Here is a 228,085-nt window from a genome sequence, read left to right on the forward strand (position 1 = left end):
GGAGCAGCAGCGTCGCGAGGATGTCGACCTTGACGATGCTCGCCGTGTCGAAGGCGGCGCTGCCGTACGTGGCGCTCTCGCCGGAGGTCAGGTCGAGCACCGCGACCGACACTTTCTGGTCGCCGGCCGGGGTCACCGACTTCATCGCCTTGGCCAGCAGCGCGTCGTAGTCCACCGTCGGCTGCGTCACAGGTTCCACCGTCGCCTCCCGGCTGCCCGACGCCGACGCGGAGGCCGACGGCGCCGCCGCCGACGATACGACGCCGGAGTGCGCGTGTGCCTTCACATAGACGGTTCCCCCCGCCGTAGCGCCCACGACGGCCACGGCGGCGAGGGCGATGTAGGGGAGCGGGCGGCGTCGGGAGGAACGCGCGCGGTGGTTTCGGCGGGCGGCTCTGGAAGACTCCATGCACGCGATGCTGGTGGCGGCGACTGTGCGACACGTGAGACGAAAGTTAGATGTCTGTCAACGGTGTCTGAGAAACGTGTGAAAGCTGTGTCCCCCGCGTTTCAGGACCCGCACAAGCCCTGCAGCATCCCCCCGATAGGGTCGGTCACCGTGGCGAACAAGAACATTCCCGACTCCGGCTACTCCGACGACGACGGCACGGCAGACCCCGCACTGGGCGCGGCGCTCGCTGCCTGGGCCGAGGACCGCACCGCCGTGGGGCCCGTCCTGGAGGCCCTCACGGGCGCCCGGCTGCTCGTGCCCGTGGTGGCCGTGCTCGGCGAAGTCGAGGAGGACGAGAACGGGCTGCGCCGCGAGAAGACCAGCGACATGGCTGTGCCCACGCTGAAGGCCGGTGGCCGGACCGCGCTGCCCGCCTTCACGTCCACCGACTCGCTGGCCCGCTGGGACCCGGCGGCCCGGCCCGTGGCCGTACCGCTGCACCAGGCGTTGCAGGCCGCCGCGCACGAGAAGGCGGACACGGTGGTGCTGGACCTGGCGGGGCCGGTGCCCTTCGAACTGTCGGGGCCCGCGCTGCTGGCGCTCGCCGAGGGGCGTACCAGCGTGGACCCGCTCACCGATCCGGCGGTCGCGGAGGCGGTCCGCGCCGCGCTCACCCACGTGCGCGGGGTGCTGCGCGCCTACCTCGGCCCCGGCCGGGGTGACGGCACCCTCGCCCTGGTCTTCGAGCCCGCCGTACCGCACGCCGCCGGCATCCACGCGGTCGCGCGCCGGCTCGCGGCCGAGGACACGCTGAGGGCCCGCCTGGTGCACGGCCTCGACCTGGCCGTTCTGCCGGCCGGGACGACGCCTCCGGGCGAGCCCTTGTACGTACGTATGGGATGAGCCGCTAGCCGTAGACGGGGCCCGTGTACTTCTCGCCCGGGCCCTGGCCCGGCTCGTCGCGGACGAGGGACGCCTCGCGGAAGGCGAGCTGGAGGGACTTCAGGCCGTCGCGCAGCGGGGCCGCGTGGAACGAGCTGATCTCGGTCGCGCTCGCGTCCAGGAGGCCGGCCAGGGCGGTGACCAGCTTGCGGGCCTCGTCCAGGTCCTTGTACTTGTCGCCCTCGTCGGTCAGGCCCAGCTTCACGGCGGCGGCGCTCATCAGATTCACGGCGACCGTCACGATCACCTCGACCGCAGGGACCTCCGCGATGTCGCGGGCCATGGCGTCGAAGTCGGGGGCGTCGGCATCGGGGGACTCGAAGGGCGTGTCACTCATGCCCCACACGATAGGGCCCGGTGTACGGCGGTTCGCACCACCCCCGGGGAGCTGCTAACCTTGTGTGATGACCGGCCAGGCACTGCTGTGCCCGGCCAACAAGTGGAGGCTCCGATCTCCCACCTGACTGTCCTCACGGACGGCGGGTCACCCCGGTCAGGCGGTCACCATCGTTCCGTACGGACGATGGAGTCGCCCGATATTGCGCCCCGCGATCATCGCGGCGGTGCTCCGGCAGTGTTTTGGAGCCCCGTCTTGTGATCGTCCGGGGCATTTTTTGTGTTCCGGCGCGGTTAGGTCTGTCTACCAAAGACAAACGCGGCCGTCCGCCAGATGGCCGTGTGGTGCTAACCGAGGAGGATCCATCAGCACCGAGCCCCGTATCAACGACCGGATTCGCGTTCCCGAAGTGCGACTTGTCGGTCCGAGCGGCGAGCAGGTCGGAATTGTTCCGCTTGCCAAGGCCCTTGAGCTTGCGCAGGAGTACGACCTGGACCTGGTCGAGGTTGCGGCGAGTGCACGTCCGCCGGTCTGCAAGCTCATGGACTACGGGAAGTTCAAGTACGAGTCGGCCATGAAGGCCCGTGAGGCGCGCAAGAACCAGGCGCACACGGTCATCAAGGAAATGAAGCTCCGGCCGAAGATCGACCCGCACGACTATGACACCAAGAAGGGTCACGTCGTCCGGTTCCTGAAGCAGGGCGACAAGGTCAAGATCACGATCATGTTCCGTGGTCGCGAGCAGTCCCGGCCGGAACTCGGCTACCGACTGCTGCAGCGTCTCGCCACGGACGTCGAGGACCTCGGGTTCGTCGAGTCGAACCCGAAGCAGGACGGCCGAAACATGATCATGGTTCTCGGCCCGCACAAGAAGAAGACCGAGGCGATGGCCGAGGCCCGTGAGGCCCAGGCGGTCCGCAAGGCGGAAGCGAAGGCCAACCCGGGCAAGTCGCAGAACGCCGCGGAGTCCGAGTTCGACGACGAGGGCAGCGTCAACGAGGAGATCGTTGACGAGGGCGACGTCACCGAGGTCGAGACCGTCGAGGCCCCGGCCGAGGCTCGCGCCGACGCCTGATCCCAGGACGCCAGTCCGGGGATGTAACCGAAACAAGAGCGACGCTCCACCCGTGCCCGGTTTCACGACCGGGCACCGGAGCGCCACCGACGAGGAGATACGGCGCTATGCCGAAGAACAAGTCGCACAGCGGTGCCAGCAAGCGCTTCAAGATCACCGGCTCCGGCAAGGTGCTCCGCGAGCGTGCCGGCAAGCGCCACCTGCTCGAGCACAAGTCGTCCCGTGTGACGCGTCGCCTCACCGGCAACGCCGAGATGGCCCCGGGCGACGCCAAGAAGATCAAGAAGCTTCTCGGCAAGTGACGTACGCGGCGCTCCGATTGAGCGCCGTACGTCTGGACCGGGACCCCATCGATTCCGGGCCGTGTGAGTCCAACCACGGCCCCGCTGCAAGGAGTTAAACAAGTGGCACGCGTCAAGCGGGCAGTCAACGCCCACAAGAAGCGCCGGGCGATCCTCGAGGCCGCCAAGGGCTACCGCGGTCAGCGTTCGCGCCTGTACCGCAAGGCCAAGGAGCAGGTCACCCACTCGCTGGTCTACAACTACAACGACCGCAAGAAGCGCAAGGGCGACTTCCGTCGGCTGTGGATCCAGCGCATCAACGCCGCGGCTCGCGCCAACGGCATCACGTACAACCGCTTCATCCAGGGTCTGAACGCGGCGAACATCGAGGTCGACCGCAAGATCCTCGCGGAGCTGGCCGTGAACGACGCCAGTGCGTTCGCTGCGCTGGTCGAAGTTGCGCAGAAGGCTCTGCCGAGCGACGTCAACGCGCCCAAGGCTGCGTGACGCTGCGCCGGCTTGAGCGGTGACTTGAAGGACCCGCAGGTTTTTGCCTGCGGGTCCTTTGTTGCTGGCCGGGCCCGGTTCGTTGTCGGGTGCGGGTTCGCTGTGGCTGGTCGCGCAGTTCCCCGCGCCCCTAAAAACGCGCAGTTCCCCGCGCTCCTGAAGAACGCGCAGTTTCCCGCGCCCCTGAAGGACACGGTCGGCCTGAGATTGAAGGTGAAGCGGAGTATGTCCCCGAACGGTCCCGAGCTCATCTCTCCCCGTTCCTCTCGTGTCGTCGCCGCTCGGCGGCTTGAGCGGCGGAATTTTCGGAGTAAGGAGCGGCTGTTTCTGGCCGAGGGGCCGCAGGCTGTACGGGAGGCAGCCGGGTACAAGGACACGCTCGTCGAGTTGTTCGCGACCGTTGAAGCCGCGGAGCGGTACGCCGACATCGTCAGCGAAGCCCGTGACGCCGGCGCCCGCGTGCACCTCGCGGACGAGCAGGTCATCGCCGATATCTCCACGACCGTCACGCCGCAGGGGCTGGTCGGGGTGTGCCGTTTCCTCGACACTCCGTTCGAGGAGATCCTCAAGGGCCGGCCCAAGCTCGTCGCCGTGCTTGCCAACGTGCGGGATCCCGGGAACGCCGGCACCGTCCTGCGGTGCGCCGATGCCGCCGGGGCCGAGGCCGTCGTACTGACCGATGCTTCTGTGGATCTGTACAACCCCAAGGCCGTACGGGCCTCCGTGGGGTCTCTGTTCCATCTGCCCGTCGCTGTCGGGGTGCCCGTCGAGCAGGCCGTGGCCGGGCTCAAGGGGATCGGGGTGCGGATTCTCGCCGCCGACGGGGCCGGGACCGACGACCTCGACGACGAGCTGGATCAGGGGACCATGGGCGGGCCCACCGCCTGGGTGTTCGGGAACGAGGCGTGGGGGCTTCCGGAGGAGACCCGGGCGCTCGCGGACGCCGTCGTGCGGGTTCCGATCCACGGGAAGGCCGAAAGCCTGAACCTCGCCACCGCCGCCGCCGTATGTCTGTATGCGTCGGCGCGTGCACAGCGTGCCTCCGGAGGGTGCCGCTCTGTCACCGGCAGCTAGTAGGGTGACCAGCTCGGGGGCCACCTGCGCCGTATGAGAAGAGGTGGGGTACGGGGATGACTGTCGGCACGAGCAGCGCGCCGGGAGCACGGGGTGTGCCCCGGCCGTCCGGGGCCCGGCACGACGACCTCGGCATCGACCCCGACGAACTGGCCGACGGCCTGGTCATCGCCGACGAGCACGGGCATGTGGTCTGCTTCAACGCCGCCGCCGAGCGGATCACCTCCGTCGCCGCCTCCGACGCCCTCGGGCAGCGGCTGGAGAAGGCCCTTCCGTTAGAGGACCTGGAGGGGCGCCGCTGGTGGCAACTGACCGATCCCTACGGCGGGTTGGCCATCCGGGTGCGGCAGCCGGAGCGGAATCTGCTGCTGCCGGGCGGGCATGAGGTTCTTGTCACCGCACGCTATGTCCGTACGGAACCCCTCGGTCCGGTCCGCCGGGTCGTCGTCTCGCTCCGGGACACCGAGGCGCGCCGCCGCACCGAGCGCAGCCACGCCGAGCTGATCGCCACCGTCGCCCACGAACTGCGTTCGCCGCTCACCTCCGTGAAGGGCTTCACCGCGACCCTGCTCGCGAAGTGGGAACGCTTCACCGACGACCAGAAGCGGCTGATGCTGGAGACCGTCGACGCCGACGCCAACCGCGTCACCCGGCTCATCGCCGAGCTGCTCGACATCTCCCGCATCGACTCGGGGCGGCTCGAACTGCGCCGCCAGCCCGTCGACATCGGCGCGGCCGTCGGCCGCCACATCCAGGCGTACGTCGCCGCCGGGCAGACCGCCGACCGGTTCCTGCTCCGCGTCGAGCAGCCGCTGCCCGACCTGTGGGCCGACCCCGACAAGGTCGACCAGGTGCTGAGCAACCTGCTGGAAAATGCGGTGCGCCACGGCGAGGGAACCGTCACCATCGACGTCACGGCCTCGGCCTCCCCGCGAGAAGGGGAGGAGACCGGCACCTCGGTGACGGTGAGCGACGAGGGCCCAGGCATCCCGGAGGAGTCCATGAACCGCGTCTTCACCCGCTTCTGGCGGGGCAGCAAGCGCGGTGGCACGGGTCTCGGGCTGTACATCGTCAAGGGCATCGTCGAAGCCCACGGCGGCACCATCACGGTCGGCCGCGCCCCCGACGGCGGCGCCGAGTTCCGATTTATGTTGCCCGTGGGCACCCCGGCGTATCTGCAGTAGCCCTGCCGCAGCCGTCGACGAGGCCCCACGGGCGATGTCACCTGCCTCACCCCCGTTAGACTCGGCCTTTGGCACCTTTGCGTCCCCGTTTCAGGGACGACGACGCGTCCCCCGAGTCGAGTCGGGACGGGGACCATCCGCCAGCCAACCGGAAGCACGGGAAGAGATGTCGGCACCGAATAAGTCGTACGACCCTGTAGAGGTCGAGGCCTTGAAACCGGAAGAGATCGAGCGCATGCGGGACGAGGCGCTCGCCGCCTTCGCCGCCGCCGGTGACCTCGACGCGCTCCAGGAGGCCAAGGTCGCCCACACCGGCGGCACCTCCCCCCTCGCCCTCGCCAACCGCGAGATCGGCGCGCTGCCCCCGCAGGCCAAGGCCGCGGCCGGCAAGCTCGTCGGCCAGGCCCGGGGTGCGGTGAACAAGGCCCTCGCCACCCGCCAGACCGAGCTGGAGGCCGACCGCGACGCCCGCGTCCTGGTCGAGGAGGCGGTGGACGTCACACTGCCGTACGACCGCGTCCCGGCCGGCGCCCGGCACCCGCTCACCACGTTCATGGAGCGCGTCGCCGACGTCTTCGTGTCCATGGGGTACGAGATCGCGGAGGGGCCCGAGGTCGAGGCGGAGTGGTTCAACTTCGACGCCCTGAACTTCACCCCGGACCACCCGGCCCGGCAGATGCAGGACACCTTCTTCGTCCAGGGCCCCAAGGGCACCGAGGGCGACGAGTCCGGTGTCGTGCTGCGCACGCACACGTCCCCCGTGCAGGCCCGCGCCATGCTGGACCGCGAGCCGCCCGTCTACATCGTGTGCCCCGGCCGCGTGTACCGCACGGACGAGCTGGACGCCACGCACACCCCGGTCTTCCACCAGATCGAGCTCCTCGCCATCGACGAGGGCCTGACCATGGCCGACCTCAAGGGCACGCTCGACCACATGGTCCAGTCGCTCTTCGGCGAGGAGATGAAGACCCGGCTGCGGCCGAACTACTTCCCCTTCACCGAGCCGTCCGCCGAGATGGACATGCTCTGCTACGTCTGCAAGGGCGAGTCCGTCGGCAACCCCGACCGCCCCTGCCGTACCTGCTCCTCCGAGGGCTGGATCGAGCTGGGCGGCTGCGGCATGGTCAACCCGCGCGTGCTCGTCGCCTGTGGTGTGGACCCGGAGAAGTACAGCGGTTTCGCCTTCGGGTTCGGCATCGAGCGGATGCTGATGTTCCGCCACAGCGTCGAAGACATGCGAGACATCGTCGAGGGCGACGTCCGGTTCACCCGGCCGTTCGGGATGGAGATCTGATGCGCGTCCCGCTTTCTTGGCTGCGGGAGTACGTCGACCTGTCGGCGACGGAGACCGGCCGCGACGTCCAGGCCAAGCTCATTTCCGTCGGCCTTGAGGTAGAGACCGTCGAGCAGCTCGGCGACGGCCTCAAGGGCCCGCTCGTCGTCGGCAAGGTCCTCACCATCGAGGAGCTGGAGGGCTTCAAGAAGCCCATCCGCTTCTGCACGGTCGACGTCGGCCAGGCCAACGGCACCGGTGAGCCCCAGGAGATCGTCTGCGGCGCCCGCAACTTCGCCGTCGGCGACAAGGTCGTCGTGGTCCTCCCCGGCGCGGTCCTGCCGGGCGACTTCGCGATCGCCGCGCGCAAGACGTACGGCAAGACCTCGCACGGCATGATCTGCTCCGGAGACGAGCTGGGCATGGGCGACGACGGCTCGCACGGCATCATCGTGCTGCCGCCCGAGCACGAGGTCGGCACCGACGCGATCGAGCTGCTCCAGCTCGTCGACGAGGTCCTCGACATCGCCGTCACCCCCGACCGCGGCTACGCCCTGTCGATCCGCGGTGTCGCCCGCGAGACCGCCACCGCCTACGGCCTCCCGCTGCGCGACCCGGCGCTCCTGGACGTCCCGCAGCCGAACGCTTTCGGCTACCCGGTCCAGGTCTCCGACCCGATGGGCTGCGACCGCTTCACCGCCCGCACGGTGACCGGCCTCGACCCCGAGGCCCGCTCCCCGCTCTGGCTGACCCGCCGCCTCCAGAAGGCGGGCATGCGCCCGATCTCGCTAGCCGTCGACATCACGAACTACGTGATGCTGGAGCTGGGCCAGCCCCTGCACGCCTACGACCGCTCCCGCGTCCAGGGTCCGATCGGCGTGCGCCGGGCCGAGCAGGGCGAGAAGCTCACCACCCTCGACGGTGCCAAGCGCACGCTGGACGCCGAGGACCTGGTGATCACCGACGACCGCGGCCCCATCGGCCTCGCGGGTGTCATGGGCGGCGCCAACACCGAGATCGACGACACCGAGGGCACCACCACCGAGGTCGTCGTCGAGGCCGCGCACTTCGACGCGCTCTCCATCTCGCGTACGGCCCGTCGCCACAAGCTGGCCTCCGAGGCGTCCAAGCGCTTCGAGCGCGGAGTGGACCCGCAGGCCGCCTCCGCCGCCGCGCAGCGCACGGTCGACCTCCTGGTCCTCCTCGCCGGCGGCACGGCGGACGCGGGTGTCACCGAGGTCATCGCCCCGTCGGCCCCGCACACCATCACCATCCCGGCGGACCACCCGGACAGGGTCGCGGGTGTCGCCTACGGCCGCGAGACCGTCGTACGGCGTCTCCAGGAGGTCGGCTGCGACGTGTACGGGCAGGACGAGCTGATCGTCACCGTCCCGTCCTGGCGCCCCGACCTCACGGACCCGAACGACCTGGCCGAAGAGGTCATCCGCCTGGAGGGCTACGAGAACCTGCCCTCCACGCTCCCCAAGCCCCCCGCGGGCCGGGGCCTCACCGACCGTCAGCGTCTCCACCGCCGCGTCGGCCGCGCGCTGGCCGGCGCCGGTTACGTCGAGGCGCCGAACTACCCCTTCGTCGGCGAGCACGTCTTCGACCAGTTCGGCCTGACCGCCGACGACCCGAACCGCAAGGTCGTCAAGCTGGTCAACCCGCTCTCCGACGAGGAGCCCGCGCTTCGTACGACGCTGCTGCCGGGCCTGCTCGGTGCGCTGCGCCGGAACGACGGTCGTGGCTCGCACGATCTCGCGCTGTTCGAGACCGGGTTGGTCTTCCACCCGCGTGAAGAGCTGAAGATCGCGGTACGGCTGCCTGTCGACCGGCGTCCTACCGACGAGGAGATCGCCTCCCTCACCGAGGCGCTGCCCGTCCAGCCCCGGCATGCCGCGGTCGTGCTCGCGGGCGCGCGTGAGCAGGCCGGTTGGTGGGGCAAGGGGCGTCCGTCCGACTGGGCCGACGCGGTCGAGGCGGCGCGGGTGCTTGCGCGTGAGGCCGGGACCGAACTCGTCGTGCGGGGTGGGCAGTACGGGCCCTGGCACCCGGGGCGTTGCGCGGAACTCGCCGTCGTCGTCGAGGGTGTTGAGCAAGTCATCGGGTACGCCGGGGAGTTGCATCCTCGTGTGCTGAAGACGCTGGGGCTGCCCGCGCGTACCAGTGCGATGGAACTCGACCTGGATGTCCTTGAGTTGGCGTCTTCCGGGGTCCCCAAGGGGCCGAAGATCTCCACGTTCCCTGTCGCTACGCAGGATGTCGCGCTCGTCGTTGATGTGGCTGTGCCGCATGCGGGTGTCGAGGCGGCGTTGCGGGAGGGGGCGGGTGAACTGCTGGAGTCGATCCGGTTGTTCGACGTCTATGAGAACGCGGCGCAGTTGGGTGACGGGAAGAAGTCGCTTGCCTATGCGTTGCGGTTCCGGGCGGCTGATCGGACCTTGACCGTCGATGAGGCGTCTGCGGCTCGGGATGCGGCGGTTTCGCTTGCCGCTGAGCTGACCGGGGCTGTGCTGCGGGGTTAGTTCACCGTCGGGGTGGGGACTGCGCGTTGTTTGGCGGCTGCGGGTTCGTCGTGGCTGGTCGCGCAGTTCCCCGCGCCCCTAAAAGGGGCGCCCCCCTGGCCTGTGTTTTCAAGGCCCCATCTGCATAAATGCGGGTGTCTCATGTCGGCTCACTCGTTCGGGTGAGAAGTCTGGGTGATGTGGCCCGATCGGGGCATGTGGTCGACAGAATCGGACCGGCCTTTCGGGGTCGGTCCGATTGCGCTGTCGGGGCCTATTTGGGGGGCCACAGGCATGATCCGCATCAAGGCTGGGGTGCCCCGCAGGACGCGCCCGAGGACGCGTGCCCGCCGTCCGTTGCGCAGGGCACTCGCCCTGGGGCTGCCCACGGTCTGGGGCGCCATAGCGATCACCTACAAACTCGCTTGCCCACTCGCCCAGGAGAACGACCTCGGCGCGCGCCGTCACCAGCGCCGTGTTCTTCGCGGTCGGCACCGGTCTCATCGTCCAGGTCCGCCGCTCGCTGCTGCGCGAACTCCGGCAGATCCGCCAGATCGCGGGCGCCGCGCAGAACGCCCTGCTGCGCCCGTTGCCGCCTCGCCTCGACGGCCTGAACATCGCCGCCGCCCAACTGTCCGCGGAGCGCGGTGCGGTGGTTGGCGGTGACCTGTACGAGGTGATCGCCACCGAGCACGGCGTACGGGTCGTGATGGGCGATGTCCGCGGCCACGGCATCTCCGCGATCGGCACGGTGGCCGCCGTCCTCGGCAGCTTCCGCGAGGCCGCCCACGACGAGCCCGACCTGGAGGGCGTCCTACGACGGTTGGAGCGCGCCCTCGCCCGCCACCTGCGCGAACGCGCCCGCGCGGAACACCCGTCGACAGGCACCCTCGACCCCGACAGCCCGGTCGCCGAGGAGTTCGTCACCGTACTGCTGCTGGAGATCGGCAGGGACGGGGAAGTGAGGGGGCTCAATTGCGGTCACCCGTGGCCGTACCTGCTGAGCGGGAAGAGTGTCGCACCACTTGCCCGGGCCGATCCCCTTCCGCCCCTCGGCCCGTTCCCGTTGCCGACCGAGCTGCCGTTCGTCTGCTGCGGCCAACTCCTCCCGGGCGAGGCGCTGTTCCTCTACACGGACGGAGCGGAGGACGCCCGTGACACGAAGGGCCGCTTCTTCCCGTTGAGGGATGTCTTGGCGGAGGTGGCGTCCCAACACCCGCTCCCCGTACCCCAGTCGGTGCTCGGCTCGGTCTTCACGGCATTACTGCGCCACGCGGGCGGCACACCCACTGATGACGTAGCGATACTCGTCGTGCGCAATGACCGCAAGGACGCGCATCCCTACTTAGGGGCGCGGGGAACTGCGCGACCAGCCACAGCGAACCCGCACCCGACGAACTACCCACAGCACAACGGCGTTTAGTCGCACCGAACTCCACCGCAAAGCCAGGCCGCCGCACTTACGAGGGGGAGCCGGCGGCCCGGCCGGCCTCTTGCGAGGCAATCCAGTCAACCGGTTCGGAACTCTCCGCAACAGCGCGCACACAGCACGGATTCGCGCACTCCGTTCACACCCGGTGTGAACCGAACCGCACTACTCTGTCCGCACCGAGTCACCGGGGGGCCATCCATGCAGCCCAACACACTCCTCGACGCGATCCTGGACGAGGCGGGAATCTCGCACGCGGGACTCGCCGCCCACGTGAACCAGGCGGGACGGGCCCGAGGGCTCGCGCTACGGTACGAACACACCGCCGTGGCAAGGTGGTTGAAGGGCCAGCGCCCACGGGGCCAGGTCCCCGACCTGATCTGCGAGGTGCTCGCGACCCGCCTGCACAGACCCGTCACCCTCGACGACATCGGCCTCGGCCTACCGGGCGAACCGTCCACCCCGCACGGCACCTCCCTCTCCGGCTTCGTCGAGCGGGCCACCGCCCTGTGGCGCTCCGACGAACAGCAGCGCCCGCACCTCCTCGGCGCCCCCGCGGTCACCGGAACGCCCGCCGTGATGCCCGTGTGGGAGTGGGAGAACCCGCCCGACGACGTGGACGTCTCGCGCGGCGGCCGGCACCGGGTGAGGATGGCCGACATCGAGATGCTGCGCGCGGCCCGCGCCCACTACGAGCAGATGTACCGCAAGGCCGGCGGCGTCGCGACCCGCACCCGCATCGTCGGCTTCCTCAACTCCGAGACCGCCCCGCTGCTGCGCGGCAGCTACACCGACGCCACCGGCCGCCAACTGCACCGGGCGACGGGCGGGTTGGTGGCGATCGCGGGCATCTGCGCCTACGACTCCGACGCGCACGGCCTCGCCCAGCGTTACTTCCACCAGGCGCTACGGCTCGCAAAGGCCAGCAACGACAGGGGACTTGGCGCGTACGTCATCGCGCTGCTCGTCAACCAGTCGCTGTTCATGCGGGAGTTCCGCCAGGCCGTCGCCTTCGCGGAGGCCGCGCTGCGTGCCGCCGGCCGGCAGATCACCCCGGCGCTCGCCTCCGACCTGTACGCGATGCAGGCGAAGGCGTACGCGCACCTCGGTGACGGCACGAGCGCCCTGTCCTGCATCCGGCGTGCCGAGCAGGCCGCCGAACGCATCCGGCGCGGATACGAACCCGACGAGACCGGCTATGTCCAGCCGGGCCTTGTCAACGTCCAGGTGGCGGAGGCGCTTCTCAGCCTCGGCGATCTGACGGCGGCGGGCGAGCACGCCACGGCGGCCGTGGACACTCCGGCGCACGACCGGGGCCGGGTGCACCGGCTGGCCATGCTCAGCCAGATCGAACTGCGCCAGGGAAACGCCGACAAAGCGGTGGCCACGGCGGTACAGATGGCCGAGCAGGCACGGGGGATGGAGTCCCAGCGGCTGCGCGACAGACTCCGCGCGGTCCGCGAGTACCTGGTGCGCAGCGACTGCGCGGGTACCACCGAGGCGGCCGAACTCATCGACGGGGCACTGCGCGTACCGCTGTAGAGAGCGCCCTGGAAAGCGCCGTAGACCACAACACAGTTCCTGCTGCGATATTGCCACTTACTCGACGGAAGGTGGCAGAACCGTGCAGTGGACGAAACAGAACGAACAAACTGTGTACTCAAACCGCTGGTTCAGCGTCAATCTCGCGGATGTCGAACTACCCGACGGCCGACACCTCGACCACTTCCTCATACGGCTGCGGCCGGTGGCCGTGGCGACGGTGGTCAACGAGGCGAACGAAGTACTCCTGCTGTGGCGGCACCGCTTCATCACCGACAGCTGGGGGTGGGAGCTCGCGGCCGGCGTCGTCGAGGACGGCGAGGACATCGCGCTCGCGGCCGCCAGGGAACTGGAGGAAGAGACCGGCTGGCGGCCGGGGCCCCTGCACCACCTGATGAGCGTGGAACCGTCCAACGGGCTCACGGACGCCCGGCACCACATCTACTGGGCCGACGAGGGCGAGTACACCGGACACCCCGTGGACGACTTCGAGTCGGACCGCCGGGAATGGGTGCCGCTCAAACTCGTACCCGACATGGTCGCCCGCGGGGAGGTCCCGGCCGCCAACATGGCGGCCGCGTTACTGCTGTTGCACCACTTGAGGAGCGCCCCGTAGGGGCGCGGGGAACGGCGCGACCAGCCACGATGAACCCGCAGCCAACCCACCGACCTCTGGGCCCTAGCGTCCCAAGGCCTGCCAGACAGTCACGACAAGTGCACCCACGGCGGTCATGGCAGCAATGGCCGGCAGCGGCCACCGCGTGTGCTCCAGTGCAACGATTCGCGCGCTCAGATCGTCCAGTTCCTTGTCCGTCTCCTCGGTGCGATGGCTGAGCAGGGCCAGCCCTCCCTCGACCCGCGCGTAGGCGACGTCGAGGCGGCGGCGTAACTCTGCGAGTTCTCCATGGACCACGGGATGCTCGGGGTCGGCGGTCACGGGTCCGCTCCTTTCCGTAGTCGGAACATCCCTTGCATGCGCATGAAGAGTCAACTCGCCTGGTGGACACCGGGGGAGAGTGTGCGAGCGGCATATGCGGGCCCGGCGCGCACACGGTGTGTGAATGGCGCGGGCCCGGCGCTCCGAAGAGTGCCGGGCCCGCAACCGCCAAAGTATTACGGTGAGTTGCCGTGAGGGAAGTGCTCAGGCGTAGGTGTAGAAGCCCGAGCCGGACTTACGGCCCAGCCGTCCCGCGTCGACCATGCGCTGGAGCAGCGGGGGAGCGGCGTACAGCGGCTCCTTGTACTCCTCGTACATCGAGAAGGCGACGGAGGCGACCGTGTCCAGACCGATCAGGTCGGCCAGCTTCAGCGGGCCCATCGGGTGGGCGCAGCCGAGTTCCATGCCGTTGTCGATGTCCTCGCGGCTGGCGATGCCCGACTCGAACATCCGGATCGCGGACAGGAGATAGGGGATCAGCAGCGCGTTGACCACGAAGCCGGAGCGGTCCTGCGCGCGGATCGCGTGCTTGCCGAGCGCCTTCTCGGCGAACAGCTGGGCGCGGCTGAGGGTGCCCTCGGAGGTGGTGAGCGCCGGGATCAGCTCGACGAGCTTCTGCACCGGGGCCGGGTTGAAGAAGTGGATGCCGATGACCTGGTCGGGGCGCGAGGTGGCGACCGCGAGCCGCACCAGCGGGATCGAGGAGGTGTTGGAGGCGAGGATCGCGTCGGGGCGGGTCACGACCTGGTCGAGCACCTGGAAGATCTCGGTCTTCACCTGCTCGTTCTCGACGACGGCCTCGATGACGAGGTCCCGGTCGGCGAACTCGCCGAGATCGGTGGTGAAGCTGAGCCGCGCCTGCGTCTCCGCCAGTTCCTCGGCGGTGATCTTGCCGCGCTCGGCGGCCTTGGTCAGCGAGCTGAACAGCCGGGTCCGGCCGATCTCCAGGGCCTCGCCGGTGGTCTCGGCGACCTTCACGTCCAGGCCGGAGCGGGCGCACACCTCGGCGATACCCGCGCCCATCTGGCCGCAGCCGACCACTCCGACGCGCTCGATGTCGGTCACATCGTCCCCTTCACTGCTCTGTCAGTGTGTCGCAGGACCCCGTTGTCCGGCGCCTGCTCCGATCGTGCACGTTACCCGCAAGTATCGATGATCGATCGCCGGGGTCGGGCATCCTGGGGCGCGGAGACGATCCGTGACGGCACGGATCCACAGCGTATGTGGGGTGTGCAGATGGGGCGATTGTCACGTCGGGCGTTCGCGATGGCCGCGCTGTCGACGCTGGCCACGACGGGCAGCGCGGCGGCGGAGCCCGGCCGCGCGTCGAGGCCGGCAGGTCGTCCGCGCGGGGTCACCGAGATGCGGGGCGTGTGGCTGGCGACTGTAGCCAACCGCGACTGGCCCTCCCGCCCGGGCCTCACCGCGGCACAGCAGCGCACCGAACTGATCGCCCACCTCGACACGGCGGTCCGTGACCGCCTCAACACGGTGATCTTCCAAGTGCGGCCCACCGCCGACGCGTTGTGGCCCTCGCCGTACGAACCCTGGTCCCAGTACCTCACCGGCACCCAGGGCAAGGCCCCGGGCTGGGACCCGCTCAAGACGGCCGTGGAGGAGGCGCATGTGCGGGGGCTGCAACTGCACGCCTGGTTCAACCCGTACCGCATCGCCAACAACACCGACCTGACGAAGCTCGTCCCCTCGCACCCCGCGCGCAAGCACCCGGACTGGGTGGTGGCGTACGGCGGGAAGCTCTACTACAACCCCGGGCTGCCCCAGGTCCGCGCCTTCGTCGAGAACGCGATCCTCGACGCGGTGAAGAAGTACCCGGTCGACGCGGTCCACTTCGACGACTACTTCTATCCGTACCCGGTGGCCGGCCAGACCTTCGACGACGACGCGGCCTACGAAAAGTACGGCGGCGGATTCGCCGACCGGGCCGCCTGGCGCCGCGACAACATCGACAAGCTGATCCGCGAGACCGCGGCCCGCATCCAACAGGTCCGCGCGGGCACGCGGTTCGGGATCAGCCCCTTCGGCGTGTGGCGCAACATCGCGACCGACTCGCGCGGCTCCGACACCCGCGCGGGGGTGCAGACGTACGACGACCTCTGCGCGGACACCCGCAAGTGGGTGCGGGAGAACTGGATCGACTACATCGTCCCGCAGCTCTACTGGAACATCGGCTTCGCCGCCGCCGACTACGCCAAGCTGCTGCCCTGGTGGGCGGAGGTCGCGCGCGGCACGAAGACACGGCTCTACGCCGGTGAGGCGCTGTACAAGGCGGGCGACCCGGCGCAGCCCGCGGCCTGGCAGGACCCGGCCGAGCTGTCCCGGCATCTCACCCTCGCCGCCAAGTACTCCCAGGTGGGCGGGCATGTCTTCTTCGCGGCCAGGGACGTGGCGGTGGACCCGGTCGGCGCGATGGCGCGGGTGGTGGCCGACCACTACCAGCAGTCGGCGAACGCGGCGCGCTGAACTGCCGTTGTGCACCTGGGTGCTTGACGTCCCGGCGCTCCTCAACTCCGGGTCCGCTGCGTGACGGCGATGCACACCAGCACCGCCGCCGCGGTCAACGGGGCGGCCAGAGGCAGGTGTTCGCCGAGCAGCAGCACCGACCAGACCAGCGTGAGCAGCGGTTGGGCCAGTTGCAGCTGGCTCGCCTTCGGGACGCCGATGGCGGCCATGCCCCGGTACCAGAGGACCAGCCCGGCGAACTGTGAACCGGCGGCGACCCACAGCACCCCGGCCACGCTGTGCGCGGTGAGGTGCGGGGTGTCGTACGACAGCGCGATCGCGGCGGCGGGCACGCTCAGTGGCAGGCACAGGACCAGCGCCCAGGCGATGACCTGCCAGCCGGGCATGACCCGGGCCAGCCGGCCGCCCTCGGTGTAGCCGGCCGCGCAGACCAGCAGCGCGGCGAGGAGGTACAGGTCGGCGGTGGTCACGGCGCCGCCGCTCTGCTGCACCGTGAAGGCGAGCACCGCCCCGGCGCCCGCGAGCGCGGCCGTCCAGAAGGTGCGCGAGGGGCGGATGCCGGTACGCAGCGCGGACAGGGCGGCGGTCGTCAGCGGCAGCAGACCGACAACCACCGCCGCGTGCGCGGTGGTTGACGTCTCCAGCGCGAGCGTGGTGAGCAGCGGGAAACCGACCACCACTCCGGCGGCCACGACGGCCAGCCCGGCCCGGTGCCGACGCTCGGGCACGGCGACGCGCAGTGCCAGCAGGCAGCTTCCCGCGATCAGCGCGGCGAGGACACACCGCACGGCCACCAGCGACCAGGGGCCGAAGCCTTCCAGCCCCCAGGCGGTGGCGGGGAAGGTGAGGGAGAAGGCGATGACGCCGAGCGCGGCGAGAACCGTACCGGTACCTCCGGAGGCCTTCGCCGCCCTGGCCGTCCCGGTGGTGGGGGAGGTGCTGACCGCTATCGGGCTCGGGGCGGTAGCGCTATCGTGTGCTCTCATGCATGAGCGTAGCAGTGTGGGTGAACTGGCGAATCGCCTGCGACGGGAACTCGACCACTACTCTCCGGGTGGAAAGCTGCCGTCGAGCCGGGCGCTCGTCGAACGGTTCCGGGTGAGCCCCGTGACCGTCTCGCGGGCCCTCGCGCAGCTGGCCGCCGAGGGGCTGGTGGTCACCCGGCCAGGGGCCGGCGCGTTCCGGGCGACGCCCCGTCCCGCGACCGCGGCCGTGGGGGACAGCTCCTGGCAGGAGGTCGCGCTGAGCACGGGTGGCGCCGCCGACCTCGTACCGCGCACGGTGGACGCGTCCGGAGTCCTGGTCTCGCTGGCCGCCCCACCGCCCGGGGTGATCGAGTTCAACGGCGGCTATCTGCACCCGTCCCTGCAACCTGAGCGCGCGCTGGCCGCCGCCCTGTCCCGGGCCGGCCGCCGCCCCGGCGCCTGGGGCAGGCCGCCGGTGGAGGGCCTGCCGGAACTGCGCGAGTGGTTCGCGCGCGGCATCGGCGGGGCGATGACGGCCGCCGACGTCCTGGTCAGCGCGGGCGGTCAGTCCGCTCTCACCACCGCACTGCGCGCCCTCGCACCCCCCGGCGCACCCGTCCTCGTCGAATCCCCCACGTATCCCGGCATGTTGGCGATCGCACGGGCCGCGGGCCTCCGCCCGGTCCCGGTGCCGGTGGACGCGGACGGCGTGAAACCGCCCCTGCTCGCCGACGCGTTCCGCGCGACCGGTGCACAGGTCTTCGTCTGCCAGCCTCTGTTCCAGAACCCGACCGGCGCCGTACTGGCGCCCGAGCGTCGCCCGGAGGTCCTGCGCATCGCCCGCGAGGCGGGCGCGTTCGTCGTCGAGGACGACTTCGTACGACGGCTGGCGCACGAGGACGCGGGCCCGCTGCCGCGCCCGCTGGCCGCCGACGACCCCGACGGAGTCGTCGTCCACGTCGGCTCGCTCACCAAGGCGGCCTCGCCCAGCTTCCGGGTCAGCGCGCTCGCCGCGCACGGCCCGGTGCTGGAACGCCTGCGCGCCATCCAGGTCGTCGACACCTTCTTCGTCCCGCGCCCGCTCCAGGAAGCGGCCCTCGAACTCGTCGGCTCCCCGGCCTGGACCCGTCATCTCCGCGCCATCTCAACCGAGTTGAAGACCCGCCGCGACACGATGACGACCGCCCTGCGCCTCGAACTCCCCGCCCTCTCCCTCCCGCACATCCCCTCCGGCGGCTACCACCTCTGGCTCCGCCTCCCCGACGGCATGGACGAGCAGTCCTTGACGGCGGCGGCCCTCCGCGCGGGCGTCTCCATCACCCCAGGCCGCCCCTACTTCAGCGCCGAACCCCCGGCCGCCCACGTCCGGTTGAGCTTCGCGGCGGTCGCGGGGACGGGGGAGATCGTGGAGGGGGTACGACGGCTCCGGGCGGCCTGTGACGAGGTGCTCTGACGCGGAGGTGCTCCAGCTGCCGTCCCAGGCATGGGCGAAAAGGGGCTCGACGCCAACGCCCGGGACGCCGGCCAAAACCGCTCGACACCTCACTCCCTGACCTGCGATTCTCCCGCCATGAACGACATCCCGAGCCTCGCCGACGGCTATGAGTTCTCCACCGACCCCGCCCGCGTCGACATCGACCGCACCTACCGCTGGCTGTCCACCGACGCCTACTGGGCGATGGACCGGCCGCGCGAGAAGCACGAGCGCGCGGTCGCGTCCTCGCTGAACTTCGGGGTGTACGACACGGCTTCGGGGGAGCAGGTGGCGTACGCGCGCGTGGTCACCGACCAGGCCACGTTCGCGTGGCTGTGCGACGTGTACGTGGACCCGTCGGCGCGGGGCAAGGGCATCGGCACGGCGTTCGTCGGCGCCGTACGGGAGGAGCTGCGGCCGTTCGGACTGCGGCGGATCCTGCTCGCCACGCACGACGCCCACGGGGTGTACGAGAGGCTCGGGTTCAAGCCACTGGAGCGGCCCGACCGGTGGATGGCCCTCATTTTCGAGTGAGTTGTCCGCCTGGTCCTGACCTCGAAGTAAGGTTTCGCCCACCCTGGGTAACTCTCATTCGGCACCCCTTGACCTGCGTACTTCGGCGGGATCACGATCGCCGCATGCAACTTCGGGTCACGTTCGTCGCCGCCGCGCGCAGCTCCCCGCTGCTCGCGGAGCGCTTCGAGGACGACCGCCCGCTGGACCAGGCGGGATGGGACGAGGTGCAGCGCGCCGCCCCGGTTCTGCTGCCGCTGGCGGCGGCGGAGCTGCGCTACTGTTCGCCGACCCCGCGCAGCCGGACCACCGGCGACGGGCTCGGTTACACCCCGCTGGTGCAACTCGCCCTGCGGGACTGCGACATGGGCCGCTGGCGCGGGCTGACCCTCGGCGAGGCGATGGCCCGCGAACCGGCCCTGGTGGACGCCTGGCTCGCCGACCCGCGCTCCACCCCGCACGGCGGCGAGTCCCTGCTGGCCTTCATCTCCCGCGTGGGCGGCTGGCTGGACACTCGCCCCATCGAGGACGGCGGCCGCATCGTCGCCGTGGCCGAACCCTCCGTGATCCGCGCCGCGTTGGTCTACGCCCTCAAGGCACCCCCGTCGACCTACTGGAACATCGACGTACGCCCACTGTCGACCACGACGGTCACGGGGCACGCGGGACGCTGGAACCTGCGGTTCGACGGGGCGGCGGTTCAGTCGAGGCGGGGGTAGCACCGCTCGAATCCGCCACCACTCAACCCACGCGCGAATACTCCGTACCGAGCACCAGATCCTTCGCGGGCCCGCCCACCCGCCACACCGTCCTCCAGTGGTCCGCGTCCAGGACCGTGAACTCGCCCCGGTACAGGTCCGCCGAGCAGGGATGGTCGGCGACATGGTGACCCGAAGTCAGATCCAGGTCGTGGAAGGGCCGCCCGTCGCCGAAGCGGACGTCGGCCACACCCGGCGCCCCGCCCGGCAGGAACCGTAGCGTCCGCTCGGCGGGGCGGGGTACGCCCTGCCAGGTGAAGGTGCCCAACTCCGTGTGCAGCAGGCCCCCTTCGGGCAGTGCGCTGAAGACGGTCGTGCCCGCGAAGTCTCCCTCGTCCCCGGCCGACAGGTCCCGCACCGACCTCCGCACCCGCCAACTCCCGGACAGATACGCCAGCGCATCCGGTACCGGCCAGAACTCGCCCACCGTCACCCCTTCCCGCGCCGCCGCCGACGCCCCCAACCGTCCGGCGAGTCCGGGGGCGCCTGTTGCCGGGCCTGGGCCAGGATCTCGTGGTCCGAGGCGTGACACGTGGTCCTGAAGGCCAGGGCCCAGGTGCCGGAACAGCGCATCCATGCCCTCGACCCTACGTCCCTCCCCACCCCGGCCCCATTGACGTGCACACGCCCCTTCCCTATCTTGCCGTTCGAAGTGCTGATCGATGTCTGATATTTCGAACGCCCTTGGGTCTGCTTCCGAGCAGCTTCAGGGCAACTTCAAGAGCCGCGGAGTATCCATGTCACGCACCAGCCGCACCCGCCTGAGACTTGCCTTAGGGGCAAGCGCTTTCCTGCTGGCGACGGCCGTCGTCCCCGCACCCGCCCACGCCGAGGACGTCACCGACTACGCGATCACCGTCGACCGGTCGGCGCAGGGCGCCACGATCGACAGGACGATGTACGGCGTCTTCTTCGAGGACATCAACCGCGCGGCCGACGGCGGCCTGTACGCCGAGCTCGTGCAGAACCGGTCCTTCGAGTACTCCACCGACGACAACAAGTCGTACACCCCGCTGAGCGGTTGGGCGGTCGCCGGTACGGCCCAGGTCGTCGACGACGCCGGCCGCCTCAACGAGACCAACCGCAACTTCCTCTCCCTGACGGCCGGTTCGTCCGTCACGAACGCCGGTTACAACACCGGCATCGCCGTCCAGGACGGCCAGAAGTACGACTTCTCGGTCTGGGCCCGTGCCGACAGCGGCACCACGCTCGGCGTCAGCCTCCAGGACGCGGGCGGCACACTGGCCGCCGCACGCCAGGTGGAGGTGAAGAAGAGCGGCTGGGCCCGGTACAGGGCCACGTTCACCGCGACCCGCACCAGCACCACCGGCCGCCTCACCGTCGCCTCGTCCGGTGCGACCGCCCTCGACATGGTGTCCCTCTTCCCTCGCGACACCTACAAACACGAGCCGAACGGCCTGCGCAAGGACCTCGCCGAGAAGATCGCCGCCCTCCATCCGGGCTTCGTGCGCTTCCCCGGCGGCTGCCTGGTCAACACCGGCTCGATGGAGGACTACAGCGCCGCCTCCGGCTACCAGCGCAAGCGCTCGTACCAGTGGAAGGACACCGTCGGCCCGGTCGAGACGCGCGCCACGAACTCCAACGTCTGGGGCTACAACCAGAGTTACGGCCTCGGCTACTACGAGTACTTCCGCCTCGCCGAGGACATCGGCGCGATGCCGCTGCCCGTCGTGCCGGCCCTGGTGACCGGCTGCGGCCAGAACAAGGCCGTGGACGACCCCGCGCTGCTCCAGCGGCACATCCAGGACACCCTGGATCTCGTCGAGTTCGCCAACGGTCCGGTGACGTCGAAGTGGGGCAGGTTGCGCGCGGAGATGGGCCACCCCAAGCCCTTCCACCTCACCCACATCGAGGTGGGCAACGAGGAGAACCTCCCCGCCGAGTTCTTCGCCCGCTTCACTCAGTTCCGTACGGCGATCGAGGCCAAGTACCCGTACATGACCGTGATCTCCAACGCGGGCCCGGACGACAGCGGTTCGATCTTCGACACGGCCTGGCAGCTCAACAAGGACGCCAAGGTCGACATGGTCGACGAGCACTACTACAACAGCCCGCAGTGGTTCCTCCAGAACAACAACCGCTACGACTCCTACGACCGCACCGGCCCGAAGGTCTTCCTCGGCGAATACGCCTCCGGCGGCAACGCGTTCAAGAACGGCCTCGCCGAGGCCGCCTACATGACCGGCCTTGAACGCAACGCGGACGTCGTCAAACTCGCCTCGTACGCACCGCTGTTCGCCAACGAGGACTACGTCCAGTGGCGCCCCGACCTGGTGTGGTTCAACAACCACGCCTCCTGGGGCTCCGCCAACTACGAGGTCCAGAAGCTCTTCATGAACAACGTCGGTACCCGTGTGGTGCCGTCGACAGCCACCGGCACACCCTCACTCGTCGCCCCGATCTCCGGCGCGGTCGGCCTCTCGACCTGGGCGACGAGCGCGGCGTACGACGATGTGAAGGTGACGGCGGCGGACGGTTCGGCGCTGCTCTCCGACGACTTCTCCGGTGACGCGTCCCGGTGGAGCCATACGGGAGGCGGGAGTTGGAGCCTCGATGACGGGCAGTACGTCCAGACCGACACGGCCGCCGAGAACACCATGGTGTCGGCCGGCGACCCGGCCTGGCACGACTACGACCTGCACGTGAAGGCCACCAAGAAGGCAGGGAAGGAAGGCTTCCTGGTCGCGTTCGGCGTCAAGGACACCGGCAACTACTACTGGTGGAACCTGGGCGGCTGGAACAACACCCAGACCGCCGTCGAACAAGCAGTGGACGGCGGCAAGTCGACACTGATCGCCAAGCCGGGGACCATCGAGACGGGCCGTGCCTACGACGTCGACATCAAGGTGAGGGGCCGTCAGGTCACCCTCTACCTCGACGGGCAGGAGTGGGGCAGCTTCGCCGACGAGAAGCCGGCCGAGCCGTTCCGTCAGGTCGTCACCAAGGACGCGAAGACCGGTGACCTGATCGTCAAGGTCGTCAACGACCAGTCCTCGGCGGCCCGTACGGCGATCGACCTGGGCGGTGCCAAGGTCGCGTCCAGGGCGAAGGTGACCACGCTCGCCGCCGCGCCCGACGCGGTGAACAGCGAGACGGCCACCGCGGTCGCGCCGGTCGTCTCCACCTTCAACGGCGTTGCCGACAAGTTCGGTTACACCTTCCCGGCGAACTCGGTCACGTTCCTGAGGATCAAGCAGAGGTAACCGGGGTCTCGTGCGTGGGCTGCTGTCCCAGCGGCAGCAGCCCACGCTCGGCGAAGACCTTCTTCGCGGCGAAGGTGGCGTTGAGCGCCTTGGGCATACCGCAGTACACCGCGGAGTGCGTCAGGGCCTCGACGATCTCCTCCGGTGTGAGGCCCACGTTCAGTGCCGCGTTCACGTGCACGTCGAGCTGGGCCTCGCAGCCGCCGAGCGCGGTGAGCATGCCCAGCGTCACCAACTGGCGGTCGCGCGGGGCGAGTCCGGGACGGTCGTAGATCTCGCCGAAGCCCCAGGCGACGACCTGGTGGCCCAGTTCGGGGTTGATGTCGGCGAGCGAGTCGATGACCCGCTGCCCGGCCTCGCCGTCGACCCGCTTCAGGACCGCCAGGCCGTGGGTGAAACGCTCTTCACGGGTGGTGCTCGCGCTCATGTCGGTTCATCCGATCCCGGCCGCTCGTGCTCGACCTCGTCGAGGAGCAGCTGTTCGTAGTGGTCGATCTTGTGGTCCAGCACTGTCGCGTTGCGGCGCAACGCCCTGATCCGGTCGGCCAGTTCGGCGCGGTGCTCACGGAGCATCGCCAGCCGGTCGGCGACCGAGACGTTCCCCGCCGCCCGCAGCGCCGCGAAGCGCTGCATGTCGGCGATCGACATGCCCGTCTCGCGCAGCCGCAGCAGAAACTCCAGCCAGGCCAAGTCCGCCGCCTGATACCGCCGTTGGTTCCCGGTGGTCCGGCCGACCCGCTCGATGAGGCCGGCCTTCTCGTAGTAGCGCAACGTGTCGTGCGAAAGACCCGTGCGCTCGGCGACCTGGGCGATGGTCAGGGTCGGTTCCCGGTCCCGGGGGAGGGGCTTCAGGGGCTGTCCGCTGCTCATGAACACAACGGTAAAACCTGGAGTGCGCTCCAGGTCAAGAAGTAATTTCCTTGCGCCGCGGCCCCGGTGCTGTCACGCTCCCCGCATGATGAATCGAAAGGCGGACCTCGAAGTCCTCCGGTGACCCCCGTGTCAGCCCTGTCCCAGGGTGCTCATCGCCTCGCACTGGCCCGTCGCCTGAGCGACGAGTGGCGAGCGCACGGTCTGGCGGCACGTCCCGCCGACCGTCCCGCGGCCGAAGCCGCCGTCGTCGCCCTGTACCGACTGATCGACGCCCCGGCCCCGGAGTTCGTCTGGGTGCCGTCGCCCACCGCGGCCCTGGCGATCGTCCACGACGACCCGGGCACCTTCCCACCCGTCCACTTCCAGGGCGCCAACCTGCCCAAGTACCCGGAGGGTTGGCCCCTGGCGGCACAACTGGCCAACCTCGTACAGGACTTGCGCCGCAACCTCGACCGGGCCGTCGGGCACGGCATGTCGAGGGGTTCGTGGTGGCGGCCCCTCGCCATCCCCGCCGAACGGGCCCTGACCACGGGAATGGCCATCCCCGCCATCATCGACATGGTCGTCGGCGACGCGCTGTACACCACCCTGCACACCTGCGTCCGCACCCTGATCCGCGCCGAGTCGATGCCCACGACCGGCGGCACGGACGGCATGACCTGGTACGGGCAGCACGACGCCCACTGGATCGGCCACTACGACGTGTACGCACGCACCGGCCTCGCCGACTACCGGCGCCCCGACGCCGAACTGCTCGCCCTGCTGGCCGAGTTGGCGCGCTCGACCGGCTGGTGGTGGCCCGGTGAGGGCCGCTGCGTGATGGCGGAACGCCCCACCGAGGTCCACACCGAACCCCTCCCCAACGCCCTCAACGGCGAAGTACGGCTGCACCGGGACGACGGCCCCGCCGTCCACTTCGCCGACGACACCCAGATCCACGCCCTGCACGGCACCCACGTCCCGACCTGGGTGATGACCGACCCGTCCGTCGAGCGCATCCACGCCGAACGCAACATCGAGGTCCGCCGCAGCGTCATCGAACGCATCGGCTGGGACACCTACATCGCACAGGCCCGGCTCCGGCACATCGCCACGGCCGGCGACCCGGGCAACCCCGGCTCCGCGCTCCATCTCTACGACGTCCCACGGGAGTTGTGGCGCCGCCCCGCCCGTCTGCTGCTCGCCGTCAACGGTTCCGCCGAGCCCGACGGCACCCACCGCCGCTACGGCCTGAGCGTGCCCGCGCACTTCGACGACCCGGTGGCGGCGGCGGGCTGGACGTACGGCCTGTCCGGCGAGCACTACGCGCGGCTCGTCCGCCGCACCTGATCCCGAACCTTCTCGACACCAGAGGTGATGCCCATGACCACAACCATGCCCGCGACCATGACTCCGACTCCGCCCACCACCCCGACCATGACCCTCGCCGACCTGACCCGGCGCTCCGGCCTCGACGTCCTCGACCACCTGGAACGCCAGGTCACCATCCCCGTCGTCGACGGCCTCCAGGCCCAGGGCGATCTGATCGTCGTCCCGTACGCGTTCGTCGCCCGCGCCGTCACCCTCACGGGCGGCAACTGGCGTGAAGTGCCCGCCGCGGGCGTCGAGTTGCTGCGCAGCGCGGCCGGCGGCAATCCGCACACCCTCGTCGCCGACCCCGGCACCTGCCGCTGGACCCGGCAGGTCCGCGACACCATGGGCCTGGCCATCGCGATGATCGAGACCTCGGCGGTCGCCTACCTCATCCACCCCGAACACGGCGGCACGGGCATCGCGCCCGGCCGTTATGTCGTACGACGGCAGCGGGAACGCGACACCGAGCGCATGGGATGGCGCGGCGACCGGATGATCGCCGACTGAGGCTGCGGACGCCTCACCAGTACGAGTCGTCGTCCCAGGCGTCGAAACCGGCGTACTCGACGGGGCCGTCCTCCTCGTCGAGTACGGCCAGCCCGGGGGTGGCCGGGGTGCCGCGCTGCCAGGCGAGGAGCGTGTCGATCAGGCCACCCTCCAGCACCGGCACCTGGTCGGTGTGGCGGGGCCACACGATCAGGGGCCAGGCGTCCGGGTCCGGGCCCCGGGTGAGCCAGCCGAGGTGGTCGTTGTCGTAGGAGTTCGCGAAGGGCAGGAAACCGCCGGGCTCCGGCCAGGATGCCAGCGGATAGTGGTGCGGGAGTCTGTCCTTGGCCATCCGATAGGCGGCGAGGACCTGCTCGACATGGGTGACGAAGCGCCGTTCGCCGGTGCGCAGCGGGGTCAGGAAGCGCAGCCACTCGCCCCAGTCACCGGCGCCGTACACCTCCATCAGCTCCACGTACTCCGTCGGCAACCGCGTCCCCAGCTCGGCGAACAGCCCCTCCCAGGTGCCGCCGCCGAGGTACGGGCGCTCAGGGGGCGGCGAGAGCAGCCGCAGGGCGTCCAGGCCGGTCCCGGTCTCCAGCGCGACGCAGCGCTCGGCCTCGGTCAGCCGGGGTGCGCTGGGCGCGGGCGGGGTCCACGGTTCGGCCGTGGGCAGGTACGCGGTGCGGGCGATGCCACCGGGCAGCGGCCCGAGCAGTGGACCGGGCGGGGACGGCTGCTCCCCGGCGTCGCGGACGGTCTGGCGCAGATAGCCGGTGAGCGTGAGGCCGTAGCGGTGGAACTGCGACAGGCCGCTGCCGGGCACCGGTTGGGAGTGCTGGACGACGACCGTCCATCGGTCGGGGTCCCCGGAGACCGACGTGTCCCAGAACAGCACGTCACCGCCCCGGCTGTGGCCCCACGCCAACAGCCCGCCGGGATCCGGGTGTACGGTCGGCCGCTCGCCCTCCGGCAGCTGCCGCGCCGCGATCCGGGCCGCGCGATGCGTCTCCCGCAGCCAGTCGCCGTAGTCGAAGCGGTCCTTCCGGACGCAGGGCACATGGATCCAGAGGTACTCACCGAAGTCCAACGGCCCATAAAGGTCCGCCAGTTGCTTGTAGTCGTCCGGGAGTCGCGACCCGAGCCAGGCCTCCACGGCCGTCCAGTCGACGGGGACGGGGAGGGGAGCGGGCGGGCGTTCGGTGGAGGGGGTGGTGAAGGACGCGATGTCGGGGTGGGCGTCGTTCCAGACCAGTGAGCGGGGGGCAGTGACAGAGACCGCGGCCACGCAGGGGCGCTCAGGGCCGCCGCGCTCGGCGTGCCGTGACAGGGCCGGTGCGCCGGTGGTCAGGGCCTCGACCGTGTCCGCGAGCATCTCGGACACCGAATTCCACAGGGGTACGCCCAACCCGGGCGTCTCGTGGTCCCAGAGGAAGACGGCGCCGAACGTGGGCAGTTCGGACCGGAGGTCGACCAACAGATGGTCGCCGCCCGCGTTTTCGGCGATCGGCAGGAGACCGGGGAGGTACTCCGCGACGGCGGCGAGTGCGGCCGGGTGCGGTGCCTCGTCCCGGGCGACCAGCACCAGGATGTCCCTGACGTCCAGCGCCTCCGCCGGCTCCAACGGGGCGAATTCCAGAGGGATCCAGGCCGTGGCGGCCACGTCGTCGAGCCGCCACCACGCGACCAGGTCCGCCGGCAGAGCCGCTCCCGGCACGCTCGCGACCACCGCATCGACGCGCGCCACGTCCACATCCGTCGCCGCCCGTACGGGCCCTGCCGGGACACGCGACCGCAGCCACTCCGCTGTACGGCCCCACAACTCCCGTACGGCCCGCTCCGTTTCGTTCATGGCGTGAAGTCTGCCGCGCGGGCGGTGTCAGGGCTGCGGCAGCCGCCGACGGTAGTGGCCGATCACATAGTGGGCGGGCACGAGTGCGATCCAGAACCACATGGCGGCTTCGGTGTTGACGTAGGCCAGGGGGATGGACAGGCCGAACACCAGGACGCTGGAGCCGAGTTGGGCGGTGAAGCGGCGGCGGGCCAGGGCGGCGGGGGACGTGGGGGAGGGGTGCACCTGGCGTTGCGTGAGGAGGAGCAGGGTCGCGTGGACCGCGTGGATCGCGGCCATGGCGCTCGCGTAGAGGGCGACGGCATCGGGCTGGGAGGCGTACTCGGCCAGGAGTCCGGTGGGGAAGGGGAGGAGGGCGACCAGGCCGAGGCCGAGCAGGATCAGGCGGGTGACCACGGTCGTCTCGACGGGCAGTGCGGTGAGGATGCGGCGGTGGTCACGCCAGAACCCGGCGATGAGGGTGAAGCTGAGCGCGAAGGCGCCGAGGCTGGGCAGCGCGTCGCTCAGGGCCTTGTGGAAGGCGGCGGCGGGCAGATCCGCGGGGACCGCGACATTGATGACGAGCAGCGTCATCGCGATGGCGAATATCCCGTCGGACAGAGCGATCAGGCGTGCCGTGCCCGGGGCGTTCTCGTGCGCGTGCGGTAGGGGCGGGTCGGTCTCTGCCACTGGCTCCGTCATGCCGACGACAGTAGGGCGTCGTGCCCCTGAACGGTGGTGTCGATCCGCTGAGTCCCCTTACGGTCGTTCTGTGTTGATCAAATGTGATGAGCCGCGGAGGCTCGGCGTTCCGGATTCCGAGGCGCGGCTGCGCTTCGAGGCGGAGCCGCGGGAGAGCGGGGGCCGTACGGGCCGGAGGCTGCTCACGGTCGACGGGGAGCCCGCCTTCGAGCTCAGTTACTGGTGTGGCACCTGCCCGTTGCTGTTCCGCCGGCTGGAGACCGCGAAGCGGACGCTGTCGTTGGAGGGCGTGCGGGAGCGGCTCACCGGGCCGCTGGCCGAGCCGGGAGACGGCGGTGTGATCGACGCCTTCGGCGCGTTGCTGCCGGAGGGCGAGTACCTTCCGGTGCTGCTGCGGGTGGAGCCCCGGCTCGTCGTCCCCGGTCAGGAGGGCGACTACTTCAGCGGCGAGCAGGTGGACACGTGGGGGCTCGACCAGTTCTGGGGCCTCCCGGAGTACCCGCACACGCCGTACTACCGGACCTTCGAGACGGTGGTCGACGCGTCCGCCCACCTCTACGAGTTCGTCGTGCCCATGGTTCCCCCGACGTGGAACACGCGGGAACGCGTCGAGGAGTACGCCGGGCTCATGGACCGGGGCGTGGTCCCGACGGCCGTGGCGGTCTCGACGCTGGACGTGTGCGAGCCCGCGGTCGGCTTCGGGGACGACCAGTCGCAGCACTGGGGGCTGACGCACTTCCTCCTCGACGGCCACCACAAACTGGAGGCCGCGGCCACCGCCGGCCGCCCGGTGCGGCTCCTCTCCCTTCTGGCCCTGGGGGAGGGCCTGGCGAGCGCTGAGGACTGTGCCCGGCTGCCCGCCCTGCGCACGCAGCCCCGCTCGGTCCGTACGACGGTTGTCTAACCCGGCACGGACCGAGAGCTGCCGACCGCGGCGCCCCGGCAGACCGCCAACGCGAGCACCAGGACCTCGACGCCCGCGGTGATGCCCGCCGCGCGGAACTTTCCGGAACCTGTCGAAGGAGTGCCCACCAGCACGGGGATCTTCCCCTGGGGGTCCACGGTGACGGTGATGGTCCGGCCGGCTTTCAGGCCGTCCCCGGAGACATCGCCCGGCAACGGCCGTCCCGACGGACCGGCCAGCCGCGCGACGTGGGACGGCGGATCGGCACCCTGGTCGACCCAGTACACGTCGGTCACCGTCGCCCGCTCCTCCCGGCCGCGGGCGTGCAGCGCCCGCTGGTCCAGGCCCGAGTAGGTCAGGTGCATCACGACCAGGGCACCGATGGGCACGATGATCATCGCCAGGACGGCCGCCCAGCCCTCGGGCTCGTCCATACCCGGCACCAGCAGCCCGAGGAGAAGGAACGCCAGGAGATAGAGCGAGGCATACGCGAGCAACGCCACCCAGACGTTGTGCGTGACGTGCACCAGGACGCCGGCGCCGACCTCAAGGCCCAGGAACACCGCCGTCACGCGCACCAGGAGCCACGCGACCAGGCCCACCAGCCTGCCCCGCCCCAGTATTCGCCCGGCCACGACACCCCCCTGCCGTCGACGGCCGCCGATCACTGGACGCCGCGATCCTGTGTGCATACCCACCCACTCGGATTGCATAAACGTGCAGCGAAACGTATAGTCATGCCGTCGAAGAGGAGGGTTCCATGGCGGTACGTGCGGCAGTGGCCGGAGCGAGTGGATACGCGGGCGGGGAACTGCTGCGTCTGCTCCTGGCACACCCCGAGGTCGAGATCGGTGCCCTGACCGGCAACTCCAACGCCGGGCAGAAACTCGGCGCGCTGCAACCGCACCTGCTGCCGCTCGCCGGCCGAGTCCTCCAGGAAACTACCCCGGAAGTCCTCGCCGGACACGACGTCGTCTTCCTCGCGCTGCCGCACGGGCAGTCCGCCGCCGTCGCCGAGCAGCTCGGCCCGGACGTCCTCGTCGTCGACATGGGCGCCGACTTCCGGCTGAAGGACGCGGCCGACTGGGAGAAGTTCTACGGCTCCGCGCACGCCGGCACCTGGCCCTACGGCCTGCCCGAACTCCCGGGCGCCCGCGCCGCGTTGGAGGGGTCCAAGCGCATCGCGGTCCCCGGCTGCTATCCGACGGCCGCCTCGCTCGCGCTCTTCCCCGCGTATGCGGCCGGGCTCGCCGAGAACGAGGCCGTGATCGTCGCCGCCTCGGGCACCTCCGGCGCCGGCAAGGCCCCCAAGGCACACCTGCTCGGCAGCGAGGTCATGGGCTCCATGTCGCCGTACGGCGTCGGCGGCGGACACCGGCACACCCCCGAGATCATCCAGAACCTGGGTGCGGCCGCCGGTGAGCCGGTCACCGTCTCCTTCACGCCCACCCTCGCGCCGATGCCCCGCGGCATCCTCGCCACGTGCAGCGCCAAGGCCAGGCCCGGTGTCACGGGCGAGTCCGTGCGCGCCGCGTACGAGAAGGCCTTCGCCGACGAACCCTTCGTGTATCTGCTGCCCGAGGGGCAGTGGCCCGCGACGGCGTCCGTCTACGGTTCCAACGCCGTTCAGGTGCAGGTCGCGTACGACGAGGCCGCGGGCCGCATCATCGCGATCAGCGCCATCGACAATCTGACCAAGGGCACCGCGGGCGGTGCCGTACAGAGCATGAACCTCGCCCTCGGGCTCGACGAGTCCACCGGGCTGACCACGATCGGAGTCGCGCCGTGAGTGTGACGGCAGCACAGGGATTCACGGCCGCGGGCATCGCCGCCGGGATCAAGGAGAACGGCAACCCGGACCTGGCCCTCGTGGTCAACACCGGGCCCCGCCTCGCCGCCGCGGGCGTCTTCACCTCCAACCGCGTCAAAGCCGCGCCGGTCCTCTGGTCCGAGCAGGTACTGAAGGGCGGCAAGGTCTCCGCCGTCGTCCTCAACTCCGGTGGCGCCAACGCCTGTACGGGCCCGAAGGGCTTCCAGGACACCCACGCCACCGCCGAGAAGGTCGCGGACACGCTCGGGCTGAACGCCGCCGAGGTCGCCGTCGCCTCCACCGGGCTCATCGGGCTGCTGCTCCCGATGGGCAAGCTGCTGCCGGGAGTCGAGGCCGCCGCCGGTCAACTCTCCGAGCACGGTGGTGAGAAGGCCGCCATCGCCATCAAGACGACCGACTCCGTGCACAAGACCGCTGTCGTGACGAAGGGCGGCAAGGACGGGAACGCCGGCTGGACCGTCGGCGGGATGGCCAAGGGTGCCGGCATGCTTGCCCCCGGCCTCGCCACCATGCTCGTCGTCCTCACCACCGACGCCGACGTCTCAAGTGACGCGCTGGACAAGGCACTTCGGGCCGCCACCCGCACCACCTTCGACCGGGTCGACTCCGACGGCTGCATGTCCACCAACGACACCGTGCTGCTGCTCGCCTCCGGCGCCTCCCAAGTCACCCCGGAGTACGCCGAGTTCGCCGAGGCCGTCCGCGCCGTCTGCGACGACCTCGGCCAGCAGTTGATCCGGGACGCCGAAGGTGCCAGCAAGGACATCAAGGTCGAGGTGATCAACGCCGCGAGCGAGGACGACGCCGTCGAGGTGGGCCGTTCCATCGCCCGCAACAACCTCCTCAAGTGCGCCATCCACGGCGAAGACCCCAACTGGGGACGGGTGTTGTCCGCGATCGGCACGACCAAGGCCGCCTTCGAGCCGGACCAGCTGAACGTCGCCATCAACGGCGTCTGGGTCTGCAAGAACGGCGGTGTCGGCGAGGACCGCGACAAGGTCGACATGCGCTACCGCGAGGTGCACATCGTCGCCGACCTGGCCGCCGGGTCCGAGACCGCGACGATCTGGACCAACGACCTCACCGCGGACTACGTCCACGAGAACAGCGCGTACTCGTCATGAGCACTACGCGCAAGCACACCGCGCTGCCCAAGGCGCAGATCCTCATCGAGGCGCTGCCCTGGCTGACCCGGCACAACGGAAAGACCGTCGTCATCAAGTTCGGCGGCAACGCCATGATCGACGAGGACCTGAAGGCCGCGTTCGCCCAGGACGTCGTGTTCCTGCACCACGCGGGCCTCAAGCCCGTCGTCGTGCACGGCGGCGGCCCGCAGATCAGCGCCGCCCTCGACCGGCACGGCATCGTCAGCGAGTTCAAGGCCGGCCTGCGCGTCACCACCGAGGACGCCATGGACGTCGTACGGATGGTGCTCGCCGGGCAGGTGCAGCGCGAGCTGGTCGGGCTGCTCAACCAACACGGGCCGCTCGCCGTCGGGTTGACCGGCGAGGACGCGCACACCATCACCGCCACCAAGCATCTGCCAGAGATCGACGGGGAGTTGGTCGACATCGGGCGGGTGGGCGAGATCACCGCGATCGACACGGGCGCGATCGAGGCACTGCTCGCGGACGGCCGTATCCCGGTCGTCTCGTCGATCGCCAGGAGCGAGGACGACGGACATGTCTACAACGTCAATGCTGATACGGCGGCTGCGGCACTCGCTGCTGCGCTGGGGGCCGAAACCCTCATGGTCCTCACGGACGTCGAGGGTCTCTACGAGGACTGGCCCCACAGCGACGAGGTGATCAGCCGCCTCACCGCCACCCAACTGGAGAAGCTGCTCCCGGAGTTGAGCTCCGGGATGGTGCCGAAGATGGAGGGCTGCCTGCACGCCGTGCGCAACGGCGTGACCACCGCCCGGGTCATCGACGGCCGGGTCCAGCACTCGATCCTGCTGGAGATCTTCACCGACGAGGGCATCGGCACGATGGTCGTGCCGGACGAGCTGCCCGACCAGAAGTCCGCCAAGAAGAAGTCCGCCAAGAAGTCCGGCAAGAAGCAGGGGGATGCCGTATGACCGCGAATGAGGAGCTGACCCAGCGGTGGCAGGGGTCGCTCATGAACAACTACGGCACCCCGAAGCTCCCCCTCGTCCGCGGCGCCGGCGCCAAACTCTGGGACGCCGACGGCAAGGAGTACACCGACTTCGTCGGCGGGATCGCGGTCAACGCCCTCGGTCACGCCCACCCGGCGATCGTCGAGGCCGTCAGCAAGCAGATCGCCGAACTCGGCCATGTCTCCAACCTGTTCATCGCCGAACCGCCCGTCACCCTCGCCGAGCGGCTGCTTGAGCGCTTCGGCCGGGACGGCAAGGTGTTCTTCTGCAACTCGGGCGCCGAGGCCAACGAAGGCGCCTTCAAGATCGGCCGGTTGACGGGCCGTCAGCACATGGTCGCCACCGAGGGCGGCTTCCACGGCCGCACGATGGGCTCCCTCGCCCTCACCGGCCAGCCCGCCAAGCAGGCACCGTTCCTGCCGCTGCCCGGCGATGTCACCCATGTGCCCTACGGCGACGCGCAGGCCCTCGCCGCCGCCGTCACCGACGACACCGCGCTCGTGATCATCGAGCCGATCCAGGGCGAGAACGGCGTGGTCGTACCGCCCGCCGGCTACCTGAAGGCGGCCCGCGCGATCACCGCCGCGCACGGCGCGCTGCTGGTCCTGGACGAGGTGCAGACCGGTGTCGGCCGTACCGGGCACTGGTTCGAGTACCAGGCCCACGAAGGCGTCCTGCCCGATGTCGTGACCCTCGCGAAGGGACTCGGCGGCGGGCTGCCGCTCGGCGCCACCGTCGCCTTCGGACGCGCGGCCGAGCTGCTCCAGCCGGGCCAGCACGGCACGACGTTCGGCGGCAACCCGGTCGCCTGCGCCGCCGGACTCGCCGTACTCGACACCATCGAGGCCGAAGGCCTGCTGGAGAACGTCAAGCGGCAGAGCGAGAAGCTGCGTGACGGGATCGAGTCGCTGGGCCACCCGCTGATCGATTATGTCCGGGGTGCGGGCCTCCTCCTGGGTATCGTGCTCACCGAGCCGCTCGCGCCCCAGGCGCAACAGGCGGCTCAGGACGCCGGTTTCCTGGTCAACGCGCCCGCACCCGATGTCGTACGGCTGATGCCACCGGTGAACCTCGGCGACGACGAGGCGGACGCGTTCCTCCGGGCGCTGCCCGGTGTCCTGGACGTGGCCAAGGGGGACGGATGATCCGGAGAATGAGTCGACGATGAGTCAGGCGCAGGAGCACGAGCACACCGCGGGGCCGGCCGTGCCGCAGACCCGCACCGCCCGCCACCGCCGGATCGTGGACATCCTCAACCGGCAACCGGTGCGTTCCCAGAGCCAGTTGGCGAAGCTGCTGTCCGACGACGGGCTGAGCGTCACCCAGGCGACGCTCTCCCGGGACCTGGACGAGCTGAACGCGGTGAAGATCCGCAACAACGACGGCGACCTCATCTACGCGGTACCGAGCGAGGGCGGTTTCCGCACCCCGCGCGTGCCGCTGGGAGAGTCGGCGAAGGAGGAGCGGATGCGGCGGCTCTCCTCCGAGCTGCTGATCTCCGCGGAGGCCTCCGCCAACCTCGTGGTCCTGCGCACCCCGCCGGGCGCCGCCCAGTTCCTCGCCTCGGCGATCGACCAGGCCGAACTCCAGGACATCCTCGGCACCATCGCCGGCGACGACACACTCCTGCTGATCAGCCGGGACCCGCTCGGCGGGCAGGCCCTCGCGGACCATCTGCTGCGGCTGGCGCAGAACGACCACTGACGTACCCGCACGGGCAACGAGTCGGGGGTGCACCGGAGTTCTCCGGTGCACCCCCGACTCGCATGGGGCCTCAGCCGAGTCTGGCCGCCAGGCCGCCGGTGCAGCGCACCTCGTCGCCCGCCGTGATGAGCAGTGCCTCCACGTCCGGCAGCGACTCCAGCCAGGCCAGACCCTCCCGCGAACCCATCGCGAACGCGGCCGTCGCCCAGCAGTCGGCCCAGGTCAGACGAGGGGCCACGACGGTGACGGCGACCAGGTCGGTCACCGCGGACTTGCCGGTGGACGGGTCCACGATGTGCGCCCCGCGCTCGGCCGTACCGGAGGTGGCGACCGCCAGTTCGTCGGTACCGGCGGCGGAGATCACCGCCGCGAGACCGCCCGGGCGGAGCGGATCGGACACGCCGACCCGCCAGGGCCGGTGCGCTCCCGGCGTACCGAACATCTGGACGTCACCGCCGCCGTTCACGCTGACCCCGCTCACCCCGGCCGCCGCCGTGATCAGCTCGGCCGCGCGCTCGGCGGCCCAGCCCTTCACGATGCCGGTCGGGTCGAGCCGTCCCTCGTACGTCGTGCTGAACCAGCCGGCGCTCACCCGCTCCGCCTCGGCCCCGAGCTCCAGCACCTCGGCGACCTCGGCGTCGCACTCGGCCACGGTCAGCTCGCCGCGGGCCAGCCGGGAGACCTGACTGTCGTCGCGGTAGGTGCTGAACACCTCGTTGACACGGTGCAGTTGGGCGATCGCCCGCTCCAGCGCGGACTGGACGGCCTCGGGCTCACCGCCGCGGATGTCGAAGGAGAACACCGTCCCCATGACCTCCTCGGCGTGCCGCAACGCGGCGGGAGCCTCCGCGGGATCGGTCACCGTGTCAGACACCGGCCTTGTCCAGCGCCGACTGAAGAGACTTCTTGTAGCCGCCGCTCGTGTACGACGCACCCGACACGGAGTCGATGTTCGCGCTCCCGGCCGCCACGGCCTCCTGGTTGAGCTTGGGGATGGACAGCGCCGTCTTCTGGTCGCTGGTCCCGCCGCTCGGGGCCTGCACGGCCTCGGCCTTGGTGATCTTGCCGCCCGCGACGGTGATCCGGACCTGGACGGGCCCGTACTCGGTCGACACGACATCACCGGTGACGGTCTTGGCCTGCGCGGCGGGCGCCGCGGCGGCCGAACTCTGCGACGGGGCGGCCGTGTTGGCACCGGCGGCCTTCATCTTGTCGATGGCCGACTGCAACGACTGCTTGTAGCCGGCGCTGGTGTAGCTGGCCCCGGACACGGACGTGATGTCCGCGCTCTGGGTGGCGACGACCTCCTGGTTGAGCTTGGGCACGGACAGCGCGGTCTTCTGGTCGCTGGTGCCGCCCTTGGGCGCCTGGACGGCCTCGGCCTTGGTGATCTTGCCGTTGGCGACCGTCAGCCGTACCTGGACGACCCCGTACTGGGTCTGGGCGACGGCGCCCGTGACCGTCGAGGTCCCGGCCGCCGCGGCACCGCCCTGGGGCGACTCCTGTGCGGCGGCGGTCTCCTGGGCCGCCGCACCCTGCGCGGACGCCGCTGGATCCGACGCCGGCTTCAGGGAGAGCAGCAGCACGATCCCGGACACGGTGGCGGCGCTCGCGAGCAGAACACGCCGGATGGGGTGACTCTTCTTCATCGCTCCTGACTCCCGTCGCTCACATCTCGAACGACTCGTGATGGATACGGCGGGCGGGAACCCCGGCGCCGCGCAGTGCTTCGTAGACCGACTGCGCGAAGCCGGGCGGCCCGCACATGAAGACGTCGTGGTTGTCGATGTCGGGCAGCTTCCGGCGCAGGGAGTCCGCCGAGATGTCGGGGCGTTCCCCGCCGGGACTGTTGACCGCGTACATCAGCCGGGCGCCGCGCTCGTCGGCGATCTTCGCCAACTCGTCCCACAGCGCCAGGTCCTGGGTGGTGTTGGCGCGGTAGAGCAGGGTGATGTCACCGGCCGCCCCGGGCAGCGTCTCGAACAGTGCCCGCATCGGCGTGATGCCGACGCCGCCCGCGACCAGCAGCACCTTGCCGCGGGTGCGCCGCTGCGAGGTCATCGCGCCGTAGGGGCCCTCGGCCCACACCTTGGTACCGGGCCGCAGCTCGCGCAGCCGGGCGCTGTGGTCGCCGATCGCCTTGACCGTGATCCGCAGCATGTTCGGGCGGGGTGCCGCCGACAGCGAGTACGGGTGCGAGCTGAACCGCATGCCCGGCGCCAGGAACCGCCAGCGGAAGAACTGCCCGGCCTCCGCGCCGATCCGGTGCAGCTTGCGCCCGCTGATGAGCACCGACACGATGCCGGGCGTCTCCTCGATGACCGCCTCGACCCGCATCCGGTGCCGCAGGTTGAGGCGGATCGGGGTGAGGATCCGGTACCAGACCACCAGCGCGGTGACCGTGCCGTACAGCCCGTACCAGACGGTCTTGGCGATCGGCGTCAGCGCGAAGTCGTTGCCGGTGGAGATCTGGTGCCAGAAGGTGAAGAACACCGCCGCGTACGTCAGCAGATGCACGTGGTACCACAGGTCGTACGGCAGCCTGCGGCGGACGGCGCCGATCGACGAGAGGCCGATCAGGAGGAACAGGCCCGTGCCGATCGCGGCCTTGCCCATGTCGGGCAGCTGGTTCACCGAGTCGATCGTCTGCTGGACGATGTCGCTCAGCGTCTTGCCCGCCTGGAGGGCGTAGCCCCACATGATGAGGAAGACGTGCGCGAAGACCAGGCAGAGCGTGTAGCGGCCGCTCATCGCGTGCCAGCGGGCGACCCGGTCGGAGCCGACCCGGCGTTCCAGGGCGGGCACCCGGGCCATCTGGAGCACGACGAGTGCCATCAGATATCCGGCCAACAGACCGGTGATACGGCCCGCGTTGAGGATCTTGCCGTTCTGGTCGGCGATGGACGGCGTGTTGTGCCACCACAGCCACAGCACCCCGACCGCGCCCGCCCAGACGGCGAGCAGCAGCAGGGTCGCTGGGGAGCGGCGCGGGCGGATGCGGCGCATCGTCTGGCGGCGGGCGGCACGTCCGCCTGCGAGCGTGGTGGTCACGGTTCCTCCGTGGACGGGGCAAGGGGGGTGGGCTGGTCCCTTGGCCCTGAAGTACGTGCCGTTGCGCCTGTGCGTTCAGAGTCCCGCCGAGTCCAGTGCGGACTGGAGTGACTGGCGGTAACCGTCACTTGTGTAGGTGGCGCCCGACACCGTGTCGATGCTCGCGCTCTGCGCGGCGAGCACCTCACGCCGCAACTCCGGCAGGGCATAGGAGTTGATCTCCTGATCGCGCGGATTGTCCGACGGCGACTGGACCGCGGTGACATCGGTGATCCTGCCGTTCTTCACGGTGATCTTCACCTGTACGGGACCCCAACGGGTCTGCGCGGTCTCGCCGGTGACGGTCTTGGTGCCGGTCGCGGTCGAACCGCTCGAACCCGTACCGGAGTCGGCGCCGGAGGAACTGGAGGCGGCCGGTGCGGGCGCCACCGCGATCGCGGGCGCCGTGTGCGGCTTCAGCGCCAGCAGCATCACCAGACCGGACGCGGTGACCGCGCTCGCCAGCACGATCCGCCGCAGCGGCCGGCTCTTCTTCAACGGATGCACGACTGCCTCACAGTTCGAACGACTCGTGGTGGATACGGCGGTCCGGCACACCGGCGGCGCGCAGTGCCCCGTACAGCTCCTGGGCGAACGCGTGCGGACCGCAGATGTACACGTCGTGCCCGGCGAGATCGGGCACGGCCTCGCGCAGGGACACGGCGGTGAGCATCGGTCGCTGCCCCTGCGGCCCGTTGAGCGCGTACAGCACCTTCGCCCCGCGCCACCGCGCGATCGCCTCCAACTCGGCGCCCAGCGCCAGGTCTTGAGCCGTACGCGCCCGGTACAGCAGCGTGACGTCACCGGGCAGCGTCTCGAACAGCGCCCGCAGCGGGGTGATGCCGACCCCTGCCGCGATCAGCAACGACCGCTGTGCGGTGCGCCGTTCGGCGGTCAGCGACCCGTACGGCCCCTCCGCCCACACCCGCGCCCCCGGCCGCAGCAACGGCACCGCCGCGCTGTGGTCGCCGAGCGCCTTGACCGTGATCCGCAGCAGGTCACCGCGGGGCGGTGCCGACAGCGAGTAGGGCGTCGACGTCCAGCCCATGCCCTCGCCGAAGAACCGCCAGCGGAAGAACTGCCCTGCCTCCGCGCCCAGTTGGTCGACCCGCCGCCCGCGCACCACGACGGAATACACACCGGGCGCCTCCCGGTGCACCGACTCGACCCGCAGCCGGTGCCGCAGGTTGAGCCGCACCGGGGCGAGGATCCGGTACCAGAGGACGAGTGCCGCGACGCCGAGGTACAGCGCGTACCAGGCGTCCGTCGCTCCCGCGTCGCCGTTGAACTCGTTGCCCAGGGACAGCTGGTGGAAGAAGGAGAGGAACACGGCGACGTACGTGAGGAGATGGACGTAGTACCAGAACTCGTAGCTCAGCCTGCGGCGCGCGGCACGGGCCGAGGTGATGCCGACCGCGAACAGGATGACCGCGCCGAAGGTGGCCTTCAGCATGTCCGGGTAGTCCAGGACGACCGTGACCGTCTCGTGCACGATCGAGGCGCGGTCCTGGGCGGCGTACCCGAGGAGGATGAACACGATGTGCGCGACCAGCAGACAGACCGTGTAGCGCCCGGCCATCGCGTGCCAGCGCGCCACCCGGTCCGAGCCGACCCGCCGCTCCAGCAGCGGCACCCGCGCCATCAGCCCCACGAGCACGGCACAGGCGTACCCGCACAGCAGCCCGGCGAGCCGCCCGGCCCCGGTCAGCCAGCCCGCCGCCCCGACCACCGAACCGGTGTGTGCCCACCAGAGGGCGACCGCGGCCGCCGCCCCGGCCCACAGCAGCCCGAGCACCGCGCCCGCCGGTGAACGCCGGGGGGTCGGCGCCACAGGCGGTGCCGCCCGCCGTTCGTACACGGTGGTCATGTGCGTGTCCTTTCACCCGTCCTGCACGCAACTGTGCGGGCCGAACCTCTGAGGGATCTCTGAGCGGACGCCTTTCTCGGCTTTCTCAGAGGAAACTCAGAGCCGCTCACCGCGGCCGAGGGCGCCACCAGGGGAGATGCTGGTAGGAGCCATGAACACGACCCGCTCCGGCCGACCGGCCCTCACCCGCCCCGACGGCACCCCCGTGCGCGTCCTCGTCGTCGACGACGACCCCGACCTCGCCGAGGTGCTGACCGGCGCCCTGCGCTACGAGGGCTGGGAGGTCCGCACGGCGGGCGACGGAGCCGCAGCGCTCGCCGGGGCGCGCGAGCTGCGGCCCGACGCCGTCGTCCTCGACGTGATGCTCCCGGACACCGACGGCTTCGCCGTGCTGCGTTCCCTGCACGAGGTGAAGCCCGACGTCTGTGTGCTCTTCCTCACCGCCCGGGACACGGTCGAGGACCGCATCGCCGGCATCACCGCGGGCGGCGACGACTACGTGACGAAACCCTTCAGCCTGGAGGAGGTCGTCGCCCGGCTGCGCGGCCTGCTGCGCCGCGCGGGCATGGCCCGTCAGCAGGAGGAGGGCCCCCGGATGACCGTCGGGGACCTGGTCATGGACGAGGAGGCCCGCGAGGTCACCCGCGCGGGCGACCTCGTCGAGCTGTCGCCGACCGAGTTCGAACTGCTCCGCTTCCTCATGCGCAACCCGCGCCGCGTCCTCAGCAAGGCCCAGATCCTCGACCGCGTCTGGTCCTACGACTTCGGCGGCCAGGCCCATGTCGTCGAGCTGTACATCTCGTACCTGCGCAAGAAGGTGGACGCGGGCCGCGCGCCCATGATCCACACCGTGCGCGGGGCCGGGTACGTGCTCAAGCCGGTGCCCTGATGCGCGGGGGACCGAGCAGGGGACTACGGGTACTACGGGGAGTACGGGGACTGCGCTGGCCGCACACCCTGCGGGCGCGGCTGACGGCAGGCCTGGTGGTGCTGCTCGCGGTCAGCTGCGCGGCCGTCGGGGTGGCCGCGGTGATCGAACTGGACGGCTTCCTCACCGGCCGCCTCGACCAGCAACTGACCGAGGTCGGGACCCAGTTCCCGGCCAGCCTGGAGCACAAGGGCCAGACGCTGACCGACCACGACGCCGACGACCGGGAACGCGGCGACACCCGACGGCAGGCACCGGGCACGTTCGGCGCCCGCCTGGTCGACGGCACCGTCACCAACGCGGCGGTCGTACCCGCCGACAAGGACGACGCGACGACCGACCTGAAGGTCGCCCTGACCGCGCGGGACCGCAGGGAACTCGCCGCGGTGCCGGTCGGCGGCAAGGCCCGCAGCATCCGCCTCTCATCCCTCGGCGGGTATCGCGTCCTCGCCTCCGCGGGCCGGGACGGCGACGTGATGATCACCGGACTCCCGCTGGAGTCGGTGGAGGCCGCCGTCCACCGCCTGGAGGCGGTCGCCGCGATCGTCTTCGGCGCCGCGCTCCTGGCCGCCGGATTCGCGGGCGCGCTCTGGGTGCGCTGGTCGCTGCGGCCGCTCAGCCGGGTCGCCGCCACGGCCACCCGGGTCAGCGAACTCCCGCTGGCCAGCGGCGAGGTGACCCTGCCGCCCCGGGCACCGGAGTCCGATCCGCGCAGCGAGGTGGGCAGGGTCGCCGGTGCCTTCAACCGCATGCTCGGCCATGTCGAGGACGCGCTCACCCACCGGCACGCCAGCGAGGAACGGCTGCGCAGCTTCGCCGCCGACGCCAGTCACGAACTGCGCACACCGGTCGCGTCGATCCGGGGCCACGCCGAACTCGCCCTGCTGCACCCGGACCCCGTCCCGCCCAAGGTGACCCGGGCGCTGGAGCGCATCGAGGCCGAGTCGGCACGCATGGGCGTCATGGTCGACGAGATGCTCCTCCTCGCCCGCCTCGACGCGGGCCGCCCCCTCGAACGCCGCCACGTCGACCTCACCCGTCTGGTCCTCGACGCCATCACCGACGCCCGGGCCGCCGGCCCCGACCACCGCTGGACCCTGGAACTCCCCGAGGAACCGGTCACGGTGACGGGCGACGCCCACCGCCTCCAACAGGTGTTGGCCAACTTGTTGGCCAACGCACGTTTGCATACGCCTGTTGGCACAAAGGTGACCGTGACGGTGAAGGTGACCGCGGAGGCGGGAACGGGCGGTGGGGCGACCTGCCTGGTGGTCCACGACGACGGCCCCGGAGTCCCGACCGAGATCCAGCCGGGAGTCTTCGAACGCTTCACCCGCGCGGACCGCAGACGGACGGAGGGCGGAGGCGGGGGAGGAGCGGGGCTGGGTCTGTCGATCGTGGCGGCGGTTACGGAGGCGCACGGGGGAAGCGTGGAACTGGAAAGCCGCCCAGGGGCGACGAGGTTCACGGTGAAACTTCCGTCAGGTGGAGCTGCCTAGGGGCGCGAGGAACTGCGCGCTCAGCCCCATCCGGCGCGCACTCGCCACTCGTCCGAAACCCCAACGGCGCTCTCGCGATTCAGTACCGAGTGATCGCCGTAATCCCACCAGCCGTCCCCACAGCAATGTGCGGCCCCCGCCCAGGATCGACCCACGCAAGAATCCTCCGCATCGCATCCCCCGGCACAGACACACAACCGGCGGTGGCCCCACGCCCGTTGACATGCAAAAAGATCCCGGCCCCGCGCCCCTTCACGGGCTTGGCGTAGTTGAACCCGACGACGAACCCGTACGCGTACTGCGTCGGATACGAGATCAACCGCTCGGACTCGGACGCCCGGCAGTCCCTCGCCAGGGGCTCGCTCCACCGGTTGTAGACCCGGGACCGAGTGTCCTCACACCACCACGAACTCCCGCTTACCCGCCGGTACTTGGCCTTGGTCCCACCCGGAGCGGCCTTGATCCCGAAGGCGAACGGCAGGTCGTACAACCCCGTGGGAGTCGTGTACGACCCCTGCTTACGCCACCCACCCTCGACGAGCCCTTTCGCCCCGAACCGAGCGGCCACCGAGCCGACCCTCACCCAGGCCCCACCCCGCCGCTCCCACCAACTCAGCGTCCCCGCCGTGGAGTTCGTACGCGGAGCCTGCGCGAGGATCAGCTGACTCCCACCCCCGGTATCCGCGAGCGACGAGGGTGACGGAGGCTCCACCGCACGCGCGGGCACCGCACCGAGCAGCAGAAGGACGGACGCGGACGCAAGGGCGAGGACACCGGGACGCATGGCTCAGACGGTAGAGCGCGGACGGGGTGACGGCAGCTCAGTTGGGCCGAACAGGGAAGACGCGGCCGGTCCAGGCGTCACCGTGGCCGCCCCGGCCGGCGTTCATCGGGGCGGCCACGGCTGCCTGTCACGTCACTTGGTGAGCGTGCAGGCGGCCAGGGAGTCGAGACCGGAGGGCTTGGTGCCCTGGCGACCGATGGAGATGGCGATCCGCTCGATCGTAGAGACGCGCTTGTCCGCCAGCGGGCCGAGGATCGCGTTCTGGACGAAGTTGGCGCCGCCCTGTCCGACGGTGTCGACGAGTCGCTTGTTGGCCTCGGTGATCTGGGTGTCGAGGAGGGTGAGGTTGCGGTCGACCTCGGCCTGTGCGGAAGCCGGAACGGCGGGGAGCTGCGACTTCACGTCGGGGCACGAGATGGTCCCGACCGCACTCGACGCGTCGCCGGTGTCTTCCGTACCCCCGGCCGCCTCCGTGGCGGCAGCCGTGGCGCTCGGAGTCGCGGTGTCGGTCGAACCGGTCTCGGTACCGGTCTCGGTCCCGCCGGCCTCGGTCCCACCGGTGTTCAGGGTGCAGGCGGCCAGCGCGTCGAGCCCGGTCGGCTTGGTGCCCTGGCGACCGATGGAGATGGCGATCCGCTCGATGGTCGAGACGCGCTTGTCCTTCAGGGGGCCGAGGATCGCGTTCTGGACGAAGTTGGCCCCGCCTTGCCCGACGGTGTCGACGAGTCGCTTGTTGGCCTCGGCGATCTGGGTGTCGAGGAGGGTGAGGTTGCGGTCGACCTCGGCCTGCGCGGAAGCCGGAACGGCCGGGAGCTGAGACTTCACGTCCGGGCAGGCGATCGTCCCGGGATCGGACAACGTCTGGGCGCTCTGCGCGGTGCTGCTCTTGTCCGGCGTCCCGGCAAGGGCGGTACCGGCGATGACGGCACCGGTGAGCGCCACGGCGGCGGCACCGCCGATGAACACGACGCGACGCTTGTTGTACTTGGGGAGAGCCCTGGACATGCGAATGCCTCACTCGGGTCAGGGGTGAACTTGGGGTGACTCGTGGGGGGAAACGCGGCGCCTGCGTTCGGCGAGAAGTACGGGTAAGCGGTTGCTGTTGTTCAAGGGTCACTAAAATTGACGAATCATGCAGTACTCTGCATAATCATGCATGCGAGACAATGCAGGGACAGCGCAGAACAACGCGACCCACCCACGGCCTTTGAGGAGCAGCGCAAGTGAGCAGCAACAGCGGTGACGTACGGCTCTGGGGCGGTCGTTTCGCCGACGGTCCCGCCGAGGCCCTGGCGAAGCTGTCCGCGTCCGTCCACTTCGACTGGCGGCTCGCGCCCTACGACATCGCCGGTTCCCGCGCCCACGCGCGTGTGCTGCACAAGGCGAACCTCCTCACGGACGACGAGCTGACCCGGATGCTCGCGGGCCTGGACCAGCTCGAAGCGGACGTCGCCGACGGCTCCTTCGTGGGCACGATCGCCGACGAGGACGTCCATACGGCCCTGGAACGCGGCCTGTTGACCATCCTCGGCCCCGACCTCGGCGGCAAGCTGCGGGCCGGCCGCTCGCGCAACGACCAGGTGGCCACCCTCTTCCGCATGTGCCTGCGCGACCACGCCCGTTCGATCGGCGGCCTGATCGCCGACCTCCAGGACGCGCTGGTCGGCCTCGCGGAGGCCCACCCGGACGTGGCGATGCCCGGCCGCACCCACCTCCAGCACGCCCAGCCGGTGCTGTTCGCCCACCACGTGCTGGCCCACGTCCAGTCGCTGTCCCGGGACGCGGAACGCCTGCGCCAGTGGGACGAGCGCACGGCCGTCTCGCCGTACGGCTCGGGCGCGCTCGCGGGTTCCTCCCTCGGCCTGGACCCGGAGTCGGTGGCGAAGGACCTCGGCTTCGAGCACGGCAGTGTCGCCAACTCCATCGACGGCACGGCCTCCCGCGACTTCGTCGCCGAGTTCGCCTTCATCACCGCGATGATCGGGGTGAACCTCTCCCGGATCGCCGAGGAGATCATCATCTGGAACACGAAGGAGTTCTCCTTCGTGACGCTGCACGACGCGTTCTCCACGGGCTCGTCGATCATGCCGCAGAAGAAGAACCCGGACATCGCGGAGCTGGCGCGCGGCAAGTCGGGCCGCCTGATCGGCAACCTGACGGGCCTGATGGCCACGCTCAAGGCCCTCCCGCTCGCCTACAACCGCGACCTCCAGGAGGACAAGGAGCCGGTCTTCGACTCCATCGACCAACTCGAGGTCCTGCTCCCGGCGTTCACCGGCATGATGGCCACCCTCACCATCCACCGCGACCGCATGGAGGAGCTCGCCCCGGCCGGCTTCTCCCTCGCCACGGACATCGCCGAGTGGCTGGTCAAGCAGGGCGTCCCCTTCCGTGTCGCCCACGAGGTCGCCGGCGAGTGCGTCAAGGTCGCCGAATCCGAGGGCATCGAACTCGACGGCCTCACCGACGAACAGTTCGCGAAGATCTCCCCCCACCTCACCCCGGAGGTGCGGTCGGTCCTGAACGTGCCGGGCGCCCTGGCATCTCGAAACGGCCGTGGGGGTACGGCCCCGAGCGCGGTGGCAATCCAACTGGCTGAGGTGAAGCGGGACTTGGCGGTTCAGCACGCCTGGGCAACGGCCAAGAAGAAGTAGGCCTGGGCATTCTGCCCCCAAGGGCCGCAGGCCCTCTGGGGGCGCGGGGAACTGCGCGACAAGCCACGATGTGCCCGCAGTCGCCAGAACACCGCAAGCCCCGAGCTCTGAAGCGCAGGTCATCGCGGGTTACGTTGGTCGAAGCCGTACCGGAGCCGACCAAGACGGAGCCCGCGATGCCCTTCGCCCGACTGGCAACAGCAACAACCCCCACCAGCCACCTCGGACTGGGCCTCGCCGCCGTGGGCCGCCCCGGCTACATCAACCTGGGCCGGGAAAAAGACCTCGGAGAGACCCGCACCGTAGAAGCCCTCCGCACCCGCACCCACGAACTCCTCGACGCCGCCTACGCACAAGGCGTCCGCTACTTCGACGCAGCCCGCTCCTACGGCCGCTCAGAGGAGTTCCTCGCGGACTGGCTGACCGCACACCCCGACCTCGACGACATCGTGGTCGGTAGCAAGTGGGGCTACACCTACACCGCGGACTGGACCACCGACGCGGAGAAGCACGAGGTCAAGGACCACGGCGTCGGTACGTACGAACGTCAGCGCGCCGAGACCGCGAGCCTCTTCGGCGACCGCCTCGACCTCTACCAGATCCACTCGGTGACCCCCGACAGCCCGGCCCTCACCGACAAGGAACTCCACGCGAGACTGGCCGAGTTGGCGGCGACAGGCGTGACCGTCGGCTTCTCGACCAGCGGCCCCGCCCAGGCAGACGCGATCCGCGCCGCGCTCACCGTGACAGTGGACGGCGAGCCCCTCTTCCGTACCGTCCAGTCGACCTACAACGCCCTGGAGACCTCGGCGGGCCCGGCCCTCACCGAGGCGCACGACGCCGGCCTCACGGTGATCGTCAAGGAGGGCATGGCCAACGGAAGGCTGGCGGAGCCGTACGCCCCGGACGCCCTGAAGGCCGTGGCCCAGGAGACATCCCTCGGCGCCGACGCGGTCGCTCTGGCGCTGATCCTGCGCCAGTCGTGGGCCGGCGTGGTCCTCTCCGGCGCGGCCACCCTGGAACAGCTCGCCTCCAACCTGCACGCGGCGGCCGTAGACCTCGACGAGGACCAACTGGCCCGCCTGGCAACGCTGGTGGAGGAACCGGGCGCGTACTGGGCGCGGCGCGGCCGGCTGCCCTGGCACTGACGGGACACCTACACGTACACCTACACCTGCTCCGGTCCGGAGTGGCGAGTCACGCATGCCCATTATGAGACGCGAGTGTCTCATGTGGGTTATGGTTGTCTCATGGCCGTCGACCGTGACCACGTACTGCGCAGCGCAGCCGCCCTGCTGACCCGGAAATCCACGTCCACCATGGACGAGGTCGCCAAGGCGGCCGGAATCAGCCGGGCCACGCTGCACCGCCTCTTCGCGGGGCGTGACGCCCTGGTCCGCGCACTGGAGGCGCTGGGCATCGCCGAATGCGAGGCGGCCCTGGACACGGCGCGCCTGGACGAAGGTCCCGCGCACGACGCCGTACGACGACTGGTGCGGGCGCTGGAACCGGCGGCCGGCCTGCTCGCGTTCCTCTACTCCGAGAACCAGCTGTTCGAGGGCGAGGAACAGAACGAGGGCTGGACCCGGATCGACGACCGGATCGCCGCGCTCTTCCGGCGCGGCCAGTCGAGCGGCGAGTTCCGCATCGACCTCACCCCGGCCTGGCTCACCGAGGCCCTGTACGGCCTGATGGCCTCCGGTGCCTGGGCCGTCCAGGAGGGCCGGGTGGCGGCCAACGACTTCACCCACATGATCGTCGAGCTGTTGCTCGGCGGCGCACTACGCAGAGACGAAACACGGAGAGAGGAATCATGACCAGCACCCTGCAGCCGGCACTCGCGTCGGAGACGGAGAAGCGCCCGGGCCGTTGGCTCGCGCTGTCCGTCCTGGTGCTCGCCGTGCTGCTGGTGGCCGTGGACGCGACGGTCCTCGGCCTGGCAACCCCTTACATCAGCGAGGACTTGAAGCCGTCCGGCACCCAGCTCCTCTGGATCGGCGACGTCTACTCCTTCGTCATCGCGGGCCTGCTCGTGTCGATGGGCAGCCTCGGCGACCGGATAGGCCGTAAGAAGATCCTGCTGATCGGAGCCACCGCCTTCGGCGCGATATCGATCCTCAACGCCTATGCCACGACACCGGAGTTGATGATCCTGGCGCGGGCGCTCCTCGGCGTCGCGGGCGCGACCCTGATGCCCGCCACCCTCGCCCTGATCCGCAACCTCTTCCACGACCCGCGCGAGCGCAGCCTCGCCGTCGGCATCTGGGGCGCAACTGCCTCCGCCGGTACGGCAGTCGGCCCTGTCGCGGGAGGCTTCCTCCTCGAACACTTCTGGTGGGGCTCGGTCTTCCTCATCAACCTGCCCGTGATGGCGGTCCTGGTCCTGGTGGGCATCAAGACACTCCCCGAGTCCAAGAACCCCAGCCCCGGTCCCTGGGACCTGATCAGCGTCACGCTGTCCCTGGTCGGCGTGATCGGCGTGGTCTACGCCGTCAAGGAAGCGGCGACCCACGGCTTCGAGTTGCCCTCGCTCGCGGTGGGCGCCCTCGGCGCGGCGGCCCTGTACTGGTTCGTACGCCGCCAACTCACGCTCCCGGCACCCCTGTTGGACATGCGCCTGTTCCGCAACCGCGGCTTCAGCGCGGCCGTCCTGGCCGACCTGCTGACCATCCTCGGCCTGTCCGGCCTGGTGTTCTTCCTCTCCCAGTACCTCCAACTGGTCCAGGGGAGGGGCCCGTTCGAGGCGGGCCTGGCCGAAATCCCCGCCGCGGTGGGCGCGGTGGCGGCAGGTCTGATCGCGGGCAGGACGGCCCGCCGTTTCTCGGTCCGTGCGGTGGTCGCCGGCGGCCTGGCGGCAGTGGGCCTGGCACTAGCCGTACTGACGACTCTCAACCAGTCGACCGGCTACCCGCTCCTGGGCGCCGCGCTCCTGGTGGTCGGCGTGGGCGCCGGCTTCTCCTTCACGGTGACAGCCGACGTCATCCTCTCCTCCGTACCGAAGGAACAAGCGGGCGCGGCATCGGCGGTTTCGGAAACGGCCTACGAGTTGGGCGCGGCCCTGGGCATCGCCGTACTCGGCTCCATCGTGACGAGCGTGTACCGGGGCTTCGCAGCTCCGGCGGGAACGCCGAGCGGCGCGCACGAGTCGTTGGGCGGCGCGGTGGAAGCGGCGGCAGGCATGCCGACCCAGGCGTCCCAGGAAATGCTGACCTCGGCGAGAGAAGCCTTCGTCAGCGGCCTCAGCGTGGCATCGGCGGTAGGCGCAACAGTCCTACTGGCAACGGCAGTTGCGGCATGGTTCATGCTGAAGAGCCAGAAACTCGAAGACGCCGGGTAAGGGAAGCGCCCCGAAAGGGGCGCGGGGAACTGCGCGACCAGCCCCCACGCACCCGCACCCAACAACGAACCCTTACGCGGCCTTGGCTTTCGTGGCGTACATATCCACGTACTCCTGCCCCGACAACCGCATGACCTCGGTCATCACAGAGTCCGTCACGGCCCGCAGCACATACCGGTCCCGGTCCATCCCCTCGTACCGAGAGAACTCCATCGCCTCACCGAACCGAACAGTGACCTTCCCCGGCCGGGGAAAACCCGCACCGCCCGGCTGCAACTTGTCCGTCCCGATCATCGCGAACGGAACAACAGGCGCCCCGGTCATCATCGTGAGCCGGGCGATCCCGGTCCGCCCCCGGTAGAGGCGGCCGTCGGGCGAGCGCGTCCCCTCGGGGTAGATCCCGAAGACCTTGCCCTCCTCCAGGATGCGCCGCCCGGTCATCAGCGCCGCGACGCCGCCGTTCGCCCCGTCCCGGTCCACCGGAATCATGCCGACGCCGGTGAAGAACCAGGCCATGAGACGGCCTTTGAAGCCCTCGCCGGTGACGTACTCGTCCTTGCCGATGAAGAGCACCTGCCGGTCGCAGACCAGCGGAAGGATCATCGAGTCGATGAACGTGAGGTGGTTGCCGGCCAGGATCACCGGACCGTCTCCCGGGATGTGCTCGATTCCCTCCACCCGGGGGCGGAACATCAGGCGCATGATCGGTCCGAGCACTGCCTTGATGAGCGCGAAGCGGGACAACGGGCCCTCCGGTGTCAAGGGGTTCGATATAAATCTGTGCAGGTGAGGACGATACTCGCGGGGCCCGGGGTATTGCACATCGGGTTCACCGAGGTCTTACGCAGTGTTGACGCACGTTTACCTGCGGTGCCGCGCCAGGACCGTCCCGTAACCGGGCCGCCATGTTGTGACGCATCTCGCGTTCCTCGGTGACAGCGCGTCAAACCTGCCAGACGGTACGACATCCAGCGTCAGCGCCGTGTTCCGGCCGAGGTCTCCCGTTCGTCATGTACGCGCACCTACGATCGGCGCGCAGCGACGGGGCGACGCCAGGAGGTTTCATGGACACGCAGGGAACGCAGGGGCCGAACGAGCGAGTGGGCGGCACCGGACGACGGGCGCTGCTCGGCGCCGCCGTGCTCGGCGCGGGAGTGGCCGCACTCGGACCGGCGGGCGCGGCGAGAGCCGCCGAGGCGACGACGGCCCGCCACGGGGGCGGCGGCCTGAAGGACCTGCCCAAGCCGACGATCGTCGGGCACCGCGGCACCAGCGGCTACCGCCCGGAGCACACCTTCGGCTCGTACAACCTGGCGCTCGACATGGGCGCCGACATCGTCGAGGCCGGTGACCTCGTCCCCACCAAGGACGGCCACCTGGTCTGTCGGCACGAACCGGAGATCGGCGGCACGACGAACGTCGCGGACCACCCCGAGTTCGCCTCCCGCAAGACCACCAAGCTGCTGGACGGCGTCTCCACGACCGGCTGGTTCACCGAGGACTTCACGCTCGCCGAGCTGAAGACCCTGCGCGCGATCGAGCGCATCCCGGTCAACCGCCCGCACAACATGCTCTACAACGGCCGCTGGGAGATCCCCACCTTCGAAGAGGTCCTCAAGTGGCAGGACGAGCAGACCCGCAAGCGCGGCAAGCAGGTCTGGATCTACCCCGAGATGAAGCACCCCACCTACTTCCGCAAGCGCGGGTTCGAGATGGAGAAGCTGCTCTCGACGATCCTGCGGCGGCACGGAAAGGACCGTAAGAACTCGCCGGTCCTAATCCAGTCCTTCGAGCCGACCAGCATCGCGAAGATCAACAAGCTCGTCGGCAACCCGCTGGTCGTGCTGCTGTCCGGCACCGGCACCCGCCCCTTCGACTTCGTCGACCTGGGCGACCCGCGCACGGTCGACGACCTGGTCACGCCGAAGGGTCTCGCCGAGATCGCGACCTACGCGGACGGCCTGGGCCCGACGCTCGACCTGATCATCACGAAGAACGCCGACGGCAGCCTGAACAAGGAGACCACCCTGGTCGCCGACGCGCACAAGGCGGGCCTGATCCTGCACCCCTACACCATGCGCAACGAGAACCCCTTCCTGCCGCTGGAGTACCGCAAGGGCAGCGCCGCGGACGCCTACGGCGACGCGTTCGGCGCCTTCAAGCGGTACTTCGCCACCGGCATCGACGGTGTCTTCACCGACAACGCCGACACCGGTCTCCTCGCCCGCGCGGACTTCGTCAACGGCTGAGCCCCGCGCCCCGTTGGAGTGACAGACGGCCGCCCCGGCAACCTCGTGCCGGGGCGGCCGCGTCGTGCCGCATATGACGCACCAACTTGTCGCCACCTTGCGCCCATTGCTCGCCGCCGAGGCCTCGGCTGAGGCATATGCCTCCGGAACCGAGCCCGGCGACCTCGAACAGGCCGTCTGGCTCCGCCTCCTGGAACGCCTCGACGCCTCCGGCCCCCCGGTCGACCCCCAGCGCTGGCTCCGCCGCGCGGTCCGCTCGGAGGCCCAGCGCACCCGCCGTACCGCCCGCCTCGAGCAGTCGTACGACGATGATCCGGTCGACGACAGCGACCGCGGCCCCGAGCAGGCCGCGCTCACGGCGGCGCGGCATCGCGCGCTCCATGACGCGGTGCGCCGGCTGCCGGGCCGTTGCCCGCGGCTGATGGAGGCGCTGCTGTCGCCCAAGGACCTCACTTATCGCGAGATCGCGGGGGAGTTGGGTATCTCACAGGGCAGTCTCGGCCCGGAACGTTCCAGATGTCTGGGATGTCTTCGGCGATTGCTGACGCCGGAGGTTGCGGCCCACGAAGCACGGGGATAGGAGTGAGGAATCAAGTGGCGATCAGGTGAGCGGGAGGCGTGCGCACATGGGCATGAGCGTGACCATCTCGGTGGCGACCGAGCAGGACTCAGAGCAGATCTTCAGGCTGCAGTACCTGTGCTTCCAGAGTGAGGCGGCGCTGTACGGCAACTACCGCATCGACCCGCTCGTCCAGAGTCTCGACTCGGTCCGGAGCGAGGTCGGCTCCGACTGCGTCTTCGTCGCCCGGCTTGGCGAGGAGGTGGTCGGATCGGTCCGCGGCACGGTGACGGAGGACGGCGCGGCGGCCATCGGCAAACTCTGCGTCCACCCGCGCCTCCAGGGCCACGGCATCGGCGCCCGCCTCCTCCGCGCGGCCGAATCGGCCCTCGCCGGTGAGCGCGGCGCCAAGAAGTTCCGCCTCCACACCGGCCACCGCAGCGAGGGCAACCTCCGCCTGTACCGCCGCGTCGGCTACGAGACCGTGGGCACCTCCCAGGGCGACGACGGCGTACCGATGATCGTCCTGGAGAAGCCGGTCGAGGCGTACGTCGCTACGGCGTGACGGTGTCGTCGGCCGTGCGGTTCTTCCGCAGCCAGTAGAGCGCGGACAGCGGCAGCAGCACGGGGATGAAGATGTAACCCGCGCCGTAGTACGACCAGACCGTCGCGTCCGGGAAGGCCGAACTGTCGATGACGGTCAGCGTTCCGACGACGAGCACACCCGCGAGTTCGGCGGCGCAGCAGACCTGTGCCGCCCTGCGCGCCGTCTCGCCGCCGCGGATCAGGGAGTACGTGATGAATCCGTACACCACGCCCGCCACGGCCGACAGGGAGTAGGCGAGCGGGGCCCGGTCGAACTCGGTGGCGATCTGGTAGACGGAGCGGGAGACCGCGCCGACGACCATCACGCCGTAGAACCAGACGAGCAGCAGGCCGGGCCCGCCGATGAGCCGCTTCGGCCGCTCTTCCGCGTTCTCTTCCGTGGCCGTCAACTCAGCCTCCCCAGATGTCGTAGAGCCGTACTTCGAGCACGGCGAGGACCACGCCGCCGGCCGCGGCCGTGATCGAACCCCAGCGGGTGCGCTCCGTCAGGGACATGAGACCCGCCGCCGGGACGGTCGCGAACGCGCCCAGCAGATACGCCACGAAGATCACGGTGCCCTGCTCCGCCTTCTCGCCGCGCGCCAACTGCACGATCCCGACCACCAGTTGGACCGTGGCCAGCAGGGTGACAACGGCCATGCCGGTGAAGTGCCAGTCCTTGGTCGGCTGATCACGGTAGGCCGCCCACCCGCACCAGGCGGCGAGCAGCAGCGCGGCGACACCGATCGCCAGCGTCAGGGCATCAAGCATGCAGTGACCCTATTACGGGCCATAAGGCCGCTGACCGTAGGGTCGAGTGCATGACGATCCACGCTCAAGCCCTCCTGTTCGACAACGACGGCACACTCGTCTCCTCCCTCGAATCCGTGCGCCGGTGCTGGACCCGGTGGGCGGCCGAGTTCGGGATCACCGCCGAGGACTTCGCTCGGGTCGAGCTGCACGGGCGGACCGCCGTGGCGATAGCCGCCGACCTGCTGCCCGCCGACGTCGTCCCGGCCGCGGTCGCGCGGATCGAGGCGCTGGAGGTGGAGGACGTGCCCAACGGGGGCGCCGTTCTCCTGCCCGGCACCCGGGACTTCCTCGACTCGCTGCCCGCCGACCGCTGGGCCGTCGTCACCTCCGCCACCCGCCGGCTCGCCGAGGCCAGGCTCGCGCACGCCGGCATCCTCCCCAAGACCCTCGTCGTCGCCGAGGACGTCACGCGCGGCAAGCCCGACCCCGAGCCCTACCTCCTCGCCGCCCGCCAACTGGGCGTCGACCCGGCCCACTGCGTCGTCTTCGAGGACGCCCCGGCGGGACTCCAGGCCGGCCGCGCGGCCGGAATGATCACCGTGGCATTGGCCACAACCCACGAGGCCCACGAGCTCGACGCCGACCTTGTTGTGAGTGACCTGTCAGCCCTGTCCGCGCTGGTCAGCGACGGGGGAGTGGAGATCTCCGAGCGCGGCTGACGGGCGTCCGCCGCTGTCCGGGATGCGGACAGCGGCCCTTTGTCAGGACCGTACGTCTGCTTTACTGATTCCATGACCACGACGAGCTACCGCACCCTTGCGACCGAGGCGACCCTGACGCCCGGTGCTCGTTGTATGTGTCGAATGTGCGCCTTCTAGAGGGCCCCCGCACCATCCCAGAGCCTCGCGCCCCGAAGCGAGCCGTCGTGGCATGTGCATGTCCATACGCCCTGTGCCGTATGTGACCGACGCCGCCCCGCGCACATTTCCCCCCTCGTACCAGGGCACACCCACGCCCGCGTACCCGACAGTCATGGAACCCCAGTGATCACCACATCGGGCCTGACCAAGGTCTACCGCTCACGCGGCCGTGAGGTCACCGCCCTCGACGGCGTCGACCTCCACGTCCGCGAAGGCGAGGTCTACGGCGTCATCGGCCAGTCCGGCGCCGGCAAGTCCTCGCTCATCCGCTGCGTCAACCTGCTGGAGAGGCCCACCGCCGGCACGGTCACCGTCGCCGGGCAGGACCTCACCGCCCTCGCCGGGCGCGGACCCCGCGCCGGACGGGAACTCCGGCAGGCGCGCAGCCGTATCGGCATGGTTTTCCAGCACTTCAACCTGCTCTCCTCGCGGACCGTCCAGGACAACATCGAGCTGCCGCTCGAGATCCTCGGCACGTCCGGGAAGGAGCGCTCGCGCAAGGCACTTGAGCTGCTCGACCTCGTCGGGCTCGCCGACAAGGCGAAGTCCTACCCGGCCCAGCTCTCCGGCGGCCAGAAGCAGCGCGTCGGCATCGCCCGCGCGCTGGCCGGCGACCCCAAGGTGCTCCTCTCCGACGAGGCCACCAGCGCCCTCGACCCGGAGACCACCCGCTCGATCCTCCAGCTGCTGCGCGACCTGAACCGGCAGCTGGGTCTGACCGTCCTGCTCATCACCCATGAGATGGACGTCGTCAAGAACGTCTGCGACTCGGCCGCCCTGATGGAGAACGGCCGCATCGTCGAGTCCGGCACGGTGAGCGAACTGCTCGCGACCCCGGGCTCCGCGCTGGCCTCCGCGCTCTTCCCGGTCAGCGGAGAGGCGCACGGCGAGGACCGCACGGTCGTCGACGTCACCTTCCACGGCGAGGCCGCCACCCAGCCGGTCATCTCCCAGCTCTCGCGCACCTACAACATCGACATCTCGATCCTCGGCGCCGCCATCGACACCGTCGGCGGACTCCAGGTCGGCCGTATGCGCATCGAACTGCCCGGTCGCTACGAGGACAACGTCGTGCCGATCGGTTTCCTGCGCGAACAGGGCCTGCAGATCGACGTGTTGGGCCAGGAGCCCGTACTGCTGAGGGAAGGTGCCAAGTGACCTGGTCCGAGATGCAGCCGCTGCTGTCCCAGGCGTGTTGGGACACGCTGTACATGGTCGGCTGGTCCACGGTCATCGCCGTCGTCGGCGGACTCCCGCTCGGCATCCTGCTCGTCCTGACCGACCGCGGCGGACTGCTCCAGAACGTCGCCGCCAACAAGGTCATCGGGCAGATCGTGAACGTCGCCCGCTCGCTGCCGTTCATCATCCTCATGGTCGCGCTGATGAACTTCACGCGGACCATCACGGGCACGACGATCGGCCGCGAGGCCGCCATCGTGCCGCTCGCGATCGGGGCGATCCCCTTCTTCGCGCGCCTCGTTGAGACGGCTGTCCGGGAAGTGGACGGCGGGCTCGTCGAGGCCGTGCAGTCCATGGGCGGCAACACCTGGACGATCGTGCGCAAGGTCCTCGTGCCGGAGTCCCTGCCCTCGCTGATCTCCAGCACCACGACCACGATCGTCGCGCTCATCGGCTACTCGGCCATGGCCGGCACGGTCGGCGCCGGCGGCCTCGGCGACATCGCCATCCGCTACGGCTACCAGCGCTTCGAGACCCAGCTGATGTGGATCACCGTGGCGATCCTCGCGGTCGTCATCTCCCTCATCCAGTTCGCCGGCGACTACGCGGCCCGCTCCATGCACCGGCGCGGCGGACAGTCCGGTCCCGGGCCCAGGCTCCGGCTGCTCAAGGCGTCCACCGCGACGAGCGAGACCGTCTGAGCCGGACCGTTCGTCGCTCCCCCCCAGAACTCCCCGCACCACCCATCGCGGGGTCGTACCACGCAACACCCTTCAGGAAAGGCACTTTTCGTGCGTAACACCGCAAAGCTCACCACTGCCGTCCTCGCCGCCGGAGCCCTCACCTTCGCGCTCTCGGCCTGCGGCTCGGACAAGGGTTCCTCCTCGGCCTCCTCCGACTACAGCGGACCGCTGGTCGTCGCCGCGAGCCCCACGCCGCACGCCGAGATCCTCGACTACGTCAAGGACCACCTGGCGAAGAAGGCCGGACTCGACCTGGAGGTCAAGGAGTTCACCGACTACGTCACGCCGAACACGGCGACCGAGGACGGCTCGGTGGGCGCCAACTACTTCCAGAACCAGCCGTACCTGGACGACTTCAACAAGAAGAACGGCACCCACATCGTGCCCGTCGTCACGGTCCACCTGGAGCCGCTCGGCCTCTACTCCCACAAGGTCAAGAGCGCCGACGCCCTCAAGAGCGGCGCGACGGTCGCCGTCCCGAACGACAGCGTGAACGAGGCCCGCGCCCTCAAGCTGCTCGCGGCGAACGGCCTGATCACCCTCAAGTCCGGTGTGGGCAACGAGGCCACCCCCGCGGACATCACCAAGAACCCGAAGAAGCTCAAGTTCAAGGAGCTGGAGGCGGCCCAGACCCCGCGCTCCCTGGACGATGTCGACGCGGCCGTCATCAACGGCAACTACGCCATCTCCTCGGGTCTGAAGCCCGCCAAGGACGCCCTGATCCTGGAGTCGGCGAAGAACAACCCGTACGGCAACTTCCTCGCGGTCGAGAAGGGCCACGAGAAGGACCCGCGCGTCAAGAAGCTCGCGAAGCTGCTCACTTCGCCCGAGGTGAAGAAGTTCATCGAGGACAAGTACGCGGGTTCCGTCATCCCGTCCTTCTGACCGTCTTTCCGAACAGAGCCGGGGGAATCACCATGCGCAAGAGCATCGCCGTCACGGCGGCGGGACTCGCCGCTGCCTTCGGCCTCACGGCCTGCGGTTCGGGCTCCGACTCCGGCAAGGGCGGCGGCAAGGACGACGGCACCCTCGTCGTCGGCGCCACCGCCATGCCGGCCGGCGAGGTCCTGACGTACATCAAGGACGATCTGGCCGCGAAGGCCGGACTCAAGCTGGAGATCAGGGAGTTCACGGACTACGTCCTGCCGAACACCGCGCTCCAGGAGGGCTCGCTGGACGCGAACCTCTACCAGAACCAGCCCTTCCTGGACGAGTTCAACAAGTCCAAGGGCACCGATCTGGTCTCGGTCGTCCAGGCCTACCTGCCACCGATGGGCGTGTACTCCAAGAAGATCAAGGACATCGCGAAGCTCGCCGACGGAGCCACCGTCGCCGTGCCGAACGAGACCACCAACGAGGGACGCGCCCTCAAACTCCTCGCCGCCAAGGGGCTGATCACGCTCAAGAAGGGCGCGGGCACGGACGCGTCCCCTGCGGACATCTCGTCTAACCCGAAGCACCTGAGGTTCAAGGAGCTGGACCCGGCCCAACTGCCGCGCTCGCTCGACGACTTGGACGTGGCCGTCATCAACAACAACTACGCCCAGGACGCGGGCCTCAGCCCCGCCAAGGACGCGATCCTCCTGGAGTCGGCGAAGGACAACCCGTACGCCAACCTCCTGGCCGTCAAACGCGGCAACGAGGACGACCCCCGGGTCGAGAAGCTCGCGAAGCTTCTCGTCTCCTCCGACGTGAAGAAGTTCATAGCGGAGAAGTACAAGGGCTCCGTCCTGCCGGTGACTTCAGGCTGACGGGGGCGTATACGGCGTATCACCACGCACGGGGTCCACTCGCTCACCGCGGGTGGACCCCGTGGTGCGGTTCACTGTTTTCATGCTGCATGCTGGGCAGTTCAGGTTGCCCTGAACATTTTCCGAAGGTTACGGAGCGGCGCATGACGAGCACCTTCCCCAACATCTCCATCAGCACGGAGCGGTTGGTGCTGCGGCCCCTCGACGAGGACGACATCCCCGCGCTGACGGAGATGATGAACGACGAACAGGTCGGGTCCTGGACCGACGTCCCCCAGCCCTACACCGAGGACCGGGCCCGCCGTTGGATCACCGAGTACGCGCCCACCGAACGCACTTCGGGTCGCGGCCTCGACCTCGCCGTCACCGAGTTCCTCACCCAACGGCTCGTCGGCATCGTCCAGTTGAGCAAGACCAACTGGCATGTCCGGTCCACCGAGCTGTCGTACATCATCGCGCCCTGGGCCCGCGGTGAGGGCTACGCCTCCGAGGCGGCGCTCGCCACCGCCCAATGGCTGTTCGGGGACCAGAAGTTGGAGCGCATCGAGCTGCGCACCGCCGCCGACAACACGGCCTCCCAGCAGGTGGCGCAGAAGATCGGCTGCATCAGCGAGGGCGTCCTGCGGGGCGCGTGCATAGCGCACGTCCACGCCGACGACGGCACCTGGTCCGACGTCCGCACCGACTTCATCGTGTGGAGCCTCCTCCCCGAGGACTTGGAGGGCACGGCCGAACAGCTCGCCGACGTCGACGGTTTCACGTCACTCGCCGACTGGAACTGAATTCGGCGGGTACGACCACGGGAGCACCGCCCAGCCGCACCAGGTACCCTCACGGTGCCCGCGTACGGGCCGCTTCCCCCGACTACCCGCGAATCACCCCTGGAGACTGACGACGATGGCCGACCGCGTCACGGTGATCGGCTGGGACGGCTCTCCGCTGACCGCCGCGGCACGCTCCGCCCTCGCCGCCGCCACCTTGGTGGCCGGCGCTCCCCACCATCTCGCGCTCCCCGAGGTACCACCGCGTGCCGAGCGCATCCGCCTCGGCAGCGTCGCCCTCGCCGCCCGCCGCATCGCCGGCCACCGCGGCACCGCGGTCGTCTTCGCCGACGGGGACCCCGGCTTCTTCGGAGTCGTACGGACCCTGCACGCACCCGAGTTCGGCCTGGAGGTCGAGGTCGTCCCCGCCGTCTCCTCCGTGGCCGCCGCCTTCGCCCGCGCCGGGATGCCCTGGGACGACGCACAGGTGGTCGTCGCACACAGGCGCACCCTGCGACGCGCGGTGAATGTGTGCCGGGCCCACACAAAAGTCGCCGTCCTCACCTCACCGGGCGCCGGCCCGGCCGAACTCGGTCTCCTCATGGAGGGCGTCCACCGCACCTTCGTCATCTGCGAGGAACTGGGCACCGAGCACGAGCAGGTCACCGTCCTCACCTCGGACAAGGCCGCCGACCGCACCTGGCGCGACCCCAACGTGGTGATCGTCATGGGCGGCCCGGTCGGCCCGGCCGTCACCGGAACCAGCGGTGAGGGCTGGATCGCCGGCCGCGACCCGGCCGCCGTCGCCCGCGGCTGGACCCTGCCCGCCGAGGCCTACGGCGGACACCTGGGCGAAGGGGAGACGGATCTGCTCCGGGCCGCCCAACTCGCCCGCCTCGGCCCGCGCGTCGGAGACCTCGTGTGGGACATCGGCTGCGGCAGCGGCGCCTTCGCCATCGAGGCCGCCCGCGCCGGGGCCGCCGTCATCGCCGTCGACCGAGACACCCAGGCCTGCACCCGCACCGACTCCGCCGCCCGCAGCTTCGGCGTGCACCTCCAGATCGTCCAGGGAGACGCCCCGCACATCCTGGAGAACCTCCCCGAACCTGACGTAGTACGCGTCGGCGGCGGGGGAGTGGCCGTCGTCTCCGCGGTCGCCGACCGGCGCCCGCAGCGCATCGTGGCGCACGCCTCCACCCGCGACGAGGCCGAACTCGTCGGCCGCGATCTGACGGAGCACGGCTACCACGTCGAGTGCGCCCTCCTGCAGTCCGTCGAACTCGACACCAGGGCTTGGACGGAGACCGAGCGGAGCGTCGCGTTCCTGCTCAGCGGCCTCCTTCCGGAGCGCGTTTCGTGACCCCTCGTACCGTCCCCGTGATCCTGTTGTCGTACTGCGCGCGGTAGGCTGGCGGACTGTTGTACCGCATCGGGTGACCCGGCACTTCGTTCATCAATGTCCGGAAAACCCGCCCGTTTTGGGGTGAGTGTGGTACGGCGGAACCGGAGGACGCGCAACGTGGCGCAGTCCACAGCGGGCCGTCGCGGGTCAACCTGTCGCGACGGCCGAACGGCCGCGACAATGCCAGTCGATGGCTTTGTCGTCTAAATGGCTTTGTCGCTTTTTGACGTCGGGTCGTTCGTGCCGCTGGACAGGCACGCTCGTTCTCCACTGCGGGGCGGTCGGTGCGCCGTTCCCGGTGAGCGGGTCGTAGAAGCACTAACCGATGGGCGAGGGGTACGCATGACCGACACCGGCCAGATCCCGGCCGAGGGGCTGCCGGAGAACGCAGGCATGGTGGAACAGCCAGGCGTTCCCGCGCACGGCGCGTACACCTACCTCTCCGAGACCACCGCCGAGGACGAAGACCTGTTGCTGCTGCCGGGCGCCCAGGGCGCTTGGGGCAACGAGGTCCCGCCCCCCGCCCCCGAGCCCGTCGTCGAGACGGTCCAGGAACCGGCTCCGCAGGAGGCCGCGCCGCTTGAGGCGGGTGTTCATGAGCCGGGCGCGCAGGAGGCTGCCGCGCACGAGGCCGCTGTGCACGAGGCTGGTCCCTACGAGGCCGCCGCGCATGAGCCGGGTCCGCACGAGACGGCCGGCCGTGACAGCGGTTCCGTCGATCTGGGAGGCGTCCGACTTCCCGCACCGCCGCCGCCCGCGCCGGTTCCGCCGCGCCGCCCGCTGCACCTCGGCCCGCCCCTCCCCGACACCTCCGCGAGCCCGGTCCGCTCCCTCGCCGACCGCGGCCCCGCGGGCGCACCGGTACGGCAGCAGGGCCCGCCGACGACCGGCCCCGAGTACTTCGACGCACCCCAACTCCGCGCCCTGCCCCCGCAGGGCGCGACTCCCTGGGGCGCCCAGGCTCCGGTGAGCGCGGGGGTACCGGCAGCGGAAACGGTTGTTCCGGTTGGCGAACCGGCTGGCCAGTCCCTCGGCGGGGGGATCGCCATGGCCTTGGACACAGGGGTTGTCGCCCCGGAGCCCGAACCGGGTCCGGTCATGACCGCGGGTGCGAGCACCGGCAAGGACGCCGACCTGGCGCAGGCTCCCGACGCCGGCGGGGCGTGGCAGGGACATGGGCAGATGTTCGCGGGGGAGCCCGCGGCCGCTTTCGCCCACGTGAGCACGGAGAGCTCCGGGAACGCCGGTGTCGGTGTCGCCGAGGTGGGGCAACTGCCGGAGAGCGCCGAGGAGTTGGCTGCCGAGCCGGCCCAGGCGCAGGCCCAGGCGCACGATCAGGTACACGACCAGGCGCAGGCCCCGGTGCAGGCGCAGGTGGATGTGCCGGGTTCTGAAGCGGGGTTCGCGCCGGTTGGTGGCGGGCTCGGTGGTGACGCGCTCGGTGGTGACGCCGGGTACGTGCCGGAGGGCGCGGGTGCCTTCGAGGCCGTGCCGGTTGCCGGGGACGCGTTCGTCGTGGATGCCGTGCAGGAGCCGGAGCAGGTCGCTGCTCCCGTGGCCGTGCCGGGTGCCGATGTCGCGCCGGAGCCTGAGGCCGTGCAGGTCTCCGAGGAGGCGTTCGCTTCCGAGGGTGAGGCCGAGGTTGATGCGTTGCCGGAGACCGTTGGCGTGGCGGAAGCCGGTCAAGGCTTCGACGCCGGTTTCGCTGCCGCGAACGAGCAAGGTGCCGAGGCCGAGGTGGTCTACGGCGCCGAGCAGGTTGCCCCCCAGCCCGTAGTCGCTCAGGGTCCCGAAGAGGTACTCGCGCAAGCTGTCGCTCCCGAGCCGGTGTTGGCTCATGACACCGCGCAGGCACCCGAGGCCGTAGCCGCTCCGGAGCCGATCCAGGCAGAGGACGTCGCGTACGCCCTCGCACCCACAACCGCATCCGCACCCGACCAGAATCTCGAAGCTCCGCACGCTCACGAGATCACCCCCGTCGACGAGACCGCGGCCATCCAGGAAGCCGAGCAAACTCCGCCGGTTTTCCCGGGAGTTGAGACACCCCTCGCTCCCGAGGCCGCACCCCTCGCCGAAGGCATCCCGGCCCCGGTCCAACTCGCCGAACCGGAGGTCGAAACCGAGGCTGAAGCGGAGGTTGAGGCAGAGGCTGAGGCCCAAGCCACACCGGCCCCCGAGCCCGTCGTAGCCGAAGTCCACGCGACGGAGACGGCGGAGCCGCTCCTCCCCGTCGGCCCGCAGACGCACCCGGTAGCCCCCGAGGCCATCCATCTCGCGCAGCAGGCCGAGGACGGGTCCCTCTCGACCGGTGTCGCGATGGAGTCGGAGCCGGAGGTGCAGCCCCGGCCCCACCCGGACGACTCCCTCGGCCGTTTCGTCCCGGTGGAAGGCTCCGTGCCCACCACCCCGCACCTCGCGCCGACCCCGCCGCACCCCCTCATCCTCCCCGCGGAGGAAGCCTTCGCCGCCGTCTCGGCCCCTCGTGAGGCGGACCCGGCCGACCCGGACCTCGAACCGGAACTCGTGCAGCACGCGGACGACCTGGACACCCGGGCCGCCGATCAGGAAGAAGAGAGCACGGCCGTAGTGGAAGCGGAAGACGTACGAGAGTCCACCGGCCCCGCGGCACCCGCCTACGACGACGCCGAGCGCGAGGCCGTGCTGAAGGTGATGCGTGAGCGCCGGGACATCCGGAACGGCTTCCGCAGCGACCCGATCCCGCACGACGTGCTGCTGCGGGTACTTGAGGCGGCGCACACCGCGCCGTCCGTCGGGCACTCCCAGCCGTGGGACTTCGTCGTCATCCGTTCCGCCGACACGCGCCGGAACATGCACGAACTGGCCCAGAGCCAGCGCGAGGCGTACGCGAAGTCGCTGCCGAAGGGCAGGGCGAAGCAGTTCAAGGAACTGAAGATCGAGGCGATCCTCGACACCCCGGTGAACATCGTCGTCACCGCCGACCCGACCCGTGGCGGCCGCCACACGCTGGGCCGCCACACGCAGCCGCAGATGGCGCCGTACTCCGCCGCGCTCGCCGTCGAGAACCTCTGGCTCGCCGCCCGCGCCGAGGGCCTCGGCGTCGGCTGGGTCAGCTTCTTCGACGAGCGCGAGATGGTCCGCGCGCTCGGCCTGCCGGAGCACCTGGAGGTCATCGCGTACCTCTGCGTCGGCTACGTCGACGAGTTCCCGGACGAGCCCGAGCTGATGCAGGCCGGCTGGTCCAAGCGCCGCCCGCTGTCGTGGGTCGTGCACGAGGAGACGTACGGCCGTCGCGCGCTGCCCGGCGAGGACCCGCACGACCTGCTCGCCGAGACCGTCGCCGGTATCCGCCCGCTGGACGCGAAGGCGCTCGGCGAGGCGTGGGAGCGGCAGAAGCGGATGACCAAGCCGCCGGGTTCGCTCGGCATGCTGGAGATCATCTCCGCGCAGCTGGCCGGTCTTTCCCGACAGTGCCCGCCGCCGATCCCGGAGCCCGCGGCCGTCGCGATCTTCGCCGGCGACCACGGGGTGCACGCGCAGGGCGTCACCCCCTGGCCGCAGGAGGTCACGGCCCAGATGGTCGCCAACTTCCTTGGCGGCGGGGCGGTTTGCAACGCCTTCGCGAGCCAGGTGGGCGCCGAGGTCTGCGTCGTCGACGTGGGCGTCGCGTCCGAACTCCCGGCCACGCCAGGCCTGTTGCCCCGCAAGATCCGCGCCGGTACGTCCGACATGACGACCGGTCCGGCGATGTCCCGCGAGGAGGCCAAGCAGGCCATCGAGGTGGGCATCGAGACCGCCCGCGACCTCGTGGCGGCCGGCAACAAGGCTTTGCTCACCGGTGAGATGGGCATCGCGAACACCACCGCGTCCGCTGCCCTGATCTCGGTCTTCACGGACACCGACCCCGCCGAGGTGACGGGCCGCGGAACCGGCATCAACGACGAGACCCTGGCCCGCAAGACGGAGGTCGTGCGCCGCGCGATCGAACTCCACCAGCCGGACCCGGCCGACCCCATCGGCGTCCTCGCCGCGGTCGGCGGCTTCGAACACGCGGCCATGGTCGGCCTGTTGCTCGGCGGCGCGTCCCTGCGTACGCCGGTGATCCTGGACGGCGTCAGCGCCGGCGCCGCCGCCCTGGTCGCCCGCGCGATCGCCCCCGAGGTCCTCGCGGCCTGCATCGCGGGCCACCGCAGCGCCGAACCCGGCCACGTGGCGGCGCTGAACAAGCTCGGCCTGCGCCCCTTGGTCGACCTCGACCTCCGCCTCGGCGAGGGCACGGGCGCGCTGCTCGCGTTGCCGCTGGTGCAGAGCACGGCGCGGGCGATGCACGAGGTGGCGACGTTCGACTCAGCCGGCGTCACCGAGAAGTAGACCCGGACCGGGGGTGGGGTGGGCACGCGCTCCGTCGCGCCCACCCCACCCCCGCCGTACGCTGAACGCACTCTAAAATCCGCACGTCAGGGCCGCTCCAGAGCCGTAGCGCCCACCGCACGCCCGTCCGAGGAGCCGCACCCTCATGGCCGAAAACCCCGCCTACCCCGTAGGCCTCCGCCTCACCGGCCGCAGGGTCGTCGTCCTCGGCGGCGGCCAGGTCGCCCAGCGCCGCCTCCCCGCGCTGATCGCGGCGGGCGCGGACATCACGCTCGTGTCCCCCCAGGCGACCCCCTCCGTGGAGGCGATGGCGGACGCGGGCGAGATCACCTGGGAGCGCCGCCCGTACGCGGACGGCGACCTGGCGAACGCCTGGTACGCCCTGATCGCCACCACGGACCCGGAAGCGAACAACCGGGCCTCCACCGAGGCGGAGGCGAACCGCGTCTGGTGCGTCCGCTCGGACGACGCGGACCAGGCCACCGCATGGACCCCGGCGACGGGCCACAGCGAGGGCGTGACGGTCGCCGTACTCACCACGAACGCGCGCGGCCGCGACCCCCGCCACACCGCCGCCATCCGCGACGCGGTCGTCGAGGGCCTGCGCGACGGCACCCTCGTCGCACCCCACCACCGCACCCGCACCGCGGGCGTCGCCCTCGTCGGCGGCGGCCCCGGCGACCCGGACCTGATCACGGTCCGCGGCCGCCGCCTCCTCGCCGAGGCCGACGTAGTCATCGCCGACCGCCTCGGCCCCCGCGACCTCCTCGCCGAACTCCCCCCGCACGTCGAGGTGATCGACGCGGCGAAGATCCCCTACGGCCGTTACATGGCCCAGGAGGCCATCAACAACGCCCTGATCGAACACGCCAAGCAGGGCAAGTCCGTGGTCCGCCTCAAGGGCGGCGACCCCTTCGTCTACGGCCGTGGCATGGAGGAGGTCCAGGCGCTCGCCGAGGCCGGCATCCCGTGCACGGTCGTGCCCGGCATCTCCAGTTCGATCTCGGTACCGGGAGCGGCCGGTATCCCGGTCACCCACAGGGGTGTCGCACACGAGTTCACGGTGGTCAGCGGTCATGTCGCCCCTGACGACGAACGCTCCCTGGTCGACTGGGCATCCCTCGCCAAGCTCACCGGCACGCTGGTTGTCCTGATGGGCGTGGACAAGATCGGGAAGATCGCCGAGACCCTGATCGCGCACGGCAAGCCGGCGGACACCCCCGTCGCCCTGATCCAGGAGGGCACGACGGCCGCCCAGCGCCGGGTGGACGCAACGCTCGCGACGGTCGGCGAGACGGCACGCGCCGAGGACGTGAAACCGCCGTCGGTGATCGTCATCGGCGAGGTCGTCACCGTAGGCCCGAAGGCCCTCACGTAACCCCGGGTAACACAACCCGTTCCCAGCCGTTGGCACCGCACCCAGGACAAGGCAGTATCACCCTGTGGCCGATCTCATCACCGTTGAGGATCCCGACGACCCGCGCCTGCGTGATTACACGGGCCTGACCGACGTAGAGCTGCGCCGCAAGCGCGAACCGGCCGAGGGCCTGTTCATCGCCGAGGGCGAGAAGGTCATCAGACGGGCCAAGGACGCGGGCTACGAGATGCGTTCGATGCTGCTGTCCGCGAAGTGGGTCGACGTCATGCGGGACGTCATCGACGAACTCCCGGCCCCCGTCTACGCGGTGAGCCCGGAGTTGGCCGAGCGCGTCACGGGCTACCACGTCCACCGAGGCGCACTCGCCTCCATGCAACGCAAACCGCTCCCCACGGCGGACGAACTCCTCCAGACCACCCGTAGGGTCGTCGTCATGGAGTCGGTCAACGACCACACCAACATCGGCGCGATCTTCCGCTCGGCGGCGGCACTGGGCATGGACGCGGTCCTGTTGTCCCCCGACTGCGCGGACCCCCTCTACCGCCGCAGCGTGAAGGTCTCGATGGGCGCGGTCTTCTCGGTCCCGTACGCCCGCCTGGACAGCTGGCCCAAGGGCCTGGAGTCGGTCCGCGAGGCAGGCTTCACGCTCCTCGCACTCACCCCGGACGAGAAGGCGAAGAGCCTGGACGAGGCGGCCCCGCACCGCATGGACCGGGTAGCCCTGATGCTGGGCGCCGAGGGCGACGGCCTGTCGACCCAGGCCCTGGTGGCCGCCGACGAATGGGTCCGCATCCCCATGGCCCACGGCGTCGACTCCCTCAACGTGGGCGCCGCGGCCGCGGTCGCCTTCTACGCGGTGGCCACCGGCCGCCCCGAACTCTAGGAGCCCGCTTGGCCCAGCGTGAGGCGATCGTCGCCGTCCTCCGTCGAGCGGACCGCGTCCTGGTCATCCGCCGCGGCCCCGACTCGGCCCGCTCCGGCTACTGGGCCCCGCTCAGCGGCAAACTGGAACCCGGGGAGACCCAGGAGGAAGCCCTGGTCAGAGAGGTCCACGAGGAGGTGGGCCTCACGGTCTCCCCCCTCTCCAAGGTCTGGCAGTCCGAGACCGACGACGGCACCTTCCGCCTCCACTGGTGGACCGCCACGGAAACAGGCAACGGCACGATCGTGCCCGACCCGGGCGAGGTCTCCGAGGTCCGCTGGGTCACCCCGGCGGAGTTCCTGACGATGACCCCACTCTTCGACGCGGACCGGGAGTTCTTCGAACAGGTGCTGCCGGGTTTGTAGGCAACACGCTTGCGCCTCCGGGGAGATGGGGGCTCACGATCCAACTCAGGCTGGCTATTTCTAGCCCGTCCGGTACCTCTCAACACGGGCTGGCACCATCCAGCCCGTCCGGGGTCCACTTTTCAGCGCCGGCCGCATTATTCAGCCTGTCCGGCGTTTGAGGACGAGGCCGTTCAGGCTGATCGGGGGGCTAGGGGGCGGAGCCCCCAGGCGGGATGGAAGGGGCGGCAGCCCCTGGGGATGGGACGGGTAGGGCCGGCGGGGGCGAAACCACTAGGCGCCGCCCACCACCCCATACCGCTGCCCGTCCGGAACCGAACCGTCCGCCCCCACAACACTCCCGTGCCCCGTACGCCCAAGCCCATGAGCCGGCCCCGAACACCCCTGAGCCACCGCGATCCCCAGCGCGACCAGCAGCGTCACCACCACGAACACGAACAACCGCTGCCGCAGCAACCGAGGATTCGCGGGCCGCCGCCCGGTCCCCGTGGTCCGCGGCCCAGGCCGCCCGGCACCACTACGAGGCGCAGGACGACTCCCACTACCGGACCGCGTGGTGTTACGCCCCGACGGAGTGGGCCGGGGAGAACCAGGCCGGGACGGCACGCCACCCCCACGCGAGGGACTACCACCACCCCGGGACGACGGCGCGGCACCACGAGGCGCCGGCGTCCCCGGAGGACTCTGCGGACGTCGCTGACTCTGGGTCCGCTGCTGCTCGGGATAGCTGTCGGTGAGCCGCCCAGTAGGCCGATCCGCCTCCGCGGCACGCGGCCCGGGCGGCCGCACATCAGCCATGCCCTGAGCCTCGCGGGCGGCGATCTCCTTGAGCCGCAAGGACAGTTGGAGCGTGCTGGGCCGCTCCTCGGGGTCCTTCGCGAGACACGCGCGGACGAGCGGCGCGAGCGCGTCCGGCACCCCGTTCAGCTGCGCCTCCTCGTGCACCACGCGGTACAGCATGACCTCGGAACTACCGTGCCCGAAGGGCGAGTCGGAGGTCGAGGCGTAAGCGAGCGTGGCCCCGAGCGAGAACACATCCGTCGCCGGGGTCACGGCCGCCCCCCGAACCTGCTCGGGCGCGAGGAACCCGGGCGAGCCAACCGCCGTACCGACATGCGTGAGCGTCGACGCACCGGTCGCCCAGGCGATACCGAAGTCGATGATCCGCGGACCCTTGGGGGAGAGGAGGATGTTCGACGGCTTGAGGTCCCGGTGGACGACCCCGGCCTCATGCACCGCGACGAGCCCCTCGGACAGGGCGGCCCCGATGGCGGCGACCTCGGCGGCACCGAGCGCCCCCTCGTCGGCGACCTTGTCGTGCAGAGACGGCCCGGGCACGTACTGAGTGGCGAACCACGGCCGGTCAGCCTCAAGATCCGCCGCGACAAGCCGGGCGGTGCACCCGCCACGAATCCGCCGCGCGGCCGAGACCTCGCGCGCGAACCGCGAACGGAACTCCTGGTCCTCCGCCAGATCCGGCCGGATGACCTTCAGCGCGACCCGCTGCCCCTTGCGGTCGGAGCCCAGATAGACGACACCCATTCCGCCCGCGCCGAGCCGTCTGTGAAGCCTGAACGAGCCGACGACGCGCGGGTCCTCGCGCCTCAGGCGCATCATCGCCATGTTCATCCCCGCTGCCCGGTCCGTGTGACGAGCGACAGCTTACGTTTCCACGGGCGCCCGCGCGCAAAGGCCGCGCCCTCTCGTACCGACGGATTGTCAGTGCCGGGTGGGAAACTTGAAGGGTGGTCAGAGGCCGTGCGAACAGCAGGACTTCGTACTGGCCACAACCCCAACCAACCATCACAGAAGGGGGATTGAGCGCGTGAAGGGTGATCGCGTCGAGATAGTGGTGGACGCCGGCGACACAACACGTACATACGAGGTAGTGGCGAGCAGGGCGGGCCGTCGGGTGGAGACGGCGGTGCGCGGAGGGGTGGTGGAAGTGAGCGAAGTCACCCGCAGCGGCTCCGTCGTCCGCACCGCCCGCTTCATGGCGACCAGGGTCCTCGCCCTGGTCGAGCAGCCGGTCCCGCGCGAGGACAGCTCAGAGAAAGCGGGGCACACCGGACTCCCCCTCCGGGAAGACCCCGAGACGTAGGACCCGGTCTCCACCCAGGGGAGTACTCCGCAGGTCATCGCTCATCCTCCGGGAGGCCCGCCAATCGGTACGAGGGCATGACGACCCGCACCCGCCGCACGCCTAGATTTGAGGTCAAGCGGCGGGTGCAGCACTCGTCCCCCGAGGTCAGACACCCGCCGCTGCCAACGACAACTGAGTTCGGTCAACGGAGCACGGTCAGGAGAGGGACCATGGCCCATACGGCACCGCGGGCATTGATCCGCGAAGAGGGACGCAAGGCCTACAACGCGGCCTTCCACACCCGCCGCACGGGCCGTCGCCACCCATTGGTGGCGACCTTGATGGCACTTCCCCTGGCGGTCCTGCTCCTGGTCGTCTTCGACGGCTGGGAGACCGTGGCCACACAGGCGTCGTCCGTGGGAGTGATGCTGGGGCGCTGAGCGGCGACCCCAGGCCCGGAAGAGCGGTCCGGGCGGGGACATCAACCCATGAAACCCCGTGGGGACGGGGGTGCGGCGGACGGCAAAAAAAGCCGGCGCAGCTGGGGAGCTGCGCCGGCTTTGCTTTGCCCTTGGGCTTTTGAGCGCAGGGGATTTCTTTGGCGCAGGCCGGCACCATCCAGCCCGTCTGGCGTTCCCTTTTCAGCGCAGGCCGGCAAATTCAGCCCGTCCGGCGTTTGAGGACGAGGCCGTTCAGGCCGAAGAGGGTCTGGGGGCGGAGCCCCCGGGCGGGGTCGAAGGGGCGGCAGCCCCTGGAGGATGGGAAGGGTAGGGGCGGCGGGGGCGAAAACCCCTCGGCCCACCACCCGCACAGGCCGCCCGAACCCGCCGTAGAACCCCCACCACCCCACCACGACGTACGCTCGCGACGAACCGAACCAACCCCCACCGCCCGCCCCCAGGAAGCGCGATGCCCCGCACCCCCTTGCTCTCCGACCTCACCGCCCGAGCCAGGACCACGGCCCACGCGCGCAGAACCCCCTGCCCCTGCGGAGCGACCACCACCCTCACCGACCGCCCGGACGGCACGGTCGTCCGCCACGAAGGCACCGTCGCGAAGGCCCACGCCCCGCACACGAACCCCACCGACCTCACCGCCCGCCTCACCACGGCCGGCCACCTCCCCGGCATCCTCCTGCCCCCGCTCGACCCAGCGCCCCTCCACCTGCACGACCGCCTGGTGACCTGCTGGCCGTACGGCACCCCCGTGGACCCGGACGACCCGGACGCGGCCCCCTGGGAGGCGGCGGCCACCCTCCTCGCTCGTCTCCACCGCACCCCCGCCCCCACCCCGCTCCCACCCATGCGAGGCCCCCTCAAGGCGGTCCGCGCGATCACCAGGCTCCGCGAGGCCGGCCCCCACCCCGCCGCCGCCCCCGTCCTGCACGCCTGGACGCTCCTCCCCGCCTGGGCCCGCGCCGAGGCCCCCCAGCCGGACACCACCACTCTCTGCCACGGCGACCTGCACCTCGGCCAACTCGTCCGCCACCCGGCCCCCGACGGCCCGTGGCTGCTGATCGACGTCGACGACCTGGGCGTAGGGGTCCCCGGGTGGGACCTGGCGCGGCCCGCCGCCTGGTATGCCTGCGGGCTGCTCCCGCCCGACGAGTGGACCCGCTTCCTGACCGCGTACCGCGCGGCGGCCGGCCCGGCTGTCCCCGAGACCGGCGACCCCTGGCCCGCCCTGGACGTCCCGGCCCGCGCCCTCACCGTGCAGACCGCGGCCCTCGCCGTCGTCAAGGCGGCCCGGGCGAACCGTCCGCTCGACGAGGTGGAGCTGGCCGTCGTGGACGCGTGTGACCGAATGGGTTCCGTCCCGCCCGAGTTGACGCCCGGATTCGCGAAGTAGGCTGCAACCGACCGGGGTCGGACGGAGTCTGTCCTGGGGAAACACGAAGAAGTACCAACGGGCGAGGAGTTGAGCCGAGCATGCAGTGTCCGAAGTGTCACGCGCAGATGCAGACGTACAACCGCAACGGTGTCCAGATCGAGCAGTGCAGCAACTGCCGCGGGATCTTTCTCGACTACGGCGAGCTCGAGGCGCTGACCCGCGTGGAGTCCCAGTGGCAGCAGCCCGCCCCGCCGCCCCCGGGCCCGCAGGCCTACCCGGCCCCGCCCGCGCCCGCCTGGGGCGCCCCGCACGGCGGCGGTCACGGCGGTGGCCACTACGGCGGTCACGGCGGCCACCACCGCCACAAGAGCTTCGGCCACATGCTGTTCTCCAGCTGACCGGTACGCACCGGCACACGAAGAAGCCCCCGGACGCGGTGAGCGCCGGGGGCTTCGGTGTGTGGACGATACTGGGATTGAACCAGTGACCTCTTCCGTGTCAGGGAAGCGCTCTCCCGCTGAGCTAATCGTCCTCGGGACCACGATCCGAAGATCATGGGCGGTGCGTGCGCGATACTGGGATTGAACCAGTGACCTCTTCCGTGTCAGGGAAGCGCTCTCCCGCTGAGCTAATCGCGCGGGGATCCTTGCGGACCAGTGGACGATACTGGGATTGAACCAGTGACCTCTTCCGTGTCAGGGAAGCGCTCTCCCGCTGAGCTAATCGTCCTTGGAGGTGGAGACGGGATTTGAACCCGTGTAGACGGCTTTGCAGGCCGTTGCCTCGCCTCTCGGCCACTCCACCAGGAGTGCGGGGGGTCGGGAAGATCCCCCACTTTCCTGCGAGCGGACGACCAGGTTCGAACTGGCGACCTCAACCTTGGCAAGGTTGCGCTCTACCAACTGAGCTACGTCCGCTTGTCGTTTCCACTCCGCTTGCGCGGCGCGGCGACGAGTTGAACTCTAGCGGATTCCGGGGCCAGCACAAAAACGCGTTTGTGCAGCGTGCTGGCCTGCGACTACGGGAACACATGGTCAGGGCACCCGCGGGGACATGGCCGGGCAACCTGTGAGACACCCGCCATAGACTCGACGGCGTGTTCCGCCTCGCCCCTCTCGCCCGTTTCGGCGGCCGTGTCGCCACCGGCCTCCTCGATGTCACCAGCGATCCCGCGGCCCTGGACTCCCACGGCTTCTGGGCGGTCGCGGCCGACTTCGAGGGCCGTCTGACCTGCGCGCGCTTCCGCGACGTACGACACGAACCGGTCCCGGCACCCGTCCCCGGCGCCTGGCACGCCCCCGCGGCCGAGGCCTGGACCACCTCCCTCGACCGCGCCGCCTACACCGCCGGCGTCCGCCGCATCAGGGAGCACATCGCGGCCGGCGAGGTCTACCAGGCCAACCTGTGCCGCGTCCTGTCCGCGCCCGTCGCCCCCGACGCGGACGTCGACGCCCTCACCGCCCTGCTCGCGCGCGGCAACCCGGCGCCGTACGCAGGAACGATCCGCTTGCCCGATCACGGCGTCGAGACAGCCACCGCCTCTCCCGAACTCTTCCTGCGCCGCACCGGCCGTGTCGTCGAGTCGGGCCCGATCAAGGGCACCGGGCGGACCGAGGCGGACCTGCTGGAGAAGGACTTCGCCGAGAACGTGATGATCGTGGACCTGGTCCGCAACGACCTCGGCCGCGTGTGCGCCACCGGGACGGTGACCGTGCCGGACCTGTGCGTCGTGGAGAAGCATCCGGGTCTGGTCCACCTCGTGTCGACGGTACGGGGTGAACTGCCCGTCGCCGCCGGCTGGCCGGAGCTGCTGGCCGCCGCCTTTCCGCCCGGGAGTGTCACCGGAGCCCCCAAGTCCAGTGCCCTGCGCATCATCGACGCCCTGGAGACCGCGCCGCGCGGCCCGTACTGCGGGGGCATCGGCTGGGTCGACGCGGACCGGGGGACCGGCGAACTGGCCGTCGGCATCCGCACGTTCTGGATCGACCGAGCCGACGGCATGCTGCGCTTCGGCACCGGCGCGGGCATCACCTGGGGCTCTGACCCCGACGGGGAGTGGCGGGAGACCGAGCTGAAGGCGTCACGGCTGCTCGCGATAGCGTCGGGCGCGTACGAGGTGAGCGGAGGGGCTCTTTCATGAAGATCTGGCTCGACGGCGGGTTGCACGACATCGAGTCCGCCCGTGTCTCCGTCTTCGACCACGGACTGACCGTGGGCGACGGCATTTTCGAGACGGTGAAGACGACGGACGGAAAGACGTTCGCGCTGACCCGCCATCTCGACCGGCTGACCCGCTCCGCGCGCGGCCTCGGGCTGCCCGACCCGGACCTGGACGAGGTCCGCCGCGGCTGCGCGGCCGTCCTCGACGCCAACCCGATGCCGCTCGGCCGGCTCCGCATCACGTACACCGGCGGCCACGGCCCGCTCGGCTCCGACCGCGGCGAGCACGGCCCGACCCTCGTGGTCGCCCTCGGCGAGGCGAACCGCCGCCCCGACTCCACGGCCGCCGTCACGGTCCCCTGGACCCGGAACGAACGCGGCGCCCTCGCCGGCCTCAAGACGACCTCCTACGCCGAGAACGTCGTCGCCCTCGCCCGCGCGCACCAACACGGCGCCTCCGAGGCCCTGTTCGCCAACACGGTCGGCCAACTCTGCGAAGGCACGGGGTCGAACGTCTTCGTCGTCCTGGACGGCGAGATCCACACCCCGCCGGTCGCCTCCGGCTGTCTCGCCGGCATCACCCGCGCGCTGACCGTCGAATGGACCGGCGCCAGGGAGACCGATCTGCCGCTGGACGTCCTGGAGCGCGCCGACGAGGTCTTCCTGACGTCGTCGCTGCGGGACGTACAGGCCGTGCACCTGGTCGACGAGCGTCAACTCCCGGGCGTGGCAGGGCCGGTGACGGCCAAGGCCATGCGTGTGTTCGACGAGCGGTCGGGCGACGACCTTGATCCATAAAAGCCTCATTTAATGGGCTGACCTGGTGCTCCGGGTCGGGTAGAACACAGTTGATGACCACGACCCTGCGGCCGACCGAGCCGCTTCAGCGCGAGGCCGACGGGACGCGTTCACGCCGCTACCAGGTGTGTGTGAACAGCCGTCCCGTCGGTGCGATACACCTCGGCACGAGTCCGCTCTTCGGCGACTCGGTGGCCCAGATCCTCGACCTTCGTATCGACGAGCAGGACGGCCGGCGCGGCCGGGGCACCGTGGCCGCGCTCGCCGCCGAGGAGGTGGCGCGCGGCTGGGGCTGCGAGCGGATCGAGGCGTCCGTTCCCGCGGAGGCGGAGGCGGCGCTCAAGATGGCGACCAACCTCGGATACGTCGTTCGCAACCGCCACATGGAGAAGCCCCTCGGCGACTCCGCGCCCGAACTGCCCGCGGGGAGCCGGGGGAGGCCCATGACGCGGGAGGAGTTCGACCCCTGGCTCGAGCTCGGCACGGAGGACTTCATCAAGGGCTGGACCGAGCGCGGTGTCCCCGAGGCCGAGGCCCGGACCAGGGCGCTGGAGGGCAACGCCGTCCTGCTGCCCGCCGGAATGGACACCGCGGGGATGCTCTTCAGCGTCCTGGAGCACGAGGGGATCGCGGTGGGCACACTCTGGGCGGGCCCGCGTGACGGCAAGGCCTTCGTCTACGACGTCGAGGCAGACGCACGCCATCGGGGCAAGGGTCACGGCCGCACCCTGATGCTCCTGGCCGAGGCGCAGGGCATCGCGGCCGGTCTGCCGACGATTCGCCTGAACGTCTTCTCGGGCAACACCCCGGCCGAGCGGCTCTACGAGTCACTCGGCTACGAGACGGTCACCTACCACCTGTACAAGAGCCTGCTCTGACGCCTGCGCCGAGGCTCACTCGCCCCCGGCGAGCAACCGGTCGGCGATCTCCTCGATGCGGGCGCGGAGCCCTTCCTGGCTCTTGCCGCCGTCGAGCAGTTCGTCGCCGATGACGTACGTCGGGGTGCCGGTCACGCCGATGGCCTTGCCCTCGGCCTGGTCGGCGTCGACGATCAGGATGTGCCGGCCGTCGATCAGGGCGGTGTCGAACTCCTCGGCGTCCAGACCGAGTTCGCCGGCCACCTCGACCAGGAAGGGTTCTCCCCTACGGTCCAGCTCCGCGACCCGGCCGAGCACGGCCTCGACGTAGTCCCAGCCCCGCCCCTGCTCCACGGCCTCCTCGGCGGCCTGCGCGGCGGCGAAGGCGTGCTTGTGCTTCTCCAGCGGGAAGTGCCGCAGCCGTACCTCCAGCCGGTCGCCGTAGCGGGCCCGCAGGGCGCGTACATCGTCCAGGGCGGTGTCGCAGTCCGGGCACTGGAGCTCGCACCAGACGTCGAGGACGGGGGTGCGCACGGAGGGGAGGTCACTCATGGGACCAGTCTCCCAGCCCCGGCCGCGCCGCCCCAACCGGGACCACGGGCCGCGTCCGTACTACGCCGACCGGCACCTGGGGAGGATGCGACCCGGAGATGTCCCTGATGTCCGACCGGGGCATGGCCTCCCGGGGACCGGACGGTGCAGGATGGAAGGGACGAAGTGCACGCCCGAGCTGAACCTGCCCGATCGAAGCCTGCCCGACCGATCTGCCTGGAGGACCGGATGATTGCCGAGACCGTCTGTTCCGCCGTCTCCGCGGCAGGCCTGGGCATCGCGGCGGTCACGGCGTACCGCAAGCGTTTTCTCTCCGCCGCCCGCATCGCCGCGTATTCGCTGGTGCCGGTCGGCCTGGTGATGACCGGGGTCGTCGGCTGGGCGGCCGACACCGCGTTCAGTCCTACGGCCTGGGCGGGTTTCGCGGTGCTGGGCGGTGCCTGGCTGCTCTTCATGGGCACCCGCGCGGTGGAGCGCCGCCGTGGCGGCACCCGAAAGGAGCGCAGGGCGGCCCGGGGCTCCTCGCAGGCCGACGCGGTGGCTCCGGCGGCCTCCGCACCCTCCCTGGGCCCGTCCACCCGTCCCGCGACCCGGCCTGCTGCCGCGCCCCGCGCGAAGAGCGGGGACGACTTCAGCGACATCGAGGCCATCCTGAAGAAGCACGGCATATGACGGCCGGACCGGACCGGGACTGAAACGACACAGAGTGAGCCAGGTCCGCCGGTAAGCGTTCAGGAGTCGTCGCGACTCGAAACAGACATCACGGAATTCGGCGAACTCCCTCTCATAACGGGCGTGTTGATCGCGCCGGGGGTCTCCGCTGCGTCATCATCGCGGCGAGATGCTGGACACGACACAGAGCGACGCCGCGCCGCCGAAGGACGAGCCGCGCGGGTGCCTTTTCGCCCTTTCCCAGCCACCGCTGATGATCTTCCTAGCGGTGATCGGGTGTCTGCTGCTCATGGCCTCGCTGCACGACCTGCTGATGCTGTGAGCCGTACTCGTGGTCCCCGACGTCACCCGCCGGGGGCCACGAACTCATCGATTCCTCCGAGCCGGGCCGGGCTGTGCTGTGCGTCAGCCCGCCGCTTCCTTGCGCCGCGCCCGGTACGCGGCCACGTGCAGCCTGTTCCCGCAGGTCCGGCTGTCGCAGTACCTGCGGGAGCGGTTCCGGGAGAGGTCGACGAAGGCGCGTCGGCAGTCGGGGGCCTCGCAGCGGCGCAGCCGCTCCTGCTCGCCGGCCACCACGAAGAACGCGAGCGCCATCCCGCAGTCGGCGGCGAGATGGTCGGCGACCGAGGCGCCCGGCGCGAAGTAGTGCACATGCCAGTCGTAGCCGTCGTGGTCCGTGAGCCGGGGTGTGGTGCCCGCCGCGGCGACCAGGTCGTTGATCAGCCCGGCGGCGGTCCGGGGATCCGGGGCCGAGAAGACCGCGGTGAACCGGCCGCGGATCTTGCGCACGGCGGAGAGGTCGAACTCCGACAGCACCCCGACATCGCTGATCTCGTGGTTTCGTACGAAATCCGCGAGCAGCGCGACATCCTGCAGTCCGTCCGGCGCCGCGGCGTCCTCCGGTGCGGTGTTCACCAGATCGACCACGGTGTCGAGGGCACACCGGGTGTCGTGGGTGATCAGCACGTTTCGCTCCCTGGCCTGGGGGTCGGGCGGGCGCCCGCCGATGCTGGCCGATGGTAGTGGCTTCCCGGAGGGCCGCCCCCTGTCTCTAGGAACGGGACGGCGCCCCGCGCGGTTCCCCGGATCACGGAGAGTCGCGCGAGCGGGCTCCACGCACACCGGCGCCGCCCCCGCGACGAATCGCGGCGACGGCGCCGGTGTGTGCCCTATTCGGTTGTCCAGGCCCGAGCCGTCTCCCCGAGTTCGGACGGCGCCGGGTGGCTTGATCGGGACCTCGCTAGCTCTCCGCCAGGATGTGCGACAGCTCCTGATCCAGGTCGAAGTGCCGGTGCTCCGTGCCAGGTGGCACGGCGGCGTCCGTCCGCTTCAGGAAGGACTCCAGGGCCCGCGCGGGAGCCTCCAGCAGGGCTTCGCCCTCGGGAGAGCTCAGTGCGATGCAGACGACGCCCTGACCGTGACTACGGGATGGCCAGACTCGGACGTCGCCGGTACCGGTGGGCCGATGGAGGCCCTCCGCGAGAAGGTCGCGGGCGAACACCCACTCGACGGTCTCCTCGGCTCCGGTGTGGAAGGTGGCGTGCACGGCGTAGGGGTCGGCCGTGTCGTACCGCAGGCCTGCGGGGACAGGCAGGGACGACTCGCTCGACACAACGAGGCGCAGGTGCAGCTCGCAGCTGACCGTGGTGTTCATAAGCGCCAGGGCCTTTCGCTCAGTGTGCGCTCGGGGATTCGCACGTCGGCGAAATCGACATGCCACCTACGGTGCCGTTGTAAACCCCTCTGAGTGTTTTGCGTGCCTTTACGTAACTCTTCCGGCCGAGAGCTCGATCGCTCCGCGGGGCCATTCCGGTGACTGGTTTCCCTCGGGTAGGGTTTGTCCGTATGAATACGGGGAGTGACGAGCCGGGTGAGGTTGTCGTGGCGCCGGACGAGGCGGCCGACGAGGCGCGAGCGGACGGGGCGCAGGGCGGGCAAGGGCTCGGTTCCAAGGCGCCGGAATTCATCAAGGCACGCCGTGCGCTGCATGTGAGCTGGCAGGTCGGCGTCTTCGTCATCGGCCTCGCGGTCGTGGCCGCCGGCATCGTCATGCTGCCGCTGCCGGGACCCGGCTGGGTCGTGATCTTCGGCGGCATGGCGATCTGGGCGACCGAGTTCGTCTGGGCCCAGCTCGTGCTCCGCTGGACGAAACGCAAGGTCACCGAGGCGGCACAGCGTGCGCTCGACCCCGAGGTGCGCCGCCGCAACATCATCCTGACCTCGGTCGGCCTGGTGATCGTCATCGCCCTTGGGGGCGTCTACGTCTGGAAGTTCGGCGTCGTGATGCCCTGGAAGATCAAGGACCAGTGACCCGCTGACAGCCTCCGGGTGCCTTTCCGCGCTGGTCGGAGGCACCCGCTGACATGGGGTAATGTTCTCCGTGCGCCCGGGCGATTAGCTCAGTGGGAGAGCGCTTCGTTCACACCGAAGAGGTCACTGGTTCGAACCCAGTATCGCCCACCCGGACCGACGGCCCGCCTGTGATCACACAGGCGGGCCGTCGTCGTTCACGCGTCGGCAGCGTGGGGCCAACTCCTCATCGCCCAGGCGTTTTTCGGCCGCTCGGCGCCCGGGTGTGGCAGGCCGCTTCCTGTTCGGCCGACCGGTCACGCGCGCCTCACCTGCGGTGTCCGTCCCGTCGCTCCGAAAACGCGCCCGGCGGCGCCGTCGTGGCGCTCAGCCGGGTCACAAGAAAATCCTGTCCGAATCATTGACGCACCCCGAGGGCCTCCGTACCTTGTGCCAGCAAGCGCTTACTTGAAACGATTCATGCAGGTGGCAACGACGCTACGGGGAGGGCCCATCATGGGAACCCGCACGAATGTTGAGAGGCGTACGGTCCTGAAGGCCGCCGGGGTCTCGGCGGCGACGCTGGGGTTGGCCGCGACGGGATGCGGCGGGAACGACGGGACGTCCGCGGACGGGACGGTGACGATCCGTTACTCGTGGTGGGGTGCCGAGGAGCGGGCGAAAAAGATCAATCAGTCGATCGCGCTCTTCGAGAAGAAGTATCCGAAGATCAAGGTGAAGACGGACTTTCAGGACTATCCCTCTTTCTGGGAGAAGTTCCAGACGCAGGCCGCGGGCGGAAATCCACCGGACGTATTCCAGAACGCTGTCGGATTTCTTCGGAAGTACGACAAGAGAGGCGTCCTGCTCGATCTCACATCACAGATCGACGCGGGGAATCTGAGCCTGGATCACTTCCGCGCGGGCGTCGTGAAGGTAGGCCAGGTCGACGGCAAGCAGCTCGGTGTTCCGGTCGGTTCGAACACCATGGCGCTGGTCATCGACAAGAAGGTCTACGCGAAGGCGGGCGTCGACCCCACGGCGGGCTGGACCTGGGACGAGTACTTCAAGGCCCTCAAGACGATCCACGACAAGACCGAAGTCCCCGGGGACACGGGCTACTTCAGCATCATGTACCTGTACGACCTCTACCTCCGGCAGAACGGCAAGGCGTTCTTCACCAAGGACGGGCTCGGTTTCCAGGAGTCGGATCTGACGGAGTGGTGGACGGACGGGTACGGCCGGGTGAAGGCCGGGATCGTCACCTCCCCGAAGGTCGTCGCCCAGGACACCCCCAAGTCCTCGCTCTCGGCCGGTCACGGCGCTTCGGAATTCACCTGGGACAACTTCACCGTCCGCTACACGGCGGAGGGCACCAGCGACTACGGCCTCGCGCCGATCCCCACCACCGACGGCAAGGACACCGGCCAGTACCTCGCGTCCCTGATGCTCAGCGGCTCCGCACGGACCAAGCACCCGAAGCAGGTCGCCCAGTTCATCAATTTCATGGTCCACGACCCCGCGGTCGGCAAGATCATGGGCTACGACCGGGGCATCCTGGCGACCACCGACCAGTACGACGCGTTCAAGCCGACCGACACGGTCCAGAAGGAGATCGCCCAGTACGAGGTGGACACCGCCAAGGCCGGTGTCCTCGGGACGATCACCCCGCACCCGTCCGGCGCCGACACCGCCGAGTCCGCCTTCCTCCGCATCGGCGGGGACATGGCGCTGGGCAAGACCAAGGTCGCCGACGCGGTGAAGCAGTTCTTCTCCGAGGCGCAGGCCGCCTTCTCCGCCTGATGGGAACCGCCGTGACGCTCGTCGACGACGCTCCGCCCGACACCCGGCAGCCCCGCTCCGCGCCCCCCGCCGCCAAGAAGCGGCGGGGGCGCCGCGAGAACCTCGCCGGCTACCTCTTCATGTCCCCGTGGATCGCCGGCTTCCTGCTGCTGACCGCCGGCCCCATGGTCGCCTCGCTCTACTTCGCGTTCACCGACTACAACCTCTTCGACAGCCCGAAGTGGATCGGCTTCGACAACTTCACCCGGATGTTCGACGACCCGCGGTGGCAGAAGTCGGTCGAGGTGACGGCGAAATACGTCGTCATCGGCACCCCGCTGAAACTGCTCCTCGCGCTCGGCGTCGCCATGCTGCTCGCGCAGAGCCGCCGGGGCCAGGCCCTGTACCGGGCCGCCTTCTACGCCCCCTCGCTCATCGGCGCGAGCGTCTCGATCGGCTTCGTCTGGCGGACGCTGTTCTCCGACGGCGCCGTGGTGGACCGTACGCAGTCCCTCTTCGGTTCCCATGTCGGCGGCTGGGTCGGCGACCCCGACTGGATCCTCTACTCCCTGGTCGCGCTCACCGTGTGGCAGTTCGGCGCGCCGATGGTCATCTTCCTCGCCGGGCTCAAGCAGGTACCGAGGGAGCTGTACGAAGCGGCCGCGATGGACGGGGCCGGGCCCTTCCGCCGGTTCTGGAACATCACGCTGCCGATGATCTCCCCGGTGCTGTTCTTCAACGTGCTCCTGGAGACCATCCACTCCTTCCAGATCTTCGGCTCCGCGTACGTCGTCTCCAACTCCCAGTGCGGACCGGCCGACGCCACGCTCGTCTACACCTGCTACCTCTACCAACAGGGCTTCAAGAACGCCCAGATGGGCTTCGCGTCGGCGATGGCCTGGATGCTGCTGCTCGCCGTGGCGCTCGTGACGGCCGTCCTCTTCTGGTCGCAGAAGAAGTGGGTGCACTACGAGGAGGACGCGCGATGAGTCACTCGATGAGGCGCCCGATGAGTGTCACCACCGCCACGAAGTCCCCGGGGCTGGGCCGCAGGCGCACCGGCTCGCTCGTCTGGCACGTCGGGGCGCTGGCCGTCCTCGCCGTCGTCCTCTACCCGGTCGTCTGGGTGATCGGCGCCTCGTTCAAGCCGAGCAAGGACGTCATCAACAGCCTGCAACTGTTCCCCGGGCACCCGATCCTCGCCAACTTCAAGGGCCTGGCCAAGGGCATCGCCGACATCTCGATCTGGACCTTCTTCCAGAACTCCCTCTTCTACGCACTCGGTTCGGTCGTCGGCATCCTCATCTCCTGCTCCCTTACGGCCTACGCCTTCGCCCGCATCCGGTTCGCCGGCCGCAACCTGCTCTTCTCCCTCATGATCGGCACGCTCCTGCTGCCTTACCACGTGCTGCTGATCCCGCAGTACGTGATGTTCCAGAAGCTCCAACTGGTCAACACCTACGTCCCGTTGCTGCTCGGCAAGTACCTGGCGACCGAGGCCTTCTTCGTCTTCCTCATGGTGCAGTTCATGCGCAACCTGCCGAAGGAACTGGACGAGGCCGCCCGGCTCGACGGCTGCGGACACCTGCGCATCTACTGGTCGATCGTGCTGCCGCTGTGCCGGCCCGCGCTCATCACCAGCGCGATCTTCACCTTCATCAACGCCTGGAACGACTTCATGGGCCCGCTGATCTACCTCAACGAGCCCGGGAAATACACGGTTTCGCTGGGCCTGATGATGTTCCGCGACTCAGACGGCGTGGCCGCGAACTACGGCGGCATGATCGCCATGTCCCTCGTCGCGCTGCTGCCGGTGCTGCTGTTCTTCCTCGCCTTCCAGCGGTACCTGATCGACGGTATGGCGACCTCCGGACTGAAGGGCTGAGACGGTGGCCGAAGCACGCGTGAAGGCACGCAGGGAGTCGGTCTTCGCCGAGCGGTTCGGCGTGTTCGCCGAATGTCTGCTCACCGGGGTGTGGATCGCCGTCGCGTCGGCGGGAATTGTCACCTATCCCGCCGCATTCGCCGCCGGAGCACGGCACTTGAGGCGCCGTACCGGTCATGTGGGCGGTGGCTGGCGGGAGTTCGTCGCGGACTTCCGGGCGGCAATGCGCGGCGGGTGGGTCGTCGGGCTCGCGGGGTGGGGTGCCGGGGCCGCCGTATGGGTGGATGTGCAGGCCGTGCGCGCCGGGCTGCCGGGAGGCCAACTCGTAGGTGCCGTCGGCGTCTTCGCGTTGCTCGGGACCGCCGTCGCCGGGATGCGTGCGGCGGCGGTGTGGGCGCCGGGGGACACCTGGCGGGCACTGCTCGCCGAGGCCGGTCGCCGTACGGTGCTCGACCCGGCCGGTTCCTTCCTGCTCGTCGGCGGGCTGGTCCTCGTCGGCTGTTCCGCCCTGCTCATCGCGCCGTTGGCGGTCCCCGTGCTGGGGGCCGTCGCCGCCGCGGCCGTCGCCGTGGAGGAGCGGTACCGGCACCGCTGACGGGCGGTGTCCTCGCACCAGGTCGGCGCGTTCCCGGCGCCGTACCTCTATCTGTCATGCCCCTGACCAGACGGACTTGAAGAAAGCTTCCCGCACGGAAAGGACAGGTCATGTCTCCCATTCCTCGCAGGTCCCTGCTCAAGGCGGCCGCCGTCGCCGGAGCCGCCGCGCAGTTCAGCTGGGCGCTGGGCGCGAAGGACGCCCAGGCCGCGCCCGGAGCCGCGGCGGCCGACGACGATCCGGTGATCCTCGACTGGCTGGAGGACGGCGGTCTGGGCGCCGCACCCGGCTCGACGGTCGGTGTGCCGTGGCCGATGGGCACCTATCAGGAGGACCAGACCTTCGGGCTGACGGACGCCGAGGGTACGGCCGTGCCCGTGCAGTCCTGGCCGATCGCCTACTGGCCCGACGGCTCCCTCAAGTGGACGGCCCACGCGGTCAGTTCGGGCTCCGGCAAGCTCACCCTCACCGCAGGGGACACGGCCGCCCCCGACAAGAAGGTCACCGTCGACAGGAGCGGCGGCACCATCGACGTCTCGACCGGGGTCATCACCGCGAAGATCGGCAAGAACGGTTCCACCCTCATCAAGTCGGTCTCGCGCGGCTCGACGGAGATCGCCAAGAACGGCCGGCTCGTCCTCATCCGCCAGCCCGAGATCGAGGACGAGGATCAGGGCGCGGTGAAGACCGAGCGCTTCGACGGCGTGATCGGCGAGGTCACCGTAGAGCAGGACGGCCCGGTCCGCGCCGTCGTGCGCATCGACGGCAAACACCGTAAGGGCGGCCGGAGTTGGCTGCCGTTCTCGATCCGCCTCTACTTCTACGCGGGCGCCGACTCCTTCCGCATGGTGCACACGATCACCTTCGACGGCACGGTGGAACCGGGCAAGGCGAGCGGCGACTTCATCCGCGGGCTCGGCGTCCGCTTCACCGTGCCGATGCGGGACGCGGCCTACGACCGCCACATCCGCATCGGTGGCGAGGGAACCGGCGTGCTGCGCGAGGCGGTTCAGGGCATCACGGGACTTCGCCGCGACCCGGGCGCGACCGTCCAGGCGGCCCAGTACGCGGGCCGGAAACTGGCCGATCCCTCCACCTGGGACCAGCGCGTCACGAGCCGCCTCCAGTACATCCCCAAGTGGGGCGACTACACCCTCTCCCAGCTCTCCGCCGACGGCTTCACGCTCCGCAAGCGCACCACGAAGGGCTACGGCTGGATCCCCGCCGGCGGTGGCGGACACGCCTCCGGATTCGGGTACGTCGGCGGGGCGAGCGGCGGATTCTCCTTCGGGCTGCGGGACTTCTGGGAGAAGTTCCCGGCACAGCTCGACATCCGCGACGCCCACACCGACGAGGCCGAGGTCACCCTCTGGCTCTGGTCGCCCGAGGCCCAGCCGATGGACCTGCGCTTCTACCACGAAGGCATGGGCCAGGACACCTACGCCAAGCAGCTCGAAGGTTTGGAGATCACCTACGAGGACTACGAACCCGAGTTCGGCACCCCGTACGGCATCGCCCGCACCTCCGAACTCCTCTTCTGGGTCAACGAGTTCACTCCGACACCCGAGACCCTCGCCCAACAGGTCGCAGCGGTACGGGTGTTGCCCCAACTGGCCGCCCCGCCCCAGCAGTTGATCAAGTCCAAGGTCTTCGGACCCGGCCTCTACTCCGAGCCCGACCGCTCCACCACCGCCAAGGCGAAGATCGAGGACCACCTCGACTTCCTCTTCACCTATTACAAGGACCAGGTGGCGCAACGCCGTTGGTACGGCTTCTGGGACTACGGCGACTTCATGCACTCCTACGACACCGTGCGCCACCAGTGGCGGTACGACATCGGCGGCTACGCCTGGGACAACTCGGAGCTGTCGCCGGACATCTGGCTCTGGTTCGCGTACATCCGCTCGGGCCGCTCGGACATCTTCCGCTTCGCCGAGGCACTCACCCGGCACACCGGCGAGGTCGACGTCTACCACCTCGGCGAGTGGGCCGGCCTGGGCACCCGGCACGGTATCCAGCACTACGCCGACAGCGCCAAGCAGCAGCGCATCGCCAACACGACCTACCGGCGCTACTACTACTTCCTCACCGCTGATGAACGCGTCGGCGACCTCATGGCCGCCAACGTCGACTCCGACGAGACGTTCCTCGTCCTCGACCCCATCCGCAAGATCCGCACAGCGCCGTACACCCCCGACCGGCACGCCCTGTCGATCGGATTCGGCACGGACTGGAGCGGGTTGGTGTCGGCGTGGCTCACCGAGTGGGAGCGCAGGGGCCCCAAGTGGGAGAAGGCCAAGGCGCGCGTCCTGTCGACCATGGAGACAATCGCCGCCCAGCCCAACGGATTTGTGCAGGGGAGCGGGCTGTACGACCTCGACACCGGCAAGTTCGCCGTCGCCTCCGCGCCGGTGGTCTCCGTCTCGCATCTCTCGGCCGTCTTCGGCCTCAACGAGCTGTGCGCGGAGCTCATCTACCTCGTCGACATTCCCAAGTTCAAGGAGGTGTACATGGATTACTGCCGCTACTTCAACGCCTCCAAGACGGAACAGGCGGCACGCTACGGCTCCAACTTCGGCACCCTGCTGCTCTTCCAGGGCCATTCACGCCTCGACGCCTACGCCGCCGTACAACTCGACGACGCGACACTCGCCAAGCGGGCGTGGACGAAGTTCTACGGTTCCGACGGCTACATGGAGTCGTCCCCGTGGAAGACCGAGCCGCTGACCGGACCGGTGACGCTGGTCCCGGGCAGCGAGGCCGCGTGGGTGTCCTCGAACGACACCGCGCTGTACGGCCTCGCCGCCATCGAGAACCTGGCACTGCTCGGCGACAAGATGCCCTAATACAGGGCTAGTTCATCCTCCCCAGCACGTCCCGCACCCGCCGGGCGTCCCGGATCCGCTGCTCGTACGTCGCGCCGAGTGCGAGCAGCAGGGCTCCGGCGAGGGCGGGCGGCGCCCAGCGCGGGAGGGCACCGACGGCCTGGGCGATGTACGGGGCGAGTTCGTGCAGCGTGTCCAGTACGAGGGTGGCGCCGCCGAGGAGGAGCGGTGCCTGGAGGCGGTGGCGTGCGCCGATCAGGGTGACCAGCAGCGCGGCCGTGCCCAGCAGGAGCGGGCGGGTCCAGTGGGCGTCGGCCCAGGCCGCGAGGAGGCTCGGGGCGAGGGTGGCGGCGAGTCCGGGGCCGTACGCCGTCCAGGACGAGGTGCTCGGCTCGCGGCGCCTGCGCAACGCGCCCACCAGCAGCGCCGGGACGGTCACCGCCAGCGTGTACGCCTCGGGGCTGCCGACGTCCCATGCGGACAGGCGTACCCAGGTGGCGAGGATGAAGAGGACGGCGGCCGCGTAGCCGACGGTCCTGCGCTCGGGCCGTAGCGCCGTGCCCGCCGCGATCACTCCGCAGAGGGACAACACCAGGGCCAGCATGGGCAGTTCGGCGCCCGCGAGGCCGATCGCCAGCACGCTCGCGACGGCGCCCGAGATCTCGACCACCAGCGTCGTCACCGGATCGGTGAGGCGCGCGGCGAGCAGCGCGGCCGTCACCGGTACGGCGAGCACCAGCAACGCGGTGTGCTGCGGCTGCCAGTCGAGGGCCGCACCGACCGCGCAGGCCAGGGCAGTCGCGTACCCCAGGGAGAAGCCCGCGGTGACCGGTGCGAGGCGCCCGCGCCAGGCCGCGCCCGCCGACAGGGCGGTCAGTGAGGCGAGTACGGCGAGCGTGGCCGGTTCGGAGGCCAGCGAGAGGGCGGCGAGGCTGAGGGAGGTGAACAGGGCGAGGGCGGTGGCGATGCGGTGCGTGAGCGAGAGCAGGGCCACCACGACGAGCCCGTCCACCAACAGGCCGACAGCGTACGGAAGTTGCAGTGCGGTCGGGATGATCATCGCTGTCGTCCACACCAGGGACAGGGCGGCGGCGCGGGCCCGGGGCCGCCACACGGTGCTGCGAACCGCGAACGCGAGTACTCCGGCGACCGCGACGAGCACCAAGGGAGCGGTGGTCTCGTGCGCGGGCCACGCGATGTCCACCGTCACCGCGGCACGCGCGTCGTCCGGCGCGCCGGACCAGACGCGGGAGAGCCACGCGGCCGGGCCGAACAGGGTGGTGACGACGGCCGGCAGGGTCAACAGCAGCGCGATCCCTTGTACGCCGACGGAGGCCAGGCCGAGACCGCGGCGCACCGGCTCGGGCAGCGAGCCCCGTACGAGCGCCAACAGGCCCATCCCACAGGCCAGATAGCCCAGAACCGCCCAGTCGTAGGGCAACGGCACCCGCAGCACGCCACCGAGCGCGGCGACCACGAGCAGGCCGCCCGTCGTGGCCGCACCCGTCCGCAGCCCCGGGCTCGGGACGAGCCACGCGGCGGCGAACACGCCCGCCGCGGCGAGGACCAGGAGAGCCGTCGCACGGGCGGTGGCGCCCGGACCGGCCGCGGACAAGGAGATCAGGCCGGCCGTCAGCACGCCCAGGCCGCCCAGACCGAACGCACCGCCCACGGCGACGAAACGAACGGCCTTCGGGGAGACCCGGAGCGCGATCATCATGTCCATCGCGGCGGTCACCAGCATCGCGGCCGTGACCGTGTGCGCGCCTCCACCGGCCGCTACCACCCAGAGGATCAAGGGGAGTTGGGCGACCACGAGCGCCGAGGGAAGAGGCAGGAGAAGGGTGCGCGCGGTGGTCGGTTCCCCGCGGGTGACGGCCGGGCTCGGGAGCGCCGCCATGCCGATGCCGTACGCCGTCCACAGCGCGGCCAGCAGGGTCGTCGCCGCTGCCGCGAACGTCGCGCCGTCCCCGTCCGGGAAGGCGACCTCGTGCAGCGCGTACGTGTCCAGCACCGTCAGGACCAGGCCGAGACCCGCGAGCGACTCGGCCGTGGAGCGCAGGCCCCGGCGCAGCAGCGCGACCGGCGCGCCGAGCGTCGCCAGGGTCACCGCGCCGAGCACGAGGGCCCGGCCCGCGATCCCCATGCTCCCCCAACTGACCAGCGTGAACGCGATCGCCGCGAGGGTGAGCAGGGCGGCGCCGAGCAGGAGCAGCACGTTCTGCACGCTCGGCGCGGTGGCCTCACGCCGGGGCGGTGCGGCGGACGGCGGTGTCACGGGCGCGGGCCAGGCCGGCTGGAGCACGGTCAGCAGCCAGGCGCGCCGGTGCAGCAACTGCGCGCGGCGGGCGTCCAGTTGGTGCAGCTCGGCGTCCAGGATCCGCAACTCGACGGCCGGAGGCGGGATGTGGGTCATGTCTCGGAGTGTGCTGCCCGTCACGCCGTACGACATGAGCGCACGTACTCAAAACGTACTCAGGTATCGGGAGACGGCCCCCTGAGCGGGCAGACTCCCGCCATGGACTGGACCCATTACCGCTTCCGCGCCCGGTGGTCCCTGCCCGCGCCGCCCGCCGTCGTGTACCCGGTCCTGGAACGGGCCGAGGATTATCCCCGCTGGTGGCCGCAGGTGCGCGAGGTCGACCGGATCGACGACACGACCGGCGTCATCCACATCCGCGCGAGCCTGCCGTACGTCCTGACCTTCACCGCGCGCGAAGTGCGGCGCGATCCGGACGCCGGGGTGCTGGAGATCGCGATGACCGGCGATCTGGTGGGCTGGGCGCGGTGGACGCTCACGGCCGACGGCTCCGGCACGCTCGCCCGCTACGACCAGGAGGTCGACCTGAACCGGCCGTCGCTCAGGCGGTTCGCCGTACCCGGGCGGCCGGTGTTCCGCCTCAACCACGCGCTGATGATGCGGGCCGGACGACGCGGGCTCCGCGCACACCTGGCGGCGGTCTGACCGAAGCGGTTTGAAGGAAACCGGCGGGGGCCTGTATTGTTCGGTGCGTTCCCGGGCGATTAGCTCAGTGGGAGAGCGCTTCGTTCACACCGAAGAGGTCACTGGTTCGAACCCAGTATCGCCCACCGGGAAAGGCCGGTCCGCAGCAGCGGACCGGCTTTTTGCTGTCCCTGTACGGCTGTTCGGCCCGTGCGGCTATGCGGCCTCCGCCGTCAGGTCCGGGCGCAGTGGCCACGACTGGTCCACCGATTCCGGGGTGCCGCTGCGGGCGAACCAGGCCTGGAGACCGCGTGCTTGGGCCGCGTGCCACGTCGACTGCAGGGTGTGCAGCTCGGCGGGGGACAGGCGTTCCAGACGGGTCGCGAAGCGGCGGCCCAGGGCGCGTACGACCTCCAGGGAGGCCAGTGCGTCCGCGCCCGCGTCGTGCGCGCCGTCCAGCGTGACGCCGTAGTGCGCGCACAGGTCGGTGAGGGTGCGGCGGCCCTTGCGGTAGCGGTCCAGGTGTTTGTCCAGGACCCGGGGATCCATGACCCGCAGCGCCGTCGACTCGAACCAGTGGTCCAGCGTGCACGCGCGGTGGCGGCGCAGCTCGCGGTCCAGCAGGGTCAGGTCGAACGGTGCGTTCATGACCACCAACGGGCGTCCCATCGCTGCCTGTTCGGCCAGCTCGTCGGCTATCTCGTGCATCACCGGCGCGGGCCAGCGGCCGTTGCGCTGAAGATGCTCGTCCGTCAGTCCATGGATCGCCGTCGCCCCGGCGGGCACCGGCACCCCCGGGTTCACCAGCCACCGGGTCACCCGGGGACGGGTACCGGGGGCGTCCTGGACGACCACGGCGGCCGACACGATCCGGTCGGTCTCCACATCCACGCCCGTGGTCTCCGTGTCGAACGCGGCCAACGGGCCCTCGTACCAGCACGTCATACGTACACAACTCCTCGTTCACCCACGGCAGCTGACGTACCGTCTTCTGCCTGTTTGGTGATACCCGGGCTGTTTGCGCCATACGCCGGAAGGAGACAACAGGAGTACGGGTCTTTGCAGTTCAGCGACCCGGCACCGGGATACACCTGAACTCGGAAGGCTGTTGGCCATGGTGATAGCGCAGCCCGAGCGGGGCGGGCTGCTGCCCGAACGGACGGCACCCCAGCGCGGATCGCTCGCCACCACCGCCTGCATGGAGACTCTGCAGGTGGGCTATCTGCACGCCGTCGCCGCCGCGGCAGGCTGCTCGCTGTCGCAACCCTTTCCGGACAACGGCATCGACTGGCACGTCAGTCACGGCTCGCCCGGGCACACGGTGGACGACGAGGTCACGATAAAAGTGCAGCTCAAGTGCACCTATCAGATCCCGCCGAATCCGCCGGGACGTTCCTTCTCCTTCACGCTCGACAACGACCATCTGCGCAAGCTCGCCCGCACACCGGTCTCGGTGCACAAGATCCTGGTCGTGATGCTCGTCCCGCGTTCCCAGGACGACTGGCTGCGCGCCAGCCACGACCGGCTCGACCTGCGGCACTGCTGCTACTGGGTCAACCTCGCCGGCCACGCGATCACCGGCAGGACCCGGACCACCGTGCGCATACCGACCTCGCGCATCTTCGACGACCGGGCGCTGTGCGAGATCATGACGCGGGTCGGGACGGGAGGCAGGCCATGAGGCACCGTTCGGTCGAGGAACACCTGCGGGCGGTACGACCGCATCCCGACGACCACGCCGACGACGCGTCCTGGGACCGCGCTCCCGAACCCGGCGAGGTCGACCCCGCCGTCCTCGGCGCCCTGCTGCGCCGGCACGGCTGGCAGCGGCGCGGCGGAGCCGCCGGACGGTACGGCCGCTGGACCCCACCCGGGCCCGGCGGCTCGGGGACCAGCCTGCTGGTCCCCGAGAGCCGGGCCTTCCCCGACAGCGACGATCTTCTCGGCGAGGCGCTCATCGCGCTCGCCCGCAGCAACACCCCCTCCGCCCGCGAGGTCCTCGTCGGCCTCGCCGTATCGAGCGACGAGATCCGCTGGTGGCGCGACATCCCGACCGGACCGGCAGGCGCCGCGCCCTGGACCGTCGAGGAACAACTCCGCGCCGCCGCCCGCCAGATGCTGCTCGCCGCCGCACTCGCCACACGCGCGCGTGCGGGCTACTACGGCGCCCGCCACCGCCGCCCGGCCGCCGCGTCCCTGGACCACGTCCTCGTCGGCTCCGCGCCCGGCGGCCGCCAGCTCACCGCGTTCGTCCCCGTCGACACCGGCCGCGCCCTCGCCGTACGCCTCCACCAGGCCCTGTACGCCACCCGCGAGGCCATCGACTACGAGCGGGCCACCGGCGGCATGGACGCCTTCGACGGGGCCGTGGAGGCGGGAGTCAGCCGGGAGTTGACCGAGGCCGTCGTCGTGCTCGTGCGTGGCACCGAGGGCGCGCGCATCGCCGTCGAGTGGGCGCCCGGCGCGGGGGTCCCCGAGGGCTGCGCCGCCCCCGCCGAGGCCGTCGAGTTCTCGCCCGGGGACCTGCCCGTGCTGCGCGCGGCCGGGGCCCGTTATCTGCGCGAGGAACCTGCCATGCCCGTGCGCATCACCGGCTCGGTGGTGCGGATGCGCAGGTCGGGGCCGCGCGGCGAGGGCACCGTACGGATGCAGGTGATCGCCGGCGCCGAGGTCGGGCACGTCCGGATGACGCTGGACGAGGAGTCGTACCGGATAGCCGGGCACGCCCATCTCGTCGGGCTGCCGGTGCGGGTGCACGGGCGGCTGGAGAGCCGGGGCGGGTTCCGTCGGCTCACCGGCGCCTCCGGGGTCGTACCCGTGCAGGTGGACGAGGCGGAGCGGGACCGGTTGATGAAGTCCCTCCAGGAGAATCTCGACTTCTTCGAGGAGGCGTGCAGCGGGGAGGAGGGCTGAGCCGGGGGAGTGGGGCGACTGTTTCGCGGTGGGCCCCTTAGGGTCGGTACGATCCCCTATTGCGCGCGCTCACGGTATGGCGCCGCATCCACCCTGTAGTCAGGAGAGACCCGTGTCAGACGTCCGTGTGATCATCCAACGCGATTCCGAGCGGGAAGAGCGCACGGTGACGACGGGCACCACGGCCGCGGAGCTCTTCGCCGGCGAGCGCTCGATCATCGCCGCGCGCGTGGCCGGGGAGCTCAAGGACCTGGCGTACGAGGTGAAGGACGGGGAGGAGGTCGAGCCCGTCGAGATCTCCTCCACCGACGGCCTGAACATCCTGCGCCACTCCACCGCGCACGTCATGGCGCAGGCCGTGCAGGAGCTGTTCCCCGAGGCCAAGCTGGGCATCGGCCCGCCGGTCAAGGACGGCTTCTACTACGACTTCGACGTCGAGCGGCCGTTCACGCCCGAGGATCTCAAGGCCATCGAGAAGAAGATGCAGGAGATCCAGAAGCGCGGGCAGAAGTTCTCCCGTCGCGTGGTCACCGACGAGGACGCCCGCGAAGAGCTGGCGAACGAGCCGTACAAGCTCGAACTGATCGGTATCAAGGGTTCCGCGTCGACCGACGACGGCGCGGACGTCGAGGTCGGCGGCGGCGAGCTGACGATCTACGACAACCTCGACGCCAAGACCGGCGACCTGTGCTGGAAGGACCTCTGCCGAGGCCCGCACCTGCCCACCACGCGCAACATCCCGGCGTTCAAGCTGATGCGCAACGCGGCCGCCTACTGGCGCGGCAGCGAGAAGAACCCCATGCTCCAGCGCATCTACGGCACCGCCTGGCCCTCCAAGGAGGAGCTGAAGGCGCACCTCGACTTCCTGGTCGAGGCCGAGAAGCGCGACCACCGCAAGCTGGGCAGCGAGCTCGACCTGTTCTCCATCCCGGAGCAGATCGGCTCCGGCCTCGCCGTCTTCCACCCCAAGGGCGGTGTCGTCCGCCGGGTCATGGAGGACTACTCGCGGCGCCGCCACGAGGAGGAGGGCTACGAGTTCGTCTACACCCCGCACGCGACGAAGGGGAAGCTCTTCGAGACGTCCGGGCACCTGGACTGGTACGCCGACGGCATGTACCCGCCCATGCAGCTCGACGAGGGCGTGGACTACTACCTCAAGCCCATGAACTGCCCGATGCACAACCTGATCTTCGACGCGCGTGGCCGCTCGTACCGTGAACTGCCGCTGCGCCTCTTCGAGTTCGGGACCGTGTACCGGTACGAGAAGTCGGGCGTCGTGCACGGTCTGACCCGCGCGCGCGGCTTCACGCAGGACGACGCGCACATCTACTGCACCCGCGAGCAGATGGCCGACGAGCTGGACAAGACGCTCACGTTCGTCCTCAACCTGCTGCGGGACTACGGCCTGACGGACTTCTACCTGGAACTGTCCACCAAGGACCCGGAGAAGTTCGTCGGCTCGGACGAGGTCTGGGAAGAGGCCACCGAGACGCTGCGCCAGGTCGCCGAGAAGCAGGGGCTGCCGCTGGTGCCCGACCCGGGTGGCGCCGCGTTCTACGGTCCGAAGATCTCCGTCCAGACGAAGGACGCGATCGGGCGGACCTGGCAGATGTCCACCGTCCAGCTGGACTTCAACCTGCCGGAGCGGTTCGACCTGGAGTACACGGGTCCCGACGGGTCCAAGCAGCGGCCGGTCATGATCCACCGTGCGCTGTTCGGTTCCATCGAGCGGTTCTTCGCGGTGCTCCTTGAGCACTACGCGGGTGCGTTCCCGGCGTGGCTGGCGCCGGTGCAGGCGGTCGGGATCCCGATCGGGGACGGGCATGTCGAGTACCTGGAGAAGTTCGCCGTAGCGGCCAAGAAGAAGGGGCTGCGCGTCGAGGTCGACTCGTCCTCGGACCGGATGCAGAAGAAGATCCGCAACGCGCAGAAGCAGAAGGTGCCGTTCATGGTCATCGTCGGCGACGAGGACATGAACGCGGGGACGGTGTCCTTCCGTTACCGCGACGGCTCGCAGGAGAACGGCATCGCGTTCGACGCGGCCATCGCGAAGATCGAGCAGGTCGTGGCGGACAGGGCGCAGGTCTGAGTCTGCTGTCGCAGGTCTGAGTCTGCTGTTGTTCGGGAGGCCCTCGGGGAGTTCAGATCCCCGGGGGCCTCTCGTCGTCCTCCCGCGTGAAGACCTGGAGCAGCCAGGAGGCGAAGGTCCCCGTGACCGCGCCGAGCAGGGCCAGGCCGATGGCCATCATGCCCACGGCGATGAGGCGGCCGAGCGGGGTGACCGGAGCCACGTCGCCGTAGCCGACGGTCGCGAAGGTCGCGCAGGTCCACCACACGGCGTCGCCGAACGTCCTTATCGTCGCGCCCGGGGCCGCGTGTTCCTCGTAGTAGACGGAGAGGGCGCCGGCGAAGCCCAGCAGGACGGTGGACAGGCCGGCGTAGACCATCACGCGCGCGTGCAGGGCGAGTCGGGGCTGTCCGTGCCGTCGCTGGACGGCCTCGTAGACCCTGACGACCCGCAGCGGTCGCAGCAGGGGCAGGAGCAGGACCAGGGTGTCCAGCCAGTGCGTGCGGACGAAGCGCAGCCGCTGCCCGCTCAGCCGCCAGCGGACCGCGTAGTCGACGGCGAAGAGCGCCCAGGCGGCGAACAGCACGGCGAGGCAGAGGTCCCGCCAGGTGTCCGGGAGGCCGTGGGCCAGGATGCGGACCGCGTACGCGGCGAGGAAGACCATCGACGCCACGGCGAGGGGGACCTCCGTGCGCTGCTCCCAGCGGGCCTTGCGGCTGTCGTCGTCCATCGGCCCAGCTTGGCGCGGGAGGGGTTTCGCGCAACCCCGGCGACACGCCGCGAACGGGCGAAGCCATATGCTTCCTTGCATGACGAGTGAGCCGGAGCAGCAGATCGGAGTGGGCACGCCGGACGCGTTCCAGCGCCTCTGGACGCCCCACCGGATGGCCTACATCCAGGGTGAGAACAAGCCGACCGGCCCCGGTGCCGACGACGGTTGCCCCTTCTGCTCGATTCCGGCGAAATCGGACGAGGACGGGCTGATCGTCAGGCGTGGTGAGCTGGTGTACGGGGTGCTCAATCTGTACCCGTACAACGGCGGCCATCTGATGGTCGTGCCCTACCGTCACGTCGCGGACTACACCGACCTGACGGACGCCGAGACCGTGGAGCTGGCCGCGCTCACCAAGCAGGCGATGACGGCCCTGCGTACCGCGTCCGGCGCGCACGGCTTCAACATCGGCATGAACCAGGGGAGCGTGGCGGGCGCGGGTATCGCCGCCCACCTGCACCAGCACATCGTCCCGCGCTGGGGCGGCGACACGAACTTCATGCCGGTGGTCGGCCACACGAAGGTGCTGCCCCAACTCCTCGCGGACACGCGGAAGATGCTCGCGGACGCGTGGCCCACGGCGTGAGCCACGCGGCGCCCTGCGGGGACGCTTACGCGTCGTAGAGGTCTGCTTTCCTCGGTGACGCGTCCTGCACGCTCGTGCTGAGGAACGACGAGCGGTTGCCGAACTTCTCCGTGTCCACGCCGTTCTCCTCCAGGACGCGGATCGCCGCGGCGTGGACCACGCGCAGGACCGGTGTCGCGGCGCGCAGCGCGTCGTCCGCCATGAAGCGGTGGCGCCAGGGCTGGTCGGCCCAGGCGTGCCGCAGGCCGAACGGCTCGGGCAGGGATATGGAACCGCCGAGCCAGTTCAGCAGCGGCGGGTACCAGGTGATCGGGGCGCGGACGGCGAGGCGTACGACCTCGTCGGCGGGGACGAGCGGGAGCTTGACCTTGCGGGTCTCCCAGGGCTTGAGGGTCTTCTGGACGTCCTTCGAGGGGGCCTCGGGCTTGCCGGTGAACAGCGAGTTCACGGGGCCCAGGGCGTGCCCGGTGATCTCGATGCGCAGCGTCTTGTGCAGCACGGTGACCGTGATCATCATGGTGATGATCAACTGTCCTTCCCAGAGCGTCCATTGGACGCCCAGGTAGTGGCGGTCGCCGGCGCCGAACTGCTGCTTGTTGCAGATGTCCTGTATCGCGTGCGTCTTGACCTGGTACGCGTCGACGTCCGTGCCCTCGGGCCGGGACACGGCCTTGGCACCCTCGCCGATCGGCGTGACGACCCAGTGGCGTATGGACGCCTTGGGGAAGCCGCCGGTGTTGATGGTGTTCCGCTCCAGCATGCGCAGGTCGTCATGGATGTTGCGGATGACGTCCCAGCTGCGGAAGGGGTGGATCTCCCGGGCGGCGTCCCGCGCGATCAGGTCCTCGGCGAGCTGCCAGCTGCCCCAGCGGGTGCCCATGCCGAGGATGCCCTTGGGGCCGGCGTAGAAGATCGAGTTGGACTGCTGCTCGGCGCTGAGCTTGGCGAGGGACTGGCGGAGCTGCTCGGCCTGGGTCTCCCCGGGGCTGGTCGGCACCGCCTCGGGGACCTTGGCGCCGACGCTGCTGCCCGACAGCAGGCTGTCCCAGCGCCCGCGCAGGTCCTTCGCGGTGTTCTCGCAGACCTGCTTGGCCCACAGCCAGCCGACCACCGGGAGGACGACGCACGCGCGTGCGTACCAGGCCCAGAAGCCGGTGAACGGCATCTTGATCAGGAAGATCACGGCGACGGCGCCCACGGCCACCAGCAGGGTCGTGGCGATCGCGCCGGCCCTCTTGTTGGTCTGGGTGCGCTTGTCGACCATGCTGCGCAGCTGGAAGATCAGCAGCCAGACGACGAGCCCGGGCAGGAAGAGCAGGCCGCACAGCACCATGATCATGGACAGCCTGTTGTCCCGCGCCCGGCGGATGTTGTTGGCGGCCAGGGCATGCTCGACGACGGCCTGCGGTTCGGTGCCGAACGACTGGATCAGCGGCTTGCGCCCCTGGCCGAGCATGCGGGCCACCAGGGCTCCGGAGAACGCCTCACCCAGGTTCGGGCGGAAGATCGTCGCCCACTTGCGGCCGTCGTTGACGGCCGTCTGGTGCCATTCGTTGTCGGCCTTCTTGATGTCGCCCACCGGGTTGTCCCGGTAGGCCGCCGAGGCCAGCGCGTAGGTCGCCGTCTGCCCCTCGTCGCCGGTACGCGGCACCTGTGGTCCGAAGATGTCCGCGTAACCGCTGTCAACGGTCATTCCCGCCCCCCGATCGCCGCTGTTCCCGCTTCTGCGGCTTTCCCGACTTCCTTGCTCCGCACACCTGTTGATCAGGTCATCAGCGTATCGGCAGCCACTGACATTCGTCAGCGGACGACCGAAGCCCCTCTTTTTGGCTCGTTCGCCTCCCGGGCGCTCTCAGCCGGTGTCGAGTGCCCGACCGTGCTCAGCCCTTCGGGCCTCCGCGCGCTCGACCTCTCGACACCGGCGCGCCCGTACGGCTCACTCGCGCCGCTGACCCGGAGGAAAGTGTTCCGTTTAAGCCACTTGTGGGCCGTCGCACGCCACAAGTGAGCCGTTCGGCATCAACTGCTAGGCGTCGCCCGCCTCTTCACGGATCCGCTCGGCGATCTGCGCAGGCATCGGCTCATGGCGGGCGTACGTGCGGTTGAAGCGCGCGGTGCCGTGCGAGAGGGAGCGGAGGTCGACGGCGTAGCGGCCGATCTCGATCTCCGGCACCTCGGCCCGGATGAGCGTGCGCCCACCGGTCGTCTGCTCGGTGCCGAGCACCCGGCCGCGCCGCCCGGACAGGTCGCTCATCACGGCGCCCACGTAGTCGTCGCCGACCAGCACGGTCACCTCGGCCACCGGTTCCAGGAGATGGATCCTCGCGTCGATCGCGGCCTCCCGCAGGGCCAGCGCGCCGGCCGTCTGGAACGCGGCGTCCGAGGAGTCCACCGAGTGCGCCTTGCCGTCCAGGAGCGTGATCCGTACGTCGAGAAGCGGATGCCCGGCGGCAACTCCCCTGGCGGCCTGGGCCCTTACGCCCTTCTCCACCGACGGGATGAACTGCCGGGGCACCGCACCGCCGATGACCTTGTCCACGAACTCGATGCCCGTGCCGCCCGGCAGCGGTTCGACCTCGATCTCGCAGATCGCGAACTGCCCGTGCCCGCCCGACTGTTTGACGTGCCGGCCGCGCCCCTGCGCCTTGGCGGCGAACGTCTCCCGTAGGGAGACCTTGTGCGGCACGAGGTCGACCTGGACGCCGTAGCGACTGCGCAGCCGTTCCAGGGCGACGTCCGCGTGGGCCTCGCCGAGGCACCACAGGACGACCTGGTGGGTGTCCTGGTTCTGTTCCAGGCGCATGGTCGGGTCCTCGGCGACGAGCCTGCTCAGGCCCTGCGAGAGCTTGTCCTCGTCCGCCTTGCTGTGCGCCTGGATGGCGAGCGGCAGCAGCGGGTCGGGCATCTCCCAGGGCTCCATGAGCAGCGGGTCGTCCTTGGCCGAAAGCGTGTCCCCGGTCTCCGCGCGGCCCAGCTTCGCCACGCACGCGAGGTCGCCCGCGATGCAGTGCGTGAGCGCCCGCTGCTGTTTGCCGAAGGGCGCGGACAGGGAGCCGACGCGTTCGTCGACGTCGTGGTCCTCGTGCCCGCGGTCGGCGAGCCCGTGCCCGGAGACATGGACGGTCGCGTCGGGCCGCAGCGTCCCGGAGAAGACGCGGACCAAGGAGACCCGGCCGACGTACGGGTCGGAGGCGGTCTTCACGACCTCGGCGACCAGCGGCCCGTTCGGGTCGCACGGCTTGAGCTCCCGCGCCCTGCCGTCGACCGTGGTGACCCCGGGCGCCGCGCGCTCCAGCGGGGTCGGGAAGCCGCCCGTGATCAGCTCCAGCAGCTCGACCGTGCCGAGGCCCTGCCGGGCGCCCTCGGCGGCGGGAGCGGCCGCCAGAACGGGGAAGAAGACCCCGCGCGCGACGGCCCGCTCCAGGTCGCCGATGAGCGTCTTGACGTCGATGTCCTCGCCGCCGAGATAGCGGTCCATGAGGGTCTCGTCCTCGCTCTCCGCGATGATCCCCTCGATGAGCCGGTTGCGGGCCTCCTCGATCCGCGGCAGCTGCTCGGGCCCGGGCTCGGACTCCTTGCGCTCCCCGGACGCGTAGTCGAACACCTTCTGCGACAGCAGCCCGACCAGACCGGCCACGGGCGCGTGCCCGTCCGGCCCCGGCGCGCCGTGCAGCGGCAGATACAGCGGGAGTACGGCGTCGGGGTCGTCCGCGCCGAACGCCTCCGCGCAGTTTCGGGTCATCCCCTCGAAGTCCGCGCGCGCGGACTCCAGATGCGTGATGACGATGGCGCGCGGCATGCCGACCGCCGCGCACTCCTCCCACACCATGCGGGTCGAGCCGTCCACGCCGTCGGAGGCCGAGACGACGAAGAGGGCCGCGTCCGCCGCTCGCAGACCGGCCCTCAACTCCCCGACGAAATCGGCGTATCCGGGAGTATCGAGAAGATTGACCTTGTACCCGTCCCACTCGACGGGCACCAGGGAGAGCTGCACCGAGCGCTGCTGCCGGTGCTCGATCTCGTCGTAGTCGGAGACGGTGCCGCCGTCCTCCACGCGGCCCGCCCTGTTCACCGCCCCCGCGGTCAGCGCGAGGGCCTCCACCAGAGTCGTCTTGCCCGATCCGGAGTGGCCGACCAGCACCACATTCCGTACGGACGCGGGGTGGTCGGCCGCTGTAGCCCTGCCGGCGGCTCCGGGGTGTGCGTTCGCCTTGTCGCCCATGGCCTTGCCTCCCGTACACGGTGAGGTCACTGTGGGCGCGGACACACGCAGCCGCGTGCGGTGGCGGCTCCGATGACGCCCGCGGTGCTTCGAGCTTTCCACTCCCGTCACGGTGCGTCCATACAGCGGACGCGATCCGGCCGTGACACCGATGGCATCGCGTCGTGCTGAGAGCCATTCGAAACATGGGCACGCGGGTGCCCGGCCGTCGCCCACGCGTGCGCGTGGCTACGATGGGCCAGCCGGTGGCCAGCAGGGGCCGCGCGGCGACACCGACCCTCGGGAAGGCCATGCTGAACAAGTACGCGCGTGCATTCTTCACGCGTGTCCTCACGCCGTTCGCCGCGTTTCTGATCCGCCGGGGCGTCAGCCCCGACACGGTCACCCTCCTCGGTACCGCCGGAGTGGTCGCGGGCGCGCTGGTCTTCTATCCCATGGGCGAGTTCTTCTGGGGCACGGTCGTGATCACGCTGTTCGTGTTCTCCGACCTCGTCGATGGCAACATGGCCCGCCAGCTGGGCCGCTCCAGCCGCTGGGGCGCCTTCCTCGACTCCACGCTCGACCGGGTGGCCGACAGCGCGGTCTTCGGCGGACTGGCCCTCTGGTACGCGGGCGGCGGCGACAACATCGCCCTTTGCGCCGTCTCGATCTTCTGCCTGGCCAGCGGCCAGGTGGTGTCGTACACCAAGGCGCGCGGCGAGTCGATCGGTCTGCCGGTCGCCGTCAACGGTCTGGTCGAGCGGGCCGAGCGGCTCGTGATCTCGCTGGTCGCGTGCGGTCTCTCGGGACTGCACAAGTTCGGCGTCCCGGGCATCCAGTGGCTGCTGCCGATCGCGCTGTGGATCGTCGCCGTCGGCAGCCTGGTCACGCTGATCCAGCGCGTCGTCACGGTTCGCCGGGAGGCCGCGGAGGCCGACGCCACGGCGGCCGAGGAGTCCGCGTCCGCGGAACAGCACAGCAGCGGGGCGACTCCGTGAGCAGTGCCCAGGAGCGGCTGACCGACGCGCTCTACGGCCTCGGCTGGGGCGCGGTCAAGAAGCTCCCCGAGCCGGTCGCCGTCCGGCTCGGCCGCACCGTCGCCGACCTCGCCTGGAAACGCCGCGGCAAGGGCGTGCAGCGGCTGGAGAGCAACTACGCGCGCGTGGTGCCCGACGCGAGCCCCGAGCGGCTCGCCGAGCTCTCGCGCGCGGGCATGCGGTCGTACCTGCGCTACTGGATGGAGTCCTTCCGGCTGCCCGCCTGGAGCGCCGAGCGCGTGAAGGCGGGCTTCGAGCCCAAGGACGTCCACCACCTCACGGACGGCATCGCCTCCGACCGCGGTGTCATCCTCGCGCTGCCCCACATGGCCAACTGGGACCTCGCCGGCGCCTGGGTCACCACCAAGCTGGAGACCCCGTTCACCACGGTGGCCGAACGTCTCAAGCCGGAGACGCTCTACGACCGGTTCGTCGCCTACCGCGAGGGCCTCGGCATGGAGGTCCTGCCGCACAGCGGCGGCACCGCCTTCGGCACGCTCGCCCGGCGGCTGCGCGACGGCGGCCTGGTCTGCCTGGTCGCCGAGCGCGACCTGTCCGCCTCCGGGGTCGAGGTCAAGTTCTTCGGCGAGACCACCCGGATGCCCGCCGGACCGGCCCTCCTCGCCCAGCAGACGGGCGCGCTGCTGCTCCCCGTGACGCTCTGGTACGACGACTCGCCGGTCATGAAGGGGCGCGTCCACCCGCCGGTCGAGGTGCCGGAGTCAGGTGACCGGGCCGAGAAGACGTCTGTCATCACACAGGCGCTGGCAGACGCTTTCGCCACCGGCATCGCCGACCACCCGGAGGACTGGCACATGCTGCAGCGCTTGTGGCTCGCGGATCTCGATCCCACGAAGGGACCCTCGTGAGGATCGGCATCGTCTGCCCCTACTCCTGGGACGTGCCAGGCGGCGTCCAGTTCCACATCAGGGACCTCGCCGAGTACTTCATCCGGCTCGGCCACGAGGTGTCCGTGCTGGCTCCGGCCGACGACGACACCCCGCTGCCGCCGTACGTCGTCTCGGCCGGCCGCGCGGTCCCGGTGCCGTACAACGGCTCGGTGGCCCGGCTGAACTTCGGTTTCCTGTCGGCGGCCCGGGTCCGGCGCTGGCTGCACGACGGCGAGTTCGACGTCATCCACATCCACGAACCGACCTCGCCGTCCCTCGGCCTGCTCGCCTGCTGGGCGGCGCAGGGTCCGATCGTCGCCACTTTCCACACCTCGAACCCGCGCTCCCGGGCGATGATCGCCGCGTACTCGATCCTCCAGGCCGCGCTGGAGAAGATCAGCGCGCGGATCGCCGTGAGCGAGTACGCCCGCCGCACGCTCGTCGAACACCTCGGCGGGGACGCGGTCGTCATCCCGAACGGCGTCGACGTCGACTACTTCGCCCGCGCCGAGCCCAAGGCCGAGTGGCAGGGCGAGACCATCGGCTTCATAGGGCGCATCGACGAGCCCCGCAAGGGCCTCCCGGTGCTGATGAACGCCCTGCCGAAGATCCTCGCCGAGCGCCCTAACGCCCGGCTCCTGGTCGCCGGTCGCGGCGACGAGGAGGAGGCCGTCGAATCGCTGCCCAAGGAACTGCGCTCGCGCGTCGAGTTCCTCGGCATGGTCAGCGACGAGGACAAGGCCCGCTTCCTGCGCAGCATCGACCTCTACATCGCCCCCAACACCGGCGGCGAGAGCTTCGGCATCATCCTCGTCGAGGCCATGTCGGCGGGCGCCCCGGTGCTCGCCTCCGACCTGCCCGCCTTCGCCCAGGTCCTCGACCAGGGCGTCGCGGGCGAGCTGTTCGCCAACGAGGACGCGGACGCGCTCGCCGAGGCGGCCGTACGGCTGCTGGGGGACCCCGAGCGGCTGGCGGAGCTGCGGCGGAGCGGGAGCGCCCATGTGCGGCGGTTCGACTGGTCGACGGTCGGGGCCGACATCCTGTCCGTGTACGAGACGGTGACCGCCGGCGCCGCGGCCGTCGCCACCGACGAACGCACCGGACTCCGGGCACGGTTCGGACTGGCCCGGGACTGAGAGTGCCGGGGGAGGACCGCGCGGGGGCGCCGTGCTGTATGCCCCGTATGCCCTGTGCGCCCGCGCGCGGGGAGGACGGTTCGCTTTTCCAACTCGCCGCTCCGGGGGGACGGGAGGGCAGTTCGCTTTCCCAACTCACTTCTCCGGGCGGCCGATTCACCTCTCCGGCCTCTCCTGCGAGCTGTGACGACAGCCGCGCGATCGCCCTTCCCGGGGGCGAGTTCCGTATGGGCGACGCGTTCGGCGAGGGCTACCCGGAGGACGCCGAAGGGCCTGTCCGGACGGTCACCGTCGAACGGTTCCGTATCGACGCGACCGCCGTCACCAACGCGCGCTTCGCCCGGTTCGTGGAGGACACCGGATACGTCACCGAGGCGGAGCGGTACGGCAGTTCGTTCGTGTTCCACCTGCTGCTGCATCCCCGCGCGCGGGACGCCGTGTTCGGGCAGGTCGAGGCGGCACCCTGGTGGCTCGGCGTGGACGGCGCCTCCTGGAGCGCGCCGGAGGGCCCCGGCTCGGACGTCACGGGCCGCGCCGACCACCCCGTGGTGCACGTGTCGTACCACGACGCGCTCGCCTACTGCGCCTGGGCGGGCGCCCGGCTGCCCACCGAGGCCGAGTGGGAGTACGCGGCGCGCGGTGGCCAGGAGGGCCGGCGTTACCCCTGGGGCGACGACTTCGCACCGGAGCGACTCAACACCTGGCAGGGCGACTTCCCCCGGGCCAGCACCCGCCCCGGGGGCGCGACCGGCACGGTCCCGGTGGACGCGTACGAGCCCAACGGCTTCGGCCTGTTGAACACCTCGGGCAACGTGTGGGAGTGGTGCGCCGACTCCTTCGTACCGGGCGGCGCGGAGCGCGTGATCCGCGGCGGCTCGTACCTCTGTCACGCCTCCTACTGCCATCGCTACCGGGTCGCCGCCCGCTCGAAGAACACCCCCGACTCGTCCACGGGGCACGGGGGTTTCCGGTGCGCGTGGGACCTGACGGGACCGTGACCACGGGCGGGTAGCCTTGCCGCCCGTGACGCCAACCCTGATCTGGATCCTCGTCGCCCTCGTGGCGATCGGCCTGTACCTGAGCTGGACCGCGGGGCGGCTCGACCGGCTGCACGCCCGGATCGACGCGGCCCGCGCCGCACTCGACGCCCAACTGCTGCGCCGCGCCTCGGTGACCCAGGAACTGGCCACCTCCGGAGTCCTCGACCCGGCCGCCTCGATCGTCCTCTACGAGGCCGCGCACGCCGCCCGGCAGGCCGAGGAGGAGCAACGGGAGGTCGCCGAGAGCGAGTTGAGCCAGGCCCTGCGCGCCGTCTTCGCCGAGGCCCCGCAGGTCGAGGGCGTCCGCGAGGCACCCGGGGGAGAGTCGGCGGCCCGCGAACTCACCGAGGCGGTACGGCGGGTGCCCATGGCCCGGCGCTTCCACAACGACTCCGTACGCGCCGCCCGCGCCCTGCGCCGGCACCGCAAGGTCCGCTGGTTCCGGCTGGCCGGGCACGCCCCCTTCCCGATGGCCTTCGAGATGGACGACGAGCCGCCGGCGGCACTGGTGGACCGGGCCGCGTAGGGCCTGACCGGTGGATCGGGGCGCAGGAGAGGAACGGCGCCACGTCGGCCCGGTGGGCGGAGCGCAGTGCGTGCCGTGGCCAGGCGGAGGGCGACGTTGTCGTCAGCGGCTGCCACCGCGGGCGAGGCCCGGAGTGGGGGGAAGACCGGAGCGGGGGAGACCGATGCCAATGCGGCTGGGGCCATGTCCCCATGGCGGTCAGGGAGTTGGTGCCCCGTCCCGCGTCCGCGGCGTGATCCACCGACCGGGCGCTGGGGCACAGCGGTTCGAAAACGATCCACCGCCTACCCATTGGCCCTTGCTGTGGCCTGCATCTCTGACGTTTCCTCGGTACTGCAGCAACCCTCTTTCACCGAGTGAGGTCACCCCGTGTCCAGCACCCCCAGCTTCGCCCAGACTCCCGAGACCGGCACCGCGCGCGTGAAGCGCGGCATGGCCGAGCAGCTCAAGGGCGGTGTGATCATGGACGTGGTCAACGCCGAGCAGGCGAAGATCGCCGAGGACGCCGGTGCCGTCGCCGTCATGGCGCTGGAGCGGGTCCCCGCCGACATCCGCAAGGACGGCGGCGTGGCCCGGATGTCCGACCCGACGATGATCGAGGAGATCATCGAGGCGGTCTCGATCCCGGTCATGGCCAAGTCCCGCATCGGCCACTTCGTCGAGGCCCAGGTCCTGCAGTCCCTCGGCGTCGACTACATCGACGAGTCCGAGGTCCTCACCCCGGCCGACGAGGTCAACCACTCCGACAAGTGGGCCTTCACGACCCCCTTCGTCTGCGGTGCCACCAACCTGGGCGAGGCACTGCGCCGCATCGCCGAGGGCGCCGCCATGATCCGCTCCAAGGGCGAGGCCGGCACCGGCAACGTCGTCGAGGCGGTCCGCCACCTGCGCCAGATCAAGAACGAGATCGCCAAGCTGCGCGGCTTCGACAACAACGAGCTGTACGCCGCCGCCAAGGAGCTGCGCGCCCCGTACGAGATCGTTCGCGAGGTCGCCGAACTCGGCAAGCTCCCGGTCGTGCTGTTCTCCGCCGGTGGCGTCGCCACCCCCGCCGACGCCGCGCTGATGCGCCAGCTCGGCGCCGAGGGCGTCTTCGTCGGCTCCGGCATCTTCAAGTCCGGCGACCCCGCCAAGCGCGCCGCGGCCATCGTGAAGGCGACCACCTTCTACGACGACCCGAAGATCATCGCGGACGCGTCCCGCAACCTCGGCGAGGCCATGGTCGGCATCAACTGCGACACCCTCCCCGAGGCCGAGCGCTACGCCAACCGCGGCTGGTAACCACCCATGGCGGATATGTCTCCAGCCCCTGTCATCGGTGTCCTGGCCCTCCAGGGCGACGTACGGGAGCACCTGATCGCCCTGGCCGCGGCCGACGCCGTGGCCAGGCAGGTCAGGCGCCCCGAGGAACTCGCCGAGGTGGACGGTCTCGTCATCCCCGGGGGTGAGTCGACCACCATCTCCAAGCTGGCCGTCCTCTTCGGACTGATGGACCCCCTGCGCGCACGCGTGCGTGCCGGTATGCCCGTCTACGGCACCTGCGCCGGCCTGATCATGCTCGCCGACAAGATCCTCGACCCGCGCTCGGGCCAGGAGACGATCGGCGGCATCGACATGATCGTGCGCCGCAACGCCTTCGGACGGCAGAACGAATCCTTCGAAGCAGCTGTCGACGTCCGGGGCATCGAGGGCGATCCTGTGGAGGGCGTCTTCATCCGCGCCCCCTGGGTCGAGTCCGTCGGTGCCGAGACCGAGGTCCTCGCCGAACACGAGGGCCACATCGTCGCGGTCCGCCAGGGCAACGCGCTCGCCACGTCGTTCCACCCGGAACTGACCGGCGACCACCGCGTGCACTCCCTGTTCGTCGACATGGTGCGCGCGAACCTGGCTCCGGGGTCCTAGTAGGATCTCTGGGGTTCGTAAAGAGTTGGGTTACGCGAAGGAGACAGGCAGATGTCCGGCCACTCTAAATGGGCTACGACGAAGCACAAGAAGGCCGTGATCGATGCCAAGCGCGGCAAGCTCTTCGCGAAGATGATCAAGAACATCGAGGTCGCGGCCCGCACCGGTGGTGCCGATGTGTCCGGCAACCCGACGCTGTTCGACGCCATCCAGAAGGCCAAGAAGAGCTCGGTCCCGAACAAGAACATCGACTCCGCGGTCAAGCGCGGCGCCGGTCTCGAAGCCGGTGGCGCCGACTACGAGACGATCATGTACGAGGGTTACGGCCCGAACGGTGTCGCGGTGCTCATCGAGTGCCTCACCGACAACCGCAACCGCGCCGCCTCGGACGTGCGTGTCGCCATGACCCGCAACGGCGGGAACATGGCCGACCCCGGCTCCGTCTCGTACCTCTTCCACCGCAAGGGTGTCGTGATCGTCCCCAAGGGCGAGCTGGGCGAGGACGACGTCCTCGGTGCCGTGCTCGACGCGGGCGCCGAGGAGGTCAACGACCTCGGTGAGTCCTTCGAGGTCGTCTCCGAGGCCACCGACCTGGTCGCGGTCCGCACCGCGCTCCAGGACGCCGGCATCGACTACGACTCCGCCGACGCCAACTTCGTCCCGACCATGCAGGTCGAGCTCGACGAGGACGGCGCCCGCAAGATCTTCAAGCTGATCGACGCCCTGGAGGACAGCGACGACGTGCAGAACGTCTTCGCCAACTTCGACGTCAGCGACGAGGTCATGGAGAAGGTCGACGCGTAGCGCTGCCGCGAGCTGAAGTCGAACAAGCGGTTCAACGGGCCGACGGGACACACCCCGTCGGCCCGTCGCTTTGTCAGTGACACCCGATAGCCTGCACAAACAGGCGATCGAACGAGGGGGGTTGGGAGTGCGGGTACTGGGTGTCGACCCCGGACTCACCCGATGCGGTGTCGGAGTGGTCGAAGGCGTCGCGGGCCGGCCGCTCACCATGGTCGGCGTCGGTGTCGTACGGACCCCGTCGGACGCCGAGTTGGGCCTGCGCCTCGTCGCCATCGAGCAGGGCATCGAAGCGTGGCTCGACGAACACCGGCCCGAATTCGTCGCAGTGGAGCGGGTGTTCAGCCAGCACAACGTGCGCACGGTGATGGGCACCGCCCAGGCCAGCGCCGTCGCCATGCTGTGTGCGGCCCGCCGCGGCATCCCCGTCGCCCTGCACACCCCCAGCGAGGTCAAGGCCGCCGTCACCGGCAACGGCCGCGCCGACAAGGCCCAGGTCGGCGCCATGGTGACCCGGCTGCTCCGGCTCGACGCACCCCCCAAGCCCGCCGACGCCGCCGACGCCCTCGCCCTCGCCATCTGCCACATCTGGCGGGGCCCCGCGACCAACCGCCTTCAGCAGGCCGTCGCCCAGAACCGGTTGCAACAGGCGGTCGCCCAACACGCGGCCGGCACGCGCAAAGCCCCGCAAGCCCCTCAAGCATCGAAGACCCCGCACGCATCGAAAGGCCGTACCGCATGATCGCCTTCGTCAGTGGCACGGTCGCCGCACTCGCTCCCGACGCCGCGGTGGTCGAGGTCGGTGGTGTCGGCATGGCCATCCAGTGCACGCCGAACACGCTGTCCACGCTCCGCCTCGGCAAGCCCGCCAAGCTCGCCACCTCCCTCGTCGTCCGCGAGGACTCGCTCACCCTGTACGGCTTCGTGGACGACGACGAGCGCCAGATCTTCGAGCTGCTCCAGACCGCGACCGGCGTCGGCCCCCGGCTCGCGCAGGCGATGCTCGCCGTGCACACCCCGGACGCGCTGCGCCGGGCGGTTGCCGCCGGGGACGAGAAGGCGCTGATGGCGGTCCCGGGCATCGGCAAGAAGGGCGCCCAGAAGCTGCTGCTGGAGTTCAAGGACCGGCTCGGCGCCCCGGTGGGATCCGCCCCGGCGATCGGCGCCCCGGTCACCAGCGGCTGGCGCGATCAGCTGCACGCCGCGCTCATCGGCCTCGGGTACGCCACCCGCGAGGCCGACGAGGCCGTGGCCGCCGTAGCACCGCAGGCCGAGGCCGCCGAGGGTGCGCCGCAGGTGGGGCAGTTGCTCAAGGCGGCCCTGCAGACCCTGAACCGCGCCCGCTAGGAGAACCGTCAGTGAACTGGGACGACACGACCGACGAGACCGCCGCCGAGCGGCTGGTGGGCTCGGTCGCCGACCGCGAGGACCAGGCCGTCGAGGCCGCCCTGCGCCCCAAGGACCTGGGCGAGTTCATCGGCCAGGAGAAGGTCCGCGAGCAGCTCGACCTGGTGCTGCGCGCCGCACGCGCGCGTGGCGCCACCGCCGACCACGTGCTGCTCTCCGGCGCCCCCGGCCTCGGCAAGACCACCCTCTCGATGATCATCGCGGCCGAGATGGAAGCCCCGATCCGCATCACCAGCGGCCCCGCCATCCAGCACGCCGGCGACCTCGCCGCGATCCTCTCCTCCCTCCAGGAGGGCGAGGTCCTCTTCCTCGACGAGATCCACCGCATGTCCCGGCCCGCCGAAGAGATGCTCTACATGGCGATGGAGGACTTCCGCGTCGACGTCATCGTCGGCAAGGGCCCCGGCGCCACCGCGATCCCGCTCGAACTGCCGCCGTTCACCCTGGTCGGCGCCACCACGCGCGCGGGACTGCTGCCACCCCCGCTGCGCGACCGCTTCGGCTTCACCGCGCACATGGAGTTCTACGAACCCACCGAACTGGAGCGTGTCATCCACCGCTCGGCGAACCTGCTCGACGTGGAGATCGACCCCGACGGCGCCGCCGAGATCGCCGGCCGCTCCCGCGGCACCCCCCGCATCGCCAACCGCCTGCTGCGCCGCGTACGGGACTACGCCCAGGTCAAGGCCGACGGATTCATCACCCAGGACATCGCCGGAGCCGCCCTCAAGGTCTACGAGGTCGACGGCCGAGGCCTCGACCGGCTCGACCGCGGTGTCCTCGAAGCCCTGCTCAAGCTGTTCGGCGGCGGACCGGTCGGCCTGTCCACGCTCGCCGTCGCCGTGGGGGAGGAGCGCGAGACCGTAGAAGAGGTCGCCGAACCCTTCCTCGTACGCGAGGGACTGCTGGCCCGCACCCCGCGCGGACGCGTCGCCACGCCGGCCGCGTGGGCGCATCTGGGCCTCACCCCGCCCCGCTCGTCAACCGGGGGAAACGGACAAGGGGACCTGTTCGGGGCGTGACGGCGGGGGCACTGGCCGGGTCAGGAACCCCGGTGCCATGCTGAGCGTTGTTCCATCAGCGTGGACTCGCTTAGACTCCGCCGATGCCGCCTTTGTGGGCGGCGCCGACCACCCCCATCCACCAGGCCGCTCCCGCCGCGGTCGTGCGAAGGAAATTCCGTCCCGTGAATATCGTGACCCTCCTCCCGTTCATCGTGCTCATCGGGGCCATGTTCCTGATGACCCGCTCTGCCAAGCGCAAGCAGCAGGCGGCCGCGTCGATGCGTAATGACATGCAGCCCGGCACCGGCGTCCGCACGATCGGGGGCGTGTACGCGACGGTCAAGGAAGTCAACGAGGAGACGGTTCTCCTCGACGCCGGCCCGGGCATCGAACTTCTCTTCGCGAAGAACGCGATCGGCGCAGTCCTCACCGACGACGAGTACAACCGCATCGTCCACGGCATCGAGCACGACCTGAAGGACGACGCCGACACCGTCCCGGACGACGCCTCCTCCCTCACCGACACCGACGAGCCCGCCGCCGACTCTTCCGACGACAAGCCCATCGACCTCGGCAAGAAGGACGCGGCCGACGAGCCGGCCGACGCCACCGAGGAGCCGGCGAAGCCCGCCGAGGCGAAGACGGAAGAAGAGCCGAAGAAGTCCGACGGCGACACCGACGCGAAGTAGTAACGTCCCGGGAGCGCGGCGCGACCCGCTCGCGCCCCGCGCACCCCGGGTACGTGCGTCGCTCGCACGGGATCCCGACACCATGTCATGGCCGCAGCCGCGCTGACCCGGCGTGGAGCGGCCCGAGAGGGAGTACGAGAAGGTGGCAGCACCTAAGAGGGGCCGCAGCGCGAGCGCCCAGAGCAAGCCGTGGCGCTCGCTGGCCCTCATCCTGATCGCCATCGTGGCGCTCACCGGTGGCATGTTCGCATCCGGGCACAGCACTCCGCGTCTTGGCATCGACCTGGCCGGCGGCACGAGCATCACGCTGCGGGCGGTGGCCCAGCCCGGCGAGGAATCGTCGATCAACAAGACCAACATGGACACCGCGGTCGACATCATGAACCGCCGTGTCAATGGTCTTGGTGTCTCGGAGGCCGAGGTCCAGACCCAGGGCTCCAGGAACATCATCGTCAACATCCCCAAGGGCACGAACTCGGAGGAGGCACGGCAGCAGGTCGGTACGACGGCCAAGCTGTACTTCCGCCCGGTCCTGGCCACGGAGGCGTCCACGGGCGCCGCGACGACGAGCCCGTCGCCGAGCGCGTCCAGCAGCGCCTCCGGCAGCCCGTCGAGCTCGCCCAGCTCCAAGGCGACCGCTTCCTCGTCCAAGACGAGTTCCGCGACCCCGACGGCCACCGCCACCTCTCAGGGCCGTGCCGCCAGCGACGCGCTGAAGGCCGACGCCACCTCGTCCGCGAGCCCCAGCGCCTCGGCCAGCGCCTCCCCGTCGGCGAGCAGCAGCGCCGCCGCCACCGAGGCGGCCGCCAAGCTGGAGGCCCAGTACACCGCGCTCGACTGCTCCAAGAAGTCGGCCCAGACCATCGGCAAGAACGCCAAGGCCGAGGACGCGACCGTGGCCTGCGGCCAGGTCTCGGGTGTCTGGTACAAGTACGTGCTCGGCCCCGCCGCGGTCGACGGCACCGACGTCAAGAAGGCCGCGGCCGTCCTGAACACGACGACCGCCGCCGGCTGGCAGGTCACCATGGACTTCACCGGCAAGGGCGGCGACAAGTTCGCCAAGGTCACCGGTGAGCTGGCGAAGAACACCGCCCCGCAGAACGAGTTCGGCATCGTCCTCGACGGCCAGGTCGTCTCCAGCCCGTCCGTCAGCTCGTCGATCACCGGCGGCAGCGCGGAGATCTCCGGCAGCTTCACCCAGGAAGAGGCCCAGAGCCTCGCCAACATGCTGTCGTACGGCGCCCTGCCGCTGACCTTCAAGACGGACAGCGTCACCACGGTGACCGCGGCCCTCGGCGGTGAGCAGCTGCACGCCGGTCTGATCGCGGGCGCGATCGGCCTCGCGCTGGTCGTCCTCTACCTGCTGATCTTCTACCGCGGCCTGTCGGTCATCGCGATCCCCTCGCTGCTGGTCTCCGCGATCCTCACCTACGTGATCATGGCGCTGCTCGGCCCGGGCATCGGCTTCGCGCTGAACCTGCCGGCGGTCTGCGGTGCGATCGTCGCGATCGGTATCACCGCGGACTCGTTCATCGTGTTCTTCGAACGCATCCGGGACGAGATCCGGGAGGGCCGCTCGCTGCGCCCCTCCGTCGAGCGGGCCTGGCCCCGTGCCCGGCGCACCATCCTGGTCTCCGACTTCGTGTCGTTCCTCGCCGCCGCGGTGCTGTTCATCGTCACCGTCGGCAAGGTCCAGGGCTTCGCGTTCACCCTCGGTCTGACCACCGTGCTCGACGTCGTCGTGGTCTTCCTCTTCACCAAGCCGCTGATGACCATCCTCGCCCGCCGGAAGTTCTTCGCGGACGGCCACAAGTGGTCCGGCATCGACCCGAAGGCGCTGGGCGCCAAGCCGCCGCTGCGCCGCACCCGCCGTCCCTCCGCCCCCGTCGACCCGAAGGAGGCGTGAGATGTCGAAACTCGGCAACCTCGGCGCCCGACTGCACCGTGGCGAGGTCGGGTACGACTTCGTCGGCAATCGCAAGATCTGGTACGGCATCTCGATCCTGATCACCATCACGGCCATCCTCGGCCTGACGGTGCGCGGCCTGAACATGGGCATCGAGTTCCAGGGCGGCGCCGCCTTCACCACGCCCAAGGGCATGAGCGCCTCGGTGAGCCAGGCGGAGAAGTACGCCGAGGACGCCTCCGGCCACGACGCGGTCGTCCAGAAGCTCGGCGACGGCAGCCTGCGCATCCAGATCGCCGGCATCGACACGGACAAGTCCGACAGCATCAAGAAGCAGCTGTCGAAGGACCTGAACGTCGACTCCGAGAGCATCGCCGCGGACCTGGTCGGCCCCAGCTGGGGTGACCAGGTCGCCAACAAGGCCTGGGAGGGCCTGGCGATCTTCATGGTGCTGGTCGTGATCTATCTGGCGATCGCCTTCGAGTGGCGCATGGCCTTGGCCGCGCTCGTCGCCCTGATCCACGACATCACGATCACCATCGGCATCTACGCCCTCGTCGGCTTCGAGGTCACGCCCGGCACGGTGATCGGTCTGCTGACCATCCTCGGTTACTCGCTCTACGACACGGTCGTCGTCTTCGACAGTCTCAAGGAGCAGACCAAGGACATCACCAAGCAGACCCGCTGGACCTACAGCGACATCGCCAACCGGTCGATCAACGGCACCCTGGTGCGGTCCATCAACACCACGGTCGTCGCGCTGCTGCCGGTCGCGGCCCTGCTGTTCATCGGCGGCGGCTTCCTCGGCGCGGGTGTGCTCAACGACATCTCGCTGTCGCTGTTCGTCGGCCTCGCGGCCGGTGCGTACTCCTCGATCTTCATCGCCACGCCGCTCGTCGCCGACCTCAAGGAGGCCGAGCCGCAGATCAAGGCGCTCAAGAAGCGCGTCCTCGCCAAGCGGGCCCAGGCCGCCGCGCAGGGCGAGCCGGCGGAGTCCCAGGTCACCAACCGCTCGGACGACGACTACGACGACGAGCCCGAGGACGCGGCGGCCGTCGTGGGCCCGCGCACCCAGCCGGCGTCCCGCAACCGCGGCCGGGGCCGTCCCTCGGGGAAGCGCCGATGACGGACATCCAGGAGCTGCTGCTCAGCCGTATCCGCGATGTCGCGGACTACCCGGAGCCGGGCGTGATGTTCAAGGACATCACCCCGCTCCTGGCGGACCCGGCGGCGTTCACGGCGCTCACGGACGCGCTCGCCGAGATCGTCGTGCGCACCGGTGCGACTAAGGTCGTGGGCCTGGAGGCCCGCGGCTTCATCCTCGGTGCCCCGGTGGCCGTCCGCGCGGGCGTCGGCTTCATCCCCGTACGCAAGGCGGGCAAGCTCCCCGGAGCGACCCTCAGCCAGACGTACGACCTGGAGTACGGCTCCGCCGAGATCGAGGTGCACGCCGAAGACCTGAGCGCACAGGACCGCGTCCTGGTCGTCGACGACGTCCTGGCCACCGGCGGCACCGCCGAGGCCTCCCTCCAGCTGATCCGCAGGGCGGGCGCGCAGGTCGCCGGCCTCGCGGTCCTGATGGAACTGGGCTTCCTCGCGGGCCGCGCCCGCCTGGAACCGGCCCTGGACGGCGCCCCGCTGGAAGCGCTGCTGGTGGTCTGAAGCCGACAGCACGTCCTGCTGTGATTTGGGAACGGCCGCTCCGGTAACCGGGGCGGCCGTTCCCGTGTCCCAGGGGCGCGACGAGCGACGATGGCGCTGCGGTCGGCCAGGCGCCTCCGGCCCCCGCCGCCCGCCCCGAAACACCCTCGCCGGACACCTCCAAGGCGCCCTCACGTCACCTCCGGAATGCCGGCGGCAGCCCTACGTGTTTCACCGGTGCACGGCCCTCACATCGGCCTGAAGGCGAGCCCGGAGCCCGGGATCGCTACCATGGGCACTCCGGAGCCTGACCGGGGGACCCGGATCGCGCACGAGGAGTCCTCTTGGCAGACGAGGCCCAGCCCCTGACCGCCGCCAAGCCCGAGCCCACCCCGGGCCCCGCGGCGGAGCCCGCGCCCAGTGCGACGAACGCGCAGAGCGAACCGAGCGGGACGGCGGAGCACGCCCAGACGGCACCTGCCGACAAGGCGGCCGAGCCCGCGCGGCCCAAGCCGGCCCAGTCCGAGCGCCCGACGGCCACCCCCGCGCCCCGTCCCACCGCCGATCAGCCCGCACGCTCCGGCGGCTCCTCCAACCGCGTCCGTGCCCGCCTGGCCCGTCTCGGAGGTCAGCGCTCCAACCCGTACAACCCGGTCCTGGAGCCCCTGCTGCGGATAGTGCGCAGCAACGACCCGAAGATCGAGACGGCCACCCTCCGCCAGATCGAGAGTGCCTACCAGGTCGCCGAGCGCTGGCACCGCGGCCAGAAGCGCAAGAGCGGCGACCCGTACATCACGCACCCGCTCGCCGTCACCACGATCCTCGCCGAACTCGGCATGGACCCGGCCACGTTGATGGCCGGCCTGCTGCACGACACCGTCGAGGACACCGAGTACGGCCTCGACCAGCTCCGCCGCGACTTCGGCGACTCCGTGGCCCTCCTCGTCGACGGCGTCACCAAGCTCGACAAGGTCAAGTTCGGCGAGGCCGCGCAGGCCGAGACCGTGCGCAAGATGGTCGTCGCCATGGCCAAGGACCCGCGCGTCCTGGTCATCAAGCTCGCCGACCGCCTGCACAACATGCGCACCATGCGCTACCTCAAGCGCGAGAAGCAGGAGAAGAAGGCGCGCGAGACGCTGGAGATCTACGCGCCGCTCGCCCACCGCCTGGGCATGAACACCATCAAGTGGGAACTGGAGGACCTCGCCTTCGCGATCCTCTACCCCAAGATGTACGACGAGATCGTCCGGCTGGTGGCCGAGCGGGCACCGAAGCGTGACGAGTACCTGGCCATAGTGACCGACGAGGTCCAGACCGACCTGCGCGCCGCCCGCATCAAGGCGACCGTCACCGGCCGCCCGAAGCACTACTACAGCGTCTACCAGAAGATGATCGTCCGCGGCCGCGACTTCGCGGAGATCTACGACCTGGTGGGCATCCGCGTCCTCGTGGACACCGTCCGCGACTGCTACGCGGCCCTCGGCACGGTGCACGCGCGATGGAACCCGGTCCCCGGCCGGTTCAAGGACTACATCGCGATGCCCAAGTTCAACATGTACCAGTCGCTGCATACGACGGTGATCGGCCCCAACGGCAAGCCCGTCGAGCTCCAGATCCGCACGTTCGACATGCACCGCCGCGCCGAGTACGGCATCGCCGCGCACTGGAAGTACAAGCAGGAGGCCGTCGCCGGCACCTCCAAGGTGCGCGCGGAGACGCCCAGGACCACCGGCAAGGACGACCACCTCAACGACATGGCGTGGCTGCGCCAGTTGCTCGACTGGCAGAAGGAGACCGAGGACCCGGGCGAGTTCCTGGAGTCCCTGCGCTTCGACCTGTCCCGCAACGAGGTCTTCGTCTTCACGCCCAAGGGCGACGTGATAGCGCTGCCGGCGGGCGCCACCCCGGTGGACTTCTCGTACGCGGTGCACACCGAGGTCGGCCACCGGACCATAGGAGCACGGGTCAACGGGCGCCTCGTACCGCTCGAATCCACCCTGGACAACGGCGACTTGGTGGAGGTCTTCACCTCCAAGGCGCCCGGCGCGGGTCCCTCCCGCGACTGGCTCGGCTTCGTGAAGTCGCCGCGCGCCCGCAACAAGATCAGAGCCTGGTTCTCCAAGGAGCGCCGCGACGAGGCGATCGAGCAGGGCAAGGACGCCATCGCCCGCGCGATGCGCAAACAGAACCTGCCGATCCAGCGCATCCTCACCGGCGACTCCCTCGTCACGCTCGCGCACGAGATGCGTTACCCGGACATCTCCTCGCTGTACGCGGCGATCGGCGAGGGCCATGTCGCCGCGCAGAACGTCGTACAGAAGCTGGTGCAGGCGCTCGGCGGCGAGGAGGCGGCCACCGAGGAGATCGACGAGAGCGTGCCGCCGGCGCACGGCCGGGGCCGCAAGCGCCGGACGAACGCCGACCCCGGTGTCGTCGTCAAGGGCGTCGACGACGTGTGGGTCAAACTGGCCCGCTGTTGTACGCCTGTTCCCGGCGACCCCATCATCGGTTTCGTCACGCGCGGTAGCGGTGTATCGGTTCACCGCAGCGACTGCGTCAACGTGGAGTCACTGTCCCGTGAACCCGAGCGCATCCTGGAAGTGGAGTGGGCGCCCACCCAGTCCTCGGTCTTCCTGGTCGCCATCCAGGTGGAGGCACTGGACCGCTCGCGGCTCCTCTCGGACGTCACGCGCGTCCTGTCCGACCAGCACGTCAACATCCTGTCCGCGGCCGTCCAGACCTCCCGCGACCGCGTGGCCACCTCCCGCTTCACCTTCGAGATGGGCGACCCCAAGCACCTGGGACACGTCCTGAAGGCGGTCAGGGGCGTCGAGGGCGTCTACGACGTCTACCGCGTGACGTCGGCGCGCAACAAGTCGTAGAACGCACGCAGAAGGGGCTCCCGTACGCGATGTACGGGAGCCCCTTCTCCATGCCTACGGCTGTCAGCCGCCGAACTCCTGGAGGCCCTTCAGGGCCTGCTCCAGCAGGGCCTGGCGGCCCTCCAGCTCGCGTTGCAGCTTGTCGGCGCGGGAGGTGTTGCCCTGGGCGCGGGCCTGCTCGATCTGGCCCGTGAGTTTGTCCACGGCGGCCTGGAGCTGGCCGGTCAGACCCTCGGCACGCGCGCGTGCCTCCGGGTTCGTCCGGCGCCACTCGGTCTCCTCGGACTCCTGCAGGGCCCGCTCGATCGTGTGCATCCGGCCCTCGACCTTCGGGCGGGAGTCACGCGGCACATGACCGATGGCCTCCCAGCGCTCGTTGATCGAGCGGAAGGCCGCGCGGGCCGCCTTCAGGTCGGTGACCGGCAGGAGCTTCTCGGCCTCCTCGGCCAGCTCCTCCTTGAGCTTCAGGTTCTCCGTCTGCTCGGCGTCCCGCTCGGCGAAGACCGAGCTGCGGGCGGCGAAGAAGACGTCCTGGGCACCGCGGAAGCGGTTCCACAGATCGTCCTCGTGCTCGCGCTGGGCGCGGCCCGCCGCCTTCCAGTCGGCCATCAGCTCGCGGTAGCGCGCGGCCGTGGGACCCCAGTCCTGCGAGGCCGACAGACCCTCGGCCTCGGCGACCAGCTTCTCCTTGGTCTTGCGGGCCTCCTCGCGCTGCGCGTCCAGCGACGCGAAGTGCGCCTTGCGGCGCTTGGAGAAGGCCGACCGGGCGTGCGAGAAGCGGTGCCACAGCTCGTCGTCCGACTTGCGGTCCAGGCGCGGCAGACCCTTCCAGGTGTCCACCAGCGCGCGCAGCCGCTCACCGGCCGCCCGCCACTGGTCGGACTGCGCCAGCTCCTCCGCCTCGACGACCAGCGCCTCCTTGGAGTGCCGGGCCTCGTCGGACTGCTTGGCGCGCTGCTGCTTGCGCTCCTCGCGGCGCGCCTCGACGGTCTCCACGAGCTTGTCCAGCCGGACCCCCAGCGCCGCCAGGTCGCCCACCGCGTGGTGGGCGTCGACCTGCTCACGGAGATGGTCGACGGCGGCCTGCGCGTCCTTCGCCGACAGGTCGGTGGTCTTCACGCGCTTCTCGAGGAGGCCGATCTCGACAACCAGGCCTTCGTACTTGCGCTCGAAGTAGGCCAGCGCCTCCTCGGGGGAGCCGGCCTGCCAGGAACCGACGACCTGCTCGCCGTCGGCCGTACGCACGTACACGGTCCCCGTCTCGTCGACGCGGCCCCACGGGTCGCTGCTCACAGCGCCTCCTCCACATGATGCCTGCACAGGGCCTCTGTGCCCCCGGGCATCGTCCACAGTTTCGTCACGGCCAACATAGGCGACCGGCGGGTTGCCTGTCCGCATCCCGCGCGACCGAAATTTCGCTGTTGACGGTCAGGATTTCGTGACGGTCGCCTTGTTGATCACGACCGTCGCGTTCGGTGCTCCGTCGCCCGCGCCCGTGCTCTCACCAGCGGCCGCGATCTTGTTCAGGACCTTCATCCCGGAGGCCGAGATGGTACCGAACGGGGTGTAGCTGGCCGGGAGCTGGCTGTCCTTGTAGACGAGGAAGAACTGGCTGCCGCCGGTGTGCTTCTGACCGGTGTTCGCCATCGCCACCGTGCCCGCCGGGTAGGTCCCGCCCTTGAGGCTGGTGTCCTTCAGGTTCTCGTCCGGGATCGTGTAGCCGGGACCGCCGCTGCCCGCGCCCGTCGGGTCGCCGCACTGCAGCACGTAGATGCCGCTGGTGGTGAGCCGGTGGCACTTCGTGTGGTCGAAGAAGCCCTTGCTCGCAAGGAAGCTGAACGAGTTCACGGTGTGCGGCGCGGCCGACGTCTTCAGCGCGATGTCGATGTCACCGCAGGTCGTCGCCAGCTTCATCGTGTACTTCGCCGACTTGTCGATCGTGACCGCCGGCTCCTTCTTCCAGGTCTCCGTCTTGATCTTGCCGGCCGCCGGCTTGGCGCACGGGTCCGGCGCCTTCTTCGTCGCCGAGGCGCTGGGCGTGGGCGTCACGTCCGCGCTCGCGTTGGACTTGTCGTCGTCGTTCTTCAGGACGCCGGTCGTGTAGAGCGCGACACTGCCGATCACGATCACGCCGAGCACCGACGCGATCACCGAGTTGCGCATGCGTGCCTTGCGTCGAGCGGACGTACGCCGCTGCTGCTGCCGCAAGAACTTCTCCCGCGCGAGCTGCCGCTTCCGCTGTTCCTGGGTGACCACCGGATTCTCTCCTCATGCGTCTCGTACGTCGACTGGGACGCGTGCGTCTTGTGAGCCGACCGCCTGCGTGTGCCCCGTACCGTATATGGGTTCGCTGAGGATTCGGCAGCGCCGGTAGGCTCTGACCACTGACGCAGGGATCCTTATCCCCTCCCGTATCGACACAACGAAGGACGATCGTGCTCATTGCCGGGTTCCCCGCCGGGGCCTGGGGGACGAACTGTTATCTCGTCGCCCCCGCCGCCGGTGAGGAGTGCGTGATCATCGACCCGGGCCATCAGGCCGCCCAGGGAGTCGAGGAAGCGCTCAGGAAGCATCGGCTCAAGCCCGTCGCGGTCGTCCTCACCCATGGCCACATCGACCATGTGGCCTCGGTCGTCCCGGTGTGCGGCGCGCACGACGTGCCGGCCTGGATCCACCCCGAGGACCGCTACATGATGAGCGACCCCGAGAAGGCGCTCGGCCGCTCGATCGGGATGCCGCTGATGGGCGAGCTGACCGTGGGGGAGCCGGACGACGTCAAGGAGCTGGCCGACGGCGCACGGCTCGCGCTCGCGGGACTGGAGTTCTCGGTCGCGCACGCGCCGGGGCATACGAAGGGGTCGGTGACGTTCCAGATGCCCGAGAACACGGAGATCCCCTCCGTGTTCTTCTCCGGGGATCTGCTCTTCGCCGGCTCCATCGGACGCACCGACCTGCCCGGCGGCTCCCACGCCGAGATCCTCGACTCGCTGGCCCGTGTGTGCCTGCCGCTCGACGACTCGACCGTGGTGCTGTCCGGCCACGGCCCCCAGACGACCATCGGCCAGGAGCGTGCCACCAACCCGTATCTGCGGGAAGTGGCCTCCGGCCTCGGGAGCTCGGACGCTCCCCGACGAGGAATGTGACGAGAGATTTTCGTGAGCACCTTTCAGGCCCCCAAGGGCACGTACGACCTGATTCCGCCGGAGTCGGCCAAGTACCTCGCCGTGCGCGAGGCCATCGCCGCCCCGCTGCGCAACTCCGGCTACGGCTACATCGAGACGCCCGGCTTCGAGAACGTCGAGCTCTTCGCGCGCGGTGTCGGTGAGTCCACCGACATCGTGACCAAGGAGATGTACGCCTTCGAGACCAAGGGCGGCTCCAAGCTCGCCCTGCGTCCCGAAGGCACGGCTTCCGTACTGCGCGCGGCACTTGAGGCCAACCTGCACAAGCTCGGCAACCTGCCGGTGAAGCTCTGGTACTCGGGCTCCTACTACCGCTACGAGCGCCCCCAGAAGGGCCGTTACCGCCACTTCTCCCAGGTCGGTGCCGAGGCGATCGGTGCCGAGGACCCGGCGCTGGACGCCGAGTTGATCATCCTGGCGGACCAGGCGTACCGCTCCCTGGGGCTGCGGAACTTCCGCATCATCCTCAACAGCCTGGGCGACAAGGAGTGCCGTCCGGTCTACCGGGAGGCACTGCAGAACTTCCTCCGGGGCCTGGACCTCGACGAGGAGACGCTGCGCCGCGCGGACATCAACCCGCTCCGGGTCCTCGACGACAAACGCCCGGACATCCAGAAGCAGTTGACGGACGCCCCGCTGCTCCGCGACTACCTCTGCGACGCGTGCAAGGCGTACCACGAGGAGGTCCGCGAGCTCATCACGGCTGCGGGCGTCGTCTTCGAGGACGACCCGAAGCTCGTCCGCGGCCTGGACTACTACACCCGTACGACCTTCGAGTTCGTCCACGACGGTCTGGGTTCCCAGTCCGCGGTGGGCGGCGGCGGCCGTTACGACGGCCTGTCCGAGATGATCGGCGGGCCCGCGCTGCCCTCCGTGGGCTGGGCGTTGGGCGTCGACCGTACGGTCCTCGCCCTGGAGGCGGAGGGCGTCGAGCTCGAACTCCCCGCGTCCACCAGCGTGTTCGCGGTTCCGTTGAGCGAGGAGGCCCGCCGGGTCCTCTTCACCAAGGTGACCGAACTGCGCAAGCTCGGCATCGCGGCGGACTTCTCCTACGGCTCCAAGGGCCTCAAGGGCGCGATGAAGAACGCCAACCGCAGCGGGGCCCGCTACACGGTCATCGCCGGCGAGCGTGACCTTGCCGAGGGTGTCGTCCAGCTCAAGGACATGGAGTCCGGCGATCAGACGGCGGTCGGCGTGAACGAGATCGTGGCGGAACTGGAGTCGAAGCTGGGCTGAGGCCTGGATTTTCGCCCCCGCCGCCCCTACCCGTCCCATCCTTCTGGGGCTCCGCCCCAGACCCCGCTCCTCAAACGCCGGAGGGGCTGAATACCCAGCTCGTCCGGCGTTTGAGGACGAGGCCGTTCAGGCCGAAGCGGGGGTCTGGGGGCGGCGGGGGCGAGAATCCTCAGTCCAGCAACCCGTACCGCATCGCACTCGTCACCGCCGCCGTCCGGTCGTCGACCCCCAACTTGCCGAAGACCCGCAGCAGATGGGTCTTCACCGTCGACTCCCCGATGTACAACCGCCGCCCGATCTCCGCGTTCGTGCACCCCTCCGCCACCAGCCGCAACACCGCGGTCTCCCGCTCGGACAACCGAGGCCGTTCCGGCTTCGTCCGCAACTGGTCCACCAGCCGCGCAGCCACCGAGGGCGCCAACACCGTCTCGCCCCGCGCAGCGGCCCGTACCGCGTCCGCCAGTTCGCCCCGAGGTAGATCCTTCAGCAGGTAGCCGGCCGCGCCCGCCTCCACGGCCCGCAGGATGTCCCGGTCCGTCTCGTACGTCGTGAGGACGATCACCCGGCACGGCAACCCGGCCGCGCTCATCCGCACGATGGAGTCGACGCCCCCGCCGCCCGGCATCCGCAGGTCCATCAGCACGATGTCCGGCCTCAACTCAGCGGCCAGCGCCTCCGCCTGTGGCCCACTGGACGCGTCGGCGATGACGTCGAGATCCGGTTCGGCGCTGAGCATCGCGCGGAGACCTTCCCGTACGACGGGATGGTCGTCGGCCAGGATGATCCGGATCATCGAGAACTCCTCAGAGGCGATACAGGCGATACAGGCGATGCGGGCGACACCGGCAGCCGTACCGTCACCGTCGTCCCCTCGCCCGCCGCGCTCCGCACCACCGCCGTCCCGCCCACCTCGGCCGCCCGGGTCCGCAGCCCCGCCAGACCGTAGCCGCCCGACATCGCCCCCGGATCGAAGCCGCACCCGTCGTCCCGTACCGACACGGTGAGTTGCTCGTCGGTGTAGACCAGCGCGAGGCTCACCTTCGCCGAACTTCCCGCATGCTTACGGACGTTGGCGAGCGCCTCCTGACACGAACGCAGGGCCACGACCTCCGGCCCGGCGGGCAACGCACGTACCGGGCCCGTGACTTGGAGCGTCGCGTCGTGGCGGGCGGCGAGCCGGCGCAGGGCGTCCGGGAGGGACGCGCCCTCCAGGTCGGCCGGTGTGCCGCCGGTGACCAGGGCGCGGGCCTCGGCGAGGTTCTGGCGGGCCGTCTCGTCCATCAGGGCCAAGTGGCGGCGGGCCTGCGGCAGATCGTCGTCCAGCTCCGCCTCCACCGCCTGGGTCAGCATCAGCAGGCTGGTGAAGCCCTGGGCGAGGGTGTCGTGGATCTCGCGGGCCATCCGCTCCCGTTCGGCCAACGCGCCGTGCGCCGACGACAGCCGGGAGACCTCGTGGCGGCTGGCGTCCAGTTCGGCTATCAACTCGGCGCGCTCCTGGCTCTGTTCGATGACGCGGATGATCCAGGTGCCGAGGGCCATCGAGAAGACCAGGGTGACCACCGCGAAGACCGCGTTGAAGAACACGTCCTGCGCGCTCGGCCACCACAGCAGCGTCCAGCCGATCACGGGCACGATGTTGATGACGGTCACCGCGATCAGCGCCCAGCGCAGGCGCAGCACCATGAAGCAGGGCGGGACGAGGGCGAAGGCCAGCAGCCGGGTCTCGCCGACCAGGACCGCGGAGGGCAGGAACAGCGCCATCTCCGCGATGAGGTAGCCGACGGCCCGGCGTTCGTCCGGTGGGTCGCCCTGAAGGACCGGGCGGCCCATCCAGACGTAGAGCGGGATCAGCGGGACGAGCAGCGCGGCCGCCGTGACGCGTACCGGCCACCCCGGATGGCTCGTGCCGAGCACGAACACCAGGGTGGCCAGCCAGATCAGGGCGAAGTACGTGTCCCAGAGCCGGAACGAGCGGTCCCAGGTGTACGAGCCCGTCGCCCCGTGCGGAGCGGTCATCCGTCGCGCCGGTTCTTCCACCGGAAGGTCAGCAGGCACAGCAGCAATCCTCCGACGCACCACGCCCCGAGCACCAGCGCGACCTTCCCGAACTCCCAGCTGCCGGCCTGCTCCAGCACCTGGGCCGACGAGGGCAGGAACACCCCGCGCAGCCCCTGGCACATCCACTTCAGCGGGAACAGGGCGCCGATGTTGAGCATCCAGTCCGGGATGGTGTCGATGGAGATGTACACCCCGGAGATGAACTGGAGGACCAGGAAGGGGAGTACGACCACGGAGGTCGCGCTCTTGCCGGACTTCGGGACCGAGCTGACCGCGATGCCGAGCAGCGCGCACGCCGTCAGGCCGAGTACGAAGATCCACCCGAAGTCCAGCCACTTCACCGCGGACGAGGGCAGGTCCACGTCGTAGAGCGTGGTGCCTACCAGGAGCAGGATCGCCGTCTCCACCAGGCCCGTGACGAGAACCAGCCAGATCTTGCCGAGGAAGTACGCGGCCGGCGGCATCGGAGTGCCGCGCAGCCGGCGCAGCACCTTCTCGTCGCGTTCGATCGCGATCGAGATGCCGAGGGACTGGAAACTCGTCGACATGATGCCGGCGGCCATCATGGCCGGGACGTACAGCTGCGAGGCGTTGATGCCCGCGCCCCGGACGTCGTCCTTGAAGATCGACGCGAAGAGGAACAGGAAGACGACCGGGAAGGCGAAGGTGAACACCACCTGGTCGCGTTGCCGGAAGAACTGTTTGAGTTCCAGCACACCTCGCTGGAGCCCGAGTCCCCAGGCGCCGGGGAGTCGCTCTCCGGAGGTCTTCGTCCGGGCCTGCGCAACCGTCGTGGTCGTGGTCATCGCGGGTCCTCCTGTCCGGTCAGGCGGAGGTACACGTCCTCCAGGGTGGGGCGGCTGACCAGCAGCCCGGGGATCTCGCCGTCGAAGCGGTGCATGAGCTCGGCTACGACCTTGGTAGGAGTGTCCGTGTGCTCCGCGCGCGGGGTGCCGTCCGGTTCCGTCCACTCGACGGTGGCTCCGGTGCCGTGGCGCTCGCGCAGGGTGGCCGGTTCGCCCTCGGCGACCACGCGGCCCTTGGCGACGATGGCGAGGCGGTCGGCGAGGTTCTCCGCCTCCTCCAGGTAGTGGGTCGTGAGGAGGATGGTGGTGCCCTCGTCGGCGAGCTTGCGGATCAGGTCCCAGAACTGGCGCCGGGCCGCCGGGTCGAAACCGGTCGTCGGCTCGTCCAGGAGCAGGAGATCGGGGCCGCCTATCACCCCGAGGGCCACGTCGAGGCGCCTGCGCTGGCCGCCCGACAGCGCCTTGATGCGGCTGTCCACCTTGGCCTCCAGACCGACCAGGCCGATGACCTCCTCGGGGTCGCGCGGGCGGGGGTAGTAGCGTGCGAAATGCCGTACGGTCTCGCCGACCGTCAACTCGGCGGGTGCCGATTCGTCCTGCCAGACGATTCCGACCCGCGAGCGCCACGCGCGTGTGCCCGTCGCCGGGTCCGAGCCGAGCACCGAGACCTCGCCCGCGTCCCGGCCGCGGTTGCCCTGGAGGATCTCGACCGTGGTGCTCTTGCCCGCCCCATTGGGTCCGAGCAGGCCGAACACCTCTCCCGTGCGGATCTCCAGGTCGATTCCGTCTACGGCGGTCACGTCCCCGTACTGCTTGCGCAGCCCCCGCACATCCACTGCGAGTTCGTTCGCCTGTGTTGTCATGCGACGAGCATCGTCCGGAATCGAGCGCTCAGGGACGACCGTGCGTACTTCCTTATGTCCATCGAACGGTGGACAGAGGTGCGCGTGCGGCACAATGGCCGTGCCCGAAGAAGGTCCAACTCTCAAGTGACGGATCGGCGTGATGAGCAAGACGACAGTGAAGGACGTCTCCACCGACTCCGAGCCGGAGCACACGGCCGCAGAGCCGCGCACGGTGGGCAGCAGCCGGGCCTTCGCCGTGCTGCTGGTGATCACCGGAGCGGCCGGACTGCTCGCCGCCTGGGTCATCACGATCGACAAGTTCAAGATCCTTGAGGGCAAGCTCGCCGGGAAGACGTTCACCCCGAGCTGCAGCATCAACCCGATCGTCTCCTGCGGCAGCGTCATGGAGAGCAAGCAGGCCGCGGCCTTCGGCTTCCCGAACCCGATGCTCGGCCTGGTCGCCTACGGCATCGTCATCTGCGTCGGCATCAGCCTGCTGACCCGGGTCCAGTTCCCGCGCTGGTACTGGCTGACCTTCAATTTCGGCACGCTCTTCGGAGTGGCCTTCTGCACCTGGCTCCAGTTCCAGTCGCTGTACCGGATCAACGCGCTGTGCCTGTGGTGCTCGCTGGCCTGGGTCGCCACGATCACCATGTTCTGGTACGTCACGTCGTTCAACATCCGCAACGACTTCCTGAAGGCCCCGCGCCCGGTCAAGAACTTCCTGGGCGAGTTCACCTGGGTCCTCCCGGTCACCCACGTCGGCATCATCGCCATGCTGATCCTGACCCGCTGGGGCACCCAGCTCTGGGCGTGAGCCCCACCCCGACCGGATTGTCAGTGGCGTGACATAGGGTTTTGGACGTGGAGCCCGACCTTTTCACCGCCGCAGCCGAAGAACGCCAGGAGAAGGACCCGTCCAGCAGTCCCCTGGCCGTACGGATGCGCCCGCGCACCCTCGACGAGGTCGTGGGCCAGCAGCACCTGCTGAAGCCGGGCTCGCCCCTGCGCCGACTGGTCGGCGAGGGGGCGGGCGGTCCGGCCGGTGCCTCCTCGGTGATCCTCTGGGGCCCGCCCGGCACCGGCAAGACGACCCTCGCCTACGTCGTCTCCAAGGCAACCAACAAGCGGTTCGTGGAGCTCTCCGCGATCACCGCCGGGGTCAAGGAGGTCCGCGCGGTCATCGAGAGCGCCCGCCGCGCCACCGGAGGCTTCGGCAAGGAGACCGTCCTCTTCCTCGACGAGATCCACCGCTTCAGCAAGGCCCAGCAGGACTCCCTGCTCCCGGCCGTCGAGAACCGCTGGATCACCCTGATCGCGGCGACCACGGAGAACCCGTACTTCTCGGTGATCTCCCCGCTGCTGTCCCGCTCCCTCCTCCTCACCCTCGAACCCCTCACGGACGACGACCTGCGCGCCCTGCTCCGCCGCGCGCTGAGCGACGAGCGCGGCCTGAAGGACGCGGTCGCTCTCCCCGAGGACAGCGAGAACCACCTGCTGCGCATCGCCGGCGGCGACGCCCGCCGTGCGCTGACCGCCCTGGAGGCCGCCGCCGGGGCCGCCCTCGACAAGGGCGAGCCGGACATCACCCTCCAGACACTGGAGGAGACCGTCGACCGCGCGGCGGTGAAGTACGACCGCGACGGCGACCAGCACTACGACGTGGCCAGCGCCCTCATCAAGTCCATCCGGGGTTCGGATGTCGACGCGGCCCTGCACTACCTGGCCCGCATGATCGAGGCAGGCGAGGACCCCCGCTTCATCGCCCGCCGCCTGATGATCTCCGCCAGCGAGGACATCGGCCTGGCCGATCCCAACGCGCTGCCGATCGCGGTCGCCGCCGCCCAGGCCGTAGCGATGATCGGCTTCCCGGAGGCCGCGCTCACCCTCAGCCACGCCACCATCGCGCTCGCCCTCGCGCCCAAGTCGAACGCGGCGACCACGGCGATCGGCGCCGCCATGGAGGACGTGCGCAAGGGGCACGCGGGCCCGGTGCCGATGCATCTGCGGGACGGGCACTACAAGGGCGCGGCCAAGCTCGGTCACGCGCAGGGGTACGTCTACCCGCACGACCTCCCGGAGGGCATCGCCGAGCAGCAGTACGCCCCGGAGGAGCTGAAGGACCGTACGTACTACGAACCGACCCGGCACGGCGCCGAGGCCCGGTACGCGGACGCGGTCGAGTGGACCAGGAAACGCCTCGGTCGAAAGCGGTCCTGAGCACCCTGTAGAATCCTGCGCAGTGCTGCGTCCCGTGTCCGACTCCGGTCGGCGCCTCAGGCGGGACATCCAGCCGGATCTTTTGATCCAGGAGCGTCGCGCACCGTCGTAGGTGTCGCGGGCAGCCCACCACCACCCGGGGTTCCGGGACCGGTCGGTGGGCCGTTCGTGTGCTGCACATGTGCCCAGACCAGGGAACGGCTGCCTGACAAGTCCCTCGTGGACTCGTCGGGATTCCCCGGCTGCGGATGCGACCTCCCCTAACCCTGAGGCAGCCGAAACGAAAAGGAAAAGCAGTGGCGAATCAGTCCCGCCCCAAGGTCAAGAAGTCGCGTGCCCTCGGCATCGCGCTGACCCCGAAGGCCGTCAAGTACTTCGAGGCCCGTCCCTACCCGCCGGGTGAGCACGGTCGTGGCCGCAAGCAGAACTCGGACTACAAGGTCCGTCTGCTGGAGAAGCAGCGTCTGCGCGCGCAGTACGACGTGTCCGAGCGCCAGCTCGTCCGCGCCTACGAGCGTGCCTCCAAGGTCCAGGGCAAGACCGGTGAGGCCCTGATCATCGAGCTGGAGCGTCGTCTCGACGCGCTGGTCCTTCGTTCGGGCATCGCCCGCACGATCTACCAGGCCCGCCAGATGGTCGTCCACGGCCACATCGAGGTCAACGGTGGCAAGGTCGACAAGCCGTCCTTCCGCGTCAAGCCCGACGACGTCGTCATGGTCCGCGAGCGCAGCCGCAGCAAGACGCTGTTCGAGGTCTCCCGCGCCGGTGGCTTCGCCCCCGACGGCGAGACCCCGCGCTACCTCCAGGTGAACCTCGGCGCCCTGGCGTTCCGCCTGGACCGCGAGCCGAACCGCAAGGAGATCCCGGTGATCTGCGACGAGCAGCTCGTCGTCGAGTACTACGCCCGCTGATCACCTCACGGACTCAGGTCCTGTCGTCACATTCCCGTCTGCCCGCCGACGCCATGCACGCACTCTCGCCGCACCGGGCGCAGACCCAAGTACATCCAGTACGAGGGTCTACGCCCGGCACACCGAGAGCACGCACCTGACGCCGCCGGGCCCGCCCTCCGGGCGGACGACGGGAATGTGACGACAGGACCTACCACCACCTGCGTGTCAGCCCGCCGTCTCCCCGCCCTTCCGGGTGGGCGAGGCGGCGGGCTTTCGCATGTCCACGCTCACCGTCGCGGGCCGCACCGGGCCGCGCGGCACCGGTACGGCGTCGAGCGTCCGCTCCTGCCCCAGCGCGCGGGCCACGGCGGCCTCCCGGCCCAGCAGCGCCCCTTCCCGTACGCACTCCTCGTACCGCTCGTCGCCGAGGCGCTCGCGGGCCATCGCCTCGCACAGCTCGTGCGGTGCGTTGTAGTACGCCGAGCCGAACAGCGGCAGTCCCACCGACGGCCACATCCCGGCCGCCGCGCCCTGCAGCAGCGCGGCCTCGGCCGCATCGCCCTCCGCGACCGTGACGAGGGCCAGCAACTCGACCGCGAGCACCGAGCCCAGGAGATCGCGGAAGCCGTGCGCGCTGCCCAGGCAGTCCGCCAACAGGTCGCGGGCGAGCGGGAGTCGGCCCTCGCTCCAGGCGACGTAGGCCAGGACGTACAGCGCGTAGGCGCGGGTCCAGCGCTCGCCGTGGTCCTCGCACACCTGCCGGACGTCCTCGCACAGCTTCACCGCGTCCGCGAGATCGCCCTGGAACGCCCGGGTCATCGCCAGTTCGACCTGGCCCATCAGCACATTGCTGTTCAGCTCGCCGATCTGCTGGTAGCGGTCGAGCGCCGAGCGCAGCAGGGTCTCCGCGCGCGGCATGTCGTCGGTGACCAACGCCAGGCAGCCGGTGCGGTGTTCGGCGTACGCCACCGCCGTGGGGTTCGCGGCCTCGTCCGCCTCCTCGCGGCACTCCTGGAGCGCGGCGAGCGCGGGCACGGTGTCGCCCTGGAGGATCGCCACGTAGCCGAGTACCCAGAGGGCCTTCAGCCGTGACTGGTCGTTGGCCGTGTCCTCGGCGTCCAGTTGTACGGCCTGCTCCAGCCAGTGCCGGCCCTCCGCGAGGCGTCCGCAGCCCGCCCAGTAGAACCACAGGGAGCCCGCCAGGTACTGGCCCAGATGCGTCTCGTCCGGCTCGGTCAGGCAGTACTCCAGGGCGCCCCGCAGATTCGGCAGCTCCGCCTCGACCCGCGCGGCGACCTCGCCCTGGCGCGGCGAGAACCAGTCCAGCTCGCACCACGTGGCCAGCCCCAGATACCAGTCGCGGTGCCTGCGCCGCAGCCGGGCCGCGTCCCCGGTCGCCTCCAGCCAGTCGGCGCCGTAGGCCCGGATCGTGTCGAGCATCCGGTAGCGCACGCCCGTCGGCGTCTGTTCGCCGACGACCACGGACTGCGCGAGGAGTTCGGACAGCACGTCGAGGACGCCGTCCGAGGTCAGTCCGTCGCCGCCGCACACGTACTCGGCGGCCTCCAGGTCGAAGCGCCCGGCGAACACCGACAGCCGTGCCCACAGCAGCCGTTCCTCGGGTGTGCACAGCTCGTGGCTCCAGCCGATCGCCGTCCGCAGCGTCTGGTGCCGGGGTAACGCGTCCCTGCGCCCGCCGGCCAGCAGCCGGAACCGGTCGTCGAACCGCGCGAGCAGCTCCCCGGGTGACAACGCCCGCAGCCGCCCCGCCGCCAGCTCGACGGCGAGCGGGATCCCGTCGAGCCGCCGGCACAACTCCCGTACGTCCGGATCGTCTTCGTCGATGGCGACGCCTTGCTGCGCGGCCCGGTCGGCGAACAGCTCCACCGCCTCGTCCTCGCCCAAAGGCGCCACCGCGACGACCCGTTCACCCGCCAGCTCCAGCGGCCGCCGCCCCACCGCGAGCACCCGCAACCCCGGCACCCGCCGCAGCAACTCGGCCACCAGCGAGGCACACACCTCCACCAGATGCTCGAACCCGTCCAGCACCAACAGAAGTTGACGATCCGTCAGGTGCGCGAGCAGTGCCTCGCGTGGCAACCGTGCGGTGTGATCCATGAGCCCCAGCGCCTCCACGACGGCGAAGTCCACGAGTTCCGGGTCGCGCACCGGTGCCAGCTCCACCCGCCACACCCCGCCCGGGGGCGCGGACCGGGCCGCCGCGTGCGCCGCGAGCCGGGACTTGCCGACCCCGCCCGGCCCGGTCACCGTGACCAGACGCGAGGCGTCGAGCGCCCGCGCCAGCTCGGTGAGTTCGGCCGAGCGGCCCACGAACCGGTCGGGTTCGAGGGGCAGATTGCCGTCCGAGGTGGCGCCGCCGCCATGGGGAGCTCGCATGGAACACGGAGCGTACTGAACCGTATTCAGTCCGTACAATCGCTTCGCGCAACTCCACCGCGCGGGGGGCGGTAATGCGGTACGGAGCGCCACCCCCGGCGCGATAGGCTCGACTCCAGTCATCAACAGGTGTTCACGAGAGCGGGTGTCAGGTGTCCGGTGGAGAGGTGGCCGGGATCCTGGTGGCCGTCTTCTGGGCGATCCTGGTCTCGTTCCTCGCCGTCGCACTGGTGAGGTTGGCCCAGACGCTCAAGGCGACCACCAAGCTGGTCGCGGACGTGACCGACCAGGCCGTGCCGCTGCTGGCCGACGCCTCCGCGGCGGTGCGCTCCGCGCAGACCCAGATCGACCGGGTCGACGCGATCGCCTCCGACGTCCAGGAAGTCACCTCGAACGCCTCCGCACTGTCCACCACCGTCGCCTCCACCTTCGGCGGCCCCCTCGTCAAGGTCGCGGCCTTCGGCTACGGCGTCCGCCGGGCCCTGGGCGGCCGCCGCGAGGACGTGCCCGCGCCGTCCGGGGCGTCCCGTCGTACGGTGATCGTGGGCCGTACCGTCCCGGCCGGACGGCGGGGCAAGCGCACCCGGAAGAAGGACTGACCGAGCGATGTTCCGCCGTACGTTCTGGTTCGGCACGGGCGTAGCCGCCGGTGTCTGGGCGACCACCAAGGTCAATCGCAAGCTGAAGCAGCTGACCCCCGAGCACCTCGCCGCGGTCGCGGCCAACAAGGCGCTCGAAGCGGGCCACAAGATCAAGGACAGCGCGGTGCACTTCGCGCTCGACGTCCGCGCGGGCATGGCCCAGCGTGAGGCCGAACTCGGCGACGCGCTGGGGATCAACGCCCCGGTCGACCCCGAACTCCCGGCGCCCCGGCAGCACATCGCCATCGAGAACCGCAACACCCCGATGTCCGTCGAAAGAAACGACAGGACGACGTACTCGTACAACCGGAATGAGGACCACTGATGGAGTCGGCTGAAATCCGCCGCCGCTGGCTGAGCTTCTACGAGGAGCGCGGCCACACCGTCGTCCCCTCGGCGTCGCTCATCGCGGACGACCCGACTCTGCTCCTGGTCCCCGCCGGCATGGTCCCCTTCAAGCCGTACTTCCTCGGCGAGGTCAAGCCGCCGTGGCCGCGCGCCACCAGCGTGCAGAAGTGCGTGCGCACACCCGACATCGAAGAGGTCGGCAAGACCACCCGGCACGGCACGTTCTTCCAGATGTGCGGCAACTTCTCCTTCGGCGACTACTTCAAGGAAGGCGCCATCACCTACGCCTGGGAGCTGCTCACCTCGCCCCAGGACAAGGGTGGTTACGGCCTCGACCCCGAGCGCCTGTGGATCACGGTCTACCTCGACGACGACGAGGCCGAGACCATCTGGCGCGACAAGATCGGCGTCCCCTCCGAGCGCATCCAGCGCCTCGGCAAGAAGGACAACTACTGGTCGATGGGCGTCCCCGGACCCTGCGGACCGTGCTCCGAGATCAACTACGACCGCGGCCCCGAGTTCGGCGTCGAGGGCGGCCCCGCCGTCAACGACGAGCGGTACGTGGAGATCTGGAACCTCGTCTTCATGCAGTACGAGCGCGGCGAGGGCATCGGCAAGGAGGACTTCGAGATCCTCGGCGAGCTGCCCAGCAAGAACATCGACACGGGCCTCGGCCTGGAGCGCCTCGCGATGATCCTGCAGGGCGTGCAGAACATGTACGAGATCGACACCTCCATGGCCGTCATCAAGAAGGCCACCGAGCTGACCGGCGTCGAGTACGGCGAATCGCACGAGTCCGACGTCTCCCTGCGCGTGGTCACCGACCACATGCGCACGTCCGTGATGCTCATCGGCGACGGCGTGACCCCCGGCAACGAGGGCCGCGGTTACGTCCTGCGCCGGATCATGCGCCGCGCCATCCGCAACATGCGGCTGCTCGGCGCCAGCGGCCTGGTCGTCAAGGACCTCATCGACACCGTCATCGCGATGATGGGCCAGCAGTACCCCGAGCTCGTCACCGACCGCCAGCGCATCGAGACCGTGGCCCTCGCCGAGGAGGCCGCCTTCGTCAAGACGCTGAAGGCCGGCACCAACATCCTCGACACCGCCATCGCCGACACCAAGCAGTCCGGCGGCAAGGTCCTCGCCGGCGACAAGGCGTTCCTGCTCCACGACACCTGGGGCTTCCCGATCGACCTCACCCTCGAAATGGCCGCCGAACAGGGCCTTTCCGTGGACGAGGACGGCTTCCGCCGCCTGATGAAACAGCAGCGCGACCAGGCCAAGGCCGACGCGCAGGCCAAGAAGACCGGCCACGCCGGCGTCGGTGCCTACCGCGAGATCGCCGACAAGGCCGGCGCGACCGACTTCATCGGCTACTCGGACACCCAGGGCGAGTCCACCATCGTCGGCATCCTCGTCGACGGCGTCTCCTCCCCGGCCGCCACCGAGGGCGACGAGGTCGAGATCGTCCTCGACCGCACCCCCTTCTACGCCGAGGGCGGCGGCCAGATCGGCGACACCGGCCGCATCAAGGTCGAGTCCGGTGCCGTGATCGAGATCCGCGACTGCCAGAAGCCGGTCCCGGGCGTCTACGTCCACAAGGGCGTCGTCCAGTACGGCGAGGTCACCGTCGGCGCCAAGGCCGAGGCCGCGATCGACATCCGCCGCCGTACCGCCATCGCCCGCGCCCACTCGGCCACCCACCTCACCCACCAGGCGCTGCGTGACGCCCTTGGTCCGACGGCCGCGCAGGCCGGTTCCGAGAACCAGCCGGGCCGCTTCCGCTTCGACTTCGGATCGCCGTCCGCGGTTCCCACGGCCGTGATGACCGACGTCGAGCAGAAGATCAACGAGGTGCTCGCCCGCGACCTGGACGTGCACGCCGAGATCCTCAGCCTCGACGAGGCCAAGAAGCAGGGCGCCATCGCCGAGTTCGGCGAGAAGTACGGCGAGCGGGTCCGCGTCGTGACCATCGGCGACTTCTCCAAGGAGCTGTGCGGCGGCACCCACGTCCACAACACCTCCCAGCTCGGCCTGGTGAAGCTGCTCGGCGAGTCGTCGATCGGCTCCGGAGTGCGCCGTATCGAAGCGCTCGTCGGTGTCGACGCCTACAACTTCCTCGCCCGTGAGCACACGGTCGTCGCCCAGCTCCAGGAGCTGATCAAGGGGCGCCCGGAGGAACTGCCGGAGAAGGTCTCCGCCATGCTCGGCAAGCTGAAGGACGCCGAGAAGGAGATCGAGAAGTTCCGCGCCGAGAAGGTGCTGCAAGCCGCGGGCGGTCTCGTCGAGTCCGCCAAGGACGTGCAGGGGATCGCCGTCGTCACCGGTCAGGTCCCGGACGGCACCACCCCGGACGACCTGCGCAAGCTGGTGCTCGACGTGCGTGGCCGTATCCAGGGCGGACGGGCCGCCGTCGTAGCCCTGTTCACGGTCAACAACGGCAAGCCGCTCACCGTCATCGCCACCAACGAAGCCGCCCGCGAGCGCGGCCTCAAGGCCGGCGACCTGGTGCGCGCCGCCGCCAAGACCCTCGGCGGCGGCGGTGGCGGCAAGCCGGATGTGGCCCAGGGCGGTGGCCAGAACCCGGCCGCCGTCGGTGAAGCCGTAGACGCTGTCGAGCGCCTCGTCGCCGACACGGCCAAGTAAGAAACGGCCGCGAACATGCGAAGAGGACGTCGACTCGCGATCGACGTCGGGGACGCCCGGATCGGGGTCGCCTCGTGCGACCCCGACGGGATCCTCGCCACTCCCGTCGAGACGGTCCCCGGCCGCGACATCCCGGCGGCGCACCGTCGGCTGAAGGAGCTCGCCGAGGAGTACGAACCGATCGAAGTCGTCGTCGGTCTCCCGCGCTCCCTCAAGGGGGGTGAGGGACCGGCCGCGGTGAAGGTCCGGGCCTTCGCCCAGGAACTCGCGAAGGGCATCGCCCCGGTACCGGTCAGACTGTTGGACGAACGGATGACCACGGTGACGGCCAGTCAGGGACTGCGCGCCTCAGGGGTGAAGTCCAAGAAGGGCCGATCGGTCATCGATCAGGCGGCAGCTGTCATCATTCTGCAGCAGGCCCTGGAATCCGAACGGGTGTCAGGTAAAGCACCCGGCGAGGGCGTCGAAGTGGTCATCTGATCGCGATACGGTAACGTTCCGCGCGATGTGATGGTGTTCGAACAGCCATGGCACAGCAAGAGGCGGGACGGGAGCCGGAGCCGCAAGCGCCGCGACCGCCGCCTCGCGGCTCTAGGGGATCGATGACTGAGTATGGCCGGGGCCCAGGCTCCGAACCGTGGCATCCGGAGGACCCGTTGTTCGGGGACATCGGATGGGAAGGGCAGCAGGCCCAGCCGGGGCAGCAGTCCTCCTACGGCGGCCAGCCGCAGCACTATCCGGAACAGCCGCAGCAGCCACAGCAGTACGGCGACTGGGGCCATGGCCAGCAGGCCGACTACGGTCAGGCGCAGCAGCAGTACCAGGTCTACGACGAACAGGGCAACCCGCAGTACCCCGACCAGCAACAGTGGGCGGACCAGCAGCAGTACGCCGATCAGAGCCATCAGCAGTACGCCGCTCAGCAGCAGCAGTATCAGCAGGGCGGCTGGGACGGGACCGGCGCGCCCGCGCAGGTCCCGTACGCCGCGGACCCCGGCGACCCGTACGGACAGCAGGCCGCCGCCTATGGCGAACAGCAGCCCGATTTCTACGGCACGCCCGACGCGTATCCGCCGCCGGAACCGCCCGGCAAGCGGCGTACGGAACCCGAACCGGAGCAGACCGACTGGGACCCGGGACCCGATCAGGGCGAACACGCGTTCTTCGCGGGCGGCGGCGATGACGACGACGCCGATGACGACGAGCCGGAGGACGGGCGGGGACGCGGCGACCGGCGGGGCAAGGGCGGCAAAGGCAAAGGCAAGGACAAAGGCGGCAAGGAGCGGAAGCGCCGCAACGGCTGCGCCTGCCTTGTGGTCGTCCTCGTGTTCGGCGGCGGCCTGGCCGGCGTCGGCTACTTCGGCTGGCAGTTCTACCAGGATCGTTTCGGCTCGGCCCCCGACTACGCGGGCGACGGCACCGGATCGGTGAGCGTCACCATCCCCAAGGGGGCGGGCGGCTACACCATCGGCCAGGAGCTGAAGAAACAGGGCGTCGTGAAGAGCGTCGACGCGTTCGTCGCCGCCCAGTCGCAGAATCCCGACGGAAAGAAGATCCAGGCGGGCGTCTTTCTGCTGAAGAAGGAAATGTCCGCCGCGAGCGCCGTCAAGCTGATGCTCGATCCCAAGAGCCAAGACAATTTGATCGTCCCCACGGGCTGGCGGAACTCCAAGATCTACACGGCTATCGACAAGAAACTCCAGCTTTCCGACGGCACCACCAAGGCCGTCGCCAAGAAGGATTACAAGTCGTTCGGACTGCCCAGCTGGGCGAACAACAACAAGGACATCAAGGACCCGCTGGAGGGCTTCCTCTACCCCGGCACGTACGGCGCAGCCAAGGGCATGAAACCCGAGACGGTCCTCAAACAGATGGTCGCCCAGGCCAGCGACAAATACGGCGCGATCGACCTTGAGGCGAAAGCCAAGGCGCTCAATCTGGACAACCCGCTGCAGGTCATCACGGTCGCGAGCCTCGTCCAGGCTGAAGGCAAGACGCACGAGGACTTCCGCAAGATGGCCGAAGTGGTCTACAACCGTCTCAAGACCACGAACACCGAGACCAACCGTTACCTGCAATTCGACTCGACCTTCAATTACCTGAAGGGTCAGAGCAACATCCACATCAGCGAGTCCGAGATCAACAGCAACAAGGACCCGTACAACACCTACACCCAAAAGGGCTTGCCGCCCGGTCCCATCGACAACCCCGGTGACGAGGCTCTGGCAGCGGCACTGAATCCGACCCGAGACGGCTGGATCTACTTCGTGGCGACCGACGGCGAGAACAAGACCGAATTCGCCAAGACGTACGCCGAATTCCAGGCACTCAAGGAAAAGTTCAATGCCAGTTCGGGCAACTGACGCCCGCCGTGCCGCCGTGCTCGGTTCCCCCATCGCCCACTCCCTCTCCCCGGTGCTGCATCGCGCGGCATACGGGGAGCTGGGACTCGACAACTGGTCGTACGACCGCTTCGACGTCGACGAGGTGGCCCTGCCGGGGTTCTTCGAGGACCTCGGCCCGGAGTGGGCGGGCCTGTCGCTGACCATGCCGCTGAAGCGGGCGGTGATACCGCTGCTCGACGAGATCAGCGAGACCGCCGCCTCGGTGGACGCGGTCAACACCGTGGTCCTCACGGAGGACGGCCGACGCGTCGGCGACAACACCGACATCCCCGGCATGGTCGCCGCCCTCCGCGAACACGGCATCGAACAGGTCGACTCCGCCGCGATCCTCGGCTCCGGCGCCACCGCCTCCTCCGCCCTCGCCGCCCTCGCCCGCATCTGCACCGGCGAGGTCGTCGCGTACGTCCGCAGCGAGGCCCGCGCGGCGGAGATGCGGCAATGGGGCGAGCGGCTGGACGTAGAAGTACGCACGGCGGACTGGGCGGACGCGGCGGAAGGCCTGCGCGCCCCCCTGGTCTTCGCGACCACCCCCGCCGGCACCACGGACACCCTCTCCTCCTCCGTGCCGGAACGCCCCGCCACCCTCTTCGACGTCCTCTACGACCCCTGGCCCACCGACCTCGCGGCCCGCTGGTCCGGCTACGGCGGCGCGGTCGTCAGCGGCCTCGACCTGCTGGTGCACCAAGCGGTACTCCAGGTGGAACAGATGACGGGCCGTCGGCCGGCGCCGGTGGAGGCGATGCGCAGAGCGGGGGAGAAGGCGCTGGCGGATCGGTGAGGTGGATCCGGTGGGCGGGGAGGGGCAGCCGAGAAGCCGCCGTCCGACCGCTCGTCCGGCTCCGGTGAGCCGTCCGAGCACGCGTCGACCGACCCCGGACCTCGCCCCGGCACAGGGGGACGAGAAGGCTCCGCCCGACCGCTGACCACGGCACCTCGCGTCCGCTCCCTGGACCGTCGGCCAGGTCCATGCCCCGAACGTGGGAGGATCGGGGGCGGCGGGCCAGGGCCGCGCACCCGGTCAAGCCGTCGCCGTACGCGAGGACGCGCGTACGCAGCAGCACCAGGGCGCGAGCATGAGGAGCACCGTTGAGCAGGTTGCGCTGGCTGACCGCGGGGGAGTCCCACGGTCCCGCACTCGTGGCGACGCTGGAGGGTCTTCCCGCCGGTGTGCCGATCACCACGGAGATGGTGGCGGATCACCTGGCCCGGCGCCGGCTCGGTTATGGACGTGGTGCGCGGATGAAGTTCGAGCGCGACGAGGTCACCTTCCTGGGTGGTGTCCGGCACGGTCTCACGCTCGGTTCCCCGGTCGCGATCATGGTGGGGAACACGGAGTGGCCCAAGTGGGAGCAGGTCATGGCGGCGGACCCGGTCGATCCGGAGATCCTGGCGGGGCTGGCGCGTAACGCTCCGCTGACCCGTCCGCGCCCCGGCCATGCTGATCTTGCCGGTATGCAGAAGTACGGCTTCGACGAGGCGCGTCCGATCCTGGAGCGTGCCTCGGCGCGTGAGACGGCGGCGCGTGTCGCGTTGGGTGCCGTCGTGCGGTCGTACATCAGGGAGACGGCCGGGATCGAGATCGTCTCGCACGTCGTGGAGCTGGCCTCGGCGAAGGCCCCGCGCGGTGTGCTGCCGACGCCGGCCGATGTCGGGAAGCTCGACGCGGATCCGGTGCGGTGCCTGGACGCGGACGCGTCGAAGCAGATGGTTGCGGAGATCGATCAGGCCCACAAGGACGGTGACACGCTGGGTGGTGTGGTCGAGATCCTGGCCTACGGGGTTCCCGTCGGCTTGGGCTCGCATGTGCACTGGGACCGGAAGCTGGATGCCCGTCTGGCGGGTGCGCTGATGGGTATTCAGGCGATCAAGGGTGTCGAGATCGGCGACGGCTTCGAACTCGCCCGGGTGCCGGGTTCGCTGGCGCACGACGAGATCGTGAACACCGGTGAGGGCATTCGGCGTGTCTCGGGCCGGTCGGGTGGTACTGAGGGTGGTCTGTCGACGGGTGAGTTGTTGCGGGTGCGGGCGGCGATGAAGCCGATCGCGACGGTGCCGCGTGCTCTGCAGACGGTCGATGTGGTGACGGGTGAGGCCACGCAGGCCCATCATCAGCGTTCCGACGTGTCGGCGGTGCCGGCTGCGGGGATTGTCGCGGAGGCGATGGTCGCGCTGGTCCTGGCGGATGCGGTGGCGGAGAAGTTCGGTGGGGACTCGGTGCCCGAGACCCGTCGTAACGTGCGGTCGTACCTCGAGAACCTGGCGATCCGGTGACCGCGGTACCGCTTGTCGTCCTGGTCGGTCCCATGGGGGTCGGCAAGTCCACGGTCGGGCAGCAGCTCGCGGGGCGGCTCGGTGTCGGTTACCGGGACACGGATGAGGACATCGTGGCTGTCGAGGGCCGCAGCATCGCGGAGATCTTCGTCGACGAGGGTGAGCCGGTTTTCCGGGCGATCGAGAAGCGTGCCGTGCACCAGGCGCTCGCCGGGCACGAGGGTGTCCTGGCGCTGGGCGGGGGTTCGATCCTCGATGCGGACACGCGGGCGTTGCTGGTCGGGCATCGGGTCGTCTATCTGTCCATGGATGTGGACGAGGCGGTCAAGCGCACGGGTCTGAACGCGGCGCGTCCGCTGCTGGCCATCAATCCGCGCAAGCAGTGGCGTGAACTGATGGAGGCCAGGCGTCACTTGTATGCCGAGGTCGCGCGGGCTGTCGTGGCCACCGACGGCCGTACCCCCGAGGACGTCACCCAAGCCGTCCTGGACGCACTGGAGTTGAAGGAAGCATGAGCGAGTCAGTGACGCGGATCCAGGTCGGCGGCACGGCGGGCAGCGACCCGTACGAGGTCCTGGTGGGCCGTCAACTCCTGGGCGAACTCGGCGGGTTGGTAGGTGACCGGGTCAAGCGGGTCGCCGTCATCCACCCCGAGGCGCTCGCCGAGACGGGTGACGCGCTGCGCGCCGACCTGGCCGGGCAGGGCTTCGAGGCCGTCGCCATCCAGGTGCCGAACGCGGAGGAGGCCAAGACCGCCGAGGTCGCCGCCTACTGCTGGAAGGCACTGGGCCAGTCCGGCTTCACCCGCTCCGACGTCATCGTCGGCGTCGGCGGTGGCTCGACCACCGACCTGGCCGGCTTCGTCGCCGCGACCTGGCTGCGCGGGGTCCGCTGGATCGCCGTACCGACGACCGTGCTCGCCATGGTGGACGCGGCCGTGGGCGGCAAGACCGGCATCAACACCGCCGAGGGCAAGAACCTCGTCGGCTCCTTCCACCCGCCGGCCGGCGTGCTCTGCGACCTCGCCGCGCTGGACTCCCTCCCGGTCAACGACTACGTATCCGGGCTCGCCGAGATCATCAAGGCCGGCTTCATCGCCGACCCGGTGATCCTCGAACTCATCGAGTCCGACCCGGAGTCCGCCCGCACCCCGGCCGGACCGCACACCGCCGAACTCATCGAGCGCTCCATCAAGGTCAAGGCCGAGGTCGTCTCCGCCGACCTCAAGGAGTCGGGCCTGCGCGAGATCCTCAACTACGGCCACACCCTCGCGCACGCCATCGAGAAGAACGAGCGCTACAAGTGGCGGCACGGCGCCGCAGTGGCCGTAGGCATGCACTTCGCGGCCGAACTCGGCCGTCTCGCGGGCCGGTTGGACGACGCGACGGCGGACCGGCACCGCACGGTCCTCGAATCGGTGGGCCTGCCGCTCAGCTACCGCTACGACCAGTGGCCCAAGCTGCTGGAGACCATGAAGGTCGACAAGAAGTCCCGCGGTGACCTGCTGCGCTTCATCGTCCTCGACGGCCTCGCCAAGCCGACGGTCCTGGAGGGTCCCGACCCGGCCGTCCTGCTCGCCGCGTACGGCGAAGTGGGCGAGTAAGTACCGCCAAGACCCTTCCGCCCGAATTGCCTTGCGCGGACGGGCACTTCGGCCGCTCCCCGGCCGTTCACCAAATGGCGGCTGGGGAAGGTACCGTTCGGTACGGAGCGGGGGTTCGGGCCCGCCGCCAGCGCCAATTGCCTTGTACGAGACGGAGTGGCACCGGATGCAGCACGCAGTGGGGTCTCCGCTGCCGCCGCCCCACCAGCCGGGGCAGGGACCGACCACCGGTTGGTCCCCGGCCGGACAACACTCGGGTCCGCACCATCCGGGCCCGGCACCCGTGCCACCCCCGCCGCCGGCCCCGGGCTTCGCGCCCACCCCGCCGCCGCACGCGGTCCCGCGCCACGCCCCGGACACCACCGGCCACGTCCAGCTCCCGCCGGGCGGCCCCGTGCCCATGCCCAGCGCCCCGCCCGCCACGGCGTCCCCCGACCCGACCTCCACCACCCTCGCGGTGCTGCTCATCGGCCCCGCCGGCGCGGGCAAGACGAGCGTCGCCAAGTACTGGGCGGACCATCGCCGGGTCCCCACCGCCCACATCAGCCTCGACGACGTACGCGAGTGGGTCCGCTCGGGCTTCGCCGACCCCCAGTCCGGGTGGAACGACCACTCCGAGGCCCAGTACCGCCTGGCGCGCCGCACCTGTGGCTTCGCCGCCCGCAACTTCCTCGCCAACGGCATCTCCTGCATCCTCGACGACGCGGTCTTCCCCGACCGCCCGGTGGTCGGCCTCGGTGGCTGGAAACGACACGTGGGCCCCGGCCTCCTGCCGGTGGTCCTGCTGCCGGGCCTGGAAATCGTCCTGGAACGCAACGCCGAACGCTCCGGCAACCGCCGCCTCACCGACGAGGAGGTCGCCCGCATCCACGGCCGCATGGCCGGCTGGTACGGCTCGGGCCTCCCGATCATCGACAACTCCCAGATGGACGTCCAACAGACGGCCCAGGTCCTGAACGACGTACTCGCACGATCGATAGCGAGCCCGCCGAACTGGTAATCACCGGGGAGCGGTCCTACCCAAGGGGCGCGGGGCTGTATCAATGTGCGGCTCCGCCGCGTGGGCGCGACCAGCCCCCACCGACCCGCACCCGGCACACAACGGACAGCCCACCCCGTCCCCCGAACGGCACTCTCCCAACCAGCACAATCCAGCCACCGCTCCTACGCTCATCTCATGTCAGAGGTCTACGCAGCCCGCCGAGCAAGGCTCAGGGACCGAGCCCAAGCCGGCGGCAGCCAATCCGCGCTGGTCACCAACCCAGCCAACGTGCGCTACCTGTCGGGCCCCGTTCCCCAGGGCACCGTCCTGCTGCTCGGCAAGCGCGACGACACGCTGGTCTGCACGGCCCCGCTGGACGAACGCCCCGCAGAGGGCCGCCCCGACGAGACCCTGCGCATCCACACACTCCCCGGCCCCGATGGCGACCCCGCCGTATCCGCCGCAGACCTCGCGGCAGCGCACGGCGCGGAATCCATGGCCGTGGAGGAACACCACCTCACCGTGGCCCGCCACCGAGCTCTCCGCTCGGTCGCCCCCACGCTCCGCCTCACCGACATCGGCGGCGCGGTCGAACAGCTGCGGGTCGTCAAGGACGAGGAGGAGATCTCCTGTCTGAGAATCGGCGCCGAGATCGCCGACCAGGCCCTCGGAGAGCTCCTGGAGTCGATCCTCGTCGGCCGCACCGAACGCCATCTCGCCCTCGAACTGGAGCGACGGCTCGTCGACCACGGCGCCGAGGGCCCCGCCTTCGCCACCTCCGTCGCCACCGGCCCGCACTCCGGCAGACGCGGCCACCGGCCGACCGACCGCCGGGTCGAGGAAGGAGATTTCCTCTCCGTCTGCCTCGGTGCCACGTATCGCGGATACCGCTGCGAGATCGGCCGTACGTTCGTCATCGGGACCTCTCCCGCGGACTGGCAGATCGAGCTGTACGACCTCGTCTTCGCCGCCCAGAGGGCTGCGAGGGAGTCCCTGACCCCCGGTGCCGCCTACCGCGATGTGGACCGCGCGGCCCGCCAGGTACTGGACTCCGCGGGCTACTCGGAAGGCCTCGCAGCCCTCACCGGCCACGGTGTCGGACTCGAAATCGACGAGGAGCCGCAGCTGGCCCCCGCAGCCATGGGTAAACTGGACGCTTGCGTGCCGGTCACCGTCGAACCGGGGGTTCACCTCCCGGGCCGGGGCGGTGTCCGGATCGATGACACGCTCGTCGTACGCCCTGAGGCGGACGGCGGACCCGAGCTACTCACCATCACGACCAAGGAACTGCTCGCGCTCTAGCTTGCGCGTGCCCCTGGGTCGTCCACGTCAGTCCAGGAGATTCCGCAACCGTGGCTTCCACGAACGACCTCAAGAACGGCCTGGTGCTCAAGCTCGACGGGGGCCAGCTCTGGTCCGTCGTCGAGTTCCAGCACGTCAAGCCCGGCAAGGGCCCTGCCTTCGTGCGCACCAAGCTCAAGAACGTGCTCTCCGGCAAGGTCGTCGACAAGACGTTCAACGCCGGCGTCAAGGTCGAGACGGCCACTGTCGACAAGCGCGACATGCAGTTCTCGTACATGGACGGCGAGTACTTCGTCTTCATGGACATGGAGACCTACGACCAGCTCATGGTCGACCGCAAGGCCGTCGGCGACGCCGCCAACTTCCTGATCGAGGGCTTCACCGCCACGGTCGCCCAGCACGAGGGCGAGGTGCTCTTCGTCGAGCTGCCGGCCGCCGTCGAGCTGGTCATCCAGGAGACCGAGCCCGGCGTCCAGGGCGACCGCTCCACCGGTGGCACCAAGCCCGCCACCCTGGAGACCGGTTACCAGATCCAGGTCCCGCTCTTCATCACCACCGGTGAGAAGATCAAGGTCGACACCCGCTCCAGCGACTACCTCGGCCGGGTGAACAGCTAACCGTGGCTGCCCGCAATACGGCCCGCAAGCGCGCCTTCCAGATCCTCTTCGAGGGCGACCAGCGCGGAGTCGGCGTCACCACGGTCCTCGCGGACTGGATCCGGCTCTCCCGGGACGACACCCGGCAGCCGCCGGTCAGCGAGTACACGATGGAGCTGGTCGAGGGGTACGCGCAGCACGCGCGCCGCATCGACGAGCTGATCGCGCAGTACTCGGTCGGCTGGACGCTCGACCGCATGCCCGTGGTGGACCGCAACATCCTGCGCCTCGGCGCCTACGAGCTGATCTGGGCCGACGAGACCCCGGACGCCGTCGTCCTCGACGAGATGGTGCAGCTGGCCAAGGAGTTCTCCACGGACGAGTCGCCCTCGTTCGTGAACGGCCTGCTGGGTCGTTTCAAGGACCTGAAACCCTCGCTGCGCCGGGACGAGGCGTAAGCAGTACGCGAGCGAAACGCCGGAGGGCCCGCAGCACGACCGCTGCGGGCCCTCCGGCGTTCCCGCAGGCATGAGGGCGTTCCCCGTACGCATGAGGCTCCTGGGGCCCGCAGAAAGCCGCCGGGGTGGCCGGAACGGTGAAGTTCCGGCCACCCCGGCGGCACGTTTCTGCTCAGGCGTGGAGCGGTTCAGCTCTCCTCGTGGGAGACCGCGCGACGCGCGTCGGCGTCCAGCACGCCCCAGCTGATGAGCTGCTCGGTGAGGACCGAGGGCGACTGGTCGTAGATGACGGCGAGTGTGCGCAGGTCGTCCTGGCGGATCGAGAGCACCTTGCCGTTGTAGTCGCCGCGCTGGGACTGGATCGTGGCGGCGTACCGCTGCAGCGGGCCGGCCTTCTCGGCGGGCACGTGGGCCAGCCGCTCCAGGTCCAGGACCAGCTTCGGCGGCGGCTCGGCGGCCCCGCCCGGCGTGGTGCCCGGCAGCAGCTCCTGCACCGGAACCCCGTAGAAGTCAGCCAGCTCGGCGAGGCGCTGCACGGTGACGGCACGGTCGCCGCGCTCGTACGACCCGACCACGACCGCCTTCCAGCGTCCCTGTGACTTCTCCTCGACACCGTGGAGGGAAAGGCCCTGCTGGGTGCGGATGGCCCGGAGCTTGGCCCCGAGCTGTTTGGCGTATTCGCTGGACATATAGCTCCCGGACACTGTGTCGACGCGGCTGCAGTGTTTCCGCGCCGCGCGGCTGGTAACTCACTGTGAGGTTACGCAGCGTTACGCTGCCGCGTCAAGCCGAATGGTCCGCACTGGCTCTTCCGTGGTAGCCGTGTCCGATTACTCCATAGGGGTGATCAGGGGTGTCGCCTCGACCTGCTACCGTGGATGGCGCAAATCCGACGTCCTTTAAGGTCCGTCCCGTGAGGCGGAGAAGGAGGTCCGTTTCTTATGGACACCCAGCAGTACGAGTCCGATGCCCGGCCGGTCCTCGAGGCCCCCGACATCGCGCGGGTCCTGACCCGCATCGCCCACGAGATCGTCGAGCGCGCCAAGGGCGCCGACGACGTGGTTCTCCTCGGCATCCCGACCCGGGGCGTCTTCCTCGCCCAGCGGCTCGCCGTCAAGCTGGAGGAGATCACCGACCGCAAGATCCCGGTCGGCTCCCTCGACATCACCATGTACCGCGACGACCTGCGCATGCACCCGCCGCGCGCGCTGGCCCGCACCGACATCCCCGGTGACGGCATCGACGGCCGCCTGGTCGTCCTCGTCGACGACGTGCTCTTCTCCGGCCGCACCATCCGCGCCGCCCTCGACGCCCTGAACGACATCGGGCGCCCCCGCGCGGTGCAACTCGCGGTCCTGGTCGACAGAGGCCACCGCGAACTGCCCATCCGCGCCGACTACGTCGGCAAGAACCTCCCCACGTCGCTGCGGGAGACGGTCAAGGTCCAGCTCGCCGAGGAGGACGGTCGCGACACCGTGCTGCTCGGCACCAAGCAGACCCCGTAGCGGACGGACGCCGTGCCCCCGCGGCACGCCGCGCCTCCGCACGCCCGGATTCTCCTCATACCTGAACTGCCTTACGGAGCCTGACAGATGCAGCGTCATCTCATCTCGGCCGCCGACCTCTCCCGCGACGACGCCGTCCTGATCCTCGACACCGCCGAGGAGATGGCCCGGGTCGCCGACCGGCCGATCAAGAAACTGCCGACCCTGCGCGGCCGTACCGTGGTCAACCTCTTCTTCGAGGACTCCACGCGCACGCGTATCTCCTTCGAAGCCGCCGAGAAGCGCCTCTCCGCCGACGTCATCAACTTCACCGCCAAGGGGTCGAGTGTCTCCAAGGGCGAGTCCCTGAAGGACACCGCGCAGACCCTGGAGGCCATGGGCGTCGACGCGGTCGTCATCCGGCACGGCGCCTCCGGAGCGCCGTACCGGCTCGCCACCTCCGGGTGGATCGACGCGGCCGTCATCAACGCCGGTGACGGCACCCACCAGCACCCGACGCAGGCCCTGCTGGACGCGTTCACCATGCGGCGCCGGCTCGTCGGCCGGGACGCCGGGCTCGGGCAGGACCTGGCCGGCAAGCGGATCACGCTCGTCGGCGACATCCTGCACAGCCGCGTCGCCCGCTCGAACGTCGACCTGCTGCACACCCTCGGCGCCGAGGTCACCCTCGTCGCCCCGCCCACTCTGGTGCCGGTCGGCGTCGAGGCCTGGCCCTGCGAGGTCTCGTACGACCTCGACAGCACGCTCTCCAAGTCCGACGCGGTGATGCTCCTGCGCGTCCAGCGCGAGCGCATGAACGCGGCGTTCTTCCCCACCGAGCGCGAGTACTCGCGGCGCTACGGCCTCGACGGCGAGCGGATGGCGAAGATGCCCGAGCACGCCATCGTGATGCACCCGGGGCCGATGGTCCGGGGCATGGAGATCACCGCCGAGGTCGCCGACTCGGACCGCTGCACCGTCGTCGAGCAGGTCGCAAACGGAGTGTCCATCCGGATGGCCGTGCTCTATCTGCTTCTGGGCGGCAACGAACCCGCCGTCAGCCACGCCCGTATCGAGGAGAAGTAAGTCACATGAGCAAGATCCTGATCCGTGGTGCGAAGATCCTCGGCGGCGAGCCGCAGGACGTGCTGATCGACGGGGACACCATCGCCGAGGTCGGCAGCGGACTGTCCGCCGAGGGTGCCGAGGTCGTCGAGGCCGACGGCAAGGTGCTGCTGCCGGGTCTCGTCGACTTGCACACCCATCTCCGCGAGCCCGGCCGCGAGGACTCCGAGACGGTCCTGACCGGTACCCGTGCCGCCGCCAGCGGTGGCTACACGGCCGTGTTCGCCATGGCCAACACCTTCCCCGTCGCCGACACCGCCGGTGTCGTCGAGCAGGTCTACCGGCTCGGCCAGGAGCACGGCTACTGCGACGTGCAGCCCATCGGCGCCGTCACCGTCGGCCTGGAGGGCAAGAAGCTCGCCGAGCTGGGCGCGATGCACGAGTCGGCCGCCGGGGTCACCGTCTTCTCCGACGACGGCAAGTGCGTCGACGACGCGGTGATCATGCGCCGCGCGCTGGAGTACGTGAAGGCCTTCGGGGGAGTCGTCGCCCAGCACGCGCAGGAGCCGCGGCTCACCGAGGGCGCCCAGATGAACGAGGGTGTCGTCTCCGCCGAACTCGGGCTCGGGGGCTGGCCGGCGGTGGCCGAAGAATCGATCATCGCCCGGGATGTCCTGCTCGCCGAGCACGTCGGTTCCCGCGTCCACATCTGCCACCTGTCGACCGCCGGGTCCGTCGAGATCGTCCGCTGGGCCAAGTCCCGGGGCATCGACGTCACCGCCGAGGTCACCCCGCACCACCTCCTCCTCACGGATGAGCTGGTGCGCTCCTACAACCCCGTCTACAAGGTCAACCCGCCGCTGCGCACCGAGCGCGACGTGCTGGCCCTGCGCGAGGCGCTCGCCGACGGCACGATCGACATCGTCGCCACCGACCACGCCCCGCACCCGCACGAGGACAAGGACTGCGAGTGGGCCGCCGCCGCCATGGGGATGGTCGGCCTGGAGACCGCGTTGTCAGTGGTGCAGGAGACCATGGTGGACACCGGGCTCCTCACCTGGACCGGGGTCGCCGAGCGCATGTCCGTCAAGCCCGCCGAGATCGGGCGGGCGGTGGGCCACGGCCGTCCCGTCTCGGCTGGTGAGCCCGCCAACCTCACGCTCGTCGACACGGAATACCGTGGGTCGGTGGACCCCGCGGGCTTCGCTTCGCGCAGTCGCAACACCCCGTACGAGGGGCGTGAGCTGCCGGGCCGTGTGACGCACACCTGGCTCCGGGGCAAGGCCACGCTCGTCGACGGGAAGCTCACGTGACACCTCTGGAACTGACCCACCTCGCGGCCGGGGAGAAGTCCGCCCCGGTGACCGACTGGGCCGCCCGTATCGGCTGGCTCGTCGGCCTCGCCCTGTTCATCGCGCTCGTCTACTGGCTGATGCGCGAGGGCTGGAAGTGGCGCGGCACGCTCCAGGGCGACCTGCCCGAACTTCCCACCGCGCCGGAAGACCTGGGCGAGGCGAAACTGGCTGTGTTGTCGATGAGTGGCCGCTACCACGGCTCCACCACCGCCGGGCAGTGGCTCGACCGCATCGTGGCGCACGGCCTGGGCACCCGCAGCCGGGTCGAGCTGACCCTGACGGAGGCCGGCCTGGATGTCGTACGACCGGGAGCCACCGACTTCTTCATCCCGGCCGGGGCGCTGCGCGAGGCCCTGCTCGGCAAGGGCATCGCCGGGAAGGTCCTCAGCGAGGGCGGTCTCCTGGTCGTGACGTGGGCGCACGGGGACCGGCTGATCGACTCCGGGTTCCGCTCGGATCACGCCGCCGAGCACGCGGAGTGGGTCGACACCCTGAACAGCATGATCAACAAGAGTCTCGAAACGACCGACACGGAAGGCGCACGATGACGACCTCCATCCAGGGAGCGGCCTCGCAGAGGCACAAGGCAGCTCCCGCCGTACTCGTCCTGGAGGACGGCCGGATCTTCCGCGGCCGCGCCTACGGGTCCGTGGGGGTGACCTTCGGCGAGGCCGTGTTCTCCACCGGCATGACCGGCTACCAGGAGACCCTCACCGACCCGTCGTACCACCGCCAGGTCGTCGTGATGACCGCCCCGCACATCGGCAACACCGGTGTGAACGACGAGGACCCCGAGTCGGCCCGCATCTGGGTCGCCGGTTACGTGGTGCGCGACCCCGCGCGCGTGCCGTCCAACTGGCGCTCCCGCCGCTCGCTGGACGAGGAGCTGCGCAACCAGGGTGTCGTCGGGATCTCCGGCATCGACACGCGCGCGTTGACCCGCCATCTGCGCGAGCGCGGCGCGATGAGGGTCGGCATCTTCTCCGGCCCCTCGCTGCCCGACGACGACACCATGCTCGCCGAGGTGCGCGAGGCCCCCGAGATGACGGGCGCTGACCTCTCCGCCGAGGTCGCGACCAAGGAGGCGTACGTCGTCCCCGCGATCGGTGAGAAGAAGTTCACCGTCGCCGCCGTCGACCTCGGCATCAAGGGCATGACCCCCCACCGGATGGCAGAGCGTGGCATCGAGGTGCACGTGCTCCCGGCCACCGCGACCGTCGAGGACGTCTACGCGGTACAGCCCGACGGGGTCTTCTTCTCGAACGGACCCGGCGACCCCGCCACCGCCGACCACCCGGTCGCCGTCATGCGGGCGGTCCTGGAGCGCGGTACGCCGCTCTTCGGCATCTGCTTCGGCAACCAGATCCTGGGCCGCGCGCTCGGCTTCGGCACGTACAAGCTGAAGTACGGCCACCGGGGCATCAACCAGCCCGTGCAGGACCGTACGACCGGCAAGGTCGAGGTCACCGCGCACAACCACGGCTTCGCCGTCGACGCGCCCCTCGACAAGGTCTCCGACACGCCGTACGGCCGCGCCGAGGTCTCGCACGTCTGCCTGAACGACCAGGTCGTCGAGGGGCTGCGGCTGCTCGACCGGCCGGCGTTCAGCGTCCAGTACCACCCCGAGGCGGCGGCCGGCCCGCACGACGCCGCCTACCTGTTCGACCGCTTCACGTCTTTGATGGAGGGCCAGCGTGCCTAAGCGCACCGATATCCAGTCCGTCCTGGTCATCGGCTCCGGCCCGATCGTCATCGGCCAGGCCGCCGAGTTCGACTACTCCGGCACCCAGGCCTGCCGCATCCTGCGCGCCGAGGGCCTCCGCGTCATCCTGGTCAACTCCAACCCGGCGACGATCATGACCGACCCGGAGATCGCCGACGCCACCTACGTCGAGCCGATCACCCCGGACTTCGTCGAGAAGATCATCGCCAAGGAGCGCCCGGACGCCCTCCTGCCCACCCTGGGCGGTCAGACGGCGCTCAACACCGCCATCTCGCTGCACGAGGCGGGCACCCTGGAGAAGTACGGCGTCGAGCTCATCGGCGCCAACGTCGAGGCCATCCACAAGGGTGAGGACCGCAACCTCTTCAAGGACGTCGTCGAGGCCGTCCGCCAGAAGATCGGCTACGGCGAGTCCGCCCGCTCGGTCATCTGCCACTCCATGGACGACGTGCTCGCGGGCGTCGACACCCTCGGCGGCTACCCGGTCGTCGTCCGCCCCTCCTTCACCATGGGCGGCGCCGGCTCCGGCTTCGCGCACGACGAGGAGGAGCTGCGCCGCATCGCCGGCCAGGGCCTCACCCTCTCGCCGACCACCGAGGTCCTCCTGGAGGAGTCCATCCTCGGCTGGAAGGAGTACGAGCTGGAGCTGATGCGCGACAAGAACGACAACGTGGTCGTCGTCTGCTCCATCGAGAACTTCGACCCCATGGGCGTGCACACCGGCGACTCGATCACCGTCGCCCCGGCGATGACGCTCACCGACCGCGAGTACCAGGTGCTGCGCGACGTGGGCATCGCGATCATCCGCGAGGTCGGCGTCGACACCGGCGGTTGCAACATCCAGTTCGCGATCGACCCGGTCGACGGCCGCGTCATCGTCATCGAGATGAACCCGCGCGTGTCCCGTTCCTCGGCCCTCGCCTCCAAGGCGACCGGCTTCCCGATCGCCAAGATCGCCGCCAAGCTGGCCGTCGGCTACACGCTCGACGAGATCCCGAACGACATCACGCGCGAGACCCCGGCCTCCTTCGAGCCGACCCTCGACTACGTGGTCGTGAAGGCCCCGCGTTTCGCCTTCGAGAAGTTCCCGTCGGCGGACTCGACGCTGACGACCACCATGAAGTCGGTCGGCGAGGCCATGGCCATCGGCCGCAACTTCACCGAGGCCTTCCAGAAGGCGCTGCGCTCCCTGGAGAAGAAGGGCAGCCAGTTCACCTTCGTCGGCGAGCCCGGCGACAAGGTCCAGCTCCTGGAGGAGGCCGTACGGCCGACCGACGGCCGGATCAACACCGTCATGCAGGCCATCCGCGCGGGCGCCACCCAGGAGGAGATCTTCGAGTACACGAAGATCGACCCCTGGTTCGTCGACCAGCTCTTCCTCATCAAGGAGATCGCCGACGAGCTGGCCGCCGCCGACAAGCTGGACCCGGAGCTGCTCGCCGAGGCCAAGCGGCACGGCTTCTCCGACCAGCAGATCGGCGAGATCCGAGGCCTGCGCGAGGACGTCGTCCGCGAGGTCCGGCACGCGCTCGGCATCCGCCCCGTCTACAAGACGGTCGACACCTGCGCCGCCGAGTTCGCCGCGAAGACGCCGTACTTCTACTCGTCCTACGACGAGGAGAACGAGGTCGCCACGCGCGAGAAGCCCGCGGTCATCATCCTGGGGTCGGGCCCCAACCGCATCGGCCAGGGCATCGAGTTCGACTACTCCTGCGTCCACGCCTCCTTCGCGCTCAGCGACGCGGGCTACGAGACCGTGATGGTCAACTGCAACCCCGAGACCGTCTCCACGGACTACGACACCTCCGACCGCCTGTACTTCGAGCCGCTCACGCTCGAAGACGTGCTGGAGATCGTCCACGCGGAGTCCCTGGCCGGTCCGGTCGCGGGCGTGATCGTGCAGCTCGGCGGCCAGACCCCGCTCGGTCTCGCCCAGGCACTCAAGGACAACGGCGTCCCGATCGTCGGCACCCCGCCCGAGGCGATCCACGCAGCCGAGGACCGCGGCGCCTTCGGCCAGGTCCTCGCGGAGGCGGGCCTCCCCGCCCCCAAGCACGGCACCGCGACGACCTTCGTCGGCGCCAAGGCCATCGCCGACGAGATCGGCTACCCGGTCCTCGTCCGCCCGTCGTACGTCCTGGGCGGACGCGGCATGGAGATCGTCTATGACGAGACCCGCCTTGAGTCGTACATCGCCGAGTCCACCGAGATCAGCCCCTCCCGGCCGGTCCTGGTCGACCGCTTCCTCGACGACGCCATCGAGATCGACGTCGACGCGCTCTACGACGGCCACGAGCTGTACCTCGGCGGCGTCATGGAGCACATCGAGGAGGCCGGCATCCACTCCGGCGACTCGGCCTGCGCCCTGCCGCCGATCACCCTGGGCGGCTTCGACATCAAGCGCCTGCGGGCCTCGACGGAGGCCATCGCCAAGGGAGTCGGCGTCCGCGGGCTGATCAACATCCAGTTCGCGATGGCCGGCGACATCCTCTACGTCCTGGAGGCCAACCCGCGCGCGTCCCGTACGGTCCCCTTCACCTCGAAGGCGACCGCCGTACCGCTCGCGAAGGCCGCCGCCCGTATCTCGCTGGGCGCGACCGTCGCCGAACTGCGCGCCGAGGGGCTGCTCCCGGCCCACGGCGACGGCGGTGAACTCCCGCTGGACGCGCCGATCTCCGTCAAGGAGGCCGTCATGCCGTGGTCGCGCTTCCGCGACATCCACGGGCGTGGCGTCGACACCGTCCTCGGCCCGGAGATGCGCTCCACCGGCGAGGTCATGGGCATCGACTCCGTCTTCGGCACGGCGTACGCCAAGTCCCAGGCGGGCGCCTACGGCCCGCTGCCCACCAAGGGCCGCGCGTTCATCTCGGTCGCCAACCGTGACAAGCGCTCGATGATCTTCCCGGCGCGCGAACTGGTCGCCCACGGCTTCGAGTTGCTCGCCACCTCCGGCACCGCCGAGGTCCTCAAGCGCAACGGCCTGAACGCGACGGTCGTCCGCAAGCAGTCCGAGGGCGTCGGCCCGAACGGCGAGAAGACCATCGTCCAGCTCATCCACGACGGCGAGGTCGACCTCATCGTCAACACGCCCTACGGCACCGGCGGCCGCCTCGACGGCTACGAGATCCGTACGGCGGCCGTGGCACGGTCCGTGCCCTGCCTCACGACGGTCCAGGCGCTCGCCGCCGCCGTCCAGGGTATCGACGCCCTCAACCACGGTGACGTGGGCGTGCGTTCACTCCAGGAACACGCAGAACACCTGACCGCGGCCCGCGACTAGCAGCCTTGAGGGGGACACCGGAAACGGTGTCCCCCTCTTCATGAGGTCACCAGAGGCTTCAAGAGGACACCGACATGTACAAGCTTTTCTTCCGTCTGGTCTTCAAACGGATGGACCCTGAGCAGGCCCACCACCTCGCCTTCCGCTGGATCCGGCTCGCCGTCCGAATCCCCGTCCTGCGCACGTTCGTCGCCGCCGCCCTCGCGCCCCGGTTCGAGGAGCTGCGGACCGAGGCCTTCGGGCTGCGGATGCACGGCCCCTTCGGGCTCGCCGCCGGTTTCGACAAGAACGCGGTCGCGATCGACGGCATGTCGATGCTCGGCTTCGACCACGTCGAGATCGGCACGGTCACGGGGGAGCCGCAGCCCGGCAACCCCAAGAAACGGCTGTTCCGCCTTGTGCCGGACCGGGCGCTGATCAACCGCATGGGGTTCAACAACGAGGGCTCCGAGGCCGTGGCGGCCCGCCTGGCGGCTCGTGAGGCGGTCTTCCGGACCGTCGTGGGCGTCAACATCGGCAAGACCAAGGTCGTACCCGAGGAAGAGGCCGTCGGCGACTACGTGAAGTCGACCGAGCGACTCGCCCGGCACGCCGACTATCTCGTCGTCAACGTGTCGTCGCCCAACACGCCCGGGCTGCGCAACCTCCAGGCGACCGAGGCGCTCCGCCCGCTGCTGACCGCCGTCCGTGAGGCCGCCGACCGCGCGGTGACCGACCGCCGCGTCCCGCTGCTGGTGAAGATCGCCCCGGACCTCGCCGACGAGGACGTGGACGCCGTGGCCGACCTCGCCGTGGAACTCGGTCTGGACGGCATCATCGCCACGAACACGACCATCGCGCGCGAGGGACTCGGCCTGACATCCGAACCGGAGCTCGTCAAGGAGACCGGCGGACTGTCCGGGGCCCCGCTGAAGGCTCGTTCCCTGGAGGTACTGCGCCGCCTCTACGCGCGCGTGGGCGACCGCATCACCCTCGTCGGCGTCGGCGGCATCGAGAACGCCGAGGACGCCTGGCAGCGCATCCTCGCCGGAGCCACGCTCGTGCAGGGCTACAGCGCCTTCATCTACGAAGGGCCGTTCTACGCTCGCGACCTCCACAAGGGCCTCGCCGCGCGCCTGCGCACGAGCCCGTACGCCACCCTCGCCGACGCGGTCGGCGCCGACACAAGGAAGCCGGTATGAGCCCTCTCGAACCCTTTGGCGCACGTCTCCGCCGAGCCATGGACGAACGCGGACCGCTCTGCGTCGGCATCGACCCGCACGCCTCGCTGCTCACCGAGTGGGGCCTGAACGACGACATCGCCGGACTGGAGCGGTTCAGCCGCACGGTCGTCGAGGCACTCGCCGACCGGGTCGCCGTCCTCAAGCCGCAGAGCGCCTTCTTCGAACGCTTCGGCTCGCGCGGGATCGCCGTCCTGGAGAAGTCCGTCGAGGAGGCGCGGGCGGCCGGCGCGCTGATCGTGATGGACGCCAAGCGCGGCGACATCGGCTCGACCATGGCCGCGTACGCCGAGTCCTTCCTCCGGAAGGACTCCCCGCTCTTCTCCGACGCGCTGACCGTCTCGCCGTATCTCGGCTACGGCTCGCTCGCCCCGGCGATCGAACTGGCGCGGGAGAGCGGCACGGGCCTCTTCGTCCTCGCGCTGACCTCCAACCCGGAGGGCGGCGAGGTGCAGCACGCGGTCCGCGCGGACGGCCGGAACATCGGAGCGACCATGCTGGCCCACCTGGCCGCCGAGAACGCGGGGGAGGAGCCGCTGGGCTCCTTCGGGGCCGTCGTCGGCGCCACGCTGGGCGACCTGTCGTCGTACGACCTCGCGGTCAACGGTCCGATCCTCGCGCCCGGCATCGGGGCGCAGGGGGCTACTCCGGCCGATCTGCCCCGGGTCTTCGGGGAGGCGCTGCGGAATGTCGTTCCGAACGTGAGCCGGAGTGTTCTACGTCACGGTCCCGACGTGGGAGCCCTGCGGACGGCCTCGGACGGCTTCGCGGAGGAGATCCGCGTCGCCTTTGCGACCGTCTGAGGTGTTCGAACGGGTCGATCGAGTCCTCCGATGAGTGGCTCGACGAGCGACTCCGGAGCGACTTGAGTCTGAATACATCCTCAAATCAGGGGCATTATGTCGGGAATGTCCGGCCTGGCGCAGGCTGACCAGGACTTTTCCTCTGTTCTCGCTGACTCTGGCGTCCCTGGCCGCTAGTCTCCGAGCAGAGTCAACGGGCAAGCGTGTTGCTCGTAGCTCCCCAGGTGTGGGGCGACTAGGTTCCTCACCGGTCCGTATCCGACAGTTCGACATCCGAGGTGACGTAGGCGTGGCTCTTCCGCCCCTTACCCCTGAACAGCGCGCAGCCGCGCTCGAAAAGGCCGCCGCGGCTCGCCGGGAGCGGGCCGAGGTCAAGAATCGACTCAAGCACTCCGGCGCCTCCCTGCATGACGTCATCAAGCAGGGCCAGGAGAACGACGTCATCGGCAAGATGAAGGTCTCCGCCCTGCTTGAGTCCCTGCCCGGCGTGGGCAAGGTCCGCGCCAAGCAGATCATGGAGCGACTCGGTATCTCCGAGAGCCGCCGTGTCCGTGGCCTTGGTTCCAACCAGATCGCCTCCCTGGAGCGTGAGTTCGGCAGCACTGGTTCCTGAGTCCGGATACTCCGGACCAGGAGTCCCGGGCGCACCGGGATTGCTGGAATAATCGCTGCATGGCTGCAACATTCCGGGGGACGACCCCCGAGCCCCCGGACGTACGTCCGCGGCTGACCGTGCTCTCCGGCCCCTCTGGGGTCGGCAAGAGCACGGTCGTCGCCCATATGCGCAAGGAACACCCCGAGGTGTGGCTCTCGGTGTCGGCGACGACCCGCAGGCCCCGCCCCGGCGAGAAGCACGGCGTCCACTACTTCTTCGTCTCCGACGAGGAGATGGACAAGCTGATCGCCAACGGCGAGCTTCTGGAGTGGGCCGAATTCGCGGGCAACCGCTACGGCACGCCGCGTACCGCCGTGCTCGAGCATCTGGAGTCCGGCGTGCCGGTCCTCCTGGAGATCGATCTCCAGGGCGCCCGGCAGGTCCGCGAGTCCATGTCCGAGGCCCACTCGGTGTTCCTGGCTCCTCCCTCCTGGGAGGAGCTGGTGCGCAGGCTCACCGGACGGGGCACCGAGCCGCCCGAGGTGATCGAGCGCCGCCTGGACGCGGCCAAGATCGAGCTCGCGGCGGAGCCCGAGTTCGACGCGACCCTGGTCAACACCTCCGTCGAGGACGTAGCGCGCGAGCTGCTAGCCTTGATGGAAGTTGTGTGATCGTTTTTCCGATCTCATCCCATCTTTCGGAAGGCAGAGCGTGTCCTCTTCCATCACCGCTCCCGAGGGCATCATCAACCCTCCGATCGACGAGCTCCTCGAGGCCACCGACTCGAAGTACAGCCTCGTGATCTACGCCGCCAAGCGTGCCCGTCAGATCAACGCGTACTACTCGCAGCTCGGCGAGGGCCTGCTCGAGTACGTCGGTCCGCTCGTCGACACGCACGTCCACGAGAAGCCGCTCTCCATCGCCCTGCGCGAGATCAACGCGGGTCTGCTGACCTCCGAGGCCGTCGAGGGCCCCGCGACCTGAGACGCAGCAGCTTTATCCACAGGCCCGGCAGCGACTGTCGGGCCTGTGGTGTGTCATGGAGTCGTACAGGTCGCACGAGTCGCACGCACGTTTCCGAATTCGGGGAGAGACGGTGGACAAGCCCAAGGTCGTTCTGGGGGTCAGCGGTGGCATCGCCGCGTACAAGGCCTGTGAGCTGCTGCGCAGACTGACGGAGTCGGGCCATGACGTCCGCGTCGTCCCCACCGCGTCCGCCCTGCACTTCGTGGGCGCGGCCACCTGGTCCGCGCTCTCCGGGCACCCCGTCTCGACCGAGGTGTGGGACGACGTCCACGAGGTCCCACATGTGCGCATCGGCCAGAGCGCCGACCTGGTGATCGTGGCGCCGGCGACGACCGACATGCTGGCGAAGGCGGCCCATGGCCTGGCCGACGACCTCCTCACCAACACCCTCCTCACCGCCCGCTGCCCGGTCGTCTTCGCGCCCGCCATGCACACGGAGATGTGGGAACACCCGGCCACCCAGGAGAACGTGGCGACACTGCGCCGCCGCGGCGCCGTGGTGATCGAACCCGCCGTCGGCAGGCTGACCGGCGTCGACACCGGCAAGGGCCGGCTGCCCGACCCCACCGAGATCTTCGAGGTCTGCCGCCGGGTGCTCGCGCGGGGCGTCACCGAGCCCGACCTCAAGGGCCGGCACGTCGTCGTCAGCGCCGGCGGCACCCGCGAGCCCCTCGACCCGGTCCGGTTCCTCGGCAACCGCTCTTCCGGCAAGCAGGGCTACGCCCTCGCCCGCACCGCCGCCGCCCGGGGCGCCCGCGTCACGCTGATCGCGGCGAACACGGGACTGCCGGACCCGGCGGGCGTGGACGTCGTCCCGGTCGGGACCGCCGTACAGCTGCGGGAGGCGGTGCTGAAGGCTGCCGCGGACGCGGACGCGGTCGTCATGGCGGCGGCGGTCGCGGACTTCCGTCCGGCCGAGTACGCGGACGGGAAGATCAAGAAGAAGGACGGCAAGGACCCCGACCCGATCGTCCTGGTGCGGAATCCGGACATCCTCGCGGAGATCTCCGCCGACCGGGCCCGCCCCGGACAGGTGGTCGTCGGGTTCGCCGCCGAGACGGACGACGTCCTCGCCAACGGCCGTACCAAACTGGCACGCAAGGGGTGCGATCTGCTGGTGGTGAACGAGGTGGGAGAGCGCAAGACGTTCGGTTCCGAGGAGAACGAGGCGGTTGTGCTGGGTGCCGACGGCAGCGAGACCGCCGTCCCGTACGGCCCGAAGGAAGCCCTGGCCGAGACCGTGTGGGACCTGGTGGCACACCGTCTGGCCTGATTTGTTTCAGCCATCTGTCAGCCGTCTGTCAGTTCGCCGAAACCTGACATTGGTGCGTGGCGGCTCTGGCCAACGGCACTCGGCATTCGGCAAAATGCGCGTGCCGCAGGTCACAGGGTTTCCCGAGAGGCGAGACAGGGGGACCGTCTGTCGACCGCGACCGATAAACTGTTCTCGGACGACGTCGGGCGCAGCTCCCGTCCGTCCGCCAATGATCAGCCAGCAGCCGCTGCAACCTCAGGGAGCGTTGTGTCCCGTCGTCTGTTCACCTCGGAGTCCGTGACCGAAGGTCACCCCGACAAGATCGCTGACCAGATCAGCGACACCATTCTCGATGCGCTTCTGCGGGAGGACCCGAGTTCCCGGGTCGCCGTCGAGACGCTGATCACGACCGGCCTGGTGCACGTGGCCGGCGAGGTCACCACCAAGACCTACGCGCCCATCGCGCAGCTCGTCCGCGACAAGATCCTGGAGATCGGCTACGACTCCTCCAAGAAGGGCTTCGACGGCGCCTCCTGCGGTGTCTCGGTGTCCATCGGCGCGCAGTCCCCGGACATCGCGCAGGGCGTCGACACGGCGTACGAGAACCGTGTCGAGGGCGATGACGACGAGCTCGACAAGCAGGGCGCGGGCGACCAGGGCCTGATGTTCGGCTACGCGACGGACGAGACGCCGACGCTGATGCCGCTCCCGATCTTCCTCGCGCACCGCCTCGCCAAGCGCCTCTCGGAGGTCCGCAAGAACGGGACCATCCCGTACCTGCGCCCCGACGGCAAGACCCAGGTCACCATCGAGTACGACGGCGACAAGGCCGTCCGCCTCGACACGGTCGTCGTCTCCTCGCAGCACGCCTCCGACATCGACCTGGAGTCGCTGCTCGCCCCCGACATCCGCGAGTTCGTGGTCGAGGCCGAGCTGAAGGCCCTCCTGGAAGACGGCATCAAGCTCGACACGGAGAACTACCGCCTCCTGGTCAACCCGACCGGCCGCTTCGAGATCGGCGGCCCGATGGGCGACGCGGGTCTGACCGGCCGCAAGATCATCATCGACACCTACGGCGGCATGGCCCGCCACGGTGGCGGTGCGTTCTCGGGCAAGGACCCGTCCAAGGTGGACCGTTCGGCGGCGTACGCGATGCGCTGGGTCGCCAAGAACGTCGTCGCCGCGGGCCTCGCCTCGCGCTGCGAGGTCCAGGTCGCGTACGCGATCGGCAAGGCCGAGCCGGTGGGCCTGTTCGTCGAGACCTTCGGCACGGCCAAGGTCGACACGGACCGGATCGAGAAGGCGATCGACGAGGTCTTCGACCTCCGTCCGGCCGCCATCATCCGCGACCTCGACCTGCTGCGCCCGATCTACGCGCAGACCGCCGCCTACGGCCACTTCGGCCGCGAGATCCCCGACTTCACGTGGGAGCGCACCGACCGCGTGGACGCACTGCGCAAGGCCGCCGGACTGTAGGTCCCGCGCCTTCGACACGCTCTGCGAGGCCCGGTTTCCCTTGGGGGGAGCCGGGCCTCGGTGTTTCCCGGGATCAGCGGCGGATACGACGGGCCGACACAAGGAGTGCCGCTGCCGTGATGGCCGCGATGACCGCCGTCGAGTGTGTGTAGGCCCGGGTGTCGCCGGTGACCGCCGCCTGGAAGCCGTGGAGGGCCCAGTAGCCCGGGGTCGCGGGAGCCACCGTGGAGACCCAGTGGGGGAGGACGGTGAGGGGGACCAGGCAGCCGCTGAGGCAGGTGATCGTGAGGGCGCCGATGTCGGAGGCGGCGGCCAACTGGCCCTGGGTGCGGGTGTGGACGCCGAGTGCCAGGCCGCAGGAGGTGACGCAGGCCGCCCAGAGGAGGGCCAGCAGGGGGAGGCGCCAAGTGCCAGCAGCGAGAGGGAAGTCGAAGGCCGCGGTCGCGAAGAGGAACAGTACGGACTGTTGGGCCAGGAACAGGGCGATCAGGGGGACGGCTTTGCCGGTCAGGATCGTCGACGGGGACGCCGGGCCGGAGCGCAGGCGGTCCCAGGTGTGCCAGGTGCGTTCGGAGAGCAGGAGCTGGCCTGCCACGTCCAGGGCGAGCAGGGTGAACATCACCGTGATGCCCGGAGCGGCCTGCACGATGCCCGGTGTGCCGGGGGTGGCCAGGCGGTCGTACACCGGGTGGAGGACCGTCAGCAGCACCAGGGACATGACGGTGTAGGCGAGCGGGGTTCCGGGGTCCCGGATGAGCAGGACGAGGGTGTGGCGGGTCATTACCCTGGTGTGGCGGGCGGAGAGCGTGGGGGAGAAGCGTGCCGTGGCCGGCAGCGGATCAGGCTGCATCGTGGGCCCCCGTGGGGAGTTGGCGGGCGGCGAGGCCGCGGTAGAGGTCGTCGAGCGACGGTTCGCGGATCGCGGCCGAGCGGACGCGGGCGGTGTCGGGGCCCAGGTCCCGGAGGAGCCGGGCCAGTGCCCGGGCCGGGTCCGCGGTGCTGAAGCGCAGTTCCCCAGGGCGAGTCGAGGTCTGTGCCAGGTGCTCCGGTACGGCGCCGGTGAACGTCACCGTGACCTCTCCGGGGAGGCCGTCGAGGAGGTCGGCGCGGTTTCCGCGGGCGATCACGCGGCCGGACGCGGCGACCGCGAGTGTGGCGTCCAGGTGCTCCAACTCCGGTAGGTAGTGCGTGGTGTAGCAGATCGCGGCGCCTTCGTCGGCGCGGGTCCTGACGAGTCGTAGCAGCGCTTCCCGGGTGGTGGGGTCGGCGCCGACGGTGGGTTCGTCGAGCAGCAGCACGCGGGGGCGGGGGAGGAGGACCGTGGCTGCCTGTGCGCGGCGCTGCTGGCCGCCGGAGAGTGTCGCGATCGGGCGGTCGAGTACGTCGGTGAGGATCAACTCCTCTGCTACGGCGGCTGTTTCGGAGCGCAGTTCGGTCCGGCGCAGGCCGGCGAGACCGCCGTAGAGGCGCAGGTTCTGGCGGAGGGTGGCGGTCGGGTAGAGGGCCGGTTCCTGGGGGGCCAGGCCGATCAGGCCGCGGGCGGAGCGTGGGGCCGTGGCTAGGTCCAGGCCCGCTGCGCGGACCGAGCCCGCGTCGGGGTGTTCCAGGCCGGCGACTATGCGGGCGAAGGTGGTCTTGCCCGCGCCGTTGTGGCCGATCAGGCCGCAGATCTCGCCGGGCTCGATGTGCAGGTCGAAGCCGTCGAGGGCCTGGACGGGGCCCCATCGTTTGCGCAGGCCGCTGACGGTCAGCATGGTCGCTCCCTCGATATATACAACGTATACGTATACTGTGTATACGTAGCTTCGAGGGAAGGTGTCAAGTGACGCCACGACGGATCAGTCGTGATCAAGTGCTGGACGTGACATGGGAGTTGGCGACCCGGAAGGGGCTGTCGGCCGTCACGATGCGGGCCGTCGCGCAGGAGCTCGACGTCAACCCGATGACGCTCTACCGGCACGTCGGCGACAAGCAGGGACTTCTCGACGGCCTCGTGGAGCGGCTGTTGCTGGAGATCGAGGTGCCCGAACCCGGGCTCGACTGGCGTGGGCAACTGCGCCTGCTCGCCCGCAGCATGCGGGCCACGGCCCGGCGCCACCCCGACCTGTTCCTGCTGCTCTTCCAACGGCCGGCGGTCACCCCGGAGGCCGTCGGGCCGCGGAACGCGGTCTACGGCGCCCTGCGCGCCGCCGGTGTCCAGGAGGAGCGGATTCCGCGGGCCGAGCGGCTGCTGTCCACGTTCATGCTCGGGTTCGCCGCCTCGGAGGCCGGGGGGCGGTTCCGGGACGGTGACCCGGACGCGGACATGGCCTTCGCGGAAGACCTCATCGTCCAGCTCCTCGCCGGGGGCTAGAAGGTCGAGTGCGTACGGCGGGCGGCGGCCGTTGTCAGTGGCGTTTGGTAAGAATGCAAGGGTGAGCAGCGAGAACGGGGAACGGGGCGGCGGTGCGGAGGGTGCGCCGCCCGAGCAGCTTGCGCTGATTCGGGAGAGTGTGCGGCAGGCGAAGGGGCCGAAGGCCAAGCCGCGGACGTGGCGGGGGGCCGCGTTGGCCGGGGAGCTGCCCGTCGCGCGGGTGCTCGTCGACAAGGGGGTGCTGCATCTCGACCGGTACTTCGACTATGCCGTGCCTGAGGAGCTCGACGCCGACGCGCAGCCCGGGGTGCGGGTGCGGGTGCGGTTCGGGGCCGGGCGGCATCGGGTGCGGGACGGGCGGCGTGAGGGCGGGGGGCTGATCGACGGGTTTCTTGTCGAGCGGCTGGCCGCGTCCGACTACTCCGGGCCGCTTGCCGCGCTGGCGCAGGTCGTGTCGCCCGAGCCGGTGCTGAGTGAAGAGTTGCTGGGGCTTGCCCGGGCCGTTGCCGATCGGTATGCCGGGAGCCTTGCCGATGTGCTGCAACTTGCCGTGCCGCCGCGCAGTGCGCGGGCCGAGCAGAAGCCGTCGCCGGAGCCGTTGCCGCCGCCCGAGGTGCCCGAGGCGGGGTCCTGGGCGCGGTACGAGCGGGGGGCCGGGTTTCTGGACGCGCTGGCCTCAGGGGGTGCGCCGCGGGCCGTGTGGAACGCGCTGCCGGGGCCCGGGTGGAGCGAGGAGATCGCGCGGGCCGTCGCCGCGACGCTCGCCTCCGGGCGCGGGGCGCTCGTCGTCGTACCGGACGGGCGGGCCGCCGGGCGGGTCGACGCCGCGTTGACGGCGCTGCTGGGTGAGGGGCGGCATGCGCTGCTCACCGCCGACGCCGGGCCCGAGAAGCGGTATCGGCAGTGGCTGGCCGTACGGCGGGGGTCCGTGCGCGCGGTCGTCGGGACGCGGGCCGCGATGTTCGCGCCCGTCCAGGATCTGGGGCTTGTCGCGATCTGGGACGACGGGGACGGCAGTCACAGCGAGCCGCACGCGCCGCAGCCGCATGCGCGGGATGTGTTGCTGTTGCGGGCCGCGTTGGACAAGTGCGGCTTTCTGCTGGGGAGTTGGAGTTGCACGGTGGAGGCCGCGCAGCTCGTGGAGAGCGGGTGGGCGCGGCCGTTGGTCCCGTCGCGCGAGCAGGTACGGGGGGCCGCTCCGCTCGTACGGACCGTGGGGGACGGGGACTTGGCGCGGGACGAGGCCGCTCGGGCCGCGCGGTTGCCCACGTTGGCCTGGCAGGCGGTGCGGGAGGGGTTGAAGCACGGGCCCGTGCTGGTGCAGGTGCCTCGGCGGGGGTATGTGCCGCGGATGGCGTGTGCTCAGTGCCGGGCCGCCGCGCGGTGTCGGCACTGTGCGGGGCCGTTGGAGGGGCAGGACGCGGGCGTGCTGCGGTGTGGGTGGTGCGGGGTCGAGGAGAACTCCTGGCACTGTCCCGAGTGCGGGGGGTTCCGGCTGCGGGCCCAGATCGTGGGGGCGCGGCGGACCGCGGAGGAGTTGGGGCGGGCGTTTCCGGCGGTGCCGGTGCGGACGTCGGGGCGGGAGCAGGTGCTTGACACGGTGCCGGGGACGCCTGCGTTGGTCGTGAGTACGCCGGGGGCCGAGCCGGTTGCCGACGGTGGGTACGCGGCGGCGTTGTTGCTGGACGGGTGGGCGATGCTCGGGCGGCCTGATCTGCGGGCCGGGGAGGATGCGTTGCGGCGGTGGATCGCGGCGAGTTCGCTGGTGCGGCCGCAGGGGGGTGGGGGGACTGTGGTCGTGGTTGCGGAACCTACCTTGCGGCCTGTGCAGGCGTTGGTGCGGTGGGATCCCGTCGGGCATGCGGTGCGGGAGCTTGCGGAGCGGGGGGAGCTGGGGTTTCCGCCGGTTTCCCGGATGGCTGCGGTGGCGGGGGTCGCGGGGGCTGTCGCGGAGTTTCTTGCTGCTGTTGAACTGCCGCCGGATGCTGAGGTGTTGGGGCCTGTTCCGGTGCCGGTTGCGTTGGGTGGGGGGGCTCGGCGGGTGGGGGCGCCGCCGGTGGGGGAGCAGTGGGAGCGGGCGTTGATTCGGGTGCGGCCGGGGAGCGGGGGGGCGTTGGCCGGGGCGTTGAAGGCCGCGCAGGCTGCTCGGATGGCTCGGGGTGGGGGGGATGTGGTGCGGGTGCGTGTTGATCCGCCGGATATCGGGTGAGCCTCGGCCTTCGGCCTCGGATGTTCTCCCACGCACCGCCCGTTCACCGTTCGTCGAGAGGTGGGCCTTTGCCGTTGGGGTTCTCGCCGTTGGCGGCAGGCTGTGCGCGGGTGCGGGGTACCGGCGAACGGGATGTGGCATGCAACTGCCTCCCGGGTCTTCGCCGGGAGGCAGGCAGGGTTCGGTCGTGCGGGTCAGCCGTTGCGGGGGCCCGGGAAAGCCGTGGGCCTGGGCTCTTCGCGGAGGGTGGGGCTGCCTGCTGTGGGCTGGGTCGGCATGGAGCGGGCCGCGGGGACCGTGGGGAGGGCGGGCATCGTGGGCATCGTGGGGAGGCCCGTGTTCACGCCCACCGGGCGGGTCGTCGCCGCCTCCGTCGTGCGCTCGGCGTCGGCCGCCGCCTGGGTCGCGGCGCGGCGGGCGCCGTAGCGGCGGTGGACCGCCTGCTTGGTGACACCCAGGGCCGAGCCCACCGCGTCCCACGAGAAGCCGAGCGAGCGGTCGAAGTCCACGGCGGCCGTGACCAGGGTCTCGACACTGTCCCGCAGCTCCTGCGCGAGACGGACCGTCGGGGCGGGAGCGCGTCCGTAGACGACGAAGCCCGTGGAGGGGCCGGAGCGGCGCGGGCGGTAGACGTTGCCCAGCTGGGCGGTGAGCGTGCGCAGTGCGTCCACCTGCCGGCGGACCCGCTCGATGTCCCGCACCAGCAAGTGCAGGCTGGCCCGAGCCTGGGCGTCGTGGGTTGCGTGGTCGGCCATGAACAAGCCTCTCGAACCGGCGTTGAAAAGGATCGGGCCGCGCGAATGCGGCCCAAGGAGGTCAACTCTTTCTTGACCAACGCCTGTGCGCTCCGCTGGTCACGCGAAGGGGGCGTAGGGGCATATGCGTACGCCCCCGCAGAACCGGTGTGCGCTGCGGGCGCCGGTGAGTTGACGGGTGTGAGCCGCCGGGCGCTCCTGCCGGGACGCGCAATAGACTGGTGCGCTGCCCGCCCACCACCGCCCGAGAGGCCCGAACCCTCCCATGAAGCTCGTCTTCGCCGGTACCCCCGAGGTCGCCGTTCCCGCCCTGGACGCCCTGATCGCCTCCGGGCGGCACGAGGTGGCCGCCGTCGTCACGCGGCCCGACGCGCCGGCCGGGCGTGGGCGCAGGCTGGTGGCGAGTCCCGTCGCCGAGCGGGCCGAGGAGGCGGGCATCGAGGTGCTGAAGCCCGTCAAGCCGCGCGACCCGGAGTTCCTGGAGCGGCTGCGGGAGATCGCGCCCGACTGCTGTCCCGTCGTCGCCTACGGCGCCCTGCTGCCCCGCGTCGCCCTCGACATCCCCGCCCACGGCTGGGTCAACCTGCACTTCTCGCTGCTCCCGGCCTGGCGCGGCGCCGCCCCCGTGCAGCACTCGATCATGTCCGGCGACGAGATCACCGGCGCCTCCACCTTCCTGATCGAGGAAGGCCTCGACTCCGGGCCCGTCTACGGCACCGTCACCGAGGAGATCCGCCCCACCGACACCAGCGGCGACCTGCTCACCCGGCTCGCCTTCGCCGGCTCCGGCCTGCTCGCCGCGACCATGGACGGCATCGAGGACGGCACCCTGAAGGCCGTACCGCAGCCGAACGAGGGCATCACCCTCGCCCCGAAGATCAACGTCGAGGACGCGGAGGTCAAGTGGGCGGCTCCCGCGCTGCGCGTGGACCGGGTGGTGCGCGGGTGCACGCCCGCGCCCGGCGCCTGGACCGTGTTCCGCGGTGAGCGGCTCAAGCTCATCCAGGCCGTACCCGTGCCCGAGCGGACCGACCTCGCGCCCGGGGCGCTGGCCGCCGGCAAGAACAACGTGTACGTGGGCACCGGTTCGTACGCCGTCGAGCTGCTGTGGGTGCAGGCGCAGGGCAAGAAGCCGATGCGGGCGGCGGACTGGGCGCGCGGGGCGCGGATCGGCGCGGGGGAGAGCCTCGGTGCTGTCGGGGCGTGACGTCCCGCGCACGTCCGGGCCGGTGCGACGTAGGCTGGGTGCACATCTCAGCCAGAAATCCGGAGCACCTTTTTCGTGAGCGAGCAGTCCCCGCGACCCCGTAAGCCCGGCAAGCCCTACCGCCGGCCGCAGAAGGACCCCGTCCGTTTCCTCGCCTTCGAGGCGCTGAGGGCCGTGGACGAGCGGGACGCGTACGCCAACCTCGTCCTGCCGCCGCTGCTGCGGAAGGCGCGCGAGAAGGGCGACTTCGACGCCCGGGACGCCGCGCTCGCGACCGAGCTGGTGTACGGGACGCTGCGCAAGCAGGGGACCTACGACGCGATCATCGCCTCGTGCGTCGACCGGCCGCTGCGCGAGGTCGACCCGCCGGTGCTGGACGTGCTGAGCCTCGGGGTGCACCAGCTGCTCGGGACGCGGATCCCGACGCATGCCGCCGTGTCGGCCTCCGTCGAGCTCGCCCGGGTCGTCCTCGGCGACGGACGGGCCAAGTTCGTCAACGCCGTGCTGCGGAAGGTCGCGCAGGACGACCTCGACACCTGGATCGAGCGGGTCGCGCCGCCCTACGACGACGACCCCGAGGACAACCTCGCCATCGTGCACTCGCACCCGCGCTGGGTCGTCTCCGCGCTGTGGGACTCGCTCGGCGGCGGACGCGCCGGTATCGAGGACCTGCTGGAGGCCGACAACGAACGGCCCGAGGTGACCCTGGTCGCCCGGCCCGGCCGCTCCACCACCGAGGAACTGCTCCGCGAGGAGGCCGCGGTGCCGGGACGCTGGTCGCCGTACGCCGTGCGGCTCAGCGAGGGTGGCGAGCCCGGGGCCGTAGCGGCTGTGAAGGAAGGCCGTGCGGGGGTGCAGGACGAGGGCAGTCAGCTGGTCGCGCTCGCCCTCGCCAACGCGCCGCTGGACGGGCCGGACGAGAAGTGGCTCGACGGGTGCGCCGGTCCCGGCGGCAAGGCCGCGCTGCTCGCCGCCGTGGCCGCCGAGCGCGGGGCGATGCTGCTCGCCTCCGAGAAGGCGCCGCACCGGGCCGGGCTCGTGGCGAAGTCGCTCGCCGGGAACCCGGGGCCGTACCAGGTCATCGCCGCCGACGGGACCCGGCCGCCGTGGCGTCCCGGCAGCTTCGACCGCGTCCTGATGGATGTGCCGTGTACGGGGCTCGGCGCCCTGCGCCGCCGCCCCGAGGCCCGCTGGCGGCGCCGGCCGGAGGACCTCGAAGGATTCGCGCCGCTCCAGCGCGACCTGCTGCGCACCGCCCTCGAATCCGTGCGGGTCGGCGGTGTCGTCGGCTACGCGACCTGCTCACCGCACCTCGCCGAGACCCGGGCCGTCGTCGACGACCTCCTCAAGCAGTTCCCGCACACCGAACTGATCGACGCCCGCCCGCTCCTGCCGGACGTCCCGGCCCTCGGCGCGGGTCCCGACGTACAGCTGTGGCCGCATCTGCACGGGACCGACGCGATGTATCTGGCGCTCATCCGCCGGACCGGGTGACGGAGTCCTGCGGGGCCGGTGCCCAAGAGGCGCGGCGCTCCGAGGACGGACCGTCGACCGTTGGGGTGGAGCGAGGTTCCGGGGCTGCTGAACGCCTTGGTGGTGGAGGGAACTGCCGGTTGCCGACCGCCCGGGCGGGCGATCCCGCAGCCGGGCCTGTACGGCAACGCGGACGGTCCCTGGTCGGGCGGGCCACCGCCTGTTCATCCGCCCTCGTGCCCGGGCGTCTCGCCCCGGGACCGTAGGGCGGCGCGGACGGCCCCCGGCCGGGCAGACCACCCCCGCCTGCCGCCCGCCCGTACGCGGCCGTCACACGACCCGCCGCAGCCCCTCCTGCCTCAGATCGGCGAGCCTCGGATAGCCGTCGACGGCCATGATCAGGTCGGTCTCCGCGAGGAGGGAGCGGAGGACGTGGACGATGCCGTCCGTGCCGCCCAGCGCGAGGCCGTAGGCGTACGGGCGGCCGATGCCCACGGCGGTGGCGCCCAGGGCGATGGCCTTGACGATGTCGGCGCCGCTGCGGACGCCGGAGTCGAACAGGACCGGGAGGCCGTCCGCCGCTTCGACCACCGCGGGCAGGGCGTCCAGGGCGGGGAGGCCGCCGTTGGCCTGGCGGCCGCCGTGGTTGGAGCAGTAGACGCCGTCCACGCCGCCGTCCTTCGCGCGGCGCACGTCCTCGGGGTGGCAGATGCCCTTCACGATCAGGGGGAGGTCGGTGAGGGACCGTAGCCAGGGCAGGTCGTCCCAGGTGAGGGGGTTGCCGAAGAGCTGGGTCCAGAGGAGGACCGCGGACTGCGGGTCCTCCTCCGGGGTGCGGGCGAGGCGGGCGCGGAAGACCGGGTCGCTCGTGTAGTTGGCGAGGCAATGGCCGCGCAGCTGGGGGAAGTTGGCGGTGGACAGGTCGCGCGGGCGCCAGCCGGTGACCCAGGTGTCCAGGGTGACCACGATGCCCTTGTAGCCGGCCTGTTCCGCGCGGTGGACGAGGCTCGCGGCGAGGTCCTTGTCGGTGGGCGTGTAGAGCTGGAAGAGGCCCGGGGTGTCCCCGAACTCGCCCGCGACCTCCTCCAGCGGGTCGACCGTGAGTGTCGAGGCGACCATCGGAACTCCGGTGCGTGCGGCGGCCCTCGCGGTCGCCAGGTCGCCGTGGCCGTCCTGGGCGCACAGGCCGATGACGCCGATCGGTGCCATGAAGACGGGGGAGGGCAGATTCATCCCGAACAGGTCGACGGACAGGTCGCGTTCGGCCGCGCCGACGAACATACGGGGGACCAGGCCCCAGTGGTCGAAGGCGGTGACGTTGGCCCGCTGGGTGCGTTCGTCGCCCGCGCCGCCCGCGACGTACGACCATACGGAGGGCGGCAGCGCGGAGCTCGCCCGGTCCTCCAACTCCGCGAAGGCCATGGGGTAGGACGGCACGATGCCGCCGAGCCCGTTCAGGTAGATCTCGTTCTGGTAGGAGCCGAACGGCTGTCCCGTGCCCATGCCATCTCCCTCTTCGCTGAGGTGCCCTGCCCGCTGCTGAAGGCCGGTGAAGTGCAGGATTCTCGCATCTCGGGTGGGACATCGCCGAGCGGGGTGTGCGGAGGGAGGGGCTGCTGTTGCGTCGACTCCTGGTCAGGCGGCGGGAGTTGTGGGGGCGAGCCGGACGGGCAGTTCGCGCCAGCCCTGGGCGATGAAGGACGGGACCTGTTCCAGTGCGTCCTCCTCCACCGCCAGGGAGATCCCCGGGAAGCGGGCGAAGAGTGCGGGCAGCGCGGTGAGCGCCTCCATGCGGGCCAGCGGGGCGCCGACACAGCGGTGCACGCCGATGCCCAGGGCGAGATGCCCGTCCGCGTTCCTGGCCACGTCGAAGAGGTGGGCGTCGGGGCCGAAGCGCTCCGGGTCGTGGCCCGCCGCGGCGATGGTCGTGAGGATGGCCTCCCCGGCGCGGATCGTCGTACCGTCGGCGGTCGTGATGTCGGAAACCGCGTAGCGCAGCGGGACGTTGGCGATGGACGGGGCCCAGCGCAGGGTCTCCTGGATCACATGGTCCCAGGTCGACTGCCCGGCGAGCACCTGCTTGAGCTGGTCGGGGTGGCGGAGCAGCGCGTGGACGGCGTTGCCGATCAGGTTGACGGTCGTCTCGAAGCCGGCGCCGATGACGAGGAGAAGGGTGTGGATCAGCTCCTCCTCGGACAGCCGGTCGCCCTGGTCGCGGACCGTGATCAGCTCGGTGGTCAGGTCGTCGCCGGGGTGCTCGCTCTTCTCCGCTATCAGCGCCGGCAGCACCGTCACGATCTGCTCGAGGACGTCCGCGGCCTGCTCCGGGGTCCCGGTGGTGTCCATGATCCCCTCGATGAGCCGCGCGACGTCGGCCCGCATCCGCTCCGGCACGCCGAACAGGTCGCAGATCATCCGCATCGGCAGCGGATGCGCGAACTCCGCCCGTAGATCGACGACTTGGCCCGGCGGGATCTCCGCCATCGCGTCGAGCAGACCCGCGGTGATCTCCCGTACCCGGGGGAGCATGGCCTCGGTACGGTGCCGGGTGAAACTCGGGGCGACCAGCTTCCGCAGGCGGGTGTGGTCCTCGCCGTAGGAACTGAGCATGTTGACGATGCTGGTCCAGCTGTAGAGCCAGGCCCACGCCGGTTCGCTGCCGACCTTGTCGTACAGGGACCAGTGCCGGCGGGCGTCCCGGCTGACGCGCGGGTCGAGCATCAGCGACTTCAGCAGGTCGTACCGGGTGACGGCCCAGGCGGGGACACCACCGGGCAGCTCCACCGGCACGAGGGCGCCGAGCGCGCGCAGGCGTGCGGCCTCCTCGGGGACGGCCCTGCCGTAGGGGTCGAGCACGACGGTTCGGCGCTGGTCCACGGAGCTCTCCTCAAGGTTGGCGGGTGGTACGCAAGCAGGCGTGCCAGTACGGCAGTTGGGGGCGGGGTGGGAGTGCGGACGGCTGAGGACCGCCGGCCCCCGCCGACGCTCACCGCATCGCGGCGGCCGTGTCGCGGCGGCTGCCGGTGAGCCGTATGTCCTCGCCCAGGAGGCCGCGCAGGATGAGGCCCATGCTCTCGTCCAGCGCTCGCATCGCGACCGGGTTGATGATCGGTTCCAGGCTGGGGATGCCCAGGTCGAACTCGCAGGTGAACAGCACGCTCACGTCCGTACCGGCCTGGGTGATGTCCCAGGTGCCCGCGAAACTCGCGAAGTCGCCGGTGAGTTGGTCGAAGGTGATGCGCCGGGCCACGGGGTCCATGACGTCCCGTTCGGTCCAGCGGAGCAGGCCGCTGCGGAAGTGCACCTCCCAGGCGGACTCCACGGTGTCGGGACCGTCGGGCGTCACGGTGACGGACCGGACCGTGTCCGTGTGGTCGGTGTACCGCTCGTAGTCCTGGACCCGGTCGAAGACGTGGGTGGCGTCTCCGTCCGGGACGATCGCCTCGATGCGTACGTGGCAGGTCATATGGGTTTCTCCGTAAGGGGTTCGGACTTTCGGGGCGGGGCGGGCACCGTGCTCAGCCGAGCACCAGCGGGCCGCCCGCGAAGGCCGCGCACATGCCCTCCGCGGCCCAACCGCGCGACGGCGGATGGAACTTGAGGGCGGCCGAACACGCCGTGAGGTACGCGGTGTCGTCGGTGGAGACGTACGCCATGCCGCCCAGCGCCTCCAGGCACCGCGGGACCACCCGGTCGATGGTGTCCTGCGTCGAGAAGCGGCAGACCAGTGCGCGGAGCAGGTCGTCCTGGCCGAGCGGCCGGCCCGTGTCCATCGCGGCGGCCGCACCGCGGATGCCGCCCATGGCCGACTCCAACTCGACCAGGATCGCGGCCCGTTCGGCGGCGCTCGCCCGCTTCGCCAGCAGCACGCGCTCGGCCAGCGCGCTGGCCATCCCCAGGTAGGACGCGGCCATCAGCAGCTCGAACCAGACGAAGCCCACGGTCTGGACCGGGTCCAGCGTGCGGTCCTCCCCGAGCCCGGTGCGGACCACGAGATCCGGTGTGACCCGTACGTCGCGCAGCCGGACCTCGTCGCTCTCCGCGCCGGCCAGCACGAAGCTGCCCCAGAACGGGTGCACGGAGATACCGGGTGTCGCGGCGGGCACCACCGCCACGGCCAGCTCCGGCCCCTGCCCGTCGTCGAGCGTCACCGACACGCTCAGCAGGTCCATCGAGGCCGACAGGCTGCACGGTTTCTTGGCGCCGTTGAGCACCACGTCGTCGCCGTCCTGGTGCGCCTTGATGGAGGAGTCGAGGATCGACTGACCCGACCGGCCCTCGGCGAACCCCGAGGCGACCAGCAGCCGTTGGTCCGCCACGGCCTCCAGCAGCATCCACTCCATGCCCTGCGCGACCTCGTACGCCTGGACCAGCCCGGCCACCGACAGGTGGTGCATGGTGGTGGCCACCGCCAGCGACGGGCTGCGCGCCCCGACCGCACGCTGCAACGACACGGCGTCCTCGGCGCCGATGCCGAGACCGCGGTGTTCGGCGGGCACCAGCAGCGCGGGGCCGCCCGCGGCCCTGAACAGGGGCAGCGCGGGCCCGCCCGGACGCTCCAGCTCCCGTTGCGGCAGTTCCGCGAGCCGCTCGTCCAGTCCGGGCAGGAACCGGTCCAGCACCGCGCGTTCGGGTTCAAGAAAGTACATCGCCGTCTCCTCCTCGATCCGCGGGATTCCCGCGGGAGCCACGGGGGACCGCCGTCGTCCCCGGCCGGGCGCTCACGCCGACGCCCGGGCGCCGAGCCGGTCGGCGATCAGGCGCCGTACCGACGCCCGCCAGGCGTCCTCGTTGGCCCGCACGTCCGCCGCGGCCTCGAAGCCGGGCAGATGCGCGAGCGAACTGGGCAGCGGCTCCTCGTTGAAGAGCACGGACGACATGTCCAGCAGCCGGTCCAGCCGGGTCTGCGCCCACTCGGGCACCACGTCGAAGAACGCCGGGCGGACCAGCCGCTCGACGACATCGGGCGCCAGCACCCGCAGCGGCCGTACCGCGATGCCCGCCTCCGCCGCCTCCTCGACGATCACCTGGACCAAGCGGTCGCAGGTCAGCGCGTGGGCCCCGCCGCTGAGCCAGTACTCGGCGGGGTGTGCGCCGTCGTCCAGCAGGGATGCGATCGTGCGGGCCACCACGTCCTGGGGTACGAAGTCGACGTAGCTCGCGGGGGCGCTCGGCACGAAGGGCAGGCGGTTGCGGAGCACTTGTTGGGCGAAGGTGTGCAGCCCTTGGGGTTCGGCGATCTCCCCGGTGACGGAGTCGCCGATGATGATCGACGGGCGGACGACGGTCACGTTGCCGCCCGCTGCCGCGACCGCCTCCTCGCCGGCCATCTTTGAGGCCACGTAGTCCGCGGGACTGTTCCCGGCCCGCTCGGCGCGGTTGCCGCCGGCGGCCAGGATCTCCCGGTAGCGGGCCACGTACGCGGTGCTGACGTGGATCAGCGGGACGCCGGCGTCGGCCGCGAACCGGGCGACCCGTCCGGCCCCTTCGACGTTCACCGCGTGCATCGAGGCGCGGCCGGACCCGAAGGCGACCACGCCGGCGGCGTGCACCACCGCGTCCGTCCGCGCGCACAGTCGCCGGTAGGAGGCGACGTCCAGGCCCAGCCGGGGCCGGGTGACGTCACCGAGCAGGACCTCGCCGCACGGGGAGGGATGCCTGTGGTGCGCCAACGCGATCACCTTGTGGTGGCGCAGATACGGCAGCAGGGCGGTACCCAGGACACCGCTCGCGCCGGTCAGTAACACGGTCTGCGGGCGTGCCGGGTGCGGTGGGTCGACCAGGGTGCGCGAACTCGCCGTATTCTCAGGGGTGTTGGGGTTCTCGGGATATGTCGGCATGTCGTCAGCCTTTCGGGAGCCTCGTGGCCGGGTGCGGGTCGCGGGGTCGGTTCGCCGGGTCAGGTCAGGGACTTGGCCAGCGCGGTCAGCGAACCCTCGACCGCCTCCAGCAGCCGGGCCTCCTGCGACGGGGAGAGCACGGCGGGCGGGGTCAGCCGGACGACCGGATGGGCGTTGAGGGAGTGGTTGACCACCACTCCTCGCTCGACCATCTCCAGCAGGAACTCCCCGGCCGCCCCCGCGTCCGCCAGCTCGATCCCGATCAGCAGCCCGGCGCCGCGGATCTCACGGACCAGGCCGGGCGCGCGGTCGGCGGCGACCGCCCGGAGCGCGGGAAGCAGCCGGGCACCGATGCCGGCGGCCCGTTCGACGAGTCCCTCGTCCCGGACGACCCCGACGGTCGCGCTGACGGCGGCCATGGCGATCGGTGCGCCGGAATACGTGGAGGTGTGCAGGAAGGGATCGGAGTCGAACGGCTCGAACGCCTCCTGGGTGGCGAGCGTGGCCGCCACCGGCAGCACACCACCGGACAGCGCCTTGCCCGTCACGAGCACGTCGGGCCGTACGCCCTCGGCCACGCAGCCCCACCAGGAGCCGAGCCGACCCAGCCCGGTCATCACCTCATCGACCACCAGGAACGCGCGGTGCTCGCGGCACAGCGCGGCCACCGCCGCCAGGTATCCGGGCCGCGGCACGATCACCCCGGCCTCGCTCTGCACCGGCTCCACCACCACGCAGGCGTCCGCGCCGCCGTCACCCAGAGCCGCCGACAGCGCGCCGGTGTCGCCGAACGGCACATGGCGCACGTCCGGCAACAGGGGCCGGAACGGGTCCTGGTAGAGCGCGTTCGCGGTCAGGGAGAGCGCGCCGAGGGTCTTGCCGTGATAGCCGTTCCGCATCGAGATCAGCCGCCGCCTGCCGTGCGCGCGGGCCAGTTTCACGGCGGCCTCGACGGCCTCGGTCCCCGAGCCGGAGAAGTGCACCCGGTCCAGACCGGCCGGCGCGACCCCGGTGAGGGCCTCGGCGGCGAGCCCGGAGACGGGGTCCAGGAAGAGCCGGGTGGACAACGCCAGCCGCCCCGCCTGCCGCCGCACCGCTTCGACGACCCGCGGATGCCCGGCCCCGACGAAGAACACGCCGTAGCCACCGCAGTTGAGGTAGTTCCTCCCGTCGGTGGAGGTGATCTCAGCACCGCGTGCGGACTCCTCGACGACATCCCCGAACATCGCCGCCAGCCGCCCACGCCCGCTACTGAGATGCCGCGCATGCAGCGCGACCAACTCCGTCTCTGTCCGGCTCACTGCACATTCCCCCGTGGTCACGTGTGACGTGGCGCCGAGCATGGGCTCCGCCCGGACCCCGGGTCACGCCCGGGTCCACTCACCGGAACGGCACTGTTTCCACCCCGTCCGGAACAGCGCCCCTGAAAGAGGCGCGGGGCAGTGTCGGTTTGCGGCTCCGCCGCGGGGCGCGCCCAGCCACACGCAACCGGCACCCGAAATGGACCGCATCCACAACGGACCGATGCGGCTAACCCCCGGAGGGCATGGCAGGCTTGGGGCATGGCCGTCCAGATCAACCCCAGCATCCTGTCCGCAGACTTCGCCCGCCTCGCCGAGGAGGCGAAGGCGGTGGAGGGAGCCGACTGGCTCCACGTCGACGTCATGGACAACCACTTCGTCCCGAACCTCACGCTCGGCGTGCCGGTCGTAGAGTCACTGGCCCGGGCGACGGACACCCCGCTGGACTGCCATCTGATGATTGAGGACGCCGATCGCTGGGCGCCGCAGTACGTCGAGGCGGGTGCCTCCTCCGTCACCTTCCACGTCGAGGCGGCCGGTGCGCCGGTGCGGCTCGCCCGCGAGATTCGGGCCAAGGGAGCGCGCGCGTCCATGGCGCTGAAGCCCGCGACGCCGATCGAGCCGTACGAGGATCTGCTCCCCGAACTCGACATGCTGCTGATCATGACCGTGGAGCCGGGCTTCGGTGGCCAGTCGTTCCTCGACATCATGCTGCCGAAGATCCGCCGCACCCGGGAGCTGATCCGCAAGCACGGACTGGAGCTGTGGCTGCAGGTCGACGGGGGAGTTTCGGCCGCGACGATCGAGCGCTGCGCGGACGCGGGAGCGGACGTGTTCGTCGCCGGTTCGGCGGTCTACGGGGCATCCGACCCGGCCGCGGCGGTACGTGCATTGCGCACGCAGGCCGAAGGGGCCGTCGGCAAGGCATCCTGGGCGTGCGACCACTGAGCGGCAGGTATGTGAACGGCGGCCATCAAGGCTGATCAAGTGCGCCGGATCTGCGAGGATGAACGGCGAATCCAGAGTGTGAACAGCAGTGAGGAGATCGCCGTGTCGGGTATGTCGGCGGGCCGGTCAGCCATGCGGATGGGACCCGCAGAGCTGGTGCAGGCGGCGGCCATGGCCCGCCGCTTCTACCTTGAGGGCAAGTCCAAGATCCAGATCGCGGAGGAGTTCGGCGTCAGCCGCTTCAAGGTGGCCCGGGTCCTGGAGACCGCTCTCGAACGGGATCTCGTACGGATCGAGATCCGAGTACCGGCCGAACTGGACGCGGAGCGCTCGGACGCGCTGCGTGCCCGGTACGGCCTGAGGCACGCCGTCGTGGTCGAGTCCCCGGCCGAGGTCAGCGAGGAGTCGCCCGATCCCGAGAACCTCGGGGAGGTCGCGGCCGACCTGCTCGGCGAGCTGGTCAACGAGGGCGATGTGCTCGGCCTCGCCTGGGGCCGGTCCACCATCCACATGGCGGCCGCCCTCGACCGGCTGCCGCCCTGCACGGTGGTCCAGCTGACGGGCGTGTACGACGCCGGGACCGCCGAGCGCGGCTCGGTCGAGGCCGTACGGCGGGCCGCGCAGGTGTCGGGCGGCGACGCCCACCCCATCTACGCGCCGATGCTGCTGCCGGACGCGGCCACCGCGGAGGCGCTGCGCCACCAGACGGGGATCGCCCGGGCCTTCGAGTACTTCGACAAGGTCACGGTCGCTTGTGTCTCCATCGGCTCCTGGGAGCCGGGCATCTCGACGGTCTACGACATGCTCAGCGACGAGGAGCGGGCGCACTACTCGTCCCTCGGCGTCGCCGCCGAGACGTCCGCGCACCTCTTCGACGCCGAGGGCCGCCGGGTCGGCCGGGACCTGGGCGAGCGGTGCATCACCGTCAAGGCGGACCAGTTGCGCCGTATCCCCGAGGTCGTCGCGATCGCGGGCGGGCAGCGGAAGGCGGCGGCGATCGACGCGGTGCTGCGGTCCGGTCTGGTCACCAGCCTGGTGACGGACACGGCCGCGGCGGACTATCTGATGACGGCCGGCTCGTCGCCGAAGTCGGCGCTCAGCCGGACGGACCCCGACGGGATCTGACGGGCCCTGACAGCAGGCCGTGCGGGGACGGCCGTGGCAGCATCAGGCGCATGCTGCTGCGGTTCGTCTCCCGGGTGCTTCTCGTCTGTCTGGCCGTGCTGCTGCCGGTCGGCTGTTCCGCTACGGCCACCAGCGGTACCGCCACCGTCAAGCTCTCCCAACTCCCCGCCGAGGCACGGCAGACCGTCGCCCTCATCGATCGGGGCGGCCCCTTCCCGTACGCCAAGGACGGGGTCGTCTTCGGGAACTACGAGAAGCTGCTGCCCCGGCAGAAGCGCGGTTACTACCACGAATACACCGTCAGGACACCGGGCTCGCGCGATCGCGGGGCCCGGCGCGTTGTCACCGGGCGGGACGGCGAGATCTACTACACCGATGATCACTACAAGTCGTTCAGGACGGTACTGAGATGACACAGCTCGCGGTCACGCTGGACCTCGACGGGGTCACGGACAAGGCCGGCCTGATGGACCGCTGTGCCCGAGCGCTGTCCCTGCCCGACTGGTTCGGCCGCAACTGGGACGCCCTCGCCGACAGCCTCGGCGACCACACCGTGTGGCCCGAGGGCGCGGTGGAGCGGGGGCTGCTGGTCGTCGTACGGAACTGGCGGTCGTACGCCAAGGCGCGGCCCGACGAGTGGGAGACCGCCGTCGACGTCTTCGGTGACGCGGTGGACGGCACGCCGAACCTCTCGGTGGTGCTCGCGCTGGGCGGAGCCGGGCGCTAGCCCGATTGTCCGAGGCAGCTGGCAGAGTGTTCGGTATGGAGCAACAGGAGCAGCGCACGTCGGTTCGTCTCGTGGTCGTGGACCCCGACCTCGAAGCGCAGTGCGACCGGGTGGAAGAGCACTTGCTGACGCCCCTGGCCGCGTCCGTGGGCGGAGCGAGCGGGCACGCGCTTTTCACGGACGGGCTCGTGGCCTTCAGACGCGTGCGGGAGACACTCGCCGATGCGGTCGCGCAAGGTCCCAAGGTGTGGTCGCCGAACGGCCGTTGGGAACACGAGGGTCTGCGCATCGTCGAACTGCCCACCGACGACACGGACTTGCTGTACGCGCTGCTGCGCGAGCTGTCCGGACTCCTCGTGGCGCCGCCGGACCTGCCCGACCCCTCGGGCGTCGTGGCCACCGTCCGCACCACCGTCCTGACCCCCGAGAAGACCGCCGTCGGCCTGGTCGGCGCGCTGGCGCGGGTGCTCTCCCTGGTGGACCTCACGCCCGACGCCGATACGGCCGCCCTCTTCGCCGCGATCGAGGCGGGCGGCGGCGAGGACGTGAGGCTCAGCTACGGGCAGGACGAGGCGTGGCAGCGCCTCGCCCACCGGCTCACGATGCTGCTGACCGAGTCGGCTCCGCTGCATCGCTTCCTGTACTGATCCGGCTCCGTCTCAGCGGGAGCGCCGCCTGCGGCGGACGACGAGGAGAGCGGCCGAGCCCAGCAGCACGGCCCCGCCCGCCGCGCCGGCGACGAGTGCCATGGGGCCCGTGCCCGTGTGGGGCAGCGTCCCGCCGGACGAACCCTCCGCGGCCGGCGTGGCCGACGCACCGCCTGACGCTCCGGGCGTGCCGGACGTGCCGGACGTGGGCGAGGACGCGCTCGACGTCGGTGACGCGGCCGACGCGTCGAAGGCGAACGTGACGCTGTCGTTGGCCGGGTCCGGGTCGTGGAGCGGGATTCCGGCCGGGCCGGGAAGCACGGTCGCCGTGCCCTTGGCGCCGGTGTAGTCCTTGGCCGACTTCACCCACAGCACGAACAGCTGGCTCTTCCCGGCGGCGACACCGCGCGGCACGGGGCACACATAGTGCCGGTGACCCGCCGCGAAGGGTGCCGTCTTCGTACCGCTGACCCAGAGGAAGCATTCGCCGTAGGGGCCGTCCTCCCCTTCCTCGAAGGCGTTGCCGGTCGCGACCGTGCCCTTGGGCAGGACGACGTCGACCAGGGCGACGGCCTTGTTGCCGATGCCGTACGCGGAGGCCGGGCCGTGGTTCACGGCGTTGAGGGTCAGGCTCCATTCGCCGGCCGTGCGGCGCGGTGTCACCGCGGCGGTGGCCGCGAGATCCGCGGAGCTGTCGGACGAGACGCTGACCCGGCCCGTGGCGCCGCTCTCGAAACCGTCCCCCGCCCCGGTCGCCGGCACCAGGGTGAGCGCCGGACCGGTGCCCGGGTGGCTGCCGCCGCCGGGATCCACACCGGGCTTCAGAAGCTCGGCCGAGTAGTCGGTCACGGCGGTCAGGACGTGCTCGCCGACCGTCGCGGTCAGCGGGCTGCTCAGCTCGACGGTGGCGCCCGCGGCCACGGGGGCGGTGAAGACGCAGGTGACGGACGCCTGGCTGCCCGGTTCGACGGGGTCGTCGCCGTCGCCGTAGGCGCAGTTGGAGAACTTCCGGTCGAAGACCAGCCCGCCCACCGACTCCCAGCGCAGCACGATGCGCCGGTCGGTGGCGAGGTCGCCGGTGTTGCGGAGCCGGAGCGGAAGTTCGATCCGGGACCCGATCCTGGCGTGCGTCACGTCGGGCACCTTGCCGACGACCAGATCGGGGACGCCGACGACCACCTTCGCCTGCGCGGTGGCGCCGGTGCCGTGGTCCGCGCTGACGGTGTACTTGAGCGTGCCGGTGGCGCCGACCGAGGCGCCCGCGTCCGCGCGCACGGTGAAGTCGACGTACGGCTGCTGAGCGGTGTCCTTGTTGACGCAGGTGAGGACCTGCCCGGCGGCCGTGCACCTCGGGTCGTCGACGGCGACGCTCGCGATGCCGGCCAGGTCCCGGGCATCGACGACGAGCGTCTCGTTCGTCTGGAGGGGAACGTTCGCCCCGCCGTCGAAGAACGTCCAGCCCACGTGGACCGACTGCGCGGCCGTCCCGACGTTGAGCTGCTTGTCCGCGTCGATCACGGCGTAGGACTGCGTCGGCAAGGGGGAGGGGCCGGCGGCCAGGGCCGCGGATCCTGGTGCCAGGGCGAGCGCCACGGCGGTGAGCGCCGCCCCGGACACCATGCGGTGGAAAGTCATGCCCGTTCGATACGTGAGGCGCCCCAAAGGTTGCCCACAGGTGAATCAAGGGTTCCTAGGGAGGTCAGGTACCTGCGGCGGTCAGGTCCCTGCGGAGGTCAGGGAGCGATCCCGACGCCGTCGATCCGGCTCCATGCCCGCTCCTGCGCCGCGGTCATGGCGGGCCAACGGAGCCCGCCCGGCCGGGGCCGGATCCGTGAGGCGTACGGCGCGGGGTGGAAGGCCGGGTCGTAGAAGCAGCCGCCGGCGTACTTGCTGTCGAAGGCCGCGCAGGAGGCCGCGACCGAGCGCGCGGTCGGCTTGCGTCCGTGGCGGACCCAAGTGTCCAGCGCCGCAATGGAGTTGGCGTACTCGGAGTCGCTCAGCGCGCTGTGCTCGGTCTCCGTCGTGAAGGTCTGGACGAGGTCGCCGCCCCGGCCGGCGCCCTGGAGCGTGGCGCGGTAGGCCGCCTCGTGCTCGACGAACGCCGTCGGGTCGTCGATCGCGTGCAGGGTGAGGACGGGGATGGAGACCCTGCCCGTCAGGTCGCTGTCGTAGGAGAGGTCGCGGCGCGCGGTGGGGTCGGCGGAGAAGCGCTCGACACCCGCGTTGAGCGCCTTGTCGTCGTGTGAGCCCGTGTACCGAACACCTCCGTTGCTGAAGGGATTTCGGCCGCCGAGCCGGGTCGAGACGATGTCGCGGAACGTGAAGGTCGCGAACCGCAGATGGGACTCCAGCGCGCGCTCCGGGATGCGGGTGACGGCGAGGATGTCGTCGAGGTTGCGCTGCTGGAGCGCGGTCCGCTCCGCGGGGGTGGAGGCGATCCCGGTGCACTCCTGAAGGCGGGCGCGGAGCCCGGCACTCGTCATGGTGGAGTCCGCGCGCAGTCCCTGCCACAGCGGGTACTGCGGCTCTGTCGGGCGGGGGTGGTTGTGGCAGTAGTACTGGTAGACCACCCGCAGGTCGACGCGGTAGTCGTAGCCGCGCGAACCGCCGCCGAGGACGCCGCTCGTCAGCAGCGCGCCGTCGTAGGCGCCGGGGCGTCTGCCGTAGGTCTCCGCGACCTTGGCGGCGACGTCACCGCCCCAGGACTGGCCGTGCACATAGGTCCGCTTCGGCTTGCCGAACGCGGAGACGAACAGCCTGCGCACGTTCTCGGTGTCGGCGGCGGCCATCCGCGTCCCGTAGCCGCCGCGGCGGTAGGACGAGCCGGCCCAGGCGTACCCCTCCTCGACCATCACCGCCCAGCGCCCCAGATCGTCGGTGCTGCGGGACGGGTCCGAGGAGTCGCCGAGATCGGGTCCGCCGTGCGCGTGCACGACGAGGGATCCGTTCCAGCGGGCCGGAACGGCCATCGCGTAGTACGCCCCGTTGGTGTCCTGGCCGGTGTAACACGTCGCCTTGCCGACCAGGTCGGCCGGGCAGGCGGCCACGGCGGGCGGCGCGGTCCGTGCCCGGGGCGCGGGGGCGTTGCCGAGCGTGCCGAGGAGGGTCGCGGCCACGCCGGCGGCCAGTACCGCCCGACGGTAGCGAGCGGGCAGGAGTCGCCGGCGTACTGGTACGGGCCTGTCGAATGTCTTCACGGGAGCGGCTCCTATGAATGCGCTGTGCGAGGTTGCCCAGCGATCCGTGATGTTAGGAAGCGCCGCACGTGGGGACCACCCGTCGATCATTGAGTTCATAGTGTTCGCCGCCCCGCCCGAGGTGCCGGCCCCGCCCGAGGTGTCCGGGCCGCCCGAGGTGTCCGGGCCGAGAATCGCGTCAGTCGCGTTCGGGTAAACTCCCGGGGTAAGGCAGGTTCCACTTGCCTGGCACCGGAGCCCCCGTACCTCGCTGGAGGAACATACGAACGCGGGGGCGTTTTGCTGTGTCCCTGTGGGAGTGACCTGCGCCGTTTCGCGTGAAAATGTGGGACTTATGCGTTTTCTTGAGCCCGGTACGGGACGGCCCGTAGATTCAGCTCCGGTTCCCTACGACCTGACGTACGACGACGTCTTCATGGTGCCGCGCCGCAGCGCGGTCGGATCGCGTCAGGGTGTGGACCTCAGCTCCCCGGACGGCACGGGCACCACCATCCCGCTGGTCGTCGCCAACATGACCGCCATCGCCGGGCGGCGCATGGCCGAGACGCTGGCCCGGCGCGGCGGGCTCGTGGTCATCCCGCAGGACATCCCGATCGAGGTCGTCACCGAGGTCGTCGCCTGGGTGAAGAGCCGCCACCTCGTCCTGGACACCCCGATCCGGCTGGCCCCGCACCAGACCGTCGCCGACGCGCTCGCCCTCCTGCCCAAGCGCGCGCACAACGCGGGTGTCGTCGTGGACGAGGACCAGCGTCCGGTCGGTGTCGTCACCGACGCCGACCTGACCGGTGTGGACCGCTTCACGCAGCTCGGCGAGGTCATGTCCCGGGACCTGCTGCTGCTCGACGCGGACATCGACCCGCGCGAGGCGTTCAACAAGCTGGACGGCGCCAACCGCCGCTACGCGCCCGCCGTCGACAAGGACGGCAAGCTCGCCGGCATCCTCACCCGCAAGGGCGCCCTGCGCGCCACGCTGTACTCGCCGGCCGTCGACGCGGACGGCAGGCTGCGGATCGCGGCCGCCGTCGGCATCAACGGCGACTTCGTGCAGAAGGCCAAGCAGTTGCTGGACGCGGGCGTGGACACGCTCGTCATCGACACGGCGCACGGCCACCAGGAGTCGATGATCAGCGCGATCCGGCAGGTGCGGGCCCTCGATCCGCGGGTCCCCATCGTGGCGGGCAACATCGTCGCCGCCGAGGGCGTCAAGGACCTCATCGAGGCGGGCGCCGACATCATCAAGGTCGGCGTCGGCCCCGGCGCGATGTGCACCACCCGCATGATGACCGGCGTCGGCCGGCCGCAGTTCTCGGCCGTCATGGAGTGTGCCGCCGAGGCGAAGAAGTACGGCAAGCACGTATGGGCCGACGGCGGTGTCCGCCACCCGCGCGACGTCGCGATGGCCCTCGCGGCCGGTGCGTCGAACGTCATGATCGGCTCGTGGTTCGCGGGCACGTACGAGTCCCCGGGCGACCTCCAGCAGGACGCCAACGGCCGCCTCTACAAGGAGTCGTTCGGCATGGCGTCCGCGCGCGCGGTCCGCAACCGCACGTCGGACGAGTCGTCCTACGACCGCGCCCGCAAGGCGCTGTTCGAGGAGGGCATCTCCACCTCCCGCATGTTCCTCGACCCGGCCCGCCCGGGCGTCGAGGACCTGATCGACTCGATCATCGCGGGCGTCCGCTCGTCGTGCACCTACGCCGGCGCCGCCTCCCTGGAGGAGTTCGCCGAGCGCGCGATCGTCGGCATCCAGAGCGCGGCGGGCTACGCGGAGGGCAAGCCGCTGCACGCCAGCTGGAGCTGACCCAACGTGCTTTTCCACGGCCCCTGTTGTTCCGGCGTGCGGGATATTCGGGGGCCGTGGGCGTGCTGCGGCGGTTAGCGTCCGGGGGCAAGCCGTTGCGCGCGGGCTGGAGCCCGGCCAACTCCCTTTCCTGCGGCCCCCGTTGTCCCGGCGTGCGGGATATTCAGGGGCCGTCGACGTGCTCCGGTGGCTACCGTCGGGCTCATGGAGATCGCTGTGTGCCGGGCCGCCGACGTGGCGTTGCTCGACCAGTACATCGGCTCGCCGGGGGCCGTCTCGACCCATGCCCGACGGTTCGCACGGCAAGGGGCGGGCGGGGGTGTCTATCTCGTCGCGTGGTTGGAAGACCGGCCCGTAGGGCACGCGGAGGTGATCTGGGACGGCTGCGCGGCCCCGGAGGTGCGGGCCGCCCTGCCCGGCTGTCCGGAACTCAACGGCCTCGCCGTCTGGCCCCCGCGGCTGCGCTCGCGCGGTATCGGCGGCGCGCTGATCCGGTGTGCCGAGGAACTGGCCCGGGAGCACGGCCGTACGGCCCTCGGCCTGGGCGTCGCGGCCGACAACCCGAGGGCAGCCGACCTCTACGCACGGCTCGGCTACCGGCGCCTGACGGACTACGTGGACCACTGGTCGTACGAGGACCACGACGGGGTCACCCGCGAGTGCGTCGACCCCTGCACCTTCCTCACCAAGGACCTTGCGTCAGGCACCCTTGACGTCAAGCAGCCCTGACGCGACGCTGCACCCATGACCACACCTCAGAGCATCGAACCCGAGCACACCCTCCTCACCGCCGTCGCCCGACTCGACCACCTCCGCACCCGCGAGTCCCTCGCCGGCTTCGGCAGCGACGCCGAGGCGCTCGACCGCACCGAGACGCTGGAACTGCTCGCCCTGAGCGAGGTCGTCGCCCGCAAGGCCGCCTACGGCCGTCAGCTCACCGTCCGCGCGGCCCGCGAGGCCGGTGCCTCCTGGACGCAGATCGGCGCCGCGCTGGGCATGAGCAAGCAGGCCGCGTGGGAGGCGCACACGCGCTGGATCGACGCCCAGGCGGAGGTGTTCGGGCAGCCCGGGCGGATGGGGTTCGACGAGGCTGACCTGGCCGCGGCACGGGCCCTCGCGGGGGAGCCGGACGAGGGCTGAACCGGACACTGACGCGAGCTGTGTCAGGCGTTGCGCAACGCCCCACACCCACCGCGCAACGAATCAACACCCGCGCCCCACGAACGCAACGATCTTGCGAAGACGCGCAAGGTTGCCGCATTACGGCCAGGACGCCCGGGCTCGTAGGGTCAAGCGCTGTACCCAGCGCGGCAGGACCCCCGCTCGGCGGGCCCCCATGCCGCCGGTCCCTGCCGCCATGCCCGGCAGCGACAAGGAGCCCCCGCGTGCTCGACCAAGGCGCACCCCCGCACCACCGCAGCCAGACCGACGAGCCGTCCCCGGGGCTCGGCGCGCGTCTGATGCGCCGCAAGCCCGTGGAACTCCTGGTCGCCGAGGGCGGCCAGGGCGAGGGCGGTTCGCTCCGGCGCTCGCTCGGGCTCTGGCAGCTGACGATGATCAGCATCGGCGCCACCCTCGGCACCGGCGTCTTCGTCGTCCTCGGCGAAGCCGTCCCCAAGGCCGGTCCCGCCGTCACCCTCTCCTTCGTGATCGCCGGCCTCACCGCCCTCTTCTCGGCCCTCTCCTACGCCGAACTCGCGGGCACGATCCCGGTCGCCGGTTCCTCGTACTCGTACGCCTACGCCACGATGGGCGAGCTGATCGCCTGGATCTGCGGCTGGTGCCTGGTCCTGGAGTACGGCGTCTCGGTCGCCGCCGTCGCCGTCGGCTGGGGCGAGTACCTCAACGAACTGCTCGACGGCACCATCGGCGTCACCATCCCCGACGCCCTGTCCGCCCCGCCCGGCGACGGCGGCATCTTCAACCTCCCGGCGCTGATCGTCGTACTCCTCGCGATGGCGTTCCTGCTCGGCGGCGCCAGGGAGTCCGCGCGCGCCAACACGGTCATGGTGTGCGTGAAGATCGCCGCGCTCGTGCTGTTCTGCGCGATCGGCGTCCAGGGCTTCCGGTCCGGCAACTACGACCACTTCATGCCGCTGGGCATGGCGGGCGTGAGCGCGGCCGGAGCGACGCTCTTCTTCTCGTACATCGGCTTCGACGCCGCCTCCACGGCCGGCGAGGAGGCGAAGAACGCCCAGCGCGACCTGCCCCGCGCGATCATGCTGTCCCTCGTCATCGTGACCGCGCTGTACGTCCTCGTCGCGGCCGTCGCCGTCGGCGCGAAGCCCTGGCGCCGCTTCAACGACTCCGAGGCCGCCCTCGCCCAGATCATGCGCGACGTCACCGGCCAGTCCTTCTGGGGCACCCTTCTCGCCGGCTGCGCGGTCGTCGCCATCGCGAGCGTCGTCCTGACCGTGCTCTACGGCCAGACCCGCATCCTCTTCGCGATGTCCCGGGATGGGCTGGTCCCCAAGGTGTTCGGCAAGGTCCACCCGAAGACCGGGGCGCCGCGCGCCAACGCCGTCATCGTGTCCCTGTTCTGCGGGGTCCTCGCGGCCGCCATCCCGCTGGGCCAGCTCGCGGACGCGACCAGCATCGGCACGCTGTTCGCCTTCGCGCTGGTCAACATCGCCGTCGTGGTGCTGCGCCGGACCCGCCCCGACATGTCCCGCACCTTCCGCGTCCCGCTGTCGCCGGTCCTGCCCGCCGTGGGTTTCGGGCTCTGCGTCTGGATGATGGGCAGCCTCTCGGCCGTCACCTGGGTGGTCTTCGGAATCTGGATGGCCGTCGGGCTCGTGTTCTACTTCGTATACGGCCACCGCCGCTCCCGACTGGCACCCACCGCACCACCCGAGAAGTGATCGATCCACCGTGCTGAACGAACTCGACGAACGCATCGTGCACGCCCTCGCCGAGGACGCCCGCCGCTCCTTCGCGGACATCGGGCAGCTCGTCGGCCTGTCCGCGCCCGCCGTGAAGCGGCGCGTGGACCGGCTGCGGGCGACCGGCGCCATCACCGGCTTCACCGTACGGGTGGACCCGTCGGCGCTCGGCTGGGAGACCGAGGGGTTCGTCGAGATCTACTGCCGGCACAACACCTCCCCGGACACCATCCGGCGGGGTCTGGAGCGCTACCAGGAGGTCGTGGCCGCTTCGACGGTCACGGGTGACGCGGACGCGGTCGTCCAGGTCTTCGCCGCCGACATGCGGCACTTCGAGCGGGTGCTGGAGCGGATCGCGGGGGAGCCGTTCGTGGAGCGCACGAAGTCGGTGCTGGTGCTGTCGCCGCTGCTCCGGCGTTTCTCGTCGGGCTCGCCGACCTGAGCCGCGGGGGCTACTCGGACCGGCGGCGGACCGACGACAGCAGCCGGCGTACGGCGATCACGTGCCCGCCGCTGGAGATGACGAGCCGCCGGTAGAGGCCCCCGGCCAGGCCGGGGAAGGCGGCCCGGGTCTCGGCCCGCAGCAGCGAGCGCCCCGGGCCGGTCCGCTCGACGTGGAAGATCAGGGCGTACGACGAGAAGCGGTGGCTGCCTTCGACGACCAGCTCGCGCCCCGGGACCGCCGAGGTCACGTGGAAACCGGCGAACGTCGAACCCTCGGCGAGGGGCCGGGGCCCGGAGGTCTCGCGGTCGGCGGCGCGGACGAGGTGTGCGTACAGGGTCGCCCGCGCGGAGGAGTGGCCCATCACCTGGCTCAGGCCGCGCCACACGGCGTCGGGCTCCGCCGCCACGACCGTGGTCTGTTCGCCGACACTGGGCAACGCGGTGATCTCCATCAGGACCTCCATGACGTAGGACCCGTCCCCCTCGCTACGACTGTCCCACATCGCGGCCGGAGGCTCTTGGCCCGGGGCCGGAGGCTGTCATTCCGCCGTCTTGCGTGCCAGCGCGTTGTTCCCTATCGAGTTGTGCACGCTGAAGCTCACCGCGTCCGAGCGGTAGCGGTCGTCCGACCACTCAACAGGCCGTCCCTCGCGGGTGGTTGTGACCCGGCGGACCCGCAGCAGCGGGCTGGTCCTGCGGATGCCCAGCAGCTCCGCGTCCTGCGCGCCCGCGGCGACCGCGTCGATGACGTGCTCGCCGTAGGCGAAGACCAACCCCGTGTCGTCGTACAGGCGTTGGGTCACCGACGGGCACTCCGGCTCGATCGCCTCGACGGCGGGGGAGATCCAGTCGGCGTACACCGTCCGCTCCAGGAGGACCGGCTCGCCGTCCAGGCCGCGGACCCGCAGGACGTGCAACACCGAGGTGCGCTCGGGGAGTTGGAGGCGTACGGCGTCCTCGGCAGTGGCCGGGCGGTACTCCTGCGTGACGACGTGTCCGGTCGCCTCGCGCTCCATCGCGCGGGCCCACTCGGCGAAGCTGCGCAGTTCCGCGAAGCTCTGGCTGCGCCGGCTGGCCAGGACCACCCGGCGGGCGCCCTGGCGGGAGCCGATCAGTCCTTCGGCGGTGAGGGCGGCGACGGCCTGGCGGACCGTGCCGCGCGAGACGCCGTACTGCGCCGCGAGGTCCGTCTCCGCGGGCAGCAGGCTGCCGACTGTGTACTCCTCGCGGTCGATGGCCTGGCGCAGCTCGTCGGCGATCTCCTCGTGTCGCGCCGTCATGCTTCCCCTCCGAGTTGGCCACTGTGCACAGCGTGAGCAGCGTAGTCGAGTTCCTTTGGTGATCCGTGTCAGCCAGGAGTGTGCAGTGAATAAGGGGTCACGGTTTCGCCAATGTTTACGAACAAGACACCATCGACGGGCGTACTGAGGCCAACTTGTTCAGACAAGTTCTCCGCTCCGCTCAAACCGTCGTGCGCACCCCTGGAGAGACCGTGACCGTGTCCCCGCCGAGAAACGCCGTCCTGGGTGGTTCCCTCGCCGTCGTCGCCGCGCTTGCCCTCAGCGCCTGCGGCGCCGCTCCCACCAACTCGTCGACCACCGCCGACGGCAAGAACGCCGCCACCGCCACCTCCGTCGCCGACTTCGGCGGCATGGCCGCCCTGGTGAAGGCGGCCAAGAAGGAGGGCACGCTGCACGCCATCGCGCTGCCCCGCGACTGGGCCAACTACGGTGCCCTCATCGACGGCTTCACCAAGAAGTACGGCATCAAGATCACGGACGAGAACCCGGACGGCTCCAGCCAGGACGAGATCAACGCCGTGACCTCCCGCAAGGGCCAGGACCGTGCGCCCGACGTCCTCGACCTCGGCTCCTCCTTCGCGCTGAGCGCCGCCCAGCAGGGCCTGCTCGCGCCGTACAAGGTCGCCTCCTTCGACCAGATCCCCGCCGGCCAGAAGGACCCGAAGGGGCAGTGGTTCAACGACTACGGCGGCTACATCTCCATCGGCTGCGACGCGAAGCGTGTGAAGACCTGTCCGACCACGTTCGCCGATCTGCTGAAGCCGCAGTACAAGGGCCAGGTCGCGCTCAACGGCAACCCCACCAAGTCGGGTTCGGCGTTCGGCGGCGTGTACGCGGCGGCGCTCGCCAACAAGGGCTCCTTCGACGACATCCAGCCCGGCCTGGACTTCTTCGCCAAGCTGAAGAAGAACGGCAACTACACGCCCGTCGAGTCGACCCCGGCCACCGTCGAGAAGGGCGAGACGCCCATCTCCATCGACTGGGACTACCTCAACGCCGGTTACGCCGACGAGTTCAAGTCCAAGGGCGTCGACTGGAAGGTCTCCATCCCGAGCGACGGCCAGTACGCCCAGTACTACTCGCAGGCCATCAACAAGGACGCCCCGCACCCGGCGGCCGCCCGCCTGTGGCAGGAGTACCTGTACAGCGCCGAGGGCCAGAACCTGTGGCTCAAGGGGTACGCGCGTCCCGCGCTGATGACCTCCATGGAGGCGGCCGGCACGCTCGACAAGACCGCCGCCGCCAAGCTCCCGCAGGTCACCGGCGCGCCGTCCTTCCCGACCGAGGCCCAGCAGAGCAAGGCCAAGACGGTCATCGCACAGGGCTGGGCGAAGGCCGTCTCCGGATGACGGCCACGCTCACGCGGGCCGACGTGGGTGCCGCCGCTTCCGTGAAGCGGCGGCGCCGCGTCCCCAGCTGGATCGCCGTGGTCCCGCTGCTCGTGTTCGTCGCGGTCGCCTTCGGGGTGCCCGCCATCGCGATGCTGAACGGCGCCTTCACCGTCAAGAACCAGACGACGGGCGCCACTTCGTACAGCACCGCCAACCTCACCGACTCGCTCCAGGGCGCCTACTTCACCGCGCTGGTCGGCAGCGTCAAGCTGTCCGCCCTCGCGGGCGCCCTCGGCACCCTGCTCGGGCTGCCGCTCGCGCAGGTCGTCGTCACCTCCCGCTTCCGCGCGCTGCGCGAGGCCGTGCTCACCGCGTCCGGTGTGCTCGCCAACTTCGGCGGTGTCCCGCTGGCCTTCGCGTTCGTCGCCACGCTGGGCAACGCCGGTGTGCTGACGACCCACTTGGGCCTGAAGGACAAGGGCTGGGACCTGTACAGCTTCTGGGGCCTGGTCCTCGTCTACCTGTACTTCCTCATCCCGCTGATGGTCCTCACCATCACCCCGGCCCTGGAGGGCCTGCGCACCCAGTGGCGCGAGGCCGCCCAGAACAACGGCGCCACCGGCGTGCAGTACTGGCGGCACGTCGCCCTGCCGGTCCTCGCGCCGTCCCTGCTCGGCGGGTTCGTGCTGCTCTTCGGCAGCGCCTTCGCCGCGTACGCCACCGCCGCGGCCATGGTGGGCAGTTCGGTCCCGCTGGTCACCCTCCAGATAGCCGACGCGATCTCCGGCAACGTGCTGGTCGGCCAGGAGAACGTGGCCCTCGCCCTCAGCCTCGACATGGTCCTGGTCGCGGGCCTGGTCATGGCCGTGTACCTGCCCCTGCAACGACGGAGCGCGCGATGGCTGGACGCCTGAACCTCTGGCGGTGGGTCGTCCTCGGCCTCGCCGCCCTGTACTTCCTGGTCCCGCTCGCCGCGTCCGTGGTCTTCACGGTCGACGTGCCCGGCGAGGGCGTCACCTTCGACGCCTACACCCAGATCGTCTCCGCCGACGGCTTCACCTCCAGCCTGGTGCTCTCGCTGGAACTCGCCGCCGCCACCATCGCCGTCGTCCTGCTCCTGATGGTGCCCGCCATGGTCGCGCTACGGCTCGGCGCGCCCCGGCTGCGCCCGGTCGTCGAGGTGATCTGCTCGCTGCCGCTGGTGGTGCCGCCGATCGCGTTCGTCGCCGGTATCGCCACCGTCCTGAAGTGGGGCCCCGACTACCTCTCGCGGACCCCGCTGTTCCAGACCTTCGTGGCCATCCAGAACCCGAGCTTCCCGTTCATCCTCGTCCTCGCCTACGTCGTGATGGCGCTGCCGTTCGTGTACCGGGCGCTGGACTCCGGGCTGCGCGCCATCGACGTGAAGACCCTCGTCGAGGCCGCCCGCAGCTGCGGCGCGAACTGGCCGCAGGCGCTGGTGCGGACCGTACTGCCCAATCTGCGCGGGGCGTTGCTCAACGCGTCCTTCCTCACGCTGGCGCTGGTGCTCGGCGAGTTCACCGTGGCCCAACTCCTGGGCTTCCAGCCCTTCGCCGTGTGGATCTACAGCGTCGGCGGGTCCAACGCCCAGCTCTCCGTCGCCGTCTCCGTGCTCAGCCTGGTCGTCACCTGGGCACTCCTCCTCACGCTCGCCGGTGTCGGCGGGCGCGACAAAACCGCTTCGTCCCGGGGATGAACCATGACCGCCACCACGCTTGAGAAGACCGCCACGGAGAACGCCGCCACCGTCGAATTCCGGGGCCTGCGCCGGGAGTTCGGCCCGACGATCGCGCTCGACGGACTCGACCTGACCGTCCGCCCCGGCGAGTTCCTGGCCCTGCTCGGCCCCTCCGGCTGCGGCAAGACCACCGCGCTGCGCATGCTCGCCGGGTTCGAACACCCCACCTCCGGCGAGGTGTTGGTGGACGGCAAGGACGTCACCCACGTCCCCGCCCATCGCCGCGACGCCGGGATGGTCTTCCAGTCGTACAGCCTCTTCCCGCATCTCAACGCGCTCGACAACGTCGCCTTCGGCCTGCGCATGCGCAAGGTGAACAAGGCCGAACGGCGGTTCCGCGCCAACGAGTTGCTCCACCTTGTCGGGCTCGGCGACAAGGGCGAGAGCTTCCCGCACCAGCTTTCCGGCGGCCAGCAGCAGCGCGTCGCCCTGGCCCGCGCGCTCGCCCTCCAGCCGCGCGTCCTGCTCCTCGACGAACCGCTCTCGGCGCTCGACGCCAAGGTGCGGCTGTCCCTGCGCGAGGAGATCCGCCGCCTCCAGCAGGAACTCGGCATCACCACCCTCTTCGTGACACACGATCAGGAAGAGGCGCTGTCCATCGCCGACCGGGTCGCCGTGATGCGTGCCGGAAAGCTCGAACAGTGCGCCGCACCGGCCGAGTTGTACGGCCGGCCCGCGACCGCCTTCGTCGCCGAGTTCGTCGGCACGATGAGCCGCCTCCCGGGGCAGCTCGCGGACGGGGTCGTGGAGGTGCTCGGCCAGCGGCTGCCCGTCGACGGCGAGGCACCGGCAGGACCCGAGGTCGACGTGCTCGTACGGCCCGAGGCGATCGACGTGCACGCCGACGAGGCCGGAGACGCGCGGGTCGTCGGCACCGCGTTCCTCGGCGCGGTCGTCCGCGTCAGCGTGCTGCTCGGCGACGGCACCGAGGTCAAGGCCGACCTGCCCACGCACGAGGCCACCACCCTGGGCGCCGGAGTCGCCGTACGCGTGTCGCTGCCGGAGCGGCCGGTCCTCGTGGCAGAGCGCGTCAACCCGTAGGGCCCACCGGCCCGTAGTGAACCCGCAGTGAAAGAGAGAAACGTGACCCCCCACGCCCAACTCCCGCTCCAGGCCGTCCTGTTCGACATGGACGGAACGCTCGTCGACACCGAGCGGCTGTGGTGGGATGCGGTGGAGCAGGTCGCGGGCAGAACCCTGACGGACGCGGACCAGCCGGAGGTGCTCGGCCGCCCGGTCGAGCACACCGCCGACTGGCTCGCCCGGACCATGGGCGCCCCGGCGGCGGGCCTCGCGGCCGCCCTGCACCGGGAGTTCGCCACCCGCGTCCGCACCGGCATCGTGCCCCGCCCCGGCGCGCTCGACCTGCTCGACGCCCTCGCCCGCGACGGCGTCCCCACGGCGCTCGTCACCGCGTCCCCCCGCGCGGTCGCCGACACCGTCCTCGACGCCCTCGGCGCGAGCCGCTTCGCGGTCTCCGTCACCGCCGACGACACCGGGCCCACCAAGCCCGCCCCCGACCCCTACCTCGCCGCCTGCCGTGCCCTCGGCGTCGACCCGGCGGCCTGCGTGGCCGTCGAGGACACCCAGACCGGCGTCACCTCCGCCGAGGCGGCCGGCTGCGCGGTCCTCGCCGTACCGTCGCTGGCACCGATCGACGCGGCACCCGGCCGGACCGTACGGGACAGTCTCGTCGGGGTCACCCCGGCGGCCCTGCGCGCGATGGTGACGCACGAAACCCCTTACGAACTACGCGTGTTGACCTGGAATCTCTGGCTCGGCGGCAGCAAGGTCGACGACCACCGGGCCAAGCAGCTCAAGGCCATCACGGAGACCGGCGCCGATGCGGTCGGCCTCCAGGAGACCGGCGGCACGGCGGCCGAGGAGCTGGCCGAGGCGCTCGGCTGGCACCACCACCGGGCCGGCGAGAACCTCGGCGTGATCAGCCGCCACCCGATCACGGCCCGCTTCGGCGACCCGGACGTCGGCTTCTACGGAGCGGCCGGCGTACGGATCGCCGTATCCGAGGGCCGCGCGGTCGACCTGTGGACCTGCCACCTCGACTACACGCCCTACGGCCCCTACGAGTCCGCCTTCGACGGGCTCCCGGCCGCCGAGCTGATCGCCCACGAGGAGGTACGGCTCGCCCAGATGCGGGACACCCTGGACCGGATCGCGGCGGTGGCCGAGGACGCCGTCCCCGTCGTCCTGGTCGGCGATTTCAACAGCCCCTCACACCTGGACCGGCCGGACGTGGAATGGCCGGTGACCAAGGCGGCGGCGGACGCGGGCCTGCGCGACAGCTACCGGGAGGCCCACCCGGACCCGGCCGCCGACCCCGGCCACACCTGGTCGCCGATCCACCCCGTCCACGAGGACGGCAGCGGGCGCCCCGAGCCGCAGGACCGCATCGACTACGTCCTGCACCGGGGCCTGACCGTGCTCGACTCCCGCACCTTCGTCGTCGGCACCCCGAGCCCCTGGCCGGACGTGTCCGCCAACTGCTGGCCCTCGGACCACGCGGCCGTCCTCACGGTCTTCGCCGTGCCCCGCGCGTCCTGAGACAGGGGGCGCAACGAATCGCCGCCGCACCCCTCCCGCACGCAACAAACCGCTCACCGGCGCGCAACAGCTCCTTCTTGTCCGGCCCAGTCCCTCGGCCGTACCGTCTAGGTGGGCCCCGATTGGTGGCTCTTCGACCTTTTCGTACCGGTGAGGAACACGCATGCGCACCGCTCTGCTCCAGAGCTCCGGCCGCCCCGGCTCCGTCGTCGAGAACCTCAAGGTCCTCGACGAGGCCGCGGGCCGGGCCGCGGCCGGCGGTGCCGGGCTGCTCGCCGCGCCGGAGATGTTCCTCACCGGATACGCGATCGGCGACGACATCGGCCGCCTCGCCGAACCCGCCGACGGCGACTCCGCCGACACGATCGCCGAGATCGCCGGCCGCCACGGCCTCGCGATCGCCTACGGCTACCCGGAGCACGCCGGCGACAGCGTGTACAACGCGGCCCAGCTGATCTCCGCCGACGGCACCCGCCTCGCCAACTACCGCAAGACCCACCTCTTCGGCGACTTCGAGCGCGCCCACTTCACGCCGGGCGAACAGCCGGTCGTCCAGGCCGAGTTGAACGGCCTGACCGTCGGCCTGATGATCTGCTACGACGTCGAGTTCCCGGAGCCCGTCCGCGCCCACGCCCTCGCCGGCACCGACCTGCTCCTCGTCCCGACGGCGAACATGCACCCGTTCCAGTTCGTCGCCGAGGCCCTGGTCCCGGTGCGGGCCTGGGAGAACCAGATGTACGTGGCGTACATCAACCGGATCGGCCAGGAAGGGGAGTTCGACTTCTACGGCCTCTCCACGCTCGCCGGACCCGACGGAGTCGCCCGCACCCGAGCCGGCCGCGGCGAGGAACTCCTCCTCACGGACGTCGACTCCGAGTTGCTCGCCAACTCCCGCGCGGCGAACCCGTATCTGAACGACCGCCGACCCGGCCTCTACGGGTCGCTCGCCTGAATCCCCCCTGCGTTTCCCGTACTTGTTCTGCAAGGAGTCCGTACCCCATGACGTCCACGGTGCCCAACGCCGTCCAGCACGCCGACGAGCGGCAGCCGCCGATCACCATGTTCGGGCCGGACTTCCCGTACGCGTACGACGACTTCCTCGCCCACCCGGCGGGCCTCGGCCAGATACCCGCGACCGAGCACGGCACCGAAGTCGCGGTGATCGGCGGCGGGTTGTCAGGCATCGTGGCCGCCTACGAGCTGATGAAGATGGGCCTCAAGCCCGTCGTCTACGAGGCCGACCAGATCGGCGGACGGTTGCGGACCGTCGGCTTCGAGGGCTGCGACCCGTCCCTCACCGCCGAGATGGGCGCGATGCGCTTCCCGCCCTCCTCCACCGCCCTCCAGCACTACATCGACCTGGTGGGCCTTGAGACCCGGCCGTTCCCCAACCCCCTGGCGGAGGCGACCCCTTCGACCGTCGTCGACCTCAAGGGCGAGTCCCACTACGCGACCACCGTCGACGACCTCCCGCAGGTCTACCGCGACGTGATGCACGCCTGGAACGCCTGCCTCGAAGAAGGCGCCGACTTCTCCGACATGAACCGCGCCATGCGCGAACGCGACGTCCCGCGCATCCGCGAGATCTGGTCGAAGCTCGTCGAGAAACTCGACAACCAGACCTTCTACGGCTTCCTCTGCGACTCCGAGTCCTTCAAGTCCTTCCGGCACCGCGAGATCTTCGGCCAGGTCGGCTTCGGCACCGGCGGCTGGGACACCGACTTCCCCAACTCGATCCTCGAAATCCTGCGCGTCGTCTACACCGAGGCCGACGACCACCACCGCGGCATCGTCGGCGGCTCCCAGCAACTCCCGCTCCGCCTCTGGGACCGCGAGCCGCAGAAGATCGTCCACTGGCCCTACGGCACCTCGCTGGCATCCCTGCACGTGGGCGGCGAACCCCGCCCCGCCGTGACCCGCCTGCACCGCACGGCCGGCAACGGGATCACGGTGACGGACGCGAACGGCGACATCCGCACCTACCAGGCCGCGATCTTCACCGCCCAGTCCTGGATGCTGCTCTCGAAGATCGCCTGCGACGACTCGCTCTTCCCGATCGACCACTGGACGGCGATCGAGCGCACCCACTACATGGAGTCCTCGAAGCTCTTCGTCCCCGTGGACCGCCCGTTCTGGCTCGACAAGGCCGTCGACGACAGGGGAAATCCGACCGGCCGGGACGTCATGTCGATGACCCTCACCGACCGTATGACGCGCGGGACTTATCTCCTCGACGACGGCCCGGACAAGCCCGCCGTCATCTGCCTCTCGTACACCTGGTGCGACGACAGTCTCAAGTGGCTGCCGCTGTCCGCGAACGAGCGGATGGAGGTCATGCTGAAGTCGCTCGGCGAGATCTATCCGAAGGTCGACATCAGGAAGCACGTCATCGGCAACCCGGTGACCGTCTCCTGGGAGAACGAGCCCTATTTCATGGGCGCGTTCAAGGCCAACCTGCCCGGCCACTACCGCTACCAGCGGCGCCTGTTCACCCACTTCATGCAGGATCGGCTGCCCGAGGACAAGCGGGGCGTCTTCCTCGCCGGCGACGACATCTCCTGGACGGCCGGCTGGGCCGAGGGCGCCGTCCAGACCGCGCTGAACGCGGTCTGGGGCGTCATGCACCAACTGGGCGGCACGACCGACCCGACGAACCCCGGACCGGGGGACGTCTACGACGCGATCGCACCGGTCGAACTCCCGGAGGACTGACGGGAGTTCAGCTGACCGACGGTGAGTCGACCGGGGTTCAGACCCCGGCCGCCCGCGCCTTCTCGTAGACCTCCGCGGCGACCTCCTTGAGTTCCTGGGCGTCCCGAGGCGTGGTCTGGAGGTCGATCAGGATCTCCTCCAGGCCGACCGCCGCGTGGGCCACGAGGTCCTCGACGATCTGGTCGGCGCTGCCCTGGAAGGGCTGGCGGTCGGGTCCGTCGTAGGGCTTCGCCGTGTACACGGTGTTGACCCGCACTACCGTCTGGATGGGTTCGGTGCGCCCTCGTTCGGCCGCCAGGTCCTGCAACTCCCGCCACTGGGCGGCCAGTTGCTCGGCGCCCATGCCTACCGGCAGCCAGCCGTCGGCGTGGTCGACCAGTCGCCGCTGGGCCTTCTTGTTGCCCGCGGCCAGCATGATCGGGATCGGCCGGGCGGGTTTGGGACCGACCACGGCGGAGGCGATCTTCGTCAACTGCCCGTCGTACGTCACCGGGTCGGGACCCCAGACCGCCCGGCACACCTCTATCAGCTCGTCGAGGACCTTGCCGCGCTCCGCGAACGGCCGGATACCGGCGGCCGCGTACTCGTCGAGCGACCAGCCGGTGCCCAGGCCCGCGATCACCCGGCCGCCGCTCGCGGCGTCCAACGAGGCCAGGGACTTGGCCAGTTGGAAGGGTGTGTGCAGCGGTGCCACCAGCACGCTGCTGCCCAGCCGCGCCCGCTCGGTGACCGCGGCGGCGAGGGTGAGGGTGACCAGGGGCTCGGCCACGTTCCGGTACGCGTCCGGCCAGGGGAGGCCCTCGATGCCGTACAGGCCCTGGGTGGCGGGCTCCGGGAAGAGGGCCCGCTCGAAGACCCACAGGCTCTCGTAGCCGATCTCCTCGGCGGCGCGGGCCACGTCGGGAACGTCCGTGCCGATGGTGTACTGGTGCATCTGGGGAAGGCCGAGGCCGAGGCGAGTCGTCATACCGTTGCTCCTTCGCATTGGGGTGCGTGCGTCAACGTAGGGCGATCACCGGGGGATTCCGAAGCGGCTCGCGCGTCGACCGGATCAGGCCACCTCAGTCGGGCAGCGGCGTGAGCATCATGCGGCCCGCCAGACCCACCGCCGCGTCCAGCCGTTCGGTGAACTCCTCGGCCACATCGGGCAGTCCACGCAGCGCCCACAGTGCCCGCGCCGCCGTCCAGGTGGCCTCCCGGGCGCGCTCCAGACTCCACGAGCCGAGCAGATGCGTGAGCGGATCGGCGATCTGGAACAGGTCGGGCCCCGGCATCAGCTCCTCGCGGATGCGCTCCTCCAGCGACACGAGGAGATCGCCCACGCGGTCGAACTCGTCCTCCAGCTCGGCCGGTTCGCAGTCGAGCGTACGACAGGCGTCCACGACGGCGAGCGCGAGATCGTGGCCGATGTGCGCGTTGATGCCGGACAAGGCGAACTGCAGCGGACGTACGCCGGGATGGCGGCGCAGCTGGAACAGTGGCCGCCAACAGGCGGGCGGGCGGCGCCCGTTGGCCGCCGTGTCCACGGCCGCCAGGTACCGCTCCGCGAACCGTACGTCCAGCGTGATCGCGGCCCGTGCGTCGGCGAACCGTCCGGTGTCGACGCTCCGGTCGACCGCCTCGGTGACGGCGAGGTAGACGCGGTTGAACACCGCGATCCCGTCCCGGGCCGGCAGTTCCTCGTCGAGCGCGCGCAGCCGGGAGACGACCTTGTCCACGGGTGTGGTGAAGTGTGCCAATTGCCCCATGGGGGCAGCGTCCCAGCCCTAGGCTGGCCGAGGTGCCGCCGGGCCCGACACTTCCCCAGAACGGGGGAACGGGTTCGGCGCGAGGGGGCAGCGTGTCGGGTTCGCGTGGCCGGCGGCGGGCCGCCCGGCGGAGCGTGCTGGTGGTGGCCGCGTCGGTCGTGGTCGCGGTCGGCACGGTCACCGGGATGATCAAAGCGCTGGACGACGGGCGCGGTACGAACGCGGCGCGGCCGGACGACGCCGGGGCGACCCTGCTGGTACCACTGCCTGACGTGCCGTCAACAGCCGCCTCCGCAAAGGCGAGTTCCTCCGCCTCCTCCTCCGCCAAACCGAAGAAGTCCGCCTCGCCCTCTCCCGCGAAGACCGGCAGGAAGCAGTCGGCCACCGTCTCCCCGAATCTCTACCGCCACCCCGAGTCCCAGGTCCTCGACTGGGTCCGCGATCACCCCGACGACCCCCGGACCGCGGTCATAGAGTCCCGGATCGCCGACCAGCCGGCGGCGGTGTGGTTCGCGGACTTCACTCCGTCGACGATCACCTCCCGCGTCCGCGCGGTCACTTCGGGCGCCGCCGCCCAGGGCCGGGTGCCGGTCGTCGTGCCGTACGCGATCCCGGACCGGGACTGCGGTGGGGCCTCGGACGGCGGGGCGTCGGACTTCGACGCGTACGACGGGTGGATCGACGGCTTCGCGGCAGGGCTGGGTTCCCGGGAGGTCGTCGTCATCCTGGAACCCGACTCCATAGCCCAGGCCGACTGCCTCTCCGACGCCCAACGCGCCGACCGCTTCGCGGCGTTGGCCCGCGCGGGCCGCGTCCTGAAGGCCGCCGACCCGAAGGCCCGCGTGTACTACGACGCGGGCCACTCCGACTGGAACCCGGCCGCACAGCAGGCGGCCCTGCTCAAGCAGGCGGGCGCGGCCTCCGCGGACTCCTCCGACGGGATCTTCAGCAACGTCTCGAACTTCCACGCCACTTCGGCCGAGATCGCCTACGACCGTCAGGTCCTCGACGCCCTCGGCGGCCCCGCGGTCCTCGGCGCCGTCATCGACACCAGCCGCAACGGCAACGGCGCCCCGACCGACGGCCAGTGGTGCGACCCGGCGGGCCGGAAGATCGGCCGGGCGCCGACGCTGAACACCGGTGAGGCGCGGATCGACGGCTACTTGTGGGTCAAGTTGCCGGGGGAGTCGGACGGTTGCAAGGGCGCGGCCGGCACGTTCACGGCGTCGTACGCCTACGACTTGGCGCGCTGAACTTCACCTCTGTACGTGAATCCGGTCCGGACCATTGTCACGCCTGTCGGGGAGTCTTACGCTCACACGGTTCCATTCATGAACTTCGTTCATATACATGATTGGAGTTGGTGTATGAGTGCCAGACCCCGCCTCGGCGTCCTTCTCGCGGCCGTGGCCACGCTGACCGCCGTGTGCGTCCCTTCGGCCACTGCGCACTCGGCGCCGGCCGCCCCTGGGACCGCCGTCCTCGACGGCACCCGCCTCCAGCAGACCAAGCTCCGCCTGGACCGCGGCGATCCCCAACTCCGGCGTGCGCTCAAGCAGTTGACGACCCGCGCCGACAACTGGCTGCACCAGGGCCCCTGGACGGTCGTGGACAAGCCGAAGCCCGCCCCCGGCGGGGATGTTCACGACTATCTGAGCCAGGCGCCCTACTGGTGGCCCACGACCACCCCTACCGCCGACAACCCCTGGGGCTGCCCGTACGTCCAGCGCGACGGCCAGCGCAACCCCGAGGTCGACACGGGAACCGACCGTCAGGACGTGGAGAAGGTCTTCGACTCGACGTACGACCTCGCGCTCGCCTGGTACTACACCGGCGACAAGCGCTACGCGCACAAGGCCGACCAGGTCCTGACCACCTGGTTCCTCGACCCGGCCACGAAGATGAACCCCAACCTGAACCACGCCCAGTTCATCCCGTGCAAGTACGACGGCCGCGCCATCGGCATCATCGACTTCTCCCAGTCGTACACCAGCGTCGTCGACGCCATCGCGATCCTCGGCACCGGCGCCCCCGGCTGGACGAGGAACGACCGTACGGCGATGGCCGGCTGGAACTCCGACTTCCTCGGCTGGCTGAAGAACAGCGCCTTCGGCAAGGAGGAGGGCGCCGCCGCCAACAACCACGGCACCTTCTACGACATGGAGTTGGCCGCCCTCGCCTACGCGACCGGCGACAAGGCGCTGGCCAGGCGAACCGTGCTGGACGCGCGTGCCAAGCGCATCGACCCGCAGATCGCGGGCGACGGGAGTCAGCCGCAGGAGCTCGCGCGGACGCGGAGTTGGCACTACTCGACCTTCGACCTGGTCGCGTACACCAGGCTCGCCGCCATCGGCCGGCACGTCGGCGTGAACCTGTGGAGCTACCAAGGCCCGGACGGGCAGGGCCTGTTGAAGGCGGTGGACTATCTGCTGCCGGCCGCGACCGGGGCCGCCGCGTGGTCGCATCCGGAGCTGGAGTTCTACCGGTACGCGGCGAGCGACGTCGTCCACGCGGCGGTCGACGCGGGGGACGCGAAGGCGAAGGCCGCCGTACCGAAGCTGGAGGCGCCGCCCGGCGGTGATCTGTGGGCGCTGCGTCCGGCGGCGGAGCAGCTGGACTCGATCGCCGGATAACCCGGCACCGATGACGGGCCTGAGCAGGGCCTTCTCGACAGGGGTTCCTGAGCGGTTGCTTAGAATGGGGCGGTCCCCACAGTTTCCACCGCCCCACCAGCACCGCTCGGGAGCCCCGCCGTGACCGTCGAATCCCCGTCCGCCACCGCCCTGTCGCACGGCCGGCTCATACCGGTCACCGTGCACTTCGACGACCTCGACGCGCTCGGCATGCTGCACAACGCCCGCTACCCCCTCCTCGTCGAGCGGGCGTGGACCGAGCTGTGGCAGGGGCACGGAGTGCGCTTCGACGGCGACTGGGCGAGCGCCGGCGACGCCTGCAACGTGGTGAAGGAACTGCTGATCAGCTACGAGGCGCCGGTCACCAGGCCGGGTGCCTACGCCGTACACCTCTGGCTCGACCGGCTCGGGACCACCGGCCTGACGTACGGCTTCCGGTTCTGCTCTGCGGACGGCTCGACGACGTACGCCACCGGTACCCGGGTCCTCGTCCGGCTGGACGCGGGGACGTTGCGCCCCGCGCCCTGGAGCGAGGCGTTCAGGGCCGTGGGCCGGACACTGCTGCGCTCGGCCGGCTGACCTTCGGGCGGTCCCGGTCCCCGGCGCGCAGTACGCCCGCGAAGACCACGAGCCCGCCCGCCAACACCGTGACCAGGCAGAACGACACGACCAGGCTCGTCGCCTGCGCCACCCCGCCGATCAGGCTCGGCGCGACAAGCCCCGAGGTGTAGGTGATCGTCGCGACGCCCGCGATGGCCTGGCTCGGGTTGGGACCGCTGCGGCCCGCCGCCGCGAAGCACAGCGGGACGACCACGGCGATGCCCAGACCGAGCAGCGCGAAGCCGCCCATCGTGAGCACCGGGTTCTCCGCGAGGACGATCAGCAGCCCGCCGCACACGGCCAGGACGCCGCCCGCGCGGACCGTGCGTACCGAACCGAAGCGGTTCACGACCGCGTCGCCCACCAGGCGGGCCACCGCCATCGTCAGCATGAAGCCGGTCGTCGAGGCCGCCGCGAGCCCGGCCGACGTATCCAACTGGTCCTTCAGGAACACCGCCGACCAGTCCAGGCTCGCCCCCTCCGCGAACACCGCGCAGAAGCCCACCGCGCCGATGAGCAGCGCGGACTTCGGCGGCAGCGTGAACCGGGGCGGCGCCTCCTCCTCCACGCCCGGGTGGATGTCGAGCACCCAGTGGCAGGCGGTCACACCGAGCACGGTCAGGACCACGGCCGCGATGAGATGGTGCACGCGCGCGTCCGAGCCGAGATGTGCGGCGAGGGTGCCGCCCGCCGAACCGATCAGGGCGCCCGCGCTCCACATGCCGTGCAGCCCCGACATGATCGACTTGTCGAGCAGGCGCTCGATCTCCACGCCGAGCGCGTTCATGGCGACGTCGGCCATGCCCGCGCTCGCGCCGTACGCGAACATCGCCAGGCACAGGGTGACGAGGTTCGGCGCGAGGGACGGCAGGATCAGGGACATCGTCCACAGGGCGATCAGCCCGCGCAGTGCCGTGCGGCTGCCGAAGCGGTGGGTGATCCAGCCGGCCAGCGGCATCGAGCAGGAGGCGCCGAACGCCCCGAAGGCGAGGGCGAATCCGAGCCAGCCGGCGGTGACGTGCGCGTGTTCCTGGATCCAGGGCACACGGGTCGCGAACGAGCCGGTGACCGCGCCGTGCACGGCGAAGACGGCCGCCACGGCGTACCGGGCACGCTTCACCTCGTGTCGGTCGTAGACCACTTCGCTCATTGTCGGCCCCTCCTGCTGTCCGCGTCCCCGCCGCCGTCGAAATCCGTGCTCGCGGGTTCTCGTCCCGCTCGCGCCGGGTAAACTATCAGGAACCCTGCCTGATAGATAGCGAATTCCCGGCCGCCCGCCGCACCCCCTCGATCTGGGAGGATTCCCGGCATGCCCGCATCCCCGAGCACCGCCCGGGCCATCAACGACCGGCTCGCCCTGCGACTGCTCCAGCAGGAAGGCCCGCTGACGGCAGGGCAGTTGAAGCAGCTCACCGGACTCTCCCGGCCGACCGTCGCCGACCTCGTCGAGCGCCTCACGGCCTCCGGGCTGATCGAGATGGTCGGCGAATCCGGGGAGCAACGGCGCGGCCCGAACGCCCGGTTGTACGGCATCGTCGCCGACCGCGCGTACCTGGCCGCGCTGGACGTCCGTCTGGAGGGCGTCTCCGTGCTCGTCTCCGACCTGGTCGGCCGGGTGCTCGCGGAGGCGTCGGCACCGATCGACGACGACTCGGGCACGGGTCCGGCGGTCGAGCAGGCCGTGGCGCTGGTCGAACGGGCGGCGAAGGAGGCGGGCGCCGAGCACCTCCACACGGTGTGCGTCGGCGCCCCCGGCCTCATCGACCCCACCACCGGCGAACTCCGCGACACCACCGGCCTTCCCGCCTGGCACCGCCGCCTGGTCGCCGCCCTCCACGAACGCCTCCCCGACACCCGCATCGTCGTCGAGAACGAGACCAACCTCGCGGCCCTGGCCGAGCAGCGCGACGGCGCGGCCCACGACCGCGACACGTTCGTACTGCTCTGGCTGGGCATGGGCATCGGCGCGGCGGTCGTCCTGGACGGGGCGTTGCGCAGGGGCGCGTCGGGGGGCGCGGGCGAGATCGGCTTCCTGCCGGTGCCGGGGACGAGGGGGCTCCCTTCGGCGACGGACTGCGAGGGGGGTTTCCACTCGCTGGCGGGGGCGGGGGCCGTGCTTGAACTGGCCCGGGAGTGCGGGGTGTTGGGCGACCGGAGTGTGGGGGAGGGGGGCGGTGCGGCGGGGGTTGTGCGGTGGGCGGTCGCGGGGGTGAGTGGTGCCGGGGGTGACGCGGGTGAGGCTGCGGTGGAGGCCGTTGCCGTTGGCGGCGCGGAGGCTGGCGGGCGCCGGGCGGGGCGAGCCGGGGATGCGGTTGGTGGAGTGGGCGGAGTGGGTGCGGTAGGCGGAGTAGGCGGGGTCCATGCGGCGCCGGGTGACGCCGAGGCCGCCGGACCCGCGCCCGCGAACACCGACGCCGCCCGCTTCCTGGACGCCCTCGCCGACCGCCTCGCCCTCGGTGTCGCCTCCGTCGTCGCGCTGCTGGACCCCGGTTGCGTGGTCCTCGGCGGCGAGGTCGGCCAGGCCGGCGGCGACGAACTCGCCGTACGGGTCGCCGAGCGGATCGTCCGCATGTCCCCCTTGCCCGCAGAGGTACGCCCGAGCGCCCTCGGCGGCGCCGCGGTCCTTCGCGGGGCGTTGCTGACCGCACAGGACGGTGCGCAGGACGACCTGTTCGGATAGCCAACGAGTCACCGGGCTGAACGGGGCGCACGGTTGAACGGGGCGTAGGGCGCGGCCGGCAACTCCCTTGTGCTGGCCGCTTCTTGGCTGTGCCCGGCCCCGTGCCCAGAACGACCTGTTCGGACAGTCAACGGGTCACCCGGCCGAACGAGTCGCCCGGCACTGCCGCCAACTCCCGCACGCGGCCCGCCTCTTGGCCGCTCCCGACTCACCCGCGCCCCCTACCAGTCGCAACGGGACCCGCACGTGGCCCCCGCTACACCCCCGCCAACTGCCCCCGGACGAACCCCAACTTCTCCGGATTCACCACAGCCCGGACCTCCCCGATCACCCCGCCCCGCACCTCGAACGACAGCACGCCCACCAACTCGTCCCCCGCCCACGCCGTGAGCCCGCTCGCCCCGTTGATCTCGGCCGGCGTGAACTCCAGCCCCGTCGTCCACCGTTCCGCCATGCCCACGAGCAGTCGTACGACCTTCTCGCGGCCCTCGATCGGGCGCCGGGCCGCGCTCGCCCTGCCGCCGCCGTCGCCCCACCAGGTCGCGTCGGCGGCCAGGACCTTCTCCAGGCCGGTCAGGTCGCCCTCGCGGGCCGCCGTGATGAAGGACGTGACCAGCTCCTCCTGGTGCTCGGGCGCGGCGTCGAAGCGGGGCCCCGGTTCGCCCACCCGCTGGACCGCTCTCCGGTACAGCTGGCGGGAGTTGGCCTCGGTGAGGTCCAGTACGTCGGCGATCTCGCGGTGGCCGTAGGCGAACGCCTCCCGGAGCACGTACACGGCGCGCTCGGTCGGGGTGAGGCGTTCGAGGAGGAGCAGCATCGCCATGGACACGGCGTCCCGTTGTTCGGCCGACTCGAAGGGGCCGAGGGTGCCGTCCGCGGTGATGACGGGTTCCGGCAGCCAGGTGCCGACGTACTGCTCGCGGCGGACCCGGGCCGAGGTCAGCCGGGTGAGGGAGAGGTTGGTGACGACCTTGGCCAGCCAGGCCCCGGGATACTCGATCTCGGTCCGCTCGGCCGCGTCGAAGCGCAGATACGCGTCCTGGACCGTGTCCTCCGCCTCGTCCGCGGAGCCGAGCAAGCGGTAGGCAAGGCCGAACAGCCGCGGCCGGTGCGCCTCGAACTCGTCGGCGATCGTCATGCGCTCAGCCTGCCAGAGCCGTCGCGGAGTCGCCGCACGGCATTGGGTGCTGAGTGGCCCGGCGGTGGGCAAGGGCCGTCGTCACCACCGCCGGACCGGTCCTGGGGTGTCCTTCCGGAGATCCAAAAAGGACTAGACCAGATGATCCAGCAGGTAGGGGCCGCTTGAGAAGTCCACCGACACTGTCTGTGAGCCAGCCCACACCATTCACCTGGATGGACCCTTGCCGGGCGTGGCACACTGGCCGTGTACCAGAAGCAGCGCACTCCGGGGTCGGTGAAAGTCCGAACCGGCGGTTACAGTCCGCGACCCGTCCGCTTCCAGCGGCCGGTTGACCAGGTGAAATTCCTGGACCGACGGTTAAAGTCCGGATGGGAGGCAGTGCGCGGCGGGCGGGCATTCGTGCGCGCCGCCGTATCGGCTCGTCCTGTGTGGACGGGGTCTGTCCGGCGTCGTCCTCGGTGCTTCCGTTCGTTTCATTCTGTCGTTCTCGACAGGCCCCGGAGTCCGTGCCCCGATGTGGCAGGAGGACCCGGGAAGTGTTCACCGGAATCGTCGAAGAGCTGGGTGAAGTCACCGCTGTCGAGACCCTCGACGACGCGTGTCGCTTCCGCCTGCGCGGCCCCGTCGTCACCGAGGGCGCGAAGCACGGCGACTCCATCGCCGTGAACGGCGTGTGTCTGACCGTCGTGGACTTCGAGGGTGACGAGTTCACCGCCGACGTCATGGCCGAGACCCTGAACCGCTCCAGCCTGGCCGACCTCGCCGTCGGTTCCCGGGTCAACCTCGAACGCCCCATGGCACTCGGCGCCCGCCTCGGCGGCCACATCGTGCAGGGCCATGTCGACGGCACCGGCGAGGTGATCGAGCGCAAGCCGTCCGAGAACTGGGAGATCGTCAAGATCTCGCTCCCCGCGGACCTCACGCGCTATGTCGTCGAGAAGGGCTCCATCACCGTCGACGGCATCAGCCTCACCGTGGTCGACGCGGGCCCGGACTACTTCACCGTCAGCCTCATCCCGACCACCCTCGGCCTGACCACGCTGGGCCACAAGCAGCCCGGCGACCCGGTCAACCTGGAGGTCGACGTCATCGCCAAGTACGTGGAGCGGCTGATGGGCGCGCGCGAGGTGACCCCGTGAGCTGGCTCAACTCCGAGGCCTTCGTCCTGTTCGGCCAGCACATCAAGTGGTCGGACATGATCGGCAACGTCGTAGGACTGATCGGTCTGGCCTTCGGCTGGCGTCGGTCCATCTGGAGCTGGCCCACCCAGTTCGTCTCCGGCGTGATCCTCTTCGCCGCGTTCGCCACCGCCCACCTCTCCGGCAGCGCCGGCAAGCAGGTCGTCGTCATGGTCGTCGCGGTCTACGGCTGGTGGCAGTGGAACCGCGGCAAGGGCGGCTCCGCCGACGGCCACATCACCCCCCGCTTCGCCACCTGGCGCGAGCGCGCGATCCTGGCCGGCTCCGCCGCCGTCGGGACCGTGGCGGTCGCGGCCCTCTTCAAGGCGTACCCGTCGCTGTCCTGGGACCCGTGGCCCGACGCCTACATCTTCGTCGGCACGATCGTCGCGATGTACGCCCAGGCCCGCGGCATGGTCGAGTTCTGGTTCGCCTGGCTCCTCGTCGACCTCGTCGGCGTCCCCCTCAACTTCGCCAACGGCTTCGCCTTCTCCGGCTTCGTCTACGTCATCTACGGCGCGCTCGTCCTGTGGGGCATGCGCGACTGGTGGCTGCGCTCCCGCAAGGCACCGCAGCCCGTCCTGGAAGGAGCGCCGGCATGACAGCGGCACCGATCCTGTACAGCACCGACGGTTTCGAGGACTTCTCGCTCGACCCGGTCGAGCAGGCCATCGCCGACATCGCGGCCGGCCGGCCGGTCGTGGTCGTCGACGACGAGGACCGCGAGAACGAGGGCGACCTCGTCATCGCCGCCGAGAAGGCCACCCCCGAGATCATCGCGTTCATGATGAGCGAGTGCCGCGGCCTGATCTGCGCCCCCATGGAGGGCGACGAGCTGGACCGGCTCCGGCTCCCGCAGATGGTCGAGGACAACACCGAGTCCATGAAAACCGCGTTCACAGTCTCCGTGGACGCCTCGCCCGTTCACGGTGTGACCACCGGTATCTCGGCCTCCGACCGCGCGACCACGCTTCAGGTCCTCGCGAGCGGCAACGCCCAGGCCGACGACCTCGTCCGCCCCGGCCACATCTTCCCGCTGCGCGCCCGCTCCGGCGGCGTGCTGGTCCGCAACGGCCACACCGAGGCCGCCGTGGACCTCGCCCGCCTCGCGGGCCTGCGCCCGGCCGGCGCGATCGTCGAGATCGCGGGCGAGGACGGCCGTATGCTCCGCCTCCCCGAACTGATCCCGTTCGCCCGCAAGCACGGCCTGACGATCATCTCCATCGAGGACCTGATCAGCTACCGCCAGGCCGCCGAACCCACCGTCCGCCGCGAGGCCGAGGTCCAACTCCCCACCCGCCACGGCCAGTTCACGGCCTACGGCTACCGTTCCACCGTGGACGGAGTGGAGCACGTCGCCCTGGTCCACGGCGAGATCGGCGACGGCGACGACGTCCTCGTCCGCGTCCACTCCGAGTGCCTCACCGGCGACGTCTTCCACTCCCTGCGCTGCGACTGCGGCCCCCAGCTGGAGGCCTCCCTGGAGCGCATCCAGGAGGAGGGCAGGGGAGTGGTCGTCTACCTGCGCGGCCACGAGGGGCGCGGCATCGGCCTGCTCTCCAAGCTCCGGGCGTACGAACTCCAGGAGCGCGGCCGCGACACCCTCGACGCCAACCTGGAACTCGGCCTGCCCGCCGACGCCCGGGACTACGGCGCCGGCGCGCAGATCCTGGAGGACCTCGGCGTCCGCAGCCTGCGCCTGATGACCAACAACCCCGACAAGACCGACGCGCTCGTCCGGCACGGCCTCAAGGTCACCGGCCGGGAGCCGATGCCCGTACAGGCGGGCGAGCACAACCTCCGCTACCTGCGCACCAAGCGGGACCGGATGGGTCACGACCTGCCCTGGCTGGACACGGCCCCCGTGTCCACCTGCGGCAACCAGTAAGACAGCGACGAGGAGAGACGTACGTGAGCGGCAAGGGTGCACCGGAACTGTCCGTACGCAACGTCGGAGACCTGCGGGTCGCCGTCATCGCGGCACAGTGGCACGAAAAGGTGATGGACGGTCTGGTGGACGGCGCGCTGCGCGCCCTGCACGACCTGGGGATCGACGAGCCGACCCTGCTGAGGGTCCCCGGCAGCTGGGAACTCCCGGTCGTGGCAAAGGTGTTGGCGGGCCGGGGCTACGACGCGATCGTCGCCCTCGGTGTCGTCATCCGGGGCGGCACCCCGCACTTCGAGTACGTGTGCCAGGGCGTGGTCCAGGGCCTCACCCAGGTCTCGGTCGAGACCGGTGTCCCCGTCGGCATGGGTGTTCTGACCTGCGACACCGAGGAGCAGGCCCTGGACCGGGCCGGCCTGGAGGGCTCGAACGAGGACAAGGGGCACGAGGCGGTGACGGCGGCCGTCGCGACGGCGGCCACCCTCCGCTCAGTATCTGAACCGTGGCGTTAAGCCCACGATTGTTTGCAATAGGGTGGGCAGCACCATGTCCAATAAGACGTTCGAGGAGCTCTTCACCGAGCTCCAGCAGAAGGCCGCCACCGGCGACCCCGCCACTTCCCGCACCGCAGAACTGGTCGGCAAGGGCGTCCATGCCATCGGCAAGAAGGTCGTAGAAGAGGCCGCCGAGGTCTGGATGGCCGCAGAGTACGAGGGCAAGGAGGCGGCCGCCGAGGAGATCTCGCAGCTGCTCTACCACGTCCAGGTGATGATGGTCGCCCGCGGAATCTCGCTGGACGACGTCTACGCCCACCTGTAAAACCCCTTCAGAGCCGTTTCCGACAGTTCACCCCTTTTCACGCGAAGGAAGCCGACCTCATGCTGCGCATCGCCGTCCCCAACAAGGGTTCCCTGTCAGGACCTGCGGCGGACATGCTGCATGAGGCCGGCTACCAGCAGCGCCGGGAGTCCAAGGAGCTGCGGATCGTCGACCCGGTCAACGAGGTCGAGTTCTTCTACCTCCGCCCCCGCGACATCGCGATCTACGTCTCCTCCGGCCGCCTCGACATCGGCATCACCGGCCGCGACCTGCTGATCGACTCCGCCGCGAGCGCCGAGGAGATCCTCCCGCTCGGCTTCGCCCGCTCCACGTTCCGCTTCGCCTCCAAGCCGGGCGCCGCGAGCAGCATGGCGGACCTCAAGGGCAAGACGGTCGCCACCTCGTACGAGGGGATCGTCGCGGGGCACCTCGCGGACAACGGCATCGACGCCGCCGTGGTCCACCTGGACGGTGCCGTGGAAACCGCCATCGAACTCGGTGTCGCCGAGGTCATCGCGGACGTCGTCGAGACCGGAACGTCCTTGCGCAACGCGGGACTTGAGGTCTTCGGCGACCCGATCATGAAGTCCGAGGCCGTCGTCATCCGCCGCAAGGACGCCCCGACGGACGACACCGCGGAGCCGAAGGTCCAGCAGTTCCTGCGCCGTCTCCAGGGCGTCCTGGTCGCCCGGACGTACGTGATGATGGACTACGACTGCCGGGTCGAGCAGCTGGAGAAGGCCGTCGCGCTCACCCCCGGCCTGGAGTCCCCGACCGTCTCCCCGCTGCACAACGAGGGCTGGGTCGCCGTCCGCGCGATGGTCCCCGCCAAGGAAGCGCAGCGGATCATGGACGACCTGTACGACATCGGCGCCCGGGCCATCCTGACGACGGCCATCCACGCCTGCCGTCTCTGAGGAACACGCCGAGGTACACGCCGACCATGTCTCAACTCCCCGCCCTGCCGGTCACGTTCCGGCCGGGCCGCACCCGTGCCGTGCTGCTCACCGCGGGCATCGCGATCTTCGTCGTCATCACGACCGTCGCGCTGCTCCTGGAGCAGCTCGGCCCGGGGGAGAAGCTCAGCTTCGTCCTCACCGGTGCCCTCCTCTTCGCCGTGCTGGCCCTGCTCGCGCGGGTCAAGGTCGTCGCCGACGAGTCCGGTGTCACCGTCGTGAACATCGTCAGCAGGCGCCGGCTGGCGTGGGCCGAGATCCTCCAGGTGAACCTTCGCCCCGGCGATCCCTGGGTGTTCATCGACCTCAGCGACGGCACCAGCCTGCCCGTACTCGGCATCCAGCCCGGTATCGCCAAGGAGCGGGCCATCGCCGACGCGCGCAGTCTGCGGGCGCTCGCCGAGGACCGGTCGCTGAGGGATCTGCCGTAGAGGGCCATGTCTTGATTAATCTGTTGTCGGTGGCGTTTTTCGTTCCCGCCTCCGCCACCGATGCTCCCCCCTGTCTTCAGAGGCACCCTGCGACCCGAGGAGTGACTCCCTCCAGCGATGGACGGATCGTCCTGTAGTACCTGCGCCGCCCCCTCCCGACATATCGAGGCGGCGGCATGACCATCCCCTTGTTGCTCCTCGGAGCGGCGATCCTGCTGATTCTGGCCAACGGCTTCTTCGTCGCGGCAGAGTTCGGGCTCGTCACCGTGGAGCGTCCCGAGGCCGAGAAGGCCGCCGCCGAGGGCGACCGACGGGCCGCCACGGTCGTCGAGTCGCTCAAGGAGCTGTCCTTCCAGCTCTCCGGCACCCAGCTCGGCATCACCATCACCTCCCTGGTCGTCGGCATGCTCGCCGAACCGGCCCTGGCGGAACTGCTGCACGGCCCGTTCAGCGCGATCGGCATCCCCGAGGGCGCCGTCTCCGGTGTCGCCGTGGTCGTCGGCATGCTGCTGGCCTCCGCCGTGCAGATGGTGATCGGCGAGCTCGTGCCCAAGAACTGGGCGGTGTCGCGGCCCTTGCAGGTCGCGCGCTTCGTCGCCGCCCCGCAGCACGCGTTCGCCCGGCTGTTCCGCCCGGTGATCTCCGCGCTGAACACCGTCGCCAACAAGCTCGTCCGCGCGCTGGGCGTCGAACCCACCGAGGAGCTGGCCTCGGCCCGCACCCCCGGTGAACTCGTCTCCCTGGCCCGGCACTCGGCGCAGGCCGGCACGCTGGAGCAGGACACCGCCGACCTCTTCGTACGGACGCTGTCGCTGGGCGAGCTGACCGCGCAGCACGTCATGACCCCGCGCGTGAAGGTCAGCGCGCTCCAGTCGTCGGCGACCGCCGAGGACGTGGTCAACCTGACCCGCGCCACCGGTCTGTCCCGCTTCCCCGTCTACCGCGAGAAGATCGACGAGATCGTCGGCATGGTCCACCTCAAGGACGCGCTGGCCGTGCCCTCGCACGCCCGACTCCGCACCTCCGTCACCAGCATCGCCAAGTCCCCGGTACTGGTCCCCGAGACCCTGCCGGTCCAGCCCCTCCTCGCCCGGCTGCGCAGCGAACAGCCCATCGCCGTCGTAGTCGACGAATACGGCGGTACGGCGGGAGTCGTCACCCTGGAGGACATCGTCGAGGAACTCGTCGGCGAGGTCCGCGACGAGCACGACGGCCAGGACGTACCCGAACTCGCCGCGGCCCCACCGGAGGACGGCAAGCCGGCCTGGGACGCGGACGGCAGCTGCCGGGTCGACATCCTCCAACGCATAGGTCTCGACGTCCCCGAGGGACCGTACGAGACCGTCGCCGGACTGGTGGCCGACCTCCTCGGCCGCATCCCGGCCCCCGGCGACAAGGCCGAACTCCCAGGCTGGCGGCTCTCAGTCCGCCAGGTGGGCCACTACCGCGCCGAACGAGTCCGCCTGGTCCGCACGACTCCGGCCGTGAACGTCATGGAGGCGGCCCGATGACCGTCCTCCAACTCCTCTTCGCCGTCCTGCTGGTGCTCGCCAACGGCTTCTTCGTCGGCGCCGAGTTCGCCCTCGTCTCCGTCCGCCGCAGCCAGATCGAACCCCTCAACACCGCCCGCGCCCGACAGGTCCTCTACGGCCTCGAGCGGCTGCCGCAGATGATGGCGGCGGCCCAATTCGGCATCACCGTCTGCTCGTTGACGCTCGGCGCGGTCGCCGAGCCGACGGTCGCGCACGTCCTGGAGCCGGTCTTCGAGTGGATGCACCTGCCCGAGGGCATGATCCACCCCCTCGGCTACATCCTCGCGCTCGCCGCAGTCGTCTTCTTCCACCTCGTCATCGGCGAGATGGTCCCGAAGAACCTCGCGATGGCCGCGCCGGAGAAGGCCGCGATGTGGCTCAGCCCAGGCCTGGTCGCCTTCGCCCGGATCTGCAAGCCGATCACCATCGCCCTCGGCGCCGTCGCCCAGGGCATCCTGCGGCTCTTCCACGTCGAACCCAAGGACGAGGTCGAGGCCGTCTTCACCAGCGAACAGCTCAACCGCCTGGTGGAGGACTCGGGGCAAGCGGGCCTCCTCGACCCCGAAGAACAGGAACGCCTGGAGGACGCCCTGGAGTTGGGCTCCCGCCCGGTCACGGACGTCCTCCTGCGCCGCGAGAACCTGGTGACGGTCAGCCCCTCGGTCACCCCGGGCGAGATCGTCGCCCTCACCGCCCGCACCGGCTACTCCCGCTTCCCCGTCGCCGCGGAGACCGGCGCCTTCATGGGCTACCTCCACGTCAAGGACGTCCTGGACCTGGAGGAATCCGAGCGAGCGGTCCCGCAACAGATCTGGCGCCCCATGACAACACTCCGCTCCGAACTCCCCCTGGACGACGCCCTCACGGTCATGCGCCGAGCGGCAACCCACCTGGCCCAGGTGGCGGACGCCTCCGGCAAGGTCCTCGGCCTGGTAGCCCTGGAGGACGTCCTGGAACTCCTGGTGGGCGAGGTAACGGACCCGGCCCACCGAGAGGTCCCGGCCCCGGCCCAACCACGAACCCCGGAACTGAAGCAGGCGGTACCGAGCTGAGGTCTGACGCGGGCGGCGTCTGACGGGGCCTGGAGCCGGCGGCGCTTGGCTGCGGGCTGGAGTGGGCGGTGTCTGCCCTGGGGCCGGACGTGGGCGTCGCTTGGCTGGGGTCTGAAGCAGGCGTCGTCTCGCTGAGGTCCGAGGTTGGCGGTGCGTGGCTGAGCCCGGAGCAGGCGGCGTCTGGCCGCGGTCTGAAGCCGGCGGTGTGCGGCTGGGCCTGGAGAGGGCGTCGCTCAGTTGGGGCCTGGAGCGGGCCGGGCGTCGTCTGGCTGGGGTCGGGGCTGGCGTCGTCTGGCTGGGGTCTGAGGTCGGCGGTGTGTGGCCTGGGGTCTGAAGCCTGCGGTGAGTGGTTGAGCCTGAGGCTCGCGACGCCTTACTGAGGCGAGGGCTGGAGCGCGCGGCGATCAGGTGCGGTCTGGGGCCGGCGGCGTCTGGCTGAGGGGCTGGACTCGGTGGTGTGTGGCTGGCGGCTGAAGCGGGCGATGTGCCGCTGAGGGGCAAGTCGTCGTCGCTCGGCTGAGCCCTGGAGTCGGCGGCGCCTGACCGACACCGGTTCCCCGTGCCTACCCAGGGGCGCGGGGAACTGCGCGACCAGCCCCCACGCACACGCACCCGCAGCCGCAAAACAGCAGGTCCAACCGACCCAGTGCGCCCGCGCCGCGCCCCGCTCACATCCCAGCGGGCCCCGGCCCCCGCCCAGACAACACCTCTCCATAGGCCTGCATCAGATCCGGCAACCGCAACGTAGACAGGTCGTCCCGGGACAACATCCCGGGATACACCGACAGCCGCAGATCCCGATACGCACAGCTCTTCTCATACAGCGTCCGCAGGAACCGCCCGTTCCCCAGCTCGTCGATCCACCCCTGGTCGACGACATGCCCGGCGATCGACCGCAGCTCGTCCAACGCCTCCTCGTCCCACACGTCACCGTTCTCGGCAGCCAACACCTCGCCGATGGACGTGAGTTCAAGCGGCCGGTACGAAGGAAAGTCGACGCGGGTTGTGAAGCGGGACGACAGCCCGGGGTTGGCGGCCAGCAACCGGTCCATGCCCTCCGGGTAGCCCGCCAGGATCACCACGAGGTGGTCGCGATTGTCCTCGGCCCGCTTCAACAACACCTGCAAGGCCTCGTCGCCGTACGCATCGCCCTTGCCGTACCCGGAGTTGGAGAGCGAGTACGCCTCGTCGACGAAGAGGACGCCACCGATCGCCGAGTCGATCAACTCGTTGGCCTTCACGGCCGTTTGGCCCAGATACTCACCGACCAGATCGGCCCGCTGCGCCTCCACGAGATGGTCCCCGCCGAGCAGCCCGAGGGCATAGAAGACCCGCCCGAGAATGCGCGCCACGGTGGTCTTGCCGGTACCCGAGGGCCCGGAGAAGACGAAGTGCCGTTTCGGCGGCTGAACCGGCAGCCCCTGCCCGGCCCGCAGCCGTGCCATGTTCAACTGGGCGGACAGCGCCTTGACTTGGCGCTTGACCGGCTCCAACCCCACCATGCGCTCCAGCTCGTTGAGCGCCTCCTCCAGTAAGACGGGATCGGTGGGCCCCGTGGGCAGCGGAAGCACCGGATTGGAGGTCTTCTCCCGCACCGAGTCGCCCGCGGAGGACAGCGGCCCGGTCGGCGGCAGACCGGGCTCCGACAGCTTCAGATCGCGCCCCTCCGCACCGAACAGCGGGTCGAGCCCGTCCGGCCCCTCCAACGCGTCCTGCCCGCCGGAGAGTGTGATCGCCGCGAGGTCGGTCACGTCCTCGGAGCCGTCGTACCCGTCGGAGTCGGTGATCGCGGCGAGCCGCGCCGAGGTGTCCATGAACGCGGGGTCGACGCGATGCACCGCCCGGTACAGCGGGAGCGCGGCGGCACTGCGCCCGGTGCCCTCGTGGGCCCGCGCCAGCCAGTACCGCAGCTCCTTGCGCTGCGGCTGTTCGCTGCGACAGCGCATCAGCGCCGAGGACAGCAGCGGCTCGGCCTGGCCGTACATCTCCAGCCGCACCCGGGCCATCCCGCCGAACAACCCGGCCTCGATGCCCAGGAGTTGATCGTTGATCAGCGGATCGGTGTGCCGGACCAGCTGCTCCCAGTCCTTGACGAGATAGGCGCGGCAGGCGTGCAGGAAGCGGACCTGGTGGTCGGTGTCGACGGGCGGCAGTCCCGCCAACGCCCGGTCCAGCTCGGGCACATGGCGGCCGTCCAGCCAGTGCGAGGCGTGCGCGAGCAGCAGGTCACGCGGGCTCTCCAGCACGGGCTGGACCCACCACCCCAGCCAGTACCAGGAGTTGAGTGTGCGGCGGTGCCTGGTGCGCTGTTCCCCGAAGCGTTCCCGGTGCCGGTACATGCGCAGCAGCGCGGTCGTCGTGTCGACGCGCAGCGCGTGCAGTCCGAGCCAGCCGTCGGCCATCCCGGGATCCATCCGTACCGCCGTGCGGAATTCCTCCTCCGCCTGCGGATAAGCGCCCATCGTGTAGGCGTCCACGCCTCGCAGCCACGCGAGGTCGGCCGGGGCCTCGGGGCCCTGCGTGCCGAAGTCCATCACGTCCCCCCACAAACCGTGCCCCCGTTGATTCGCCGCCGGGCCGGCGCCCGTCGGCAGTCTGGGTCGAACCGCTGTGCCGTGGACGGGAGTTGCCGTGGTGCGCGAAGCAGCCGTCCGTCGGTCGCACCCTGGGCATCGTACCTGCGGGGCAGTCGCCCATCGAAGGGTGCCGCACAGGCCGTTTGACGAGGTGGGAGCAGATGGGGCGCACTCAGGACGGTGACCCAGGGTGAGCAAATCACGGCTCGTGACGGCCGGAAAACGTGCTGGGAGCAGAACGAAGCCCCCGATCACGGGGGAACAACCGGGGGCTTCGCGACTCTGGGCGGCTTCGAACCGGCCGCACATTCAGAACGTAAGACCTGTACGGCCCCTGGGTCAAGCCGAGTTGAGGCACTCAAGCAAGTTCAAGCGGAAGGGTCTTCACAAGTTCAGCACACTGCGGGCGGTCCGTCACCGTGGGTGACCTCATGGTCCGGTCCAACCGTCCCGGAGGGCCCCGTGAGCACCTCGTACCCCTCTCTCAACTGCCGTACCAGGAAGTCCGCGTGGGGTCGCGAAGGGTCTTTGGCGAAGTGTTCGTGTTCCGCCTCGACCCACCCGTCCCAGAAGTCCCGCTGCTCCGCCCCGTCCCGCCGCCGCCCCCGTGTCCACGACTCCTCCCGGGGCAGTTCCATCCACAACAGCCCCGCGAGGAACGGGCGCACCGCCCGCCGTCCGGCGCCGACGCCCTCGACGAGGACCACGGGCGCGGGCGGCAGCGCGCGGGGCGCCGCGAAGTACCGGGCGTGCCAGTCGTAGGGGGAGTAGTGGGCGGTCTCGCCGCGGCCGAGCGGGGTGATCACCTGGCTCAGCAGCCGGCCGGTCCAGCCGAACAGTTCGTCGTGGGTGGCGAGGTCGTCCAGGTGCAGCACGGGGGCGCCGCCCAGGGCCTCGGCCAACTGCCCGGCGAACGTGGACTTCCCGGATCCCGCGTGCCCGTCGACGCCGACGAGCCGGACCGGGCCGCAGGACGGGGGCAGTCGGCGCAGGTGGTGGGCGAGGTCGTGCATGGCTGGTCCCGGGAGGTCGTGGGGCGGTGCTGCCGCAGGTCGCCGGGACAGTCTAGGGAGCGGTGGCTCGCACCCCAGGTCATACCAGTGGTCGATACCAATATTGGTGGGTGTGGCGAGGTTCGAAGTGCTGGCAGCGGCGTGCCGTGTGTGTTCATAGTGGGCGCACAGTCGTCCATTGGATCTGTCCCGACTGGATCTGTCCCGACTCGGAACACCCGGGGGTCTTCCACCCATGAGCAGAGCCGAACAGCCGTCCCGCAGAACCGTCCTGGCCGCGGCGGTCGCCGCCGCGGTGGTGAGCGCCGCGGGCCCCGCGGTCGCCGACACCGCCGGTGCGCCCGCCGAGGCCACCGACACGGACCGCGCGCCGACCAGCTCGGTCGACAACCACGCGTGGACCACCTACGCCGACTGGCGCCGCGGCGCCGCCCGGGGCACCCGCGCCGTCCCGGGCTCCCGCCCGGGTCTCGAGATCGGCGCCGCCCTCGGCAGCGTCGACTACACGGACCCGCACACCGGAAAGACCGCGGCCTGGGAGTACGCGACCTGGACGTCCCCCGTCCACAGGCTCTCCGTCCCCGCTACGGAGACCATCGCCTCCTGGAACGCGCACACCCCGGCCGGCACCTGGCTCCAGATCGAGCTGCGCGGCACGTACTCCGACGGCACGGACACCCCCTGGTACGTGATGGGCCGCTGGGCGGCCGGCGACCAGGACATCAAGCGGACCTCCGTCGACGACCAGACGGACGGCAAGTCGACCATCTGGACGGACACCTTCGCGATCGACGACGCGACGACAGGCCTGCGCCTCACGTCGTACCGGCTCCGCCTGACGCTCTACCGCAAGCCCGGCACCAAGCTCACCCCCACCGTGTGGCGGCTCGGCGCGATGGGCTCCGACGTCCCGGACCGCTTCACCGTCCCGGCCTCGACTCCGGGACTGGCCCAAGAGCTGATCGTCCCGCGCTACTCGCAGGAGATCCACGTCGGCCAGTACCCCGAGTACGACAACGGCGGCGAGGCCTGGTGCAGCCCCACCTCCTCGCAGATGATCATCGAGTACTGGGGCGGCCGGCTCACCCCGGAGCAACTGGCCTGGGTCGACCCGTCCTACGCCGACCCGCAGGTCGACAACGCGGCCCGCTTCACCTACGACAACCAGTACCAGGGCTGCGGCAACTGGCCGTTCAACGCTGCCTACGCGGCCACGTTCAAGGACCTCCAGGGCGTGGTCACCCGGCTCGGCTCGCTCGGCGACCTGGAGACGCTGATCGCGGCGGGCATCCCGGCCATAACGTCACAGTCGTTCCTCAGCAGCGAGCTGACCGGCGCGGGATACGGCACCTCCGGCCACCTGATGACCGTGATCGGCTTCACCGCCGACGGCGACGTGATCGCCAACGACCCCAACTCGCCGAGCGATCCGGCCGTCCGCCGCGTCTACAACCGGCGCGAGTGGGAGAACATCTGGCTCCGCACCAAGCGGTACAACGCCTCCGGCAAGGTCTCCTCCGGCACCGGCGGCGTCTGTTACCTCTACTTCCCGGCACATCCGACCACCCGCCAGCGCAAGGCCCTGGCGGCGGTGGGCGTGCGCTGACCCGGAACGCTGTCACAGGGCGCCTGTGATCAGGCGCCCTGTGACCAAGGTCTCCGGTGCAAAAGCCGATACGGATGGCAAGGTGGACAGAACGGGGGAGTCCACCGCACATCCGACCTCTGCGAGCCACCATGACCGCACACTCCGCCAGCGCCGCCCGCACCCGTACCCGCACCGGCGGCCCCAAGGGCGACGGTCCGAAGATCGTCGAGCACGTCATGGGCTGGACCCTTGTCGTGGTGATCGCGATGCTTGTGACCCAAATCGGCCTGCTGTGACCTGACGGATACGCGACCTGCCATACTGCGGTTGACCAAGCCCAGTTGGAGAGCCAGAGTCGAAATTGGAAATCAGTCAGCAGCGTGACGTCCCACGTCCCCGGGCGCGCGGTACAGAGCGTTCCTTGGCGCGCCGCGCCGAACTCATCACCATCGGCCGGAAGTTGTTCGCCGACACGTCCTACGACGCGCTGTCCATGGATGACATCGCGCGGCAGGCGCATGTCGCCAAGGGGCTGATCTACTACTACTTCCAGTCCAAGCGCGGCTACTACCTGGCGATCATCAACGACTCGGTCGCCGACCTGGTGACCTTCGCGGCGAGCGGCCTCGAACTGCCCCAACTGGACCGCGTACAGCGGACGATGGACAGCTACCTGCGCTGGGCCGAGCACAACCAGGCCGCGTACCGCACCATCGTCAGCGGCGGCGTCGGCTTCGACACCGAGGTGCACGCCATCCGCGACGGGGTGCGCGCGGCGATCGTCGCGACCATCGCCGAGGGGGCGTACGGCCGCACGGACATCTCCCGGATCGCGCGCATGGGCCTGTTCGGCTGGGTGTGCAGCGTCGAGGGCGCGACCCTTGAATGGATCAGTACCTCCGACCTTTCCCGCGAGACGATGCGCGAAATCCTCGTGAAGACCCTCGGCGGGACCCTGCGCGCCATCGAGGAACTGGACCCCGCCTACGAGGCGCCCAAGCCAGCCCGCAGGGACGGCTGAACCGGCGGTTCCGCCCCGTTCCCGACGACCGGGCTATTCTTGAAGTAAGCGGTCGTTAACTGGTGACGCGAGACCTTCGATCGGGCATACTCACAGCGCAGAGCCGCTGGTCAGCCGCTTCCGAGACCCGGGAGTAGGAGCAGCGGCCGCATCCGTGCGGTACCCGGCCACGTCGCCTCGACCCCAGGCGTACGCCCGCCGATGTGCCCGACAGGGAGGAGAGCGTCGCCATGCCCGACCGCGCCCCGCAGCCGGTGGACCGGCAACTGCCCACGGACGAGGCCCGGGATCTGATCTCGCTGGCCCGCGACATCGCGCAGCGAGAGATCGCCCCCAGAGCGGCCGAGGAAGAGGACGCCGGACACTTCCCGCGCGAGATCTTCACCCTGCTCTCCCGGTCGGGACTGCTCGGTCTGCCGTACGACTCCGAGTACGGCGGCGGCGACCAGCCGTACGAGGTCTACCTCCAGGTCCTCGAAGAGCTCGCCGCGGCCCGCCTCACGGTCGGCCTCGGCGTCAGCGTCCACTCCCTCTCCTGCCACGCGCTGGCCAACTACGGCACCAAGCAGCAGCAGGTCGAGCACCTGCCCGCGATGCTCGGCGGCGGGCTCCTCGGCGCCTACTGCCTCTCCGAACCGTCCTCCGGCTCCGACGCGGCCTCCCTGCGCACGAAAGCGGTGCGCGACGATGGGGGCCCCTCCCGGTCGAGCGGAGCCGAGACTGGGGGTGAGTGGGTGATCGACGGGACCAAGGCCTGGATCACGCACGGCGGCATCGCCGACTTCTACACGGTCATGGCCCGCACCGGCGAGGACGGCCCGCGCGGGATCAGCGCCTTCCTGGTGCCCGGCGACGCGGCCGGCCTGAACGGCGCGGCACCGGAGAAGAAGATGGGAATGAAGGGTTCCCCCACCGCCCAGGTCCACTTCGACGGCGTCCGGGTCTCCGACGAGCGCCGCCTCGGAGAGGAAGGCCAGGGCTTCGCGATCGCCCTGTCCGCGCTGGACTCCGGCCGGCTCGGTATCGCGGCCTGCGCGATCGGCCTGGCCCAGGCGGCACTTGACGAGGCGGTGGCCTACGCGAGCGGCCGGCAGCAGTTCGGGCGCCCGATCTCCGACTTCCAGGGCCTGCGCTTCATGCTCGCCGACATGGCCACCCAGATCGAGGCGGGCCGCGCGCTCTACCTCGCGGCGGCCCGACTGCGCGACGCCGGCCGCCCGTTCGCCAAACAGGCCGCCATGGCCAAGCTCCACTGCACCGACACCGCGATGAAGGCCACCATCGACGCCGTCCAGGTCCTCGGCGGCTACGGCTACACCGCGGACTTCCCGGTCGAGCGCTACATGCGTGAGGCCAAGGTCCTGCAGATCGTCGAGGGCACGAACCAGATCCAGCGGATGGTCATCGCCCGCCACCTGGCGGGCCCCGAAGCCCACCGAACCGGCTGACGCCCGGGGCCTGTTCGGCGGCTCAGGCCACTGACGCGGCGCCCGGCTCCCGCGTCTCGCCACGCTCTCTCCGGCTTGCTCGGCCCAGTGGTCGACGACACGGGGGAGCGTGGCAGGCGTCTGCGGCCCGAGCCGCCGGCTGCCGACGCCCCTGGTCCGAACAACCTCCTGCGGGAGGACCCCATCGCCGGTCAGGCGCCGTCGATCCCCTCCGACCTGATCCACCGGGCGGACCTGAGGGGCGGCGCCGCCAACCGCGCCCACTCGGGGTCGTGGCGCCCCGGCAGGGTGCGGCCCCGGTCGGCCCAACTCCGCATGAGATCAAGGTAGATGGGCGGGTCCTGGGGCTGCGGCGGCGCCGGCGGAACCGATTCTGCCGGTGCAGGGACGAAGATCCGGCGCTGACGCCCGGTCGGCGCATAAGTGGGGGTCATACCAAGGCAACGGAAGGGCATGTCGACAAGTCACCGGCGCGGGTAATCGAGCGTGAGTTCACCGGCGTACAGGTCACGGCTATGGCGACCGCACGAGACCTGACGTACCGTCACCTCCACTGTCCCCAGGGGAGGTTAGCCGTGGCAGACGACCGTCCCGTGCCCCTCGACGAGTACCCCGTGCACCAGGTCCCCCTGTCGATGAAGCACGTCGCGACCGGTGACCGGAACGCCTACGACCGCTGCATCTTCCACGTGTTCGACCACGAGGGCCGCGCCCTGCTCATCCTCGGCCTCGGCGTCTACCCCAACGTCGGGGTGATCGACGCCTACGCGACCCTCCGCACCGGAGACGTACTCCACGCGGTCCGCGCCTCGGACGCCCTCGGCGACGACCGCATGCACCTCGCCGTGGGCCCGCTGCGCATAGAGGTGGAGGAGCCCCTGCGCCGACTGCGCCTGCGCTGCGAGGACAACTCCCTCTCCTGCGACCTCACTTGGACGGCCGGGTTCCCCGCCCTCTGGGAACCCCACCACGTCCAGTACCGCGGCGACCGGCTCACCCTCGAAGGGCGCCGCTTCGTCCAGGCGGGCGGTGTGGAGGGCGTGATCCGCGCCGGTGACGAGGAGTTCAGGGTCTCCGCCGACGGCTGGACCGGTACCCGTGACCGGAGTTGGGGCGTGCGGCCCATCCCCGGCGAGGAGGGCGGCAGGCTCGCCGAGGACCACCCCACCGAGGGCTTCCACTGGATCTGGTGCCCGGTCCGCTTCGAGGACCGCTTCCTCATGGTCATCGTCCAGGAGGACGCCGACGGCTACCGCACCCTGAACGAGGCGACCGTCGTCCGCCCCGGCCACCGCGACCGCCAACTCGGCTGGCCCCAGGCCGAGATCACCTACCGCCCGGGCACGCGCCACCCCGAGCGCGCCGTCGTCCACCTCGGCGACGCACGCAAACCGCAGGAACTAGACGTGGAGATCCTGACCTCCTCACCGCTGGCGGTCGGCGCCGGTTATCCACCCGCCGACGACTGGCAGCACGGCACGTGGCGCGGCCGCGCCTGGACCGACTGCCGCACCTACGACCTCACCCGGCCCGCCTCGCTCGCCGCCTACGGAGTCACCGACCACGCGGCCCGCTTCCGCCTGGACGGCCAGGTCGGCCACGGCATCTTCGAGCACGGCTCTTTCGGCCGCCACGACCCGAGCGGCTTCACCGGCTTCGACTCGGTGGCGCCGTAAGGGAGTCGAGGTGACATCTCGGCGGCACCACAAGGGAGTTGAGACGACATGGCGACAGCACCCCGCCCCCGCACCACCACCCGCGACCCCGAGGAACTCGCCCACCGCCTCACCGCCTGGCTCGACACCCGCCTGCCCGGCGCCAAGGCCGTGGACGTCAGGGTCCCCGCCTCGAACGGCATGTCCAGCGAGACCCTGCTCTTCGACATCGACCACCCCGAACCCCCGCTCCACGCCTGCGCGTTGAGACTCGCGGCAGACCCGGCGGCGTACACCGTCTTCCCGGTCTACGACATGCCGCGCCAGTTCCGCACGATGCGCCTGGTCGCCGAGCGCACGGACCTTCCGGTACCGCAGGTACGCTGGCTGGAGGAGGACCCTGGGCCGCTCGGCGCGCCGTTCTTCGTCATGGAGCGTGCCGAGGGACGCGTACCGCCGGACGTCATGCCCTATACGTACGAGGGCAATTGGCTGCACGCGGCGACCGACGCGGAACGCGCACACCTGGAGGCCGCCTCGGTCGGGATCATCGCCCGCCTCCACGATCAAGTCCCGCTGTCCGAGGCGGAGTTCCTCACCCTGCCGGGTGACGGCGACGCCCTGCACCGCCACGTCGCATCCCAACGCGCGTACTACGACTGGGTGGTTGACGGTCTCGCCCGCTCACCCCTCATCGAGAGCGCCTTCGACCGGCTCACGGAACTCTGGCCGGCCGACCCCGGCGAACCGGTCCTCAACTGGGGCGACGCGCGCATCGGGAACGTCGTCTACGACGGGTTCGACCCCGTCGCCGTCCTCGACTGGGAGATGGCGGCCCCGGCCCCGCGCGAGGTGGACCTCGGCTGGACCGTCTACCTGCACCGCTTCTTCCAGGACCTGACGGCCGCCTTCGGCCAGCTGGGCCTGCCGGAGTTCTTCCGCCGGGACCGGGTGGAGGCCCGGTACGCCGAACTCACCGGCCACACCCCGCGGGACATGGACTTCTACACCCTGTACGCGGCCCTGCGGCACGCCATCGTGATGCTCCGTGTCGCCTACCGGCAGGTGCACTTCGGCGAGGTGGCCGTCCCGGCGGACCCGGACACACTGATCCTGCACCACGGCAGTCTGCGGGCCATGGTGCAGGGCAGCTACTGGGGTTGAGCGAGGGCGCTCAGGCGGCGCGGCGCATGTCCGGCACGCGCATCGGGCGCGAGCTCGGTCCGCCGACGTGCGAGAACGGCTGCGTCCGCCAGTCGAGGCCCTGAGGGAGCGTCAACAGCAGTGCGGTGTCCTGCTCCTGGAGTTCCGCGGACTCGTCGGCGGACCGGGCGTCGGCCGCCTTGCGGCCCGTACCGGCGCAGACCGTCAGCCCGAACGGGTTCCACGGCGAGGCACACAGCGCGTGCTCCGGCAGGACCGCCTCGTCCGCGAGGAGCGCGATGGGCTGCACGCAGTCCGGGCAGATCACCCGGTACATCTCGAAGGTGTCGTACGCGTCGAACTCGTCGGCGTCGAAATCGTCGGATTCAACGCCCTCCGGCTCTGACTCGACAACGAGCTGCGGCCGCTTGGGCGCGGTGCGTCCAGGGCGCTTAAGACTCTGCATGGGTTCTCCCCCTACTGGGCTGGGCCGTGAAGGCGCTGCGGCCTCGACCACAGCAAGCACTTCCCGTCCCGTCTCCGCGGTAATCACGAGTCCATCACGGAGACCGTCCAGGACCTGTGGCGTTCGTCACATGCCAACCGCAGATGCCCGAGGCGGCGGTTTTGTCCCCGGCTGACTCGCGAGCCGCTCTCCGCCACATCACGAACCGGGTGTGACCTGCGCCGCCCAGGTATCGGAGGAGATCAGAGGCACTGTAGGTTCTTGCGTCATGGAGGAGCTGGACCGACAAATCGTGCAGCTGCTCGTCAAGGACGGGCGGATGAGTTACACAGACCTGGGCAAGGCCACGGGCCTGTCCACGTCGGCCGTGCACCAACGGGTGCGCCGGCTGGAGCAGCGGGGCGTCATCCGCGGGTATGCCGCGGTCGTCGACCCGGAGGCGGTGGGCCTGCCCATGACCGCCTTCATCTCGGTGAAACCGTTCGACCCCAGCGCCCCCGACGACATCGCGGACCGCCTCTCCGACGTCCCCGAGATCGAGGCCTGCCACAGCGTCGCGGGGGACGAGAACTACATCCTCAAGGTGCGGGTCTCCACCCCGCACGAACTGGAGGAACTGCTGGCCCGGCTGCGCGGCCTGGCCGGCGTCTCCACCCGGACCACGGTGGTGCTCTCGACGCCGTACGAGGCACGCCCGCCCCGCATCTGACGGACCTGCGTTCGGGGCGTCGCCGGTGACGCGCGAGACTGTTCCCCATGAGTGAGCGCACCCCCGAGCCGTCAACCGTCCTGCTCCGCCGCGGCGAAGTGCACAGCCCCGCCGACCCCTTCGCGACCGCGATGGTCGTGGAGCGCGGCCAGGTCGCCTGGGTCGGCTCCGAGGGCGCCGCCGACGCGTTCGCGGACGGCGTCGACGAGGTGGTCGACCTGGACGGCGCGCTGGTCACCCCGGCGTTCACCGACGCACACGTGCACACGACGGCCACCGGCCTCGCGCTCACCGGCCTTGATCTGTCCGACGCGCCGTCCCTGGAGGCGGCCCTGTCCCTCGTCCGGGACTTCGCGGCCGCCCGCCCGGCCGACCGCGTCCTGCTCGGCCACGGCTGGGACGCCGCCCGCTGGCCCGGGGGCCGCCCGCCGACCCGCGCCGAACTCGACACGGCGACCGGCGGACGCCCGCTCTACCTCTCCCGCATCGACGTCCACTCCGCGGTCGTCACCACGGCCCTGCTCGACCTCGTCCCCGGCCTCGACGCGACCGACGGCCCCCTCACGGCCGACGCCCACCACGCCGTCCGCGCCACCGCGCTCGCCGCCATCACACCGGAGCAGCGCGTCGAGGCCCAGCGCACCGCCCTGGCCCACGCTGCGTCCCTGGGCGTCGGTTCCGTCCACGAGTGCGCCGGGCCCGAGATCTCCTCCGAGGACGACTTCACGGGCCTGCTGCGGCTCGCCGCCGAGGAGCTCGGGCCGCGCGTCGTCGGCTACTGGGCCGAGCAGGACGTGGAGAAGGCGCGGGAGCTGGGCGCCGTAGGAGCGGCGGGTGACCTCTTCGTCGACGGCGCTCTCGGGTCGCACACCGCGTGTCTGCACCAGCCGTACACCGACGCCGGGCACGCGGGTATCGCGTACCTCGACGCGGACGCCGTCGCCGCCCATGTCGTCGCCTGCACCGAGGCGGGCCTCCAGGCGGGCTTCCACGCCATCGGGGACGCCGCCGTGACCGCGGTGGTCGACGGCGTCCGGGCGGCCGCGGAGAAGGTCGGCCTGGGCCGCGTGCGCGGCGCCCGCCACCGTGTCGAGCACGCCGAGATGCTCACCCCCGAGACCATCGCAGCCTTCGCCGAGCTGGGTCTGACCGCTTCCGTGCAGCCCGCCTTCGACGCGCTGTGGGGCGGCGAGGACGGCATGTACGCCCAGCGGCTGGGTCTGGAGCGGGCGCGCGCCCTGAACCCCTTCGCGGCCCTGCTGCGGGCCGGTGTGCCGCTCGCCTTCGGCTCGGACAGCCCGGTCACCCCGGTCGACCCGTGGGGGACGGTCCGGGCCGCCGCTTTCCACCGGACGGCCGAACACCGGGTGTCCGTGCGGGCCGCGTTCACCGCCCATACGCGGGGCGGCTGGCGGGCCGTAGGGCGGGACGACGCGGGTGTCCTGGTCCCGGGCGCACCCGCCGACTACGCCGTCTGGCGGACCGACGCCCTGGTCGTGCAGGCGCCCGACGACCGGGTCGCGCGCTGGTCGACCGACCCGCGCTCCGGCACACCCGGACTGCCCGACCTGACGCCGGGCGGCGACCTTCCGGTCTGTCTGCGCACGGTCGTGGGCGGACGGACGGTGTTCGTACGGCCGGGCGAGTGATCTCCCGGGGTGGCGCGCCTCCGATCCTTGGCCGCCGCCCCGTCGCGCGACCTGCGCATCCTCGGCCCTGACCAGCTGATTGAGGGAGAAAAGCCAGGTCAAACGACTGTTGACAGGCAGGCGCAGGGGGCCGGTAGGTTCGTCCGAGTCCACCACCGGACGCCCGACCGGGGAACCTCCGAGTAATCGCCGAAGCGCCGCTGCGTCAGGGACGGTGTGCCGTACCGGGCACCGCCACTGGGAGCCAGGCTCAGCGCCCGCGCCACGGCGAGGGAACGTTCCGGCCGGTCGGCTGGTGTGACCCGGGTGGGGCCCGGACGTCCAGTAGACAACGGCTTTGGTCGACCCGCAGCCGGCGGGTCCCAGGCCGGCCCGAAGGGCGCCGGGCCCCCATCCGCAGCACGTATTCACCGAAAAGGACGTTCTTACCCCGTTCTTGTCGAATCGACACCACCGTACGAACGACGTGGCACGTCATGCCAGGCCGCGGCCACTATGGTGGACGCCTGCGTACGGACATGAAGGGGCAGCAGTGAACGACGGCGACGGAGCCCTCGCGGCACAGGCCCAGGGGCGGAAGTTCGGCCCGCTCGGCAAGGCCTTGGTGATCATCCCGACCTACAACGAGGCGGAGAACATCAAGTCCATCGTCGGTCGGGTGCGGCAGTCGGTCCCCGAGGCTCATGTCCTCGTGGCGGACGACAACAGCCCCGACGGCACGGGCAAGCTGGCCGACGAGCTGGCGGCCGAGGACGAACAGGTCCAGGTGCTGCACCGCAAGGGCAAGGAAGGCCTCGGCGCCGCCTATCTGGCGGGCTTCCACTGGGGCATGGACAACGGCTACGGCGTCCTCATCGAGATGGACGCCGACGGCTCCCACCAGCCCGAGGAGCTGCCCCGGCTGCTCACCGCGCTCAAGGGCGCGGACCTGGTGCTCGGCTCCCGCTGGGTACCCGGCGGCCGGGTGGTGAACTGGCCGAAGTCCCGCGAGTTCATTTCCCGCGGCGGCAGCCTCTACTCGCGCGTGGCCCTCGACCTGCCGCTGCGCGACATCACCGGCGGCTACCGCGCCTTCCGCCGCGAGACCCTCGAAGGCCTCGGTCTGGACGACGTGGCCTCCCAGGGCTACTGCTTCCAGGTCGACCTGGCCCGCCGCGCCGTCAGAGCCGGCTACCACGTCGTCGAGGTCCCCATCACCTTCGTGGAGCGCGAACTCGGCGACTCCAAGTTGAGCCGCGACATCCTCGTCGAGGCCCTGTGGCGGGTCACGACATGGGGCGTGGGCGAGCGCGTCGGCAAGCTCCGCGGCCGAGGGAACACCGGCGGAAAGCCTTCACAGCCGTAGCCCTACGACTTCACAGGCCCCGTTGATCGTCCGCTTATCCCGCACTGAGCCGCGCCCAGGCACACTGGACGTATGACGACTGGCGCACCCACCCCTTCCTCCGCCGCCCGGCCTCCGCGTTCCCGGCTGCGTACGTTCCTGCCGTTGGGCATCGCCGTGTGGCTGGTGCTGGAGATCTGGCTGCTGACGGTGGTCGCGGGCGCGTCGAGCGGGCTGACGGTCTTCCTGCTGCTGCTCGCCGGGTTCGTGCTCGGCGCCGTGGTGATCAAGCGGGCGGGCCGGCGGGCTTTCCAGAACCTGAGCCAGGCCGTGCAGCAGGGCACCGCCCCGGCCAGCGGCGGTGGCAGCGGCCTGATGATGCTGGGCGGCCTGCTGCTGATGATCCCCGGTCTGATCTCGGACGCCCTGGGCCTGCTCCTGCTGGTCCCGCCGGTCCAGAAGGCGCTGGGACGCTACGCGGAGCGCGTGGTCGAGCGGAAGCTCGGCAAGGCGGCTCCTGGCACCCTGGGAGACGCCTTCCAGCAGGCCCGCATGCACCGCCCTGACGGCAAGGTCGTCCAGGGCGAGGTCATCCGGGACGAGCCCGGCAGTGACGCCCCTCAGGGCCCGCGTCCGCCGCTCACCCGCTGACCCGGTCGCGGGCACGCAAAAGCGCGGGCGCCGTACATGTTCGTACGGCGCCCGCGCTTACTTGCTTGTACTCGTTCGTGCGGTAGAACCGCTCCGCACCTTCAGGACTAGGCCGACTTGCGGCTGTCCCTCGGGTGAACCGCGATATTCATCGCGCCGGAGCGGAGAACGGCAAGACGCTCCTCGAGGACCTCTTCGAGCTCCTCGCGGGTGCGCCGCTCCATCAGCATGTCCCAGTGGGTACGCGCGGGCTTGGCCTTCTTTTCCTCAGGGCCGTCGCCGTCGACCAGGAGTGCCTGGGCCCCGCAGACCTTGCACTCCCACTCCGGCGGAATCTCCGCCTCGACCGAGAAGGGCATCTCAAAGCGATGTCCCTTCTCGCATGCGTACTCCACGGCCTGGCGTGGTGCCAGGTCGATACCGCGGTCCGTCTCGTAGCTGGTCACCACGAGGCGCGTGCCGCGAAGAGCTCGCTCACTCATGAATCGTGCCTCCCGGGCTTGTCGCCCACAGGACAGGTGTCGCTGTCGTCGTCATCCGGTCAACGTCCGGTCGGCGGTAAAGATTCCCGTACGGGGTCATGCGTCGCCGTCGTAGCCGCCCCTTGTTGTACCCACCAGCGCCCGGTTTGTCACATCTACTAGCAGATGTCACCTAGCGATTCGTCATCTTTGACGCGCAGTAACGGTACGCCAGGCAGGCCAAACGCGTACACTACCGCCCTTTCGCCTCCAGCGCTAAATCCTCTCGGGAAGAGGATTTCCCGCGTCGCTGATCGCCCGCGCCACCGGAACCCGCGCGAGCAGCACGAATCCCACCACGAAGAAGACCACCAGGGAGATGATCGCGTCCCGATAACTTCCGGTCAGCTGGTAGGTCACCCCGAACAGAAGGGGACCCAGCCAGCTCATGCCCCGATCGCTCATCTCGTACGCAGAGAAGTACTCGGCCTCTTTCCCGGGCGGCACCAGATGGGAGAACAGGGACCGGGACAGCGCCTGGCTGCCGCCCAGGACGAGGCCGATCCCGGCGGCCAGCACGAAGAACCAGACGGGCGCGCCGGCGGGCAGGAAGTACCCGGCGCCCAGCGTCACCGTCCACGCGACGAGCGAGCCGAGAATCGTCCGCTTGGCCCCGTAGGTCCGGGCGAGTCGCCCCATGCCGAGCGCACCCGCCACCGCGAGGACCTGGACCATCAGGACGGCCGTGATGAGCGTGGACTGGCTCAGACCCAGCTCCTCGGAGCCGTACACGGACGCCTGGGAGATCACCGTCTGGATGCCGTCGTTGTAGATCAGGTAGGCGAACAGGAAGGACAGCGTGAGCGGTTTGCCGCGCATGTCCCGGACGGTCGCCGCGAGCTGCCGCCAGCCCTGCGCCGTCGGTGCCTCGGACGGCGTACGGCCGCGGTCGCGCAGCCGTTTCAGCGGTACGAGGGTGAAGGCGCCCCACCAGATCCCGGCCGAGGCGAGACAGATGCGCACGGCCATCGACTCGGAGAGGCCGAAGGAGTCGTGGGCAGTGAAGAGGATCAGGTTCAGGACGAGGACCAGGGAGCCCGCCGCGTAGCCGAAGGCCCAGCCCCGGGAGGAGACCGCGTCGCGTTCCTCCGGAGGGGCGATCTGCGGAAGGTAGGAGTTGTACACGACCATCGAGACGGCCACCGACGAGTTGGCGACGATCAGCAGGAAGCCGCCGAGCAGATAGCGGTCGCCGTCCAGGAAGAAGAGCCCTGTGGTGGCGGTCGCGCCCACGTAGGCGGCGAGCGCCAGGAGAGGCTTCTTGCGGCCCGTGCGGTCGGCCGCCGCGCCCGCGAGGGGCATGACGAGGATCGACACGATGACGGACGCGGAGACCGTGTAGGCGAAGAAGGAGCCCGCCCGGAGCGGTATCCCCAGGGGATGCACGAAGCCGTCCGGGTCCGCCGCCGACTTCGCGACCGAGGTCAGATAGGGGCCCAGGAACACGGTGAGAACGCTCGTCGAGTAGACGGAGC

The 228,085-nt window shown here is 70.4% G+C and carries 213 protein-coding genes, 7 tRNA genes, 2 pseudogenes and 1 riboswitch (2 of these 223 cut by a window edge); of the genes and pseudogenes, 157 read left to right on the plus strand and 65 right to left on the minus strand.

The features are described from left to right. Window positions 1-409, minus strand: the 5' end (the start) of a protein-coding gene (locus tag OG714_RS40835) for a serine hydrolase (protein WP_406128707.1). Its footprint begins 587 nt before the window's first position; 409 of the gene's 996 nt are visible here — the first part of the coding sequence; its start codon is at window positions 407-409; its stop codon lies off the left edge, out of view. 150 nt (window positions 410-559) lie between these two features. On the opposite strand from OG714_RS40835, the gene OG714_RS40840 reads away from it, so the two are divergent. After that, window positions 560-1,294 (plus strand): SseB family protein, encoded by a 735-nt coding sequence (locus OG714_RS40840; protein WP_406128708.1) that lies wholly within the window; start codon window positions 560-562, stop codon window positions 1,292-1,294. Between the two features lie 4 nt (window positions 1,295-1,298). On the opposite strand, the gene OG714_RS40845 is transcribed toward OG714_RS40840, so the two are convergent. Beyond that, complete coding sequence (locus OG714_RS40845) at window positions 1,299-1,670, minus strand: DUF1844 domain-containing protein (RefSeq protein WP_406128710.1); 372 nt, start codon at window positions 1,668-1,670, stop codon at window positions 1,299-1,301. 339 nt (window positions 1,671-2,009) lie between these two features. On the opposite strand from OG714_RS40845, the pseudogene infC reads away from it, so the two are divergent. From infC to OG714_RS40895, 10 genes and pseudogenes are all read left to right on the plus strand, one after another. Next, a pseudogene (gene infC / locus OG714_RS40850) lies at window positions 2,010-2,745 on the plus strand (translation initiation factor IF-3). A 107-nt stretch (window positions 2,746-2,852) separates the two neighbouring features. Then, the gene (rpmI, locus tag OG714_RS40855; protein WP_019065473.1) at window positions 2,853-3,047 is read left to right on the plus strand and encodes a 50S ribosomal protein L35; all 195 of its coding nucleotides are present in this window, start codon (window positions 2,853-2,855) and stop codon (window positions 3,045-3,047) included. Between the two features lie 102 nt (window positions 3,048-3,149). Continuing rightward, window positions 3,150-3,533 (plus strand): 50S ribosomal protein L20, encoded by a 384-nt coding sequence (rplT, locus tag OG714_RS40860; protein WP_406128712.1) that lies wholly within the window; start codon window positions 3,150-3,152, stop codon window positions 3,531-3,533. Between the two features lie 225 nt (window positions 3,534-3,758). Continuing rightward, the gene (locus OG714_RS40865) at window positions 3,759-4,607 is read left to right on the plus strand and encodes a TrmH family RNA methyltransferase (protein WP_406128713.1); all 849 of its coding nucleotides are present in this window, start codon (window positions 3,759-3,761) and stop codon (window positions 4,605-4,607) included. A gap of 56 nt (window positions 4,608-4,663) precedes the next feature. Then, window positions 4,664-5,791: an ATP-binding protein gene (locus OG714_RS40870; protein WP_406128714.1), complete on the plus strand. Its 1,128-nt coding sequence runs from the start codon at window positions 4,664-4,666 to the stop codon at window positions 5,789-5,791. 166 nt (window positions 5,792-5,957) lie between these two features. Further along, complete coding sequence (gene pheS / locus OG714_RS40875; protein ID WP_406128715.1) at window positions 5,958-7,085, plus strand: phenylalanine--tRNA ligase subunit alpha; 1,128 nt, start codon at window positions 5,958-5,960, stop codon at window positions 7,083-7,085. After that, window positions 7,085-9,589, plus strand: a complete 2,505-nt coding sequence (gene pheT / locus OG714_RS40880) for a phenylalanine--tRNA ligase subunit beta (RefSeq protein WP_406128716.1) — start codon at window positions 7,085-7,087, stop codon at window positions 9,587-9,589. The genes pheS and pheT overlap by 1 nt, the downstream gene beginning before the upstream one ends. 273 nt (window positions 9,590-9,862) lie before the next feature. Then, a pseudogene (locus tag OG714_RS40885) lies at window positions 9,863-10,991 on the plus strand (PP2C family protein-serine/threonine phosphatase). Between the two features lie 207 nt (window positions 10,992-11,198). Then, the gene (locus OG714_RS40890; RefSeq protein WP_406128718.1) at window positions 11,199-12,539 is read left to right on the plus strand and encodes a transcriptional regulator; all 1,341 of its coding nucleotides are present in this window, start codon (window positions 11,199-11,201) and stop codon (window positions 12,537-12,539) included. Between the two features lie 82 nt (window positions 12,540-12,621). Further along, a complete protein-coding gene (locus OG714_RS40895; RefSeq protein ID WP_406128720.1) occupies window positions 12,622-13,155 on the plus strand; it encodes an NUDIX hydrolase in 534 nt (177 codons plus the stop codon). A 63-nt stretch (window positions 13,156-13,218) separates the two neighbouring features. Here the strand turns inward: OG714_RS40895 and OG714_RS40900 are convergent, their stop codons facing one another. Both OG714_RS40900 and OG714_RS40905 read right to left on the minus strand, forming a co-directional pair. Beyond that, window positions 13,219-13,476 carry a hypothetical protein gene (locus OG714_RS40900; protein WP_327405333.1) on the minus strand — a complete coding sequence of 86 codons (258 nt, stop codon included), beginning with the start codon at window positions 13,474-13,476 and terminating at the stop codon, window positions 13,219-13,221. 204 nt (window positions 13,477-13,680) lie between these two features. After that, complete coding sequence (locus OG714_RS40905; RefSeq protein ID WP_406128722.1) at window positions 13,681-14,541, minus strand: 3-hydroxybutyryl-CoA dehydrogenase; 861 nt, start codon at window positions 14,539-14,541, stop codon at window positions 13,681-13,683. Between the two features lie 171 nt (window positions 14,542-14,712). Here OG714_RS40905 and OG714_RS40910 point away from each other — a divergent pair, with 171 nt between their 5' ends. Next, entirely contained in the window at window positions 14,713-15,957 is a 1,245-nt protein-coding gene (locus OG714_RS40910; protein WP_406128723.1) for a glycoside hydrolase family 10 protein, read from the plus strand. Window positions 15,958-15,998: 41 nt separating this feature from the next. Here OG714_RS40910 and OG714_RS40915 read toward each other — a convergent pair whose 3' ends face one another. Beyond that, window positions 15,999-16,943, minus strand: a complete 945-nt coding sequence (locus OG714_RS40915; protein ID WP_406128725.1) for a DMT family transporter — start codon at window positions 16,941-16,943, stop codon at window positions 15,999-16,001. Here OG714_RS40915 and OG714_RS40920 point away from each other — a divergent pair. The 3 genes from OG714_RS40920 to OG714_RS40930 all read left to right on the plus strand — a co-directional run bounded on the left by OG714_RS40920 (window position 16,942) and on the right by OG714_RS40930 (window position 19,628). Further along, window positions 16,942-18,375, plus strand: coding sequence for a PLP-dependent aminotransferase family protein (locus OG714_RS40920; RefSeq protein WP_406128727.1), 1,434 nt, complete (start codon window positions 16,942-16,944; stop codon window positions 18,373-18,375). The genes OG714_RS40915 and OG714_RS40920 overlap by 2 nt on opposite strands. A gap of 117 nt (window positions 18,376-18,492) precedes the next feature. Further along, a complete protein-coding gene (locus tag OG714_RS40925) occupies window positions 18,493-18,930 on the plus strand; it encodes a GNAT family N-acetyltransferase (protein WP_406128729.1) in 438 nt (145 codons plus the stop codon). A 104-nt stretch (window positions 18,931-19,034) separates the two neighbouring features. Next, window positions 19,035-19,628 (plus strand): histidine phosphatase family protein, encoded by a 594-nt coding sequence (locus OG714_RS40930; protein WP_406128731.1) that lies wholly within the window; start codon window positions 19,035-19,037, stop codon window positions 19,626-19,628. A gap of 22 nt (window positions 19,629-19,650) precedes the next feature. Here the strand turns inward: OG714_RS40930 and OG714_RS40935 are convergent, their stop codons facing one another. Further along, entirely contained in the window at window positions 19,651-20,094 is a 444-nt protein-coding gene (locus OG714_RS40935) for a DUF6314 family protein (RefSeq protein WP_406128733.1), read from the minus strand. Window positions 20,095-20,404: 310 nt separating this feature from the next. Here OG714_RS40935 and OG714_RS40940 point away from each other — a divergent pair, with 310 nt between their 5' ends. Continuing rightward, window positions 20,405-22,891: an alpha-L-arabinofuranosidase C-terminal domain-containing protein gene (locus OG714_RS40940; protein WP_406128735.1), complete on the plus strand. Its 2,487-nt coding sequence runs from the start codon at window positions 20,405-20,407 to the stop codon at window positions 22,889-22,891. Here the strand turns inward: OG714_RS40940 and OG714_RS40945 are convergent. Together OG714_RS40945 and OG714_RS40950 are read right to left on the minus strand one after the other, a co-directional pair. After that, window positions 22,878-23,318: a carboxymuconolactone decarboxylase family protein gene (locus tag OG714_RS40945; RefSeq protein ID WP_406128737.1), complete on the minus strand. Its 441-nt coding sequence runs from the start codon at window positions 23,316-23,318 to the stop codon at window positions 22,878-22,880. The two genes, OG714_RS40940 and OG714_RS40945, sit on opposite strands and share 14 nt — an antisense overlap. Further along, entirely contained in the window at window positions 23,315-23,761 is a 447-nt protein-coding gene (locus tag OG714_RS40950; protein ID WP_406128739.1) for a MerR family transcriptional regulator, read from the minus strand. The genes OG714_RS40945 and OG714_RS40950 overlap by 4 nt, the downstream gene beginning before the upstream one ends. Window positions 23,762-23,890: 129 nt before the next feature. Between OG714_RS40950 and OG714_RS40955 the strand changes: the two genes are divergently transcribed. Next, complete coding sequence (locus OG714_RS40955) at window positions 23,891-25,093, plus strand: DUF6745 domain-containing protein (protein ID WP_406128740.1); 1,203 nt, start codon at window positions 23,891-23,893, stop codon at window positions 25,091-25,093. A gap of 33 nt (window positions 25,094-25,126) precedes the next feature. Then, window positions 25,127-25,624, plus strand: a complete 498-nt coding sequence (locus tag OG714_RS40960; protein ID WP_406128742.1) for a hypothetical protein — start codon at window positions 25,127-25,129, stop codon at window positions 25,622-25,624. Between the two features lie 13 nt (window positions 25,625-25,637). Here OG714_RS40960 and OG714_RS40965 read toward each other — a convergent pair whose 3' ends face one another. Together OG714_RS40965 and OG714_RS40970 are read right to left on the minus strand one after the other, a co-directional pair. Continuing rightward, window positions 25,638-27,455 carry an SMI1/KNR4 family protein gene (locus OG714_RS40965; protein ID WP_406128743.1) on the minus strand — a complete coding sequence of 606 codons (1,818 nt, stop codon included), beginning with the start codon at window positions 27,453-27,455 and terminating at the stop codon, window positions 25,638-25,640. Window positions 27,456-27,482: 27 nt separating this feature from the next. Then, window positions 27,483-28,136: a TMEM175 family protein gene (locus OG714_RS40970; RefSeq protein ID WP_406128744.1), complete on the minus strand. Its 654-nt coding sequence runs from the start codon at window positions 28,134-28,136 to the stop codon at window positions 27,483-27,485. A gap of 70 nt (window positions 28,137-28,206) precedes the next feature. On the opposite strand from OG714_RS40970, the gene OG714_RS40975 reads away from it, so the two are divergent. Further along, window positions 28,207-29,040, plus strand: a complete 834-nt coding sequence (locus OG714_RS40975) for a hypothetical protein (protein WP_406128746.1) — start codon at window positions 28,207-28,209, stop codon at window positions 29,038-29,040. Here the strand turns inward: OG714_RS40975 and OG714_RS40980 are convergent. Continuing rightward, window positions 29,037-29,675 (minus strand): hypothetical protein, encoded by a 639-nt coding sequence (locus tag OG714_RS40980; protein ID WP_406128748.1) that lies wholly within the window; start codon window positions 29,673-29,675, stop codon window positions 29,037-29,039. The genes OG714_RS40975 and OG714_RS40980 overlap by 4 nt on opposite strands. A gap of 125 nt (window positions 29,676-29,800) precedes the next feature. Between OG714_RS40980 and argC the strand changes: the two genes are divergently transcribed. Genes argC through OG714_RS41005 form a run of 5 tightly spaced genes read left to right on the plus strand, consistent with a single transcriptional unit; the run spans window position 29,801 to window position 34,694 of the window. Further along, window positions 29,801-30,829 carry an N-acetyl-gamma-glutamyl-phosphate reductase gene (gene argC, locus OG714_RS40985; RefSeq protein ID WP_406128749.1) on the plus strand — a complete coding sequence of 343 codons (1,029 nt, stop codon included), beginning with the start codon at window positions 29,801-29,803 and terminating at the stop codon, window positions 30,827-30,829. Then, a complete protein-coding gene (gene argJ / locus OG714_RS40990; protein ID WP_406128751.1) occupies window positions 30,826-31,995 on the plus strand; it encodes a bifunctional glutamate N-acetyltransferase/amino-acid acetyltransferase ArgJ in 1,170 nt (389 codons plus the stop codon). Before argC ends, argJ begins: the two co-directional genes overlap by 4 nt. After that, window positions 31,992-32,951 carry an acetylglutamate kinase gene (gene argB / locus OG714_RS40995; protein ID WP_317774268.1) on the plus strand — a complete coding sequence of 320 codons (960 nt, stop codon included), beginning with the start codon at window positions 31,992-31,994 and terminating at the stop codon, window positions 32,949-32,951. Before argJ ends, argB begins: the two co-directional genes overlap by 4 nt. Continuing rightward, complete coding sequence (locus OG714_RS41000) at window positions 32,948-34,135, plus strand: acetylornithine transaminase (protein ID WP_406128753.1); 1,188 nt, start codon at window positions 32,948-32,950, stop codon at window positions 34,133-34,135. The genes argB and OG714_RS41000 overlap by 4 nt, the downstream gene beginning before the upstream one ends. Before the next feature lie 19 nt (window positions 34,136-34,154). Continuing rightward, entirely contained in the window at window positions 34,155-34,694 is a 540-nt protein-coding gene (locus OG714_RS41005) for an arginine repressor (RefSeq protein WP_019059868.1), read from the plus strand. A 70-nt stretch (window positions 34,695-34,764) separates the two neighbouring features. On the opposite strand, the gene OG714_RS41010 is transcribed toward OG714_RS41005, so the two are convergent. From OG714_RS41010 to OG714_RS41030, 5 genes are all read right to left on the minus strand, one after another. Then, window positions 34,765-35,568, minus strand: a complete 804-nt coding sequence (locus OG714_RS41010; RefSeq protein WP_406128755.1) for an FAD:protein FMN transferase — start codon at window positions 35,566-35,568, stop codon at window positions 34,765-34,767. Then, entirely contained in the window at window positions 35,561-36,343 is a 783-nt protein-coding gene (locus OG714_RS41015) for an FMN-binding protein (RefSeq protein WP_406128757.1), read from the minus strand. The genes OG714_RS41010 and OG714_RS41015 overlap by 8 nt, the downstream gene beginning before the upstream one ends. 19 nt (window positions 36,344-36,362) lie before the next feature. After that, the gene (locus OG714_RS41020; RefSeq protein ID WP_406128758.1) at window positions 36,363-37,745 is read right to left on the minus strand and encodes a ferric reductase-like transmembrane domain-containing protein; all 1,383 of its coding nucleotides are present in this window, start codon (window positions 37,743-37,745) and stop codon (window positions 36,363-36,365) included. 75 nt (window positions 37,746-37,820) lie between these two features. Further along, window positions 37,821-38,291, minus strand: a complete 471-nt coding sequence (locus OG714_RS41025; RefSeq protein ID WP_406128760.1) for an FMN-binding protein — start codon at window positions 38,289-38,291, stop codon at window positions 37,821-37,823. A gap of 7 nt (window positions 38,292-38,298) precedes the next feature. Next, window positions 38,299-39,651, minus strand: a complete 1,353-nt coding sequence (locus OG714_RS41030) for a ferric reductase-like transmembrane domain-containing protein (RefSeq protein ID WP_406128762.1) — start codon at window positions 39,649-39,651, stop codon at window positions 38,299-38,301. A 151-nt stretch (window positions 39,652-39,802) separates the two neighbouring features. On the opposite strand from OG714_RS41030, the gene OG714_RS41035 reads away from it, so the two are divergent. Next, window positions 39,803-40,540 carry a response regulator transcription factor gene (locus OG714_RS41035; RefSeq protein WP_406128764.1) on the plus strand — a complete coding sequence of 246 codons (738 nt, stop codon included), beginning with the start codon at window positions 39,803-39,805 and terminating at the stop codon, window positions 40,538-40,540. Next, window positions 40,540-42,078, plus strand: coding sequence for a sensor histidine kinase (locus OG714_RS41040; RefSeq protein WP_406128765.1), 1,539 nt, complete (start codon window positions 40,540-40,542; stop codon window positions 42,076-42,078). The genes OG714_RS41035 and OG714_RS41040 overlap by 1 nt, the downstream gene beginning before the upstream one ends. A 79-nt stretch (window positions 42,079-42,157) precedes the next feature. Here OG714_RS41040 and OG714_RS41045 read toward each other — a convergent pair whose 3' ends face one another. Together OG714_RS41045 and OG714_RS41050 are read right to left on the minus strand one after the other, a co-directional pair. Then, window positions 42,158-42,862 (minus strand): L,D-transpeptidase, encoded by a 705-nt coding sequence (locus OG714_RS41045; protein ID WP_406128767.1) that lies wholly within the window; start codon window positions 42,860-42,862, stop codon window positions 42,158-42,160. Between the two features lie 132 nt (window positions 42,863-42,994). Beyond that, a complete protein-coding gene (locus OG714_RS41050; protein WP_406128769.1) occupies window positions 42,995-43,867 on the minus strand; it encodes a hypothetical protein in 873 nt (290 codons plus the stop codon). Between the two features lie 218 nt (window positions 43,868-44,085). Here OG714_RS41050 and argH point away from each other — a divergent pair, with 218 nt between their 5' ends. From argH to OG714_RS41070, 4 genes are all read left to right on the plus strand, one after another. After that, the gene (gene argH / locus OG714_RS41055) at window positions 44,086-45,516 is read left to right on the plus strand and encodes an argininosuccinate lyase (protein ID WP_406128771.1); all 1,431 of its coding nucleotides are present in this window, start codon (window positions 44,086-44,088) and stop codon (window positions 45,514-45,516) included. A 176-nt stretch (window positions 45,517-45,692) separates the two neighbouring features. Then, window positions 45,693-46,664 carry an aldo/keto reductase gene (locus tag OG714_RS41060; RefSeq protein WP_406128772.1) on the plus strand — a complete coding sequence of 324 codons (972 nt, stop codon included), beginning with the start codon at window positions 45,693-45,695 and terminating at the stop codon, window positions 46,662-46,664. A gap of 102 nt (window positions 46,665-46,766) precedes the next feature. Next, entirely contained in the window at window positions 46,767-47,333 is a 567-nt protein-coding gene (locus OG714_RS41065) for a TetR/AcrR family transcriptional regulator (protein WP_406128774.1), read from the plus strand. Beyond that, window positions 47,330-48,853: an MFS transporter gene (locus OG714_RS41070; protein ID WP_406128775.1), complete on the plus strand. Its 1,524-nt coding sequence runs from the start codon at window positions 47,330-47,332 to the stop codon at window positions 48,851-48,853. Before OG714_RS41065 ends, OG714_RS41070 begins: the two co-directional genes overlap by 4 nt. 72 nt (window positions 48,854-48,925) lie before the next feature. On the opposite strand, the gene OG714_RS41075 is transcribed toward OG714_RS41070, so the two are convergent. Next, on the minus strand, window positions 48,926-49,597 hold the full coding sequence (locus tag OG714_RS41075; protein ID WP_318021589.1) for a lysophospholipid acyltransferase family protein: 672 nt from the start codon (window positions 49,595-49,597) through the stop codon (window positions 48,926-48,928). A gap of 320 nt (window positions 49,598-49,917) precedes the next feature. On the opposite strand from OG714_RS41075, the gene OG714_RS41080 reads away from it, so the two are divergent. The 3 genes from OG714_RS41080 (at window position 49,918) to OG714_RS41090 (ending at window position 52,226) form a co-directional block, all read left to right on the plus strand. Continuing rightward, a complete protein-coding gene (locus tag OG714_RS41080; protein ID WP_406128777.1) occupies window positions 49,918-51,102 on the plus strand; it encodes a glycerophosphodiester phosphodiesterase in 1,185 nt (394 codons plus the stop codon). A 73-nt stretch (window positions 51,103-51,175) separates the two neighbouring features. Next, window positions 51,176-51,682: a sigma-70 family RNA polymerase sigma factor gene (locus tag OG714_RS41085; RefSeq protein WP_406128779.1), complete on the plus strand. Its 507-nt coding sequence runs from the start codon at window positions 51,176-51,178 to the stop codon at window positions 51,680-51,682. Window positions 51,683-51,728: 46 nt separating this feature from the next. Then, the gene (locus OG714_RS41090) at window positions 51,729-52,226 is read left to right on the plus strand and encodes a GNAT family N-acetyltransferase (protein WP_033282214.1); all 498 of its coding nucleotides are present in this window, start codon (window positions 51,729-51,731) and stop codon (window positions 52,224-52,226) included. Here OG714_RS41090 and OG714_RS41095 read toward each other — a convergent pair. Both OG714_RS41095 and OG714_RS41100 read right to left on the minus strand, forming a co-directional pair. Then, window positions 52,216-52,656: a hypothetical protein gene (locus OG714_RS41095; RefSeq protein ID WP_406128781.1), complete on the minus strand. Its 441-nt coding sequence runs from the start codon at window positions 52,654-52,656 to the stop codon at window positions 52,216-52,218. The genes OG714_RS41090 and OG714_RS41095 overlap by 11 nt on opposite strands. A 1-nt stretch (window position 52,657) precedes the next feature. Continuing rightward, window positions 52,658-53,017, minus strand: coding sequence for a hypothetical protein (locus OG714_RS41100; RefSeq protein ID WP_406128783.1), 360 nt, complete (start codon window positions 53,015-53,017; stop codon window positions 52,658-52,660). A 50-nt stretch (window positions 53,018-53,067) separates the two neighbouring features. On the opposite strand from OG714_RS41100, the gene OG714_RS41105 reads away from it, so the two are divergent. From OG714_RS41105 to OG714_RS41155, 11 genes are all read left to right on the plus strand, one after another. Continuing rightward, window positions 53,068-53,718 carry an HAD family hydrolase gene (locus OG714_RS41105; protein ID WP_406128784.1) on the plus strand — a complete coding sequence of 217 codons (651 nt, stop codon included), beginning with the start codon at window positions 53,068-53,070 and terminating at the stop codon, window positions 53,716-53,718. 324 nt (window positions 53,719-54,042) lie between these two features. After that, a complete protein-coding gene (locus OG714_RS41110; RefSeq protein WP_406128786.1) occupies window positions 54,043-55,077 on the plus strand; it encodes a methionine ABC transporter ATP-binding protein in 1,035 nt (344 codons plus the stop codon). Continuing rightward, window positions 55,074-55,799, plus strand: a complete 726-nt coding sequence (locus OG714_RS41115; protein WP_406128788.1) for a methionine ABC transporter permease — start codon at window positions 55,074-55,076, stop codon at window positions 55,797-55,799. The genes OG714_RS41110 and OG714_RS41115 overlap by 4 nt, the downstream gene beginning before the upstream one ends. Window positions 55,800-55,889: 90 nt before the next feature. Then, entirely contained in the window at window positions 55,890-56,726 is an 837-nt protein-coding gene (locus OG714_RS41120; protein ID WP_406128789.1) for a MetQ/NlpA family ABC transporter substrate-binding protein, read from the plus strand. Between the two features lie 32 nt (window positions 56,727-56,758). Continuing rightward, complete coding sequence (locus OG714_RS41125) at window positions 56,759-57,592, plus strand: MetQ/NlpA family ABC transporter substrate-binding protein (RefSeq protein ID WP_406128791.1); 834 nt, start codon at window positions 56,759-56,761, stop codon at window positions 57,590-57,592. 143 nt (window positions 57,593-57,735) lie between these two features. After that, complete coding sequence (locus tag OG714_RS41130) at window positions 57,736-58,374, plus strand: GNAT family N-acetyltransferase (protein ID WP_406128792.1); 639 nt, start codon at window positions 57,736-57,738, stop codon at window positions 58,372-58,374. Window positions 58,375-58,489: 115 nt separating this feature from the next. Continuing rightward, window positions 58,490-59,713, plus strand: a complete 1,224-nt coding sequence (gene cbiE / locus OG714_RS41135) for a precorrin-6y C5,15-methyltransferase (decarboxylating) subunit CbiE (protein WP_406128794.1) — start codon at window positions 58,490-58,492, stop codon at window positions 59,711-59,713. A 384-nt stretch (window positions 59,714-60,097) separates the two neighbouring features. Beyond that, the gene (cobT, locus tag OG714_RS41140; RefSeq protein ID WP_406128796.1) at window positions 60,098-64,105 is read left to right on the plus strand and encodes a nicotinate-nucleotide--dimethylbenzimidazole phosphoribosyltransferase; all 4,008 of its coding nucleotides are present in this window, start codon (window positions 60,098-60,100) and stop codon (window positions 64,103-64,105) included. 145 nt (window positions 64,106-64,250) lie between these two features. Beyond that, window positions 64,251-65,483 carry a uroporphyrinogen-III C-methyltransferase gene (gene cobA / locus OG714_RS41145; RefSeq protein ID WP_406128798.1) on the plus strand — a complete coding sequence of 411 codons (1,233 nt, stop codon included), beginning with the start codon at window positions 64,251-64,253 and terminating at the stop codon, window positions 65,481-65,483. Between the two features lie 64 nt (window positions 65,484-65,547). After that, a complete protein-coding gene (locus OG714_RS41150; RefSeq protein WP_019059837.1) occupies window positions 65,548-66,366 on the plus strand; it encodes an RNA methyltransferase in 819 nt (272 codons plus the stop codon). 8 nt (window positions 66,367-66,374) lie between these two features. Beyond that, window positions 66,375-66,770, plus strand: a complete 396-nt coding sequence (locus tag OG714_RS41155; protein WP_406128800.1) for an NUDIX domain-containing protein — start codon at window positions 66,375-66,377, stop codon at window positions 66,768-66,770. A 273-nt stretch (window positions 66,771-67,043) separates the two neighbouring features. Here OG714_RS41155 and OG714_RS41160 read toward each other — a convergent pair whose 3' ends face one another. After that, window positions 67,044-68,399 (minus strand): protein kinase domain-containing protein, encoded by a 1,356-nt coding sequence (locus OG714_RS41160; RefSeq protein ID WP_406128802.1) that lies wholly within the window; start codon window positions 68,397-68,399, stop codon window positions 67,044-67,046. A 196-nt stretch (window positions 68,400-68,595) separates the two neighbouring features. Here OG714_RS41160 and OG714_RS41165 point away from each other — a divergent pair, with 196 nt between their 5' ends. The 4 genes from OG714_RS41165 to OG714_RS41180 all read left to right on the plus strand — a co-directional run bounded on the left by OG714_RS41165 (window position 68,596) and on the right by OG714_RS41180 (window position 71,081). Then, window positions 68,596-68,871: a hypothetical protein gene (locus tag OG714_RS41165; RefSeq protein WP_406128804.1), complete on the plus strand. Its 276-nt coding sequence runs from the start codon at window positions 68,596-68,598 to the stop codon at window positions 68,869-68,871. Window positions 68,872-69,083: 212 nt separating this feature from the next. After that, window positions 69,084-69,293: a hypothetical protein gene (locus OG714_RS41170; protein ID WP_317888187.1), complete on the plus strand. Its 210-nt coding sequence runs from the start codon at window positions 69,084-69,086 to the stop codon at window positions 69,291-69,293. A 469-nt stretch (window positions 69,294-69,762) separates the two neighbouring features. Continuing rightward, window positions 69,763-70,701 carry a phosphotransferase family protein gene (locus tag OG714_RS41175; protein WP_406128806.1) on the plus strand — a complete coding sequence of 313 codons (939 nt, stop codon included), beginning with the start codon at window positions 69,763-69,765 and terminating at the stop codon, window positions 70,699-70,701. A gap of 80 nt (window positions 70,702-70,781) precedes the next feature. Next, window positions 70,782-71,081 carry a zf-TFIIB domain-containing protein gene (locus OG714_RS41180; protein WP_019059831.1) on the plus strand — a complete coding sequence of 100 codons (300 nt, stop codon included), beginning with the start codon at window positions 70,782-70,784 and terminating at the stop codon, window positions 71,079-71,081. A gap of 62 nt (window positions 71,082-71,143) precedes the next feature. On the opposite strand, the gene OG714_RS41185 is transcribed toward OG714_RS41180, so the two are convergent. The 5 genes from OG714_RS41185 to OG714_RS41205 form a co-directional block, all read right to left on the minus strand. Next, a tRNA-Val gene (locus OG714_RS41185) sits at window positions 71,144-71,215 on the minus strand. Between the two features lie 34 nt (window positions 71,216-71,249). Further along, window positions 71,250-71,321: transfer RNA gene (locus OG714_RS41190), tRNA-Val, on the minus strand. Between the two features lie 19 nt (window positions 71,322-71,340). Beyond that, window positions 71,341-71,412 (minus strand) — tRNA-Val (locus OG714_RS41195). A 1-nt stretch (window position 71,413) separates the two neighbouring features. Beyond that, window positions 71,414-71,487 (minus strand) — tRNA-Cys (locus tag OG714_RS41200). A 40-nt stretch (window positions 71,488-71,527) separates the two neighbouring features. Next, a tRNA-Gly gene (locus OG714_RS41205) sits at window positions 71,528-71,600 on the minus strand. A gap of 179 nt (window positions 71,601-71,779) precedes the next feature. On the opposite strand from OG714_RS41205, the gene OG714_RS41210 reads away from it, so the two are divergent. From OG714_RS41210 to OG714_RS41220, 3 genes are read left to right on the plus strand one after another with little or no spacing between them, the layout of a single operon-like run. Beyond that, window positions 71,780-72,823, plus strand: a complete 1,044-nt coding sequence (locus OG714_RS41210; protein ID WP_406128807.1) for a chorismate-binding protein — start codon at window positions 71,780-71,782, stop codon at window positions 72,821-72,823. Then, entirely contained in the window at window positions 72,820-73,641 is an 822-nt protein-coding gene (locus tag OG714_RS41215; RefSeq protein ID WP_406128809.1) for an aminotransferase class IV, read from the plus strand. The genes OG714_RS41210 and OG714_RS41215 overlap by 4 nt, the downstream gene beginning before the upstream one ends. Before the next feature lie 53 nt (window positions 73,642-73,694). Beyond that, a complete protein-coding gene (locus OG714_RS41220; RefSeq protein WP_406128811.1) occupies window positions 73,695-74,519 on the plus strand; it encodes a GNAT family N-acetyltransferase in 825 nt (274 codons plus the stop codon). Window positions 74,520-74,534: 15 nt separating this feature from the next. Here the strand turns inward: OG714_RS41220 and OG714_RS41225 are convergent, their stop codons facing one another. Further along, window positions 74,535-75,050: a DsbA family protein gene (locus OG714_RS41225; RefSeq protein ID WP_406128813.1), complete on the minus strand. Its 516-nt coding sequence runs from the start codon at window positions 75,048-75,050 to the stop codon at window positions 74,535-74,537. A gap of 228 nt (window positions 75,051-75,278) precedes the next feature. On the opposite strand from OG714_RS41225, the gene OG714_RS41230 reads away from it, so the two are divergent. After that, window positions 75,279-75,722 carry a hypothetical protein gene (locus OG714_RS41230; RefSeq protein ID WP_406128815.1) on the plus strand — a complete coding sequence of 148 codons (444 nt, stop codon included), beginning with the start codon at window positions 75,279-75,281 and terminating at the stop codon, window positions 75,720-75,722. Window positions 75,723-75,891: 169 nt separating this feature from the next. Next, window positions 75,892-76,044 carry a hypothetical protein gene (locus tag OG714_RS41235; RefSeq protein WP_019059824.1) on the plus strand — a complete coding sequence of 51 codons (153 nt, stop codon included), beginning with the start codon at window positions 75,892-75,894 and terminating at the stop codon, window positions 76,042-76,044. An 83-nt stretch (window positions 76,045-76,127) separates the two neighbouring features. On the opposite strand, the gene OG714_RS41240 is transcribed toward OG714_RS41235, so the two are convergent. After that, window positions 76,128-76,688, minus strand: a complete 561-nt coding sequence (locus OG714_RS41240) for a CGNR zinc finger domain-containing protein (RefSeq protein ID WP_033282237.1) — start codon at window positions 76,686-76,688, stop codon at window positions 76,128-76,130. 274 nt (window positions 76,689-76,962) lie between these two features. Further along, window positions 76,963-77,376: an SsgA family sporulation/cell division regulator gene (locus OG714_RS41245; RefSeq protein ID WP_004002642.1), complete on the minus strand. Its 414-nt coding sequence runs from the start codon at window positions 77,374-77,376 to the stop codon at window positions 76,963-76,965. Window positions 77,377-77,567: 191 nt separating this feature from the next. On the opposite strand from OG714_RS41245, the gene OG714_RS41250 reads away from it, so the two are divergent. From OG714_RS41250 to OG714_RS41280, 7 genes are all read left to right on the plus strand, one after another. Further along, the gene (locus OG714_RS41250) at window positions 77,568-78,032 is read left to right on the plus strand and encodes a TIGR02611 family protein (RefSeq protein WP_406128818.1); all 465 of its coding nucleotides are present in this window, start codon (window positions 77,568-77,570) and stop codon (window positions 78,030-78,032) included. Between the two features lie 78 nt (window positions 78,033-78,110). Further along, window positions 78,111-78,182, plus strand: a tRNA-Val gene (locus OG714_RS41255). 345 nt (window positions 78,183-78,527) lie between these two features. Then, on the plus strand, window positions 78,528-79,814 hold the full coding sequence (locus tag OG714_RS41260; protein WP_406128819.1) for an ABC transporter substrate-binding protein: 1,287 nt from the start codon (window positions 78,528-78,530) through the stop codon (window positions 79,812-79,814). After that, window positions 79,814-80,782 (plus strand): carbohydrate ABC transporter permease, encoded by a 969-nt coding sequence (locus OG714_RS41265; protein WP_406128821.1) that lies wholly within the window; start codon window positions 79,814-79,816, stop codon window positions 80,780-80,782. Before OG714_RS41260 ends, OG714_RS41265 begins: the two co-directional genes overlap by 1 nt. Window positions 80,783-80,802: 20 nt before the next feature. Beyond that, a complete protein-coding gene (locus OG714_RS41270; protein WP_266870227.1) occupies window positions 80,803-81,678 on the plus strand; it encodes a carbohydrate ABC transporter permease in 876 nt (291 codons plus the stop codon). A gap of 4 nt (window positions 81,679-81,682) precedes the next feature. Further along, on the plus strand, window positions 81,683-82,273 hold the full coding sequence (locus OG714_RS41275; protein ID WP_406128823.1) for a hypothetical protein: 591 nt from the start codon (window positions 81,683-81,685) through the stop codon (window positions 82,271-82,273). Window positions 82,274-82,383: 110 nt separating this feature from the next. Next, window positions 82,384-85,119, plus strand: a complete 2,736-nt coding sequence (locus tag OG714_RS41280; RefSeq protein WP_406128824.1) for a Tat pathway signal sequence domain protein — start codon at window positions 82,384-82,386, stop codon at window positions 85,117-85,119. Between the two features lie 7 nt (window positions 85,120-85,126). Here OG714_RS41280 and OG714_RS41285 read toward each other — a convergent pair whose 3' ends face one another. Next, window positions 85,127-87,550 (minus strand): SCO7613 C-terminal domain-containing membrane protein, encoded by a 2,424-nt coding sequence (locus tag OG714_RS41285; RefSeq protein WP_406128826.1) that lies wholly within the window; start codon window positions 87,548-87,550, stop codon window positions 85,127-85,129. A 66-nt stretch (window positions 87,551-87,616) separates the two neighbouring features. Between OG714_RS41285 and OG714_RS41290 the strand changes: the two genes are divergently transcribed. Together OG714_RS41290 and OG714_RS41295 are read left to right on the plus strand one after the other, a co-directional pair. Next, entirely contained in the window at window positions 87,617-88,063 is a 447-nt protein-coding gene (locus tag OG714_RS41290; protein ID WP_406128828.1) for an SRPBCC family protein, read from the plus strand. 53 nt (window positions 88,064-88,116) lie between these two features. Then, window positions 88,117-88,188 (plus strand) — tRNA-Val (locus OG714_RS41295). A 70-nt stretch (window positions 88,189-88,258) separates the two neighbouring features. On the opposite strand, the gene OG714_RS41300 is transcribed toward OG714_RS41295, so the two are convergent. Continuing rightward, window positions 88,259-88,987: a 3'-5' exonuclease gene (locus OG714_RS41300; protein WP_406128829.1), complete on the minus strand. Its 729-nt coding sequence runs from the start codon at window positions 88,985-88,987 to the stop codon at window positions 88,259-88,261. A 169-nt stretch (window positions 88,988-89,156) separates the two neighbouring features. Here OG714_RS41300 and OG714_RS41305 point away from each other — a divergent pair, with 169 nt between their 5' ends. From OG714_RS41305 to thrS, 3 genes are all read left to right on the plus strand, one after another. After that, the gene (locus OG714_RS41305; protein WP_019059792.1) at window positions 89,157-89,723 is read left to right on the plus strand and encodes a DUF4365 domain-containing protein; all 567 of its coding nucleotides are present in this window, start codon (window positions 89,157-89,159) and stop codon (window positions 89,721-89,723) included. Further along, window positions 89,720-90,955: a hypothetical protein gene (locus tag OG714_RS41310; RefSeq protein WP_406128831.1), complete on the plus strand. Its 1,236-nt coding sequence runs from the start codon at window positions 89,720-89,722 to the stop codon at window positions 90,953-90,955. The genes OG714_RS41305 and OG714_RS41310 overlap by 4 nt, the downstream gene beginning before the upstream one ends. A 112-nt stretch (window positions 90,956-91,067) precedes the next feature. After that, on the plus strand, window positions 91,068-93,044 hold the full coding sequence (gene thrS / locus OG714_RS41315; protein WP_406128833.1) for a threonine--tRNA ligase: 1,977 nt from the start codon (window positions 91,068-91,070) through the stop codon (window positions 93,042-93,044). A gap of 52 nt (window positions 93,045-93,096) precedes the next feature. Here the strand turns inward: thrS and OG714_RS41320 are convergent, their stop codons facing one another. Beyond that, window positions 93,097-93,753: a potassium channel family protein gene (locus tag OG714_RS41320; RefSeq protein ID WP_406128835.1), complete on the minus strand. Its 657-nt coding sequence runs from the start codon at window positions 93,751-93,753 to the stop codon at window positions 93,097-93,099. 67 nt (window positions 93,754-93,820) lie between these two features. Here OG714_RS41320 and OG714_RS41325 point away from each other — a divergent pair, with 67 nt between their 5' ends. After that, window positions 93,821-94,381: an HIT domain-containing protein gene (locus OG714_RS41325; RefSeq protein WP_033282250.1), complete on the plus strand. Its 561-nt coding sequence runs from the start codon at window positions 93,821-93,823 to the stop codon at window positions 94,379-94,381. A gap of 25 nt (window positions 94,382-94,406) precedes the next feature. On the opposite strand, the gene OG714_RS41330 is transcribed toward OG714_RS41325, so the two are convergent. After that, the gene (locus tag OG714_RS41330) at window positions 94,407-96,074 is read right to left on the minus strand and encodes a hypothetical protein (protein ID WP_406128836.1); all 1,668 of its coding nucleotides are present in this window, start codon (window positions 96,072-96,074) and stop codon (window positions 94,407-94,409) included. A gap of 333 nt (window positions 96,075-96,407) precedes the next feature. After that, window positions 96,408-98,603: an elongation factor G-like protein EF-G2 gene (locus OG714_RS41335; protein WP_406128838.1), complete on the minus strand. Its 2,196-nt coding sequence runs from the start codon at window positions 98,601-98,603 to the stop codon at window positions 96,408-96,410. A gap of 233 nt (window positions 98,604-98,836) precedes the next feature. Between OG714_RS41335 and pgsA the strand changes: the two genes are divergently transcribed. The 16 genes from pgsA (at window position 98,837) to OG714_RS41415 (ending at window position 115,443) form a co-directional block, all read left to right on the plus strand. After that, a complete protein-coding gene (pgsA, locus tag OG714_RS41340) occupies window positions 98,837-99,580 on the plus strand; it encodes a phosphatidylinositol phosphate synthase (protein ID WP_406132124.1) in 744 nt (247 codons plus the stop codon). Beyond that, window positions 99,577-100,488 carry a phosphatidylinositol mannoside acyltransferase gene (locus OG714_RS41345; protein WP_406128840.1) on the plus strand — a complete coding sequence of 304 codons (912 nt, stop codon included), beginning with the start codon at window positions 99,577-99,579 and terminating at the stop codon, window positions 100,486-100,488. The genes pgsA and OG714_RS41345 overlap by 4 nt, the downstream gene beginning before the upstream one ends. Next, on the plus strand, window positions 100,485-101,645 hold the full coding sequence (locus tag OG714_RS41350) for a glycosyltransferase family 4 protein (RefSeq protein ID WP_406128842.1): 1,161 nt from the start codon (window positions 100,485-100,487) through the stop codon (window positions 101,643-101,645). The genes OG714_RS41345 and OG714_RS41350 overlap by 4 nt, the downstream gene beginning before the upstream one ends. A gap of 47 nt (window positions 101,646-101,692) precedes the next feature. Beyond that, a complete protein-coding gene (locus OG714_RS41355) occupies window positions 101,693-102,643 on the plus strand; it encodes a formylglycine-generating enzyme family protein (protein WP_406132125.1) in 951 nt (316 codons plus the stop codon). A 25-nt stretch (window positions 102,644-102,668) separates the two neighbouring features. Next, entirely contained in the window at window positions 102,669-103,211 is a 543-nt protein-coding gene (locus tag OG714_RS41360) for a hypothetical protein (RefSeq protein ID WP_406128844.1), read from the plus strand. A 369-nt stretch (window positions 103,212-103,580) separates the two neighbouring features. Further along, complete coding sequence (pdxS, locus tag OG714_RS41365; protein ID WP_406128846.1) at window positions 103,581-104,492, plus strand: pyridoxal 5'-phosphate synthase lyase subunit PdxS; 912 nt, start codon at window positions 103,581-103,583, stop codon at window positions 104,490-104,492. Between the two features lie 15 nt (window positions 104,493-104,507). Then, window positions 104,508-105,113 (plus strand): pyridoxal 5'-phosphate synthase glutaminase subunit PdxT, encoded by a 606-nt coding sequence (gene pdxT, locus OG714_RS41370; RefSeq protein WP_406128847.1) that lies wholly within the window; start codon window positions 104,508-104,510, stop codon window positions 105,111-105,113. A gap of 51 nt (window positions 105,114-105,164) precedes the next feature. Next, entirely contained in the window at window positions 105,165-105,917 is a 753-nt protein-coding gene (locus OG714_RS41375) for a YebC/PmpR family DNA-binding transcriptional regulator (protein ID WP_317774760.1), read from the plus strand. A 127-nt stretch (window positions 105,918-106,044) separates the two neighbouring features. Continuing rightward, window positions 106,045-106,656 carry a crossover junction endodeoxyribonuclease RuvC gene (ruvC, locus tag OG714_RS41380; RefSeq protein ID WP_406128849.1) on the plus strand — a complete coding sequence of 204 codons (612 nt, stop codon included), beginning with the start codon at window positions 106,045-106,047 and terminating at the stop codon, window positions 106,654-106,656. Continuing rightward, complete coding sequence (gene ruvA / locus OG714_RS41385; protein WP_019059777.1) at window positions 106,653-107,261, plus strand: Holliday junction branch migration protein RuvA; 609 nt, start codon at window positions 106,653-106,655, stop codon at window positions 107,259-107,261. The genes ruvC and ruvA overlap by 4 nt, the downstream gene beginning before the upstream one ends. Before the next feature lie 11 nt (window positions 107,262-107,272). Further along, entirely contained in the window at window positions 107,273-108,343 is a 1,071-nt protein-coding gene (gene ruvB, locus OG714_RS41390) for a Holliday junction branch migration DNA helicase RuvB (protein WP_406128851.1), read from the plus strand. Window positions 108,344-108,507: 164 nt separating this feature from the next. Continuing rightward, a complete protein-coding gene (gene yajC, locus OG714_RS41395) occupies window positions 108,508-109,014 on the plus strand; it encodes a preprotein translocase subunit YajC (RefSeq protein ID WP_406128853.1) in 507 nt (168 codons plus the stop codon). A 142-nt stretch (window positions 109,015-109,156) separates the two neighbouring features. After that, window positions 109,157-110,920, plus strand: coding sequence for a protein translocase subunit SecD (gene secD / locus OG714_RS41400; RefSeq protein ID WP_406128855.1), 1,764 nt, complete (start codon window positions 109,157-109,159; stop codon window positions 110,918-110,920). Window position 110,921: 1 nt separating this feature from the next. Continuing rightward, window positions 110,922-112,046, plus strand: coding sequence for a protein translocase subunit SecF (gene secF / locus OG714_RS41405; protein ID WP_406128857.1), 1,125 nt, complete (start codon window positions 110,922-110,924; stop codon window positions 112,044-112,046). Beyond that, on the plus strand, window positions 112,043-112,582 hold the full coding sequence (locus OG714_RS41410) for an adenine phosphoribosyltransferase (RefSeq protein ID WP_406128859.1): 540 nt from the start codon (window positions 112,043-112,045) through the stop codon (window positions 112,580-112,582). The genes secF and OG714_RS41410 overlap by 4 nt, the downstream gene beginning before the upstream one ends. Before the next feature lie 323 nt (window positions 112,583-112,905). Beyond that, window positions 112,906-115,443 (plus strand): RelA/SpoT family protein, encoded by a 2,538-nt coding sequence (locus OG714_RS41415; protein WP_406128861.1) that lies wholly within the window; start codon window positions 112,906-112,908, stop codon window positions 115,441-115,443. 63 nt (window positions 115,444-115,506) lie between these two features. On the opposite strand, the gene OG714_RS41420 is transcribed toward OG714_RS41415, so the two are convergent. Both OG714_RS41420 and OG714_RS41425 read right to left on the minus strand, forming a co-directional pair. Beyond that, the gene (locus OG714_RS41420; protein WP_406128863.1) at window positions 115,507-116,736 is read right to left on the minus strand and encodes a DUF349 domain-containing protein; all 1,230 of its coding nucleotides are present in this window, start codon (window positions 116,734-116,736) and stop codon (window positions 115,507-115,509) included. A 135-nt stretch (window positions 116,737-116,871) separates the two neighbouring features. Beyond that, window positions 116,872-117,699, minus strand: coding sequence for a peptidylprolyl isomerase (locus OG714_RS41425; protein ID WP_406128865.1), 828 nt, complete (start codon window positions 117,697-117,699; stop codon window positions 116,872-116,874). 179 nt (window positions 117,700-117,878) lie between these two features. Between OG714_RS41425 and OG714_RS41430 the strand changes: the two genes are divergently transcribed. Together OG714_RS41430 and hisS are read left to right on the plus strand one after the other, a co-directional pair. Beyond that, complete coding sequence (locus OG714_RS41430) at window positions 117,879-118,586, plus strand: MBL fold metallo-hydrolase (protein WP_406128866.1); 708 nt, start codon at window positions 117,879-117,881, stop codon at window positions 118,584-118,586. Between the two features lie 12 nt (window positions 118,587-118,598). Next, window positions 118,599-119,861 (plus strand): histidine--tRNA ligase, encoded by a 1,263-nt coding sequence (gene hisS, locus OG714_RS41435; protein WP_406128868.1) that lies wholly within the window; start codon window positions 118,599-118,601, stop codon window positions 119,859-119,861. A 169-nt stretch (window positions 119,862-120,030) separates the two neighbouring features. On the opposite strand, the gene OG714_RS41440 is transcribed toward hisS, so the two are convergent. Genes OG714_RS41440 through OG714_RS41455 form a run of 4 tightly spaced genes read right to left on the minus strand, consistent with a single transcriptional unit; the run spans window position 120,031 to window position 123,588 of the window. After that, the gene (locus tag OG714_RS41440) at window positions 120,031-120,654 is read right to left on the minus strand and encodes a response regulator (RefSeq protein ID WP_406128870.1); all 624 of its coding nucleotides are present in this window, start codon (window positions 120,652-120,654) and stop codon (window positions 120,031-120,033) included. Next, window positions 120,651-121,877 carry a sensor histidine kinase gene (locus OG714_RS41445; protein WP_406128872.1) on the minus strand — a complete coding sequence of 409 codons (1,227 nt, stop codon included), beginning with the start codon at window positions 121,875-121,877 and terminating at the stop codon, window positions 120,651-120,653. The genes OG714_RS41440 and OG714_RS41445 overlap by 4 nt, the downstream gene beginning before the upstream one ends. Then, the gene (locus OG714_RS41450) at window positions 121,874-122,725 is read right to left on the minus strand and encodes an ABC transporter permease (protein WP_406128873.1); all 852 of its coding nucleotides are present in this window, start codon (window positions 122,723-122,725) and stop codon (window positions 121,874-121,876) included. The genes OG714_RS41445 and OG714_RS41450 overlap by 4 nt, the downstream gene beginning before the upstream one ends. After that, the gene (locus OG714_RS41455) at window positions 122,722-123,588 is read right to left on the minus strand and encodes an ABC transporter ATP-binding protein (protein ID WP_406128874.1); all 867 of its coding nucleotides are present in this window, start codon (window positions 123,586-123,588) and stop codon (window positions 122,722-122,724) included. Before OG714_RS41455 ends, OG714_RS41450 begins: the two co-directional genes overlap by 4 nt. 142 nt (window positions 123,589-123,730) lie before the next feature. Here OG714_RS41455 and OG714_RS41460 point away from each other — a divergent pair, with 142 nt between their 5' ends. The 3 genes from OG714_RS41460 to rpsD all read left to right on the plus strand — a co-directional run bounded on the left by OG714_RS41460 (window position 123,731) and on the right by rpsD (window position 126,701). After that, entirely contained in the window at window positions 123,731-124,387 is a 657-nt protein-coding gene (locus OG714_RS41460) for a vitamin K epoxide reductase family protein (protein WP_366495498.1), read from the plus strand. Between the two features lie 47 nt (window positions 124,388-124,434). Next, window positions 124,435-125,790: a replication-associated recombination protein A gene (locus OG714_RS41465; protein WP_406128876.1), complete on the plus strand. Its 1,356-nt coding sequence runs from the start codon at window positions 124,435-124,437 to the stop codon at window positions 125,788-125,790. Between the two features lie 296 nt (window positions 125,791-126,086). Then, window positions 126,087-126,701 (plus strand): 30S ribosomal protein S4, encoded by a 615-nt coding sequence (rpsD, locus tag OG714_RS41470; RefSeq protein ID WP_043683972.1) that lies wholly within the window; start codon window positions 126,087-126,089, stop codon window positions 126,699-126,701. 207 nt (window positions 126,702-126,908) lie between these two features. Here rpsD and OG714_RS41475 read toward each other — a convergent pair whose 3' ends face one another. Beyond that, complete coding sequence (locus tag OG714_RS41475; RefSeq protein WP_406128877.1) at window positions 126,909-129,080, minus strand: ATP-binding protein; 2,172 nt, start codon at window positions 129,078-129,080, stop codon at window positions 126,909-126,911. Window positions 129,081-129,232: 152 nt separating this feature from the next. On the opposite strand from OG714_RS41475, the gene OG714_RS41480 reads away from it, so the two are divergent. From OG714_RS41480 to nusB, 13 genes are all read left to right on the plus strand, one after another. Next, window positions 129,233-129,679 (plus strand): DUF948 domain-containing protein, encoded by a 447-nt coding sequence (locus OG714_RS41480; RefSeq protein WP_063739143.1) that lies wholly within the window; start codon window positions 129,233-129,235, stop codon window positions 129,677-129,679. Window positions 129,680-129,686: 7 nt separating this feature from the next. Then, a complete protein-coding gene (locus OG714_RS41485; RefSeq protein ID WP_406128879.1) occupies window positions 129,687-130,046 on the plus strand; it encodes a hypothetical protein in 360 nt (119 codons plus the stop codon). Continuing rightward, a complete protein-coding gene (alaS, locus tag OG714_RS41490; protein ID WP_406128881.1) occupies window positions 130,046-132,718 on the plus strand; it encodes an alanine--tRNA ligase in 2,673 nt (890 codons plus the stop codon). The genes OG714_RS41485 and alaS overlap by 1 nt, the downstream gene beginning before the upstream one ends. A 15-nt stretch (window positions 132,719-132,733) precedes the next feature. Continuing rightward, the gene (gene ruvX / locus OG714_RS41495; RefSeq protein WP_406128882.1) at window positions 132,734-133,198 is read left to right on the plus strand and encodes a Holliday junction resolvase RuvX; all 465 of its coding nucleotides are present in this window, start codon (window positions 132,734-132,736) and stop codon (window positions 133,196-133,198) included. Window positions 133,199-133,320: 122 nt separating this feature from the next. Further along, window positions 133,321-135,081, plus strand: coding sequence for an endolytic transglycosylase MltG (mltG, locus tag OG714_RS41500; protein WP_406132126.1), 1,761 nt, complete (start codon window positions 133,321-133,323; stop codon window positions 135,079-135,081). Then, window positions 135,062-135,901: a shikimate dehydrogenase gene (locus OG714_RS41505; protein ID WP_406128884.1), complete on the plus strand. Its 840-nt coding sequence runs from the start codon at window positions 135,062-135,064 to the stop codon at window positions 135,899-135,901. The genes mltG and OG714_RS41505 overlap by 20 nt, the downstream gene beginning before the upstream one ends. A 308-nt stretch (window positions 135,902-136,209) precedes the next feature. Beyond that, the gene (aroC, locus tag OG714_RS41510) at window positions 136,210-137,394 is read left to right on the plus strand and encodes a chorismate synthase (RefSeq protein ID WP_406128885.1); all 1,185 of its coding nucleotides are present in this window, start codon (window positions 136,210-136,212) and stop codon (window positions 137,392-137,394) included. 32 nt (window positions 137,395-137,426) lie between these two features. Further along, on the plus strand, window positions 137,427-137,909 hold the full coding sequence (locus OG714_RS41515; RefSeq protein ID WP_406132128.1) for a shikimate kinase: 483 nt from the start codon (window positions 137,427-137,429) through the stop codon (window positions 137,907-137,909). Beyond that, window positions 137,906-138,997 carry a 3-dehydroquinate synthase gene (gene aroB, locus OG714_RS41520; protein ID WP_406128887.1) on the plus strand — a complete coding sequence of 364 codons (1,092 nt, stop codon included), beginning with the start codon at window positions 137,906-137,908 and terminating at the stop codon, window positions 138,995-138,997. Before OG714_RS41515 ends, aroB begins: the two co-directional genes overlap by 4 nt. Window positions 138,998-139,163: 166 nt before the next feature. Next, a complete protein-coding gene (locus OG714_RS41525; protein WP_406128889.1) occupies window positions 139,164-139,997 on the plus strand; it encodes a Pro-rich N-terminal domain-containing protein in 834 nt (277 codons plus the stop codon). Window positions 139,998-140,174: 177 nt separating this feature from the next. After that, complete coding sequence (locus OG714_RS41530; protein WP_406128891.1) at window positions 140,175-141,281, plus strand: aminopeptidase P family protein; 1,107 nt, start codon at window positions 140,175-140,177, stop codon at window positions 141,279-141,281. Window positions 141,282-141,331: 50 nt separating this feature from the next. Then, entirely contained in the window at window positions 141,332-141,898 is a 567-nt protein-coding gene (gene efp / locus OG714_RS41535) for an elongation factor P (protein WP_019059745.1), read from the plus strand. A gap of 2 nt (window positions 141,899-141,900) precedes the next feature. Continuing rightward, the gene (gene nusB / locus OG714_RS41540) at window positions 141,901-142,335 is read left to right on the plus strand and encodes a transcription antitermination factor NusB (RefSeq protein WP_043683949.1); all 435 of its coding nucleotides are present in this window, start codon (window positions 141,901-141,903) and stop codon (window positions 142,333-142,335) included. A gap of 188 nt (window positions 142,336-142,523) precedes the next feature. On the opposite strand, the gene bldD is transcribed toward nusB, so the two are convergent. Beyond that, window positions 142,524-143,024, minus strand: a complete 501-nt coding sequence (gene bldD / locus OG714_RS41545; protein ID WP_003956405.1) for a transcriptional regulator BldD — start codon at window positions 143,022-143,024, stop codon at window positions 142,524-142,526. Window positions 143,025-143,276: 252 nt separating this feature from the next. Here bldD and pyrR point away from each other — a divergent pair, with 252 nt between their 5' ends. From pyrR to metK, 13 genes are all read left to right on the plus strand, one after another. Beyond that, complete coding sequence (gene pyrR / locus OG714_RS41550) at window positions 143,277-143,840, plus strand: bifunctional pyr operon transcriptional regulator/uracil phosphoribosyltransferase PyrR (protein ID WP_352180427.1); 564 nt, start codon at window positions 143,277-143,279, stop codon at window positions 143,838-143,840. Between the two features lie 87 nt (window positions 143,841-143,927). Further along, entirely contained in the window at window positions 143,928-144,905 is a 978-nt protein-coding gene (locus OG714_RS41555) for an aspartate carbamoyltransferase catalytic subunit (protein ID WP_406128894.1), read from the plus strand. Between the two features lie 5 nt (window positions 144,906-144,910). Then, entirely contained in the window at window positions 144,911-146,197 is a 1,287-nt protein-coding gene (locus tag OG714_RS41560; protein ID WP_406128896.1) for a dihydroorotase, read from the plus strand. Continuing rightward, on the plus strand, window positions 146,194-146,787 hold the full coding sequence (locus tag OG714_RS41565; RefSeq protein WP_406128897.1) for a hypothetical protein: 594 nt from the start codon (window positions 146,194-146,196) through the stop codon (window positions 146,785-146,787). The genes OG714_RS41560 and OG714_RS41565 overlap by 4 nt, the downstream gene beginning before the upstream one ends. After that, window positions 146,784-147,941: a glutamine-hydrolyzing carbamoyl-phosphate synthase small subunit gene (carA, locus tag OG714_RS41570; RefSeq protein WP_406128898.1), complete on the plus strand. Its 1,158-nt coding sequence runs from the start codon at window positions 146,784-146,786 to the stop codon at window positions 147,939-147,941. Before OG714_RS41565 ends, carA begins: the two co-directional genes overlap by 4 nt. Continuing rightward, window positions 147,934-151,242: a carbamoyl-phosphate synthase large subunit gene (carB, locus tag OG714_RS41575; RefSeq protein ID WP_406128900.1), complete on the plus strand. Its 3,309-nt coding sequence runs from the start codon at window positions 147,934-147,936 to the stop codon at window positions 151,240-151,242. The genes carA and carB overlap by 8 nt, the downstream gene beginning before the upstream one ends. A gap of 74 nt (window positions 151,243-151,316) precedes the next feature. Continuing rightward, window positions 151,317-152,423 carry a quinone-dependent dihydroorotate dehydrogenase gene (locus OG714_RS41580; protein WP_406128901.1) on the plus strand — a complete coding sequence of 369 codons (1,107 nt, stop codon included), beginning with the start codon at window positions 151,317-151,319 and terminating at the stop codon, window positions 152,421-152,423. Further along, window positions 152,420-153,265 carry an orotidine-5'-phosphate decarboxylase gene (gene pyrF, locus OG714_RS41585; RefSeq protein ID WP_406128903.1) on the plus strand — a complete coding sequence of 282 codons (846 nt, stop codon included), beginning with the start codon at window positions 152,420-152,422 and terminating at the stop codon, window positions 153,263-153,265. The genes OG714_RS41580 and pyrF overlap by 4 nt, the downstream gene beginning before the upstream one ends. Window positions 153,266-153,554: 289 nt before the next feature. Beyond that, window positions 153,555-153,878 carry an integration host factor gene (locus OG714_RS41590; protein ID WP_019059734.1) on the plus strand — a complete coding sequence of 108 codons (324 nt, stop codon included), beginning with the start codon at window positions 153,555-153,557 and terminating at the stop codon, window positions 153,876-153,878. A 59-nt stretch (window positions 153,879-153,937) separates the two neighbouring features. Next, entirely contained in the window at window positions 153,938-154,531 is a 594-nt protein-coding gene (gene gmk / locus OG714_RS41595; protein ID WP_366097417.1) for a guanylate kinase, read from the plus strand. Between the two features lie 40 nt (window positions 154,532-154,571). Beyond that, entirely contained in the window at window positions 154,572-154,844 is a 273-nt protein-coding gene (gene rpoZ, locus OG714_RS41600; RefSeq protein WP_019059732.1) for a DNA-directed RNA polymerase subunit omega, read from the plus strand. A 112-nt stretch (window positions 154,845-154,956) separates the two neighbouring features. Further along, window positions 154,957-156,159 carry a bifunctional phosphopantothenoylcysteine decarboxylase/phosphopantothenate--cysteine ligase CoaBC gene (coaBC, locus tag OG714_RS41605; protein WP_406128905.1) on the plus strand — a complete coding sequence of 401 codons (1,203 nt, stop codon included), beginning with the start codon at window positions 154,957-154,959 and terminating at the stop codon, window positions 156,157-156,159. Window positions 156,160-156,408: 249 nt separating this feature from the next. Next, window positions 156,409-157,617, plus strand: a complete 1,209-nt coding sequence (gene metK, locus OG714_RS41610) for a methionine adenosyltransferase (RefSeq protein ID WP_406128907.1) — start codon at window positions 156,409-156,411, stop codon at window positions 157,615-157,617. Between the two features lie 73 nt (window positions 157,618-157,690). Here the strand turns inward: metK and OG714_RS41615 are convergent, their stop codons facing one another. Beyond that, entirely contained in the window at window positions 157,691-158,467 is a 777-nt protein-coding gene (locus OG714_RS41615; RefSeq protein ID WP_406128909.1) for an ABC transporter permease, read from the minus strand. Then, the gene (locus tag OG714_RS41620) at window positions 158,457-159,371 is read right to left on the minus strand and encodes an ABC transporter ATP-binding protein (protein WP_406128911.1); all 915 of its coding nucleotides are present in this window, start codon (window positions 159,369-159,371) and stop codon (window positions 158,457-158,459) included. Before OG714_RS41620 ends, OG714_RS41615 begins: the two co-directional genes overlap by 11 nt. A gap of 68 nt (window positions 159,372-159,439) precedes the next feature. On the opposite strand from OG714_RS41620, the gene OG714_RS41625 reads away from it, so the two are divergent. Together OG714_RS41625 and OG714_RS41630 are read left to right on the plus strand one after the other, a co-directional pair. Next, window positions 159,440-159,970 carry a TetR/AcrR family transcriptional regulator gene (locus OG714_RS41625; protein WP_406128913.1) on the plus strand — a complete coding sequence of 177 codons (531 nt, stop codon included), beginning with the start codon at window positions 159,440-159,442 and terminating at the stop codon, window positions 159,968-159,970. A 61-nt stretch (window positions 159,971-160,031) separates the two neighbouring features. After that, on the plus strand, window positions 160,032-162,179 hold the full coding sequence (locus OG714_RS41630) for a primosomal protein N' (RefSeq protein WP_406128914.1): 2,148 nt from the start codon (window positions 160,032-160,034) through the stop codon (window positions 162,177-162,179). Window positions 162,180-162,373: 194 nt separating this feature from the next. Here the strand turns inward: OG714_RS41630 and OG714_RS41635 are convergent, their stop codons facing one another. Continuing rightward, the gene (locus OG714_RS41635) at window positions 162,374-162,934 is read right to left on the minus strand and encodes a hypothetical protein (RefSeq protein WP_406128916.1); all 561 of its coding nucleotides are present in this window, start codon (window positions 162,932-162,934) and stop codon (window positions 162,374-162,376) included. Window positions 162,935-163,199: 265 nt separating this feature from the next. On the opposite strand from OG714_RS41635, the gene fmt reads away from it, so the two are divergent. Both fmt and OG714_RS41645 read left to right on the plus strand, forming a co-directional pair. Further along, entirely contained in the window at window positions 163,200-164,141 is a 942-nt protein-coding gene (gene fmt / locus OG714_RS41640; RefSeq protein WP_406128918.1) for a methionyl-tRNA formyltransferase, read from the plus strand. A gap of 75 nt (window positions 164,142-164,216) precedes the next feature. After that, on the plus strand, window positions 164,217-165,635 hold the full coding sequence (locus OG714_RS41645) for an RsmB/NOP family class I SAM-dependent RNA methyltransferase (protein WP_406128919.1): 1,419 nt from the start codon (window positions 164,217-164,219) through the stop codon (window positions 165,633-165,635). 309 nt (window positions 165,636-165,944) lie between these two features. On the opposite strand, the gene OG714_RS41650 is transcribed toward OG714_RS41645, so the two are convergent. The 6 genes from OG714_RS41650 to OG714_RS41675 all read right to left on the minus strand — a co-directional run bounded on the left by OG714_RS41650 (window position 165,945) and on the right by OG714_RS41675 (window position 172,734). Next, complete coding sequence (locus OG714_RS41650; RefSeq protein WP_406128920.1) at window positions 165,945-167,117, minus strand: alpha-hydroxy-acid oxidizing protein; 1,173 nt, start codon at window positions 167,115-167,117, stop codon at window positions 165,945-165,947. Window positions 167,118-167,249: 132 nt separating this feature from the next. Further along, complete coding sequence (locus OG714_RS41655; RefSeq protein WP_406128921.1) at window positions 167,250-168,491, minus strand: cytochrome P450; 1,242 nt, start codon at window positions 168,489-168,491, stop codon at window positions 167,250-167,252. Between the two features lie 109 nt (window positions 168,492-168,600). Beyond that, entirely contained in the window at window positions 168,601-169,080 is a 480-nt protein-coding gene (locus tag OG714_RS41660) for an SRPBCC family protein (RefSeq protein WP_327405452.1), read from the minus strand. A gap of 52 nt (window positions 169,081-169,132) precedes the next feature. Then, window positions 169,133-170,263 carry an acyl-CoA dehydrogenase gene (locus OG714_RS41665; protein WP_406128922.1) on the minus strand — a complete coding sequence of 377 codons (1,131 nt, stop codon included), beginning with the start codon at window positions 170,261-170,263 and terminating at the stop codon, window positions 169,133-169,135. Between the two features lie 72 nt (window positions 170,264-170,335). Further along, on the minus strand, window positions 170,336-171,454 hold the full coding sequence (locus OG714_RS41670; RefSeq protein WP_406128924.1) for an SDR family oxidoreductase: 1,119 nt from the start codon (window positions 171,452-171,454) through the stop codon (window positions 170,336-170,338). Between the two features lie 59 nt (window positions 171,455-171,513). Beyond that, complete coding sequence (locus OG714_RS41675) at window positions 171,514-172,734, minus strand: aspartate aminotransferase family protein (protein WP_406132130.1); 1,221 nt, start codon at window positions 172,732-172,734, stop codon at window positions 171,514-171,516. A 282-nt stretch (window positions 172,735-173,016) separates the two neighbouring features. Between OG714_RS41675 and rpe the strand changes: the two genes are divergently transcribed. The 5 genes from rpe (at window position 173,017) to OG714_RS41700 (ending at window position 176,202) form a co-directional block, all read left to right on the plus strand. Continuing rightward, window positions 173,017-173,703: a ribulose-phosphate 3-epimerase gene (rpe, locus tag OG714_RS41680; protein ID WP_406128926.1), complete on the plus strand. Its 687-nt coding sequence runs from the start codon at window positions 173,017-173,019 to the stop codon at window positions 173,701-173,703. 78 nt (window positions 173,704-173,781) lie between these two features. Beyond that, the gene (locus OG714_RS41685) at window positions 173,782-174,828 is read left to right on the plus strand and encodes a sugar-binding transcriptional regulator (protein WP_399006070.1); all 1,047 of its coding nucleotides are present in this window, start codon (window positions 173,782-173,784) and stop codon (window positions 174,826-174,828) included. 50 nt (window positions 174,829-174,878) lie between these two features. Next, a complete protein-coding gene (locus OG714_RS41690) occupies window positions 174,879-175,241 on the plus strand; it encodes a ribonuclease domain-containing protein (RefSeq protein WP_406128927.1) in 363 nt (120 codons plus the stop codon). Continuing rightward, on the plus strand, window positions 175,238-175,555 hold the full coding sequence (locus OG714_RS41695; protein WP_406128929.1) for a barstar family protein: 318 nt from the start codon (window positions 175,238-175,240) through the stop codon (window positions 175,553-175,555). The genes OG714_RS41690 and OG714_RS41695 overlap by 4 nt, the downstream gene beginning before the upstream one ends. A 35-nt stretch (window positions 175,556-175,590) precedes the next feature. Further along, window positions 175,591-176,202 carry a hypothetical protein gene (locus OG714_RS41700; RefSeq protein WP_406128931.1) on the plus strand — a complete coding sequence of 204 codons (612 nt, stop codon included), beginning with the start codon at window positions 175,591-175,593 and terminating at the stop codon, window positions 176,200-176,202. A 12-nt stretch (window positions 176,203-176,214) separates the two neighbouring features. On the opposite strand, the gene OG714_RS41705 is transcribed toward OG714_RS41700, so the two are convergent. Both OG714_RS41705 and OG714_RS41710 read right to left on the minus strand, forming a co-directional pair. Further along, window positions 176,215-177,837 carry an LPXTG cell wall anchor domain-containing protein gene (locus tag OG714_RS41705; RefSeq protein ID WP_406128933.1) on the minus strand — a complete coding sequence of 541 codons (1,623 nt, stop codon included), beginning with the start codon at window positions 177,835-177,837 and terminating at the stop codon, window positions 176,215-176,217. Window positions 177,838-177,935: 98 nt separating this feature from the next. Next, window positions 177,936-179,399, minus strand: coding sequence for a hypothetical protein (locus OG714_RS41710; protein WP_406128935.1), 1,464 nt, complete (start codon window positions 179,397-179,399; stop codon window positions 177,936-177,938). A gap of 334 nt (window positions 179,400-179,733) precedes the next feature. Between OG714_RS41710 and OG714_RS41715 the strand changes: the two genes are divergently transcribed. From OG714_RS41715 to OG714_RS41735, 5 genes are all read left to right on the plus strand, one after another. After that, window positions 179,734-181,200 (plus strand): GuaB1 family IMP dehydrogenase-related protein, encoded by a 1,467-nt coding sequence (locus OG714_RS41715; protein WP_406128937.1) that lies wholly within the window; start codon window positions 179,734-179,736, stop codon window positions 181,198-181,200. A 204-nt stretch (window positions 181,201-181,404) separates the two neighbouring features. Beyond that, window positions 181,405-181,929, plus strand: coding sequence for a GNAT family N-acetyltransferase (locus OG714_RS41720; RefSeq protein ID WP_406128938.1), 525 nt, complete (start codon window positions 181,405-181,407; stop codon window positions 181,927-181,929). Between the two features lie 15 nt (window positions 181,930-181,944). Then, window positions 181,945-182,340: a hypothetical protein gene (locus tag OG714_RS41725; protein ID WP_406128940.1), complete on the plus strand. Its 396-nt coding sequence runs from the start codon at window positions 181,945-181,947 to the stop codon at window positions 182,338-182,340. A 245-nt stretch (window positions 182,341-182,585) separates the two neighbouring features. Further along, window positions 182,586-184,061 carry an amino acid permease gene (locus OG714_RS41730; RefSeq protein ID WP_406128941.1) on the plus strand — a complete coding sequence of 492 codons (1,476 nt, stop codon included), beginning with the start codon at window positions 182,586-182,588 and terminating at the stop codon, window positions 184,059-184,061. A 10-nt stretch (window positions 184,062-184,071) separates the two neighbouring features. Beyond that, window positions 184,072-184,524 carry an Lrp/AsnC family transcriptional regulator gene (locus OG714_RS41735; RefSeq protein WP_019059706.1) on the plus strand — a complete coding sequence of 151 codons (453 nt, stop codon included), beginning with the start codon at window positions 184,072-184,074 and terminating at the stop codon, window positions 184,522-184,524. A gap of 10 nt (window positions 184,525-184,534) precedes the next feature. Here the strand turns inward: OG714_RS41735 and OG714_RS41740 are convergent, their stop codons facing one another. Then, window positions 184,535-185,029, minus strand: a complete 495-nt coding sequence (locus OG714_RS41740; protein WP_406128943.1) for a hypothetical protein — start codon at window positions 185,027-185,029, stop codon at window positions 184,535-184,537. Window positions 185,030-185,065: 36 nt separating this feature from the next. Next, window positions 185,066-185,806, minus strand: a complete 741-nt coding sequence (locus tag OG714_RS41745) for a GntR family transcriptional regulator (protein WP_406128945.1) — start codon at window positions 185,804-185,806, stop codon at window positions 185,066-185,068. A 212-nt stretch (window positions 185,807-186,018) separates the two neighbouring features. Between OG714_RS41745 and OG714_RS41750 the strand changes: the two genes are divergently transcribed. The 7 genes from OG714_RS41750 to OG714_RS41780 all read left to right on the plus strand — a co-directional run bounded on the left by OG714_RS41750 (window position 186,019) and on the right by OG714_RS41780 (window position 194,191). Then, entirely contained in the window at window positions 186,019-187,176 is a 1,158-nt protein-coding gene (locus tag OG714_RS41750) for an ABC transporter substrate-binding protein (RefSeq protein ID WP_406128947.1), read from the plus strand. Further along, window positions 187,173-188,072: an ABC transporter permease gene (locus tag OG714_RS41755; RefSeq protein WP_406128948.1), complete on the plus strand. Its 900-nt coding sequence runs from the start codon at window positions 187,173-187,175 to the stop codon at window positions 188,070-188,072. The genes OG714_RS41750 and OG714_RS41755 overlap by 4 nt, the downstream gene beginning before the upstream one ends. Beyond that, entirely contained in the window at window positions 188,057-188,875 is an 819-nt protein-coding gene (locus OG714_RS41760; protein ID WP_019059701.1) for an ABC transporter permease, read from the plus strand. The genes OG714_RS41755 and OG714_RS41760 overlap by 16 nt, the downstream gene beginning before the upstream one ends. A 3-nt stretch (window positions 188,876-188,878) precedes the next feature. After that, window positions 188,879-189,958: an ABC transporter ATP-binding protein gene (locus tag OG714_RS41765; RefSeq protein ID WP_406128951.1), complete on the plus strand. Its 1,080-nt coding sequence runs from the start codon at window positions 188,879-188,881 to the stop codon at window positions 189,956-189,958. A gap of 42 nt (window positions 189,959-190,000) precedes the next feature. Continuing rightward, a complete protein-coding gene (locus OG714_RS41770; RefSeq protein WP_406128952.1) occupies window positions 190,001-191,479 on the plus strand; it encodes an HAD-IA family hydrolase in 1,479 nt (492 codons plus the stop codon). Between the two features lie 163 nt (window positions 191,480-191,642). Next, window positions 191,643-192,431, plus strand: a complete 789-nt coding sequence (locus OG714_RS41775) for a carbon-nitrogen hydrolase family protein (protein WP_406128954.1) — start codon at window positions 191,643-191,645, stop codon at window positions 192,429-192,431. A 47-nt stretch (window positions 192,432-192,478) separates the two neighbouring features. Continuing rightward, on the plus strand, window positions 192,479-194,191 hold the full coding sequence (locus OG714_RS41780) for a flavin monoamine oxidase family protein (protein ID WP_406128955.1): 1,713 nt from the start codon (window positions 192,479-192,481) through the stop codon (window positions 194,189-194,191). A 37-nt stretch (window positions 194,192-194,228) separates the two neighbouring features. Here the strand turns inward: OG714_RS41780 and OG714_RS41785 are convergent, their stop codons facing one another. Together OG714_RS41785 and OG714_RS41790 are read right to left on the minus strand one after the other, a co-directional pair. Continuing rightward, a complete protein-coding gene (locus tag OG714_RS41785) occupies window positions 194,229-195,158 on the minus strand; it encodes an LLM class F420-dependent oxidoreductase (protein ID WP_406128956.1) in 930 nt (309 codons plus the stop codon). Window positions 195,159-195,252: 94 nt separating this feature from the next. Beyond that, a complete protein-coding gene (locus OG714_RS41790) occupies window positions 195,253-195,939 on the minus strand; it encodes a DUF5995 family protein (RefSeq protein ID WP_406128958.1) in 687 nt (228 codons plus the stop codon). A gap of 134 nt (window positions 195,940-196,073) precedes the next feature. Between OG714_RS41790 and OG714_RS41795 the strand changes: the two genes are divergently transcribed. From OG714_RS41795 to OG714_RS41805, 3 genes are all read left to right on the plus strand, one after another. After that, window positions 196,074-197,192, plus strand: coding sequence for a glycoside hydrolase family 6 protein (locus OG714_RS41795; RefSeq protein WP_406132131.1), 1,119 nt, complete (start codon window positions 196,074-196,076; stop codon window positions 197,190-197,192). 114 nt (window positions 197,193-197,306) lie between these two features. Then, window positions 197,307-198,572, plus strand: coding sequence for an alginate lyase family protein (locus OG714_RS41800; protein ID WP_406128960.1), 1,266 nt, complete (start codon window positions 197,307-197,309; stop codon window positions 198,570-198,572). 120 nt (window positions 198,573-198,692) lie between these two features. Then, complete coding sequence (locus OG714_RS41805; protein WP_406128962.1) at window positions 198,693-199,151, plus strand: acyl-CoA thioesterase; 459 nt, start codon at window positions 198,693-198,695, stop codon at window positions 199,149-199,151. Here the strand turns inward: OG714_RS41805 and OG714_RS41810 are convergent. After that, a complete protein-coding gene (locus tag OG714_RS41810; protein WP_406128963.1) occupies window positions 199,111-200,322 on the minus strand; it encodes an MFS transporter in 1,212 nt (403 codons plus the stop codon). The two genes, OG714_RS41805 and OG714_RS41810, sit on opposite strands and share 41 nt — an antisense overlap. A gap of 159 nt (window positions 200,323-200,481) precedes the next feature. Here OG714_RS41810 and OG714_RS41815 point away from each other — a divergent pair, with 159 nt between their 5' ends. After that, window positions 200,482-201,852 carry an ROK family transcriptional regulator gene (locus OG714_RS41815; RefSeq protein WP_406128964.1) on the plus strand — a complete coding sequence of 457 codons (1,371 nt, stop codon included), beginning with the start codon at window positions 200,482-200,484 and terminating at the stop codon, window positions 201,850-201,852. 256 nt (window positions 201,853-202,108) lie between these two features. Here OG714_RS41815 and OG714_RS41820 read toward each other — a convergent pair whose 3' ends face one another. Continuing rightward, the gene (locus OG714_RS41820) at window positions 202,109-202,990 is read right to left on the minus strand and encodes an RNA polymerase sigma-70 factor (RefSeq protein ID WP_406128966.1); all 882 of its coding nucleotides are present in this window, start codon (window positions 202,988-202,990) and stop codon (window positions 202,109-202,111) included. A gap of 258 nt (window positions 202,991-203,248) precedes the next feature. Further along, window positions 203,249-203,379: riboswitch (FMN riboswitch) on the plus strand. Between the two features lie 150 nt (window positions 203,380-203,529). Here OG714_RS41820 and OG714_RS41825 point away from each other — a divergent pair. The 9 genes from OG714_RS41825 to OG714_RS41865 all read left to right on the plus strand — a co-directional run bounded on the left by OG714_RS41825 (window position 203,530) and on the right by OG714_RS41865 (window position 210,846). Continuing rightward, window positions 203,530-204,132 carry a riboflavin synthase gene (locus tag OG714_RS41825; protein WP_406128968.1) on the plus strand — a complete coding sequence of 201 codons (603 nt, stop codon included), beginning with the start codon at window positions 203,530-203,532 and terminating at the stop codon, window positions 204,130-204,132. Beyond that, window positions 204,129-204,773 (plus strand): nicotinamide riboside transporter PnuC, encoded by a 645-nt coding sequence (locus OG714_RS41830; RefSeq protein ID WP_406128970.1) that lies wholly within the window; start codon window positions 204,129-204,131, stop codon window positions 204,771-204,773. The genes OG714_RS41825 and OG714_RS41830 overlap by 4 nt, the downstream gene beginning before the upstream one ends. After that, complete coding sequence (locus tag OG714_RS41835) at window positions 204,770-206,059, plus strand: bifunctional 3,4-dihydroxy-2-butanone-4-phosphate synthase/GTP cyclohydrolase II (RefSeq protein WP_406128971.1); 1,290 nt, start codon at window positions 204,770-204,772, stop codon at window positions 206,057-206,059. The genes OG714_RS41830 and OG714_RS41835 overlap by 4 nt, the downstream gene beginning before the upstream one ends. A 23-nt stretch (window positions 206,060-206,082) precedes the next feature. Further along, entirely contained in the window at window positions 206,083-206,568 is a 486-nt protein-coding gene (gene ribH, locus OG714_RS41840; protein ID WP_019059681.1) for a 6,7-dimethyl-8-ribityllumazine synthase, read from the plus strand. Between the two features lie 34 nt (window positions 206,569-206,602). Continuing rightward, the gene (locus OG714_RS41845; protein WP_018534786.1) at window positions 206,603-206,875 is read left to right on the plus strand and encodes a phosphoribosyl-ATP diphosphatase; all 273 of its coding nucleotides are present in this window, start codon (window positions 206,603-206,605) and stop codon (window positions 206,873-206,875) included. Between the two features lie 59 nt (window positions 206,876-206,934). Next, a complete protein-coding gene (hisG, locus tag OG714_RS41850) occupies window positions 206,935-207,792 on the plus strand; it encodes an ATP phosphoribosyltransferase (RefSeq protein WP_366097377.1) in 858 nt (285 codons plus the stop codon). A 26-nt stretch (window positions 207,793-207,818) separates the two neighbouring features. Continuing rightward, window positions 207,819-208,262: a PH domain-containing protein gene (locus OG714_RS41855; RefSeq protein ID WP_406128974.1), complete on the plus strand. Its 444-nt coding sequence runs from the start codon at window positions 207,819-207,821 to the stop codon at window positions 208,260-208,262. A 176-nt stretch (window positions 208,263-208,438) separates the two neighbouring features. Beyond that, entirely contained in the window at window positions 208,439-209,773 is a 1,335-nt protein-coding gene (locus OG714_RS41860; RefSeq protein ID WP_406128976.1) for a hemolysin family protein, read from the plus strand. Beyond that, on the plus strand, window positions 209,770-210,846 hold the full coding sequence (locus tag OG714_RS41865) for a hemolysin family protein (RefSeq protein ID WP_406128977.1): 1,077 nt from the start codon (window positions 209,770-209,772) through the stop codon (window positions 210,844-210,846). Before OG714_RS41860 ends, OG714_RS41865 begins: the two co-directional genes overlap by 4 nt. A 668-nt stretch (window positions 210,847-211,514) precedes the next feature. Here the strand turns inward: OG714_RS41865 and OG714_RS41870 are convergent. Both OG714_RS41870 and OG714_RS41875 read right to left on the minus strand, forming a co-directional pair. Beyond that, complete coding sequence (locus tag OG714_RS41870) at window positions 211,515-213,380, minus strand: AAA family ATPase (protein WP_406128979.1); 1,866 nt, start codon at window positions 213,378-213,380, stop codon at window positions 211,515-211,517. Between the two features lie 434 nt (window positions 213,381-213,814). Beyond that, window positions 213,815-214,435 carry a uridine kinase gene (locus tag OG714_RS41875; RefSeq protein ID WP_406128981.1) on the minus strand — a complete coding sequence of 207 codons (621 nt, stop codon included), beginning with the start codon at window positions 214,433-214,435 and terminating at the stop codon, window positions 213,815-213,817. Window positions 214,436-214,670: 235 nt separating this feature from the next. Here OG714_RS41875 and OG714_RS41880 point away from each other — a divergent pair, with 235 nt between their 5' ends. The 6 genes from OG714_RS41880 (at window position 214,671) to OG714_RS41905 (ending at window position 221,311) form a co-directional block, all read left to right on the plus strand. After that, window positions 214,671-216,041, plus strand: coding sequence for a peptidase C39 family protein (locus OG714_RS41880; RefSeq protein ID WP_406128983.1), 1,371 nt, complete (start codon window positions 214,671-214,673; stop codon window positions 216,039-216,041). A 131-nt stretch (window positions 216,042-216,172) separates the two neighbouring features. Then, complete coding sequence (locus OG714_RS41885; protein ID WP_393049382.1) at window positions 216,173-216,319, plus strand: SCO1431 family membrane protein; 147 nt, start codon at window positions 216,173-216,175, stop codon at window positions 216,317-216,319. Window positions 216,320-216,384: 65 nt separating this feature from the next. Continuing rightward, window positions 216,385-217,044: a TetR/AcrR family transcriptional regulator gene (locus OG714_RS41890; RefSeq protein WP_406128985.1), complete on the plus strand. Its 660-nt coding sequence runs from the start codon at window positions 216,385-216,387 to the stop codon at window positions 217,042-217,044. 230 nt (window positions 217,045-217,274) lie between these two features. Next, the gene (locus OG714_RS41895; RefSeq protein ID WP_406128986.1) at window positions 217,275-218,492 is read left to right on the plus strand and encodes an acyl-CoA dehydrogenase family protein; all 1,218 of its coding nucleotides are present in this window, start codon (window positions 217,275-217,277) and stop codon (window positions 218,490-218,492) included. 575 nt (window positions 218,493-219,067) lie between these two features. Further along, window positions 219,068-220,168: a hypothetical protein gene (locus OG714_RS41900; RefSeq protein ID WP_406128987.1), complete on the plus strand. Its 1,101-nt coding sequence runs from the start codon at window positions 219,068-219,070 to the stop codon at window positions 220,166-220,168. A gap of 48 nt (window positions 220,169-220,216) precedes the next feature. Continuing rightward, a complete protein-coding gene (locus tag OG714_RS41905; protein WP_406128988.1) occupies window positions 220,217-221,311 on the plus strand; it encodes a phosphotransferase family protein in 1,095 nt (364 codons plus the stop codon). 10 nt (window positions 221,312-221,321) lie between these two features. Here the strand turns inward: OG714_RS41905 and OG714_RS41910 are convergent, their stop codons facing one another. Further along, window positions 221,322-221,756, minus strand: a complete 435-nt coding sequence (locus tag OG714_RS41910; protein ID WP_406128990.1) for a hypothetical protein — start codon at window positions 221,754-221,756, stop codon at window positions 221,322-221,324. Between the two features lie 268 nt (window positions 221,757-222,024). Here OG714_RS41910 and OG714_RS41915 point away from each other — a divergent pair, with 268 nt between their 5' ends. From OG714_RS41915 to fxsA, 4 genes are all read left to right on the plus strand, one after another. After that, window positions 222,025-222,465 (plus strand): Lrp/AsnC family transcriptional regulator, encoded by a 441-nt coding sequence (locus OG714_RS41915; protein WP_026150833.1) that lies wholly within the window; start codon window positions 222,025-222,027, stop codon window positions 222,463-222,465. Between the two features lie 47 nt (window positions 222,466-222,512). Then, window positions 222,513-224,114 (plus strand): amidohydrolase, encoded by a 1,602-nt coding sequence (locus OG714_RS41920; protein ID WP_406128992.1) that lies wholly within the window; start codon window positions 222,513-222,515, stop codon window positions 224,112-224,114. 532 nt (window positions 224,115-224,646) lie between these two features. Then, window positions 224,647-225,459, plus strand: a complete 813-nt coding sequence (locus OG714_RS41925) for a polyprenol monophosphomannose synthase (protein WP_406128994.1) — start codon at window positions 224,647-224,649, stop codon at window positions 225,457-225,459. A gap of 72 nt (window positions 225,460-225,531) precedes the next feature. Next, entirely contained in the window at window positions 225,532-226,089 is a 558-nt protein-coding gene (gene fxsA / locus OG714_RS41930) for an FxsA family membrane protein (protein WP_406128995.1), read from the plus strand. A 107-nt stretch (window positions 226,090-226,196) separates the two neighbouring features. Here fxsA and OG714_RS41935 read toward each other — a convergent pair whose 3' ends face one another. Together OG714_RS41935 and OG714_RS41940 are read right to left on the minus strand one after the other, a co-directional pair. Next, window positions 226,197-226,571, minus strand: coding sequence for an RNA polymerase-binding protein RbpA (locus OG714_RS41935; protein ID WP_003977404.1), 375 nt, complete (start codon window positions 226,569-226,571; stop codon window positions 226,197-226,199). 255 nt (window positions 226,572-226,826) lie between these two features. After that, window positions 226,827-228,085: the 3' portion of an MFS transporter gene (locus tag OG714_RS41940; RefSeq protein ID WP_406128997.1), read on the minus strand. It continues 91 nt past the right edge of the window; 1,259 of the gene's 1,350 nt are visible here — the last part of the coding sequence; the start codon falls outside the window, past its right edge; its stop codon occupies window positions 226,827-226,829.

It is taken from the genome of Streptomyces sp. NBC_00989 (assembly GCF_045162655.1).
Classification (GTDB): Bacteria; Actinomycetota; Actinomycetes; order Streptomycetales; family Streptomycetaceae; genus Streptomyces.

Coding starts and splice junctions, on each gene's coding strand:
- OG714_RS40845 (WP_406128710.1), bottom strand. CDS start 1,670: ATGAGTGACACGCCCTTCGAGTCCCCCGATGCCGACGCCCCCGACTTC.
- rpmI (WP_019065473.1), top strand. CDS start 2,853: ATGCCGAAGAACAAGTCGCACAGCGGTGCCAGCAAGCGCTTCAAGATC.
- OG714_RS40865 (WP_406128713.1), top strand. CDS start 3,759: ATGTCCCCGAACGGTCCCGAGCTCATCTCTCCCCGTTCCTCTCGTGTC.
- OG714_RS40870 (WP_406128714.1), top strand. CDS start 4,664: ATGACTGTCGGCACGAGCAGCGCGCCGGGAGCACGGGGTGTGCCCCGG.
- pheS (WP_406128715.1), top strand. CDS start 5,958: ATGTCGGCACCGAATAAGTCGTACGACCCTGTAGAGGTCGAGGCCTTG.
- pheT (WP_406128716.1), top strand. CDS start 7,085: ATGCGCGTCCCGCTTTCTTGGCTGCGGGAGTACGTCGACCTGTCGGCG.
- OG714_RS40890 (WP_406128718.1), top strand. CDS start 11,199: ATGCAGCCCAACACACTCCTCGACGCGATCCTGGACGAGGCGGGAATC.
- OG714_RS40910 (WP_406128723.1), top strand. CDS start 14,713: ATGGGGCGATTGTCACGTCGGGCGTTCGCGATGGCCGCGCTGTCGACG.
- OG714_RS40920 (WP_406128727.1), top strand. CDS start 16,942: ATGCATGAGCGTAGCAGTGTGGGTGAACTGGCGAATCGCCTGCGACGG.
- OG714_RS40915 (WP_406128725.1), bottom strand. CDS start 16,943: ATGAGAGCACACGATAGCGCTACCGCCCCGAGCCCGATAGCGGTCAGC.
- OG714_RS40925 (WP_406128729.1), top strand. CDS start 18,493: ATGAACGACATCCCGAGCCTCGCCGACGGCTATGAGTTCTCCACCGAC.
- OG714_RS40930 (WP_406128731.1), top strand. CDS start 19,035: ATGCAACTTCGGGTCACGTTCGTCGCCGCCGCGCGCAGCTCCCCGCTG.
- OG714_RS40940 (WP_406128735.1), top strand. CDS start 20,405: ATGTCACGCACCAGCCGCACCCGCCTGAGACTTGCCTTAGGGGCAAGC.
- OG714_RS40945 (WP_406128737.1), bottom strand. CDS start 23,318: ATGAGCGCGAGCACCACCCGTGAAGAGCGTTTCACCCACGGCCTGGCG.
- OG714_RS40950 (WP_406128739.1), bottom strand. CDS start 23,761: ATGAGCAGCGGACAGCCCCTGAAGCCCCTCCCCCGGGACCGGGAACCG.
- OG714_RS40960 (WP_406128742.1), top strand. CDS start 25,127: ATGACCACAACCATGCCCGCGACCATGACTCCGACTCCGCCCACCACC.
- OG714_RS40965 (WP_406128743.1), bottom strand. CDS start 27,455: ATGAACGAAACGGAGCGGGCCGTACGGGAGTTGTGGGGCCGTACAGCG.
- OG714_RS40970 (WP_406128744.1), bottom strand. CDS start 28,136: ATGACGGAGCCAGTGGCAGAGACCGACCCGCCCCTACCGCACGCGCAC.
- argC (WP_406128749.1), top strand. CDS start 29,801: ATGGCGGTACGTGCGGCAGTGGCCGGAGCGAGTGGATACGCGGGCGGG.
- argB (WP_317774268.1), top strand. CDS start 31,992: ATGAGCACTACGCGCAAGCACACCGCGCTGCCCAAGGCGCAGATCCTC.
- OG714_RS41000 (WP_406128753.1), top strand. CDS start 32,948: ATGACCGCGAATGAGGAGCTGACCCAGCGGTGGCAGGGGTCGCTCATG.
- OG714_RS41005 (WP_019059868.1), top strand. CDS start 34,155: ATGAGTCAGGCGCAGGAGCACGAGCACACCGCGGGGCCGGCCGTGCCG.
- OG714_RS41015 (WP_406128757.1), bottom strand. CDS start 36,343: ATGAAGAAGAGTCACCCCATCCGGCGTGTTCTGCTCGCGAGCGCCGCC.
- OG714_RS41030 (WP_406128762.1), bottom strand. CDS start 39,651: ATGACCACCGTGTACGAACGGCGGGCGGCACCGCCTGTGGCGCCGACC.
- OG714_RS41035 (WP_406128764.1), top strand. CDS start 39,803: ATGAACACGACCCGCTCCGGCCGACCGGCCCTCACCCGCCCCGACGGC.
- OG714_RS41040 (WP_406128765.1), top strand. CDS start 40,540: ATGCGCGGGGGACCGAGCAGGGGACTACGGGTACTACGGGGAGTACGG.
- OG714_RS41045 (WP_406128767.1), bottom strand. CDS start 42,862: ATGCGTCCCGGTGTCCTCGCCCTTGCGTCCGCGTCCGTCCTTCTGCTG.
- OG714_RS41050 (WP_406128769.1), bottom strand. CDS start 43,867: ATGTCCAGGGCTCTCCCCAAGTACAACAAGCGTCGCGTCGTGTTCATC.
- OG714_RS41060 (WP_406128772.1), top strand. CDS start 45,693: ATGCCCTTCGCCCGACTGGCAACAGCAACAACCCCCACCAGCCACCTC.
- OG714_RS41065 (WP_406128774.1), top strand. CDS start 46,767: ATGGCCGTCGACCGTGACCACGTACTGCGCAGCGCAGCCGCCCTGCTG.
- OG714_RS41070 (WP_406128775.1), top strand. CDS start 47,330: ATGACCAGCACCCTGCAGCCGGCACTCGCGTCGGAGACGGAGAAGCGC.
- OG714_RS41080 (WP_406128777.1), top strand. CDS start 49,918: ATGGACACGCAGGGAACGCAGGGGCCGAACGAGCGAGTGGGCGGCACC.
- OG714_RS41085 (WP_406128779.1), top strand. CDS start 51,176: ATGACGCACCAACTTGTCGCCACCTTGCGCCCATTGCTCGCCGCCGAG.
- OG714_RS41090 (WP_033282214.1), top strand. CDS start 51,729: ATGGGCATGAGCGTGACCATCTCGGTGGCGACCGAGCAGGACTCAGAG.
- OG714_RS41100 (WP_406128783.1), bottom strand. CDS start 53,017: ATGCTTGATGCCCTGACGCTGGCGATCGGTGTCGCCGCGCTGCTGCTC.
- OG714_RS41105 (WP_406128784.1), top strand. CDS start 53,068: ATGACGATCCACGCTCAAGCCCTCCTGTTCGACAACGACGGCACACTC.
- OG714_RS41125 (WP_406128791.1), top strand. CDS start 56,759: ATGCGCAAGAGCATCGCCGTCACGGCGGCGGGACTCGCCGCTGCCTTC.
- OG714_RS41130 (WP_406128792.1), top strand. CDS start 57,736: ATGACGAGCACCTTCCCCAACATCTCCATCAGCACGGAGCGGTTGGTG.
- cbiE (WP_406128794.1), top strand. CDS start 58,490: ATGGCCGACCGCGTCACGGTGATCGGCTGGGACGGCTCTCCGCTGACC.
- cobT (WP_406128796.1), top strand. CDS start 60,098: ATGACCGACACCGGCCAGATCCCGGCCGAGGGGCTGCCGGAGAACGCA.
- cobA (WP_406128798.1), top strand. CDS start 64,251: ATGGCCGAAAACCCCGCCTACCCCGTAGGCCTCCGCCTCACCGGCCGC.
- OG714_RS41160 (WP_406128802.1), bottom strand. CDS start 68,399: ATGAACATGGCGATGATGCGCCTGAGGCGCGAGGACCCGCGCGTCGTC.
- OG714_RS41170 (WP_317888187.1), top strand. CDS start 69,084: ATGGCCCATACGGCACCGCGGGCATTGATCCGCGAAGAGGGACGCAAG.
- OG714_RS41175 (WP_406128806.1), top strand. CDS start 69,763: ATGCCCCGCACCCCCTTGCTCTCCGACCTCACCGCCCGAGCCAGGACC.
- OG714_RS41180 (WP_019059831.1), top strand. CDS start 70,782: ATGCAGTGTCCGAAGTGTCACGCGCAGATGCAGACGTACAACCGCAAC.
- OG714_RS41215 (WP_406128809.1), top strand. CDS start 72,820: ATGAAGATCTGGCTCGACGGCGGGTTGCACGACATCGAGTCCGCCCGT.
- OG714_RS41220 (WP_406128811.1), top strand. CDS start 73,695: ATGACCACGACCCTGCGGCCGACCGAGCCGCTTCAGCGCGAGGCCGAC.
- OG714_RS41225 (WP_406128813.1), bottom strand. CDS start 75,050: ATGAGTGACCTCCCCTCCGTGCGCACCCCCGTCCTCGACGTCTGGTGC.
- OG714_RS41230 (WP_406128815.1), top strand. CDS start 75,279: ATGATTGCCGAGACCGTCTGTTCCGCCGTCTCCGCGGCAGGCCTGGGC.
- OG714_RS41235 (WP_019059824.1), top strand. CDS start 75,892: ATGCTGGACACGACACAGAGCGACGCCGCGCCGCCGAAGGACGAGCCG.
- OG714_RS41245 (WP_004002642.1), bottom strand. CDS start 77,376: ATGAACACCACGGTCAGCTGCGAGCTGCACCTGCGCCTCGTTGTGTCG.
- OG714_RS41250 (WP_406128818.1), top strand. CDS start 77,568: ATGAATACGGGGAGTGACGAGCCGGGTGAGGTTGTCGTGGCGCCGGAC.
- OG714_RS41260 (WP_406128819.1), top strand. CDS start 78,528: ATGGGAACCCGCACGAATGTTGAGAGGCGTACGGTCCTGAAGGCCGCC.
- OG714_RS41265 (WP_406128821.1), top strand. CDS start 79,814: ATGGGAACCGCCGTGACGCTCGTCGACGACGCTCCGCCCGACACCCGG.
- OG714_RS41270 (WP_266870227.1), top strand. CDS start 80,803: ATGAGTGTCACCACCGCCACGAAGTCCCCGGGGCTGGGCCGCAGGCGC.
- OG714_RS41280 (WP_406128824.1), top strand. CDS start 82,384: ATGTCTCCCATTCCTCGCAGGTCCCTGCTCAAGGCGGCCGCCGTCGCC.
- OG714_RS41285 (WP_406128826.1), bottom strand. CDS start 87,550: ATGTCGTACGGCGTGACGGGCAGCACACTCCGAGACATGACCCACATC.
- OG714_RS41290 (WP_406128828.1), top strand. CDS start 87,617: ATGGACTGGACCCATTACCGCTTCCGCGCCCGGTGGTCCCTGCCCGCG.
- OG714_RS41300 (WP_406128829.1), bottom strand. CDS start 88,987: ATGACGTGCTGGTACGAGGGCCCGTTGGCCGCGTTCGACACGGAGACC.
- OG714_RS41305 (WP_019059792.1), top strand. CDS start 89,157: ATGGTGATAGCGCAGCCCGAGCGGGGCGGGCTGCTGCCCGAACGGACG.
- OG714_RS41310 (WP_406128831.1), top strand. CDS start 89,720: ATGAGGCACCGTTCGGTCGAGGAACACCTGCGGGCGGTACGACCGCAT.
- OG714_RS41320 (WP_406128835.1), bottom strand. CDS start 93,753: ATGGACGACGACAGCCGCAAGGCCCGCTGGGAGCAGCGCACGGAGGTC.
- OG714_RS41325 (WP_033282250.1), top strand. CDS start 93,821: ATGCTTCCTTGCATGACGAGTGAGCCGGAGCAGCAGATCGGAGTGGGC.
- OG714_RS41330 (WP_406128836.1), bottom strand. CDS start 96,074: ATGACCGTTGACAGCGGTTACGCGGACATCTTCGGACCACAGGTGCCG.
- OG714_RS41335 (WP_406128838.1), bottom strand. CDS start 98,603: ATGGGCGACAAGGCGAACGCACACCCCGGAGCCGCCGGCAGGGCTACA.
- pgsA (WP_406132124.1), top strand. CDS start 98,837: ATGGGCCAGCCGGTGGCCAGCAGGGGCCGCGCGGCGACACCGACCCTC.
- OG714_RS41355 (WP_406132125.1), top strand. CDS start 101,693: ATGCCCTGTGCGCCCGCGCGCGGGGAGGACGGTTCGCTTTTCCAACTC.
- pdxT (WP_406128847.1), top strand. CDS start 104,508: ATGTCTCCAGCCCCTGTCATCGGTGTCCTGGCCCTCCAGGGCGACGTA.
- OG714_RS41375 (WP_317774760.1), top strand. CDS start 105,165: ATGTCCGGCCACTCTAAATGGGCTACGACGAAGCACAAGAAGGCCGTG.
- ruvA (WP_019059777.1), top strand. CDS start 106,653: ATGATCGCCTTCGTCAGTGGCACGGTCGCCGCACTCGCTCCCGACGCC.
- secF (WP_406128857.1), top strand. CDS start 110,922: ATGTCGAAACTCGGCAACCTCGGCGCCCGACTGCACCGTGGCGAGGTC.
- OG714_RS41410 (WP_406128859.1), top strand. CDS start 112,043: ATGACGGACATCCAGGAGCTGCTGCTCAGCCGTATCCGCGATGTCGCG.
- OG714_RS41440 (WP_406128870.1), bottom strand. CDS start 120,654: ATGATCCGGATCATCCTGGCCGACGACCATCCCGTCGTACGGGAAGGT.
- OG714_RS41445 (WP_406128872.1), bottom strand. CDS start 121,877: ATGACCGCTCCGCACGGGGCGACGGGCTCGTACACCTGGGACCGCTCG.
- OG714_RS41450 (WP_406128873.1), bottom strand. CDS start 122,725: ATGACCACGACCACGACGGTTGCGCAGGCCCGGACGAAGACCTCCGGA.
- OG714_RS41455 (WP_406128874.1), bottom strand. CDS start 123,588: ATGACAACACAGGCGAACGAACTCGCAGTGGATGTGCGGGGGCTGCGC.
- OG714_RS41460 (WP_366495498.1), top strand. CDS start 123,731: ATGAGCAAGACGACAGTGAAGGACGTCTCCACCGACTCCGAGCCGGAG.
- OG714_RS41475 (WP_406128877.1), bottom strand. CDS start 129,080: ATGCGAGCTCCCCATGGCGGCGGCGCCACCTCGGACGGCAATCTGCCC.
- OG714_RS41485 (WP_406128879.1), top strand. CDS start 129,687: ATGTTCCGCCGTACGTTCTGGTTCGGCACGGGCGTAGCCGCCGGTGTC.
- alaS (WP_406128881.1), top strand. CDS start 130,046: ATGGAGTCGGCTGAAATCCGCCGCCGCTGGCTGAGCTTCTACGAGGAG.
- ruvX (WP_406128882.1), top strand. CDS start 132,734: ATGCGAAGAGGACGTCGACTCGCGATCGACGTCGGGGACGCCCGGATC.
- mltG (WP_406132126.1), top strand. CDS start 133,321: ATGACTGAGTATGGCCGGGGCCCAGGCTCCGAACCGTGGCATCCGGAG.
- OG714_RS41505 (WP_406128884.1), top strand. CDS start 135,062: ATGCCAGTTCGGGCAACTGACGCCCGCCGTGCCGCCGTGCTCGGTTCC.
- OG714_RS41515 (WP_406132128.1), top strand. CDS start 137,427: ATGGGGGTCGGCAAGTCCACGGTCGGGCAGCAGCTCGCGGGGCGGCTC.
- aroB (WP_406128887.1), top strand. CDS start 137,906: ATGAGCGAGTCAGTGACGCGGATCCAGGTCGGCGGCACGGCGGGCAGC.
- OG714_RS41525 (WP_406128889.1), top strand. CDS start 139,164: ATGCAGCACGCAGTGGGGTCTCCGCTGCCGCCGCCCCACCAGCCGGGG.
- OG714_RS41530 (WP_406128891.1), top strand. CDS start 140,175: ATGTCAGAGGTCTACGCAGCCCGCCGAGCAAGGCTCAGGGACCGAGCC.
- bldD (WP_003956405.1), bottom strand. CDS start 143,024: ATGTCCAGCGAATACGCCAAACAGCTCGGGGCCAAGCTCCGGGCCATC.
- pyrR (WP_352180427.1), top strand. CDS start 143,277: ATGGACACCCAGCAGTACGAGTCCGATGCCCGGCCGGTCCTCGAGGCC.
- OG714_RS41555 (WP_406128894.1), top strand. CDS start 143,928: ATGCAGCGTCATCTCATCTCGGCCGCCGACCTCTCCCGCGACGACGCC.
- OG714_RS41560 (WP_406128896.1), top strand. CDS start 144,911: ATGAGCAAGATCCTGATCCGTGGTGCGAAGATCCTCGGCGGCGAGCCG.
- carA (WP_406128898.1), top strand. CDS start 146,784: ATGACGACCTCCATCCAGGGAGCGGCCTCGCAGAGGCACAAGGCAGCT.
- OG714_RS41580 (WP_406128901.1), top strand. CDS start 151,317: ATGTACAAGCTTTTCTTCCGTCTGGTCTTCAAACGGATGGACCCTGAG.
- pyrF (WP_406128903.1), top strand. CDS start 152,420: ATGAGCCCTCTCGAACCCTTTGGCGCACGTCTCCGCCGAGCCATGGAC.
- gmk (WP_366097417.1), top strand. CDS start 153,938: ATGGCTGCAACATTCCGGGGGACGACCCCCGAGCCCCCGGACGTACGT.
- OG714_RS41615 (WP_406128909.1), bottom strand. CDS start 158,467: ATGCAGCCTGATCCGCTGCCGGCCACGGCACGCTTCTCCCCCACGCTC.
- OG714_RS41620 (WP_406128911.1), bottom strand. CDS start 159,371: ATGCTGACCGTCAGCGGCCTGCGCAAACGATGGGGCCCCGTCCAGGCC.
- OG714_RS41635 (WP_406128916.1), bottom strand. CDS start 162,934: ATGGCCGACCACGCAACCCACGACGCCCAGGCTCGGGCCAGCCTGCAC.
- fmt (WP_406128918.1), top strand. CDS start 163,200: ATGAAGCTCGTCTTCGCCGGTACCCCCGAGGTCGCCGTTCCCGCCCTG.
- OG714_RS41650 (WP_406128920.1), bottom strand. CDS start 167,117: ATGGGCACGGGACAGCCGTTCGGCTCCTACCAGAACGAGATCTACCTG.
- OG714_RS41660 (WP_327405452.1), bottom strand. CDS start 169,080: ATGACCTGCCACGTACGCATCGAGGCGATCGTCCCGGACGGAGACGCC.
- OG714_RS41665 (WP_406128922.1), bottom strand. CDS start 170,263: ATGTACTTTCTTGAACCCGAACGCGCGGTGCTGGACCGGTTCCTGCCC.
- OG714_RS41670 (WP_406128924.1), bottom strand. CDS start 171,454: ATGCCGACATATCCCGAGAACCCCAACACCCCTGAGAATACGGCGAGT.
- rpe (WP_406128926.1), top strand. CDS start 173,017: ATGGCCGTCCAGATCAACCCCAGCATCCTGTCCGCAGACTTCGCCCGC.
- OG714_RS41690 (WP_406128927.1), top strand. CDS start 174,879: ATGCTGCTGCGGTTCGTCTCCCGGGTGCTTCTCGTCTGTCTGGCCGTG.
- OG714_RS41695 (WP_406128929.1), top strand. CDS start 175,238: ATGACACAGCTCGCGGTCACGCTGGACCTCGACGGGGTCACGGACAAG.
- OG714_RS41700 (WP_406128931.1), top strand. CDS start 175,591: ATGGAGCAACAGGAGCAGCGCACGTCGGTTCGTCTCGTGGTCGTGGAC.
- OG714_RS41705 (WP_406128933.1), bottom strand. CDS start 177,837: ATGACTTTCCACCGCATGGTGTCCGGGGCGGCGCTCACCGCCGTGGCG.
- OG714_RS41715 (WP_406128937.1), top strand. CDS start 179,734: ATGCGTTTTCTTGAGCCCGGTACGGGACGGCCCGTAGATTCAGCTCCG.
- OG714_RS41720 (WP_406128938.1), top strand. CDS start 181,405: ATGGAGATCGCTGTGTGCCGGGCCGCCGACGTGGCGTTGCTCGACCAG.
- OG714_RS41725 (WP_406128940.1), top strand. CDS start 181,945: ATGACCACACCTCAGAGCATCGAACCCGAGCACACCCTCCTCACCGCC.
- OG714_RS41740 (WP_406128943.1), bottom strand. CDS start 185,029: ATGTGGGACAGTCGTAGCGAGGGGGACGGGTCCTACGTCATGGAGGTC.
- OG714_RS41745 (WP_406128945.1), bottom strand. CDS start 185,806: ATGACGGCGCGACACGAGGAGATCGCCGACGAGCTGCGCCAGGCCATC.
- OG714_RS41755 (WP_406128948.1), top strand. CDS start 187,173: ATGACGGCCACGCTCACGCGGGCCGACGTGGGTGCCGCCGCTTCCGTG.
- OG714_RS41760 (WP_019059701.1), top strand. CDS start 188,057: ATGGCTGGACGCCTGAACCTCTGGCGGTGGGTCGTCCTCGGCCTCGCC.
- OG714_RS41765 (WP_406128951.1), top strand. CDS start 188,879: ATGACCGCCACCACGCTTGAGAAGACCGCCACGGAGAACGCCGCCACC.
- OG714_RS41775 (WP_406128954.1), top strand. CDS start 191,643: ATGCGCACCGCTCTGCTCCAGAGCTCCGGCCGCCCCGGCTCCGTCGTC.
- OG714_RS41780 (WP_406128955.1), top strand. CDS start 192,479: ATGACGTCCACGGTGCCCAACGCCGTCCAGCACGCCGACGAGCGGCAG.
- OG714_RS41785 (WP_406128956.1), bottom strand. CDS start 195,158: ATGACGACTCGCCTCGGCCTCGGCCTTCCCCAGATGCACCAGTACACC.
- OG714_RS41790 (WP_406128958.1), bottom strand. CDS start 195,939: ATGGGGCAATTGGCACACTTCACCACACCCGTGGACAAGGTCGTCTCC.
- OG714_RS41800 (WP_406128960.1), top strand. CDS start 197,307: ATGAGTGCCAGACCCCGCCTCGGCGTCCTTCTCGCGGCCGTGGCCACG.
- OG714_RS41810 (WP_406128963.1), bottom strand. CDS start 200,322: ATGAGCGAAGTGGTCTACGACCGACACGAGGTGAAGCGTGCCCGGTAC.
- OG714_RS41815 (WP_406128964.1), top strand. CDS start 200,482: ATGCCCGCATCCCCGAGCACCGCCCGGGCCATCAACGACCGGCTCGCC.
- OG714_RS41820 (WP_406128966.1), bottom strand. CDS start 202,990: ATGACGATCGCCGACGAGTTCGAGGCGCACCGGCCGCGGCTGTTCGGC.
- OG714_RS41835 (WP_406128971.1), top strand. CDS start 204,770: ATGACAGCGGCACCGATCCTGTACAGCACCGACGGTTTCGAGGACTTC.
- OG714_RS41845 (WP_018534786.1), top strand. CDS start 206,603: ATGTCCAATAAGACGTTCGAGGAGCTCTTCACCGAGCTCCAGCAGAAG.
- hisG (WP_366097377.1), top strand. CDS start 206,935: ATGCTGCGCATCGCCGTCCCCAACAAGGGTTCCCTGTCAGGACCTGCG.
- OG714_RS41855 (WP_406128974.1), top strand. CDS start 207,819: ATGTCTCAACTCCCCGCCCTGCCGGTCACGTTCCGGCCGGGCCGCACC.
- OG714_RS41860 (WP_406128976.1), top strand. CDS start 208,439: ATGACCATCCCCTTGTTGCTCCTCGGAGCGGCGATCCTGCTGATTCTG.
- OG714_RS41865 (WP_406128977.1), top strand. CDS start 209,770: ATGACCGTCCTCCAACTCCTCTTCGCCGTCCTGCTGGTGCTCGCCAAC.
- OG714_RS41870 (WP_406128979.1), bottom strand. CDS start 213,380: ATGGACTTCGGCACGCAGGGCCCCGAGGCCCCGGCCGACCTCGCGTGG.
- OG714_RS41875 (WP_406128981.1), bottom strand. CDS start 214,435: ATGCACGACCTCGCCCACCACCTGCGCCGACTGCCCCCGTCCTGCGGC.
- OG714_RS41880 (WP_406128983.1), top strand. CDS start 214,671: ATGAGCAGAGCCGAACAGCCGTCCCGCAGAACCGTCCTGGCCGCGGCG.
- OG714_RS41885 (WP_393049382.1), top strand. CDS start 216,173: ATGACCGCACACTCCGCCAGCGCCGCCCGCACCCGTACCCGCACCGGC.
- OG714_RS41895 (WP_406128986.1), top strand. CDS start 217,275: ATGCCCGACCGCGCCCCGCAGCCGGTGGACCGGCAACTGCCCACGGAC.
- OG714_RS41905 (WP_406128988.1), top strand. CDS start 220,217: ATGGCGACAGCACCCCGCCCCCGCACCACCACCCGCGACCCCGAGGAA.
- OG714_RS41910 (WP_406128990.1), bottom strand. CDS start 221,756: ATGCAGAGTCTTAAGCGCCCTGGACGCACCGCGCCCAAGCGGCCGCAG.
- OG714_RS41915 (WP_026150833.1), top strand. CDS start 222,025: ATGGAGGAGCTGGACCGACAAATCGTGCAGCTGCTCGTCAAGGACGGG.
- OG714_RS41920 (WP_406128992.1), top strand. CDS start 222,513: ATGAGTGAGCGCACCCCCGAGCCGTCAACCGTCCTGCTCCGCCGCGGC.
- fxsA (WP_406128995.1), top strand. CDS start 225,532: ATGACGACTGGCGCACCCACCCCTTCCTCCGCCGCCCGGCCTCCGCGT.
- OG714_RS41935 (WP_003977404.1), bottom strand. CDS start 226,571: ATGAGTGAGCGAGCTCTTCGCGGCACGCGCCTCGTGGTGACCAGCTAC.